This window comes from Janthinobacterium sp. BJB446 (assembly GCF_002735655.1).
In the GTDB taxonomy this organism is placed as follows: Bacteria; Pseudomonadota; Gammaproteobacteria; order Burkholderiales; family Burkholderiaceae_D; genus Janthinobacterium; species Janthinobacterium lividum.
The window spans coordinates 168,792-398,966 of sequence record NZ_PDZK01000001.1 but is presented as its reverse complement, the minus strand read 5'-3'; the positions used below and the strand labels follow the sequence as shown (position 1 = coordinate 398,966).

At 62.4% G+C, this 230,175-nt stretch carries 201 protein-coding genes, 2 tRNA genes and 1 pseudogene (2 of these 204 running past the window's edge); 82 read left to right on the top strand and 122 right to left on the bottom strand.

What is annotated here, in order from left to right; translation table 11 throughout:
• The 5 genes from motB to flhD form a co-directional block, all read right to left on the bottom strand.
• On the bottom strand, positions 1-832 hold the 5' portion of the coding sequence (gene motB, locus CSQ92_RS01815; RefSeq protein WP_034778017.1) for a flagellar motor protein MotB. 146 nt of this gene lie to the left of the window's left edge; only the first 832 of its 978 coding nucleotides appear in the window; the start codon lies at positions 830-832; its stop codon lies off the left edge, out of view.
• 58 nt (positions 833-890) lie between these two features.
• Positions 891-1,751 carry a flagellar motor stator protein MotA gene (motA, locus tag CSQ92_RS01810; RefSeq protein ID WP_034778015.1) on the bottom strand — a complete coding sequence of 287 codons (861 nt, stop codon included), beginning with the start codon at positions 1,749-1,751 and terminating at the stop codon, positions 891-893.
• A 219-nt stretch (positions 1,752-1,970) separates the two neighbouring features.
• Positions 1,971-2,777, bottom strand: coding sequence for an SAM-dependent methyltransferase (locus CSQ92_RS01805; RefSeq protein ID WP_230522730.1), 807 nt, complete (start codon positions 2,775-2,777; stop codon positions 1,971-1,973).
• A gap of 62 nt (positions 2,778-2,839) precedes the next feature.
• Positions 2,840-3,400, bottom strand: a complete 561-nt coding sequence (gene flhC / locus CSQ92_RS01800) for a flagellar transcriptional regulator FlhC (RefSeq protein ID WP_034778011.1) — start codon at positions 3,398-3,400, stop codon at positions 2,840-2,842.
• 146 nt (positions 3,401-3,546) lie between these two features.
• Positions 3,547-3,864, bottom strand: a complete 318-nt coding sequence (gene flhD / locus CSQ92_RS01795) for a flagellar transcriptional regulator FlhD (RefSeq protein ID WP_034758381.1) — start codon at positions 3,862-3,864, stop codon at positions 3,547-3,549.
• 605 nt (positions 3,865-4,469) lie between these two features.
• Here flhD and kynU point away from each other — a divergent pair.
• The 5 genes from kynU to CSQ92_RS01770 all read left to right on the top strand — a co-directional run bounded on the left by kynU (position 4,470) and on the right by CSQ92_RS01770 (position 10,353).
• Entirely contained in the window at positions 4,470-5,720 is a 1,251-nt protein-coding gene (gene kynU, locus CSQ92_RS01790; protein ID WP_099393077.1) for a kynureninase, read from the top strand.
• 8 nt (positions 5,721-5,728) lie between these two features.
• Entirely contained in the window at positions 5,729-6,616 is an 888-nt protein-coding gene (gene kynA / locus CSQ92_RS01785) for a tryptophan 2,3-dioxygenase (RefSeq protein WP_099393076.1), read from the top strand.
• A 9-nt stretch (positions 6,617-6,625) separates the two neighbouring features.
• Entirely contained in the window at positions 6,626-7,171 is a 546-nt protein-coding gene (locus CSQ92_RS01780) for an RBBP9/YdeN family alpha/beta hydrolase (RefSeq protein ID WP_099393075.1), read from the top strand.
• A 96-nt stretch (positions 7,172-7,267) separates the two neighbouring features.
• On the top strand, positions 7,268-9,322 hold the full coding sequence (locus tag CSQ92_RS01775; protein WP_143450258.1) for a toxin-antitoxin system YwqK family antitoxin: 2,055 nt from the start codon (positions 7,268-7,270) through the stop codon (positions 9,320-9,322).
• A gap of 2 nt (positions 9,323-9,324) precedes the next feature.
• Positions 9,325-10,353: a hypothetical protein gene (locus CSQ92_RS01770; protein WP_099393073.1), complete on the top strand. Its 1,029-nt coding sequence runs from the start codon at positions 9,325-9,327 to the stop codon at positions 10,351-10,353.
• Here CSQ92_RS01770 and CSQ92_RS01765 read toward each other — a convergent pair.
• On the bottom strand, positions 10,350-11,396 hold the full coding sequence (locus CSQ92_RS01765) for a hypothetical protein (protein ID WP_092610111.1): 1,047 nt from the start codon (positions 11,394-11,396) through the stop codon (positions 10,350-10,352). The two genes, CSQ92_RS01770 and CSQ92_RS01765, sit on opposite strands and share 4 nt — an antisense overlap.
• Before the next feature lie 134 nt (positions 11,397-11,530).
• Between CSQ92_RS01765 and CSQ92_RS01760 the strand changes: the two genes are divergently transcribed.
• Positions 11,531-12,262 carry an alpha/beta fold hydrolase gene (locus CSQ92_RS01760; RefSeq protein WP_092610107.1) on the top strand — a complete coding sequence of 244 codons (732 nt, stop codon included), beginning with the start codon at positions 11,531-11,533 and terminating at the stop codon, positions 12,260-12,262.
• Here the strand turns inward: CSQ92_RS01760 and CSQ92_RS01755 are convergent.
• The 3 genes from CSQ92_RS01755 to htpG form a co-directional block, all read right to left on the bottom strand.
• Positions 12,239-12,604 (bottom strand): hypothetical protein, encoded by a 366-nt coding sequence (locus tag CSQ92_RS01755; RefSeq protein ID WP_139179308.1) that lies wholly within the window; start codon positions 12,602-12,604, stop codon positions 12,239-12,241. The genes CSQ92_RS01760 and CSQ92_RS01755 overlap by 24 nt on opposite strands.
• Entirely contained in the window at positions 12,601-12,990 is a 390-nt protein-coding gene (locus CSQ92_RS01750; RefSeq protein WP_099393072.1) for a hypothetical protein, read from the bottom strand. The genes CSQ92_RS01755 and CSQ92_RS01750 overlap by 4 nt, the downstream gene beginning before the upstream one ends.
• Positions 12,991-13,139: 149 nt before the next feature.
• The gene (htpG, locus tag CSQ92_RS01745; RefSeq protein WP_070257762.1) at positions 13,140-15,059 is read right to left on the bottom strand and encodes a molecular chaperone HtpG; all 1,920 of its coding nucleotides are present in this window, start codon (positions 15,057-15,059) and stop codon (positions 13,140-13,142) included.
• Between the two features lie 326 nt (positions 15,060-15,385).
• On the opposite strand from htpG, the gene CSQ92_RS01740 reads away from it, so the two are divergent.
• On the top strand, positions 15,386-16,162 hold the full coding sequence (locus CSQ92_RS01740) for a PEP-CTERM sorting domain-containing protein (RefSeq protein WP_180276910.1): 777 nt from the start codon (positions 15,386-15,388) through the stop codon (positions 16,160-16,162).
• Between the two features lie 37 nt (positions 16,163-16,199).
• Here CSQ92_RS01740 and CSQ92_RS01735 read toward each other — a convergent pair whose 3' ends face one another.
• Complete coding sequence (locus CSQ92_RS01735) at positions 16,200-17,624, bottom strand: aminotransferase-like domain-containing protein (RefSeq protein WP_257219101.1); 1,425 nt, start codon at positions 17,622-17,624, stop codon at positions 16,200-16,202.
• Positions 17,625-17,761: 137 nt separating this feature from the next.
• Here CSQ92_RS01735 and CSQ92_RS01730 point away from each other — a divergent pair, with 137 nt between their 5' ends.
• Positions 17,762-18,673 (top strand): DMT family transporter, encoded by a 912-nt coding sequence (locus tag CSQ92_RS01730; protein WP_099393069.1) that lies wholly within the window; start codon positions 17,762-17,764, stop codon positions 18,671-18,673.
• Positions 18,674-18,849: 176 nt separating this feature from the next.
• Positions 18,850-20,043 carry an aminotransferase-like domain-containing protein gene (locus CSQ92_RS01725; protein ID WP_099393068.1) on the top strand — a complete coding sequence of 398 codons (1,194 nt, stop codon included), beginning with the start codon at positions 18,850-18,852 and terminating at the stop codon, positions 20,041-20,043.
• 143 nt (positions 20,044-20,186) lie between these two features.
• Here the strand turns inward: CSQ92_RS01725 and CSQ92_RS01720 are convergent, their stop codons facing one another.
• The gene (locus tag CSQ92_RS01720) at positions 20,187-21,578 is read right to left on the bottom strand and encodes a KAP family P-loop NTPase fold protein (protein ID WP_099393067.1); all 1,392 of its coding nucleotides are present in this window, start codon (positions 21,576-21,578) and stop codon (positions 20,187-20,189) included.
• A gap of 391 nt (positions 21,579-21,969) precedes the next feature.
• Here CSQ92_RS01720 and CSQ92_RS01715 point away from each other — a divergent pair, with 391 nt between their 5' ends.
• Positions 21,970-23,328 carry a diguanylate cyclase domain-containing protein gene (locus tag CSQ92_RS01715; RefSeq protein ID WP_034777986.1) on the top strand — a complete coding sequence of 453 codons (1,359 nt, stop codon included), beginning with the start codon at positions 21,970-21,972 and terminating at the stop codon, positions 23,326-23,328.
• Here CSQ92_RS01715 and CSQ92_RS01710 read toward each other — a convergent pair.
• The 5 genes from CSQ92_RS01710 to CSQ92_RS01690 form a co-directional block, all read right to left on the bottom strand.
• A complete protein-coding gene (locus CSQ92_RS01710; RefSeq protein WP_070278797.1) occupies positions 23,325-25,586 on the bottom strand; it encodes a TonB-dependent hemoglobin/transferrin/lactoferrin family receptor in 2,262 nt (753 codons plus the stop codon). The two genes, CSQ92_RS01715 and CSQ92_RS01710, sit on opposite strands and share 4 nt — an antisense overlap.
• Before the next feature lie 249 nt (positions 25,587-25,835).
• Positions 25,836-27,413, bottom strand: a complete 1,578-nt coding sequence (locus CSQ92_RS01705) for an FGGY-family carbohydrate kinase (protein WP_180276909.1) — start codon at positions 27,411-27,413, stop codon at positions 25,836-25,838.
• 3 nt (positions 27,414-27,416) lie between these two features.
• Positions 27,417-27,812, bottom strand: coding sequence for a hypothetical protein (locus CSQ92_RS01700; protein ID WP_099393065.1), 396 nt, complete (start codon positions 27,810-27,812; stop codon positions 27,417-27,419).
• Positions 27,769-29,337, bottom strand: coding sequence for a glycerol-3-phosphate dehydrogenase/oxidase (locus tag CSQ92_RS01695; RefSeq protein ID WP_099393064.1), 1,569 nt, complete (start codon positions 29,335-29,337; stop codon positions 27,769-27,771). Before CSQ92_RS01695 ends, CSQ92_RS01700 begins: the two co-directional genes overlap by 44 nt.
• Positions 29,334-30,944: an FAD-binding oxidoreductase gene (locus CSQ92_RS01690; RefSeq protein ID WP_099394549.1), complete on the bottom strand. Its 1,611-nt coding sequence runs from the start codon at positions 30,942-30,944 to the stop codon at positions 29,334-29,336. The genes CSQ92_RS01695 and CSQ92_RS01690 overlap by 4 nt, the downstream gene beginning before the upstream one ends.
• 139 nt (positions 30,945-31,083) lie before the next feature.
• On the opposite strand from CSQ92_RS01690, the gene CSQ92_RS01685 reads away from it, so the two are divergent.
• From CSQ92_RS01685 to CSQ92_RS01675, 3 genes are all read left to right on the top strand, one after another.
• Positions 31,084-32,157, top strand: coding sequence for an AraC family transcriptional regulator (locus tag CSQ92_RS01685; RefSeq protein WP_099393063.1), 1,074 nt, complete (start codon positions 31,084-31,086; stop codon positions 32,155-32,157).
• 92 nt (positions 32,158-32,249) lie between these two features.
• Entirely contained in the window at positions 32,250-33,032 is a 783-nt protein-coding gene (locus CSQ92_RS01680; protein WP_099393062.1) for a 3-hydroxybutyrate dehydrogenase, read from the top strand.
• Between the two features lie 172 nt (positions 33,033-33,204).
• Positions 33,205-34,053 (top strand): DUF2071 domain-containing protein, encoded by an 849-nt coding sequence (locus tag CSQ92_RS01675; RefSeq protein ID WP_099393061.1) that lies wholly within the window; start codon positions 33,205-33,207, stop codon positions 34,051-34,053.
• Here CSQ92_RS01675 and CSQ92_RS01670 read toward each other — a convergent pair.
• From CSQ92_RS01670 to CSQ92_RS01660, 3 genes are all read right to left on the bottom strand, one after another.
• Positions 34,036-35,676: a methyl-accepting chemotaxis protein gene (locus CSQ92_RS01670; RefSeq protein WP_099393060.1), complete on the bottom strand. Its 1,641-nt coding sequence runs from the start codon at positions 35,674-35,676 to the stop codon at positions 34,036-34,038. The two genes, CSQ92_RS01675 and CSQ92_RS01670, sit on opposite strands and share 18 nt — an antisense overlap.
• A gap of 240 nt (positions 35,677-35,916) precedes the next feature.
• Entirely contained in the window at positions 35,917-36,513 is a 597-nt protein-coding gene (locus CSQ92_RS01665; protein WP_099393059.1) for a hypothetical protein, read from the bottom strand.
• Positions 36,514-36,574: 61 nt separating this feature from the next.
• A complete protein-coding gene (locus CSQ92_RS01660; RefSeq protein WP_034777962.1) occupies positions 36,575-36,940 on the bottom strand; it encodes a winged helix-turn-helix transcriptional regulator in 366 nt (121 codons plus the stop codon).
• Positions 36,941-37,054: 114 nt separating this feature from the next.
• On the opposite strand from CSQ92_RS01660, the gene CSQ92_RS01655 reads away from it, so the two are divergent.
• Positions 37,055-37,762, top strand: a complete 708-nt coding sequence (locus CSQ92_RS01655; RefSeq protein ID WP_099393058.1) for a glutathione S-transferase family protein — start codon at positions 37,055-37,057, stop codon at positions 37,760-37,762.
• Between the two features lie 118 nt (positions 37,763-37,880).
• On the top strand, positions 37,881-39,962 hold the full coding sequence (locus CSQ92_RS01650) for a S9 family peptidase (protein WP_099393057.1): 2,082 nt from the start codon (positions 37,881-37,883) through the stop codon (positions 39,960-39,962).
• 193 nt (positions 39,963-40,155) lie between these two features.
• Here CSQ92_RS01650 and CSQ92_RS01645 read toward each other — a convergent pair whose 3' ends face one another.
• From CSQ92_RS01645 to CSQ92_RS01610, 8 genes are all read right to left on the bottom strand, one after another.
• Positions 40,156-42,210: an esterase-like activity of phytase family protein gene (locus CSQ92_RS01645; protein WP_099393056.1), complete on the bottom strand. Its 2,055-nt coding sequence runs from the start codon at positions 42,208-42,210 to the stop codon at positions 40,156-40,158.
• 72 nt (positions 42,211-42,282) lie between these two features.
• A complete protein-coding gene (locus CSQ92_RS01640; RefSeq protein WP_099393055.1) occupies positions 42,283-43,209 on the bottom strand; it encodes a helix-turn-helix domain-containing protein in 927 nt (308 codons plus the stop codon).
• 55 nt (positions 43,210-43,264) lie between these two features.
• Positions 43,265-44,182: a helix-turn-helix domain-containing protein gene (locus tag CSQ92_RS01635; protein ID WP_070253872.1), complete on the bottom strand. Its 918-nt coding sequence runs from the start codon at positions 44,180-44,182 to the stop codon at positions 43,265-43,267.
• Between the two features lie 16 nt (positions 44,183-44,198).
• Complete coding sequence (locus CSQ92_RS01630) at positions 44,199-45,686, bottom strand: mannitol dehydrogenase family protein (RefSeq protein ID WP_099393054.1); 1,488 nt, start codon at positions 45,684-45,686, stop codon at positions 44,199-44,201.
• On the bottom strand, positions 45,686-46,735 hold the full coding sequence (locus tag CSQ92_RS01625; RefSeq protein WP_034777947.1) for an ABC transporter ATP-binding protein: 1,050 nt from the start codon (positions 46,733-46,735) through the stop codon (positions 45,686-45,688). Before CSQ92_RS01625 ends, CSQ92_RS01630 begins: the two co-directional genes overlap by 1 nt.
• A gap of 150 nt (positions 46,736-46,885) precedes the next feature.
• Entirely contained in the window at positions 46,886-47,704 is an 819-nt protein-coding gene (locus CSQ92_RS01620) for a carbohydrate ABC transporter permease (RefSeq protein ID WP_034777945.1), read from the bottom strand.
• A 10-nt stretch (positions 47,705-47,714) separates the two neighbouring features.
• Positions 47,715-48,575 carry a carbohydrate ABC transporter permease gene (locus CSQ92_RS01615; protein WP_034777943.1) on the bottom strand — a complete coding sequence of 287 codons (861 nt, stop codon included), beginning with the start codon at positions 48,573-48,575 and terminating at the stop codon, positions 47,715-47,717.
• 214 nt (positions 48,576-48,789) lie between these two features.
• Positions 48,790-50,094 (bottom strand): ABC transporter substrate-binding protein, encoded by a 1,305-nt coding sequence (locus CSQ92_RS01610; RefSeq protein ID WP_034777941.1) that lies wholly within the window; start codon positions 50,092-50,094, stop codon positions 48,790-48,792.
• A 309-nt stretch (positions 50,095-50,403) separates the two neighbouring features.
• Here CSQ92_RS01610 and CSQ92_RS01605 point away from each other — a divergent pair, with 309 nt between their 5' ends.
• Positions 50,404-51,672, top strand: a complete 1,269-nt coding sequence (locus CSQ92_RS01605; protein WP_099393053.1) for a maltoporin — start codon at positions 50,404-50,406, stop codon at positions 51,670-51,672.
• A 79-nt stretch (positions 51,673-51,751) separates the two neighbouring features.
• Here the strand turns inward: CSQ92_RS01605 and CSQ92_RS01600 are convergent, their stop codons facing one another.
• The 11 genes from CSQ92_RS01600 to xsc (CSQ92_RS01550) form a co-directional block, all read right to left on the bottom strand.
• Positions 51,752-54,109 carry a chitinase C-terminal domain-containing protein gene (locus tag CSQ92_RS01600; protein ID WP_099393052.1) on the bottom strand — a complete coding sequence of 786 codons (2,358 nt, stop codon included), beginning with the start codon at positions 54,107-54,109 and terminating at the stop codon, positions 51,752-51,754.
• Positions 54,110-54,221: 112 nt separating this feature from the next.
• On the bottom strand, positions 54,222-55,667 hold the full coding sequence (locus tag CSQ92_RS01595) for a glycoside hydrolase family 19 protein (RefSeq protein WP_257219100.1): 1,446 nt from the start codon (positions 55,665-55,667) through the stop codon (positions 54,222-54,224).
• A gap of 299 nt (positions 55,668-55,966) precedes the next feature.
• The gene (gene sorB / locus CSQ92_RS01590; RefSeq protein WP_099393050.1) at positions 55,967-56,587 is read right to left on the bottom strand and encodes a SorB family sulfite dehydrogenase c-type cytochrome subunit; all 621 of its coding nucleotides are present in this window, start codon (positions 56,585-56,587) and stop codon (positions 55,967-55,969) included.
• Positions 56,588-56,597: 10 nt separating this feature from the next.
• Positions 56,598-57,824 carry a SorA family sulfite dehydrogenase catalytic subunit gene (gene sorA, locus CSQ92_RS01585; RefSeq protein WP_099393049.1) on the bottom strand — a complete coding sequence of 409 codons (1,227 nt, stop codon included), beginning with the start codon at positions 57,822-57,824 and terminating at the stop codon, positions 56,598-56,600.
• The gene (locus CSQ92_RS01580) at positions 57,817-59,244 is read right to left on the bottom strand and encodes an amino acid permease (RefSeq protein ID WP_070254562.1); all 1,428 of its coding nucleotides are present in this window, start codon (positions 59,242-59,244) and stop codon (positions 57,817-57,819) included. The genes sorA and CSQ92_RS01580 overlap by 8 nt, the downstream gene beginning before the upstream one ends.
• A gap of 280 nt (positions 59,245-59,524) precedes the next feature.
• Positions 59,525-60,319: an ABC transporter permease subunit gene (locus CSQ92_RS01575; RefSeq protein WP_051959683.1), complete on the bottom strand. Its 795-nt coding sequence runs from the start codon at positions 60,317-60,319 to the stop codon at positions 59,525-59,527.
• Positions 60,320-60,398: 79 nt separating this feature from the next.
• On the bottom strand, positions 60,399-61,214 hold the full coding sequence (locus CSQ92_RS01570; RefSeq protein ID WP_034788398.1) for a taurine ABC transporter ATP-binding protein: 816 nt from the start codon (positions 61,212-61,214) through the stop codon (positions 60,399-60,401).
• Positions 61,215-61,298: 84 nt separating this feature from the next.
• Positions 61,299-62,351 (bottom strand): taurine ABC transporter substrate-binding protein, encoded by a 1,053-nt coding sequence (gene tauA, locus CSQ92_RS01565; protein ID WP_373606011.1) that lies wholly within the window; start codon positions 62,349-62,351, stop codon positions 61,299-61,301.
• Between the two features lie 115 nt (positions 62,352-62,466).
• Positions 62,467-63,876 (bottom strand): NAD(P)/FAD-dependent oxidoreductase, encoded by a 1,410-nt coding sequence (locus CSQ92_RS01560; RefSeq protein WP_218964051.1) that lies wholly within the window; start codon positions 63,874-63,876, stop codon positions 62,467-62,469.
• 58 nt (positions 63,877-63,934) lie between these two features.
• The gene (locus CSQ92_RS01555) at positions 63,935-64,342 is read right to left on the bottom strand and encodes a nuclear transport factor 2 family protein (protein WP_034788413.1); all 408 of its coding nucleotides are present in this window, start codon (positions 64,340-64,342) and stop codon (positions 63,935-63,937) included.
• Between the two features lie 281 nt (positions 64,343-64,623).
• Complete coding sequence (gene xsc, locus CSQ92_RS01550) at positions 64,624-66,432, bottom strand: sulfoacetaldehyde acetyltransferase (protein WP_099394548.1); 1,809 nt, start codon at positions 66,430-66,432, stop codon at positions 64,624-64,626.
• Positions 66,433-66,657: 225 nt separating this feature from the next.
• On the opposite strand from xsc (CSQ92_RS01550), the gene CSQ92_RS01545 reads away from it, so the two are divergent.
• The 3 genes from CSQ92_RS01545 to CSQ92_RS01535 are packed head-to-tail and all read left to right on the top strand — an operon-like array spanning position 66,658 to position 70,239.
• Positions 66,658-67,494 (top strand): IclR family transcriptional regulator, encoded by an 837-nt coding sequence (locus CSQ92_RS01545; RefSeq protein WP_370452797.1) that lies wholly within the window; start codon positions 66,658-66,660, stop codon positions 67,492-67,494.
• Between the two features lie 40 nt (positions 67,495-67,534).
• The gene (locus CSQ92_RS01540) at positions 67,535-68,509 is read left to right on the top strand and encodes an AAA family ATPase (RefSeq protein WP_257219099.1); all 975 of its coding nucleotides are present in this window, start codon (positions 67,535-67,537) and stop codon (positions 68,507-68,509) included.
• Positions 68,506-70,239: a cobaltochelatase CobT-related protein gene (locus CSQ92_RS01535; RefSeq protein ID WP_099393046.1), complete on the top strand. Its 1,734-nt coding sequence runs from the start codon at positions 68,506-68,508 to the stop codon at positions 70,237-70,239. The genes CSQ92_RS01540 and CSQ92_RS01535 overlap by 4 nt, the downstream gene beginning before the upstream one ends.
• On the opposite strand, the gene CSQ92_RS29275 is transcribed toward CSQ92_RS01535, so the two are convergent.
• The 3 genes from CSQ92_RS29275 to CSQ92_RS01520 all read right to left on the bottom strand — a co-directional run bounded on the left by CSQ92_RS29275 (position 70,240) and on the right by CSQ92_RS01520 (position 73,190).
• Positions 70,240-70,932, bottom strand: coding sequence for a choice-of-anchor E domain-containing protein (locus tag CSQ92_RS29275; protein WP_099393045.1), 693 nt, complete (start codon positions 70,930-70,932; stop codon positions 70,240-70,242).
• Positions 70,933-71,166: 234 nt separating this feature from the next.
• Positions 71,167-72,306 carry an AAA family ATPase gene (locus CSQ92_RS01525; protein WP_099393044.1) on the bottom strand — a complete coding sequence of 380 codons (1,140 nt, stop codon included), beginning with the start codon at positions 72,304-72,306 and terminating at the stop codon, positions 71,167-71,169.
• Entirely contained in the window at positions 72,303-73,190 is an 888-nt protein-coding gene (locus CSQ92_RS01520) for an RNA ligase family protein (RefSeq protein WP_099393043.1), read from the bottom strand. The genes CSQ92_RS01525 and CSQ92_RS01520 overlap by 4 nt, the downstream gene beginning before the upstream one ends.
• 431 nt (positions 73,191-73,621) lie before the next feature.
• Between CSQ92_RS01520 and CSQ92_RS01515 the strand changes: the two genes are divergently transcribed.
• Positions 73,622-75,019: an RtcB family protein gene (locus CSQ92_RS01515; RefSeq protein ID WP_180276908.1), complete on the top strand. Its 1,398-nt coding sequence runs from the start codon at positions 73,622-73,624 to the stop codon at positions 75,017-75,019.
• On the opposite strand, the gene CSQ92_RS01510 is transcribed toward CSQ92_RS01515, so the two are convergent.
• From CSQ92_RS01510 to CSQ92_RS01475, 8 genes are all read right to left on the bottom strand, one after another.
• A complete protein-coding gene (locus CSQ92_RS01510; protein ID WP_099393041.1) occupies positions 75,009-75,788 on the bottom strand; it encodes a sulfite exporter TauE/SafE family protein in 780 nt (259 codons plus the stop codon). The genes CSQ92_RS01515 and CSQ92_RS01510 overlap by 11 nt on opposite strands.
• Positions 75,778-76,779 (bottom strand): phosphate acetyltransferase, encoded by a 1,002-nt coding sequence (pta, locus tag CSQ92_RS01505; protein ID WP_099393040.1) that lies wholly within the window; start codon positions 76,777-76,779, stop codon positions 75,778-75,780. The genes CSQ92_RS01510 and pta overlap by 11 nt, the downstream gene beginning before the upstream one ends.
• Positions 76,780-76,991: 212 nt before the next feature.
• Positions 76,992-78,806: a sulfoacetaldehyde acetyltransferase gene (xsc, locus tag CSQ92_RS01500; protein ID WP_099393039.1), complete on the bottom strand. Its 1,815-nt coding sequence runs from the start codon at positions 78,804-78,806 to the stop codon at positions 76,992-76,994.
• Between the two features lie 226 nt (positions 78,807-79,032).
• The gene (locus CSQ92_RS01495; RefSeq protein ID WP_070278740.1) at positions 79,033-80,043 is read right to left on the bottom strand and encodes a porin; all 1,011 of its coding nucleotides are present in this window, start codon (positions 80,041-80,043) and stop codon (positions 79,033-79,035) included.
• Between the two features lie 84 nt (positions 80,044-80,127).
• Positions 80,128-80,952, bottom strand: coding sequence for a thiazole synthase (locus CSQ92_RS01490; RefSeq protein ID WP_034786137.1), 825 nt, complete (start codon positions 80,950-80,952; stop codon positions 80,128-80,130).
• The gene (locus CSQ92_RS01485) at positions 80,949-82,292 is read right to left on the bottom strand and encodes a D-amino acid dehydrogenase (protein ID WP_099393038.1); all 1,344 of its coding nucleotides are present in this window, start codon (positions 82,290-82,292) and stop codon (positions 80,949-80,951) included. The genes CSQ92_RS01490 and CSQ92_RS01485 overlap by 4 nt, the downstream gene beginning before the upstream one ends.
• Before the next feature lie 16 nt (positions 82,293-82,308).
• Positions 82,309-83,373 (bottom strand): YeiH family protein, encoded by a 1,065-nt coding sequence (locus CSQ92_RS01480; RefSeq protein ID WP_099393037.1) that lies wholly within the window; start codon positions 83,371-83,373, stop codon positions 82,309-82,311.
• 204 nt (positions 83,374-83,577) lie between these two features.
• A complete protein-coding gene (locus tag CSQ92_RS01475) occupies positions 83,578-84,447 on the bottom strand; it encodes an NAD(P)-dependent oxidoreductase (RefSeq protein WP_070278732.1) in 870 nt (289 codons plus the stop codon).
• Positions 84,448-84,706: 259 nt separating this feature from the next.
• Here CSQ92_RS01475 and CSQ92_RS01470 point away from each other — a divergent pair, with 259 nt between their 5' ends.
• Positions 84,707-85,360 carry a PEP-CTERM sorting domain-containing protein gene (locus tag CSQ92_RS01470; RefSeq protein WP_257219098.1) on the top strand — a complete coding sequence of 218 codons (654 nt, stop codon included), beginning with the start codon at positions 84,707-84,709 and terminating at the stop codon, positions 85,358-85,360.
• Between the two features lie 48 nt (positions 85,361-85,408).
• On the opposite strand, the gene hisC is transcribed toward CSQ92_RS01470, so the two are convergent.
• The gene (gene hisC, locus CSQ92_RS01465; RefSeq protein ID WP_099393035.1) at positions 85,409-86,467 is read right to left on the bottom strand and encodes a histidinol-phosphate transaminase; all 1,059 of its coding nucleotides are present in this window, start codon (positions 86,465-86,467) and stop codon (positions 85,409-85,411) included.
• A gap of 123 nt (positions 86,468-86,590) precedes the next feature.
• Here hisC and CSQ92_RS01460 point away from each other — a divergent pair, with 123 nt between their 5' ends.
• Positions 86,591-87,253 carry a hypothetical protein gene (locus CSQ92_RS01460; RefSeq protein ID WP_143450256.1) on the top strand — a complete coding sequence of 221 codons (663 nt, stop codon included), beginning with the start codon at positions 86,591-86,593 and terminating at the stop codon, positions 87,251-87,253.
• Positions 87,254-87,416: 163 nt separating this feature from the next.
• Here CSQ92_RS01460 and CSQ92_RS01455 read toward each other — a convergent pair.
• The 5 genes from CSQ92_RS01455 to CSQ92_RS01435 form a co-directional block, all read right to left on the bottom strand.
• A tRNA-Ser gene (locus CSQ92_RS01455) sits at positions 87,417-87,506 on the bottom strand.
• 346 nt (positions 87,507-87,852) lie between these two features.
• A tRNA-Ser gene (locus tag CSQ92_RS01450) sits at positions 87,853-87,942 on the bottom strand.
• A 76-nt stretch (positions 87,943-88,018) separates the two neighbouring features.
• Positions 88,019-89,308 (bottom strand): serine--tRNA ligase, encoded by a 1,290-nt coding sequence (serS, locus tag CSQ92_RS01445; protein WP_099393033.1) that lies wholly within the window; start codon positions 89,306-89,308, stop codon positions 88,019-88,021.
• A gap of 147 nt (positions 89,309-89,455) precedes the next feature.
• Positions 89,456-89,659, bottom strand: coding sequence for a hypothetical protein (locus tag CSQ92_RS01440; protein ID WP_034786145.1), 204 nt, complete (start codon positions 89,657-89,659; stop codon positions 89,456-89,458).
• A gap of 149 nt (positions 89,660-89,808) precedes the next feature.
• Complete coding sequence (locus tag CSQ92_RS01435; RefSeq protein ID WP_034786377.1) at positions 89,809-91,230, bottom strand: aminotransferase-like domain-containing protein; 1,422 nt, start codon at positions 91,228-91,230, stop codon at positions 89,809-89,811.
• 180 nt (positions 91,231-91,410) lie between these two features.
• On the opposite strand from CSQ92_RS01435, the gene CSQ92_RS01430 reads away from it, so the two are divergent.
• Both CSQ92_RS01430 and CSQ92_RS01425 read left to right on the top strand, forming a co-directional pair.
• On the top strand, positions 91,411-91,701 hold the full coding sequence (locus CSQ92_RS01430) for a DUF2917 domain-containing protein (protein WP_180276907.1): 291 nt from the start codon (positions 91,411-91,413) through the stop codon (positions 91,699-91,701).
• Positions 91,698-92,450, top strand: a complete 753-nt coding sequence (locus CSQ92_RS01425; protein ID WP_099393031.1) for an NAD-dependent epimerase/dehydratase family protein — start codon at positions 91,698-91,700, stop codon at positions 92,448-92,450. The genes CSQ92_RS01430 and CSQ92_RS01425 overlap by 4 nt, the downstream gene beginning before the upstream one ends.
• Positions 92,451-92,452: 2 nt before the next feature.
• Here CSQ92_RS01425 and CSQ92_RS01420 read toward each other — a convergent pair whose 3' ends face one another.
• The 3 genes from CSQ92_RS01420 to CSQ92_RS01410 form a co-directional block, all read right to left on the bottom strand.
• Positions 92,453-93,772 carry a replication-associated recombination protein A gene (locus tag CSQ92_RS01420; RefSeq protein ID WP_034758659.1) on the bottom strand — a complete coding sequence of 440 codons (1,320 nt, stop codon included), beginning with the start codon at positions 93,770-93,772 and terminating at the stop codon, positions 92,453-92,455.
• A gap of 73 nt (positions 93,773-93,845) precedes the next feature.
• Positions 93,846-94,502, bottom strand: a complete 657-nt coding sequence (lolA, locus tag CSQ92_RS01415) for an outer membrane lipoprotein chaperone LolA (RefSeq protein WP_034786149.1) — start codon at positions 94,500-94,502, stop codon at positions 93,846-93,848.
• Between the two features lie 5 nt (positions 94,503-94,507).
• Entirely contained in the window at positions 94,508-96,868 is a 2,361-nt protein-coding gene (locus tag CSQ92_RS01410; protein WP_034786152.1) for a DNA translocase FtsK, read from the bottom strand.
• Positions 96,869-97,084: 216 nt separating this feature from the next.
• Between CSQ92_RS01410 and trxB the strand changes: the two genes are divergently transcribed.
• From trxB to CSQ92_RS01395, 3 genes are all read left to right on the top strand, one after another.
• Positions 97,085-98,038 (top strand): thioredoxin-disulfide reductase, encoded by a 954-nt coding sequence (gene trxB, locus CSQ92_RS01405; protein ID WP_034786153.1) that lies wholly within the window; start codon positions 97,085-97,087, stop codon positions 98,036-98,038.
• A gap of 7 nt (positions 98,039-98,045) precedes the next feature.
• Complete coding sequence (locus tag CSQ92_RS01400) at positions 98,046-98,720, top strand: Smr/MutS family protein (protein ID WP_099393030.1); 675 nt, start codon at positions 98,046-98,048, stop codon at positions 98,718-98,720.
• A 120-nt stretch (positions 98,721-98,840) separates the two neighbouring features.
• Entirely contained in the window at positions 98,841-99,470 is a 630-nt protein-coding gene (locus tag CSQ92_RS01395; protein WP_099393029.1) for a trimeric intracellular cation channel family protein, read from the top strand.
• A gap of 216 nt (positions 99,471-99,686) precedes the next feature.
• Here the strand turns inward: CSQ92_RS01395 and CSQ92_RS01390 are convergent, their stop codons facing one another.
• On the bottom strand, positions 99,687-100,025 hold the full coding sequence (locus tag CSQ92_RS01390) for a P-II family nitrogen regulator (RefSeq protein WP_034758685.1): 339 nt from the start codon (positions 100,023-100,025) through the stop codon (positions 99,687-99,689).
• A gap of 41 nt (positions 100,026-100,066) precedes the next feature.
• A complete protein-coding gene (locus tag CSQ92_RS01385; RefSeq protein WP_099393028.1) occupies positions 100,067-101,683 on the bottom strand; it encodes an NAD+ synthase in 1,617 nt (538 codons plus the stop codon).
• A 91-nt stretch (positions 101,684-101,774) separates the two neighbouring features.
• Here CSQ92_RS01385 and CSQ92_RS01380 point away from each other — a divergent pair, with 91 nt between their 5' ends.
• Positions 101,775-102,908, top strand: coding sequence for a GNAT family N-acetyltransferase (locus tag CSQ92_RS01380; protein ID WP_099393027.1), 1,134 nt, complete (start codon positions 101,775-101,777; stop codon positions 102,906-102,908).
• Between the two features lie 50 nt (positions 102,909-102,958).
• On the opposite strand, the gene ppa is transcribed toward CSQ92_RS01380, so the two are convergent.
• Positions 102,959-103,501, bottom strand: a complete 543-nt coding sequence (gene ppa / locus CSQ92_RS01375) for an inorganic diphosphatase (RefSeq protein ID WP_034786159.1) — start codon at positions 103,499-103,501, stop codon at positions 102,959-102,961.
• Positions 103,502-104,127: 626 nt separating this feature from the next.
• Here ppa and CSQ92_RS01370 point away from each other — a divergent pair.
• Entirely contained in the window at positions 104,128-106,554 is a 2,427-nt protein-coding gene (locus tag CSQ92_RS01370; RefSeq protein ID WP_257219097.1) for a membrane-bound PQQ-dependent dehydrogenase, glucose/quinate/shikimate family, read from the top strand.
• A gap of 105 nt (positions 106,555-106,659) precedes the next feature.
• Here the strand turns inward: CSQ92_RS01370 and CSQ92_RS01365 are convergent, their stop codons facing one another.
• The 4 genes from CSQ92_RS01365 to hemC are packed head-to-tail and all read right to left on the bottom strand — an operon-like array spanning position 106,660 to position 110,806.
• Positions 106,660-107,856: a heme biosynthesis protein HemY gene (locus CSQ92_RS01365; RefSeq protein ID WP_071653290.1), complete on the bottom strand. Its 1,197-nt coding sequence runs from the start codon at positions 107,854-107,856 to the stop codon at positions 106,660-106,662.
• A 4-nt stretch (positions 107,857-107,860) separates the two neighbouring features.
• On the bottom strand, positions 107,861-109,009 hold the full coding sequence (locus tag CSQ92_RS01360) for a uroporphyrinogen-III C-methyltransferase (RefSeq protein WP_034786161.1): 1,149 nt from the start codon (positions 109,007-109,009) through the stop codon (positions 107,861-107,863).
• Positions 109,006-109,788 (bottom strand): uroporphyrinogen-III synthase, encoded by a 783-nt coding sequence (locus CSQ92_RS01355; RefSeq protein WP_099394545.1) that lies wholly within the window; start codon positions 109,786-109,788, stop codon positions 109,006-109,008. The genes CSQ92_RS01360 and CSQ92_RS01355 overlap by 4 nt, the downstream gene beginning before the upstream one ends.
• Positions 109,781-110,806: a hydroxymethylbilane synthase gene (hemC, locus tag CSQ92_RS01350; protein ID WP_257219096.1), complete on the bottom strand. Its 1,026-nt coding sequence runs from the start codon at positions 110,804-110,806 to the stop codon at positions 109,781-109,783. Before hemC ends, CSQ92_RS01355 begins: the two co-directional genes overlap by 8 nt.
• Before the next feature lie 243 nt (positions 110,807-111,049).
• Between hemC and ppc the strand changes: the two genes are divergently transcribed.
• From ppc to CSQ92_RS01335, 3 genes are all read left to right on the top strand, one after another.
• On the top strand, positions 111,050-113,890 hold the full coding sequence (gene ppc, locus CSQ92_RS01345; RefSeq protein ID WP_099393026.1) for a phosphoenolpyruvate carboxylase: 2,841 nt from the start codon (positions 111,050-111,052) through the stop codon (positions 113,888-113,890).
• A gap of 177 nt (positions 113,891-114,067) precedes the next feature.
• Entirely contained in the window at positions 114,068-115,864 is a 1,797-nt protein-coding gene (locus tag CSQ92_RS01340) for a PAS domain-containing sensor histidine kinase (protein ID WP_180276906.1), read from the top strand.
• Between the two features lie 55 nt (positions 115,865-115,919).
• A complete protein-coding gene (locus CSQ92_RS01335; protein WP_099393024.1) occupies positions 115,920-117,062 on the top strand; it encodes an HAF repeat-containing protein in 1,143 nt (380 codons plus the stop codon).
• Between the two features lie 66 nt (positions 117,063-117,128).
• Here CSQ92_RS01335 and rpoD read toward each other — a convergent pair whose 3' ends face one another.
• Positions 117,129-119,687, bottom strand: coding sequence for an RNA polymerase sigma factor RpoD (rpoD, locus tag CSQ92_RS01330; RefSeq protein WP_070254958.1), 2,559 nt, complete (start codon positions 119,685-119,687; stop codon positions 117,129-117,131).
• Positions 119,688-120,256: 569 nt separating this feature from the next.
• On the opposite strand from rpoD, the gene CSQ92_RS01325 reads away from it, so the two are divergent.
• Genes CSQ92_RS01325 through CSQ92_RS01315 form a run of 3 tightly spaced genes read left to right on the top strand, consistent with a single transcriptional unit; the run spans position 120,257 to position 121,872 of the window.
• Entirely contained in the window at positions 120,257-120,766 is a 510-nt protein-coding gene (locus CSQ92_RS01325) for a ProQ/FINO family protein (RefSeq protein WP_034786166.1), read from the top strand.
• 9 nt (positions 120,767-120,775) lie between these two features.
• On the top strand, positions 120,776-121,423 hold the full coding sequence (locus CSQ92_RS01320) for a 3'-5' exonuclease (RefSeq protein WP_070254960.1): 648 nt from the start codon (positions 120,776-120,778) through the stop codon (positions 121,421-121,423).
• Between the two features lie 20 nt (positions 121,424-121,443).
• Positions 121,444-121,872, top strand: coding sequence for an SMI1/KNR4 family protein (locus CSQ92_RS01315; RefSeq protein WP_099393023.1), 429 nt, complete (start codon positions 121,444-121,446; stop codon positions 121,870-121,872).
• 21 nt (positions 121,873-121,893) lie between these two features.
• On the opposite strand, the gene CSQ92_RS01310 is transcribed toward CSQ92_RS01315, so the two are convergent.
• Together CSQ92_RS01310 and CSQ92_RS01305 are read right to left on the bottom strand one after the other, a co-directional pair.
• A complete protein-coding gene (locus CSQ92_RS01310) occupies positions 121,894-122,241 on the bottom strand; it encodes a DUF4870 domain-containing protein (protein WP_034786172.1) in 348 nt (115 codons plus the stop codon).
• Positions 122,242-122,341: 100 nt separating this feature from the next.
• Positions 122,342-123,754 carry an aminotransferase-like domain-containing protein gene (locus tag CSQ92_RS01305; protein ID WP_099393022.1) on the bottom strand — a complete coding sequence of 471 codons (1,413 nt, stop codon included), beginning with the start codon at positions 123,752-123,754 and terminating at the stop codon, positions 122,342-122,344.
• Between the two features lie 163 nt (positions 123,755-123,917).
• Here CSQ92_RS01305 and CSQ92_RS01300 point away from each other — a divergent pair, with 163 nt between their 5' ends.
• Positions 123,918-124,652, top strand: a complete 735-nt coding sequence (locus tag CSQ92_RS01300) for a c-type cytochrome (RefSeq protein WP_257219095.1) — start codon at positions 123,918-123,920, stop codon at positions 124,650-124,652.
• Entirely contained in the window at positions 124,649-125,923 is a 1,275-nt protein-coding gene (locus CSQ92_RS01295; RefSeq protein WP_099393020.1) for a cytochrome c, read from the top strand. Before CSQ92_RS01300 ends, CSQ92_RS01295 begins: the two co-directional genes overlap by 4 nt.
• Before the next feature lie 53 nt (positions 125,924-125,976).
• On the opposite strand, the gene CSQ92_RS01290 is transcribed toward CSQ92_RS01295, so the two are convergent.
• Positions 125,977-126,612 carry an SAM-dependent methyltransferase gene (locus tag CSQ92_RS01290; RefSeq protein WP_070224987.1) on the bottom strand — a complete coding sequence of 212 codons (636 nt, stop codon included), beginning with the start codon at positions 126,610-126,612 and terminating at the stop codon, positions 125,977-125,979.
• A 188-nt stretch (positions 126,613-126,800) separates the two neighbouring features.
• On the opposite strand from CSQ92_RS01290, the gene CSQ92_RS01285 reads away from it, so the two are divergent.
• On the top strand, positions 126,801-127,586 hold the full coding sequence (locus CSQ92_RS01285) for a head GIN domain-containing protein (protein ID WP_099393019.1): 786 nt from the start codon (positions 126,801-126,803) through the stop codon (positions 127,584-127,586).
• Between the two features lie 60 nt (positions 127,587-127,646).
• On the opposite strand, the gene CSQ92_RS01280 is transcribed toward CSQ92_RS01285, so the two are convergent.
• Both CSQ92_RS01280 and purU read right to left on the bottom strand, forming a co-directional pair.
• Positions 127,647-128,189, bottom strand: a complete 543-nt coding sequence (locus CSQ92_RS01280; RefSeq protein ID WP_034786185.1) for a YaeQ family protein — start codon at positions 128,187-128,189, stop codon at positions 127,647-127,649.
• Positions 128,190-128,239: 50 nt separating this feature from the next.
• Entirely contained in the window at positions 128,240-129,121 is an 882-nt protein-coding gene (gene purU / locus CSQ92_RS01275; protein ID WP_034786194.1) for a formyltetrahydrofolate deformylase, read from the bottom strand.
• Between the two features lie 345 nt (positions 129,122-129,466).
• Between purU and CSQ92_RS01270 the strand changes: the two genes are divergently transcribed.
• The 3 genes from CSQ92_RS01270 (at position 129,467) to CSQ92_RS01260 (ending at position 131,084) form a co-directional block, all read left to right on the top strand.
• Complete coding sequence (locus CSQ92_RS01270; RefSeq protein WP_034786197.1) at positions 129,467-129,964, top strand: phasin family protein; 498 nt, start codon at positions 129,467-129,469, stop codon at positions 129,962-129,964.
• Between the two features lie 60 nt (positions 129,965-130,024).
• Positions 130,025-130,408, top strand: a complete 384-nt coding sequence (locus tag CSQ92_RS01265) for a KGG domain-containing protein (protein ID WP_099393018.1) — start codon at positions 130,025-130,027, stop codon at positions 130,406-130,408.
• Between the two features lie 163 nt (positions 130,409-130,571).
• On the top strand, positions 130,572-131,084 hold the full coding sequence (locus CSQ92_RS01260; RefSeq protein ID WP_034758768.1) for a YgjP-like metallopeptidase domain-containing protein: 513 nt from the start codon (positions 130,572-130,574) through the stop codon (positions 131,082-131,084).
• A gap of 96 nt (positions 131,085-131,180) precedes the next feature.
• Here CSQ92_RS01260 and CSQ92_RS29270 read toward each other — a convergent pair whose 3' ends face one another.
• The 13 genes from CSQ92_RS29270 to CSQ92_RS01195 all read right to left on the bottom strand — a co-directional run bounded on the left by CSQ92_RS29270 (position 131,181) and on the right by CSQ92_RS01195 (position 150,355).
• The gene (locus tag CSQ92_RS29270; RefSeq protein ID WP_412101867.1) at positions 131,181-131,786 is read right to left on the bottom strand and encodes a PEP-CTERM sorting domain-containing protein; all 606 of its coding nucleotides are present in this window, start codon (positions 131,784-131,786) and stop codon (positions 131,181-131,183) included.
• A gap of 304 nt (positions 131,787-132,090) precedes the next feature.
• Positions 132,091-132,636 carry a TIGR00730 family Rossman fold protein gene (locus tag CSQ92_RS01250; protein WP_034786386.1) on the bottom strand — a complete coding sequence of 182 codons (546 nt, stop codon included), beginning with the start codon at positions 132,634-132,636 and terminating at the stop codon, positions 132,091-132,093.
• An 11-nt stretch (positions 132,637-132,647) separates the two neighbouring features.
• Complete coding sequence (locus CSQ92_RS01245) at positions 132,648-133,421, bottom strand: hypothetical protein (protein ID WP_034786202.1); 774 nt, start codon at positions 133,419-133,421, stop codon at positions 132,648-132,650.
• A gap of 41 nt (positions 133,422-133,462) precedes the next feature.
• A complete protein-coding gene (locus CSQ92_RS01240; protein ID WP_034786204.1) occupies positions 133,463-134,134 on the bottom strand; it encodes a TetR/AcrR family transcriptional regulator in 672 nt (223 codons plus the stop codon).
• Between the two features lie 138 nt (positions 134,135-134,272).
• Positions 134,273-134,878, bottom strand: coding sequence for a phasin family protein (locus tag CSQ92_RS01235; protein WP_099393017.1), 606 nt, complete (start codon positions 134,876-134,878; stop codon positions 134,273-134,275).
• Between the two features lie 135 nt (positions 134,879-135,013).
• Positions 135,014-138,652 carry an EAL domain-containing protein gene (locus CSQ92_RS01230; RefSeq protein WP_099393016.1) on the bottom strand — a complete coding sequence of 1,213 codons (3,639 nt, stop codon included), beginning with the start codon at positions 138,650-138,652 and terminating at the stop codon, positions 135,014-135,016.
• A 301-nt stretch (positions 138,653-138,953) separates the two neighbouring features.
• Positions 138,954-139,913 carry an esterase/lipase family protein gene (locus CSQ92_RS01225; RefSeq protein WP_099393015.1) on the bottom strand — a complete coding sequence of 320 codons (960 nt, stop codon included), beginning with the start codon at positions 139,911-139,913 and terminating at the stop codon, positions 138,954-138,956.
• The gene (locus CSQ92_RS01220) at positions 139,910-141,544 is read right to left on the bottom strand and encodes a GMC family oxidoreductase (protein WP_099393014.1); all 1,635 of its coding nucleotides are present in this window, start codon (positions 141,542-141,544) and stop codon (positions 139,910-139,912) included. The genes CSQ92_RS01225 and CSQ92_RS01220 overlap by 4 nt, the downstream gene beginning before the upstream one ends.
• A gap of 7 nt (positions 141,545-141,551) precedes the next feature.
• Positions 141,552-142,076, bottom strand: coding sequence for a hypothetical protein (locus CSQ92_RS01215; RefSeq protein WP_099393013.1), 525 nt, complete (start codon positions 142,074-142,076; stop codon positions 141,552-141,554).
• A gap of 76 nt (positions 142,077-142,152) precedes the next feature.
• Positions 142,153-143,358 (bottom strand): MFS transporter, encoded by a 1,206-nt coding sequence (locus tag CSQ92_RS01210; RefSeq protein WP_257219094.1) that lies wholly within the window; start codon positions 143,356-143,358, stop codon positions 142,153-142,155.
• Positions 143,359-143,448: 90 nt separating this feature from the next.
• Positions 143,449-144,351 carry a LysR substrate-binding domain-containing protein gene (locus CSQ92_RS01205; RefSeq protein WP_099393012.1) on the bottom strand — a complete coding sequence of 301 codons (903 nt, stop codon included), beginning with the start codon at positions 144,349-144,351 and terminating at the stop codon, positions 143,449-143,451.
• Positions 144,348-145,112 (bottom strand): RNA methyltransferase, encoded by a 765-nt coding sequence (locus tag CSQ92_RS01200; protein WP_099393011.1) that lies wholly within the window; start codon positions 145,110-145,112, stop codon positions 144,348-144,350. Before CSQ92_RS01200 ends, CSQ92_RS01205 begins: the two co-directional genes overlap by 4 nt.
• A gap of 299 nt (positions 145,113-145,411) precedes the next feature.
• Positions 145,412-150,355 carry a DEAD/DEAH box helicase gene (locus CSQ92_RS01195; protein WP_099393010.1) on the bottom strand — a complete coding sequence of 1,648 codons (4,944 nt, stop codon included), beginning with the start codon at positions 150,353-150,355 and terminating at the stop codon, positions 145,412-145,414.
• A 282-nt stretch (positions 150,356-150,637) separates the two neighbouring features.
• Between CSQ92_RS01195 and CSQ92_RS01190 the strand changes: the two genes are divergently transcribed.
• The gene (locus CSQ92_RS01190) at positions 150,638-151,081 is read left to right on the top strand and encodes a DUF6641 family protein (RefSeq protein ID WP_099393009.1); all 444 of its coding nucleotides are present in this window, start codon (positions 150,638-150,640) and stop codon (positions 151,079-151,081) included.
• A gap of 509 nt (positions 151,082-151,590) precedes the next feature.
• Here the strand turns inward: CSQ92_RS01190 and CSQ92_RS29265 are convergent.
• Positions 151,591-151,704, bottom strand: a pseudogene (locus tag CSQ92_RS29265) (tRNA (cytosine(32)/uridine(32)-2'-O)-methyltransferase TrmJ); the annotation flags it as partial.
• Between the two features lie 195 nt (positions 151,705-151,899).
• Between CSQ92_RS29265 and CSQ92_RS01180 the strand changes: the two are divergent.
• Positions 151,900-152,682 (top strand): inositol monophosphatase family protein, encoded by a 783-nt coding sequence (locus tag CSQ92_RS01180; RefSeq protein ID WP_099393008.1) that lies wholly within the window; start codon positions 151,900-151,902, stop codon positions 152,680-152,682.
• A gap of 76 nt (positions 152,683-152,758) precedes the next feature.
• Here CSQ92_RS01180 and CSQ92_RS01175 read toward each other — a convergent pair whose 3' ends face one another.
• The 10 genes from CSQ92_RS01175 to CSQ92_RS01130 form a co-directional block, all read right to left on the bottom strand.
• Positions 152,759-153,691 (bottom strand): type II secretion system F family protein, encoded by a 933-nt coding sequence (locus CSQ92_RS01175; RefSeq protein ID WP_099394542.1) that lies wholly within the window; start codon positions 153,689-153,691, stop codon positions 152,759-152,761.
• A 27-nt stretch (positions 153,692-153,718) separates the two neighbouring features.
• Positions 153,719-154,687: a type II secretion system F family protein gene (locus CSQ92_RS01170; RefSeq protein WP_099393007.1), complete on the bottom strand. Its 969-nt coding sequence runs from the start codon at positions 154,685-154,687 to the stop codon at positions 153,719-153,721.
• Between the two features lie 6 nt (positions 154,688-154,693).
• Entirely contained in the window at positions 154,694-156,040 is a 1,347-nt protein-coding gene (locus CSQ92_RS01165; protein ID WP_373606038.1) for a CpaF family protein, read from the bottom strand.
• A 50-nt stretch (positions 156,041-156,090) separates the two neighbouring features.
• Positions 156,091-157,251 carry an AAA family ATPase gene (locus CSQ92_RS01160; protein ID WP_092612555.1) on the bottom strand — a complete coding sequence of 387 codons (1,161 nt, stop codon included), beginning with the start codon at positions 157,249-157,251 and terminating at the stop codon, positions 156,091-156,093.
• A 37-nt stretch (positions 157,252-157,288) separates the two neighbouring features.
• Entirely contained in the window at positions 157,289-157,561 is a 273-nt protein-coding gene (locus CSQ92_RS01155) for a pilus assembly protein (RefSeq protein WP_099393005.1), read from the bottom strand.
• 9 nt (positions 157,562-157,570) lie between these two features.
• The gene (locus CSQ92_RS01150) at positions 157,571-159,082 is read right to left on the bottom strand and encodes a type II and III secretion system protein family protein (protein WP_099393004.1); all 1,512 of its coding nucleotides are present in this window, start codon (positions 159,080-159,082) and stop codon (positions 157,571-157,573) included.
• A 29-nt stretch (positions 159,083-159,111) separates the two neighbouring features.
• Entirely contained in the window at positions 159,112-159,939 is an 828-nt protein-coding gene (gene cpaB, locus CSQ92_RS01145; RefSeq protein WP_099393003.1) for a Flp pilus assembly protein CpaB, read from the bottom strand.
• Positions 159,940-159,981: 42 nt separating this feature from the next.
• Positions 159,982-160,542, bottom strand: a complete 561-nt coding sequence (locus CSQ92_RS01140; protein ID WP_083299534.1) for an A24 family peptidase — start codon at positions 160,540-160,542, stop codon at positions 159,982-159,984.
• A 116-nt stretch (positions 160,543-160,658) separates the two neighbouring features.
• Positions 160,659-160,832 (bottom strand): Flp family type IVb pilin, encoded by a 174-nt coding sequence (locus tag CSQ92_RS01135; protein WP_071650303.1) that lies wholly within the window; start codon positions 160,830-160,832, stop codon positions 160,659-160,661.
• A gap of 204 nt (positions 160,833-161,036) precedes the next feature.
• Positions 161,037-161,726 carry a LuxR C-terminal-related transcriptional regulator gene (locus tag CSQ92_RS01130; RefSeq protein ID WP_257219093.1) on the bottom strand — a complete coding sequence of 230 codons (690 nt, stop codon included), beginning with the start codon at positions 161,724-161,726 and terminating at the stop codon, positions 161,037-161,039.
• A 561-nt stretch (positions 161,727-162,287) separates the two neighbouring features.
• Here CSQ92_RS01130 and CSQ92_RS01125 point away from each other — a divergent pair.
• The 3 genes from CSQ92_RS01125 to CSQ92_RS01115 are packed head-to-tail and all read left to right on the top strand — an operon-like array spanning position 162,288 to position 164,745.
• Positions 162,288-162,776 (top strand): TadE/TadG family type IV pilus assembly protein, encoded by a 489-nt coding sequence (locus CSQ92_RS01125; RefSeq protein WP_099394541.1) that lies wholly within the window; start codon positions 162,288-162,290, stop codon positions 162,774-162,776.
• On the top strand, positions 162,776-163,387 hold the full coding sequence (locus CSQ92_RS01120; RefSeq protein WP_099393002.1) for a TadE/TadG family type IV pilus assembly protein: 612 nt from the start codon (positions 162,776-162,778) through the stop codon (positions 163,385-163,387). Before CSQ92_RS01125 ends, CSQ92_RS01120 begins: the two co-directional genes overlap by 1 nt.
• A complete protein-coding gene (locus CSQ92_RS01115) occupies positions 163,387-164,745 on the top strand; it encodes a vWA domain-containing protein (RefSeq protein WP_099393001.1) in 1,359 nt (452 codons plus the stop codon). Before CSQ92_RS01120 ends, CSQ92_RS01115 begins: the two co-directional genes overlap by 1 nt.
• A 14-nt stretch (positions 164,746-164,759) precedes the next feature.
• Here the strand turns inward: CSQ92_RS01115 and CSQ92_RS01110 are convergent, their stop codons facing one another.
• A complete protein-coding gene (locus CSQ92_RS01110; protein WP_099393000.1) occupies positions 164,760-166,616 on the bottom strand; it encodes an amidohydrolase in 1,857 nt (618 codons plus the stop codon).
• Between the two features lie 67 nt (positions 166,617-166,683).
• Positions 166,684-167,337, bottom strand: a complete 654-nt coding sequence (locus tag CSQ92_RS01105) for a hydrolase (protein WP_092718713.1) — start codon at positions 167,335-167,337, stop codon at positions 166,684-166,686.
• Positions 167,338-167,554: 217 nt separating this feature from the next.
• Here CSQ92_RS01105 and CSQ92_RS01100 point away from each other — a divergent pair, with 217 nt between their 5' ends.
• The 7 genes from CSQ92_RS01100 to CSQ92_RS01070 all read left to right on the top strand — a co-directional run bounded on the left by CSQ92_RS01100 (position 167,555) and on the right by CSQ92_RS01070 (position 172,744).
• Positions 167,555-167,797: a hypothetical protein gene (locus CSQ92_RS01100; RefSeq protein ID WP_070278636.1), complete on the top strand. Its 243-nt coding sequence runs from the start codon at positions 167,555-167,557 to the stop codon at positions 167,795-167,797.
• Between the two features lie 187 nt (positions 167,798-167,984).
• Positions 167,985-169,355 carry a DEAD/DEAH box helicase gene (locus CSQ92_RS01095; RefSeq protein ID WP_034786262.1) on the top strand — a complete coding sequence of 457 codons (1,371 nt, stop codon included), beginning with the start codon at positions 167,985-167,987 and terminating at the stop codon, positions 169,353-169,355.
• A gap of 244 nt (positions 169,356-169,599) precedes the next feature.
• Positions 169,600-170,400 carry a 2-oxo-tetronate isomerase gene (gene otnI / locus CSQ92_RS01090; RefSeq protein WP_099392999.1) on the top strand — a complete coding sequence of 267 codons (801 nt, stop codon included), beginning with the start codon at positions 169,600-169,602 and terminating at the stop codon, positions 170,398-170,400.
• An 88-nt stretch (positions 170,401-170,488) separates the two neighbouring features.
• Positions 170,489-171,307 (top strand): hypothetical protein, encoded by an 819-nt coding sequence (locus CSQ92_RS01085; RefSeq protein ID WP_143450255.1) that lies wholly within the window; start codon positions 170,489-170,491, stop codon positions 171,305-171,307.
• On the top strand, positions 171,292-171,759 hold the full coding sequence (locus CSQ92_RS01080; RefSeq protein WP_099392997.1) for a hypothetical protein: 468 nt from the start codon (positions 171,292-171,294) through the stop codon (positions 171,757-171,759). Before CSQ92_RS01085 ends, CSQ92_RS01080 begins: the two co-directional genes overlap by 16 nt.
• An 83-nt stretch (positions 171,760-171,842) precedes the next feature.
• Positions 171,843-172,262 (top strand): VOC family protein, encoded by a 420-nt coding sequence (locus CSQ92_RS01075; RefSeq protein ID WP_099392996.1) that lies wholly within the window; start codon positions 171,843-171,845, stop codon positions 172,260-172,262.
• A 110-nt stretch (positions 172,263-172,372) separates the two neighbouring features.
• A complete protein-coding gene (locus CSQ92_RS01070; protein WP_034786267.1) occupies positions 172,373-172,744 on the top strand; it encodes a TraR/DksA family transcriptional regulator in 372 nt (123 codons plus the stop codon).
• A gap of 183 nt (positions 172,745-172,927) precedes the next feature.
• Here the strand turns inward: CSQ92_RS01070 and phbB are convergent, their stop codons facing one another.
• Positions 172,928-173,674, bottom strand: a complete 747-nt coding sequence (gene phbB / locus CSQ92_RS01065) for an acetoacetyl-CoA reductase (protein ID WP_099392995.1) — start codon at positions 173,672-173,674, stop codon at positions 172,928-172,930.
• Between the two features lie 231 nt (positions 173,675-173,905).
• Between phbB and CSQ92_RS01060 the strand changes: the two genes are divergently transcribed.
• Together CSQ92_RS01060 and CSQ92_RS01055 are read left to right on the top strand one after the other, a co-directional pair.
• Positions 173,906-174,226, top strand: coding sequence for a hypothetical protein (locus tag CSQ92_RS01060; protein WP_099392994.1), 321 nt, complete (start codon positions 173,906-173,908; stop codon positions 174,224-174,226).
• 86 nt (positions 174,227-174,312) lie between these two features.
• Positions 174,313-175,179, top strand: coding sequence for a universal stress protein (locus tag CSQ92_RS01055; protein ID WP_034786273.1), 867 nt, complete (start codon positions 174,313-174,315; stop codon positions 175,177-175,179).
• Positions 175,180-175,199: 20 nt separating this feature from the next.
• Here the strand turns inward: CSQ92_RS01055 and CSQ92_RS01050 are convergent, their stop codons facing one another.
• The 7 genes from CSQ92_RS01050 to CSQ92_RS01020 all read right to left on the bottom strand — a co-directional run bounded on the left by CSQ92_RS01050 (position 175,200) and on the right by CSQ92_RS01020 (position 181,775).
• Positions 175,200-175,559, bottom strand: a complete 360-nt coding sequence (locus tag CSQ92_RS01050; RefSeq protein ID WP_034786275.1) for a hypothetical protein — start codon at positions 175,557-175,559, stop codon at positions 175,200-175,202.
• A 196-nt stretch (positions 175,560-175,755) separates the two neighbouring features.
• Positions 175,756-176,322 (bottom strand): glycine zipper domain-containing protein, encoded by a 567-nt coding sequence (locus CSQ92_RS01045; protein WP_070278622.1) that lies wholly within the window; start codon positions 176,320-176,322, stop codon positions 175,756-175,758.
• Positions 176,323-176,448: 126 nt separating this feature from the next.
• Entirely contained in the window at positions 176,449-177,192 is a 744-nt protein-coding gene (locus CSQ92_RS01040) for an amino acid ABC transporter ATP-binding protein (protein WP_099392993.1), read from the bottom strand.
• Positions 177,189-177,881 (bottom strand): amino acid ABC transporter permease, encoded by a 693-nt coding sequence (locus tag CSQ92_RS01035; protein WP_034786282.1) that lies wholly within the window; start codon positions 177,879-177,881, stop codon positions 177,189-177,191. Before CSQ92_RS01035 ends, CSQ92_RS01040 begins: the two co-directional genes overlap by 4 nt.
• Complete coding sequence (locus tag CSQ92_RS01030) at positions 177,881-178,564, bottom strand: amino acid ABC transporter permease (protein WP_099392992.1); 684 nt, start codon at positions 178,562-178,564, stop codon at positions 177,881-177,883. The genes CSQ92_RS01035 and CSQ92_RS01030 overlap by 1 nt, the downstream gene beginning before the upstream one ends.
• Positions 178,565-178,692: 128 nt before the next feature.
• Positions 178,693-179,523: a transporter substrate-binding domain-containing protein gene (locus CSQ92_RS01025; RefSeq protein WP_034786287.1), complete on the bottom strand. Its 831-nt coding sequence runs from the start codon at positions 179,521-179,523 to the stop codon at positions 178,693-178,695.
• A 119-nt stretch (positions 179,524-179,642) separates the two neighbouring features.
• Positions 179,643-181,775 carry a serine hydrolase gene (locus CSQ92_RS01020; protein WP_180276905.1) on the bottom strand — a complete coding sequence of 711 codons (2,133 nt, stop codon included), beginning with the start codon at positions 181,773-181,775 and terminating at the stop codon, positions 179,643-179,645.
• Positions 181,776-181,950: 175 nt separating this feature from the next.
• Here CSQ92_RS01020 and CSQ92_RS01015 point away from each other — a divergent pair, with 175 nt between their 5' ends.
• Together CSQ92_RS01015 and CSQ92_RS01010 are read left to right on the top strand one after the other, a co-directional pair.
• Complete coding sequence (locus CSQ92_RS01015) at positions 181,951-183,609, top strand: histidine kinase (protein ID WP_099394540.1); 1,659 nt, start codon at positions 181,951-181,953, stop codon at positions 183,607-183,609.
• The gene (locus CSQ92_RS01010; RefSeq protein ID WP_099392990.1) at positions 183,606-184,307 is read left to right on the top strand and encodes a LytR/AlgR family response regulator transcription factor; all 702 of its coding nucleotides are present in this window, start codon (positions 183,606-183,608) and stop codon (positions 184,305-184,307) included. The genes CSQ92_RS01015 and CSQ92_RS01010 overlap by 4 nt, the downstream gene beginning before the upstream one ends.
• 22 nt (positions 184,308-184,329) lie before the next feature.
• Here the strand turns inward: CSQ92_RS01010 and CSQ92_RS01005 are convergent, their stop codons facing one another.
• Positions 184,330-185,202 (bottom strand): zinc-dependent peptidase, encoded by an 873-nt coding sequence (locus CSQ92_RS01005; RefSeq protein ID WP_099392989.1) that lies wholly within the window; start codon positions 185,200-185,202, stop codon positions 184,330-184,332.
• Positions 185,203-185,534: 332 nt separating this feature from the next.
• Complete coding sequence (locus CSQ92_RS01000; RefSeq protein WP_010396453.1) at positions 185,535-186,035, bottom strand: winged helix-turn-helix domain-containing protein; 501 nt, start codon at positions 186,033-186,035, stop codon at positions 185,535-185,537.
• Positions 186,036-186,514: 479 nt separating this feature from the next.
• Here CSQ92_RS01000 and CSQ92_RS00995 point away from each other — a divergent pair, with 479 nt between their 5' ends.
• The 10 genes from CSQ92_RS00995 (at position 186,515) to CSQ92_RS00950 (ending at position 198,564) form a co-directional block, all read left to right on the top strand.
• Positions 186,515-186,751 carry a hypothetical protein gene (locus tag CSQ92_RS00995; RefSeq protein ID WP_070255060.1) on the top strand — a complete coding sequence of 79 codons (237 nt, stop codon included), beginning with the start codon at positions 186,515-186,517 and terminating at the stop codon, positions 186,749-186,751.
• A gap of 408 nt (positions 186,752-187,159) precedes the next feature.
• Entirely contained in the window at positions 187,160-188,161 is a 1,002-nt protein-coding gene (locus CSQ92_RS00990; RefSeq protein ID WP_034786304.1) for an ABC transporter substrate-binding protein, read from the top strand.
• Positions 188,162-188,188: 27 nt separating this feature from the next.
• Positions 188,189-188,998, top strand: a complete 810-nt coding sequence (locus CSQ92_RS00985; RefSeq protein WP_370385376.1) for an ABC transporter permease — start codon at positions 188,189-188,191, stop codon at positions 188,996-188,998.
• An 11-nt stretch (positions 188,999-189,009) separates the two neighbouring features.
• Positions 189,010-189,801 carry an ABC transporter ATP-binding protein gene (locus CSQ92_RS00980; protein WP_034786306.1) on the top strand — a complete coding sequence of 264 codons (792 nt, stop codon included), beginning with the start codon at positions 189,010-189,012 and terminating at the stop codon, positions 189,799-189,801.
• Between the two features lie 215 nt (positions 189,802-190,016).
• Positions 190,017-191,906 carry a sensor histidine kinase gene (locus tag CSQ92_RS00975; protein ID WP_099392988.1) on the top strand — a complete coding sequence of 630 codons (1,890 nt, stop codon included), beginning with the start codon at positions 190,017-190,019 and terminating at the stop codon, positions 191,904-191,906.
• Positions 191,907-191,909: 3 nt separating this feature from the next.
• A complete protein-coding gene (locus CSQ92_RS00970; protein ID WP_070278602.1) occupies positions 191,910-193,256 on the top strand; it encodes a sigma-54-dependent transcriptional regulator in 1,347 nt (448 codons plus the stop codon).
• Between the two features lie 105 nt (positions 193,257-193,361).
• A complete protein-coding gene (locus tag CSQ92_RS00965; RefSeq protein ID WP_099392987.1) occupies positions 193,362-193,670 on the top strand; it encodes a hypothetical protein in 309 nt (102 codons plus the stop codon).
• A 75-nt stretch (positions 193,671-193,745) separates the two neighbouring features.
• A complete protein-coding gene (locus tag CSQ92_RS00960; RefSeq protein WP_143450254.1) occupies positions 193,746-194,426 on the top strand; it encodes a hypothetical protein in 681 nt (226 codons plus the stop codon).
• A gap of 92 nt (positions 194,427-194,518) precedes the next feature.
• A complete protein-coding gene (locus CSQ92_RS00955; RefSeq protein WP_099392985.1) occupies positions 194,519-196,834 on the top strand; it encodes a T6SS effector phospholipase Tle3 domain-containing protein in 2,316 nt (771 codons plus the stop codon).
• A 107-nt stretch (positions 196,835-196,941) separates the two neighbouring features.
• On the top strand, positions 196,942-198,564 hold the full coding sequence (locus tag CSQ92_RS00950; RefSeq protein WP_180276904.1) for a type VI lipase adapter Tla3 domain-containing protein: 1,623 nt from the start codon (positions 196,942-196,944) through the stop codon (positions 198,562-198,564).
• On the opposite strand, the gene pbpC is transcribed toward CSQ92_RS00950, so the two are convergent.
• Together pbpC and CSQ92_RS00940 are read right to left on the bottom strand one after the other, a co-directional pair.
• Complete coding sequence (gene pbpC / locus CSQ92_RS00945) at positions 198,565-200,661, bottom strand: penicillin-binding protein 1C (protein ID WP_099392983.1); 2,097 nt, start codon at positions 200,659-200,661, stop codon at positions 198,565-198,567. It abuts the gene before it with no gap.
• A gap of 17 nt (positions 200,662-200,678) precedes the next feature.
• Entirely contained in the window at positions 200,679-206,432 is a 5,754-nt protein-coding gene (locus tag CSQ92_RS00940; RefSeq protein WP_257219092.1) for an alpha-2-macroglobulin family protein, read from the bottom strand.
• A gap of 470 nt (positions 206,433-206,902) precedes the next feature.
• Here CSQ92_RS00940 and CSQ92_RS00930 point away from each other — a divergent pair, with 470 nt between their 5' ends.
• Together CSQ92_RS00930 and CSQ92_RS00925 are read left to right on the top strand one after the other, a co-directional pair.
• The gene (locus tag CSQ92_RS00930) at positions 206,903-207,928 is read left to right on the top strand and encodes an OmpA family protein (protein WP_034786319.1); all 1,026 of its coding nucleotides are present in this window, start codon (positions 206,903-206,905) and stop codon (positions 207,926-207,928) included.
• A 70-nt stretch (positions 207,929-207,998) separates the two neighbouring features.
• Positions 207,999-208,946, top strand: a complete 948-nt coding sequence (locus CSQ92_RS00925) for a YihY/virulence factor BrkB family protein (protein WP_092612482.1) — start codon at positions 207,999-208,001, stop codon at positions 208,944-208,946.
• Between the two features lie 61 nt (positions 208,947-209,007).
• Here the strand turns inward: CSQ92_RS00925 and CSQ92_RS00920 are convergent, their stop codons facing one another.
• The 3 genes from CSQ92_RS00920 to CSQ92_RS00910 all read right to left on the bottom strand — a co-directional run bounded on the left by CSQ92_RS00920 (position 209,008) and on the right by CSQ92_RS00910 (position 211,226).
• The gene (locus tag CSQ92_RS00920) at positions 209,008-210,204 is read right to left on the bottom strand and encodes an AI-2E family transporter (protein WP_373606010.1); all 1,197 of its coding nucleotides are present in this window, start codon (positions 210,202-210,204) and stop codon (positions 209,008-209,010) included.
• 73 nt (positions 210,205-210,277) lie between these two features.
• Entirely contained in the window at positions 210,278-210,589 is a 312-nt protein-coding gene (locus tag CSQ92_RS00915; protein WP_034786324.1) for a BON domain-containing protein, read from the bottom strand.
• Positions 210,590-210,671: 82 nt separating this feature from the next.
• Positions 210,672-211,226, bottom strand: coding sequence for a hypothetical protein (locus tag CSQ92_RS00910; RefSeq protein ID WP_046682431.1), 555 nt, complete (start codon positions 211,224-211,226; stop codon positions 210,672-210,674).
• A gap of 266 nt (positions 211,227-211,492) precedes the next feature.
• Between CSQ92_RS00910 and CSQ92_RS00905 the strand changes: the two genes are divergently transcribed.
• The 3 genes from CSQ92_RS00905 to CSQ92_RS00895 all read left to right on the top strand — a co-directional run bounded on the left by CSQ92_RS00905 (position 211,493) and on the right by CSQ92_RS00895 (position 212,506).
• A complete protein-coding gene (locus CSQ92_RS00905) occupies positions 211,493-211,939 on the top strand; it encodes a glycine zipper 2TM domain-containing protein (protein WP_034786328.1) in 447 nt (148 codons plus the stop codon).
• Positions 211,940-212,006: 67 nt separating this feature from the next.
• Complete coding sequence (locus CSQ92_RS00900) at positions 212,007-212,159, top strand: DUF3309 family protein (RefSeq protein WP_010396415.1); 153 nt, start codon at positions 212,007-212,009, stop codon at positions 212,157-212,159.
• 44 nt (positions 212,160-212,203) lie between these two features.
• Positions 212,204-212,506 (top strand): hypothetical protein, encoded by a 303-nt coding sequence (locus CSQ92_RS00895; RefSeq protein WP_143450253.1) that lies wholly within the window; start codon positions 212,204-212,206, stop codon positions 212,504-212,506.
• 28 nt (positions 212,507-212,534) lie between these two features.
• Here the strand turns inward: CSQ92_RS00895 and CSQ92_RS00890 are convergent, their stop codons facing one another.
• The 7 genes from CSQ92_RS00890 to CSQ92_RS00860 form a co-directional block, all read right to left on the bottom strand.
• Positions 212,535-213,689, bottom strand: a complete 1,155-nt coding sequence (locus tag CSQ92_RS00890; protein WP_099394538.1) for a patatin-like phospholipase family protein — start codon at positions 213,687-213,689, stop codon at positions 212,535-212,537.
• Positions 213,690-213,824: 135 nt separating this feature from the next.
• Entirely contained in the window at positions 213,825-214,163 is a 339-nt protein-coding gene (locus tag CSQ92_RS00885; protein ID WP_099392979.1) for a hypothetical protein, read from the bottom strand.
• A gap of 21 nt (positions 214,164-214,184) precedes the next feature.
• A complete protein-coding gene (locus CSQ92_RS00880; RefSeq protein ID WP_034758936.1) occupies positions 214,185-214,571 on the bottom strand; it encodes a phage holin family protein in 387 nt (128 codons plus the stop codon).
• A gap of 18 nt (positions 214,572-214,589) precedes the next feature.
• Entirely contained in the window at positions 214,590-214,892 is a 303-nt protein-coding gene (locus tag CSQ92_RS00875) for a DUF883 family protein (RefSeq protein ID WP_034786336.1), read from the bottom strand.
• Positions 214,893-214,950: 58 nt separating this feature from the next.
• Complete coding sequence (locus CSQ92_RS00870) at positions 214,951-215,511, bottom strand: ferritin-like domain-containing protein (protein WP_370385375.1); 561 nt, start codon at positions 215,509-215,511, stop codon at positions 214,951-214,953.
• Positions 215,512-215,574: 63 nt separating this feature from the next.
• Entirely contained in the window at positions 215,575-216,474 is a 900-nt protein-coding gene (locus CSQ92_RS00865) for an OmpA family protein (protein ID WP_099392978.1), read from the bottom strand.
• Positions 216,475-216,506: 32 nt separating this feature from the next.
• A complete protein-coding gene (locus CSQ92_RS00860; protein WP_051992010.1) occupies positions 216,507-216,911 on the bottom strand; it encodes a DUF4398 domain-containing protein in 405 nt (134 codons plus the stop codon).
• A gap of 258 nt (positions 216,912-217,169) precedes the next feature.
• Between CSQ92_RS00860 and CSQ92_RS00855 the strand changes: the two genes are divergently transcribed.
• Both CSQ92_RS00855 and CSQ92_RS00850 read left to right on the top strand, forming a co-directional pair.
• A complete protein-coding gene (locus tag CSQ92_RS00855; protein ID WP_099392977.1) occupies positions 217,170-219,206 on the top strand; it encodes an AsmA family protein in 2,037 nt (678 codons plus the stop codon).
• 181 nt (positions 219,207-219,387) lie between these two features.
• Positions 219,388-219,606, top strand: coding sequence for a glycine zipper 2TM domain-containing protein (locus CSQ92_RS00850; protein ID WP_034758955.1), 219 nt, complete (start codon positions 219,388-219,390; stop codon positions 219,604-219,606).
• Between the two features lie 88 nt (positions 219,607-219,694).
• Here the strand turns inward: CSQ92_RS00850 and CSQ92_RS00845 are convergent, their stop codons facing one another.
• A complete protein-coding gene (locus CSQ92_RS00845) occupies positions 219,695-220,471 on the bottom strand; it encodes a Crp/Fnr family transcriptional regulator (RefSeq protein ID WP_092612473.1) in 777 nt (258 codons plus the stop codon).
• 190 nt (positions 220,472-220,661) lie between these two features.
• Between CSQ92_RS00845 and CSQ92_RS00840 the strand changes: the two genes are divergently transcribed.
• The 4 genes from CSQ92_RS00840 to CSQ92_RS00830 all read left to right on the top strand — a co-directional run bounded on the left by CSQ92_RS00840 (position 220,662) and on the right by CSQ92_RS00830 (position 222,903).
• Positions 220,662-221,324 (top strand): glycine zipper 2TM domain-containing protein, encoded by a 663-nt coding sequence (locus tag CSQ92_RS00840; RefSeq protein WP_099392976.1) that lies wholly within the window; start codon positions 220,662-220,664, stop codon positions 221,322-221,324.
• Positions 221,325-221,492: 168 nt separating this feature from the next.
• On the top strand, positions 221,493-221,735 hold the full coding sequence (locus CSQ92_RS00835) for a hypothetical protein (protein ID WP_034786348.1): 243 nt from the start codon (positions 221,493-221,495) through the stop codon (positions 221,733-221,735).
• A gap of 183 nt (positions 221,736-221,918) precedes the next feature.
• Positions 221,919-222,065 carry a lmo0937 family membrane protein gene (locus tag CSQ92_RS28550; protein WP_010396376.1) on the top strand — a complete coding sequence of 49 codons (147 nt, stop codon included), beginning with the start codon at positions 221,919-221,921 and terminating at the stop codon, positions 222,063-222,065.
• A gap of 202 nt (positions 222,066-222,267) precedes the next feature.
• On the top strand, positions 222,268-222,903 hold the full coding sequence (locus CSQ92_RS00830) for an OmpA family protein (RefSeq protein WP_034786394.1): 636 nt from the start codon (positions 222,268-222,270) through the stop codon (positions 222,901-222,903).
• 71 nt (positions 222,904-222,974) lie between these two features.
• Here the strand turns inward: CSQ92_RS00830 and CSQ92_RS00825 are convergent, their stop codons facing one another.
• Complete coding sequence (locus CSQ92_RS00825; RefSeq protein ID WP_099392975.1) at positions 222,975-225,821, bottom strand: M16 family metallopeptidase; 2,847 nt, start codon at positions 225,819-225,821, stop codon at positions 222,975-222,977.
• Positions 225,822-226,115: 294 nt separating this feature from the next.
• On the opposite strand from CSQ92_RS00825, the gene CSQ92_RS00820 reads away from it, so the two are divergent.
• The 3 genes from CSQ92_RS00820 (at position 226,116) to CSQ92_RS00810 (ending at position 228,676) form a co-directional block, all read left to right on the top strand.
• Entirely contained in the window at positions 226,116-226,400 is a 285-nt protein-coding gene (locus CSQ92_RS00820) for a hypothetical protein (RefSeq protein WP_099392974.1), read from the top strand.
• A gap of 82 nt (positions 226,401-226,482) precedes the next feature.
• Entirely contained in the window at positions 226,483-228,030 is a 1,548-nt protein-coding gene (locus CSQ92_RS00815) for a TerC family protein (RefSeq protein ID WP_034786355.1), read from the top strand.
• A gap of 67 nt (positions 228,031-228,097) precedes the next feature.
• Positions 228,098-228,676, top strand: a complete 579-nt coding sequence (locus tag CSQ92_RS00810) for a DUF3617 domain-containing protein (RefSeq protein ID WP_034786358.1) — start codon at positions 228,098-228,100, stop codon at positions 228,674-228,676.
• On the opposite strand, the gene CSQ92_RS00805 is transcribed toward CSQ92_RS00810, so the two are convergent.
• A complete protein-coding gene (locus tag CSQ92_RS00805; protein WP_257219091.1) occupies positions 228,664-229,737 on the bottom strand; it encodes a porin in 1,074 nt (357 codons plus the stop codon). The genes CSQ92_RS00810 and CSQ92_RS00805 overlap by 13 nt on opposite strands.
• 353 nt (positions 229,738-230,090) lie before the next feature.
• Between CSQ92_RS00805 and CSQ92_RS00800 the strand changes: the two genes are divergently transcribed.
• Positions 230,091-230,175: the beginning of a site-specific recombinase gene (locus CSQ92_RS00800; RefSeq protein WP_099394537.1), read on the top strand. The gene runs 2,027 nt beyond the window's last position; the window shows 85 of its 2,112 coding nt (coding positions 1-85); the start codon lies at positions 230,091-230,093; its stop codon lies off the right edge, out of view.

Sequence of the window (230,175 nt, the reverse complement as noted above, 5' to 3'; positions counted from 1 at the left end):
GTTTGTTCATGACGATGATGCTGATGCGCCGGTTGATCGGATTGAAGGGGTCGAGCTTGTCCAGGTGGGCGGCCGAGCCCAGTCCCACCACGCGCAATACTTTCTCTTCCTTCATGCCGCCAATCACCAGTTCGCGCCGCGACGCATTCGCGCGGTCGGCCGACAATTCCCAGTTGCTGTAGCCGGCATCGCTCATGTAGGGCGTCGAATCCGTATGGCCGGACAGGCCGATGCGGTTCGGCACTTCATTGAGCACGAAGCCGATGGCGTGCAGGATTTCCTTGGTGTACGGTTGCAGATTCGCATTGGCGAGCGCAAACATCGGACGGTTCTGCTCGTCGACGATCTGGATGCGCAAGCCTTCGCTGGTGATATCGAGCAGCAGCTGGTTCTTGTATTTTTTCAGCAGGGGATTGGCGTCGATGGTCGCTTCGATGCGCGCCTTGAGCGCCTGCAGGCGCTTGCCCTCCTCGCGTTCGAGCGCGGCCTTGGCGGAATTGAGGTCGAACGATTTGCGCTGCTGCTCTTCCTGCGCCTTGCGCACTTGTCCATCCTGGCGCGACAGGTCCTGGCCGCCGCCCTGGATGACGGAATTGCTTTCGCCGCTGCCGGAACCGCCCGCCATCGCCACTTTCAAGGGCGTCTTGAAGAATTCGGAAATGCCGTTCAAGTCGCCCTTCGAGGTGGAGCCCAGCAGCCACATCAGCAGGAAGAAGGCCATCATGGCCGTGACAAAGTCGGCGTAGGCGATTTTCCACGCCCCGCCATGGTGTCCGCCAGCCGTCTTCTTGATACGCTTGACGATAATCGGGCGCATGCCTTCATCGGCCATGGCGTCCCCCTTCCGTGTGCTGCAAATGACTCATGGTGTCCAGGCGTATATTCACTGCTTACTTCGTTTTCGATTTCTTGATGTGGTCTTCCAGCTCATTGAACGTCGGGCGCTCGGTCGAGAACAGCACCTTGCGGCCGAACTCCACGGCCAGCGCCGGCGCATAGCCGTTCAGGCTGGCCAGCAGGGTCACTTTCACGCACTGGAACATCTTGCTCGACTCTTCCAGCTTCTGCTCCAGCAGGCTGGCCAGCGGGCCGACGAAGCCATAGGCCAGCAAGATGCCGAGGAAGGTGCCGACCAGCGCGTGCGCGATCAGCATGCCCAGCTCGGCCGGCGGGATGCCCACCGATTCCATCGTGTGCACCACGCCCATCACGGCGGCGACGATACCGAAAGCGGGCAAGCCGTCGCCCACCTTGGCGATCACGTGGGCCGGCACGGCGCCTTCGTGATGATGCGTCTCGATTTCGTTGTCCATCAGATTTTCGATCTGGAACGCATCCATATTGCCCGATACCATCAGGCGCAGGTAATCGGTCATGAATTCGATGATATGGTGGTCGGCCAGCACGGCCGGATACTTGGAAAACAGCGGGCTTTCTTCGGGCTTGTCGATATCGCCTTCGATCGACATCAAGCCTTCCTTGCGCACCTTGCTGAGCACTTCGAACAGCAGCGACATCAGTTCCATGTACAGCTCTTTGGTATAGCGCGAACCCTTGAACAGGCTGGGCAAGGCGGCGATCGTTGCCTTGATGGCCTTGTTATTGTTACCAACAAGGAAGGCGCCCAGGGCGGCGCCGCCGATCATCAGCAACTCCAGCGGCTGGAACAGCGCCGCCAGATGGCCGCCGGCCATTGCGAAGCCGCCAAAGACCGAGGCGCAGACGATGATGTATCCGATTATGACTAACAAGTGCCCTGACTCCCAATAATGGCCGGGGCTGTGTGCCCGGCATGTTCAAACCTGTTCCTGTCTTCTGGCGGCTGCGCCGCCGGCGGAGACAGCGGCAAAAAAAGCAACCGGAAGTTAATTGAAATGCGCTGCTTTTCAATGCAATTCCGAGAAAATGCCGTGTGGAACTACAATAACGTGAGATTGCCCCACGGGCAAGCAAATAACGCAGACAATTGCTTAAAAGCACCATATGTAAAGTAAAGGGCCACCCTCTGTGGCGGCGATGGTCTTATCGGGCTCGCGTGCCGCAATCTGGAATTCGTAACTAAGAAGCATGCTACCGGGCAACATTTCCCTTTCCGCCTTGCTCCACAGGGCCGCCATCGCCGCCGGCGACAGGTAGGCAAACACGGCGTCGTAGCGGCCGAAATCGAGCGCCTCGTAGTCGCCGCGCAGGAAGCGCGCGCGGCTGCCCGCCAGCCATGCGCGCAAGCGGCTTGCCAGCCACGGCAGCGGCGCCAGCTCGATGCCGGAAAACTGTCCGTCGGGGCGGCGCCGCGCCAGGTCGAGCACCAGGCCACCCAGGCCGCTGCCGATATCGATCAGCCGCACGCCGGGACGGTCCGCGATCAGCTCCGCCACCGCCTGCCATACCTTCGGCCCCGACGGGTAAAACGGCACTTGCGTGCGGAACGTGGACCAGTACAAACTCAGCAGGAAAACAAAGGCGACCAGAAACACGGCCGGGGGCAAATCGAGCCAGCTGGCCGCCAGCAAGGCGGGCGCAAACAGCAGGCCGATGGCGCACCACCAGCGCGCCAGTCCCGCGCGCCACGTGATGACAGCCGCCAGCACGCCCTGCACCAGCGCCACGGCCGGCAGCGACATGGCCACGCCCGCGCGCGCCAAACCATATACCAATAGCAACATCAAGGGAAAGGCCAGCACCTGGATCAGGATGGCCTTGAGCGCGGGCGCGCGCAGGATCTGTTGCAGCATGGAATAGCCAAAGGAGGAAAACGCCAGTGTAAGCGAAAGCAGCATGAAAAAGCCGGAGTGCGGTCAGGCGACCGGCTCCGGCTTGCTCTCTGTTATATATGTACGGCTCAGGCAACCACGCCCGGCACGGCAGCGGCCGCTTCATCGCGCGCTTTCTTGGTCTTGCCGGCACGCGAAGGCATGTGGCACAGGCCGCACACATAATCGGCGTTCAGGTCGAGGCAGTTGACGACAAACTTGCCGCCGCACTTGCCGCAGGGCGCCATGTCCAGCATCTTGCTGCTGAAAAAGCGCACCAGGGTCCAGGCCCGCGTCAGCGACAGCAGCGGCTCTTCACCCGCTTCGGGCGGCATTTGTTCCAGATACAGTTTATAGGCCTTCATCACGGCTTCGATGCCCGTGGCGCCGGCGTGGTCGACGAGGAATTTATGGATATTGATGAACAGCGAGGAATGGATATTCGGTTGCCAGGTAATGAACCAGTCTGTGGAAAATGGCAGCATGCCCTTGGGCGGCGAGACGCCCTTCAATTCCTTGTACAGATTCAGCAGGCGTTCGCGCGACAGCGAGACTTCCGTCTCCAGCAGTTGCAAACGGGCGCCCAGCTGTATCAATTCGATGGCCAGCTGGATTTCCTGCGCTTCCGATACGACACTTTTTTTGGCCATGCTGTGCACTCCACTACTGACTGATACTGACTGATACTGCCTAACAAGCTTGCCAGAAAAATATTCAGGGCAAGGCGCGTTGCCGACGACAGTACGAATGTACGGCGAGGCAATGCAACACCGCCATGGACGTTTTGATGGGAACCTTAGGCGATTTCTTCGACGCCCTGGCCGGCCATCAGGATGGCAGCATGCGACTGGGCCAGCGAGCGGTCTTTATTGTAGTTCGTCAACATGCCCAGGATGGCGCTGTCGTCGAAGCGGAAGCGGGCCAGCATCATGTTGCCGCCAGCCAGTTTCAGGATCTGCGCATTGCTCATGCCTTCGATCAGTTCGGCGATTTCGGCGGCAATGCCCAAACGGAAGATGGCCGTTACTTTGTCCGCACGAATCATTTGCTGGGCCAGCATCAGGTAGCTCAGGTTAGCGTCGCGAATCTCAGCCATCATGTCGTTAGCAGTCATTTCCATCTCCTCAATCCGTTGAATTCAGCTGGCGTTGTGTGTTGCCAGTGAGATACATTCTGCAGGAGCAACATTAAACGCAACAGAGGCGTAGCGCTGTATTTTTGGTCGGGGAATAGCGGATGGGATCGTAGGTGTTTGTCTGACAAACACTGCTCGATCATGGTCGCACGCCAGTAACGGCGCGGATGTGGGAGGTTGGCCCTGTGCCGGATTTGCCCGGCTTTTGGCCTGTAAAAAATATCACTTTTTTACAACAACTTGATAAGAATCAAGCCTCTCTACTGAGATAACGGCCGCCTTGGCAGGAACTTTAGGGCTTTTTTTAAAAATATTTAAAATATTTCCAGCGCTGCCCTGACCGATTACCGGCGTTCATGTATGTGTTGTCGGCGGCGAATCGCAGAACTTTAGGGTTTTTTGAAAATATTTTTAAAAATCGTGATTTCTTTCGTTGACGCCCCACAAGCGGGCATTTTTCGCCGTCTTTCCATGCCCGGAACCGCGCTTCGCGGCGAGGATTTGCTACACTGCCACTTCCGCGTGATACTTTAAGCCTCAAGCAATATCATGCCATCCAGACAAGTATCAATATGAAAGCCACCATGATTTCTCGACAAGACTGCAGCGCGCGCGATCTCGATGATCCCCTCGCGCCCCTGCGCCAGCAATTCGATTTGCCGCAGGGCGTGATTTACCTCGACGGCAATTCCCTGGGTGCGCGGCCGAAAGCGGCGCTGGCCCGCGCCCAGCACGTCATCGCGGCCGAATGGGGCACGGACCTGATCCGCAGCTGGAATACGGCCGGCTGGTTCGACCTGCCCAAGCGCCTGGGCGATCGCCTGGCTCCGCTGCTGGGCGCCGGCACGGGCGAAGTGGTGATCACCGACACCACCTCCGTCAACCTGTTCAAGGCCCTGGCCGCCGCCCTGCAGATGCAAGCCGGCGATCCTGCGCAGGCCGCGCGCAGAATCATCGTCAGCGAACGCAGCAATTTCCCCACCGACCTGTACATGGCGCAAGGCCTGGCCGCCTGGCTCGACCGCGGCTACCAGCTGCGCCTGGTCGACAGCCCCGACGAACTGGCGCAAGCCATCGATGCCGATTGCGCCGTCGCCATGCTCACGCACGTCAATTACCGTACGGGCTACCAGCACGACATGGCCGCCATCAGCAGCCATTGCCACGCGCAGGGCGCGCTGGCGCTGTGGGACCTGGCCCATTCGGCCGGCGCCGTGCCGCTGGACCTGAACGGCGCCGGCGCCGACCTGGCCGTCGGCTGCACCTATAAATACCTGAATGGCGGTCCCGGCTCGCCCGCCTTCATCTGGGTGCCGGAAAAACACCAGGCGCGCTTCCGCCAGCCTTTGTCCGGCTGGTGGGGCCACGCCACGCCGTTCGCCATGGAGCCGGGCTTCGCGCCCGCCGACGGCATCGCCCGCGCCCTGTGCGGCACGCAGCCGATACTCTCGCTGGCCCTCGTCGAATGCGGCCTCGATATCTTTGCGCAAACGAGCATGGAAGCCATCCGCCGCAAGTCGCTGGCCCTGACGGACCTGTTCATCGCGCTGGTGGAACAGCGCTGCGCCAGCCATCCGCTGGGCCTCGTCACCCCGCGCGAGCATGCGCGGCGCGGCAGCCAGGTCAGCTTCACGCACCCGCACGGCTATGCCGTGATGCAGGCGCTGATCGCGCGCGGCGTGATCGGCGACTACCGCGAACCGGCCATCATGCGCTTTGGCTTCACGCCCCTGTACACGAGCTTTGCCGACGTGTGGGATGCCGTGGAAATCCTGCGCGACATCCTCGACACACTAGCCTACGACATCGCCGCCAAGCGCGATGCGGTCACCTGAGCCATCCCATGAGCGACGACAAGAATATGAACAAGGAAAACACCAGCGGCTGCCCCATGCATGCCGGCGGCCAGGATGCGCAGTGGCATGGCGCACAGATGGATTTCAGCGAATCTATGAGCTACGGTAACTACCTGGCGCTGGACCGCATCCTCACGGCCCAGCATCCGCTGTCGCCGAACCACAACGAGATGCTGTTCATCGTGCAGCACCAGACGAGCGAATTGTGGATGAAGCTGATGCTGCACGAGATGCACGCCGTGCGCGCCAACCTGCAAAGCGGCGACCTGGCGCCCGCCTTCAAAATGCTGGCCCGCGTGGCGCGCATCATGGACCAACTGGTGCATGCCTGGGACGTACTGGCCACCATGACGCCGCCCGAATACACGGCCATCCGCCCCTACCTGGGCGCCTCGTCCGGCTTCCAGTCCTTCCAGTACCGCGAAATCGAATTCATCCTGGGGAACAAGAACGCCGCCCTGCTCAACGTGCATACGACGGCGCCGGAAAACCACAAAGTGCTCGACGCCGCCCTGCGCGCGCCATCCGTCTACGATGAGTCGATCAAGCTGCTGGCGCGCAGCGGCTTGCCCATCTCCGCCGAGCGGCTGAACGCCGACTGGACCCTGCCGACAACCTCCGACGCGTCGGTAAAGGCGGCGTGGCTGGAAGTCTACCGCGACCCGTCGAAACACTGGGCCCTGTATGAACTGGCCGAAAAGCTGGTCGACCTGGAAACGGCCTTCCGCTTCTGGCGCTTCCGCCATGTGACGACGGTCGAGCGCATCATCGGCTTCAAGACGGGCACGGGCGGCACGGCGGGCGTGAGCTATTTGCGCAAGATGCTCGACGTGGTATTGTTCCCGGAGTTGTTCGCCTTGCGTACCGAACTTTAAGGAGCATCGATGTCGCCTCTCGTCCTGACCCTGGCCGGCCTGTGGAATTCCGGGCCGCTGCACTGGCAAACCCATTGGGAAGCGCGCCACCCGCAATGGTCGCGCGTGCCGCATCGGGAATGGCAGACGCCGGACAAGGACGAATGGGTGGCGGAACTCGATCGCGCCATCGCCGCCTGCGAGCGCCCGCCCGTGCTGGCCGCGCACAGCCTGGCTTGCACGCTGGTGGCCCACTGGGCGGCCAGCGGCTCGCCGCACAGGATCGCCGGCGCCTTCCTCGTCGCTCCCAGCGATGTGGAAGCGCCCTCCTACCCGTCCGGCACGACGGGCTTTGCGCCGATGCCGCTGCAAGCCTTGCCGTTTCCCAGCCTGGTGGTGGCCAGCGGCGATGATCCCTACGTCAGCTTCGCGCGGGCACGCGCGTTTGCCTCCGCCTGGGGCAGCGATTTCACCATGATCGGCGACGCCGGCCATATCAACGGCGACGCCGGCTACGGCCCCTGGCCGGACGGCGAACAGCTGCTGCTGGATTTTTGCGCCGCGCACCAGCCTTGAACCGGGGCGCGCACGATAGGGGCGTATTTGCCCACAAGTAAGAACGCAGGCAGAATCGTGGCCTTTCCATTGCGGCGCCCCGGCGCCAGCCCCACGATGAAACGTCTGCTTCTGCCCTTGCTCCTCTGCTCCGCCCTCGCCCACGGCGCGCCCTTTTATGAAGGCAAGAACCTCGCCCATCCCGCCATCAGCGCATCCCAGGACAGCGGCTTCGATATCGCATTCCTCAAGGAAAAGGATGGTGTCAACGGCTATTACTGCGAGTGCAAGAGCGGCAGCGCGAAACCCATTTTGCTCGACCAGTTCGGCAACGCCGTCATCCGCTCCGTCTTCTACGCTTCGCTGGACCAGGAGACGGACGACAGCGTGCAAACCATGCTGGTGCTGCTGCGCCAGGGCGACAAGAACGGCTTGCGCGCCTACCGCTACCATCGCAGCTCCGGCAAATACCGGCGCCTCGATGGCTTGCAGCCAGCCTTGAACCGCATCGTGGCGCAAAGCAGTGCTCCCAACGCGGGCCAGGTCAAAGCCGCGCTGGCCAAGCTGGCGCCGATGGACTACAGCGTCCCGCGCGGCAAGAGCGGCAATGCGGACTTCGACGCCATCGACCATACGCAAGGCACCATCGTCGGCTACTACAGCGATGACGGCAAGCCGGTGGCCGGTGCCGGCAAGGACGCCATCACCTACAAGAAAACCTTCCAGAAGAAAGGCGAGCGTTTTCTCACCGCCAGCTACACCCTGTACAGCGATGCGGGCGCGGGCATCCTGCCCAACTACCGCCTGTGGCAAGTGACGTGGGAAACGGCGCCGAAGCAATTCACGGGCAGCGCAGATGGCCCGTCCGTCATCTACAGCCTGGCCTGGGACGACGGCTCGGTGGTCGAGCGGGGCGAATACGTGAAAGGCAAGCGCCAGGGACTGTGGGTACGCGAAGGCATGCACGAAGGCAGCGAAAAGGGCCATTACGTCAACGGCCTGCAGGAAGGCATGTGGTACTTCAATTATCCCAGGCAGAGCGAGAGTGGCATGTACCGGGCCGGCAAGCGCGAAGGCCGCTGGACCGTCGTCAACTATGCCGATGCAGAGGAAGTGACGGGCTTCGACACCTACGCGGGCGGCCAGCTGAACGGCCCGCACGAACGCAGCATGGGCGGCAAGCTGCAAACGCGCGGCAACTACGTGAACGGCACGCGCCATGGCGCGTGGATCACGGAAGACGGCGACGGCAGCTTTATCGACGGCTTGCGCGACGGGCCGTGGAAGCTCAAGCTCAAGGACAAGGTCACGCAAAGCGTCACTTTCGTGCAAGGCAAAAAACAGGGCGAGGCCCTCGACAAGGATGCGCAAGGCGCGCTGCGCGTGCGCGACCATTACCAGGCGGGCGTGCTCGATGGCAGCCGCACGCGCTATCTGGGCCCGGCCGGCAAGGAATACGTGGTCTACACGGCTACCTACCGCAACGGCCAGCTCGATGGGCGCGAACAGGCGTTCGACGACAGCGGCAAGATCCTGCGCCTCGATACCCTATGGGACAACGGCAAGAAGCAGGGTCTGGATGCGCGCTACTACCCGAACGGCAAGCCGGAACGCCTGGCTGTCATCGACCAGGGCCGCCTGCTCACGCACCTGCGCGAGTACTATGAGGACGGCCAGCTGCTCAACGACATCCACCGCTGCACCTTCAAGGAGTACGGCAGCACGCGCGACGACGTATGCGAGTACCACCACATGTACTACCCGGACGGCAAGCCGCAGTATTACTATGCATTCCAGTACGGCCAGCGCCAGGAAGGCTATTCGAACTACCCGAACGGCAAGCGCAAGGACGAACTGCTGGTCGACCGCGCCGCCGACACCTCCGTCGTCAACGCCTATTACGAAAGCGGCCAGCTCAAATGCACGGAGCCGCGCAGCGGCCACAGCACGCGCACGGTGAATGGCCAGACCATGATCAGCTACGCTTCGGCCGACCGCGACGGCGACAATATCTGCTACCACCCGAACGGCAAGGTGGCCAGCATCTACACCTTCCGCAAGCGCGTGCTCGTGGAGTGCGGCAAGCGCTACGACGACACGGGCAAGCAGACGTTCCCCGGGCCGGAAGGCTGCCCGCCCCCCAGGAAGGTGGACTACCCGATAGGACTATGACAATGACGCAAACAAGACAGCCGCAGCGCATCCAGAACCCCGAGCGCATCGACGCCGCGGCGATCCGCGCCGCCATCGCCAGCGGCCAGCAGGTGCTGGTGCAGTTCGATACCCTGGCCGAGCCGGGGCCGCTGCTGGCCGACCTCGACGCCCTGGCCGCCACCTGCGGCACGGCGCTGACCATCCGCATCTACGGCTATGACCCGAGGGTGTTCGATGCCCGCATCCTGCGCGCGCTGCCGCATGTGGCCAGCCTGTCCATCGATTGCCACTGGCAAGCCATCCATCTGGAAGTGCTGGGCGAGCTGCGGCATCTGAAGCGCCTGAGCCTGGGCGTCTACCAGCTGGCGGAGGGCGACATCCTGCAGCTGGACAATTTGCGCGGCCTCGAATACCTGAACCTGGGCGAATCGGCCAGGAACAATATCGACCTGGCACCCCTGCGCCACTACGCGCAGCTGGCCAGCCTGGTCATCGAGGGCCACCATCAGCACATCGACACCCTGGCCAGCCTGCCGGCGCTGCATGAACTGTCGCTGTACCGCATCAAGAACAAGGTGCCGCTGGATTTCATCTCGGCGATGGGCCGCCTGGACAGGCTGCTGCTGCAATTGGGCGGTCGCGAATCGCTCGCCCACATCGAGGCGCCGCTGTTGAAGAAACTGGAAGTGATACGCGTGCGCGGCCTGGAAACGCTGGGCGACATCGGCCGCTTCCCGCTGCTGCAGGCGCTATGGGTGGAGGACCAGATCAAGCTGCGGCAGATCGCGCTGGGGGCCAATCCCGTGCTCGAACGCCTGGACCTGCACACCTGCAAGACGCTCGACAGCCTGCCCGGCCTCGCCGCCCTGCCCGCACTGCGCCAGCTGTCGGCATCCGAGACCATGCTCGACGTCGACGCACTGCTGCAGGATATGCCCGCGTCGCTGACGCACGTGCGCCTGCGCACGGGCAAAAAAACACGCGACGACGACATCGCCGCGCAGCTGGCGCAACTGGGCTACGACAGCGCGCGCGCAGTATTGACCTAGCGGACCTGGCGGCTGGCTACCAGCTTGCGCTGCCACAGCGCCACGTCGATCATCACGCCATCGGCGCCCGTGTTGCGGATGTAGACGCGGTAGCTGCCCTGCCCCATGTCGCCATCGAGGTAGGCCGTGCGCTCATTGCGCTGCAGCCTGGCGCCCTTGGCCAGCTGGCGGTAGCGCTCGACCACCGTGTCGAAGCTGGCATAGCTGCGCAGCGCCACTTCCAGGTCGCGCGGCGGGCGGCCTTCGGCATGGTCCAGCACATTGTTCTGTTTTTTGCCCTTCAGCGTGAGCGGATAGGCAAACACGCCGGCGCCGGCCGACGTCAGCACCGTGGATTTATCGAGCAGCAGCGGCAGCAGCGCCGGCGGATACGCGGGCGGCAGCTGGGCGCGGTTCCAGCCCGGCAGGGCCGGCTGCGCCAGCACATATTCGACGCTGGCGATCTTCTGCCCGTCGGCGCCCGCTTCCTTGTCGCCCGCGATCAGCGCCAGCATGGGCGGCAATTGCCGGGCCCATGCCAGCAAGGGCGCCGCATCCCCGACCAGCATGCCCTTGCGGTGGAACACCGTCAGCACCGCATTCGGATCGGGATTGCAGACTTTCGCCAGCGGCTGCCCCTCCAGGCGGCAATGCCCGTTGACGAGGCCAAAGGCGATGATGGCGCCGCGCTTGTCGAGCAGCATGGCGCCGCGTTCGCGGCCCTGCTTGCGGTCATTCATCGAGGCCAGCAACTGGCGGCCATCGGCCAGCACGCTGCGCGTGGCGTCGCGCTTTTCGCTGATCGCTTCAAGCGCCTGCGCCAGCAGCAGTTCATCGTCTTCCGTGTAGCTGCCGCGCGCGTAACCGAAGAAATCGAACAGGGCCGCGCGCACTTGCGGGTCTTCACTCAGGCGCGGCAAGGGGCCGCCTGTCAACAGGGAAGACAGGCTTTTCCCGGCCGGCGCCGAGGGTGCCGCCGTGGCGCGGGCCGGCTGGGAAAGGACGCATGCCGCTGCCAGCAAGGCGCCGCCCAGGGTGCGGTAATTCGATAAAATGATATACATGATTCTGTCTGTCGGTGATTTGACCGCGATTCCGGCCACGCATGGCGCGCCGGCGATTCTAGCATGGCGCCAGTCCCCATGCGGTGCGGCTGGCGGACGGCGCGTGTGCCGGCGTGGCTGTTATGATGGCCGCAATGACGATACCAACCCACGCCTCGCCCCTGCTTGTCCTTCTGCCCGGCATGGATGGCACGGCACGGCTATTCCACCGTTTTGACGCCGCCTTGCGCGCGCAGGCCGCCATCGACACCCAAGCCATCGCCTATCCGGCCGCGCCACTCGATTACGCGGCGCTGGAAGCATTCGTGCGCGAGCGCTTGCCGCGGGACCGCCCCTTCGTCGTGCTGGCCGAATCGTTTTCGGGCCCGCTGGGCGCCGCCCTGCGCGCCGAGCCGCCGCCGGGCATGCGCGCCCTGGTCCTGTGCTGTTCGTTTGTGCGCAATCCGCGCCCGATGCTGGCGCCGCTGCGCCACCTGCTCGGCCTTGTGCCCTTTGGCGCCATGCCCGGCTTCGCTCTGCGCCAGGCGCTGCTGGCGCCCTGCTCCACGCCGCAGTTGCAGGATGAACTGGCAGCGGCGCTGGCCCAAGTGCCGCCCAGCGTGCTGCGCCAGCGCCTGCGCGCCGTGCTGGAAACCGATGCCTCGCGCAGCTTCGCGCGCGGCAGCCTGCCCGTGCTGTATCTGCGCGCCCGCCACGACCGCCTGGTGCCGCCCGCGAACGCCGTGCAGATACTGCGGCAGGCAGCAGGCGCGCAACTGGCCGACATCGCCGCGCCGCACATGCTGCTGCAGGCGGCGCCGGAAGCGGCGGCCGTCGCCGTCACCGCCTTTCTCGCGGGCCTGTCAGCCGCGCAGGTATCCGCTTAAACGCGCACTGGCCAGCACGGCCAGCCAGCTCACGCCGCCCGACAACACGCTGAAATAGATGGCCCGCAGCGGATGGTGGGGCAGCAGGTACGCGAGCACGGCCGCACCCAGCAGACCGCACAGCGCAGGCTTCCACCAGCCGGGCGGCAGCAGCGCCAGCAACAGATTCGTGCCCGCATACACGTAAAACACCAGCAGCAGGGACAGGCCGCCGGCCACGCCGCGCGAGCCCAGGCTGCCAAACAGCTGCGTGTACAGGTAAAAACCCAGCCAGCTCAATGCGATAAACAGCAGGCAGCCCAGCGTATGCGCGCCCAGGCCGGTCATCAGGCGAATTTTCACGGTTGCTTGAGTACAGGAATGAAGCGGTGGCCGCAGGCATGGCACATGAAGGTACGCGCATACTTGTCCTGCAAGGCGGCGGCCTCCTTGTCCCAATTGGCGACGAAGGTCGTTTGCGACAAGGCGACGGAGGCGACGCCCCCTGCCACGAAGATCCAGAACAGGCCATTCGCGCCGGCCTGGTAAAAGACGACGGCGGCAATGATAAAAATGATCACACCCAATACGATCAGCCCTGCCTTCTGGTGGGTCTGCATCGTCGGCCCTGCGGCCTGGCGTGACAGCAAGGTCTGGCTGCGCGTACGCGCATGGCCGTGGATGAAATCACCATCGATCCTGCCCGACATATGGGTAGAGGTGCCGGAGATGCCGGAGGCATGCACCATGGAGAGGCGTTGAACGTTGGAACTGTCACATGCCGGGCAATGCGCCATTGCTTTTTCCATAAAATAAAATAATCGCGCACTGTAGCATAAAAAAAAGCCGGCCCTTTCACGCAGAAAGGGCCGGCTTGCTTACGTCGACAGCCAGGCGTTTACTTCGCCGAATTGAGCAGCAATTCGTTGAGGCGTTTCACGAAGCTGGCCGGGTCGGCCAGCGAACCACCTTCGGCCAGCATGGCCTGGTCGAACAGGATGTTGGCCCAGTCGCCGAACTTGCCGCCTTCGGCATCTTCGTATTTCAGGCGCGTCACCAGCGGGTGGTTCGGGTTGATTTCCAAAATCGGCTTCGACTCCGGCGCGCTCTGGCCCGCAGCTTTGAGCATGCGCAGCAGGTTGCCCGACAATTCGTTTTCATCGGCCACCAGGCAGGCTGGCGAATCGGTCAGGCGGAACGTCACGCGCACGTCCTTGGCCTTGTCGGCCAGCACGGTCTTCATCTTGCCCACCAGGTCGGCGTACGAGGTTTCCGTTTCTTCGTGCTCTTTCTTTTCCGCTTCGTCTTCCAGCGCGCCCAGGTCCAGGCCGCCTTTTGCGACGGAGACCAGTTCCTTGCCTTCGAAGTCCTGGATAAACGACAGCATCCATTCATCGACGCGGTCCGTCAGCAGCAGCACTTCGACGCCCTTCTTGCGGAAGATTTCCAGGTGCGGGCTGTTCTTGGCGGCAGCGTAGTTGTCGGCCGTGACGTAGTAAATCTTGTCCTGGCCTTCCTTCATGCGCGCCACGTAGTCGGCGAACGAGGTGATTTGCTCGTCGCTGTCGTTGGCCGTCGACGCAAAGCGCAGCAGCTTGGCCAGGCGTTCCTTGTTGGCCGCGTCTTCGCCGATGCCTTCTTTCAGCACCTGGCCGAATTCCTTCCAGAAGACGGCGTACTTGTCCTTCTTGTCCTGCTCGTCGGCGTTCGCCAGTTCTTCCAGCATGCCCAGCACGCGCTTGGTCGAGCCTTCGCGGATCACCTTGACGTCGCGCGACTCCTGCAGGATTTCACGCGACACGTTCAGGGGCAGGTCGGCCGAGTCGATCACCCCGCGCACGAAGCGCAGGTAGGTCGGCATCAGCTGCTCGGCATCGTCCATGATGAAGACGCGCTTGACGTACAGCTTGATGCCGCCGCGCTTGTTGCGGTCCCACATGTCGAACGGCGCCTTGGCCGGAATGTACAGCAGCTGCGTGTATTCGCTGCGGCCTTCCACGCGGTTGTGCGTGTGCGTCAGCGGCGACTGGAAGTCGTGCGACACGTGCTTGTAGAATTCGTCGTACTGTTCCGGCGTGATGTCGGCCTTGTTGCGGGCCCACAGGGCGCTGGCCTGGTTGACGGTTTCGAATTCGTCCTTCAGGACGGTTTCTTTTTTCTCGTCGTCCCACTCTTCCTTCTGCATCACGATCGGCAGCGAGATATGGTCCGAGTATTTGCGGATGATGGACTTGATCTTCCAGCTCGACAGCAATTCGTCCTCGCCTTCGCGCAGGTGCAGGATGATGTCCGTGCCGCGCGACGGCTTGTCGATCGATTCGATGCTGTAATCGCCTTCGCCGGCCGATTCCCAGCGCACGCCTTCGGAAGCGTCCACGCCGGCGCGGCGCGTTTCGACGGTGATCTTGTCGGCGACGATGAAGCCCGAATAGAAGCCTACGCCGAACTGGCCGATCAGGGCCGCGTCCTGCTGCTGGTCGCCCGACAGCTTGCCGAAGAATTCCTTGGTGCCCGACTTGGCGATGGTGCCCAGGTGCGAGATCGCCTCGTCACGGGTCATGCCGATGCCGTTGTCGGAAATGGTGATGGTGCGCGCATCCTTGTCGAAGCTGACCTTGATCTTCAATTCGTGATCGTTGCCGTACAGGGCGTCGTTATCGATCGCTTCAAAGCGCAATTTGTCGGCCGCGTCGGACGCGTTCGAGATCAATTCGCGCAGGAAGATTTCCTTGTTCGAGTACAGGGAATGGATCATCAGGTGCAGCATTTGCTTCACTTCGGTCTGAAAACCCAGGGTTTGCTTTTCGGAGACAGCCATTTTTACCTCATAGTCTTGTGGATGGGACGGATTCTACGGAGTTGGGGATGGTACAAGCGATTTCAAGGCGTCCTTGCGTAAATGTGGGAGTGTGAAAGTCGAGCTGAGGTGTGTAGCGCCCAGATGGCGCGATGTGCAGGCGCGCCCATGCCCCTAACCCATAGCAAAAACGACAACAAAACAGGCAGATCAATTGAGCGTCATAAGGATGAGACCGGCATTAATATTAATTTTCTACTAATTAAAAAGGAGATACGGTCGTGAAACGCATATCAAAGATATCTGCTTGTATTCGCATGCCGCTGTACAAGGCGCGCTCCCGCTGCATGTCTGCTACGGCTGCTGCCGCTGGCGCAACATCCATCACCGCGCGTCAGCCCAGGGGCATGATGCTGGCCGTGCGCACCGGCATCCTGGCTGGCGTGCTGGCGCTGCCCGCCATGGCCCAGGCGACCGTGATCGAGTTCAGCGTGAGCGGCATCGTCGCCCAGGGCATGGACGACTTACACCTGTTTACCGCTTACGGCGAATCATCACTGGTGGGCAAGGCGTATACGATGAAGTTCCTGCTCGATACCTCGACGCTGACAGAGAGCCAGTCCGGCAACATCCATGGCGCCAGTAATTCAAGCACTGGCGCCCCCGTCTACTTTTCCGGCGAGATCACGATGGGCAACCGCCGCCACAACTGGACCCTGAATACCAACGGCTACGCCAGCATGTATCTGCTGCCCCCAAGCAATATCCTGATGACTGGCTCCGGTGGCTACGACTCCGGGCAGTACAAGGTGATGTCCATGATTGACCTCTATGCCGGCGGCGGATCGACACCGTACTTTGACAGCGCGGAGTTTGAGCAGCGTATCGAATTCAAGGATTTCCACGATCCCTGGGGCTACAGCTCCCAATTCGAGCTGACCTATACGGCCCCGCGCTATCCGGACGACAATGGCGCCTACGTCGCCACCACCAAATTCGTCGGTACCGGCACCTATGCCCTGTGGCGGGTACGCGAAGTGCCGGAACCCGCGCAAGCGGGCATGCTGCTGGCCGGCGTGGCGCTGCTGGCGGTCATGGGCCACCGGAAGCGCCGCCGCGCCTGAGCCGCTCGCGCGCGCAGGATGAGGCAGCGTGGCCCGCCTACCCCAGCGCGCGCTCGAAAAACGTCCAGACCCGCTGGTCCTGCACCGTGGCCAGGTTCAGGCGCATGCGGGTCGACGGCAGCTGGCGTGGTGAAAACAGGCTGCCCGGCGCCAGCACCAGACCCTCGGCCAGCGCCTTCTCGGCCAGGACATTCGTGTCGCAGCCCGCATCGGCCCACACGAACATGCCGGCCGGTGCGGGATCGAAGCGCAGGCCGGCCCGCTCGGCGCGGCGATACGTGCCCTCGCGCACCTTGTCGAGCCGCGCGCGCAGGCGCTCCGCATGCTTGCGGTACAGCCCCTGCGAGAGGATCTTATACACGACGCGTTCGCCGATGTCGCTGGTGGTCAAGGTAGCCAGCATCTTGCGGTCGGCCAGGCGCTGCGCCCGCTCCGGCGACGTGGCGATAAAGCCCACGCGCAGGTTCGCCGCCAGGCTCTTGGAAAAGCCGCCCAGGTAAATCACGCGGCGCAGCTGGTCCAGCGCGGCCAGGCGCGTGGCCGGCTGCACCAGACCGGCTGCGCCCGGGTGCATGTCGCAATAGATGTCATCCTCGACGATGAAGAAATCGTGCTGTTCGGCCAGGCGCAGCACCTGGAACGCCTTGGCCGCCGACAGCGAGGTCGAACTGGGGTTGTGCAGCACCGAGTTGATCACGTACAGCTTGGGGCGGTGCAGCGCCGCCAGCTCGGCCAGCACGGCGATATCGGGGCCGTCACCCAGGCGCGGGATGCCGATGACGTTCATGCCCATGGCGGCAAAGGCGCCGAACATCAGCCAGTACGCGGGATCGTCGACGAAAATGGTGTCGCCGGGGCGGGCGAACTCGCGCGCCACCAGGTCCAGCGCCTGCATCACGCCCACCGTGGTGACGATCTGCTCGGGCGGACAGGCGATTTCCAGTCCCGCCAGCTTCAGTTGCAACTGCTGGCGCAGGGGCAGGAAACCCTGCGGCGTGCCGTAGCCCAGCAGCAAACTGCCAGGCTGGCGGCTGACGTCGCGCAAGGCGCGCGCCACCAGGTCGCCATCGAGCCACTCGGCAGGCAGCATGCCGGTGCCGGGCGCGGGGATGGCCGGCGTCTGGCGGAACATGTTACGGATCAGCCACACCACGTCCATCGGCTGCGCCACCGCGTCCTGCGCGCCAGCGGGCGGCGCCGGCGTATTCAGTGGCGAGCGCTCGCGCACGAAAAAGCCGGCGCCGCGCCGCGATTCCAGGTAGCCGCGCGCCACCAGCTTGTCGTAGCTGGCCACCACCGTGGCGCACGACACGTCCAGGCTGGCGGCGCACTGGCGGATCGAGGGCATGCGCGCGCCGCCGCGCAGCAGCTTGTCGTCGATGCGCGCCGCCAGCGAGCGTGTGATCTGGTCGATCAGGGTTTCGCCCGAGGCGCGCGACAACAAGGGAAGTGTATTGCTCATATGACCATGACAGTATGTGGAATTATGCGTGAAAGTGTATTTGTACTGTATTGCTATTGAGCCCTAGGATAGCAGTACCGGGCGCATTCATCCACATCTGCCCGTCTTTATTCCACGCCACCCGCACCAGGACAGCCATGCCATCGCACGCCACCACCTCCCCCAGCTCCCTCCCGCGCCTCGGCGCCGACCGCACAGGCCTGTTGCTGGGCTTGATCGCAGTCGCCCTCTTCAGCCTGACCCTGCCCTTTACGCGGCTGGCCGTGGCCGAACTCGACCCCACTTTTGTCGCCCTGGGCCGCGCCCTGGTGGCCGCCGTCCTGGCCGGCCTGTGGCTATGGCAGCAGCGCGCGCCTATGCCGCGCCGCGAACAGTGGCTGCCGCTGGCGTTCGTGTCGCTGGGCTGCGTGCTGGGTTTTCCCTGGCTGACCTCAATCGCCATGCGCAGCCTGCCCGCCTCGCACGGCGCCGTGTTGGTGGGCATCCTGCCGCTGGCCACCGCCGTGTTTGCCGTGCTGCGCGGCAAGGAGCGCCCATCGCCGGGTTTCTGGCTGATGGCCCTGCTCGGCACGGCGCTGGTGGTGGCCTTCGCGCTGCGCCAGGGCGGCGGCAGCTTCCACCTGGCGGACTGGCTGATCTTTGCCGCCGTCCTGCTGGCTGCACTCGGCTATGCCGAAGGGGGGCGCCTGGCGCAAGCGATGCCGGGCCAGCATGTGATTTCCTGGGCCCTGCTGCTGGCCGTGCCTTTTGTCTTGCCCGTGGTACTGTGGAACGCCTGGCCGCAGCGCGCGCTGATGGCGCAGGCCAGCGGCGCGGCCTGGCTGGGCTTTGCCTACATTTCCGTGTTTTCCATGTTTATCGGCTTCTTTTTCTGGTACCGGGGCATGGCGCTGGGCGGCGTGGCGCGCGTGGGACAAACGCAGCTGCTGCAGCCTTTCCTCACCCTGGTGGGTGCGGCCGTGCTGCTGAACGAGCCATTGACGGGTGAAAGCCTGCTGTTTGCCGGCGCCGTGATCGCCGTGGTAGGCATAGGACGCAAGCTGAAGTAAAGTGCCTTGACGCCCATTTGCAACGCCGTTGCGCGTGCGGATGGGCAGAGCAGCGTGCAAGCCGTACAATACCGCAGCACCATGGCGACGCCTATCCGGCGCCGCTTGCGCACGCACCGCCACAAGCGGGCCAACAAATCCAGCCGGCGCAGCTCGGCATCTTCTGTGAGACTCGTATGAAAATTGAAAATCCGAATCCGATCCAATGGCGCTTTGCCGAACGCGCGGAACAGCTGCAAAGCTCGTTCATCCGCGAAATCCTGAAGATCACGCAGCGTCCCGAGATCATCTCGTTTGCCGGCGGCCTGCCCTCGCCCGCCACCTTCCCAGTGGAAGAAATGAAGACCGCCTTCGACAAGGTCCTGTCGAACAATGGCAAAGTGGCCCTGCAATACGGCCCGACCGACGGCTACCTGCCGCTGCGCCAGTGGATCGCCGACTCGCTCTCCAGCAACGGCAGCACCATCATGCCGGAACAGGTGCTGATGACGTCCGGCTCGCAGCAGGCGCTGGACTTGCTGGGCAAGGTCCTGATCGACGAAGGCAGCAAGGTTCTGGTGGAAACCCCCAGCTACCTGGGCGCCCTGCAGGCGTTTTCCGTCTACCGTCCCGAATTCGTTTCCGTCGACACCGATGACGAAGGCCTGGTGCCGTCGTCGGTCAACCCCGTCGCCGATGGCGCGCGCCTGCTGTACGCACTGCCGAACTTCCAGAACCCGACGGGACGCAGCCTGTCCGTGGCGCGCCGCGTGGAGCTGGTGGAAACCTGCGCCCGCCACGGCCTGCCGCTGATCGAGGATGATCCGTACGGCGCCCTGAGCTACAGCGGCGAGCCGTATCCGAAGATGATCAACATGAATCCGGACGGCGTGATCTACATGGGTTCGTTCTCGAAAGTGCTCACGCCGGGCATCCGCCTCGGCTACGTGGTGGCGCCGATGCCGCTGGTGCGCCGCCTGGAACTGGCCAAGCAGGCGGCCGACCTGCACACGTCGCAGCTGACGCAGATGGTCGTGCATGAAGTGATCAAGGATGGCTTCCTGGACCGCCATATCCCCAGCATCCGCAGCCTGTACGGCAACCAGTGCCAGGCCATGCTGTCGGCGCTGGAAGAGCATTTCCCGGCCGGCGTTACGTGGACCAGACCGGAAGGCGGCATGTTCATCTGGGTCACCCTGCCGAAGCACATCGACGCGATGACACTGCTCGATGAAGCCATCGCCAACAAGGTCGCCTTCGTGCCGGGCGCGCCGTTCTACGCGAACACGCCGGAAACGCACACCTTGCGCCTGTCATTCGTGACGGTGCCGCCGGAACGCATCCGCGAAGGCATCACCATCCTGGGCAAACTGATCGCCGCAAAAATGTAACGATTAAAAATAAGGAGGCAAAAGAATACGCCTCCTTATTCTCAAAAAACACAATAAACATTAAGAAATATATTAAAATTTCATATAAGCAATAGCGCTATTGCTTTTTATGATTAATAAATATTAAAATCGTCATAAAATTCCTAATCTCTAATTTGCGCAGCAATATCAATTTTACGTGCAATAATTGGGAAAATTTCCCCATCCATCCCAAATGAATCAAGAAGATTTAGCATCTCACTTGCCTTACTGGCATCATCCCGAGTAGAAGAATTTTCATTCATTATATCAATCAATTTCTTTTTAAATTCTTTCTTACGCTCATCATTTCTATCTTCTGTTACGAGAAGTGCATGAAGAATTCTACCTTCTGTAGAATTGAGTGCATTTTCGCCCTCCGGCTTAGCGCGGAAGAAATTCAAAACTTCATCTGGAGACAAAATTCCTTTCACTGTCTGATAGAAAAATTCTTGATCAACAGCTCTTAGCACGACAAGTAATGCTACATGTATCGGATTCGATGAATGGCCCATTGGCGTTTGATCAAGAACGAGTTTCATTCTAGTTATACAACGCTCCTGAGTCCTTAGAGTCAACCGTAAAATTCGGGATAGCAATGTTAAAAAACGAGTGAATTGACCGCACTGATATGCCCCCCCGTCCTGCGAATGCAGGGAAAACAACGCACTTAGGCCAGATCTAGCCACTGCCATTTCTACAAATTTCTTGTTATGAGGAAGCGGTAGTCCGAATTCCAAATCAATGAATTTACGCAAGTATTCTGCTGCGTTTATACGTTCACCATACACTGCAGCAGTTGCGGCCTCAAGTTGGCGCTTATCAACAGAGAGAATAAATGCAATGTTTGGCACATCAAACATATGCTTTACACGTTCCAGAAGAGATATTGCAAAATCGGGGCGACATCTATCCAATTCATCAATAAAAAATACCAAAGTAGAATTTTTTTGTGCAAGCTCAAGTTGGCTAACAGCATGTTCCAGTTCACTTCGAAATGAAATATTAAGTTTAGTTTCATTTTGAAATATCTCCACGATATCACTGACTGCATCCCCAGCTGCATCACGGATAATCTCATCCAAACCATCTTCAATGTCGAGTACTCCTGCCGTCCCGACCTTTACCCCAGCCACAAGAACGCGTCTCGCGACTTTCCCTGTTATATTTCTAACTTTGGCCAGCCCGGCTTTCAATTTACCGGTCTTATCTTCAGCCTTAGGCAGTGCTTCATCTAGAGCAGCCACCATCGCCACAAGCGGATCACTAACATGATCAGCTTTCCATGCATTGAAATTTACCGTTTGATAATTTTTATTAATTAGAACAGCATTTAACATTCCAATAAAAGTTGATTTCCCAGAACCATATGGAGCATCCACAGCTATAACAAGTGGCTTACCACTCGCCTTTTCAATAACATTCGCCATAAACTCTACCATTACATCACGATCTAGAGCGTCATTCTTGAAAGGCTCACTGAGTGGAATGTCAATTTCAGATATGCGAAAGCTCATGATATTTAACCATTATTTAAATATAAACAATATAGATTATCACAATCCGACTAGGGAATTTCATAACTCATCTAAAATACTTCCCGCACCCAACTGCGACAACTCATCCGCTCACCCGGAGACTTTCACTGCCACCTTACGTCGGGAGGCGCTGCGGCCCAGCACGCATCTTTTCCGCTAAAAACCGCCTTCACGATGGCAACTGCGTGTATTTATTCATAAAAATATTAAAATAATAATATTTTACCGCCTCGTGCACCATCGATTTTTCCACCCAAAAAATTAGCAAAGCGGTATGATTTGACCGCTGTATCCGATTTGAACCCAGTCAGCATCACTTAAAGTGCAGCAAACGCTGGCATCGCAAAGTACATCGAGAAGGCCGGAAGCAATGAGTCCAGGCAGTGTGGAGCATTCCCAGAGGCGCAACGCCGCCATTTTGATTGTCGATGATGCGCCGGCCAACCTTGAGCTGCTGCGCAAGCTGATGAGCGAACAGGGTTATCAAACCTATGTCGCCACGTCCGGCGAACGGGCGCTGGCGATCGCCCAGCGCGCCCACCCGGACCTGATCCTGCTCGACGTGCTGATGCCGGACATGGACGGCATCGAAACGTGCCGCCGCCTCAAGCAGCATCCGCTGACGCAGCGCATTCCCGTCATCTTCATGAGCGCCAAGACGGAAACGGAAGACGTGGTGGCCGGCTTCGACTGCGGCGCCGTCGACTACATCAGCAAGCCGCTGCGCATGGCCGAAGTGTGCGCGCGCGTGCGCGCCCAGCTGCAAATCCGCAGCAACAATGAAAACCAGCAGGAACAGGCCGAGCGCCTGCGCACCATCGTCAACAACATGGCCGAGGGCTTGCTGATCATCGAAGCCGATGGCCGCATCCAGTACACCAACCCGGCTTGCGACCAGTACCTGGGCTACCGCGAAAACGAACTGGCCGGACGCTCCATCGGCGAACTGCTCAGCCCCTTGGTGACGCAGGAATACCTCGATTACTTCGCCATGTACGCGGCCAATCCCGAGAAGGCGCACAACCACGGCACGCGCGAAGTGGCGATCCGCCACCGTAACGGCGAGACACTGTGCATGGACCTGACCCTGACGCCCATGTATCTGCGCCAGCCCCTGTATATCGGCCTGCTGCACGACATCACGCACCACAAGCAGTCGGAAGACGCCTTGCAGCGCGCCGCCTACCTCGATCCGCTGACAAAAATCGCCAACCGCCGGCATTTCGACAGCTTCCTGGAAAAGGAATGGCAGCGCGCCGTGCGCGGCGGCGGCGCCCTGTCGCTGGTGGTGCTCGACGTCGACCACTTCAAGCTGTACAACGACAGCCTGGGCCACCCGGCCGGCGACAGCTGCCTGCAGCAGGTGGCGCAAGCCATCGCCTCGCACGCCGCACGCCCGGGCGACCTGGCGGCCCGCTACGGCGGCGAGGAATTCGTCCTGCTGTTCGCCGACACGGATGCCGAAAGCGCCCTGCACCTGGCCGAAGCCATCCGCGCGCACATCGAGGCACTGCAATTGCCGCACCCCCGATCTGGCACTTCGCCATGGATCACCGTCAGCATCGGCGTGGCGACCATCCACCCGCACCAGCTGGACGACCGCAAGGTGCTGTTCGTCGCGGCCGACCGCGCCCTGTACGTGGCCAAGGAAGAGGGGCGCAACCAGGTGCGCGCCACGCAGTCGGGCAGCACGGCCTGGGAAACGGTCAAGGCGCTCGTTTTACGTTAGAACTTTCTCGACACGCTCAGTTTCGCATTGCGCCCCACGCCCGTCACGGCTTCACTCAGGTACGGCATGTAGTTGCGGTTGAAGACATTATCGACCGTCAAGCGTACTTCCGTGCCGCGCCACACTCCCTGCCTGCCATGCCACGAAGCGAACAGGGTGTGCAGCGCATAGCCTTTCGATGGCGGCAGGCGGTAGACATTCCCCACCGGCAGGACGCGGTCCTGCTTCGCCACGAAGCGGCCCTGCCAGCCGATGCTGGCCCCGAGGTCGGGCATGCGCCAGCCCAGGCCCGCCATCAATTTATCCGGCGCGATGGTCGACACGGGTTCGTCCTGGCCCCACGGGTCGCGCTGGGAACCGGTGCGCGTGCCGCGCTGCTTCGACAACGAAGCGCTGGCAAACAGGCGCGGCGAGTTGTAGTAGGACTCGACTTCCACGCCCTGCGTGTGGAAACCGGCCAGATTGCGGTAGGACGACAGGGCTGGCGGCACCTTGCCCGATCCCGGCACATAGCCTTCGATCAGGATGCCCAGGCGCGGGCCGATATTGTCGCTGACCTTGTTGCGGTACGCCGTCAGGCGCAGCTGCACGTCGTCGCGCTCCATGAATACGTTCTGCCGGTGCAGCATGACGCCCGTGCGCACGGCCGTCACCCGCTCGACGGCCAGGTCGCGGCTGGTGCCCGGTGTCGATGAACCGAGCCTGGACGACACATAGTATTCGTTCGAATACATCTCGTCGATCGTCGGCGCGCGCCAGGTGCGGCTCAAGTCGCCGAACAGCGCCACGCTGCCCGACGCCTTCCAGAACAGGCCCAGGCGGGGAGACCAGTCCTCGTGCGTCTTTTCGCTGAAGTCGTGGCCAGCCGCCGCCAGCGGGCTGTTGTAGCGCGACGCCTTGTTCGGCACGCCCTCGGAAACGACCCGGTCGTGGCGCAGCGCCGCCGTCACCGTCAGGTCGCCATACGTCATCGCATCCTGCAGATACAGGCCCGTGGTTTCCTGGCGCCCGGCCGGCATGTAGTAGGGCTGGAAGTAGCCGTAGTTGTAGCTGGGATCCTTCAGCGCCGTCGACGACGGGTAGTACATCAGGGTGTCGCGCACGTTCTTGTGCCATTGCAGGCCCGTTAGCAGCACGTGCGAAATAGCGCCCGTCGTAAACACGCTTTCGTTGCGCACCTCCGCAATGCGGTCCACGTACGAGGCCCAGCTCTCGTTGCCCAGGGATCCCAGGTAGGAGCCCAGCGAAGCGGACGGCAGGCGCTTGTCATGCTGGTCCGTGTGCGAATAGCCGGCGCTGGCCGTCAGCTTGATCCATGGATTGTCCTGCGGCGCGTACTGCCACTTCACGGAATACGTATCGTCGTCCTGGTCGCGGTATACGGCCTTGCGCTGCCACGCCTCTTCCAGTCCGTACTTGCGGATCTCCGCCTCGGTCGGCGTGGGCACGTCCTCGCCCATGGCGGCGAACGGGCCCCAGCCCGTGCTGCCGCTCTTCATCGCCGTCAGGGTCAAGAGCTGTTCCGGCGTCAAACGGATATTCAGCTTGGCCAGGCTCGATGGCGCGTCGATGGCGGAAAAGCGGAATGGCTTGCCATCTGGTTTGCGCAAATCATCGGACTTGCGCTGCGTGGTGAAGGCCATCGCATCGAAGCGGCCATCTTCCGTGCGGCCGTAGACGGCCACGGTGGCGTCGTTTTCCGCATTGTTCGAATGGCGCGAGTACTTGAGCATGGCGCCCACTTTCTCGCCGCCTTCCAGCAAGTCTTGCGCATCCTTGGTCTCGACCGTGATGACGCCGCCGAAGCCGCCATTGCCGTACAAGCTCGTATGCGCGCCCTTGTTCACCTCGATCTGCTTGATCAATTCCGGCTCGATGAAGATGGAACCCTGGCGGTATTTTTCAAAGCCCTTGGGCACGCCGTCGAGGATGACTTTCACGTCCTGGACTTTATTGAAGCCCCAGATATTGAGACTCTGGCCGCTGGGACGTGCCGTGCCGGCCAGGTCCACGCCAGGCAAGGTGTCGAGCAAGGACGCGACATTGTCGGCCTGCTGGCGTTCGATATCGGCGCTGTTGATGTACGAACGGCCGGCCGTGCCGGCGCTGATGGCGTCGCCAAACACGCTGATGGCGGGCATCTGCACGGCGTCGGCCTTGTCGGCCATTGCCGCCGCCCACGCGTGGCCGTGTGCGCCGCCCAATGCCAGCGCCAGCGCGGCGGCCAGCGGGGTCAATCCATTTTTGCTGCTCTTCATCGCTATCCTTGCCTGGGTTTGCTTACTGCTTGATGCTTCTGGAATGAAAAAATGCTGGGGCAGAGGAAGGCGGTGCACGATCAAGCGGCGGCGTTGAAGGAAGCGTTGCGGCGAAACTCTGCCCGCGCGGACACGCCGCCGGCGCATGGCCGGCGGCGCATTGCAGTCACCGGGATAAGTTGCCTTAGTGAAATGCGGAACACATCATATATTAAATGCGAATGATTCGCAATACGATTTAATGCGTAGTTATTCCGGATAGCCTGTGATGTCGGCGATCTCGCGGTACAGGGGCTGCAGCCGCGCATACATCTTGCGGTACACGCGCCGGTACAGCTGTTCGTAGATCTTGCGGTGCTCGGGATGCGGCTGGAATACCTTGCCCTTGCGCGTCATCGCCTGCACGGCGGCGGGAAAGTCCGCATGCCAGCCCAGGCCCACGGCGGCGGCGATGGCCGCGCCCAGGCCCGAACTTTCATACACGTGGGCGCGCGCGGCCGGCAAGCCGAAGATGTCGGCCGTCAGCTGCATGGCAGAGTCGCTTTGCGAACCGCCGCCCGCGATGCGCAGCTCCGTGATGGCGATGCCGCTGCGCTGCTCTATGCGCTCCTTGCCTTCGCGCAGCGCATACGCGAGGCCTTCGAGGATGGCGCGGTAGATGTGCGCGCGCGTGTGCACGTCGCCAAAACCGATCATGGCGCCCTTCGCTTCCGGCCCAGGCACCTTGATGCCGGGACTCCAGTACGGCTGCAGCATCAGGCCCATCGATCCGGGCGGCACGGCGTCAACCAGGCGGTCGAACAGCGCCTCGGCGGACAGGCCCGTGCCGTCTTCGGCGGCGGCCGCCCGCTCGCGGTCGCCGAACTGCTCCTTGAACCAGTTGACCATCCAGTAGCCGCGGAAGATCTGCACTTCCGTGCTGTAGGCGCCCGGCATGGCGGCCGGATACGGTGGAATGAAGCGCGTCACTTCCACGTACTTGCGGTTGGTGGTGTTGATCGTGGCCGTGGTGCCGTAGCTCAGGCACGCCACGTGGGGTTCGACGCAGCCGGCGCCCAGCACTTCGCACGCCTTGTCGGCGGCCGCCGCCAGCAGGGGCGTGCCTTCCGGGATGCCCGTCGCCGCGGCGGCGGATGCCGTGATGGCGCCCATGCGCGTGCCCGGCGTCACCAGCTCGGGCAGCATGGAGCGCTTGATCGCCAGCGCCTGCCACTTCCAGTCGAAGCGCCCGGTCCACGCATGGCGCTTGTAGTCGAACGGGATGTACGCCACTTGCGAGCCGGTCGAATCGATGTAGCGCCCGCAGAGGCGATGGTTCAAGAAGCCCGACAACAGCAGGAATTTGTGCGTGCGGCGCCAGATGTCGGGCTGGTGCGCGCTGATCCAGTTGATCTCGGCCTCGCGGCGGAAGTACGCGATCGTGCCATCGAGGCGCGTGGCGCGGAAGGCGGCGCGCCACCATGGCGCCAGTTGCGGGATGTCGCGCGTGCTGCGCTGGTCCAGCCAGGTGATGGCGGGCCGCAAGGGCTGCCCCTCCTCATCCACATTGACGACCGTGCCGCGCTGCGTGGTCACGGCCACGCCGGCCACCGAGGATCGATTGATGTCCGTGCCGCGCCACAGCTGCTGGCATGCTTCGCACACGGCTTGCCAGTAGCCGTCGGCGTCATGCTCGGCCCAGCCGGGGTGGTCGGAATAGTACGCTTCCAGGAACACTTGCGCCTTGGCCGCCAGCTTGCCGTCCCGGTCGAACAGCAGCGCGCGCACGCTTTGCGTGCCATTGTCGATGGAGAGGATATACGGACCATCGTCCGCCAGGAAAGCCATGGCTTATGCCACGCTGGCCAGCGCGGCGCGCAACGCTTGCAGCAGCGCCTGCGGATCCTTGTCAGGCTGCGCGCTGAACACGGGCGCTTCCCAGTCCTGTCCCCGCACGGCCACCACGCGCAAGCGTCCCTGTTCGCTCCATGCCGGATACCAGCCCACGTCGACGATGTCGCCATTCGCGCACGTGATTTGCAGCAGGTCTTCGCCCAGGTCGTCGAGCAGGACGTCCACGGGCTGGCGCAAGTCCAGCGGCGACAGGCTGTCGTAGGTGATGCGGGCGTCGCCCAGCGCCAGGGGCTGGCCAAACAGGGGGGTCTCGATGATGTTCTCCTCTTTTATAGTTTTTATCGTTGCTTCATGCGCCTTGCGGCACGCTGTAATGGCGGCGCCACAGGGCAAGGTAACGCTGCCGCTCTTCCTCCCAGCGCGCGTCATCCCAGCCCAGTTCATGCTGGCAGATGGCGCGCAGGCGGGGCATGATAGCAAGCGCACCGCCTGCCAGCTGCAAACCGAGGCGCGTGCGCCGCAGCAGCAAGTCGTCCAGGTGCTGCACGTCTTCCATGCGCGCGCCCCAGCGCAGCTGCGCCCACAGGGTCTGCGTGCCGGGAATCGGCGCCAGTTCGCCGTCCTGCGCCGCATCGCACAGCGCCTGCGCGGCCGCGCCATGACGGCCCAGCAGGCGCTCGCGCTGCTCGCCATCGAGCGCCAGGGCCTTGCCCGACAAGGGCGGCATGGCGTCAAAAATCGGCAAGGGGCGCAAATCCGCCTGCCAGCCCGGCAGAAGCGGGGCCGCGCGGCGCAAGGCGTCGAGGGCGATCACGCGGAACGTCGTCAATTTGCCGCCCGCTACCGTCAGCAAGCCGTTTTCCAGCCATAGCGCATGTTCGCGCGCTTCCTTCGACGGGTCAAGCTGGCCGCTGCCGATCACGGGGCGCACGCCGGCAAACGTGGCCAGCACGTCGTCTTCGCCCAGCGCCAGTTGCGGGAACTGCCACTGCAATGCGGCCAGCAGATATGCGAGTTCGCCGCGCGTGATGGCCGGCTCCAGGTCCAGGCCGGCGCCATGGTCGACATCGGTGGTGCCCACCAGGGTCACGCCCTCCCACGGATACGCAAAGACAGGGCGGCCATCGTGCGGATGCATCAGGCTGACGGCTTGCGCCAGTGGCAAACGCCACGCGGGCAGCAGCAGATGGCTGCCGCGCAGGGGCCGCAGTTTCGGCTTTTCTCCCACCTGGCCGCGCAAGGCGTCGGCCCAGGCGCCCGTGGCGCTGATCACCAGGCGCGCGCGCACGGTGGATACCGTGCCATCGAGCGCATCGCTCAACGTGGCGCCGGCGACCTTGCCGTCGTCATGCAGCAGCGATGCCACGCCCAGGTAATTGACGGCCACGCCGCCATGGCGGCGCGCTTCCTGCAGCACGCGCAGCACCAGGCGCGCATCGTCCGTCTTGGCGTCCTGGTACAGCATGCCGCCCTGCAGGCCGTCGCGCCGGATGTGCGGCGCCAGCATGGCAAAGTCGGACGCATCGACATAGCGGCGCGCGCGCCGCCCCGCCATCACGTCATAGATGGCCAGACCCAGCATGAACTGGCGCCGCCCAGGCTTCCTGCCCGTGTAGTCGCCAAAGGCAAAACCCTGCGGTTCGACCAGCCCCGCCGCATCCGTCAGCAAGGCTTGCCGCTCATGCACCGACTCGCGCGTCATCGCGAACTGGCCCTGCTTCAGGTAGCGCAAGCCGCCGTGCACCAGCTTCGAGGAGCGGCTCGACGTGCCCCAGGCGAAATCGCGCTGCTCCACCAGCAGCGCCGTCAAGCCGCGCCGCGCCGCTTCCAGCAGGATGCCGGCGCCCGTGATGCCGCCGCCGACGATCAAGATATCCCACTCGCGCGCCAGTATCCCAGGCAAATCCCCCCTGTTCACGATGGGCCTCCGGCGTCAGGCAGCAGTTTGCCGGGGTTCATCATGCCCTGCGGGTCGAACTGGCGCAGCAGCGCGCGCATGGCGGCGATGCCCAGTTCTCCCTTTTCCGCCGCCAGCCAGGGCGCGTGGTCCGTGCCCACGCCATGCTGGTGGCTGATGGTGCCGCCGTTGGCGACGATGGCCGCGCTGGCCGCGTCTTTCAAGGTGCGCCAGCGCGCCATGTTGTCTTCAAAGGTCGGCGCCAGCCGGTACACATACGTGGTGTAGACGCTGGCCCCCTGCGCATACACGTGCGACAAATGCGTGTAGGCGTGCACCTGCTCGCCATGCTGCGCCAGCGCATTGGCGCCCGCTTGCTCCAGCGCCGCCATCATCGCCGTGACGCGCGGCCAGTCGACGGCCGTTTCCACCGTATCGATGACATAGCCGTGTTCCCAGGCGCCGTTGCGCAGGTAGACGTTGCGAAAGCGCCCCTGCTTCCACTTGTCGCCCATGTGGCGTCCCACGTGCACGCCCTTGTGCCGCCGCGCCAGCGCCAGGGCGCCGCGCAGGGCCGCGCGCGCCGGTTTTTCTTCTCCGCTGACGCCCACCATCAGCATGCATTTTCCCTCGCCGCAGCCGCGCAGGGACAAATAGCGCTCCAATAGTCCCACCAGTTTTTTATGCCCGGCCAGGGTCAGCATGGTTTGCGTTTCCAGCGCATTCGACAGGCGCAGCATGCACAGCGGAAGACGCGACTGGGCCAGCGCCCGCACGGCCTCCTGCGCCTGGCCCCAGTCGGTGAAAAACACGGCGTGGAATGCTTCATAAGGGGGCAGCGGCGAGACGCGCACCGTCGCCTGCGTCACGATGCCCAGCCGGCCCTCGGAGCCGAGCACCATTTCGCGCAGGTCGATGCCGGCCGCCGAAGCGGGAAACGTGGGGATGCTCAGGGTGCCGGCCGGCGTTTCCACTTCGCCGCCCGCGAACAGCTGCTCGATGCGGCCATAGCGCAAGGATTGCTGGCCCGACGAGCGCGTGGCGATCCAGCCGCCCAGGGTCGAATATTCGAACGATTGAGGGTAGTGGCCCAGGGTGTAGCCGTGCGCGCGCAGCTGCGCTTCCAGGTCGGGGCCGTACACGCCCGCTCCGAACGTGGCCAGCTGCGCCTCGCGGTCCAGGTGGCCCAGCGCGCACAGGCGCGCGAGGCTGAGCGCCAGCACGGGGCGCGGCCCCGCCGCCACCGTCAAATGCCCGGCCACGCTGGTGCCGCCGCCGTGGGGAATCACGGCCACGCACGCCTGGCGCGCATACGCGAGCAGCTGGCGCACCTGCAGTGCGCTGTCGGGAAAGGCCACGCCATCGGGCACGGCGCCGATGCGGCCATGGCGTAATTTAAACCAGTCGGGCAGGCTTTGACCGAGCGCATGGCACACCCGCGTGGCAGGCTGGGTGTCGATCAGCGGATGCGGCGCCAGGCGCGAAGCGGGCACTTGCGCACAGGCATCGTCGAAGGTGGCGTCGACAACGGCGCTGCCCGGTCCCAGGCGCGCGCGCAAGAAAGCCAGCGCATCCTCGCTCAGCGCATACGTGATGCTCTCGTCTCCCCAGCCATTCCAGCGTTGCATCGACATCCCCTGTGTTCGGCCAGTTGCGCGCCACGGCGGCTTGCTATACTGTTCTTGCCTGATTTTCTTGCTAGATCAATAGCATATGCCGCCACAGACGAAGGGTATTGGTTTTTCATGACAATCGCATTGTTCCATCATGACAAGTACTGACGGCCGGGTCGCCGGCGCCTATCTGCAGCCGCTGCTCGAAGCGGCCGGCGCGCACGGCATCGCGCCTGCCAGCCTGGCGCAGGCGGCCGGCGTGGCGCCGCACAGCCTGGAAGCATCCGCGCCCAGCCTCGCCGCGCGCGACTACGTGCGCCTGCTCGATGCGGGCGCGCAACTGGCGGGCGATGCGCATTTCGGCCTGCACGTGGGGCAGCGCGTGCGCATGGGTACCTACAGCGCGTATGGCTTGATTTTGCTCAGTTGCAGCAACGTGGGCCAGGCGCTGGAACAGACGGCCCGCTATGAACGGCTGGCGCACGACCTGGGCCGCTCGACCCTGCAGCGCGATGGCGCCGTCGCCCATTACCGCTGGACCAGCAACTATCCAGGCGCCAGCCGGCACCTGGTCGACAGCGTCTTTGCCGGCATCCGCGTCTGCGGCGACTGGCTGGCGGGCATGCCGCTGCCGCCGGCCCAACTGGCGTTCAGCCACGATGGCGGCGGCGACCTGCTGCGCCACGCGGCGCACCGCGACGAATACCTACGCGTGCTGGGCAGCCTGCCCGCCTTCAACGCCCCCGCCAACACGGCCACCTTCGATGCGCAATTGCTGGACTGGCCCGTGCCGAACGCCGACGTCAGCCTGTACCCCGTGCTGTGCCAGCATGCGGAACAATTGCTGGCGCTGCGCGAAGCTGAAACAGACACTGGCGGCGCCATCGACGCGCAAGTGCACGCGGCCATCGTGGCGGGTTTGCGCCAGGGTTCGGCGCGGCTGGCCACCGTTGCCGCCGCCCTGGCTGTCACGCCGCGCACCTTGCAGCGCAAGCTGGCCGATGCGGGCACCAGCTTCCAGGCCCTGCTGGACCAGGCCAGGTACGGCCTGGCACGCGACTATCTGCGCGAGCCGGATTTGTCGCTGGTCGACATCGCCTTCCTGCTCGGCTACCAGGAACAAAGCGCGTTCAATCACGCGTTTCGCACCTGGGCGGGTACCAATCCCGGCGCCTGGCGGCTACAGGAAATGCTTGACAAGCGGCTTGACAAGCAGCAAGTCGCTTAGGCGTGCGCGGGGCATGCGCGGCCCATTTTCTCGCTATACTGGCGCAGTCAGGTTTTCCACGATCACTCCAACCCGCAATGCAAAGGATTAATATGCAACTCAAAGACAAAGTCGCACTGATTACCGGCGCCGCCAGTGGTATCGGCAAGGAAATGGCCATCGAATACGCGAAACAAGGCGCCAAGGTCGTCATCGCCGACCTGGCCCTGGAAGCGGCCAGCAAGACGGCCGAGGAAATCAAGCAGTCGGGCGGCCAGGCGTTTGCCGTCGCCATGGATGTCTCCAGCGAAGAACAAGTCGACAAGGGTGTGGCGAATGCGGCGGCCTACTTCGGCGGCATCGATATCCTGATCAGCAATGCGGGCATCCAGATCATCAGCCCCGTCGTCGACTACCCGTTCGATCAATGGAAAAAGATGCTGGCCATTCACATGGACGGCGCCTTCCTCACCACGCGCGCCTGCATGCGCGAAATGATCAAGGCCGGCCGCGGCGGCGCCATCATCTACATGGGTTCCGTGCACTCGCACGAAGGCTCGCCATTCAAGAGCGCCTACGTGGCCGCCAAGCACGGCTTGCTGGGTCTGGCCAAGGTGGTGGCCAAGGAAGGTGCGAAAGACGGCATCCGCGCCAACGTCATCTGCCCCGGCTTCGTGCGCACGCCGCTGGTCGACAAGCAAATCCCCGAACAGGCGGCCCAGCTGAACATCAGCGAAGAAGACGTGATCAAGAAAGTCATGCTGAAAGACACCATTGACGGCGAATTCACCACGACGCAAGACGTGGCGCAAACGGCCGTGTTCCTGGCAGCGTTCCCGTCGAACGCCCTGAGCGGCCAATCCATCGTCGTCAGCCACGGCTGGCACATGCAATAGTGGTGACACCCGCCCACATCGGCTGCGCGGCGTGCTATGCGGCCTGTGATGCTCGCTGTGCTCCAGCACAGCTGCGCGTCTCGGCCACATATCGCTGCCGCTCGCGATAATGTGGGCGGGCGTTGCCGCGTAAACGTATTAACATTTCCGTATTCCACCCGAAAGCTTTTCCTTGCAAGACAACACTTACCGACACCCGCGCGCGGGCTGGCCGGGGCGCCTGTTTGCCGCGCTCGCCAATTCCACTCGTTTCGCCAACCTGCGCCAGGCCGTCATGTCGCGCCTGCCCTTCCTTACCCTGTACAGCGACGTGCGCGACGTCGTCTACGTGAGCTGGCTGGTCGACGCAGCTGCCGCGCAGCAACTGCTGCCCGCCGGCGCGACCTTGTGGCAGCGCGACGGCAAGACGCCATTTACCGTGCTGACCTACCGTCATGGGCATTTCGGTCCGGCTCTGCCGGGTCCGCTGCGCAAGCTGCTGCCATCGCCCCTGCAAAGCAACTGGCGCCTGTACCTGGACCACACGCCTCCGGGCGCGCCGGCCGTACCCTGCGTGTACTTTTTGAAAAACATCATGGACAGCTTGCCGCATGCGCTGGGCACGCGGCTGTTCAGCGACATCCTGCCGACCCACCTGGCCGACGGCATGACGCTGGAAGTCACGCCCACGCAAGCCCGCTGCAGCATTGCAGGCGGCGCCGGCAGCGCGCCATCGCTGGACGTTCAGGCGGACATCGTGACCGACCATACCCTCGATGCCGACTGGCAAGCGCTGTTCGGCAACTGGCGCGACGCCGTCGCCTTCCTCGCTTGCCAGGATGCGGCCATTGCCCACGTGCCGCGCAACGGCAAGCTGGTCTTCGGCGAAATCGACTTGCCCGTTGATGTGGATCAAGTGCAAGCGCTGACGGCCTTGCGCGCCGACTGCGGCTTGCTGGGGCAGTTGCCACCCGTCTCGAAGCCGTTCGCCTTTCTCGTCCCCAAGGTTCCCTTCAAGGCGCTGTCAGAGCGGCTGCTGTAGCGCGGTGGCGACGCGGCGCTCCGGCGCCCGCACGGGCGTAGCCGGGCCGCCGCGCCGCCGTTCCAGCTTGAACAAGGCCATCGCCTGCTCCAGCTGCAAGGTCTGGTCTTGCAGCGAGGCGGAAGCGGCCGCCGATTCCTCCACCAGCGCCGCGTTCTGCTGCGTCACTTCATCCATCTGCGTGACGGCCATGTTGACCTGACCGATGCCGTGGCTTTGCTCGCGCGAAGCCGAGGCGATCTCTTCCATGATGCCATGCACGCCCTGCACCGCGCCCAGCATTTCGGCGCTGCTGGCGCCAGCCTGCTGGGCCAGCTTCGCGCCCGCCTGCACCTGCGCCAGCGACGCCGTGATCAATTGCTTGATTTCCGTGGCGGCCGCCGCGCTGCGATGGGCCAGGCTGCGCACTTCGCCCGCCACGACGGCAAAGCCGCGCCCCTGGTCGCCCGCGCGCGCCGCTTCCACGGCCGCGTTCAGAGCCAGGATATTCGTCTGGAAGGCGATGCCTTCGATGATGCCCGTGATGTCGCCGATCTTCTTCGATGAAGCGTCGATGTCCGCCATCATGTCGACCATCTGGCCGACGATCTCGCCGCCGCGCCCTGCCAGGCCGTGGACCTTGCCCGCCATGTCGCTGGCCTGCACGGCGTTGCCGCTGTTTTGCTGCACCGTGGCCGCCAGCTGCTCCATGCTCGACGCCGTCTGCTGCAGGGCCGACGCCTGCGCTTCCGTGCGGCCCGACAAGTCCATATTGCCGGCCGCGATTTCCTGGCTGGCCATACTGATGCGCAAGAAATTGCCGCGCACGTCGCCAACGATGGAATGCAGGTTCACGCGCAACTGGCGCAGCGAGCGCAGCAACTGCCCCATTTCGTCGCGCCGTGTGGTGTCGAGCTCGCCCGTCAGGTCGCCGCCCGCCATCACGTCGCAGGCCTGGCGCGCCCGCTGCAAGGGTTGCAGCACGGCACGGTGCAAGCTGTGCCAGAAATACAAGGTCGCGCACAGGGCCACCACGGACAGGCCCGTCAGCCAGCCGGCCGCGCCGGCCGGCAGCACGCCCGCATTCCACGCCAGTTGCAGCAGCAATACCAGGCTCAGCAAGCCCAGATTCCAGCCGATGCGCTTGCCCAGCGGCAGGTCGCGCAGGCTCGCCAGCCTGGCCAGCCAGCCAGTCCGCACGGCAGCGCCCTGGCTGATGACGATGCCGTCGGCCTGCCCCGCCTTGATGCGCGCGTACAGGGCGGATGCCTGCGCCACCTGCTGGCGCGTGGGCTTGGTGCGCACGGACATGTAGCCGACGGCCACGCCGTCTTCCACCACCGGCGTCACGTTCGCCAGCACCCAGTAGTAATCGCCATTCTTGCAACGGTTTTTCACCATGCCGCTCCACGAACGGCCCGAGCGGATGGTGGCCCAGAAATCGGCGAACGCTTCGACCGGCATGTCCGGATGGCGCAGGATGTTTTGCGGCGCGCCGATCAATTCTTCCGCGCTGTAGCCGCTGACGGCGATGAAATACGGGTTCGCATACGTGATATTGCCTTGCAAGTCGGTAGTCGAGACGATGGTCTCGGTATCGCTCAGGTTGATCTCGGTATCACTGACGGGAAGATTGAGTCGCATGGTCGGATCCTTGGCTGTAGCCCGTGCAGGCACGGGGGAAAGGGCAAATGCGGGACGGCAGAAAGCCGGCGGCAGTCTGCACCGATACATTAATTTTAATATTTAATTATTAATTTAAATGGGCAATTTTTACTGGCGAAATTGCCTTGCGAATCTGCAAAGATTGCAGGTGGCGGCGTGGCCGCTGGGGAATGGCGGGAGCGATGCCGGAACAGCGTGACTGTCCCGGCGGCGTAGCGTTTAGCGTGGCACGTAACGCCAGTTGGCGTTTTCCAGCATGAACGTCAGTTCCGTCTTGATGCCTTCCGGACGGCTCGGCACGCTCAATTCCGTATCGCATACGAGATAGCCCGTCTTGCGCTTGACGTCGCACTCATTGACGGCCTTGACCTGCATGGTCGTCTGCGCTTCCTGCATCTGCACATCCTTGGCCGCTTCCGGATTGCGCGCCACTTCGTCCTTGGCCCAGCTTCGGATCATGGCTTGCGCCTCGGCCGGCGACGGTCCCGCGAACTTGGCGTCCTTGCGCTCGACGCCCACCCAGCTACCGTTCTCGTTACGCAGCGGCAGCACCATGAAAGCATCGCGCATGCCGGCGCTCATGGCGACCAGGCACACCACTTCGCCTGGCACTTCCTGCGAATCCTGGCAGCCGGTCAAGCTGGTGACCTTGACGGCGATCGGTACCGGCACAGTCGTTTGCATCCTGGCTTGGGTCTTGGCCACGCCCGCCTGCACGGCGGCGTGGATTTGTTCGAGCGTCGGCATGGTGGCCGCCTGGGCCGGCAAGGCGGCAAACAGGGCGGCGGCGGTCAGGGCGAGGGAAGTCAGGCGCATGGGTGTCGAGAGTAGTGATCAAAGGCCGGCAGTCTAGCACTTTGCATCAAATCAGCTGTTTCTATAGGGAATTATCCACGGCATCGGGTGCGAGAAAGGCCCCGCCCGCGTCCGCCTGTCCGCGCAGCCGCAAGCCAATGGTTCGCAGCATCTCGACCAGCTCGCGCAAGCGCAGACCCTCGTCCGTCAGTTGGTACTCGACCTTCACGGGCACTTCCGCGTAGATCGTGCGCGTCAGCAAGCCCGCCTCTTCCAGCGCGCGCAAGTCCAGGGTCAGCATGCGCTGCGAGATATTCGGCACGGCGCGGCGGATTTCGCTGAAGCGCTTCGGCCCCGCCATCAGATAGCTGAGCAGTACCACTCGCCAGCGCCCGCCCAGCAATCGCATGGCTTCTTCCACGGCGCAGCCGGAGACATTGTCTTTCATGGTTCGCTTCCCATCTGGTATAAAAAATGTATCTATACCACATTATTCTGCCTTCTTCCAAATAGTAACCATCACGATTAGACTCCCCTTCTTTCCTCTCACCGGAGCTCCAGCATGGAAACCACCCTGATCTACAGCGTGCCGTTCGGCTGCTCGTTTGCCGCCATCGCCGCCCTCGAATGGAGCGGCCTGCCGTACCAACTTGCCCGCGTGGAAGCGCGCGACCCGGCCAGCAAGCAGCATCCGGCTTTTCTCGCCATCAATCCGCTGGGCCAGACGCCGGCCCTGCTCACGCACGCGGGCGCGCCGCTGCTGGAAAGCATGGCGATTCTGCTGCACATCGCCGCCCGCGCACCCGCCAGCGGTCTGGGCTTTGCGCAAGGCACGCCGCAATACGATCGCCTGAACAGCGTGCTGTCCTTTTTGCACACGACCTTCCACGCCGCCTTCATGCCGGCCTTCCAGGCATCGCGCGCGGCACCGGAAGATGCGCGCGCAGCCGTGTGGCGCGAGATGGCCGTCGAGAAGGTGAGCAAAAGCCTGGCGCACCTGGAGCGCCTGCTCGCTGGCCGCAGCTGGCTGGCCTCTGACACGACACCGACCATCGCCGACGCCTACCTGGCCGCCACGGCGCGCTGGGCCGAACCGCTGCAGCTGGCCAGCCTGGCCCATTATCCGCACGTGGCGCGCCTGCTGGCCACGCTGGAACAGGACCCCGGCATCCGCTTTGCCCACGCCATCGAGGCGGGCTTGCCGGCCACCAGCCAGGGCGGCTTCCTGGGCCACGTGGCACTCGACCAACTGGCACTGCCGGCCGGCTAACCGGCGGTCAACTCCCGCAGCAAGCGCGTCTTTATTGCTATGATGTCGGGCTGCCGGCGGTACAGCCGGCCACGTCAATACCATATCGATAACGTCGTCATAAGAATCGGGAGTTTGAATGAGTTTACGTCTGCTGCTCTTGGGAGCATTCAGTGCCGCCATGGCCACCACCGCAGCCATCCCTGCGCTGGCCGCGCCGCGCGGTTTCACCGTGGAAGACATGGTGGCCATGGAACGTGTGGGCAGCCCCGTGCTGTCGCCGGACGCCACGCGCGTCGTCTACACGGTGCGCACCACCAACCTGGACAAGAACCGCGGCAACACGCAGCTGTGGATGATCGACCTGCGCGCGCCGAACGCGGCGCCGCGCCAGCTCACGCGCGGCGATGCCAGCGCCAGCGACCCGCAATGGTCGCCGAACGGCGACGCCATCTACTTCCTGTCCGGCCGCTCCGGCTCCTCGCAAGTGTGGCAACTGCCCCTGACCGGCGGCGAAGCGGCCAAGGTCACCGACCTGGCGCTGGATGTCGACACCTATCGCTTGTCGCCGCAGGGCGACCGCCTGGCCTTCAGCATGGGCGTCTTCCTCGATTGCGCGGACATCGCCTGCACGAAGAAGCGCCTCGATGAACAAGCAAAAAACAAGGCGACCGGCATGGTCTACGACCAGATGTTCGTGCGCCACTGGGATACCTGGGCCGATGGCCGCCGCAATGCGCTGTACTCGGCGCCGATCGACGCCACCGGCAAGGTCAGCGCCACGCCCGTGAGCTTGAGCGGCACCCTGGACGGCGACGCCCCATCGAAACCGTTCGGCGACAATGGCGAATACCATTTCAGCCCGGACGGCAAGACGGTGGCCTTCTCCGTGCGCGTGGCCGGCCGCACGGAATCGTGGTCGACCAACTTCGACGTCTACACGATTCCTGCCGCTGGCGGCCAGGCGCCACGCAATCTCACCGCCGACAATCCGGCCTGGGATGCCAAAGCCACCTGGTCGCCCGATGGCCGCACCCTGGCCTATGTCGCCATGACCAAGCCTGGCTTCGAAGCAGACCGTTTCCACCTGGTGCTGATGGATGTCGCCACCGGCAAGAAGCGCACCGTGGCCGACGACTGGGACCGTTCCGTGGCCGATTTCCGCTGGACGCCTGACAGCAAGGCTTTCCTCGTCGCCGCCGATGACGTGGGCCAGCACCGCCTGTTCCACATCGACGCGGCCAGCGGCAAGGTCGCTGCGCTGACGGGCAAGGGCGCCGTGGGCGACTTCGACGTGCGCGGCAATACCATCGTGCTGGCGCAAGCCAACCTGGCCTCGGGCGCGCAGCTGTACACACGCAAGCTCGACGCCAAGTCGGAAAACGCGCCGATGGTCCAGCTGACGAAGCAGAATGCGGCAGCCCTGGCCGACGTGCGCTTCGGCGAATATGAGCAGTTCTCGTTCGCGGGCGCGAATGGCGAAACCGTCTACGGCCACGTGATGAAGCCATGGAATGCCAAGGCCGGCGAAAAGTATCCGGTCGCTTTCCTCGTCCACGGCGGCCCGCAAGGCAGCTTTGGCAACAGCTGGAGCTACCGCTGGAATCCGCAAGTGTATGCGGGCGCCGGCTACGCCACCGTCTTCATCGACTTCCACGGTTCGACCGGCTATGGCCAGAAGTTCACGGACTCCATCAGCGGCGACTGGGGCGGCAAGCCGCTGGTCGACCTGCAGAAGGGCCTGGAAGCGGCCACCAAGAAATTCCCATGGCTGGACCGCGAACGCAGCTGCGCGCTGGGCGCGTCGTACGGCGGCTACATGATGAACTGGATCGCCGGTAACTGGCCGGACGGCTTCAAATGCCTGGTCAACCACGACGGCGTCTTCGACAACCGCGGCATGGCTTACGCAACGGAAGAACTGTGGTTCACGGAATGGGAAAACGGCGGCCCCTACTACGATGCGCCAGCCAAGCACGAGCAGTTCAATCCCGTCAACTTCGTGAAGAACTGGAAGACGCCGATGCTGGTGGTCCAGGGCGACCTGGATTTCCGCATCCCCACCGCGCAAGGCCTGGGCACCTTCACGGCACTGCAGCGCCAGGGCATCCCGAGCAAGCTGCTGGTCTTCCCGGACGAGAACCACTGGGTGCTGAAACCGGCGAACTCGCTGCTGTGGCATCACACGGTGCTCGATTGGCTCAATACCTATACTAAATAACACCTGACCAAACCTACTGCGCGTCGCGCTTTGCGGTCGGCGATGCTCGCCGTACTAAAGTACGGCTGCGCTTCTCGACCACAAATCACTGCCGCTCGCTACGGTTTTGTCAGGTGTTGAGGCGATGTGATTTTCATAAATTAAAAAAGCCGTGCTGAATTCAGCACGGCTTTTTTTCATCCGTCAAACGGCATCAGTACGTATTGAGCGCCTTGGCGAACTTCACGATCCACAAGCGGCTTGGGCGTTCGCGGTCGTCCCCGCGCGCCACGCGGATGGTGTTGGCGGCGTTGCAGCCGGCGGCGCTGCTGGTGACGATAGTACCGCTGGCATCGACCGTGCACTTGGTCACGTCGGCATCCGCCACTTCCACGCCGTTCGCGTCAAAGATCTTCGTCTTCAGGCCGAAGTCATTGTCGTTGGCCAGCGCGATGGTGGAGTCGTCGATCAGGGTCAGGCCTTCCGCCTTTTCCGCCGCCCAGCCGATGGCATTCAAGTCCAGCAGCAGGGTTTTCTTCAGTGGCGTGACGGCGGCCCAGTCGGCGCCATTCACGGCCGCGCCGCCCATGCTGCTTTTTTCCAGGTCCGAGGTCGTCGCGTTGAAGGCGGCGGCCGAGATATCCGTGGCGCCCTTCAATTCGACCAGCATCAGTTTATTGAACACCTTGCCCGACGGCGCGGCGCCCTGCTCGATGACGAGGAACTTGCCGCCGCCCAGCGCCACCATGTCGCCCAGCTTGGCGTTGCCCGTGCGGCCGTCCTGGTAGTCGGCCGCATTCAGCGGATAGGCGAACATCTTGCCGCTGGTGCCCGTCACCGGGTCAAATTCGATCCAGCGCGTGAAGCGGGCGAAGCGCTCGACCTGCTCATTCTTCTTCGTCACCGTGTATGGCGCCGTGCCGTCGGACAGGGGGCTTTGCAGGAAGGCGTACAGCTTGTCGTTGCTCGTATCTAAGGTCATGCCCTCCATGCCGCGGTTAGCGCGGCGCTTGGCGAACAGGGTTGGCAAGCCCTTGCCCGGTTCGTACTTGGCCTGGATGATGCCGGTGGCCGCATCGATCTTGATGATGAAGGGGCCGTATTCGTCCGAGACCCATAGCGCATTGCGCTTCGCATCGACGACGATGGCTTCCGAATCGAGGCCGCCCGCGTTGAAGACAGCCTTGCCGGCTGCATCGAACTTCATCGCATCCATGACGGGAATCTCGGCCGAATTGCCGACCGCGCCCACGGGCACGGGCAAGCCCGAACTGTTGACGGTGGCGGACACCTTGATCGGCGTGCTCGACGCCAGCACGGCGCCGTTCTTGCCCACCGTGAGTACCCCGAACGAAGGCGTGAAGCTGGGCGACGGGAAGATTTTGCTGCCGATGGTGCCCTTGCCAGATGGATCGGGCACCAGCGGGCCGTCGCCGTTCGGGCCGCGGTCCGTCAAGCCATAGAATTCCAGGTCGCCGGCCGCATTCTTGCCCTTGTAGGCCAGGCCCGAGCCGTACGACGGCAGGAAGCCGTTCGGGAATTCGCCCTTGATCTTGGCGTTGGCGCCTTCGTACGGCACGTAGAATTTATCGGCCGCCTGTATCTGGTAGCGCGTCACGGTGACTTTCACTTCGCCGACCGGATTGGCTTGCGTCAGCGTCTCGTTGACGGGCGCGCCCGCTTTCGAGGCCAGGGTGTCTTCGAAATGCTCGCGCACGAGGGCGCGGCGCTCCGCATCGACCGTGCGGCCGGCGAATTTCCCGCCCACCGTTGCCAGGTGCGCGGCCAGCGCCGCGTTGAAGACGGCCGGGGCGGCGGCAAAGTCCAGCGTCTTGCCGGCCAGCGCCGCCTTCACTTCGGCCGTCAGCTTGATGCCGTTCGACGGATCGCTGTCGTCATCGAGCAATTGCAGCGCCAGCAGGCGGTTGACGACCTTGTCGTCCGCCACGTTGGTGCTGGCGGCCAGCGCCAGCGGCGTGACGACGGCGCCGCATGGCGCCGAGCCCAGGGCCAGGCCGCCCACGCTGAAGGCCACCGTATCGCCCGGGTTGCACATGAATTCGCCCTTGGCATTGGTGCTGGCCTTGGCCGCGCTGCCCGCCACGTAATCGAGTCCTTCCACCGCGCCATCGAGGAACACGCCCGTCTGCGCCACGGGCTTGGAAGGCTCCGCCGGCGGATTGTCGCTGCCGCCGCACGCGGCCAGGGTCAGGCCGGCGGCGATGGCCAACAGGGTCAGTTTCGGGATCGACGTTACAGCAGTGTTCATGCATTCCTCGGCTAAGGTGGGTGGGATAGCCGTGGAGCATAACCAGTCAAAGTGACAAGCCCGTGACAGTCGTCAGGCCTGTGGCATATCCGCCACGGGCCCGCCGATGCCGCCAAAGCGGCCATCTGCCTGGCGCCGGAATTCCTTGGGCGTGACGCCCTTCACCTGCAAGAAGCGGCGGTTGAAATTGGCCACGTTCTGGAAACCGACGTCGTAACAGACGTTCGACACATAGTGATCCGTATCCATCAGCAACTGGCACGCCTTGTTGATGCGCAGGCGGCTGATGAAATCCGTGAAGCTGTTACCCGTCGCCTTGCGGAAGAAGCGCGAGAACTTACTCAGCGACATGCCCACCTGATCGGCCAGCATTTCCGCCGAAATCGGCTCGCGGTAATTGTCCGTGATGTAGTTGAGGACGGAGTTGACCTTGGCCAGGGTGGCGTCATCGTCGTACGAGCGCAAGGAGGCGGTCGACAGCAAACGGTAGTTGGCCGTGCGCGCCAGCTTGCTCATCAGCTGGACGAATTCGGCGAAGCGTTCGGCGCCATGCGTGGCGCGGATGCGCGCCAGGTGCTGCTCGGCCTCGTGGCCCATGTCGAAAAACTCCACGCCATAGCTGGAGCGCTCGAGCAGCGGCAGCAGTTCGCGCAGTTCGGGGATGACGCGCGCGGCACCGGCCAGCGGCGCATGAGCAAATTGCACGATCATGTCGCGCAAGGCCACGCCGCCATCGGGCATCACGTTGGAAATCCAGTTGTGCGGCAATCGCGGGCCCGTCAACACCAGGTGGCCAGGCGAGAATTCGCCGATATAGTCGCCCACGAACAATCGTCCGCTGGTGGCGACGATCAGGTGCAGCTCATATTCCTCGTGACAGTGCCAGCGCACGCGCGAGCTGGGATAGCCGTGTTCCAGGTAATTGATGATGCCATCGTAGCTTTCCCGTTCCAGCTCGGGCGCCTTGCGCTCGCTGTCCTTCTGCCATAGGTGTTCCATGCTTGTCTCTCCCAGGCTGTCCCCGCCTGTGCCATCCAATGTACCTCAAAAAGCCTCAGGCGCCAAAACGGCCCAGCGCCTGCTGGCGAAACTCCTTCGGCGTCATGCCCTTCAATTCCAGGAAGCGCCGGTTGAAATTGGCCACGTTATTGAATCCCGCCTCGTAGCAGATGTTGCTGACATAGCGCTCGGTCTCCATCAGCAGCTGGCACGCCTTGTTGATGCGCAGGCGGTTGACGAAGTCCGTGAAACTGTTGCCCGTGGCGCTGCGAAAAAAACGTGAAAACGTCCGCTCGGGCATGTCCACCTGCTCGGCCAGCTGTTTCAGCGAAAACTGGCTGCTGTAATTGTGCACGATGAAGTTGATGGCCGAACTGATGCGCGCCAGGGCCACGTCGTCGTCGCTCGACTGCATCGGCACCGTCGACAGCAGCTGGTAATCGCTGGTCTGCGCCAGTTCGCCCAGCAATGTCAAAAATTCGATGAAGCGCGGCAGGCCATTGCTGTCGCGGATGCGCTGGAAACGCCGCAGCGACTGTTCGCTGACGCCAAAAAATTCCACGCCGTGCAAGGCGCGCTGCAGCAGCGGAAAAATATCCTTCAATTCGGGAATGGCGGTGGCCATCGACGCCAGCGGCGCATGCGAAAACTGGACCACCATGTCGCGCAAGGCCACGCCTTCCGGCGGCGTGTCGAGCGAGACCCAGTTGTGCGGCACGCGCGGTCCCGTCAGCACCAGGTGGCCGGGCGTGAACTGGCCGATGTAGTCGCCGACAAAGACCTTGCCGCTGCTTTCGACGATCAGGTGCAGTTCATACTCGTCGTGGTAATGCCAGCGCACCAGCGAATTCGGAAAGCCGTGCTCCAGGTAGCGGATGAAGCCAAAACTGCCTTTCGGCTCGAAGCCTGGCGTGGCGTCGCGCTGCTGTTCCAGCTCCATCTGCGGCAGCGAGGCATCGGCTTTGCGTGGCATGGCGCGCCCTCCCTCGTCAGGCGACGATCTGTTCCAGCGCCGCGCGCGCACCCATCCCATACAGGCTGGCCAGCGACTGCCCCACCGCCTGCGTAAAGGCTGGCGTGTCGCTCAACTCGCCGAACAGCTCGCGCAGCGACAGCAAGGCCGTCGCGTCCGCCCCGCCCTGCAGCGCCAGTGCGCGCAGGCGCGCCGCATACGGGTCGTTCAAGGGCATCTCGCGCCCCTGCTCGTCGTGGCCTTCCAGGTAGCGGAACCAGCACGCCACGGTAAACGCCAGCAGCTTGATGGCGCCGTCACGGGCCAGCGCTTCGCGCACGGATGGCAGCACGAATTTCGGGATGCGCGCCGAACCTTCCGTGCCGATGCGCGCCAGCTGGTCGCGCACGGCAGGATTCGAAAAGCGCTCGATCAGGGTGGCCTTGTACCGCTCCAGGTCGATGCCTTCCACTACATCCAGCAAGGGCGTCACTTCCTCATCCATCATCTGGCGCACGAGCAGGCGGACGCCAGGATCGTTCATCGCTTCGTGCGCAAACGTGTAACCGAGCTGCATGCCGATGTAGCACAGGGCCTGGTGGCTGGCATTCAAGAGGCGCAGCTTCATCTTTTCATATGGCAGCACGTCGTGCGTCATCTGCGCGCCCACCAGCTCCCAGGCTGGCCGCCCCTGCGGGAAGTCGTCTTCGATGACCCACTGGCGGAACGGCTCGCACACGACCGGCCAGGCGTCGATGATGCCAAAGCTGTCGCGCACCAGCGCCCGGTGTTCATCGGTGGTGGCCGGGGTGATGCGGTCGACCATGCTGTTGGGGAAGCTGCCATGCGTGGCCAGCCAGCGCGCCAGCTCCCCGTCGCGCAGGGCGACAAAGGCCAGCAACATCTTGCGCGTCACGTCGCCATTGTTTTGCAGGTTATCGCAGGACATGATGGTAAACGGCGCCAGGCCCCGCTGGTGGCGCACGGCCAGCGCCGCCGCCAGGTAGCCGAACGAGCAGCGCGGCGCCTGCGGGTGCGCCAGTTCATACACGATATCGGCATGACCGGCGTCGAATTCGCCCGTGCCCTGGTTCACATAGTAACCACCCTCGGTGATGGTCAGCGCGACGATGCGCGTGCCAGGGTCGGCCAGCTTTTCCAGTACGGCTTGCGGCTCGTCGGGCGCATACAGGTATTCGCCGATGCAGCCGATGATGCGCGCGCTGTCGCCGGCCGCGCTGCGCTCGACCACCGTGTACAAGCCATCCTGCGCCCGCATGGCGTCGCGCATGGCCGCGTCATGCGCCAGCAAGCCCACGCCGCAATAGCCCCACTGCGCGTGCTGCTGGCCTTGGCCCTGCAGTCCGAGTAAATCATCGAGGTACACGGCCTGGTGGGCGCGGAAAAAGCCGCCCACGCCGATATGCACGATGCTGGGCACGAGCGCGCCGCGCGCATACGCGGGCACGGCTGCGTCCACCGGCAGCTTGGCCAGGTTCGCCTGGTTCAATGCGATCGAGTCCATTACAGCGCTCCTTTCGCCGCCGCGTAGGTCTTGCCGGCGCGGTCAAAATAATGGACGAAGCCCGGTTCGAACGTCAAATGCGTCTGCTGGCCCGGCTGCAGGCTGCTGCGCTCCGCCCCGCGCGACACCACCTGCACATTGTTCGGCAAGCGCACATAGGTCAGGGTTTCCACGCCCAAGGACTCCACCAGGTCGACCGTGACGGGCACGCTGCCCGGCTGCGCCGCGCCCAGGTGCACGTGTTCGGGGCGGATGCCGACGAAGCCGTCCGCCTGCGCCGCGCTGCCCGCCTGCGCCAGCAGCTGCGGCGCCGCGTCAGCGGGCACCACGTTCATGCTGGGCGTGCCGATGAATTGCGCGACAAAGCGGTTGGCGGGACGGTCATACAGTTCCAATGGCGAGCCATGCTGCTCGATCTGGCCGTCGCGCAGCACCACCACGCGGTCCGCCAGGGTCATCGCTTCGACCTGGTCATGGGTCACGTAAATCGTGGTGGCGCCCAGTTCGCGGTGCAGCTTGGCGATCTCGATGCGCGTCTGCACGCGCAGGGCCGCATCGAGGTTCGACAGCGGTTCGTCGAACAGGAACACTTTCGGGTCGCGCACGATGGCGCGGCCGATGGCCACCCTCTGGCGCTGCCCGCCAGACAATTCTTTGGGCGTGCGTTCCAGGTAACGCCCAAGGTCGAGGATGGCGGCCGCCTTGTCGACTTTTTCGCGGATGATGGCCGGATCGACGCCGGCCAGTTTCAGCGCGAACGACATGTTCTGGAACACCGTCATGTGCGGATACAGCGCATACGACTGGAACACCATCGCCAGGTCGCGCTTGGACGATGGCAGCGCCGTGATGTCGCGCCCGTCGAGCGACAGCTTGCCGCCGTCGATCGGTTCCAGGCCCGCGATCAGGCGCAGCAAGGTGGATTTTCCGCAACCCGACGGACCCACGAAGACGACGAATTCGCCCTGCCGGATCTCCAGGTCTATGCCTTTGATGGCGCGGTGCTCGCCAAAAAATTTTTCGATATTGCTCAGTTGAAGGTAAGCCATGATGTGTGTCTCTATTCTGATTTATTTTCGATGCTTTCAGAAACCGTAGCGAGCGGTTCAAGTTCGGTTTGAGTAGCGGAGCTGTGCGGATGCACAGTGAGCAACGGAGAGCCGAAATTGGGCCGCGCAGTAGGTTTATGGAGGCATCATTTATTTGACTGCGCCAAAGGTCATTCCCTGGACCAACTGCTTCTGGCAGAACCAGCCCAGCGCCATGATGGGCGCGATGGCCATCAGCGAAGCGGCCGACAATTTCGCCCAGAACAAGCCTTCCGGGCTGGAATACGAGGCGATGAGCCAGGCCAGCGTGCCCGCGTTGGAGGCGCCCAGGTTCAGCGACCAGAACGATTCATTCCACGACCACACCATGCACACGAGGGCAGTGGAAGCGATGCCGCCCACGGACAGGGGCAGCACGACGTGGCGGAATTCGTCCCACACGGTGGCGCCATCCATGCGCGACGCCTCCAGAATTTCGCGCGGCAGCTCCTTCATGCTCGTGTACAGCAGCCAGATCATGATGGGCAGGTTCATCAGCATGAACATGATGGTCAGGCCGATGCGCGTGTCGAGCAGGCCGAAGTACTGATAGCAGATATAGATCGGCATCAGGGCGCCCACGCCGGGCATGTAGCGCGAGCTGAGCATGAATTTCAGCAAGCCGATGGTGCCGCCCGTGGGAAAGAAGGCCATCGAATAGGCGGCCGGGATGGCGATCAACAGGCCGATGGCCGTCGAGAGCACGCTGGTAAACAGCGAGTTCCACGCGTAGCCGAAGTAATTGTCGCGTGCCAGCACTTCGCGGAAGCTGTCGAGCGTGGGCGTGAAAAACAGCAGCGGCGGCGTGGAAATGGCTTGTCCTTCCGTCTTGAAGGCCATCAGGCCCAGCCAGAAGATGGGAAAGAACAGCAGCAGCGCGAACAGCCAGGCGGCGGCCGTGCGGCCATACAGATTGAGTTTGCTATGCATCAAGGTCTCCTTATTTCGACAGATTCTTGCCGATGACGCGCATCAGGAAGAAGGCGGCGATGTTGGCGATGAGCACGGCGAACAGGGCACCGGCCGAGGCCGCTCCCACGTCATAGGACAGCAGTGCCTGCTGGTAAATCATGAAGGTGATGGTGGTCGTGTCGAAGCCGGGACCGCCGCCCGTGGTGGTAAAGATTTCCGCAAAGATCGACAGCAAAAAGATCATCTCGATCATCAGCACCACCGAGACGGCGCGGCCCAGGTGGGGAATGTAGAGGTAGCGCAGTTGCTGCAGATAGGTGGCGCCATCCATGCGCGCCGCTTCCAGCTGTTCCCGGTCCATCGACTGCAGGGCCGTCATGAAGATCAGGCAGGCGAACGGCAGCCATTGCCACGAGACCATCATGATGATGGAAAACAGGGGATGGGCCGACAGCCAGTCGACGGGCGTGGCGCCAAAGAAAATGCTGATTTGCGCGAACAGGCCGTAGATCGGATTGAGCAGCATGTTCTTCCACATCAGAGCATTCACGGCCGGCATGATGAGAAACGGCGAAATCAGGAGCACGCGCACGATGGCGCGTCCCGGGAACGCTTCATTGATCAGCAAGCCCAGCGCCGTGCCCAGCACCACCGTGACCAGCATGACGGAAAACAGCAGGGTAAACGTGTTCTGCAGGGCTGGCAGGAACGAGGCATCCGTAAAGAAAAAGTGGAAATTGGCCAGGCCATGGAAAGGATGGCCGCTCGGATCGAGCATGGAATAGCGCACGAACGAGTAATACAGGGTGATCAATAACGGGATCACGGAAATGACGGAGACGGCGACCACGGCCGGCGTCAGCAAAGTCCGGGGGATAATGCGTTTCATAGGATTTCTCTTGGGACGTGAGGTGAGTGATCTAGCGCAATAGCAAGGCCAGTCACATCACCTGTGTTACAAACCAAACAGCACAGCAAAGATGCCTGACAAAACCGTAGCGAGCGGCAGTGATTTGTGGCCGAGAAGCGCAGCCGTACTTTAGTACGGTGAGCATCGCCGGCCGCAAAGCGCGACGCGCAGTAGGTTTGGTCAGGCCATCCTCTTACTTGTAATAGCCGCCTTTACGCATTTCTCTTTCCGCCGTCTGCTGCGACAATTCCAGCGCCTGGTCCACCGTCACCTTGCCCAGCAGCGCTGCCGCCATCTGCTGGCCGGCTGCCACGCCGATCACCTGGAATTCGGGAATCGAGGCAAATTGCACGCCCACGTAAGGCGACGGCGGCAAGGTGCTTTGCACGGCGCGCGTGGTGGCCAGGGCCTTGCCTTCGGCGGCGGCAAATTTCGCCACTTTCTGGAACTCGGGGCTGGCATAGGTCGACTTGCGCGTGCCGGTCGGCACGTTGGCCCAGCTCGTTTCCTTGGCTACCAGTTTCACGTAGTCGGGCGACGTGGCCCAGTTGATGAAGCGCTGTGCTTCATTCGGGTGCTTGGAACTCGCGGGGATGGCGAGCGACCAGATCCACAGCCAGTTCGCGCCCCGCTCCGTCACGCCGATAGGCGACTGGGCAAACGCCACCTTGTCGGCCACCTTGCTTTGCTTGGGGTCCGTGATGAAGGAGGCGGCAATCGTCGCATCGATCCAGATGCCGCACTTGCCCTGGTTAAACAGCGCCAGGTTTTCATTGAAGCTGTTGGCGGCCGCGCCCGGCGGGCCGTATTTCTTCATCAGGTCGACATACATGGTGACCGCGTCCTTCCATGGCTTGCTGGTAAATTGCGGCTTCCATTTCATGTCGAACAGCTGGCCGCCATAGGAATTGGCCATGGTGGTGATGAGTGCCATGTTGTCGCCCCAGCCCGGCTTGCCGCGCAGGCAGATGCCGTACACGCCGTTGGCCGGATCGTGCAGCTTGGCCGCCACGTCGCGCAACTGGTTCCAGGACGGACGGTCCTCGATCGTCACGCCCGCCTTTTTGACCAGGTCGCTGCGGTACATGATCATCGAGCTTTCGCCATAGAACGGCGACGCATACAGCTTGCCGTCGCCGGAGAGCCCTTCGCGGATGGCCGGCAGCAAGTCGTCGATATCGTATTTGGCGTCCGGCTTGATGGGGATCAGCCAGTTTTTCTTGCCCCAGATGGGCGTTTCATACAGGCCGATGGTCATCACGTCGAACTGGCCGCCCTTGGTGGCGATATCGGTGGTCATGCGCTGGCGCAAGACGCCCTCTTCCAGGGTCACCCATTTGAGCTTGATGTCAGGATTGGCTTGCTCGAAGAACTTGCTGAGCTTTTGCATTTCGATCATGTGGCCGTTGTTGACAGTCGCGATGACCAGATCGGTGGCGGCAAAAGCGGACGAGCTGAGGCAGCCGGCGAACAGCGCGGCGATGGCGTAACGTTTCATTGTATGTCTCCAGTGTTTTTGTCGTTGGCAATGCTCAGGTACTTGGCACCACGACCACAATGTAGCACCGGACTTTGATACTTTCTGATACTCCAAAACCGCAATTCGATACTCTTTTGCAAGCCCGCTATGCGCAAGAGTATCGATATGTAGCAAAAACAACACTCTGAAAGAAAGTATCAGCACTTGCACGTTTTGTATCAGGGTGGTTAAAAAAGCGCTGCTAGACTTGGTTTTCGGCATTAGACCGCGTGCGGTGGTCGCCTTCAGGGGCGCCACCGCTACCACTTACATTCTTCTGGAGACCGCATGAACCGTACTGCATTGAAAACTTTACCTGCCCTGATCCTGGCCATCGCCAGCGCTTCCGCCATGGCCGACCCCATGTACCCAAGCGACGCCGAAGGCTTCCATGGCTACCTGCGCGCTGGCGCCGGCAGCAATACTTCGGGCGACGGCGGTTCGCAAGGCTGCTTCGGCCTGGGTGGCAATACCATGAAATATCGTCTGGGCAATGAGTGCGACGCCTACACGGAATTCGGCTACACCAAGTCTGTTGCCAAGTCCGGCGGCGTGAACTACCTGGCCACCATCTGGGTCAACGCCTACGCACCAAACTCGGATTTCGGCGACAACAAGCTGGGCATCGTCAAGGCCTATGTCGAAGCGCAGGGGCTCGATTTCCTGAACGGCGGCACGGCCTGGATCGGTAAACGCTTCTACTACCGTCCTGACATCCACATGCTGGATCTGCAATACATCAACATGAACGGCACGGGTGCCGGCCTGGACCGCATTCCTGCGGGCCCGGGCAAGTTCTCGTATGCCTTCTTCAAGGACAACGACATCAACACCGTGTCGCCGACCGGCGTCGTCAGCACCAAGTCTGCCGTGCGCCAGAACTTCATCTACGGCGAAATTCCCGTCAATGAAAACGGCACCCTGGACTTGGCCGCGACCTACATCATCGGTGAAGGCAAGGACAACGATGCGAATGGCCAGAAGCACAATGGCTGGCAGCTGTCGGCATTCCACCGTCAAGGCAAAGTCTTTGGCGGCGGCAATACCTTCGGCGTGCAGTACGGCGTCGGTCCCGGCACAGGCAAGGGCGCGCAGTTCGGCGCTTCGGGCGACACCGGTTTCGGTTCGGACGTGAAACGCACGCGCGTGTTCAATGACATGGCGATCCAGCCGTTGCCGAACTTTGGCATGGAATTCGTCGCCCTGTGGCAAAAAGACGAGTCGAAAGCCACCGGTTCCTCGACCTGGACTTCGGTCGGCGTGCGCCCTGTGTACGCGTTCACCGACAACTTCAAGCTGGTGGGCGAACTGGGCACGGACCGCGTGACGCAAGCGGGCGGCCTGCCGGCCAAGCGCCTGACCAAGCTGACCATCGCACCGACGATCTCGGCCGGTCCTGGCCTGTGGTCGCGTCCTGAACTGCGCGCTTTCGTGACGTACGGCAAATGGAACGATGCGGCCACCGCCTCGGTCAACGCGTCGAACAACGGCGGCCCGATCTACAACAACAATACCAGCGGCACGTCGTATGGTTTCCAAGTGGAAACCTGGTTTTAAGCCAGCTTAGCTAACGCCAGAAACTAAAAAGGGCGGAACCGCGGTTCCGCCCTTCGCTGTTTACACTACCGGATTCAACTTATGGCAAGGCTACCGGCAATTCCGGATACTCCTGCGTCAGCGCATACTTGGTGCCGCCCACGGTGACCGTGTAATTGGCCGGTCCCGAGATCGGCAAACGGTAATTCAAGGTCAGCGCCACGGAGCCGCCCGGCGCCAGCGATTGCCAGGCGGGAATCGCGAAGCGGGCCCGGTTGTAGTTCTTCGTGAAACCGCCGATATTGTTCGGCCCCGTGTAGCCGGCATTGATCACCGTCAAACCAAAGCCTGACTGGTCGCTCATGTCCGATGGTGCCGAGACGGGATAGTCGAACTCCACCACGGTGCCGCCCGGCAGGGTCGACGCCGTATTGTTCTTCACCGTCATCACCGGATTGATGGGGAAGTTGTTGTCGCCCAGCTTCCAGCCGCCCAAAGTGATGCTGACGTTGGCCGCCGTGCCCGGCATGGCGATTTCGGCGCGCTTGTTGCCATACACGCCAGCCGTGCGGAAAGCCTGGTACAGCACGTCCGTCAGGGTGGTGCCCATGAAATACTCGCCCTTGCCGCCGTTGCGCGTGGCATCCCAGGCATAGTCGCCCGCCATTTCCCAGATCATCACGCCGCCGATATTGTTGTTGACGATGTACTGGGCCTTGGCCGCGATCGACTGCGTGGTTTCCGTGGAAATGAACACTTTCTTGGTCGCATTCCACAGCCACGGCGCCACCATGGTGCTGCTGTAATGCGGCACATAGGTGCCCACCAGGGCCTTGTCCGTGACTTTATAGGCGTCCAGGTAGCTCGGCACGATACCGTTCTGCAAGTTCAGCGCATGCCAGATCGGGTTGCCGCCGCCTGGCGTGGGTTTGCCCTGCGAGTCCAGGTCGTACCAGACGTTGTCGATGCCGGTGGCGCCCGTGCCGCACGTCTTGGTGCCGGCGCAGGTGACCGTGGAACTGATCAGTGGCGTCGTGCCCCACAAGCCATTCGTGCCACCCGTCACATCCTTCCAGCCCCGCGTGTAGAACGGCACGCCGATATTGATGCGCCCCGCCTGCATGGCACCGCGGTAGTAGCGGTAGGCCCAGTCCGTGTTCAGGTAGCCGATGTTCTGGAACTGGTAGGCGTTACCGGCACGCAATTCACCATCGTTGCCATCGTCAAACAGCGCCGCGTTCGGCCCCACATACTGGTTCCACGCGCCGTGCAAGTCGTAGCTCATCAGGCTGGCGTAATCGAGATATTTCAATCCCGACATGTTTTCCTCCCCACGCAAGACCCAGCCCGAGGCGGAGCCGGCGATGGTGAGCAGATAGTATTTATTGTCCTGCACGGCCGCCTCGTCGAGCTTCTGGCGCAGCACTTTCAGCAGCAGGTTGTAGCTCGTCATCAGGCCGGCCAGGCGCGGCTTCGAGACGGCGAAGTCGTTCGGATTGCCCGCTTCATTATTGGTGGTCGGATGTTCGTAATCGACATCGACGCCATCGAAGAAGTTGTACTGGCGCACGAAGGCCACCATGGAATCGGCCAGGGTGTTGATGCCGGCCGTGTTGATGCTGCCGTCCGCATTCGTCGTGGCCGTGTAGAAGCCGCCGCTACCGGCCCAGCCACCCACGGAAATCATCAGTTTAACGCCCGGATACTTCTTCTTGTATTGCGACAGCAAGTTGAAGTGCCCCTTGTACGGCAAGGATGGGTCCATGGCGGCGGCTGGCACGTTCGGCCACGTGAGGCCCGTGTCCGGATTGGCCGCGCCGCTGCCGATGGCGATTTTCGAGGTTGCCGGATCGACGGAAGCGAACGCATAGTTCAGGTGGGTGATCTTGTCCCACGGCAGATTGTTTACCAGATAGGTGGGGCTGCCATCGACACCGGTGCGCCAGCTGGCGAAGTAGCCGACGATGCGCCGGTTCAAGCCATTGCTCAGCACTTCGCGGCCATTCGCGTCATACACCTTGCAATACGGCACATTCGGCACGGCCGAGATCAAGCCGTCCGGGCGGCAAGGCGTGGGCGTTGGGGTCGGGGTCGGGGTCGGGGTCGGCGTTGGCGTCGGCGTTGGCGTCGGTGTCGGCGTCGGGGTTGGCGTCGGGGTCGGCGTCGGTGTTGGCGTCGGTGTCGGGGTAGGTGTCGGCGTATCCGTCACGGCCCATGGGCCCCACTGGTCGGCGGCGCTGGGGACATTGCCCTGCGTCCACCACTTGGCCTTGTAAGTAACGCCCTGGTAGAGCACGCACTGGCCGCCCGTGTAGACGGTGGCGGCGTCCCAGACGGCGCACGCTTCGACGGCGGCGAGCAAGGTGTTCGGGGTGGCGGTCGTACCATCTTGGCCACCGCCGCCGCAAGCGACGAGTACGCCGCTGAGCAGGGCCATCAATAATGCATTCGATTTCATGTTGTATTGGTCTCCGTTATGGTTGTACAGGTTGTACGTTGTGAGCTGTTGCAGGCCCCTGAAGGGGCTCTTGTCAACTGTTATCCCTGGCCGGCTATTCCTGCATTTACTGCTACTGCAACTTCACATTCCAGTTGGCTTCCACGCATTTCACGTAGTTCCCGGCCTGCAAGGCGCTGTACGGGGTTTGATAGCTGACCAGCTGGCATTGGTTGTCGCCACCGGCGCTCCAGTTCTTTTCCCAATAGATGTTGTAGGAAGCGGAACTGGCCGGGGTGAAGCGTTGCATGTTGGCGCAAGACAATTGTTCGCCGGAATAATCCCAGCCCATGTCGGCGGCAAATTGCTTGTAGTAATCGATGCGGTTTTGCGCGGCCTGCTTTTCCGTGCCCTGCCCGCATTCGGCGTTGATGATCATGATGGTGGTGGCGAAATTATTGCCCGCGCCAGCCGTCGTATCGGCCGCGTTCGGCACCCACGTGCCGTCGAGCACATGCAGCATCGACGGCTTCGGCGGTTGCGGATAGACAAAGAAGAACGTGGCCGAGGCCAGGTTCAGCCAGGTCGAGGCCACCAGGTCCGGGTTCTTCAGCAGCACGGACTGGTCGCCGTCATGCATGGCTTGCGAGAATGGGCCGTAATTGTAGTTGTACGACAGCTGCTTGGCGCCGCGGCCGAAATACTTCTTGAAGCTGCCATCGGCGTTCTTGCCGCAGGTCCAGACCTTGTTGAAGACGGGATCGGCGCACTCGACGTTGTAGCCGCAGCCGGCGCCCGTCTCATCGCAGCCCAGCTCGCGCAAATACTTCAAGCCCTGGCGCCATTGCGGCAGCGGGCTGCTGGCGTTATGGTCGCCCGTTTCCTGTACGAAATGCGCGAACATGGTGGCCAGGCTGTGGCGGCAGATGGCGTCCGCATTGCGCCCGTCGCTGTAGTCGTCGCACACGGCGGGGAACTTGGCTACGGCTTGCAGGAAACGCTGATAGGTATAACTGGTGTCGCGCGCGGCAAAATAGTAATCCCACTTTGCCGCCGGCAGCAGGCGCTCGACCCGCTTGACGTTGAGCGGATTGCTGGCCAGGCCAGGCTGCACGGCCTCGACGGCCGTGTTGCCCAGGGTGCGGATCGACGCCTTGACCTTGCGGAAGAAATCGTTGTTCGTCAGCGCCGCCTCGTTGGCCTCGGCCTGGGCCTTGGTGGGGATGCCGGGCGTTGGCGTTGGCGTTGGCGTCGGCGTTGGCGTTGGCGTCGGTGTCGGGGTGGGCGTCGGGGTGGGAGTGCTGCTATCGAGACTCCACGGTCCCCACTGGTCGTTGTTCGGCGCCGTACCCTGCACCCACCATTTGGCGCGGTAGACCTTGCCGTCATACACGGCGCACTGGCCCGCCGTGTAGACGGCAGCGGCGCTCCAGGCCGCGCACTGATCGCTGGCGGCCGTGGCGGCCAGCAGGGTCGATGGGGGTTCGGTGGTGGAATTGCCGCCGCAAGCGAGCAGCGCGCTGCCCAGCAGGCCAGCCATCAAAGGCGAGGCCAGCCGGCTAATTTGCCGTGTCTTCACAATGTCTCCTGAACGTTATACGAAAACTATCGAAGTAGCTTTTTATGTTGTACGTAAAGAAAGCACAGCGAAGCGTCGGCTTTCTGCAGAGAGAATGCGACGCTCTAAATTGGTAGTCAAGTGGTTTTATATAACGGTGTTTTTTACAATACCAGTGCTGGCGATCGCTGCGTTGGCAAGCGATGTGGTGGCGAATGGGACAAGTAAAAAAAGGCCCGCTGCATGATGGCAGCGGGCAATACCGCGCTGGATGGGTGGCGGCAAGTGGTATTAAGGGTTGTTGCGCGTCCGGGACGAACTTATCTGTTCAGCACGTACTTCGCCAGGCTCGCCGCATCCGCTTCGCTCAGCTGGCTGAATGGCGGCATGGGCACGGGGCCCCATTTGCCCGCGCCGCCACTGCGGATGTTGGCCGCCACGGCAGCGACACCGTCCTTGCCCTTGTATCTGGCTGCCACCTCGGTAAAACCGGGGCCGACCACCTTCTGGTCGAGCGCATGGCAAGCCATGCAGCCATTCGCCGCCAGCAAGGTCTTGACATCCTTGCCGCTGGCGGCCGGGACAGCGGCTGCCACGGGTTTGGCGACGGCCGCGGCAGGTACGACAGCGCCCCGCTCCACGCCATAGGTTTTCACCAGGTAATCGACCATGGCCGGCATGTCCGCGTCGTCGAACTGCGCGCCAAACGGCTTCTTCATCTTCTTGACGGTGGCTTCCCAGTAGGCGCGCGGAGAGGCCGGAGGCTGGCTCGACGCATACTGGGCCGCGTGGCACGTCATGCAGTTGCGCTGCACCAGCTGGTAGCCGGGCAATTCGCTGGGTTTGTATGTCGCCGTTTCCGGCGGCAAGTGGATTTCCAGCGCGCACGCACCACCCGCCGCCGCCAGTGCCAGCGCGGCAATCAATATTTTCATTCGCATGTGAATCTCCTCAGACTGCCTGGATGCGCGTGGTTTCCACCACGTTGCGCATATAACCCATGGGATTCCACAGGGCTTTCATGGGCTGGCTCTGGCCTATGCGATTGACGGCGCGCACCATCAGCACGTGGCTGCCCTTGCGCGGCGCCTTCATGAGCATGGTCCATACACGGAACGAGTAGCGTCCCAGGTCCTTGCCCAGCTTCGCTTCCTGCCACGTCTGGCCGCCGTCAAGCGACACGGTCACCTCGCTGATGCCCTGGCCGCCATCAAAGGCGATGCCGCGCAAGGCCAGGTCGCGCCCCGCCTTCACTTGCGCGCCATCCTGCACGCTGGTGATGAAAGAGCGCACGTTGAGGCGGCTGATCGGCGTCGTCTTGCCCACGGGTGCGCCCGGCTCGATGAAACCGGAGCCGTTGTCGGGGATACGGTAGCCCGTGCTCATCCAGAAGCCATCGAATGGCTTGTCCAGCACGGTGATGTCGCTCAAGTGCTTGACCCAGTAAGTGCCGTAATACCCTGGCACGATCAGGCGCAGCGGATAGCCGTTGAGGAAAGGAATGTCCTCGCCATTCATGGCCCAGGCCAGCATGACGTCGCCCGCCATGATGTGCTCGACGGACAAGGCTTTTTGGAAGTCGGGACCATCGCCCACTGGCGGCGCTTCCAGGCCATTGAAGGCTACTTGCACGGCGCTGGCCGCGATACCGGCCTTTTCCAGCACGGTCTTCAGGGGGATGCCCGTCCAGCGGGCATTGCCCATGGCGCCATTGCCCAGCTGCCCGCCATTCGCGCGCGGGGCAAAGAAGCCGCGGCTGTTACCCGAGCATTGCGTCACGGCCACCACGTCGACCGGCTCGGCCAGCTGTTTCAGTTGCGCCAGCGACAGTTCCAAGGGCGTCTTCACCAGGCCGGCGATGCGCAGGCGGTAGCTGTCGCCATCGATGCTGGTAGGTAAGCCACTCCAGTGGTAGCGCACGAAAAACGCATCGTTGGGCGTGATCGCGCCTTCATTGAACACGCTGAACGGCGTTTCCAGCTGGGGCGGACGGCTGGTCAGCAGGATCAGCGGGCGCTTTTGCGGAAAGGCCACCAGTTCGCGCTCGCCATTTTCAAATGGCAGGGTAACGGAGGCAGAGGCGGCCAAGGCTGGCCCCGCCACTGCGGCGGCGCCCAGGGTGGCCGTCGTACGCAGGAAGCGGCGCCGGCCTGCGGGCAACAAGGTCGTGTCAGACATGTTTGAGCTCCACTTTGGCTTCGTTGTCCCCGTTGCGGTCGTCGTTGACGAGCTTCTTGATGTAGTACATGACGCTCATGATGACCACGCTCAACAGGCCGAACCAGAACGACACGCGCTGCTCCGTATCGGACGACACGCTCATGGCACCGAGGATCACCAGCATGGCGATGATGGTGAAATACGTCAGGTAAGGGAACAGCCACATGCGCACCTTGATGCGTTCCGGGCATTCGCGCTCCAGGCGGCGGCGCAAACGCAATTGAGATATCGCAATGAGCAGGTACACGAACAGGATCAGGATGCCGTAGGAATTGACGATGAAGGGGAACACCAGGTCGGCCGATACATACGATACGGCAATGGCGAAATAGGCGAACAGGGTGCTGAACAAAATGGCGCGGATGGGCACGCCGTTCTTGCTCAGCTTGACCAGGCCCGTGGGCGCATCGCCGCGGCGCGTCAGCGCAAAGATCATGCGCGACGAAGCGTACAGGCTGGAATTCAAGGCCGACAGCACGGCCGTCAAAATGATGGCGTTCATGATGTGGGCCGCGTACGGGATGTTCATGACGGTCAGGGCGCTGACGAATGGCGTGGCGATGGCCGGCGAATCCCAGGGCACGATGCAGACGACGACAAACATGGACCCCACATAGAACATCAGCACGCGCGTGATGACGGAATTGGTGGCGCGGGCGATGGCCTTGGCCGGGTCCGACGTTTCGGCGGCGGCGATGGTGACGATTTCGGCGCCCGAATAGAAGGCCGTGGCGGCGACGGCGCCACTGAGCACCGGCCCCCAGCCGTGCGGCATGAAGCCGCCGTTGCTGGTCAGGAAACCCAGGGTCGGGATGCTGTTGGGCAAGCTACCCGTGATGAACAGGGCGCCGACAAACAGGAAGACGATGATGGCGACCACCTTGATCGAGGCGAACCAGAATTCGAATTCTCCGAAGGCCTTGACCGAGAACAGGTTCAGGATGGTCATCGAGACGAGCAGCACCAGGCTGATAGCCCAGGACGGTACGTCCGGCAGCCAGAAGTTGACCAGTTTCGCGCCGGCGATGGCTTCCAGAGCCACGACGACGACCCAGAAATACCAGTACATCCAGCCGCTCATGAAACCGAGGAATTTCGACACTTTCGGCTTGTCGTCGAAAGCCAGGCGCGCATATTCGTAGAAGGAGCCGACCACGGGCAGGGACGAAGCCAGCTCGCCCAGCATGCGCATGATCAGGACGACGAGGCCGCCCGTTAGCAGGAAGGAAAGGATGGCGGCCGGACCGGCGGCCTTGGCAATGACGCCGCTGCCGACAAAGAGGCCGGCGCCGATCACGCCGCCGATGGCGATCATGCTCATGTGGCGTTGCTTGAGCGAGTGCTGCAAGCCGGTACTGTTATGCGATTCGCTAATCATGTTTTGTCTCCTGAAAATCTCTGAAGCTCGGTGCGCCCTGCCTGCTGCGGCTTGTTCATGCCGCGCGGCTTTGTTTTATTTAGGCAACACCGTCAAGCAGCATCGATACATCGTGTGAATCAGTCTGGTTGGCCGCATTCCATAAGTCAATCTGGAAATGCAGCGGCTCGGCGCGGCAGCCAAGGGGCAAGCGCGCTGGAGGGTAAGTACGGGTATGGCGAGTTAAAAAAATGGGAGCGGCGGCAACACTTGTGGCGTGCGCGCCACTCCCAGGAACGTCTTACACCTTGCCCTTCCATGGCACGAGGGTACGTTCGAGGTAACGCATCATCAAATCAAACAGGAAAGCGAAGAAGCCGATCACGATAATGCCCATGATCACCACATCGCTGGCCAGGAACTCGGAGGCGCTCAGCACCATGTAGCCGAGACCGCGCGTGGCCGCCACCATCTCGCCAGCCACCAGGGTGGTCCAGCCCACGCCGATGCCGATGCGCATGCCGGTGAGGATTTCCGGAATCGCGGCCCGCAGGATCACATGCACGATGACCTGGAAACGCGTGGCGCCCATCGAGTACGCCGCGTGGATTTGCTCCAGCGATACGGAGCTGACGCCGGCGCGGGCCGCGATCGCCATCGGCGCGAAGATGGCCAGGAAGATCAGGTAGACCTTCGAAAACTCGCCGATGCCGAACCAGATGATGACCAGTGGCAAGTAAGCGAGCGGCGGCAACGGACGGTAGAACTCGATCAAGGGATCGAAGATGCCGCGCGCCACGCGGTTCACGCCCATCATCACGCCGATGGGAATGGCGAACAGGCAAGCCAGGCCAAAGGCGCCAAACACGCGCACCAGACTGGCGACGGTGTGTTCCCACAGGGTGGCGCCGCCGAAACCGGTGGTGGCCGCCATGATGAATTTTTCATATACGGCTTGCGGCGACGGCAGGAACAGCGGTTTGACCATGCCGCTGGCCGTCACGCCAAACCACAGCAGCAGCACGGCGATGACGGTGACGGTGGCGATGCGGCTGGAATTGCCCTGCCCCGGCGCGCCGAACGCTTCGCCGGGCATGGCGCAGCGGGGAGCGAACAGGCGCGAGAAAAAGCCGGCGCGCTTGGCGGTGGTGGGAGGAAATCCCACGACGGATGGGCTATGCATGGGACACCTCCAGCTCTTTATTGACGGCGCGTTCGTCGCCATAAATGATGTTGAGCACCGTTTCGCGCATCTTGATGAAGTCCGGGCTCGATTTCACGGCGCGCGCATCGCGGCACTCGAGGAAGCGCTTGTTGAAATCGAGTTCATACGTGTGCGTGATGCGGCCCGGACGGGGCGACATGACGATCAGCCGGTTCGCCAGGAACAGCGCCTCGTCGACGCTGTGGGTAATGAAGAAGAACATGGTGCTGGACTTGGCCCAGATATCGAGCAGCAATTCCTGGATGGTTTCGCGCGTCAGCGCGTCGAGTGCCGCCATCGGTTCATCCATCAACAGCATGGCCGGATTGCTGGTCAGGGCGCGGGCGATGCCCACCCTTTGCTGCATGCCGCCCGACAACTGATAAATCATATTGTCGTGAAAGTCCTTCAAGCCAACGAGCGCCAGGTTCTTTGCCGCCTGTTCGCGCCGCACGGCCTTAGCCACGCCTTGCAGCTTGAGGCCGAATTCCACGTTTTCCATCACGTTCAGCCATGGCAGCAAGGCATGTTTCTGGAACACGACGCCCCGGTCTGCACCCGGCCCTTCCACTTTATTGTCGCCGAGCATGATTTCGCCCTTGGAGGGGGCGATAAAGCCCGCCATCAGGCTCAGCAAGGTGGTCTTGCCGCAGCCCGAGGCGCCCAGCGCGACGACGAAGTCGCCGCTATTGATGGTCAGATTGATATTATTTAAGGCATGCACGCGTTCACCGGCCGTCTTGCCCGGATAAATCACGCTGACATCCTTGACGTAGAGATTTTCCATCGTGTGCCCCGCAAAGGTGTAGTCACTTCAGTTCAACGCATTCTGTTCAGTCAGCGCGCCCGCAGGCGCGCCATCGCACAACGTTTACTTCAGCAGGCCGGCGGCCTGTGCATACTTGGGTGTCACATACTTGGCGTAATCGGTAGCCAGGGTGTCGATCTTGCCTTCGCCCTTCAAAAATTGCGCCGTGGCCAGCAAGGCTTGCGCCACGCCGCCCTTCGCGCCGCCGCCGAGCCAGGCCGGCGAGGCCTGTTCCTGCAGCGAGGGATAGGCATACAGGGCCACGGAAGCGGCCACGTCCTTGGCGGCCGCGCCCGAATGCTTGACGTTGGCTTTCACTTGCGGGGAATCGATGGTCCACGCCTTGGGATTGGCGCGGTAGTCGGCGTCGGCGGCGGCCATCACCTTGACGAACTTGGCCATGAAGTCCGCGTTCGCTTCGCCCCAGGCGCGCTCGACGGCCATGCCGTCAAACGTGGCCTTGCCCTTCTTGCTCAGTTCGCCGGATGTGACGAGGACCTTGCCGTTTTGCTTGAGTTTGCTCAAGGCCGGATCCCACACGAAGGCGGCGTCGATGTCGCCCCGCTCCCAGGCGGCGGCGATCTGGTTCGGCTGCATGTTCAGCAATTTCACTTCCGTCGGCTTGATGCCCCACGTTTCCAGCGCGAACATGGTGTGGAAATGCGTGGTGGACACGAAAGGCACGGCGATCTTCTTGCCGCGCAAATCCGCCGGCTTGGTGATGCCGGCGCCATTGCGGGCCACCATCGCTTCGGCTTCATTGATGTCGTCGATGATCCAGAACAGCTGCAGATCGACGCCGCGGCTGACGGCTGCCGTCAGGGGGCTGGAGCCGATGACGCCGATCTGCACGTCGCCGGAAGCCATGCCGGTGGCTACCTTGGCGCCCGAATCGAACTTGCGCCAGTTGATTTTATAGCCGGTGGTTTTTTCCACTTCGCCGCTGGCGATAGCCACCAGGAAGGGACCGTTGATTTCCTGGTAGGCAATCGTCACTTCCTTGCTTTGCGCGAAGGCGGTACCGCTGGAGGCAAGGGTAACGCCCAGTACCAGGGTGCCGAGGAAGGCGCGGCGCATCGTTGAAAAAACCGTGTTTTTGCTCGTATTTGTGTTCATGTCTCACTCCAAGTTATTGTTATGTGTGAACGTGCGGGCAATCTCATCCCTCGCGGGAGGCGCCGCTGGTCGATCTATGTCAACGCATGCGGCGGCTTAGTACGGCTACTGCTATTTAAAACACTTCATCCTTCAAGTGATACCAGCGGTACAGGAAGCGCTGGCCCAGGCGGCGGAACGGGGCGAACGCTTGCGACTCGACCAGTTCCATCATGTTGGGATACGGCAGTTTGGAATTGAAGATCGGCAAGCCCGTGTCGCTGGCCTTGCCGGCGATGCGCTCGGCCATGCGCCGGCCCGCCTGCGCCGAGTACATGACGCCGTTGCCGCCATAACCGAGCGAATAGAAGATCGATTGCTTCGGGTCCGGTTGCACGATGCGCGGCATCATGTCGTGGCTGACGTCGACCCAGCCCCACCACGAATAATCGATCCCGATGCCAGTCAGCGCGGGGAACTTGCGGTGCAGATCGTTGATCAAAAACTGTTTGTACTTGTCGTCCGGCGCGTCGGCGCCCGTGATGGCGCTGCGGCTGCCGATCTGCACGCGGTTGTCCGGCATCAGGCGGTAGTAGTGGCGCAGGATGCGCGTATCCGTGATCACCTGGTGGGTGCGGAAGTTGCACGCCTCGATTTCCGCCGCCGTCAATGGACGCGTGACAAGCGAGTTCGACAAAATCGGCAGCAAGCGGTTCTTGACTTGCGGATGCAGGTGCGGCGAGGTGTAGCCGCCCGTGGCCACGGCGACGGATCGGGCACGCACCACGCCGCCTGGCGTTTGCAGATAATGCACGCCGTTGCGCGTTTCCCAGCCCATTACCGGGCTGGACGGGTGCACCTTGGCGCCCAGCGCGCGCGCCTTGCGCAGGTAGCCGAACGCCAGCTTGCCTGCATGGATGCCGATGCCTTCCGGCTCGTGCAACGCACCGGCCGCTTCCTTGTCGTCGACGAATTCGCGCTTGACGGTGTCGGCGTCGAGGATGCGGGCGTCGTACTTGAAGATCTCGCGCATGACCTTGGCTTCTTTTTCCAGCGCGGGCATGGCTTTCGCCTTGTGGGCGATGTACAGGTGACCGCCCGGCTGCGGGTCGCAATCGATGTCGGCCGTGATCTTCTTGAACGTTTCCATCGCATCGCACACTTCCGCGTGCAGTTTCAGGGCCGTGTCCAGCCCATAGCGGTCTATCCACTGCGAGCGTTTCAGGCGGCCCGTCGTGCATTGCGCCTGGCCGCCGTTGCGCGTGCTGCAGCCCCAGCTGACCCGGTTCGCTTCCAGCACGGTGGCCTTGATGCCGTGTTCCTGGGCCAAAAAGATGGCGCAGGACAAGCCCGTGAAGCCGGAACCGATGATGGCCACGTCGACGTCGATGTCATGCGTGATGGGGCCGTCGTCGGCGGGCGGCTCGCCGGCCGTGCCGATCCAGTAGGTGGGCGCGTAGGCATTGCCGTGGCCGGGGCGCTGGGCCACCAGCGGATCGAAGGCGGGATCGTAGGGCGTGCGGGCGGCGGTACTGTTGTTGCCCATTACGCCAGGCGGGGTGTCGACAGGTTTGTTCATGGTCATTCCTGGTGAACGTGCTGGCTCAGACTGTGACGACGGGTGGGCGATCCTTGCGGAAAGCATTCTTGACGGCGATCTTGCCATCGCGGAAGGTGAAGATATCGACCATGCGCGCTTCGATGCGCGTGCCGTCCGCCTTGGTGCCGGCAAAGGTCGACTCCGTCACGCCCCGTTCGCCGCTGACGAAATGCACGGGGTTGAGCCAGGCGGCGTCGGGGAAGGTTTGCCAGGCCAGCTCGAAGCCGGCGCGCACGGCGTCGCGGCCGATGAAGCTCTTGCCCAGAAGCTCGGGACCGGCGACGGCGTGGAATTCGCAGTCGTCGGCCATGGCGGCCATCAGGGCCTCGATATCGTGGCGGTTCCAGGCATCGCCGAATGCTTGCAGGAAGTCCGTGGTGACAGCGTCAGTGTGCGGTACAGGGTGGTTCATGGTTGTCTCCGTAAATCGTTTTTGATACGCTACGTTCCGTTTTTTGTCTTTTATTGAATTTAAGCCTTAAGCATGGCCTTGTCAAATCAAATAATTCAAAAAACGGGACGCCTTGTATTCTTTAATGAAATTATGATGCTTTCGTGACAATCTGTGAGAATTTGGTCACAGCGCTGTGTCGGATTACGCCGGGCTTGCGCCCGGCTAATCCGACCTACACAGTCGCGTAGGTTGGGTAGGTTGGATTAGCCCAGAGGGCGTAATCCAACAACACCAGCAAATCAGACGTAGTCTTTATATTTATCCAGGTGACGCACAGGTTTGCTCAGCGCATCGCGGCGGAACGGGTCGCCCAGCTCGCGCGTGCACATGATTTCGATGATGGTCGTCTTGCCTTCATTCATCTGCATGTCGATCGCTTTCTTCAAGGCCGGACCCACGTCTTCCAGCTTGTCGACCGTGATGCCTTCGGCGCCCATGGCGCGCGCGATTTCCGCGAAGCTCTGGTTGTCGAGCTCGCCTGCGACGAAGCGGCGGTTGTAGAAATCCACCTGGTTTTTCTTTTCCGCGCCCCACTGGCGGTTGTGGAACACCACGGCCGTCACGGGAATGTTGTGGCGCACGCAGGTCATCGTTTCCATCAGGCTCATGCCCCAGGCGCCGTCGCCCGCATACGACACGGCCGGACGGTGCGGTGCGGCCACTTTCGCGCCGATGATGGTCGGGAAGGCATAGCCGCAGTTGCCAAAGCTCATCGCCGCAAAGAAGCTGCGCGGCTTTTCGAAGCGCAGATAGCTGTTCGCCACCGAGTTGATGTTGCCGATGTCGGTCGACACCATCACGTCTTCCGGCATCGCCTTTTCCAGCTCGCGCAAGACCTGGCGCGGGTGCAGATAGTTGCCCGGCTCCTTCTTCTGCTCTTCGATCATGTCCAGGCTGTACGCATCCTTCTCGTGCGTCCAGTTCGTCAGCTCCTCTTCCCACGCGGCCTTTTCCGCTTGCACGGTGGCGTAGCGTTCTTCGCGCGTCGCGTCGCAATCGAGCATCTTGCCATCCAGGCGGGCAATAATCGCTTTGGCGGCCGCCTTGGCGTCGCCGCAGATGCCCACCGAAATTTTCTTGACCAAACCGAGCATCTTGTTGTCCGCGTCGATCTGGATGATTTTCGCGTTTTTCGGCCAGTAATCCATGCCGTGTTGCGGCAAGGTGCCGAACGGTCCCAGGCGCGAACCGAGGGCGACGACGACGTCGGCCTTGGCGATCAGTTTCATGGCTGCCTTGGAACCCTGGTAGCCGAGCGGGCCGCACCACAGCGGATGGCTGGCAGGGAAGGAGTCGTTATGCAGGTAGCTGTTGACGACGGGTGCGCCCAGGCGTTCGGCCAGGGCCTTGCACTCTTCGATGGCTTCGCCCATGACGACGCCGCCGCCCGAGATGATCACAGGGAACTTGGCTTTCGCCAGCAATTCCGCCGCATCGTTCAGGCTTTGTTCGCCGCCGGCGCCGCGATCCAGGCGGTTCGGTTTCGGGATTTCCGCCTTGATTTCGCCATAAAAATAGTCGCGCGGAATGTTCAGTTGCGTCGGGCCCATTTCCGACATGGCGCGGTCAAAGCAGCGGCCCGTGAATTCCGCCATGCGGGCCGGATTGGTGACGTGGCCCTGGTATTTGGTGAATTCCTCGAACATCGGCAGCTGGTTCGCTTCCTGGAAGCCGCCCAGGCCCATGCTCATCGTGCCCGTTTCCGGCGTGATGATGACGACGGGGGTGTGCGCCCAGTAGGCGGCGGCGATGGCGGTCACGCAATTGCTGATGCCGGGGCCGTTCTGGCCGATGACAACGCCATGGCGGCCCGAGACGCGGGCGTAACCGTCGGCCATGTGGCCGGCGCCCTGCTCGTGCACGACGGGAATCAAACGGATGCCGGCCGGGGCAAAGATATCCATCGGGTCCATGAAGGCCGAGCCCATGATGCCGAACATATCGGTCACGCCATTGGCGGCCAGGGTTTCCACGAACGCTTCGGAAGGCGTCATCTTTTGCGGTCCGGTGGGGATGGCCGCTGCGGCGGCGGCTTTTTGCTCGGTCATGTCATTCATGGGTGTCTCCTGGTCTGTGGTGATTGAAGCTGTTGAAATTATCAACTCATTTATTAAAAATCGGTATATTTTGTTCCGAAATTTGATATACAATTCAATTTAAGCGTTCAGCAATCAAAAGTCAAACAGATTTTCAAGGAAACGGTACAATTTGAGTTCGAAAATGAAATAAGCTGAAGTAACACTCATAGCTACCCAACCGAGGCCACCATGGACATGATTTCATCCCCAAAACTTGAGCCGGAAAAACTGGAAGGCGACACGCCCACGATGCGTTTGTTTGCCTTGCTGGAAGTGATTGCCGAAAAAGACCAGTTGCTGTCGCTGCAAGCGCTGGTGGAAGAAACGGGGCTGCCCAAGCCGACCCTGCACCGCATGCTGCAACAGCTGGAAAGCGTGGGCGTGCTGCAGCGCGAAAGCGATGGCCGCCACTACAGCACGGGCGTGCGCCTGCGCCGCCTCGCATCGAACCTGCTGATTAACAACACTTTCCATGGCGCCCGCCGCATGGTCTTGCGCCAGCTGGTCGAGGAAGTGGGCGAAAGCTGCAACCTGACGGCCTTCAGCGGCAGCGAAGTGGTGTACCTGGACCGCGTGGAAACGGCGGCCCCGCTGCGCTTCTACCTGCATCCCGGTTCGCGGGTGCCGGCCCACTGCTCGTCCAGCGGCAAGCTGTTCCTGGCACAAATGACGCCCGTGCAGCGGCGCCGCCTGCTGGGCCACATGGAATTGACGCGCTTTACGGACAAGACAGAAACGGACCCCGTCAAGCTGGAACGCGAACTGGAATTGGTGCGCCGCAACGGCTATGCGCTGGACGACGAGGAATTCCTGCCCGGCCTGCTGTGCGTGGCCGTGCTGGTGCCGAACCCGAACGGCCGCTCGAACCTGGCTGTGGCCATCCAGGCGCCCATCATCCGTTTGACGCACGACAAGGCTTTACATTTCTTGCCAGCATTGCAACGCGCCGCGCAAGCCCTGGCCGCCATCGAATCGGAAACCATGCCGACGACGGGCGGGGACGACGACGCATTGCAAGCCGGTCACTCATAACCGCCGTAGCGCCCATGCTGCGGTTTCACAGGAGAACAAGGTGCCAGATTCACGCCAACATCCCCCCGCCGCAGCGGCGCAAACCTTGCAGTCCGTGCGCAGCCTGTTCAATATCGACAGCGACCTGCGCGTGCCCGTCTTCACGGAACGCGATCCGCACGTGCCCGACATCGACCCCGCCTACCGCTTCAACCAGGACGTGACCCTGGCGATTCTGGCCGGCTTCAGCCACAACCGCCGCGTGATGGTGCAGGGCTTGCACGGCACGGGCAAGTCCACGCATATCGAGCAAGTGGCGGCGCGCCTGAACTGGCCTTGCGTGCGGGTCAACCTGGACGGCCACATCAGCCGCCTGGACCTGGTCGGCAAGGACGCCATCGTGCTGCGCGAGCAGCAGCAGGTGACCGAATTCCAGGAAGGCATCGTGCCCTGGTCATTGCAACGCCCCGTGGCCCTGATCTTTGACGAGTACGACGCGGGCCGCCCCGACGTGATGTTCGTCATCCAGCGCATCCTCGAGCGCGACGGCAAGTTCACCCTGCTCGACCAGAACCGGGTCATCACGCCGCATCCCCACTTCCGCCTGTTCGCCACGTCGAACACGGTAGGACTCGGCAACCTGAACGGCATGTACCACGGCACGCAGGTGCTCAATCACGCGCAGATCGACCGTTGGAACATTGTTGCTACCCTGAACTATCTGCCGCAGGCGGAAGAAACGGAGATCGTACTGGCCCGTGTTCCCGCCATGAACGACGAGGCGGGCCGCCAGCTGGCCAGCAGCATGGTGGCCGTGGCCAGCCTCACGCGCCACGGTTATGCGGCGGGCGACCTGGCCTGCCTGATGTCGCCGCGCACGGTGATTACCTGGGCCGAGAATTGCCAGATCTTCCGCGACCCGGCCCTGGCTTTCCGCCTGTCCTTCCTCAACAAATGCGACGAGGCCGAGCGGCCCATGGTGGCCGAGTATTACCAGCGCTGTTTCAATGAGGAATTGCTGGCGAGCCAGGCATGAGTACGGAAGCGACCGCGCCTGCCGCCTACACACGCGAGCAGCAGGAAACGGACGAGTTGTGCGCGGGCGCCATCCGCGCGCTGAGCGGCGTTGCCTCCATCCGCTACCGTGGCCGGCGCCTGCACGACGGCCACCGCCCCCTGCCCATCCACTCCGCCCATCTGCAGCCCGATGCGGCGCTGCAGGATTTGCCCTCGCTGCGCGGTGCGGCAGACAGCGTCGCCCTGCGCTTGCTGCACACGGACGCCGCCTTGCACAAGTCCCTCTGCCCGGCCGAGCCCGTGGCTCGCCTCGTGTTCGAATTGCTGGAACAGTTAAGGGTGGAAACGCTTGCGCCAGAGCACCACGCTGGCGTCATCGGCAACCTGCGCCACCGTTTTACGGCATGGTCGCACGCGTTCTACGATTCCGGCCTGGCCGAGGGCGCATCGGGCTTGCTGTTGTACACGGTATTCCAGATGTGCTGGTCGCGCCTGACGGCGCGGCCCGTGCTGGAAAAGACGGAAGATTTCATCGAAGCGACGCGCTGGTCCATCTCTTCGCAATTGAGCGGCGACTTGGCTGGATTGCGCCGCCACCGCATTGACCAGGCGGCCTTTGCGCGCCACGCGCTGGCCATCGCCCACGCCGTCGACGCCATGCTGCAAGATGCGCAAACGGCGCGCGACGGCAGCCAGGACGAGGCCGGCGATGCCAAGGCGCAGACAGCCTTCAAGCTGCTGCTCGATTTCGACAGCGACAATGACAACGTTCCCGATAGCGCCCCGCTGGGCGAGAGCCGCGCCTTCAGCGACGGCGATGGCGCCTACCGGATTTACAGCACGGCATACGACCGCGAAGAAAAAGCGGGCGAGCTGGTGCGCCGCGCCCTGCTGCTCGAATACCGCGAACGCATGGATGCGCGCATCGCCAGCCTGGGCATCAACACGGCCCGCCTGGCGCGGCGTTTCACGCAACTGCTGGCCATACCCGAGCGCGACGGCTGGTCGTTCGGCGAGGAAGAGGGCACTATCGATGGCCGGCGCCTGGCGCAGCTGATCAGCTCGCCGTCCGAACGCAGGCTGTTCCGCAAGGAACAATTCCTGCCCCAGGCCGATTGCCTCGTCACCTTTCTCGTCGACTGTTCCGGCTCCATGAAGACGCATGCGGAATCCGTGGCCGTGCTGCTCGACATTCTGCTGCGCGCGCTGGACCAGGCCGGGATCAGCACGGAGTTGCTGGGCTTTACGACGGGCGCGTGGAACGGGGGACGAGTCAGGCGCGACTGGATGCGCGCCCGCTCGCCCGCCAACCCGGGCCGTCTGAATGAACTCGTGCACATGGTCTTCAAGGATGGCGATACGAGCTGGCGCCGCGCGCGGCCCGACATCGCGGCCCTGCTGAAAGCGGACCTGTACCGTGAAGGCGTCGATGGCGAAGCCGTGGACTGGGCGTGCAGCCGCATGCTGGCGCGCCCGGAACGGCGGCGCATCCTGCTCGTCGTGTCCGACGGCTGCCCGATGGATACGGCCACGAATCTGGCCAACGACGAGTTTTATCTGGCGCAACATCTGAAACAAGTGGTGGCGCGCCGCGAAGCGCAGGGCGCCATTGATATTTGCGGGCTGGGCCTGGGCCTGGACCTGGGCGCCTACTACAGCCGCAGCCTGGCCACCACCCTGCCCGCCTCGCTGAACAATGAACTGTTCAGCGAAATCGCCCAGCTGCTCGCCGGACGCGGAAAACGCTGATCACACCATAGACTTGCGGCGGCGCGTCATCACGCCGGCCAGCGCCAGGCCTGTCAGCAGCATCACATACGTTTCCGGTTCCGGCACGGCGCTGATGTATTCATACGTCACTGCCACGCGGCCGGAAGCGGCCGTCTGGAATTGGGTCAGCAAATTACCGGAACCGCTGCCCGTCGAGGAACCGATGGCGTTCAGTCCCAGCTGGATCAAGCCACCGCCGGCCGAGGAAAACAGGGCGAAGTCGCTGGCACTGCCGCTCGTGTAGGAGTTGGCGCCCGTGCTGGACCGGGGTCCTGTATTGGCACCCGAGGTGCCGGCGAAATCGATGCTGCCATCGAAGGCGCTCAGGGCGAACGTCTGCGTGAACAGTGGGTTAGCCACCAGCAAGGTGGAATTGTCGGGACGGTACAAGGTCAGCAGCGAGGCCAGGCTCAGGGTCACGTCGGAGGCGCTGGCATCGAGGCTTTCCGCCTTGCCACTGCCCTGTACGGCGCCTTCCAGGTGGAACTTGATCGAGGTCAAGGTACCCAGGTTGCTGTCAAACTTGCCCAATCCCAGGGTGTCGGCCCAGTTGGTGGCGCCCAGCGCGCGGTCGGCGCTGAAGGTGATGGTCTGGGTGGCCGCCTGGGCGGAAGACATGGCGCCAAAGCCAAGCATGGCGGCAGCGGCCAGTGCGATCAGGGATTTTTGCATTGAGGACTCCAATTCATTCAAAGAGGAAGAGTGGATCAGCCAGTGATTCACTCAGGAAACGCGAGGGAACTTCCTCGCGCCACAGCCCGGCCATTCAGCGCTCCAGGCAATCCATTGTAATAAATGAAAGAATCGCAATATACTCAGTTTGTTGCAATTTTAAAAATAAATATTATTATTTTGATTGCTTATATCCTTATGAAGAACCGGGGAACACACCGTTTCCGCCGCGCCTCAAGCGACGCAGTAACGCACGGCATGCGCTTCCATCGGCAAGGGGATTTCCCAGTTCCACAGCATCGACTGCAGTTTCTTGTTACTGAGCGATGTGTCGCGCTGGCCATTGCGCCGCAATAACTCCTTGCGTGGCTGCTCCAGGTACACGAGTTCCACCTGCGCGTGGTATTTATACAGCAGGTTGAGCGTCTTTTCGCGCATCAGCTTGGACAGATGCGTGGCATTCCACACGAACGGTTCGCCCTTGCGCAACAGTTCGCGCGCCCGCTCTTCCGCATAGTCGCCCACCTGCCCTTCTTTCTTGCCGTGCTTCAAGCCCAAGGCCGTCCGCGCATCGTCGAAGGACACGACAGGCAGGCGCGGATGGTGCTTCTCCACCCACGTATTCTTGCCCGAAGCAGGCAGGCCCGACATCACGATCACGTGCGAACCCGGCTCCTGAAACAGGGAATAATCGGGATGCGCCTCGGCGCCGCGAAAATATTTGACGCGCGTGTGATCGTCGACAAAGGCCTTGCGCTGACCGTAGCAACCCTCCTCGCGCGCCAGTTCGCGGAACAGCTCGATGGCGTCGAGTATGCGCTGCGGATCGGGACAGATCCGTCCACGGATATCGGCTTCGGCCAGCATGGCCAGCAAGCGGATATCGACCTGCCACGACAGTTCGCGCACGGTAAATTCCGGCGTGACGCCGCGCCGCGACGTTTCCAGTGCAAAGAAGGGCACTTGATGTACGTTAATCAGGCGGCAGATTTCCTCGCGCGCGGCAAACGGCACGTCGCAATCCCACAGGGCGATGCGCGCATCGAGGGCGCCCTTGCGCGAGTGGCCGGGCTGGCCGATGGCGCCCGTCACCGGGTCGATCACCGTGGTGCTGCACTTGGCCACGTCGTGCAGCAAGGCGGCGAGGAACACGATTTCCTGTTCTGCCCGCGTGGCTTGCTGGTAATCGGGCATGGCCAGCAGGAATTCCACCACCATCATCGTATGCGTCCACACATCGCCTTCCGCGTGATACACGGGGTTTTGCGGCGTCGTTTTCGCCAGTTCCAGCTGCGGGAAGGCGGCCAGGCAGGCATTGAAATCGGGCGACTGGCCCGCTTGCGGCACCAGTTGTTGTAACTGTTTCCAGTTCATCTTGTACTCCTTGAAAAGGTTGCCAGTTCGTCCAGCGACTGGCAGGTGTGCAAGCCCAGGCTTTCCCACGTCACCAGCGGCTGCGGCGCGTACAGGTCCACGCCTTCGGCCAGCTGGTTCGGGATCAAGGGCCGCGTGCTGTGGTGCGAACCGCTGTCGAGGATGGTTTGCGTAAAGTCATGGCGTACCAGCTTGTAGCGGGCCAGCACTTGCTCGTCGTCTTCCACTTTCAGGTACAGGCCTTCCGCGTGGTCGGACTTGTCCGTCTGCTTCCAGCACAGGTCCAGCGGCAGGCGTTCGCGCGCCACCGCGGTTTCAAAAGCGTCGCGCCACAGGCGGGACTTGGCCAGCGAATGGCGCAGCAACTGCCACAACTGTTTGGGCGACGAGGGCATCTTGCCCGCATACAGCACGGGGACGGAGAGTACGGGCGAGCCGGCCAGCATGGCGTGGCGGCGCGCCGTCGACAAAAACATTTGGCTGCGGCGGCAATACACGTCGAACTCGTTGAAATAATGGGGCAAGCGGTCGTAAAACACGGAATGCTTGCTGTACGACCATTCTCCAAACAGCACAAATTGGTCTTCCAGCAGATGCAGCAAGGCGTGTTCGTGCGCATGCGCCCACGGTTTCAACAGGTTGAACTGGCGTTCGCTGCCGCCGCCCGCCAGGTAATGGCCGCGCGACTGCAGCAGCACCTCGCCCGCATCGCTGAACGACACGGCAGAGTTGGCGCCATCGATTTTTTCCTCGATGACGACGTACTGGCCGGCCAGCTTTTTCAGGGGCATCTGGTCGGAACCGTCATCGCCGTCCTGCAGGCGCGAGCCTTCCAGGTGCGGCGTGCGCGGGTATTTGAATAAGGGTAATGATTGTAAAAACATAGCGTCCCACGCCGCGTTCACCGGGGCGTGTCCATACAGGGTCAGGGGTGCTGACGACGTGTTCGGGCGTGGACGATCGAGACCAGCGTCTCGGATACGTGTGCGGAGGGAGCAGTGCCGCAGCAATCGGGGGCGTCAACGCGCCGAACGATGCTGCAGAGAGCATTTCGTCAGCGTTAGCAGGTGATGGCGAAGAAGCGAGGCACTTTTGGCTCCAATAAGGAAGAGGTTCGAGAAAGAACCGCGAATATAAAGGCTGTTTGATTATTTTGCAAGTGGCGCTGCGTATCGTGCGCGCTCTTGCGCGCACCCCTCTCTTTGCAAGCGGCACAAAGTTTGCTAAGCTGGCGGCACTTCCTGTCGCTGCTGCGTGGAAAACAAACATGGCCCTTGCAAAAGGGCCGTGCATTCGTTATTTCCGGAGCAGAATCGTGTTTCCCCTATCAAGATTACAAAAAGCCCTGCGCCGCCAGGGCATCGCTGTCGCCTATGCCGACGGCATTTATACACTCAGCAATCCGCACGCGCAGGCGTCCGTGCTGCTGCCCCACAACTTTCCGCTCGAGGAAAAAGCCGTGCGCCAGCTGATGGAGTTTGCCGCCGTCAGCGTGCCCGGCCAGGATGGCCATGTGTGCAAGGCATGCGCCACGCCCGACTTCCACCCGGGCAGCATCGCGCCCGTGGGCAGCATCGTCGCCACCAGTGCCGACATGGTGATCCCCGCCATTCCCGGCACGGACATCGCCTGCGGCATGCGCCTGATCACGACGGGCCTGAGCCTGGCGCAGTTCGAGGCGCGCAAGCCGCAGCTGCTGGGCAAGCTCAAGCATGTGCTGCTGGAAGACGGCCGCAACGTGCCGCTGCGCTCGAAAGCGTTTGCCGCCCTGTTCGACGTGGGGCCGGAAGCGTTCATCGACAGCCTGCACAATGAGGGCTTGTGGCCCCGCGTCGACAAGCAACGCCTGCTGCGCGAGCTCGACGATTGCATCGCCTTGCGCGAACTGGGCGGCGGCTTGCGCCATGCGCCCGAAGCATTGGTTGGCACGCGCGAAGTGATACGCGACCCCAGCCTTGGCACCACGGGATCGGGCAACCATTTCGTGGAAATCCAGCTGGTCGATGCCGTCATGGACCGCCACGCCGCATACCGGCACGGACTGGTGCCTGGCGAAGTGGTCGTCATGATCCACAGCGGCAGCCGCGACGTGGGCTTTTTTGTCGGCAGCCGCTGGATGGACCGCGCCAAAGAGGCCTGGCCGAAAGGCGTGCGCCACCCGCAGTCCGGCCTGTACGGCTTGACGGGCGAACTGGCCGGCGACTACATGGACGCCATGGGCGTGGCATCGCGCTATGCCTGGGTCAACCGCATGGTCCTGGCCGAGCTGGTGCGCGACAGCCTGTCGCAGGTGTATGCGCACGATACCTCTCGCCTGGTGGTGGACGTGCCGCACAACGTCATCCTGCGCGAGCACGGCATGAACATCCACCGCAAAGGTGCCACGCCGGCGCGCGAGGGCGACCTGGCGCTGATTCCCGGCTCCATGGGCGATTATTCCTATGTGGCAACGGGCATGGGCAATCCGGACTGGCTGTGGTCGTGCTCGCATGGCGCGGGGCGCAGCATCCGCCGCCAGGCCATGCGCGCCATGCGGCCCACGGTGGGCGGCGACGAGATGGCGTTCCAGTGCGTGACTTTGCGCGAAGAACGCCGCGTCGAGGAAGCGCCGATGGCGTACAAGAAGATCGGCCCCGTCATCGCCGCGCAGGAGGAAGCGGGCTTGCTGCAATCGGTGGCGCGCTTGAAGCCCCTGCTGACGTTCAAGGCCTGAGCAATTGCGGCACGGCGGCCGCCATCAATGAGATACCGATGGCGGTCAGCACGCCAAACGCGATGCGGCGCATGCCGCGCTGAGCGATCGGTGGCGGATAGCGCTTGCCGGCCATCGTGGCCAGCACGCCCACGGGCAAGGCCAGCGCGCACAACAGCAAGACTTTCGCGTCGAGCTGGCCCTGGCTGCCCGCCATCAGCGAACGCCCGCCCGCGCTGATGGCGAACAAAAAGATCAGGCTGTAGCGGATGGTTTTCAAACTCATTTCCTGGCGGTAAAACTGGTACACGAGCGGCGGTCCCGCCAGCGAAAACAGGCCCGAGAACAGGCCGCCGCACACGCCGCTGATGAAGAAGCTGCGCTTGTCCGCCGCGCCCGGTCCCGGCGGCGCCTGCAGCAGGATGCTGACGCCGCCATACACGATGGCCGCGCCCAATAACAGTTTCAGGACGGGCGCATACGCCTGGTCCAGGTATCCCAGTAACAGCACGCCGGCCGCCATGGCCGGCAGCAAGCCGATGCTGGCCGCGCGGATGGCGCGCCAGTCCAGGTGGTGCAAGGCGCCCGGCAAGGCCACCAGGCAATTCGCCAAGGACAACAAACTGACGAGGGCCGCCAGCGCGGGCACGGGCGCCAGGCCCAGGCCGCTGGCTACGCCCATGACGATCATGCCCAGGCCAAAACCCGTGACGGTCTGAAAATACGTGCCCGCCGCCACCACGCCCAGCAGCGCCAGCACCGGCAAGCTGAACAGGAAGTCAGCGTCCACCCTGGGCCTGCACGGACGTGACGGCAATCACGTTGTACACGTCAATCGCGCTGCAACCGCGCGACAGGTCGTTGGCGGGTTTCTTCAAGCCTTGCAGCAGGGGGCCGATGGCGACGGCGCCGCCCATGCGCTCAGCCAATTTATAGCCGATATTACCCGCGTCGAGGTTCGGGAACACCAGCACGTTCGCGCGGCCATTGACGACGGAATCCTTGACTTTTCTCTGCGAAATCTCGGCCACGATGGCCGCGTCGAGCTGCACGTCGCCATCGATGGCCAGCAGCGGACGCTGGGCCTTGACCCGGTCTGTTGCCGCATGCACCTTGTCGACGGCCGCGTGGTGGGCGCTGCCGCTGGTGGAAAACGACAGCATGGCCACGCGCGGTTCTTCCATCAGCAACGCTTGCGCGCTGTCGGCGGCGGCCATGGCGATGTCGGCCAGTTCCTCGGCCTTCGGGTCGACAACGAGGGCGCAGTCGGAAAAGATGAAACCGCCCTTGAGGCTGTGGAAAGGTTCGCACAGCATCATCAGGAAAAAGCTCGACACCAGCTTGAAGGCCGGATCGACGCCGATGATCTGGATGGCGCTGCGCACTACGTCTGCCGTCGTGTGCACGGCTCCCGCCACGCAGCCATCCGCGTCGCCCAGGCGCACCATCAGGTTGGCATAGCACAGCGGATCCTGCACGGCGATCCTCGCCCGCTCCACCGTCATGCCCTTGGCCTGGCGCAGCACAAACAATTGCTGGGCATAGTGTTCCGACTCGCTGGACTCTGCCGGGTCGATCAGGCGCACGCTATCCAGGTCCAGCGCATGTTCGCGCGCCAGGGCCAGGATGGCGGCCGGCTTGCCGACGATGGTGATGTGCGCCAGGCCTTCGCTTGCCGCCCGCGCAGCTGCCTGCAGCACGCGCACGTCGTCGCCCTCGCACAACACGATGTTCTTCGGCACGGTGCGGGCTTGCTCGATGATGCGGTGCAGGGCTTTCATGGGTACTCCAATTCGGTAAAAAAAGTGCCGGAACCACGCAAGCATGAAGATGGTTCCGGCACATAAAACCCGGCAAGCCGGGGTCATACAAGGATCGGTCAGGGTGGTGTCGGATTACGCCGGGCCTAGGCCCGGCTAATCCGACCTACACAGTCGCGTAGGTTGGGTAGGTTGGATTTGCCCAGAGGGCGTAATCCAACAACACCAGCAAATCAGACGTAGTCTTTATATTTATCCAGGTGACGCACGGGTTTGCTCAGCGCATCGCGGCGGAACGGGTCGCCCAGCTCGCGCGTGCACATGATTTCGATGATGGTGGTCTTGCCCTCATTCATCTGCATGTCGATCGCCTTTTTCAAGGCCGGGCCCACGTCTTCCAGCTTGTCGACCGTGATGCCTTCGGCGCCCATGGCGCGCGCGATTTCCGCGAAGCTCTGGTTGTCGAGTTCACCTGCCACGAAGCGGCGGTTGTAGAAATCGACTTGGTTTTTCTTTTCCGCACCCCACTGGCGGTTGTGGAACACCACGGCCGTCACGGGAATGTTGTGGCGCACGCAGGTCATCGTTTCCATCAGGCTCATGCCCCAGGCGCCGTCGCCCGCATACGACACGGCTGGACGGTGCGGTGCGGCAACCTTGGCGCCGATGATGGTCGGGAAGGCATAGCCGCAGTTGCCAAAGCTCATCGCCGCAAAGAAGCTGCGCGGCTTTTCGAAGCGCAAGTAACTATTGGCTACCGAGTTGATGTTGCCGATGTCGGTCGACACCATCACGTCTTCCGGCATCGCCTTTTCCAGCTCGCGCAAGACCTGGCGCGGGTGCAGATAGTTGCCCGGCTCCTTCTTCTGCTCTTCGATCATGTCCAGGCTGTACGCATCCTTCTCGTGCGTCCAGTTCGTCAATTCCTCTTCCCACGCGGCCTTTTCCGCTTGCACGGTGGCATAGCGCTCGTCGCGCGTGGCATCGCAATCGAGCGTCTTGCCGTCCAGGCGCGCAATAATCGCCTTGGCGGCGGCCTTGGCGTCGCCGCAGATGCCGACTGAAATCTTTTTCACCAGCCCCAGCATCTTGTTGTCGGCGTCGATCTGGATGATTTTCGCGTTTTTCGGCCAGTAATCCATGCCGTGCTGCGGCAAGGTGCCGAACGGTCCCAGGCGCGAACCGAGGGCCACGACGACGTCGGCCTTGGCGATCAGTTTCATGGCTGCCTTGGAACCCTGGTAGCCGAGCGGGCCGCACCACAGCGGATGGCTGGCAGGGAAGGAGTCGTTATGCAGGTAGCTGTTGACGACGGGTGCGCCCAGGCGTTCGGCCAGGGCCTTGCACTCTTCGATGGCTTCGCCCATGACGACGCCGCCGCCCGAGATGATCACAGGGAACTTGGCTTTCGCCAGCAATTCCGCCGCATCGTTCAGGCTTTGTTCGCCGCCGGCGCCGCGGTCCAGGCGGTTCGGTTTCGGGATTTCCGCCTTGATTTCGCCATAAAAATAGTCGCGCGGGATGTTCAATTGCGTCGGCCCCATTTCCGACATGGCGCGGTCAAAACAACGGCCCGTGAATTCCGCCATGCGGGCCGGATTCGTCACATGACCTTGATATTTCGTGAATTCCTCGAACATCGGCAGCTGGTTCGCTTCCTGGAAACCGCCCAGGCCCATGCTCATCGTGCCCGTCTCAGGGGTAATGATCACGACGGGCGTGTGCGCCCAGTAGGCGGCGGCAATGGCGGTCACGCAATTGCTGATGCCGGGGCCGTTCTGGCCGATGACGACGCCATGGCGGCCCGAGACGCGGGCATAGCCGTCGGCCATGTGGCCGGCGCCCTGCTCGTGCACGACGGGAATCAAACGGATGCCGGCCGGGGCAAAGATATCCATCGGGTCCATGAAGGCCGAGCCCATGATGCCGAACATGTCGGTCACGCCATTGGCGGCCAGAGTTTCCACGAACGCTTCGGAAGGCGTCATCTTTTGCGGGCCCACAGGTATCGCTGCGGCGGCGGCTTTTTGGTCGGACAAATCGGTCATGGCTCAGTCTCCTTACGGTTTTATGAAAAATCGGTATATTTTGTTCCGATATTTGAAATACGTGTTCAATTTAACGGTTGCGAAATGCGCTGTCAATGAAAATTCATGAAAAATCGGACTGTTTCATTCCTGAATCCGGAATCCGTGACTTAGGTCCACTCCTGAAACAACAATGGCGGCTTATCCGCAACAGACAAGCCGCCATCGCTCTCCTTCTGCGCCGCGCTTAGAACTTCAGGCGCATGCCGGCCGTGAAGGCGCTCGAGTTATGCCCAGGCAAGGGCACGCTGCCGCCGCTGGAGGCATCGCCAACAAAATTGGTGCCCGCGCCATCGTTGTTGATGCGGCCGTACGAGGTGTACAGATTCGTGCGTTTGGACAAGGCATAGGTATAGCCGATGGCCAGCTGGCGCCCGCCGCGGCGCGCATTCGTGCGGTCATCCTTCTTGATGTAGGACGCCATCACGCTGCCCGCCGCGCCTACAGGGGCCGACGCACCCAGCATGTAGTTGCGGAAATCCGTGCCCGCATCATCCTTGTCCGTCTCATACGCGGCGTGCAGCTTGGCGGGACCGAAGTCATAGGTGCCGCCCAGCAAGGTCACTTTCGCCGTGTTCAACGGCGTATCCTTGCGGTTGTCATGCGCCAGCGTCAGTACCAGCGGGCCATTGGCATAGTCGATGGAAAAGTCGATGGTGCGGCCCAGGGTGTTGCTGTCCGGCTTTTCGCCCAAGCCATACATGATGGCGGCCGACAAGCCGTTCACCTTCGGCGTTTCATACATGATGGAGTTTTTCGTGCGCAGGCTGGCCACGCTCATCAGGTTGATCGAAGCGCCCGTCATGCCCGTCTCGAAGGGGTCGATATTGTCCAGCGCGGTAAACAGCGGATTGTGCTGCAAGCCCAGGTTTACGGCGCCGAATCCGCCCGACAGGCCCACGTAAGCCTTGCGGCCAAACAAGGCGCCCTGGCGGTTGGCGCCCGTATCCACGTCGAGGCCGTTTTCCAGCAAGAAATTGGCTTTCAGATTGTTGCCCAGGTCTTCCGTGCCCTTGAAGCCGATGCGGCTGCCCGACTGCACGCCGGTGGCCAGCTTGGTGACGGAACCGTCCGCGCCGCCATGTTCGGAGGTCAGGCCCGCGTCGAGCAAGCCGTACACGGTGACGGACGATTGGGCGCTGGCGTTGCCGGCGAAGAAGGAGGCCAGGATGGCTGCCGCTACGAGTGTGTGTTTCATGTCATCTCCAGGTATTGTGGTTTTTATAAACGCTTGAAACGATAATCAACTACGGTGCTGCAAACTGCGGGTAAATGCGGCGGCTCAGGCGATCAGCCCGGCCATTGGCGACGACGGCGAGGCGCGCATGGCGCCAGGCTGTGTCATACTTTTCGGCATGCGTCCGGCCAGGTAAGCCTCGCGTCCGCCCTGCACTGCCAGTTTCATGGCGCGCGCCATGCGTATCGGTTCGCGCGCCGCCGCGATGGCGGTATTCATCAAAATGCCGTCGCAACCGAGTTCCATGGCGATGGCCGCGTCCGACGCCGTGCCCACGCCCGCGTCGACCAGCACGGGCACGCGGGCTTGCTCGATGATCAGCGACAGATTCCACGGATTCAGAATGCCCATGCCCGAGCCGATCAGGGACGCCAGCGGCATGACGGCGATGCAGCCGAGGTCTTCCAGCATGCGCGCCTGGATGGGGTCGTCGCTGCAATACACCATCACCTGGAAGCCGTCGCGCACCAGCTCCCCGGCCGCCTTCAAGGTTTCAGGCATGTTCGGGAACAAGGTCTTTTCATCACCGAGCACTTCCAGCTTGCACAGCGGGTGGCCGCCCAGCAGCTCGCGCGCCAGCTGCAAGGTATAGACGGCGTCGCGCGCGTTGTAGCAGCCGCCCGTGTTGGGCAGGATCGTGTATTTCGATGGCGGAATGAAGTCGAGCAGGTTCGGCTCGCCCTTCTCCTGGCCGATGTTGACCCTGCGTATCGTCACGGTGACGATCTCGGCGCCGCTCTCTTCGATGGCCAGGCGCGTTTCCTCGAAATCCTTGTATTTGCCCGTGCCCACCAGCAGGCGCGACTGGTAGGTGGTGCCGGCCAGGGTCAGGCCGCCCGGTGCTTGGCTGGGGGTGGCGTCGTCTCTCATCTTGATCTCCTGTGCAATTCATTTAAACCAGAAGCAAAATCCGGGGTCGGACCCTGAGGGTCCGACCCCAGCCTTTTTCCTTGGGTTTCCCCGCAAAACGCAAAATCGACTTCCGGCCGGCGTCCCGACACAAGGTCCGCGATCGCCCTGCCCGCGCCGCAGCCCATGGTCCAGCCCAGGGTGCCGTGACCCGTGTTGAGGAACAGCTGACGGTAGCGCGTGGCGCCGATATACGGCACGTTCGAAGGCGTCAGGGGGCGCAGGCCGGCCCAGTAGACGGGGTCGCCGTAATCGCAGGCGCGGGGAAACAGCGCCTGCACGCGGCGCGTGATGGCGGCGCAGCGCACGGGGTTCAGTTCGCGCGTGTACCCGTTCAGCTCGCACGTGCCCGCCACGCGCAGGCGTTCGCCCAGGCGCGAAAACACGAGCTTGTGGCCATCGTCCGTCAGCGAGACGGTCGGTGCGGCGGATGGCTCAAGAATCGGATAGGTGGCGGAATAACCTTTGCCCGGATACAGCATCAAGCGCATGCCCAGCGGCTGCAGCAAGGGCGCGGAAAAGCTGCCCATGGCCACCACCACGGCGTCCGCGTGTTCCAGGCGATGGCGCCCTTGCGCATCGATGCATTCCACGCCCGTGATGCGTTCGCCGTCCGCCAGCAAGCGCGTCACGGTGCTGCCGTACTGGAAATCCACGCCGGCCGCGGCGGCGCGCGCGGCCAGCGCCGTGGTAAACAAATGCACGTCGCCCGACTCGTCGCTGGCCGTGAAGTCGCCGCCGACGATGTGCTGGCGGGCATGGGCCAGGGCCGGTTCCAGCCGTATCACTTCATCGGCGCTGACGGTATTGCGCGGGCAGCCCAGCTCGCGCAAGAGGGCGGCGCCCGACTGCGATTTATCGAACTCCTGCTGGTCCGTATAGAAATGCAGAATGCCGCGCTCCAGGTGGTCATATTCGATACCCGTTTCGCGGCGCAGGGATTGCAAACTCTGCCGGCTGTACTCGGCCAGGGCGACGATCTGCCGCATATTGCGCGACACGCGCGACGGCAGGCACTCGCGCAGGTAATGCAGCGCCCACTGCCATTGCAGCGTATCGAGGCGGGGCCGGAACAGCAGCGGCGCGTCGTCCTTGCCCAGCCAGCGCACGACCTTGCGCAGGGTGGCAGGGTTGGCCCACGGTTCCGCATGCGAGACGGAAATCTGCCCGCCATTGCCGAAGCTGGTTTCCTGCGCGGCGCCCGGCTGGCGCTCGAACACGCGCACATCGTGGCCAGCCTGGCGCAAGTACCAGGCCGATGCCGTGCCGACCACGCCGGCGCCGAGGACTAGGATCTTCATGGCAGGCCCGGCTCGCTTAGCGCGTCAGCAGCACGGCGATGGCGACGAAGGCGGCGATCCATACGGTTTCCATCACCAGCATGATCACGGGACGCCAGCCCAGCGAGGCCAGCGACTGGAACGACGTTTTCACGCCCAGCGCGGCAATGGCGATGACGAGGCAGGCGCGCGAGGCATTGTTGATCCAGCCATTCACTTCCTGCGGAATCAGGCCCAGGCTATTCGTGATGACGAGCCACACAAAGCCGATCAGGAAGAATGGCACGAGCGGCGGCGCATCGACTTCGCTCTTGCCGTCCTTGCGCTTGAACATGATCGACAGGCCCAGCACGACAGGCACGAGGCAAGCGACGCGCGTCAGCTTGACGAAGGTGGCCACGTCGCCCGTGTGGTTGCTGACCAGGTAGCCAGCGCCCACCACTTGCGCCACGTCATGAATCGTGCCGCCGATGAACACGCCCGCCTCCGTCGGGTCAAAGCCCAGCAGCTTGACCAGCAGCGGGTAGACGATCATGGCCAGGGTCGACAAGGTCGTCACGCCCACCACCGTCAGCAGCGTGAATTTTTCGTTTTCCTTGGTTTGCGGCAGCACGGCCGAGATGGCCAGCGCGGCCGAGGCACCACAGATGGCCACGGAACCGCCCGACAAAATGCCTTCCGTGATGGGGCGTTTCAGCCACCTGGCCAGCAGGTAGCCGAAGCCCAAAGTTGCCACCAAGCCGCCGACGACAATCAATAACGGCGTCACGCCCACGGAAGCGATCTGGTTGAAGGTGATGCGCGCGCCCAGCAGGGCCACGCCCGTGCGCAGCAGCACCTTGCTGCAAAACTCGATGCCAGGCTTGCAGGTGGGGTCGGTGGCGAGGAAGTGGAAAGCCAGGCCGAAGAACAGCGCATACAGCAACTGAGGACCACCGTAATTGCTGGAAATAAAGGTGGCCGACAGGGCGATCACCAGCGCGATGGCCACGCCGGGCCAGCTGCGCAGCACGGCGCGGGGACGCCAGATGGCAACGGCGGAAGACAGATAGGGAATGTTCTTGTCGACAACGCGTGTTATCGCTGAGGAGTTGGTTTTCATGCGGGTCCGCTCATAATGTTTTAAAAATTGGGACATTTCATCTCGTTTTTTAATAATACACGATGAGCTAGCGAAGTCCATGCTTTTCCATGAAAATCGAAACCGGATGTTCCGGAAACTGACGTTTTAAGGTTAATGCTGGCGTAAACGACAAGCGGCGCGGCCCTGTGCAGGGACGCGCCGCCGTGGCTGGCCGTTGAACGATTACTTTTTGTTCAGGCGGGTAATCAGGCTGGATGTATCAAAGCGGTTGCCGCCCGCCTGTTGCACTTCGCCATAGAACTGGTCCGTCAAGGTCGTCACGGGCAAGTCGCTGCCGTTGCGCTTGGCTTCGGCGAGGCAGATGCCGAGGTCCTTGCGCATCAGGTCGACGGCGAAACCGAAGTCGAACTTGCGCTCTATCATGGTCTTGCCCCGGTTTTCCAGCTGCCACGACTGCGCCGCGCCCTTGGAAATCACGTCGACGACCAGGGCCGCATCGAGGCCCGCGTTTTCCGCAAAGGCGATGCCTTCGCTCAAGGCTTGCACCAGGCCCGCGATGCAGATCTGGTTGACCATCTTCGTCAGCTGGCCGGAACCGGAAGCGCCCATGTAGGTGACGGCGCGCGAGAACAGGGCGATGACAGGCTCAGCCCGTGCATACGCTTCAGCATCGCCGCCCGCCATCACCGTCAGCTTGCCGTTTTCCGCGCCCGCCTGGCCGCCGGACACAGGCGCGTCGAGGAAGAACACGCCCTGCTCTTTCGCCGCCGCGTGGATGGTGCGCGCCGCTTCGGCCGAAGCCGTCGTGTGGTCGATCAGGATGCTGCCCGGCGCCATGGCGGACAGCAAGCCGCCCTCTTCCAGGATGACCTGGTACAGGTCGTTATCGTTGCCGATGCAGGTAAAGACGAACTCGGCACCGGCCGCCGCGGCAGCCGGCGTGGCGGCGCTGCTGCCCTTGTGCTGTTCCAGCCAGGCGGCCGCGCGGGCCGGGTTGCGGTTGTACACGGTGACGTCGTGCCCGCCCGCCGCCAGGTGACCTGCCATGGGGAAACCCATGACGCCCAAACCGATGAATGCCACTTTTGCCATATTGTCCGTCCTGTCGATGAATGAATCCGATTATTGTTGCACAAATGGCCCTTGGCGGCAGCATGGTGCGGCCCTACGCGACGTTTGGCGTACACGGAGTGGTGATTGGGAAACATCCGCTTTTCAGCTATACAAGACGAAAATTATCATAAAGAACTTTATATTGCATTTTTTTCTAGTTAATATTATATTGAATTGGCATTATAAATAAGTAAACTTTTGCCGCATCCTTTTCCCAACCCTTGTGAAGGAGTCGATCTTGCAAACTGCATTCTCCCGCCTGAAAATCATGAGCGCCGCCGCCCTGCTGCTCGCCGCCAGCGCCGCACACGCAGACATCACGGTGTTTACCAGCCAGTCCGCCTATCTGGCAGCGGTCGGCAATACCGGCGTCGACACCTTTGATGATTTGCCCATCGATGCGCTCGACGGCCCGCTGAACCGCAACGCGGGCAGCTATGCCTACACGGTCAGCAGCGTTGGCGCCTCGCCCATCCTGTATGGCGCAGGCACGGGCAGCGACAACTGGCTGAGCACGAACGACCGCAACGACAGCGTGGTGTTCTCCAACTTTTCCAGTGCCGTACGCGGTGTGGGGGGATTCTTCTTCGGATCGAACTTTGCCGGCGAATATGCCAATGGCCAGAGCATCACGCTGACGGCGCGCAATGCGCTGGGCGAGCTGCTCAGCTATGATCTGGCCCTGCCGACGCAAGCTTCGTTTATCGGCTTCGTGTCGTCGGGCGCATTCTCCGACCTGTCCGTCAGCACAGCCGGACAGATCGGCATCTGGCCAACCATCAATAACCTGTCCGTGTCGGCCGTACCGGAGCCAGCCACTTACGGCATGCTGCTGGGCGGCCTGGGCTTGCTCTGCTTCATGGCGCGCCGCCGCCGAGTCAGCCAGCAGTAAGCAAACTGGCGCCTGGTACGGCTGCCGGCAGCCGTACCAGGCCTGCCATCACGACAATATCTCGCGCAACGCCGCCATCAAGGCTGCGCACTCGCCCACATTACCAATGCTGATGCGCAAATACTGGCTGATGCGCGGCGCATTGAAGTGGCGCACGATCACGGAGCGGGCACGCAAGCCGGCGGCCAGTTGCGCCGCGTCATGCTGCGGGTGACGGGCAAAGACAAAGTTGGCCACCGAGGGCAGTACCTCGAAGCCCAGCGCCGCCAAGTCCGCCGTCAGCTGTTCGCGGGTGGCAATAACGGCCTGGCGCGTCTGCTGGAAATACGCTTCGTCGTGCAGCGATGCGACGGCCCCGGCCAACGCCAGCCGGTCCAGCGGATACGAGTTGAAACTGTTCTTCACTCTTTCCAGCGCCTCGATCAAGTCCGGATGCCCGAATGCACAGCCCACGCGCAAGCCGGCCAGCGAGCGCGATTTCGAGAACGTCTGCACCACCAGCAAGTTCGGATACCGCGCCACCAGGGCCACGGCGCTCTCGCCGCCGAAATCCACATACGCTTCATCGACCACCACCACGGCATCGGGATGGGCACGCAGCAAAGTTTCCACGCCGGCCAGCGGCAAGTCCACGCCCGTGGGGGCGTTAGGATTGGGGAAGATGATGGCGCCGCACGGCCCCTGGTAGTCTTCCGGACGGATGCGCATGGCATCGTCGAGCGCCACCGTGCGGTAATCGATGCCGTACAGCTTGCAATACACGGGGTAGAAGCTGTAGCTGATGTCCGGGAACAGCAGCGGCGCATCGTGCTTGAGCAAGGCCATGAAGGCCAGCGCCAGCACTTCGTCGGAGCCATTGCCGACGAACACTTGATTGCTGTTTAAGCCGTGGTAGTCGGCCAGGGTTTGCTTCAGTTCGCTGGCGGACGGATCAGGGTAGAGGCGCAGGCTGTCGTTGGCTGCTTCGCGCAGTGCGGCGAGCACCTGCGGCGACGGGCCATAGGGATTTTCGTTGGTGTTGAGTTTGACCAGGTTGGGCAGTTTGGGTTGCTCGCCCGGGATGTAGGGGGTCAGCTCGCTGACGATGTTGCTCCAGAATCGGCTCATTGCTTGGGTATGGGGACAGGATGGGGATACGGTAGATTACCATAGGGTGAGCGGGGTCAAGGCGGACACTATCGGCGAGGAGTAGCGTGGGCGGCATCGGCCCCAACGTGAAGAGGACGCAGCATGAACAGCATGCACAAGCTGAGCGATACGCAAATGCGGCATGGCGCGCTGGCGCAACAGTCACGCCAGCGCAAGATCGATGCGTGGCTACAGGTCGCAGCCAGTCTCAGCGAGCAGATCACCGTCGAATTGCAGACTGCCACGGAGCAGCTACAGGGCGAAGGAATGGCCGACTTGCAGCGCGTGACGGCGCTGGCGCAACGCCTGGCAAGCAATAGCAAAGCCATGCGCGATACCCTCGGGACACTGTTTGACAGCGGTGAAAAAAGCGAGGAGCATGCAGTGACAAGCACGGAGGATTGCGCCATGGACGAGCAAGTCAACACGCCGGGAAAGGACATGGCCAGTGTGAAACTGGACGTAAAGGATGTAAAGGCCGATGTGACTGACATCAAAGTCGATGTTGCGGACTTGAAAACCGATGTTGCGGACATCAAGGTGGATGTTGCCGGCCTGAAAACGGATGTTACTGCTCTCAAGACCGATGTCGGCGTTCTCAAGACGGATGTCAGTGGCTTGAAACTGGACCTCGCTGTGGTGCGCTCCAATTATGCGACCAAGTCCGATGTGGCTGAGGCGAAGTCGGCTGTCATCCTGTCGTGTGGGGGGACGATCGTTGCCATGTCGGGCGTCGCGTTTGCGGTGGCGAGGCTAGTGCATTAGATTGCGTTTGTGGGAGCGCTGGCTTTCAAAGCCTGAATGGAGGAAAAAACGCCTTGCGCTGCGCGCTTTGGGCGATTTTTTTTACCTGCCTTATTGCGCTGGCGGCTTGCACATGTGGCGGGTATAAAAAAAGCTCCCTTGCGGGAGCTTCTCTTATGTATTCTGGCGGAGAGGGTGGGATTCGAACCCACGGTACGATTTAACGTACGCTTGATTTCGAGTCAAGTACATTCGACCACTCTGCCACCTCTCCGTTTACTGCGGTCTATTCGTTCAAACTGACGTGCCTGTTTGAACGAGGCGCTATTTTAGCATGGGGATTGTTGGGTTGGGTAGGGGTTTTATTGGCGATTTGCAACTGAGGGCTGGTAGCCAAACCAAAAAACCAATCGGTCGATTCGGGGAGCCTCGTACAAGGCGCGGCTCGCCTTTGTAGACGCCACCTTGGCGCACGCTTAAAACCAAATTGACGATTCGGGGAGTCTCGCGCGAGTACGCGCTCGTCTTCGAATCCCACGCGCAAGGCGCGCAGGCGCCTTGCTCCTCTTCGCCGCCACAAATAAAAAAAGCTCCCTTGCGGGAGCTTTCTCTATTTGTTCTGGCGGAGAGGGTGGGATTCGAACCCACGGTACGATTTAACGTACGCTTGATTTCGAGTCAAGTACATTCGACCACTCTGCCACCTCTCCATTTGCTGCGGTCTTTCCCGCATTGCTGCGAGAAGGCAAGATTATAGCAGCCCGCGGCGAAAAGAAAAGGACTATTTTAGGCCTTCAGATGCGTCAGGCCACCCATGTACGGGCGCAGCACGGCCGGGATCTCGACGCTGCCGTCTGCCTGCTGGTAGTTTTCCAGCACGGCCACCAGGGTGCGTCCCACTGCCAGGCCGGAGCCGTTCAGGGTGTGGGCCAGCTCCGGCTTGCCGGCGGCATTGCGGAAACGCGCCTGCATGCGGCGGGCCTGGAAGGCTTCGCAGTTCGACAGGGACGAGATTTCGCGGTAGGTGTTTTGCGCCGGCAGCCACACTTCCAGGTCGAAGGTCTTGGTGGCGCCGAAACCCATGTCGCCCGTGCACAGCGACATCACGCGGTATGGCAGGCCCAGGCGTTGCAAAATCGTTTCCGCATGGCCGACCATTTCATCGAGCACCTGGTACGACGTGTCCGGATGCACCACTTGCACCATTTCCACCTTGTCGAACTGGTGCTGGCGGATCATGCCGCGCGTGTCGCGACCGTAGCTGCCCGCTTCCGAACGGAAGCATGGCGTATGGGCCGTCATTTTCAGGGGCAGTTGATCCAGCGCCAGGATTTCATCGCGTGCGATATTGGTCAGCGACACTTCCGACGTCGGGATCAGGTAGAAGGTCTCGCCCTCGCCTTCCGCGCCGCCTTTTTTCACCGAGAACAGGTCGGCTTCGAATTTCGGCAGTTGGCCCGTGCCGCGCAGCGAGTCGGCATTGACCATGTACGGGGTATAGCATTCCGTGTAGCCATGTTCGTCCACGTGCGTGTTGAGCATGAATTGCGCCAACGCGCGGTGCAGGCGGGCGATGCCGCCCTTCATGACGGAGAAGCGCGAACCGGTCAGCTTGGTGGCCACTTCGAAATCGAGGCCCAGCGGGCCGCCCACATCGACGTGATCCTTGACTTCAAAGTCAAAAGTGCGTGGCGTGCCGACCTTGCGCACTTCCACGTTGCCCGACTCGTCCGTACCCAGAGGCGACGATTCGTGCGGCAAATTCGGCACGGCCATGATGAAATCGCTCAGCTTGGCTTGCACCAGGGTCAGGGCCGCTTCATCGGCTTTCAGTTCATCGCCCAGGCCGGCCACTTGCGCCATCACGGCCGAGGTGTCTTCCCCCTTGCCTTTCAACATGCCGATTTGCTTGGACAGCGCATTGCGCTTGCCTTGCAGCTCTTCGGTGCGCGTCTGGATCGCCTTACGTTCGGCTTCGAGGGCATTGAAACCTGCCACGTCGAGCTGGAATTTGCGCGTCGCCAGGCGTTCTGCGACGGTGGCGATGTCTTTACGGAGAAGTTGGATATCTATCATGGGTGGATGGCGGTGCCGATGTATCGAAAGCACTCATTGTACCAAGACCCGTTCAGTTCTTTATGAGTTTTGCACATGGCCAACCATCGTCATGGCGGCATGGCCGGGCACTCGCACCCGCTTTACATTGTCTGCTTGGCTTATTGCTTAAATGAACGCGGCTTTTTCGGCAGCGGTCAGGCGGCGGGCGCTGACGGTAACGACGGGCATCGTGCTGTCGGCAGCCTGGGCGATCACGGTGCTGCTGGCGCTCACTTCCACCGTATTCGCGCCGGCGGTGGCGAAGCTGGCGCCGATGGCGATGATGGCGGCGGCGACAAAGGTGATTTCCATGTTTTTCAGTGCGTTCATGATGTTACTCCTGGTTAGTTTGTTTCGTTGACTGCTGCTGGTATGGTGGTACTTTAGCCAACGGCCGCGAACAACGCCACCGGCTTGCGACCAGCGGCGAAAAACAGGGAGCGAACGGTGAAAAACGGGGACTGAAGCGCAGAGAATAGTTACAAGGCATCCTTGACCAGACGCCCCAGGCGGCCAATGGCCTGCTCGATGCGCGGCGTCCACGCATTGCCGCAATTAAGGCGCAGATAATTGCCGAACTTGCCCGAGGCCGAGAACAGCTGGCCCGGCATATACGCCACGCCTTCCGCGATGGCCTGGCCGTGCAGTGCCAGCGCATCGATATGCGGCGGCATCTGCACCCACAGCACGAAACCGCCCTGCGGCTCGGACAGCATGCAGTCCGCCGGGAAGCTGGCCACCACGGCGTCGGACATGCGGGCGATGCGCTGCACCAGGGTGCGCCGCATCTTGCGCAGCTGCTGGTCGTAACTGCTGCCTTCCAAAAAGTCGGCCAGCACGGCCTGGAAGAAATGGCTGGTGGCACCGCTCGACACGGTTTTGAGCAGAGCCACTTCCTGCGCGAAACGCCCGGCCAGCACGTAGCCGACGCGCGACGCGGGCGTGATGGCCTTGGAAAACGAGGAGCACAGCAGCACATTGCCGCTCGTATCGTAGGCTTTCACGGGCCACGGCCGCTGCGGTGCAAAGCACAGGTCGCCATACACATCGTCCTCCACCAACGGAATATTGAATTCCGACAGCAGCCCCGCCAGCCGTTTCTTGTTTGCTTCCGGCATGACGCAGCCCAGGGGATTATTTGCGTTCGGCACGAACAGACACGCTTGCACGAGGCCGGCACGCAGGGCCAGCTCGAGCGCGTCGAGCGACGGCCCCGTCTTCGGGTCGGTGGGAATTTCCAGCGCCTTCATGCCCAGGCTTTCGATCATCTGCAGCAGCACGAAATACGTGGCCGACTCGATGGCGATGGTGTCGCCCGGCTTGGCGACGGCGCGCAGGCACAGGCTGATCGCTTCCGTGCAGGAATTCGTCACGACGATCTCTTGCGGGTCCAGCTTGCCCCAGTCCAGCGCCCGGCGCGCAACCTGGCGCAGGAAATTGCCTTCGCTGACGTCGTAGCAGCTGACTTTGCTCAATAAAGCGGGTTCGCGCCGCGCCACGGCGCTGATGGTGCGCTGCATGCGCTTGATGGGCAGTATCTCGTCGGGCGGCCAGGCCGTGCCCAGCTGCACGATATTCGCCGTCTCGTTGTCCTTCAGCACGCGCATCAACAGATTGTTGATGCCGACGAAGGCTGGCTCCTTCAAATGCTGGGCGTCGGCACTGCACGGGCGGCGTGGCGCGCGGTGGCGCACGAAATAGCCGGACTGGGGCCGAGCATCGACCTGCCCCCGGTCTTCCATCAAGCGCAAGGCTTGCATCACGGTACTGATGGAGATGCGCTTTTGCTGCGCCAGGTGGCGGATCGACGGCAGGCGGTCGCCGGGCGCAAACACGCGCGAGTCGATCAAGGCGCCCAGCTCGTTGGCCAGGTGCTCGTACAGATTCAAATGCGCGCTCATGTTCATCCTTTCAGTATGCGGCTGCCGCGCGTCGCCAGCACAGATACAGTTGCCGAGTTTTTTGATAAGCACAGTCTACGACAAGGGACACTGTATTCATGACAATTTCGTTTTCCTGCATCTGTCATGGTTCACCGCAAGGGCCTAAGCTGTTCCTGTCAGCACAACAGGAGCGATGCCATGCATACCGACCACGAATTACGCAGCGAACGGCCTTTACGCCTGGAAAAAGCGCATGCCAAGGTCATCGAATGCCTGTCCGGCACGGCGTGGATCACGGCCTACGCCCAGTTCGAGGATTGCGTGCTGCGCAGCGGCGAACGCTATACGATACCGAATGACGGCCTGGTGCTGGTCGAAGCCGTGGGCAGCGGACACATCCGCGTGCATGGGACTGCCGCACCCCGCCCTACCCTGCTGCGCTGGCTGAGCCTGGCACTGCCTCACACACTGAATACAAGGAATACATGACTAAAGAATCACTGCGTCAAGCACCTTTGCGCGTCCTCGTCACGGGCGCCGCCGGCGTTATCGGCACCGTTTTCTGGAAGAGCCGGCACGGGGAATTCTCCCTGCGCCTGGCCGACCTGCACACAGGCAAGCTGGCCGAAGCGCCCTGCCCATCCATTCAACTCGACGTGGCCGACTATGCCGCCTGCCTGGCCGCCTGCACCGATATCGACGTGGTGCTGCACCTGGCCGGCGTGCCGCACGCCAGCGCCGATTTCGATGCGCAATTGCTGCAGCCGAATATCCTCGGCACGCACAACATCTTCCGCGCGGCACAGGCGCAGGGCGTGAAAAGAGTCGTGTTTGCCAGCAGCGCGCAAGCCATTGAAGGCTATCCGCTGGATATGCAAGTGCAGGAAAACATGCCGGCGCGGCCCGCAAACATGTATGGCGCCAGCAAGGCCTTCGGCGAAGGCGTGGCCTCCGCGTTCGCGCACCAGCATGGCATGACGGCAATCGCGGTGCGCATCGCCAATGTGGCCAACTTTGCGCCAGGCCAGCAGCACAGCGCGCGCGACGTGGCCGCCTTCATCAGCGAACGGGACGTGGTGCAATTGCTGGCCCGCTGCGTGGCGGCCGACGTGCCGCCCGGCTACCACGTCGTGCATGGCGTGTCGGACAACCGCTACAAGCGTCTGTCCATCGCGGCGACGCGCCAGCTGGTGGGCTACGCGCCGCAGGATGACGGTTTTACCTTGCTGGGCTTGTAGCCTCAGCCCTTGCCGGCTGGTTTTCCCGCTTTGCGGTCCAGCTCGCGCAGCCAGGCCAATTTATCGGCGATCTTGCTTTCCAGGCCGCGCGGCACGGGCTGGTACCAGCCCGGTTCCGCCATACCATCCGGGAAATACGTTTCGCCGGCCGCATATGCATCGGGCTCGTCGTGCGCATAGCGGTAGGCGTGGCCGTAGCCCAGTTCCTTCATCAGCTTCGTCGGCGCATTGCGCAAGTGCACGGGCACTTCCTTGGATTTATCTTTCTTGACGAAAGCCATGGCCGTATTGAACGCGTTATAGCCGGCATTGCTTTTCGCGGCAATCGCCAGGTAAATCACGGCTTGGCCCAGCGCCAGCTCGCCTTCCGGCGAACCGAGGCGTTCATACGTTTCCGCCGCATCATTGACCATGGTCAAGGCACGGGGATCGGCCAGGCCGATGTCTTCCCAGGCCATGCGCACGATGCGCCGCGACAGGTAGCGCGGGTCCGCGCCCCCGTCGATCATGCGGCAAAACCAGTACAGGGCCGCGTCCGGGTTCGAGCCGCGCACGGATTTATGCAGTGCGGAAATCTGATCATAGAAATTGTCGCCACCCTTGTCGAAGCGGCGCGAATTGAGGGTCAATGCATTGTCGACGAAGGCCGCGTCGATCTTCGTCGTGCCCGTCGAACTGGCGGCCGTCTCGGCCTGCTCCAGCAAATTCAGGAAGCGCCGCGCATCGCCATCCGCGTAGCCGATCAGGGTGTCGGCGGCCGCCTCGTCGAAGGTCAGGTGCGTCAGGGCCGTGGATTGCGCCTTGGCCAGCAACTGCTTCATCTCGTCTTCGTTGAGCGATTTCAACACATATACTTGCGCGCGCGACAGCAGCGCCGAGTTCACTTCAAAGCTGGGGTTTTCCGTCGTGGCGCCGATGAACGTCACCAGGCCCGATTCCACGAAAGGCAGCAAGGCGTCCTGCTGCGACTTGTTGAATCTGTGGATTTCGTCGACGAACAGCAGGGTGTGCTTGCCGAACTGGTCCAGGCTGTGGCGGGCCTGGTCCATGGCTGCACGGATATCTTTTACGCCAGCAAACACGGCCGACAGGGCGATGAATTCGCTGTCGAAGGCGTTCGCCATCAGGCGCGCCAGGGTCGTCTTGCCCACGCCGGGCGGTCCCCACAAGATCATCGAGTGGGCCTTGCCCGCCTCGAACGCCAGGCGCAGCGGCTTGCCCACGCCCAACAGGTGCGTCTGGCCGATGACTTCGTTCAGGGTGGCCGGCCGCAAGGCTTCAGCCAGCGGCTGGCGCGGTGCGGTGGAAAAGAGATCCGCCATAATGAGTTACCTAATAAGAATGCAAAAGCCCCGCATTGCTGCGAGGCCGGCTCATACGCAAGGCGCGACAGTCTTAATTATTAATGACGTCGGCGCCCTTGGGCATGACAAATTTAAAGTGATTGGCCGAAAGCGCCGGATTTTTCTGGAAGTTCTTGAACGCCAGCACCGACGTCTGGCCGAACGAATCGCGCAATTCCATCGCTTCCGGCACGCCGTTGCGCAGGCCGATGGTAATTTCGTCAAACGTCGTGTCCTTGGCTTTCGGCGTCGCTTTCAGCCATTCCAGGCCATCGCGCGTGCCCGCTTCGGCCAGGGTGAAATTCTTTTCCAGGTCATTGCTGCCAAACAAAATCGCGGCCGGCGAGGAGCCGAGCGCGTCGCCCAGTTTCTTGACCGTCACCTGGCTCAAGTCCTTGTCGTAGATATATAGCTTGTCGCCGTCCGCTTGCAGCAACTGCTCGTATGGTTTCAGATACGTCCAGATGAACTTGCCCGGACGGGCAAACTCGAACGTGCCGCTGGCCGGCGTCGACACTTTCGCCTTGCCGCTGGCATCCGCCTTCTTGACTTGCCGCTGCACGAACTCGCCCTTGGCCGACTTGGTGCCGGCCGCAAAGCTCTTGAATTGCTCGAGGGCGCTGGCCGAGGCGCTGGCCGCGAACAGCAGGCTGCAGGCAACGCTGGCTGCGCCGATCATCATTTTTGCTGCGAAAGTCGTGTTCTTCATTCTGTTTACCCTTGTTCACTACTGGCCGCCGGCACCAGGATTTCCCGGTTGCCATTGGATTGCATGGTTGAGACCACCCCGCTCTGCTCCATCTGCTCAAGCAGACGGGCGGCGCGGTTGTAGCCGATGCGCAAGTGACGCTGCACCAGCGAAATCGAAGCGCGGCGGTTTTTCAGCACCACCGCCACCGCCTGGTCGTACAGGGCATCGGCCTCGCCGCCGCCCTCGCCCGGCGCGCCGCCTTCGGCGCCATCGCCTTCCAGGGTGCCGCCTTCGAGGATGCCCTCGATGTAATTCGGTTCGCCCTGCAGCTTGAGATGGCTGACAACGCGGTGGACTTCTTCATCGGAAACAAACGCGCCGTGCACGCGCATCGGCAAGCCGGTGCCGGGCGGCATGTACAACATGTCACCCATGCCCAGCAGGGTTTCCGCGCCCATCTGGTCGAGAATGGTGCGCGAGTCGATCTTCGACGAGACCTGGAAGGCGATACGCGTCGGGATATTTGCCTTGATCAGGCCCGTGATCACGTCTACAGATGGGCGCTGCGTGGCCAGAATCAAGTGCAAGCCGGCGGCGCGCGCCTTTTGCGCGATACGCGCGATCAATTCCTCGACTTTTTTACCCACCACCATCATCAGATCAGCCAGCTCGTCGATGATGATGACGATGGTCGGCAGTTTTTCCAGCGGCTCCGGCGAATCCGGCGTCAGGCTGAACGGATTCGGGATATGTTCTTCGCGCTTTTTCGCGTCGGCAATTTTCGCGTTATAGCCAGCCAGGTTACGCACGCCCATCTTGCTCATCAGCTTGTAGCGGCGTTCCATCTCGTTCACGGCCCAGTTCAGCGCATGGCCAGCCTGGCGCATGTCCGTCACGACGGGCGCCAGCAAGTGCGGAATGCCTTCATACACTGACATTTCCAGCATCTTCGGATCGATCAGGATCAGGCGCACGTCGAGCGGATCGGACTTGTACAGCAGCGACAAAATCGTCGCATTGATACCGACCGACTTACCGGAACCGGTGGTGCCGGCCACCAGCAAGTGGGGCATCTTGGCCAGATCCGCCACGACGGGCTTGCCAGCGATATCCTTGCCCAGCGCAATCGTCAGGCTGGACACGCCATCGTTGTAGACCTTGGAGCCGAGGATTTCCGTCAGGCGCACGATCTGGCGTTTACTATTCGGCAGTTCCAGCGCCATGTAGTTCTTGCCGGGAATGGTTTCCACCACCCTGATTGACGTCAAGGACAGCGAACGGGCCAGGTCGCGCGCCAGGCCGACGATCTGACTGCCCTTGACGCCCGTGGCCGGCTCGATTTCATAGCGCGTCACCACAGGGCCGGGGTAAGCGGCCACTACCTTGGCATCCACGCCAAAGTCGGACAATTTCTTTTCGATCAGGCGGCTAGTAAACTCCAGGGTTTCCACGGAGACTGTTTCCACCACGGGCGGCGCTTCATCGAGCAAGGACAGCGGCGGCAGCTTGCCGTCGCCAGGGGTTTCAAACAGATGCGCCTGGCGTTCCTTTTCCACGCGCTCCGATTTCACCACCGTCACAACCTGCGGCTCGATCTTCACGGGTGGCGCGGCCACATGTTTCTCCACGTGCTTGGCCCGCTCGATCACCACCACTTCGTCGCGGCGCACGGCGGCCACTTCGCCCTGGCGGCGGTCTTCGCGGTCCTGGTAGCGCAGCACGAACCAGTTGAAGGCGTCTTCGATGGCGCCGCCGATGCGCTCGGCCACTTGCAGCCAGGACACGTGGAAGAACAGACTGAAACCCAGGCCGAACAGCAGCAACAGCAGCAAGGTCGCGCCCGTGAAACCGAAGGCCACGTGGGCCGAGTGCCCCACCAGCTGGCCCAGCACGCCGCCCGGATCGCGTGGCAGCTGCACGTGCAGACTTTTCGCCATGCGCAGGTATTCGAGGCCCATGCTGCCGATCAGCATGATGGAGAAGCCGACGATGCGGATCAGCATCTCGACATGATGTTCGCGCTCCACCTCTTCCTCTTCCAGCAGGAAGCGCTTACTCAACCGGCGATAGCCATGCCACACCGTGCGCAGCAGCCACACGCACCACCACCAGGCGGAAAAACCGAAGATATACAGCAACAGATCGGAGAAGGTCGCACCGAGCTTGCCGCCCAGGTTGGCCACCTTATCGACGTTGGTGGCGTGCGACCAGCCGGGGTCGAGCTTGTTGAAGCTGGCCAATATCAGCACGAAATACAGGGCAAACGCGGCCAGCGCGAACCAGCGCGCCTCGGACAGCAGCCGCACCAGCCGGTTGGGCAAGGGCCGGCGTTCGACCGGTTTTCGGGTGTAGCTATTTTGATTGGCCTGGGCTGGTTTAGTCATTCTGGGAAGCGCTGCAAGGTGATAAATGTTTCTGAAAGGGAATTTCCCATAATAAGGAAGTATTCTAAGCCATATATGCCCCGGACGGCCCCACGATTCGTCGCTACAGGCGGCTTGGTCTATAATCGTGGATTGCTTGCACAAGCGCAATACGCCCTTGTTCTTCGCGCGTATGCCCCCAATTCGGATAGACCCCACTCATAGAGAAGCCTCATTATGACCACTACCAAACACGCCCGCGTTTTGATCCTCGGCTCCGGCCCAGCCGGCTACAGCGCCGCCGTCTACGCCGCCCGCGCCAACCTGAACCCGATGCTGGTCACCGGCGTGGAACAAGGCGGTCAATTGATGACCACCACCGACGTGGAAAACTGGCCTGGCGATCCGATGGGCGTGCAAGGTCCGGACCTGATGCAGCGCCTGTTGCAGCACGCCGAGCGTTTCAATACGGAAATCGTGTTTGACCACATCCACACCACCTTCCTGAATGAAAAACCGATCCGCCTGAAGGGCGACAGCCACGAATATACGTGCGACACGCTGATCATCGCCACAGGCGCGTCCGCGCAATACCTGGGCCTGCCATCGGAAGCGGAATTCATGGGCAAGGGCGTGTCCGCCTGCGCCACCTGCGATGGTTTCTTCTACCGCAACCAGGAAGTGGCTGTCGTCGGCGGCGGCAACACGGCCGTCGAGGAAGCGCTGTACCTGTCGAACATCGCCAATAAAGTTACGCTGATCCACCGCCGCGACAAGTTCCGCGCCGAAGCGATTTTGATCGACCGCCTGAACGCCAAGGTTGCCGAAGGCAAGATTGTGTTGAAATATAACCACACCCTGGACGAAGTGACGGGCAACGAAGGCGGCGTGACGGGCCTGAACATCAAGTCGACCATCGACGGCAAGGTTGAAGCGTTGAGCGTGCACGGCGTGTTCATCGCCATCGGCCACAAGCCGAACACGGGCATCTTCGAAGGCCAGCTGGAAATGCACAACGGCTACATCAAGACCAAGACGGGCCTGGAAGGCATGGCCACCGCCACCAGCGCGCCGGGCGTGTTTGCGGCTGGCGACGTGCAAGACCACATCTACCGCCAGGCCATCACCAGCGCCGGCACGGGTTGCATGGCAGCACTGGACGCCCAGCGCTACCTGGAAGGCCAGGAGTAAGCGGCGCATGGCGTCGATGAAAGACTTTGCCGACCTGAAAGCGGTCAGCAAGCAGCTCAAGGAGCAGGCGGATGCGCGCGCGCAGGCTGCGGCTGAGCGCGCGCAGCAGGTGAAGGTGCAGGCCGTGGAGAGCAATCTGTTCAAGGCCAGCATCGGCGGCGTCAAGCGCCTGCCCGAGTCGGACCGCTACGTGCCCAGCCTGCCCAAGGCGGGCGCCATGGCGGCCCAGCAGCCGGCGCGCAAGCTGTCGCCGGAAGAAGACGATGCGGCCGTGCTGCGCGAGTCGCTGTCGGATTTGTTCGAAGTCGACCACTACCTGGAAAACGATCCGGCCCTGAACTACGCCCGCCCCGGCGTGGGCCCGGACGTGGTCAAGAAGATGCGCAAGGGCCACTGGCCCGTGCAGGATGAGCTGGACTTGCACGGTTTGCGCCGCGACGAGGCGCGCGACGGCATCGGCGCCTTCCTGAACCAGGCGACAAGGCGCAAGCTGCGCTGCGTGCGCGTGATCCACGGCAAGGGGTTTGGCTCGAAAGGCCAGGAACCGGTCTTGAAATCGATGGTGCACAGCTGGCTCGTGCAAAAGGATGAAGTCATCGCCTTTTGCCAGGCGCGCCGCTCCGAAGGAGGCGATGGCGCACTGGTCGTATTGCTTTCTTCCGCACTGCAGCCTATCCGCTAGCCTTACAGCAAGATCACAATTCAATAACAAGTTCCGCACTGCACACGGCCCCGTTTGTCACCCTTCGGGGCCGTGTCATGTTAACCTGTGACAATTATTTCCTGCTCAAGCGCTCCACCCATGATGCCACCCCAATTGCCGCCTGGCTCGCTGATCAAGATCATTGAGGTCATCGCCATCCTGGTGGGCGCGTTTTCCGGCTTCATCGAAGCGCGCCGCAAGCGCATGGACCTGGTCGGCGTATTCGTCGTGGCCTTCATCACGGCGTTTGGCGGGGGGACTTTGCGCGACATCCTGCTCGACAAGCGGCCCCTGTTCTGGGTGTCGCACCAGGAATACGCGATTCTCATCTTCGTGCTGGCTCTGACGGCCGCGCCCCTGATCCAGCACTTGCGCCAGATCGTCTCGGAACGCCTGATCATCGTGGCCGACGCCATCGGCCTGGGCATGTTCGCCATCGCGGGCGTGGCCGAAGCAACGCGGGCCGGCATGCCGCTCTTCATCGCATCGATGATGGGGGTGATTACGGGGATTTTTGGCGGCGTGATGCGCGACATCGTCTGCAACGAAGTGCCGATGGTGTTTCGCGACGGCAAACCGTATGCCATCTGCGCGTTTTTCGGCTGCTGGGCCTACCTGCTGCAAATGCACTTCGGCGCCGAGCACGACTTCGCGCTGTGGACCAGCGCCAGCGGCATCACGATTCTGCGCCTGATATGCTGGAAATTCGACATGCGGCTGGGGCGCTGAACCCCGCCGGAGCGTAATCCAGCAATATTATTCGCAACTCATGTCGGATTACGCGCACGCGCTAATCCGACCTACGGTCTGCTGAAGAACATCTACATAGCGCCTGCCAGAAGCGTAGCGAGCGGCAGCGATTTGTGGCTAAGAAGCGCAACCGTGCTGAAGCACGGTGAGCATCGCAGGCCGCAAAGCACGACGCGCAGTAGCTTATGGCTGGTGCTAGACGGCGTCTGGGCCGGTTTCGCCGGTACGGATGCGGATCACCTGCTCCACATCGCGCACGAAGATCTTGCCATCGCCAATCTTGCCCGTGCGGGCCGCTTTGATGATGGCGTCGACCACCAGTTCCGACACGCTGTCGTCCACCACCACTTCGACTTTGACTTTCGGCAAGAAGTCGACCACGTACTCGGCGCCACGGTACAGCTCGGTATGCCCCTTCTGGCGGCCAAAGCCCTTCACTTCCGTCACGGTCAAGCCCGTCACGTTCACATCGGCCAGGGCCTCGCGTACTTCGTCGAGCTTGAATGGTTTGATGATGGCGGTAATCTGTTTCATGGCTACTCCTTAAAATTGTTGGATTGTGGACAGATGGCTGCTTATTCGTAAAACTTCGACGTGATGGGGTAACGCCAGTCGCGGCCGAAGCCACGGTGCGTGACGCGGATGCCCACCGGCGACTGGCGCCGCTTGTATTCATTGATCTTGATCAGGCGCGTGACCCGGGCCACATCGGCCGGCGGGTAGCCAGCCTCGATAATCTCGGCGATCGGCCGGTTTTCTTCCATGTACAGCTGCATGATGCCGTCGAGCACGTCATATGGCGGCAAGGAATCCTGGTCCAGCTGGTCGGCGCGCAGCTCGGCCGACGGTCCGCGCGTCAGGATGCGCTCGGGAATCACGTCCGACACGCTGTTGCGCCAGGCACACAGGCGGTACACCAGGGTCTTGGCGATATCCTTGATGACGGCAAAGCCGCCCGCCATGTCGCCATACAGGGTGCAATAACCGACGGCCATCTCGCTCTTGTTGCCGGTCGTTAGCACGATGCTGCCATGCTTGTTCGACAGGGCCATCAGCAAGGTGCCGCGGATGCGCGCCTGGATGTTTTCTTCCGTCGCGTCTTCCGCCAGTCCGGCGAACTCGTCAGCCAGGGTGGCGCGGAAAGCGTCGAAAGTTTGCTTGATCGGAATTTCATCGTAGCGCACATTGAGGCGTTTTACCATGTCGCGCGAATCGATCCACGAGATATCGGCCGTAAATTGCGACGGCATCATGACGGCGCGCACCTTGTCGGCGCCCAGCGCATCGACGGCGATGGCCAGGGTCAGGGCGGAATCGACGCCGCCCGACATGCCGATCAGCACGCCCGGGAAGCCGTTCTTGCCGATATAGTCGCGCACGCCCAGCACCAGCGCCTGGTACACCTGCGCCTCGGTGGTCAATGGCGCGGCCAGCGCCTGCGGCACGGGCGTGGCGCCGTCGAAGTCGACGACCTGCAAGTCTTCCTCGAAATGGCGCAGCTGGGCGCGGATCGTGCCGGCCGCATCCATGACAAACGAGTCGCCGTCGAAAATCAGCTCATCCTGGCCACCGACCAGGTTGGCGTACACGAGGGCCATGCCTTGCGCGCTGACGTTCCTGCGCATGGTTTCATAGCGCAGATGCTGCTTGTTCATGTGGTAGGGCGAACCGTTCGGCACCAGCAGCACTTGCGCGCCGGCAGCGCGGGCGCGCATCGGTGCATGCTCGAACCACGTGTCTTCGCAGATATTAATGCCGAAACGAACGCCCTTCACGCCAAACACGAAAGCCTGGTCGGACGACGTAAAGTAACGTTTTTCATCGAACACGGTCGTATTCGGCAAATCGTGCTTGCGGTAGGTGCCCAGCACTTCGCCATTCAGCAACACGGAGGCGGCATTGTGGCGCACGCCCTTCTCGTCTTGCAGGGGCAAGCCCACCACCACGTGCAAATCCTTGAACTGGGCCAGGTCGGCAGCCAGTCCCGCAAACGCTTCCTGCGTTTTTGCGTAGAATGCATTGCGCAGCAACAGGTCCTCGGGTGGATAGCCGACCAGCGACAGTTCCGGCGTGAGCACGATATCGGCGCCCGCCTCAAAGGCGCGGCGGGAAAGATCGAAGATCTTGGCACGGTTGCCGGCCAGATCGCCGACCGTACTATTCATTTGAGCAATTGCGACTTTGACTGTCATGATGATGATGGATATTTTCGTTCTATTAAACAAGACAGGGGCGCGCGGGCCGATGGCGGCGCCCCGAGAGTGATGAATGCACACTACAACAATGAATTATCGCACGGCTATCGTCACTACCCTGGCTGAAATTGGCGAAGCAGCCTGGTCTGAACTGCTGGCAAGCCAGGCGGACGCCACTCCCTTCCTTTCCTACGCCTTTTTGCACGCGCTGCACGAGTCCGGCTGCGCCAGCGCGAACACGGGCTGGCAGCCGAATTACCTGGTGCTGTGGCAAGGCGATGTGCTGGCCGCCGCCCTGCCCCTGTACCTGAAAATGCACTCGTATGGCGAGTACGTGTTCGACTGGGCCTGGGCCGAGGCCTATCAGCAACATGGTCTCGAATATTACCCGAAACTGTTGTCCGCCATTCCGTTTACGCCCGTGAGCGGCACGCGCTTGCTGGCCCGCGATGGCGAGGCGCGCGCGGCCCTGCTGGCCTTCCTGCAAGCGCAGCAGCAAGCCAGCGAGGTGTCGTCCTGCCATATCCTGTTCCCGCCAGAAAGCGAAGCGCGCCAGCTGGCGCAAGCTGGCTATCTGATGCGTAGTGGCGTGCAGTTTCACTGGCTCAATCCCGGCTACACGGATTTCGAGCAATTCCTCGCCACGCTGGAACACAAGAAGCGCAAGAATATCCGCGCCGAGCGGCGCAAGGTGCGGGAAGCGGGCGTCACCATGCGCCAGGTGCGGGGTGTGGATGCTGTTGAGGCCGACTGGAAGCTGTTCCACCGCTGCTACAGTAATACCTATGCGGAACACCGCTCGTCGCCTTATCTGAGCCTGGACTTCTTCCGGCGCATAGGCGCCAGCATGCCGCAGAACATTCTATTGGTCATCGCCGAGCGCGAAGGCCGGGCCATTGCCGCCTCGCTGGTGATCCACACGGCCGACACCCTGTACGGCCGCTACTGGGGCGCGCTCGAGCACGTGCCCTGCCTGCATTTCGAGACGGCGTATTACCAGCCGCTGGAGTTTTGCATCGCCAACGGCATCGCCACCTTCGAAGGGGGCGCCCAGGGCGAGCACAAGATGGCGCGCGGCTTCCTGCCGCAAAAGACCTGGTCCGCCCACTGGCTGGCGCACCCGGCCTTTGCGGACGCCGTACAGCGCTTCCTCGAGCGCGAACGGGGCGGCATCGACGCCTACCTCGATGAATTGAACGAGCACAGTCCGTTTCGCGCATAAAAAAACGCTCCCGGCCATGACTGGCGGGGAGCGTTTTTTACTGGGTATTCTTAGGCTTTGGCGGCGTCAGTCTTGAAAGCGGCAACGCCGTTCAGGATTTCTTCCTTGGCCACTTCAGGACCATACCAGCCGTCGATCTTGACCCATTTGCCTTTTTCCAGATCTTTGTAGTGCTCAAAGAAATGCTGGATCTGGCGCAAGCGCAGTTCGTTCAAGTCTTCCGGCTTTTGCCAGTGGCTGTAGATCGACAGGACCTTGTCGACTGGCACGGCCAGCACTTTAGCGTCTTCGCCCGACTCGTCGGTCATTTTCAGCACGCCGATAGGACGGCAGCGCACGACCACGCCCGGAATCAGCGGGAACGGGGTGATGACCAGCACGTCAACCGGGTCGCCGTCCGGCGACAGCGTGTTCGGCACATAGCCGTAGTTGCACGGGTAATGCATGGCGGTACCCATGAAGCGATCGACGAAAATCGCGCCGCTTTCCTTGTCGACTTCGTACTTGATCGGATCGGCGTTCATCGGGATTTCGATGACGACGTTGAAATCGTTCGGCAGGTCGCGGCCGGAAGAGACGTTATTCAAACTCATGGGGTTCCTCATTAGCGGATGGTGTTTTAACCGCGTAATTATAGCGAAGTACAGGCACCTTGTGCGATGCAGCAGCAGCCCGCCGGCGTTTTGCGCGTCCCGCCAGCAACAGTGGCGTGCATGGCCCGCCGGCGCGCGCAGCCGGCCATCGAGAGAATGAAAAAACCATCGGCAATAATAAGTACAAACACCTAAGCAATACTACCGACGCCTTGAATTAATGCCGATGGAATATCCGCGCATTTTCATTTGAATATCGCCACACACCAGGCATGGTTATTATAATCCGCATTGCATTTTTTGCAGCCACTTATAACAACAGTTTTATTTTCATTCATTCCGCGGCACCCCTGCATTATTGCGCGACCACCCCGCCCTCTCCCCTCCAGTCGGCCTTCCAGCCCCGCAAAACCGTTATCCAGCATAATATTTGTTCTTATTTGAAGTGTTTATTTGATTCAAACAAGAGCCCCGCCAAAAAATGGCACGACCGGAAGACAATCATCAATTCTGATAAACTGTCACATTCTGGTGATTCCAAACTTTGTATATTCTGCAATCGACGCCTTCCCTGAAATCAATATGGCGCAGCAACGCGCCACCGATAAATCCTTGCAAAAAGGAATATGATGATTCCCTCTTTCCGGCCCGGTCCTTTATTAAAGGTCACCGGCGTTATTTTCATTCTGTTTGGCCTCGCCCTGCTGGGCGGCGGCATCTGGCTGGCCACGCTTGGCGGCTCCTGGTACTACTTGCTGGCCGGTATAGGCATGCTGGTCGCGGGCGTGCTCGTCTTCAAAGGCAAGCGCAGCGCGCAACCGTTCATGGCGCTGCTGCTGACCGCCACCCTCATCTGGTCCGTCATTGAAGTGAAATTCGACTGGTGGCAATTGCTGCCGCGCCTCGATATCTGGTTTGCCGCCGCCGCCTGGCTGCTGCTGCCCTTCGTCAGCCGCCGCCTGGCGCCACCCGCCGCAGCAAAACAGCCACAGGCGGGCAGGACGGCCCTCTCCGCCGCCGTGGCCCTGACCGTCATCGCCGGCGTCATCGCCCTGTTCCAGGATTACCATGACCTGCATGGCGACGTGCCGGCCGAAAACATGGCCGCCACCGCCAGCGGCGATCTGTCGCCCGGCGTCGAGTACAACGACTGGTCCGCGTATGGCCGCTCCGGCTATGGCGACCGCTACGCACCCGCCGCGCAGATCACGCCGGCGAATATTTCCGGCTTGAAAGAGGCCTGGACCTACCACACGGGCGACTTCAAGGGACCGAACGACCCGGGCGAGATCGCCAACGAAGTCACGCCCCTGAAGGTCAATGACATGCTGTACCTGTGCACGCCGCACAATATCGTCATCGCCCTGAACCCGGACACGGGCAAGGAAATCTGGCGCCACGATCCGAAGATCAACCGCGACGCGGCCAGCTACCAGCACATGATCTGCCGTGGCGTGGCGTACTGGGACGTCAACGCGGGCCGCGCGAAGAACAATCCCGCCCCTGAAGCTGCCGGCATGGAATGCCCGCGCCGCGTCCTGGCGCCGACCATGGACGGCACCATGATCGCCGTCAATGCCGATACGGGCGAGTCGTGCAAGAGCTTTGGCAACAACGGCGTCGTTAACCTGTATAAAAACATGGCCATGATCAAGCGCGGTTTCCTGATGCCAACGTCGCCACCGGCCGTCTCGCAGAAAATGGCCGTGATCGCTGCCAGCGTGACGGACAACCATTCGACGGAAGAGCCATCGGGCGTGATCCGCGGCTACGATCCCGTTACCGGCAAGCTGATGTGGAACTGGGACCCGGCCACGCCGGAAGATACGGCGCCCTTCCCTGAAGGCAAGAACTACACCAACAACTCGCCCAATTCGTGGGGCGTGGCCAGCATCGATGAAAAGCTGGGCATGGTCTATATTCCAATGGGCAATGAAACCCCCGACACCTGGGGCGGCAACCGCAACAAGAATGGCGAGAAATTCAACAGCGCCATCGTCGCGCTGGACCTGGCGACGGGTAAGGTACGCTGGGTGTACCAGACCGTCCACCACGATATCTGGGACATGGATATCGGCGGCCAACCGTCGCTGGTCGACATCGACACGCCCAAAGGCAAAGTGCCATCCGTCGTGGCCACGACAAAACGGGGCGACATCTATGTGATCGACCGCCGCGACGGCAGCCTGGTCGTGCCGGCGCCGGAAAAACCCGTGCCAACGAGCAATCCAGCCGCTGGCGACACCCTGTCGCCCACGCAGCCGTTCTCGGCCCTGACCTTCTTGCCTGAGCGCAATATCAGCGAAGCGGACATGTGGGGCACGACGCCGTTCGACCAGCTCGCTTGCCGCATCATCTTCAAGGAACGCCGCTATGAAGGCCCGTTCACGCCGCAAACGGCCGGCAAGGGCGCCGTCATCTCGCCGGGCCCGCTCGGTATCTTCGAATGGGGTGGCGCGGCCATCGACCCCGTGCGCCAGTTGTTGATCGTCAACCCTGACTACATGGGCTTCCTGGAAAAACTCGTGCCGCGCGCGGAAACGACCGCCAAGGGCGGCACGGGCGGCGAAATGGGCTTGCAGCCGCAGACGGGCGTCCCGTTCGCCGTGGAAATCAAGGCATTCCTGTCGCCGCTGGGCTTCCCATGCCAGGCACCGCCATGGGGCTATGTGGCCGCCGTCGACCTGCGCACCATGAAAAAAGTGTGGATGCACAAGAACGGCACCACGCGCGACAGCGGCCCCGTGCCGATTCCACTGCCACTGGGCGTGCCCAGCCTGGGCGGCATGGTCACCACCGGTGGCGGCGTGACCTTCCTCAGCAGCACGCTCGACTACTACATCCGCGGCTACGACGTCAGCAACGGTAAAGTAATCTGGAAAGCCCGCCTGCCGGCCGGCGGCCAGGCTACGCCGATGAGCTACGTGTCGAACAAGTCGGGACGCCAGTTCGTCGTCGTCATGGCCGGCGGCCACGGTTCGCTGGGCACGAAGATGAGCGACACCCTGGTCGCATATGCCTTGCCGGAAGGCACTGCGGTACCGAAGAAGTAAGTTAGTCAGGTAGCAGCGCACTCCGCCATGGGGTGCGCACAAAGAAAAAGCCGTTCAGTCTGCACTGAACGGCTTTTTTACGTCCGAGGAAATGATCTACTAGGCTTACAGGATGGTCGCCAGTGCGCACTGCCGGTAATGCGCTGCAGCCTGCTCCGTCTGCTGCAAGGCGTCGTGCATCTGCGCCAGCTTCAGGTGGGCGTCGCGCACCATCTGCGGCTCATTCGCGTCGGACAAGGCCTGCTCCAGGTGGCGCTGGGCCTTGCCCCACAGTTTTTGCTTGAGGCACAGGGTGCCCAGGGTCAGCGCCAGTTCCGCATCCAGCGGACGCTGTTTCATCCATTGCTCGCAATGCTCGATCTGCAGCAGCAGGGCCGGCGTGCCGCTCGGCGCCGCCGCTTCGCGGTAGGCGCGCACGACGCGCTCGTCCCAGTCGGCGGCCAGCGACTCTTCGCACACGAGGCGCGCTTCGTCATGCAGGCCGCGCGCATTCAGGGCCGTGGCGGCGCGGCAGGCGATATACGGCTTGACCCGGTCCGCGCTCGGCACGGTGGACCACACGCGCATCAGCGATTCGGCGTCATGCGACGGATCGGACAGCAAATGGTCGTAAGCCAGTTCGCGCAGGCGCGACGACAGGGCCGGATGCAGGGCGCGGTGCTTGTCGAGCGAGCGCACGAGGCGCAGCACTTCCGGCCAGTTCTTCGCCTGCTGCTCGGCTTTCAGCGACCATTGCAGCGCGTGGATATGGCGCGTGCCGCTGGCATTGAGTTCGCGCACGGCGGCCAGGGCCGCTTCCGGCTGGTGGTCGTCGACCAGCAATTCCGTCACCGTCATCAGCCGCGCCGTCTTCAGGCTGGCATCGCCTTCGACGCGCGACAGCCAGCTGTCGCGGCGTTCGGACTGGCGCATGCGGTGCGCGGCGCGCGCGCCGATCAGCGCGGCCAGGCCGGCGTTTTCTTCCAGCTCGGCGGCGCGCAAGGCAGCCTTCTCGGCATGGCCGAAACGGCCTTCGAACAGGGCTTTCAAGGCTTCGCGCAAGCCCTTGTTGCCGTCGCGCTCACGCTTGCGCTGGCGGTAGGCCGCCACTTGCGCCGGCATGCGCACGGTGGCGCGCACGGCGCGCACCAGCAGGTACAGCAGCACGAACAGCACGACCTGCAGCAGCAGGAAGAAGTTCAGCGACAAGTCGATGCGGTACGGCGGATAGAACAGCACCACGTTGCCGGGATTGAAACGGGCCGTCACGGCGATACCGATCGCCGCGGCCATCAGGGCGAGTAACCAGAGAAATAGACGCATGGGCTCAGGACTTCGCTTTGTAGTTGCGCACAGCCGTCAAGCTGTCGGACAAGGTTGGCATCTCGATGGCCAGGTTGCTGCCCTGCACCTGGCGCAGCAGGGCTTGCGCCGTCTGCGTGCTCTTGGCGCGGGTGTCGAAATACTTGGCCAGCGCATCCTGCGCCGCGATCAAGTCGTTGCGGAAGGCCGTTTCATTGCGCGACAACAAAGCCATGCGGGCATTGAGCAGGCGCAGCTTGACGTTTTCACGCAAGAAATACGATTGCGTCGGCGACAGCATCAGCGCTTCCGGTGTATCGACGCGGCGGATGCGGATCAATTGACGCACGTCGGCCCACATGTCGCCGCTCCAGGTATTCCAGCCGTCGCGCACTTTTTGCAGCAGCGGTTCCGGCGCAGGCGGTCCCATCAGCTTGCCGCTCGCATCGCGCACAGGCTTGGCCTTGCCCGGTTTTTCCGGCGCGGCCGGCAAGGCCGGCGTTTCGTCGGACAGCATCGGCAGGGAGTCGACCTGGGCGATCACGGCATCGAGGCGCAGGGCCACGCCCGTCGAATCGACGCTGGGCAAGGCCTTGAGTTTTTCCATGTCGCGCCCGATGGCGCGGCGGATGGTGATGAATTGCGGCTTGTCGGAACGCGACAGGCTGCGGTCCGCGTTTTGCAGGGCGATCAGCGCGCCGGGCACGTTGCCGGCCAGCTGCAGCTGCTGGCTGGCCGTCGACAGCACTTGCTCGATTTCCGTCAGCGCCCACTCATCGCGGTTCTTCGACAAGTCGTTGTACAGTTGTTCCAGGGCCAGCTGCTGGCTTTGCGTTTCGCTTTGGCGGTTTTCCAGCGCGCCCACCTTGATTTCCAGCTCTTTCGTGCCTTCTTGCACGTTGCGCGCCAGCACGCCCGTTTCGGCGTTGCTGACATCGCCCTTTTGCAGGCGCTTGGCCACTTCTTCGCGCAGGTTGCGGATCTGCTTGCTGGTCGACCAGCTTTGCGCAGCCAGCAGCACGGCCAGTACGATGACGGCGATGCTCATGGGCTTTTGCAGCTGTTCGAGCAGGGTCGGCGCGCGGCCGGCAGGTTGGTCGGCCGCCTGCGGCGCCGTCTTCACGGCGCTGCCAGGCGTTGCATTCGGTTCGGAGAGTGTAGGCATTTCGTTCATGGTCGTGATTGTAACGCGGCGAGCACTCCTGCGTCGCCTGATCCTGTCAAGGTGACACGGGCAAAACCCAGGGCCGCCGCCGTTTGTGCAATGCGGGCGTGCGGCACGATCAGATGCTGCTGTTGCATTTTCACAACAACTGTCTTTTCAGCATCCATTTCGCCCAGCAGCGCCAGCAGACCGCGCAGCGCTTCCGAGCTGGTGATGATCCAGTCATTATTATGCTGCAACAGATTTTCCAGGGTCGCCCGCAAGGCCGGCGTCAGCCTTGGCACTTTGCGGCGGTAGGCCGTGACGAACTCGACTGCGGCGCCCGCGGCGCGCAAGCCGTCGGCCAGATAATCGCGTCCGCCATCGCCGCGCACGATCAGCACGCGCTTGCCGCGCAGGGCCGGCAAGTCCAGCGCCAGCAACAGATGTTCGGAATCGCTGCGCGCCGTATCGAGCGGACTCGTGATGGTCGCGTTGGCGTCCGTCACCCCATGCGCGCCCAATGCCATCCTGCTGCCCTCGCCCACCACGGCCAGCGGCAGGCCGGGCGGCCAGGCGGGCAAGTGCGCAAAAACGCAGTCGATGGCGTTGGGCGAGACGAACGCCACCAGGTCATATTCGGCCAGGCGCGCCAGCACGGCTTGCAGCTGCGCGCATTCCTCTGCGCCGTCAAGCGCATGGATTTCCAACAGCGGCAGCAGTTGCACGGGCAAGCCTAGCGCCGCGATTTTGGCGGCCAGCGGCCCCGCTTGCGCCGCGGGCCGCGTGATCACCACGGTGTCAGGCATGCGGCGCCAGGCCTTCATGGTTGTCGGGTGTGACGGCGCACGAGGCGAGGATGCCGGCGGCATCTTGCCCGCGCAGCAGTTCGGCCACCTGCTCGCCCAGCTGTTCCGGCGCACCGGCCGGGCCACTGACGTCGGCGCTGGCCATGCGCGCGCCGTCCGGCGTGGCGACCATGGCGCGCAAGCGCATGTTGCCACCGTCGACTGTCGCGAACGCGGCCAGCGGAATCTGGCAGCTGCCGCCGAAGATCTTCGACACCTTGCGCTCGGCCGTGACGGCTTGCGCCGTATCGGTGTGGTTCAGCGGCGCCAGCAGGCGCACCAGGTCGGCGCCGTCGGCGCGCCCGCTGCGGATTTCGATCGCCATGGCACCCTGGCCGGCGGCCGGCAGGCTGTCTTCCGGCGCCAGCACGGCGCGGATGCGCGACGCCAGGCCCAGGCGTTTCAAGCCGGCGGCGGCCAGGATGATGGCCGCGTAGTCGCCACGGTCCAGCTTGCCCAAACGCGTATCGAGGTTGCCGCGCAGCGGTAAAATCGTCAGGTGCGGATAGCGCGCGGCGATCAGCGACTGGCGGCGCAGGCTGCTGGTGCCGACGACGGCGCCATGCGGCAGCTCGGCCAGGCTGGCGTAGTCGTTCGAGACGAACGCATCGCGCGGGTCTTCGCGCTCGAGGATGGCAGCCAGGGCAAAGCCTTCCGGCAACTCCATCGGCACGTCTTTCAGCGAATGCACGGCCAGGTCGGCGCGGCCTTCTTCCATCGCCACTTCCAGCTCCTTGACGAACAGGCCCTTGCCGCCTACCTTGGACAGGGCGCGGTCCAGAATCTGGTCGCCGCGTGTGGTCATGCCGAGAATTTCAACGCTACACTGCGGATACAGGGCGGCGAGGCGGGCGCGCACGTGTTCAGCTTGCCACATGGCAAGACGGCTCTCACGCGTGGCGATCACCAGGCGGGCGGGAATCTTCGACGTCAATTCGTTCACGGGCAATTCATTCGGGGTCAATTCGGATGCTTTCAAAACAAGTTCTTTCGCTGTGGCTGTCGTTGTCATTATCGTTGCCATTTGGCCCGTCCGATATCAATTTGTATCGAAAAGGCGCCTGGCGTCGCTATAATCGTTATCCCTTGGCCTAGAAGGCCAAGTCAGGCTAGCGTCCATGTTGAAGACCACAAATTTTATCATGCGCCCCCTCCCCTCTGCGGCCAAACGCCCGGTGCGATCCACATTCCCTTGCTTTTACACTTACTTTGGTTCTTTATTATGCTCAATGACGCAGTAGCACCAGAAATAGTTCCAGCGGCCGGCTCCGACAAGGACGCGCCACTGAAAGAAGACATCCGCCTGCTGGGCCGCCTGCTGGGCGACGTGCTGCGCGAACAGGAAGGCGACGCCGTCTTCAATGTGGTGGAAACCATACGCCAGACGTCCGTGCGCTTTCGCCGCGAAGCGGACGCGGGCGCCGCGCTGGAGCTCGACGCCATGCTCAAGGAACTGAGCCGCGAACAGACGATTTCCGTCGTGCGTGCCTTTTCCTACTTTTCGCACCTGGCCAACATTGCGGAAGACCAGCACCACATCCGCCGCCGCCGCGCCCATTTGCTGGCCGGCTCGCCGGCGCAAAAGGGCAGCGTCAGCTTCGCGCTGAAAAAACTGCGCGCCGCCGGCGTGCCGCGCAAGACCGTCGACACCTTCTTCCAGGACGCCCTGATCGCCCCCGTGCTGACGGCCCACCCGACGGAAGTGCAGCGCAAGAGCATCCTCGACGCCGAGCACGACATCGCCCGCCTGCTGGCCGAGCGCGACCTGCCGCAGACGCCGAAAGAGCGGCACGCCAACATGCAGCTGCTGCGCTCGCGCGTGGCCACCCTGTGGCAGACGCGCATGCTGCGCTATTCGAAGCTGACGGTGGCCGACGAAATCGAAAACGCCCTGTCCTACTACCGCATCACCTTCCTGCGCGAACTGCCGGGCCTGTATGACGATATCGAGGACGACATCGCCGCCGAGTACCCGAACGGCAATGGCACCATAGAACCGATCAATGCCGCCTACGTGCAGATGGGCAGCTGGATCGGCGGCGACCGCGACGGCAATCCGAACGTCAACGCGGGCACCATGCAGCACGCGCTGGCGCGCCACGCCACCACCATCCTCGACTTTTACCTCGACGAAGTGCACGCGCTGGGCGCGGAATTGTCCGTCTCGACCCTGATGGTGGGCGTGAGCGGCGAACTGCAGGCGCTGGCCGACCAGTCTCCGGACGCCTCGCCGCACCGCAGCGACGAACCGTACCGCCGCGCCCTGATCGGCATCTATGCGCGCCTGGCCGCCACGGCCCGCGCCCTGGGCGCCACCAACATCCTGCGCAAGGAAGTGGGCGCCGCAGCCGCATACCCTGACGCGGCCGCCTTTGTGGCCGACTTGCGCACCATCGTCGCCTCGCTCGAATCGCACCACGGCGCCGCGCTCGTGCGCCCGCGCCTGGCCACCCTGGCGCGCGCGGCCGACATCTTCGGTTTCCACCTGGCCTCGCTCGACATGCGCCAGACCTCGGACGTGCACGAACGCGTACTGGCCGACCTGTTCGCGAAAAGCGGCGTGGCCGCCGACTACACGGCCCTGTCCGAAGAAGATAAGCAAGCGCTGCTGCTGAACGAACTGGCCCAGCCGCGTTTGCTGTACTCGCCCTACATCAGCTACGCCACGGAAACGGATTCCGAGCTGGCGATTCTGCGCGCGGCGCGCGACATCCGCCAGCGCTACGGCGCGCGAGCCATCCGCAACTACATCATCTCGCACACGGAAACCGTGTCCGACTTGCTGGAAGTATTGCTGCTGCAAAAGGAAACCGGCTTGCTGCGTACCGACTGGCAAACTGGCGACAGCAGCTGCGAGCTGATGGTCATCCCCCTGTTCGAAACGATACCCGACCTGCAGCGCGCGGCCGGCATCATGAGCCAGGTCATGGCCTTGCCCTTGGTCAAGCAATTGATCGCCAAGCAGGGCCAGTTGCAGGAAGTCATGCTCGGCTATTCCGATTCGAACAAGGATGGCGGTTTCCTTACCTCCAACTGGGAACTGTACAAGGCGGAACTGGCGCTGGTGTCCGATTTTCAAAAGGCTGGCGTCAAGCTGCGCCTGTTCCATGGCCGCGGCGGCACGGTGGGCCGTGGCGGCGGCCCCAGCTACGAAGCCATCCTGGCCCAGCCGCCGGGCACCGTCAACGGCCAGATCCGCCTGACGGAGCAAGGCGAGATCATCGCCTCGAAATTCTCCAATGCGGAAATCGGCCGGCGCAACCTGGAATTGCTGGTCGCCGCAACCCTGGAAGCGAGCCTGGCGCCGCAGGAAGCCAATCCGGCCCGCAACAGCCAGCTGGCGCAGTTCGAAGCCGTGATGGCGGAACTGTCGGACCTCGCCTACCACGCCTACCGCCACCTCGTGTATGAAACGCCGGGTTTTACGGAGTATTTCTTCTCGGCTACGCCGATTGCGGAAATTGCCGAACTGAACCTCGGTTCGCGCCCCGCCTCGCGCAAGGCCAACCAGCGTATCGAAGACTTGCGCGCCATTCCCTGGGGCTTTTCCTGGGGCCAGTGCCGCTTGCTGCTGCCGGGCTGGTTCGGCTTTGGCAGCGCCATCGAAGCCTGGATCAGGCAGGCCGACGGCGCCGCGCAGGATGAAAGAATCGCCACCCTGCGCGCCATGCATGCCGAATGGCCATTTTTTGCCACCCTGCTGTCGAACATGGACATGGTGCTGGCCAAGACGGACCTGGCGATTGCCTCGCGCTATGCGGAACTGGTGGCGGACCTGGACTTGCGCGAACGCATCTACAAGCGCATCACGGACGAGCATGGCAACACCTTGCGCTGCCTGGAGCTGATCACCGGCAATACCGAGCGCCTGGCGGGCAATCCGCTGCTAGCCCGCTCGATCCAGAACCGCTTCGCCTATCTCGATCCGCTGAACCACTTGCAGGTGGAATTGATCAAGCGCAACCGCGTCCTGTCGGCGGAAAGCCGGATCGATGAAAGGGTGCACCGCGGCATCCAGCTGTCGATCAATGGCGTGGCGGCCGGCCTGCGCAATACGGGCTGATAGCGTCACATTGCCATCGGCAGGCAGGGGCCGGCACCGCAAGGGCCGGCCCTTTTGCTTGCTCAATGGAAAAATATTCTCAATAAAACAACATTTGGTATTACACTAGCGTCAGATACTTTCCCCTCTTCGGCGCCAGGCGCACCGCAGCGGCCAACCATGACGCCAGGGACGCGGATGAGCAAATGGTCGATTGAAACGCTGAGTACGGCATGCGCCGCCCTCATCCTGATCATGCTGGGCTGGCTGGCAGGCGCAGCCTGGCAGGCACTCGACTTCTGGGAACATGTCTGGCTGGCCCTGCTGCTGACGGCCGCCGCCGGCATCGCCATGTGGCTGATGCGCACGCTACGCGCCCACCTGGCCAGCACGCGCCAGCAGCTCGATGCCAGCGCCATGCGCTACCGCGACCTGAGCGAAGCGGCGCAGGACGGCATGTGGCAAACGGACGCGCACGGCCGCATCCTGCACGTCAATCAGCGCCTGTGCGACATGCTGGGCCTCCCCGCCGAACTGCTGCTGGACCATACCATGGAGGAATTCCACGACGAGGCTACCTTGCTGCGCCTGTGTCCGCTGCGCCAGACAGCCACGGATAGCTGCATGGGAGAACTGCATTACCTGCACAGCGATGGCTCGGAACGCTGGGCCATGATCAGCGGCCGCTGCCTGTACGACCCGCAAGGCAGCCTGACGGGCGCCCTCGTGCTGGCCAGCGACATCACGGAACACAAGCGGGCCGAACACGCGTTGAGCGTCGCCCATGCGGAACTGGAAAACCGCGTGGCCCTGCGCACGGCGCAGCTGCTCGATGTCAATCTCCAGCTCTCCGCGGAAATCGCCATGCGCGCGCAAACGGAAGCGGCACTGGCGCGCAGCGAAGAGCGGCTGCAGGACATCATTTCCATGATGCCCCTGTCGCTGTTCCTGAAAGACGCCGATTCGCGCATGCTGCTGATGAACCAGGCCTGCGAGCAGCAATGGGGCGTGCTATTCCAGGATATCGCCGAGGGACGCGACGTGCAGCACTTTCCCTCGGACCAGACCCAGGGATTCCATGCGGCGGACCAGGAAGCGTTTGCCAGCCGCCAGGTGGTGATCCGCGAAGAATTGGTATGGAATGCGCGGCTGCAGGAAAACCGCCTGCTGCAGACGCATAAAAAACCCATCTTCGACGCGCAAGGCCGGCCGCAGATGATCATCGCCATGGGCATCGACATCACGGAAAGCAAGCGCAACGAGGAGAACCTGCAGCGCACCCTGGCCCAGCTGCGCGAACTGACCGACCACCAGCAGACCATCAAGGAAGAGGAAAGGCGCCGCATCGCGCTCGACATTCATGACGACCTGGGCCAGAACCTGATGGTGCTGCGCATCGACGTGTCGCTGCTGCATGCGCGCACGGCCAAGTCCCACCCGCGCCTGCACCGCCACGCCCAGCGCGTGCTCGACACCATCGATGCCACCATCCGCTCGGTGCGCACCATCATCAATGACTTGCATCCCAGCACCCTGGAGCTGGGGCTGGGCCCGGCGGCCGAATGGCTGATACGCCAGATGGAAAGCCGCGGCGCCATCCGTTACCAGCTATCGCTCGACAGCGAGGTGCCCGACCTGGGCCTGGACCAGCGCCAGACGTCGGCCATCTTCCGCGTGCTGCAGGAATCGCTGTCGAACATCGTGCGCCACGCCCAGGCCAGCGAGGTGAAGGTGGCGTTGGCGCAGGATACGGATGCCATCGTGCTGCGCATCAGCGACAACGGCATCGGCATGCAGCCGGACGATCACGGCAAGAAGGCCGCCTTCGGCCTGAAAAGCATACGCGAACGCGTCCACGCGCTGGGCGGCGAACTGCGCATCGACAGCCAGGCGGGCCGGGGCACGGTGCTGGCCATCCACCTGCCGCAGGCGAGGAAAGGCGCGCCAGCCGGGCATGATGAAATACAGGAATTATCAAAAACAGTAGCAAATTAAGTATGCATCCTCGACATTAAAAAGTATAGTAAGTTTTTTCTTTGAGGAAACTATCATGCCGCCACGGTTCTCCCGCTTCCACGCCCCACTGCTCGGCCTGTGCCTGCTGGCCGCCGTCCCCACCGCCAGCGCCACTCTCTATGCCGAACGCGGCTTTGGTGAAAGGGATGGCAACGGCAGCATTGCGTCCGACCTGAATCCGGCGGGCCTCGTGGCCGGCATCATCATGGAGCAAGAAGGACGGCGCCGCGCCGTGACGTATCAGCATGGCCGCATCCGCGAGCTGGGCACCCTGGGCGGTGATGAAGGTTTCACCAAGGCCATCAATATCCATGGCGTGGTGGTCGGTTCGGCGCAGACGGCCAGCGGCGCCTGGCACGCCTTTCACTACGACGCAGCGGGCGGCATGCGCGACCTGGGCACCCTGGGCGGCACCAGCAGCTATGCCACGGCCATCGCGCGCGGCGGCCAGGTGGCCGGCTATGCCGATACCAGCGGCGGCGATTTCCACGCCTTTGTCACGAAAGCCGACCACAGCCTGCAAGACCTGGGCACCCTGGGCGGCGCCAGCAGCTATGCCAGCGGCCTGAACAGCCATGGCGTGGTGGTGGGCACGGCCCAGCGCGGCGACGGCTTCCGCCGCGCCTTCGTCTACCGCCCCGGCGCGGGCATGCAGGAAATCGGCACCCTGCCCGGCGGACGCATCAGCTCGGCCACCGCCATCAATGACGCGGGCCTGGTCGTGGGCGCTTCGGAAACGGAGAAGCGCCGCTGGCATGCCTTTGCCTGGGACGGCAAGCGCATGCTCGACCTGGGCGCCCTGATCGGCCAGGGCGACAGCTACGCCACGGCCGTCAACGCGGCCGGACACGTGGTCGGCAGCGTCAGCATCAACGGCTTCGAACCGATGACCTTTGTCTACAAGGAAGGCGTGATGACGGTGCGCCGGCGCGACGATGGCCTGTACCTGACCAACAAGATCACGGATGCGGGCCTGGTGGTCGGCGCCATCTACACGGGGCATAAATTCCAGGCCTTCGCCGTGCCGTCGCAAGCGTCGCCACCGCCGCCACCGCGCCGCACCCCGCTGGACTGGCTGTTCATCACCTTCATCCTCGGCGCCAGCGGCGTGGCGCTGTACCAGCTGCGGCGCCATCGCCGCGCCGGCGTGTCGGGCCAGCGCATGCATTTCCTGTAAGGCCGCGCGCGGCACGGGCGTAAAAAAAGGAGGCTCACGCCTCCTTTTTTATTGCCTGCTGACTACTTAATTTTGAGTCAAGAAGGTTTTCAGCTTGTCCGAACGCGAAGGCTGGCGCAGCTTGCTCATGGCTTTCGCTTCGATCTGGCGGATACGCTCGCGCGTCACGTCGAACTGCTTGCCCACTTCTTCCAGCGTGTGGTCGTTCGACATTTCCACGCCGTAACGCATACGCAGCACTTTCGCTTCGCGCGGCGTCAGGGAATCCAGCACTTCCTTGATCACGTTGCGCATCGACGCGTGCAGCGCGGCGTCCAGCGGCGCCAGGGTCGTGTTGTCTTCGATGAAGTCGCCCAGTTGCGAATCGCCATCTTCGCCCATCGGCGTTTCCATGGAAATCGGCTCTTTCGCGATCTTCATGATCTCGCGCACCTTGTTTTCCGGCATTTCCATCTTGACGGCCAGGGTCGCCAGGTCCGGCTCGCTGCCCGTTTCCTGCATGATCTGGCGCGAGATGCGGTTCATCTTGTTGATCGTTTCGATCATGTGCACCGGCACGCGGATGGTGCGGGCCATGTCGGCGATCGAACGCGTGATGGCCTGGCGGATCCACCAGGTGGCGTAGGTCGAGAACTTGTAGCCGCGGCGGTATTCGAACTTGTCGACGGCCTTCAGCAAGCCGATGTTGCCTTCCTGGATCAGGTCGAGGAATTGCAAGCCGCGGTTGATGTATTTCTTGGCGATCGAGATCACGAGGCGCAAGTTGGCCACCGTCATTTCGCGTTTCGCATGACGCGCGCGCTTTTCGCCGGCAGCCATCTGCTTGTTGATCTTGCGCAAGTCAGCCAGCGGCAAGGCCACGCGGGCTTGCAGGTCGATCATCTTCTTTTGCAGTTCCTTGACGGCAGGCACGTTGCGGCTGAGGATGGCGCTGTACGGATACTTGCAATCGACTTCGCGGTCGACCCATTCCAGATCGCATTCATTGCCCGGGAACACCTTGATGAAGTGGGCGCGCGGCATGCCGCATTTGTTCACGCACAGTTCCAGCACGGCGCGCTCGATATGGCGCACTTCTTCCATCTGACCGCGCAGGGTGTCGCACAGCTTTTCGACGACCTTGGCCGTGAAGCGGATGCCCAGCAATTCCTGCGAAATGGCTTCCTGCGCCTTGATGTAGGCTTTCGAATTGTAGCCCTCGGGCGCCTTGCGCATCTTGTCGTACTGCGTCGAAATGACGTTGAATTTCTCCAACGCATTCTTTTTCAGCTGGGCCAGCTGTTCGCTGGAGAAACCGGCCGCGCCGCCATTGGCGTCGCCGTCTTCTTCCTCGGCTTCTTCTTCCTCTTCCTCGTCGTCACCGCTGGCGGCGGCAGGCGCGGGGGCAGCGGCGGGCGCCGGGGCATTGCTTTCGTTCAAATCGACAAAGCCGTCGACCACTTCATCGACCTTGATTTCGTCGCGCGCGATTTTTTGCGACAGCGCAACGATTTCGCCGATGGTGGTGGGGCAGGCGGAAATCGCCTGGATCATGTCCTTCAGGCCGCCTTCGATGCGCTTGGCGATCTCGATCTCGCCTTCGCGCGTCAGCAGCGCCACGGCGCCCATTTCACGCATGTACATGCGCACGGGGTCGGTGGTGCGGCCGAAGTCGGAGTCGACGGTCGACAGGGCGGTCGCGGCAGCCGCTTCCACTTCATCGTCGCTGGTGACGGTGGCGACGTTGTCAGTCAACAACAGGCTTTCCGCGTCAGGGGCGCGCTCGTAGACGGCGATGCCCATGTCGTTGAAGGTGGCGATGATGCCTTCGATCGCTTCCGGATCGATGATATTTTCCGGCAATTGGTCATTGATCTCGGCATAGGTCAGGAAACCGCGTTCCTTGCCCATGTTGATCAAGCCCGTGATCTGCTTGCGGCGGCGTTCCAGGTCCGCTGCCGATGCTTCCGGATCGCCCAATGCGTCCGCCAGGCCGCCCTTGGCCTTGCGGTCGCGCGCTTTCGACACGGCCTTCAGTTCGGCGCGTTCGACGGCGTTCAGCGCTGCCACTTCATCGTTTTCCGGCGTGAATTCGCTCGGCTTGCGGCCACGGCGGCCCGGCACCTTGACGGTGGGCAGGAAGTAATTCGAGGTATCGATGGCGGCCAGGGCATCGGCGTCCGTGGTCTTGCTGACCACTTGCGCGCCGGTGATGATGGTCACGGGCGCCGCTTCAGGCTTGGCGCGCACGACTTTCGAACGGGCTGCCGTCACCACCTTGTTCGTGGCGGCGCTTTCGCTGACCTTGCGCGGCGCGGCCGGGGCCTTGGCGCCGGGAGCGATCTTCACGCTTGGGGTTTTCGCCGGTGCGGCTTCGGCGGCCTCGGCCACGTCGGCAACAGCTTCGGCGGCCGGTGCGCTGACGGCCGCTTCCGCAGCCGACTCGGCCGGTGGCACGGCAGCCAGGCGCGAGCGGCTTTTCTTCACCACGGTGACGACGGTCGGCGCCGTCGTGACGGTGGCTTCCGGATTCGCTTGCGCATTATCGATGAAGTAAGATAAAGTCGTTTTGGGTACGGCAAGTGGCGCCGCAGCTGGGCGTGGCGCCTTGGCGGACAACGTTAAAGTTTTTGGCGTATTCTTCATGAGATATCTCTTAATGCGAGACCAGATGGTGTCGGCGCGAAGTGAATGATTCCACCTAAGCCTGCGAAACCGGACTCGATGGAGCGTATTGTTGCGGCTGCCGTGTTAACGGCAGCGGCGCCTGTCTATCGGGACGTTCAAAGCCCGCGCATCCGTCATGGGGAGCGGCGGGGCCGAAGCCGGGTCAGATAAATAAGCGATGTACATTGCGGAATGAAAAAAAGCCCGTACCAGAACGGGCTTGAATCTATTGTTGTTCAGTGAAGACACAGCGGAGAGCAAGATTATGCACGAAGGCCAGTTATCTGGATAATTGATAAACAAAATATCTGATATCAAAAATATCAATAATCGTGGCCCTGCACCGCACTGCTCCTATCCCCTGCACACCTGAGCCAGACCGCCAAATACGGGGTCCAGTCATCAGCGCAAGCCGACATTATACACATTTCCCGCATTTCGCGCTTGGCACGGCCAGCCACGCGCAGGCAGATCGCAGCGCAAGTTGCCAAAAAAGACAATGCACTTGCCTGTGGCGCGTGCTATGCTCCCCTTTTATAGCCCAACCAATGATGTCGATGACCAGCTCCACGCCAGACCAGCAAGCCACCACTCCTGACACGCCAGTCGATGCAGCCCCAGCGGCGGCACCGGCCGCAGCGACCACGCCGGCACCTGCCGGCCTGACCGCGCGCGCGCTGCTGAAGCAGTTTCAGGAGCAATTCCCGCCATTCCGCGATTGCCTGCCCTTGTCGATCGGTATCGACAAGCAGATCCTGGCGCGCCTGCCGGACCTGGACCGCAAGCTGATGCGCACGGCGCTGGGCATCCACACGGGTTCGCTGCGCTACCTGCGCGTGATGGAAAAAGCCAAGGTACGCTACGACCTCGACGGCACCGCCGGCGCGGAAGTGACGCAAACCCACCGCGACCACGCCACGCAAGTATTGCAGCAACGCTTCAAGAAGGAAGCCGAGCGCAAGAAAGCCGAGCGCGACGCGGCCGCCGCGGAAGAAGCGAGCCGTTTGCGCCTGGAAAAACTGAATCAGCTGACCGCGAAATTCTCGCGTAAAGGCTGATCCGGTTTCATGGACACAGCTGCCGCACCGCCACTGCCCCCCTATCAAGGCATTGCCCTCGACCACGTCAAGCTGGTACGCACCAGCGATGATGCAAAAGCGGCCATGGCCGCCCTGCTGGCAGCGGACGCCATCGGCTTCGATACGGAGTCGAAGCCGACTTTTGTGAAGGGCGAGTCCTCCACGGGCCCCCATCTGATCCAGCTGGCCACCGACGACATCGCCTACCTGTTCCAGGTGGGCAGCACGCCGGCGCCGGCCCTGGCCGAACTGAAAGCCATCCTCGAATCGACCACCACCCTGAAAGTGGGTTTTGGCCTGTCCGACGACGTCAAGCGCCTGCGCAACAAGCTGGGCATCGCCCCGGCCCAGGTGCTCGACCTGTCCGTCGCCCTGCGCGGCGGCCAGCGCAACGACCTGGGCGCGAAGACGGCCGTGGCCAAGTTCTTCGGCCTGCACCTGCAGAAATCGAAAAAGATCTCCACCACCAACTGGGCCACGTCGCGCCTGACGGAAAAGCAGATCCTGTACGCGGCCGACGATGCGCAAGTGGCCCTGCGCGTGTATCGCCGCTGGATCGCCGACGGCGGCAAAGTCGCGCCGCAAAAAGCCCCGCGCGCCAGCACGCCACCGGCCCCGCCACCCATCGCCGCCTGAGCAGGCGCGCCTTCCGCAGCATGAACAAGAGCAAGTCCATCGGCACCACGCTTGACGCGATCGCCGCCGCCGAACAAGCGCTGGGGCGCAAGCTGCCCGCGTCCCATATGCAATGGTTATTGGAGAACAATGGCCGCGCGCTGGGCGCCTTGACTGTATTTCCCGTCTACGACGCGGACCATGCGCGCAAGACGTGGGAATCGATCACGCGCCACTACCGCGAAAGCTGGCAGGAATGGCTGGAGAGTATGGGCGACAGCGGCAACGACGCCAGTAGCCTGCTGCCCTTCGCCCAGTTCGGCACGGGCGATTACTATTGTTTTGACTATGCACAAACGGGGCCGACCGGTGAACCGGTGGTCGTGCTGTGGTCGCACGAAACAGGCGCCGCCACCGCGGTGGCGCCCGGCTTTGCCGCATTCCTGATACTGCCCGGCCGCCCGGGCTGAAACCCGGCGGCCGACGCAGTTTTATTTGACGAGCCGCAAGGTCAGGGGATAACGGTAAGTGACTCCGTTGCTGGCCTTCACGGCCGCGACGATCGAGCACACCAGGTTGGCCAGCGCCACGATCCAGAACAGGAACAGGCCGATCAGCACGAACGACAGGATGAAGCAGGCGAAATACCAGATGATCAGGGTGATCTGGAAATTCAGTGCTTCGCGGGCGTTCTCGGCCGAGAATTTATCCGCATCGTCCTTCTTGATCAAATAAATGATCAGCGGCGCCACCCAGCTGGTGAACAGGCCGCCAACATGGGACAGAATGGCGATCGTCGTATCTTGCGTACGACCCACTTCCGGCTGCGTGTTATCCATTATCATTCCCATCATTAGTTATAGATACACCAATATAACAGCAATATTTCTTTTTGGAATGAAACACTTGCTGTCGCCAGGGACTTTTTTTTGTTCTACGCTACGCCGCCGCCAGCGCCAGCCTCCCCAGGGTGGCGATGGCCTCTTCCAGTTGCGGGCTCCAGGGGTGGCCGTAATTGAGGCGGATACAGTGGCGAAACGCGCGCGTGGCGGAAAAAATGGGGCCGGGCGCGATGCTGATGCCGGCCGCCAGCGCGCTGCGGTGCAGGGCCAGCGCATCGATACCGGCAGGCATTTCCACCCAGACGAAATAGCCGCCCTGCGGCCGCGTGACCCGCGTGCCGGGCGGAAAATGCACGGCAATGGCTTGCAACATGGTACTTTGCTGCGCCGCAAGGGTCAGCCGCAGCTGGCGCAAATGGCGGTCGTAGCCGCCCTGCGCCAGGTAGTCGGCCAGCGCCATCTGCAGCGGTATCGGCGCCGACAGGCTGGTGGTCAGTTTCAAGCGCTCGACTTGGCGCGCGTAGCGGCCCGCCACGGCCCAGCCCAGCCGGAAACCGGGCGCCAGGGTCTTGGAAAACGAGCTGCAATGCATCACCAGACCCGCGCCGTCATGGCTTTTCGTCAGGCCTGGACGCTGCTTGCCAAAGTACAGCTCGCCATACACGTCATCCTCGATCAGCGGCACGCCATGGCGCGCCAGCAGTTCGACCAGCGCGCGCTTCTTTTCCGGCGGCATCAGGCTGCCCAGGGGATTCTGGAAATTCGTCATCAGCCAGCATGCCTTGGGCCGGTGGCGCTGCAGCAACTCTTCCAGCGCCGCCAGGTCGACGCCGTCGCGCGGGCTGGTGGCAATTTCCACCGCCTTCAGTTCCAGCCGTTCCAGCGCCTGCAGGCACGCATAGAAGCTGGGCGACTCGATCAGCACCGTGTCGCCGGGCCGCGTGACGGCTTGCAGGCACAGATTCAGCGCTTCCAGCGCGCCATTCGTGATGACGATGTCGTCGCTGGACACGAGCACGCCGTCGAGCTGGTAGCGCAGGGCGATCTGGCGGCGCAGCTCCGCATTGCCCTGCGACAAATCCGTGACGGTGCTCCACGGGTCGAGGCGGCGCATGCTGGCCGACACGGCCCGTGCCAGCCGCTCCATCGGAAACAGATGCGGGCTGGGAAAAGCCGAACCGAAGGGCACGATATCGCGCGCGCCCACGGCGCCCAGCACCTCGAACACGAGGTCGCTGACATCGACGGTGGTGCTGGCGTCGAGCGGATGGGAACTGTCCGGCTCGGGCGCCAGCGCAGCGCGCTGCGGCGCCACGTAGTAGCCGGAGCGGGGCCGCGAGACGATCATGCCGCGCGCTTCGAGCAAATAGTAGGCCTGGAACACCGTCGACGGGCTCACGCCCCTGCGCGCATGCTGCTGGCGCACGGAGGGCAACTTATCGCCAGGCAGCAACAACTGCGCACTGATCATGGCGGCGACTTCTTCCGCCAATTCCTCATATCGTTTCAACCCTGCTCCTCAAACTGATCCGTAGTTTTATTGCACAACTGATCCTGTCACAGTGACAGCACCCGGTATATGCTAGGGTAACAACATCCGGGCAGCAACACCGGCACGCCATCCCGACCGACGAGACAGCTCATTTCCCATGCCATTTCCCATGCGACTTTCCATGCTACTGCATTTCCCCCTCGTGCCGGTGCTGACCCTGGCCCTGGCCGTCGCACTGCCCGGCATGACGCTGGCCGCGCCCGCCGCCATCTCCGCCAGCCACGACAGCCTGGAACAGCGCATCAAGGCGTGCACGGCCTGTCATGCGCAACAGGAGCGCCACGACGCCTTCTTTCCCCGCATCGCCGGCAAGCCGGCCGGCTACCTGTACAACCAGTTGCTGAACTTTCGCGAGGGACGGCGCCAGTATCCGCTGATGAACTATATGGTCGAACACTTGCCGGACGATTACCTGCGCGAAATTGCCGAGTATTTTGCGGCACAGCACCCGGCCCCGCCGCCGGCCCAGCCCAGCAGCGCCGGCACGACGGCCTTGGCGCGGGGCAAACAATTGGTGCTGCACGGCGATGCCGGCAAAAAGATTCCCGCCTGTATCGCCTGCCATGGCCAGCAGCTGGCTGGCGTGGCGCCCGCCATCCCCGGCTTGCTGGGCTTGCCGCGCGACTATATCAACGCCCAGCTGGGCGCCTGGAAGAACGGCATCCGCCGCGCCCATGTGCCCGACTGCATGGCGCAGGTAGCGCAGCGCCTGTCGGACGCGGACGTGGGCGCCGTCTCGGCCTGGCTGGGCACGCAAGTGGCATCGGCCGACGCGCGCCCCGCCAGCAGCATCGCCCTGCCCTTGCCGCTGCATTGCGGCGGCGTGCCGGGCTCCGCCGCGCAGGTGGCGCCATGAAAAAATGGATGATCGCAGCCGCCATCGTCGCCATCGTCGCGGCCGGCGCCAAATTCGTGCTATACCCTGGCGACGACCCGGGCCCGCCCGCCGCCGCCAGCACCCTGAACCAGGAACAGCTGGTCGCGCGCGGCGCCTACCTGGCCAAGGCGGGCGACTGCATGGCTTGCCACACGACGCGCGGCGGCGTGCCGTATGCGGGTGGACGCGCCTTGCAAACGCCGTTCGGCAAGGTGCTCTCGCCCAACATCACGGCCGACAAGGAAACGGGCATCGGCAGCTGGACGGCCGACGATTTCTGGCGCGCCATCCACAACGGCAAGTCGAAGGATGGCCGGCTGCTGTATCCGGCCTTTCCGTACACCAGCTACACCAAGGTAAAGCGCGAGGACAGCGATGCCTTGTATGCGTATTTCCAGAGCGTGCCGCCGCACAAGCAGGCGAACGCGCCGCACGCGCTACGCTTCCCCTACAACCAGCAGATCGCGCTGGCCGCCTGGCGCGCCCTGTACTTCAAGCCGGGCGTGTACCAGCCGCTCACGACGCAAAGCATGGAATGGAACCGCGGCGCCTACCTGGTACAGGGTCTGGGCCACTGCAGCGCCTGCCATAGCAGCCGCACGACGCTGGGCGGCAGCGACGACGGCCTGTCGGGCGGCCTGATCCCCGTGCTGGGCTGGTACGCGCCGTCGCTGACGTCGGACGCGGAAGCGGGCCTGGGCGACTGGGACACGGCGCATATCGTGGAATTGCTGCAAACGGGCGTCTCGCCGCGCGCCACCGTCTTCGGTCCCATGGCCGAAGTCGTGCGGCAAAGCTTGCAGCACATGAGCACGGCCGACGTGCAGGCCATGGCCGTCTACCTGAAAAGCCTGCCCGGCCCCGCGCAGCCCGCACGGCGGGCGCCGCGCGACACGTCGGAGCAAGCCAGGCAGCAACTGGCCCTGGGCGCGAAACTGTATGAGGCGCAATGCGCGAGCTGCCACCAGGCCGACGGCAAGGGCGTGCCGCCCGGCTACCCGCCGCTGGCCGGCAACCGCGCGCTGACGACGGAGTCGGCCGTCAACGCCATCCGGCTCGTGCTCAACGGCGGCTTCGCGCCCGGAACCCGCGGCAACCCGCGCCCTTACGGCATGCCGCCGTTCGGCCCCGTCATGGATGACGCGGAAGTGGCCGCCGTGGTGACCTATCTGCGCGCGTCGTGGGGCAATGATGCGCCGGCCGTGTCGGCCCTGGAAGTCAACAAATACCGCAGCGTGCCCTTGGAGTAACAGGCATGAAAAAACCGGCCAGCGCCGGTTTTTTTTATGTCAGGCAGCAATTCTCAGCGGAACTTGCTCTTGTGCCCTGTCTTCAAATCCAGCGCATAGCGCACGCCGTTGTCCGTCAACATGACTTCATCGGGCGGCTCTTCCCCGGCCAGGGCGCCGTCGATCAGGGGCAAGCCTTCGCCCTTGCGCATCAGGTCGTCGCAGCGCTCGTACACGTTCACGCAACCGGTGGACGCCATCAGCGATTGCACGATGGCCACTTTCCATGCATCGACGCCGCCGGCGTTGAATTCGCAGATCAGGTAGCCTTGCACGCCGCCGAACAGCTGCACCACCAGGCCGGGCAAGCCCTCGTCTTCGCCCTTGATCAGGGTCAGCAGCTGGTTTTCGCCCGCCTTCTTGATGGCTGGCAGTTTTTTCTCGATGGCGGCCTTGACGCGGCGCTTGATCAGCGCGTGGTCGACCGGTTCGTCTTCCTTGAAGCTCCAGATGCGCGCGCGGATCTGCGACTTCGAATTGTAGGCGGCGCGGGCGATGAACTGCTTCGACGAGCTTTGCACGATGGCCGTCGAGCCCGGCTTCATTTTTTCCTGCGGCTTGCCCTCGACTTTTTCAATCGCGGACGCATAGATCCACGATTGGCCCAGCAAGCTCTTTTCCTTGCCCTGTTTGATGGTGATGATCAGCATGTAATTCCAGTAGTGTGAGCGGCGCGAGCCGGTCGTCGTATGTCCAATACCGGCATGATACCTCATGCCATCCTGTCGCATCCTCCTGCATTCCATGCCGCTGCTGGTGCAGTCTGTCGCAGCGCGGTACGCAAGCCTGGCCGGCTGGCATACCATGCACACAGTCCAATTCCAAACAGGGAGCAAGAATGACACACGCAATTTTCCAAGCCCGCCATGCCCGCGCCGTGACCACCCTGCTGCTGGCCGCCTGCGCGCTGGCCATCCCGGCCGCGCCGGCGCTGGCGTCGCCGCTCGACTGGATTTCCGGCAACAGCATCCAGGGCAGCGGCAAGCTGCAAAAGCAGACGCGCGAAGTGGGCAGTTTCCATGCCGTGGCGCTGAACGTACCGGGCACGGTCGAATTGCGTATCGGCAACACGGACAGCGTCACCGTCGAGGCCGACGACAATATCCTGCCGCTGATCGAAACGGCGGTGGAGAATGGCACCTTGCGCATCCGGCCCGCCAAACGCAACGCCAACTTCCGCCAGAGCAGCCTGACCATCGTCATCCAGGCGCGCCAGGTGGAACGCATCAGCGTGGGCGGCTCGGGCAACATCACGGCCACGGGCTTGCGCGCCGAGAATCTGCGCTTCGACGTGGGCGGCTCCGGCTCCATCCACGCGCGCGACCTCGACAGCCGCCAGGTCTCCATCGCCATCGGCGGCAGCGGCAACTTCAAGGCCAGCGGCAAGACGGAGCAGCTGACGGCCTCCATCGGTGGCTCGGGCAATATCCAGGCGGACAAGCTCGCCGCACGCGAGGTGCAGGTGAGCATCGGCGGCTCGGGCGAGGCGCAGGTGTGGGCCAAGGATGACTTGACCATCAGCATCGGCGGCTCGGGCGAAGTGAGCTACTACGGCGATCCGCGCATCAGCCGCAGCATGCAGCGTTCGAGCAGCATCAAGCGGCTGGGCAGTGCGCCGAACTAAGCGCCCGCAATGACAAAAGCCCGGAGCGATCCGGGCTTTTTGCGTTGCAAACGGTAAAAATCAGCGGGCCGGCTTCACCGGTTCGCGGTCGATCAGGACCGTGTTGACGCTGTCCGTCAGCCAGATCTGGCCATCCTGGATCGTGCATTGCAGCTGCATGCTGCGCTGCGCCAGCTTGCTCATGTCTTGCGCCGCCTCGGATGGCAAGTTGATCACGGTCAAGTTCTTCGCCCGTTCCAGTTTATTCGCGATCTGCTTCCACCAGATGTGGCTGGTTGCGCCATAGCTGTAGACGATCACCTGTTCCGAACGGCCGCAGGCTTTCAGGATGCGCTTTTCGTCTGGCTGGCCCACTTCGATCCACAGCTGGATGGCGCCCGTCAAGTCTTTCTGCCACAGGTCGGGCTCTTCCGTATCGAACAGGCCCTTGGTGAAGGTCAGCGCCTCGTCGGCGTGGATGGCGAACGCCAGCAGGCGCACCATCATGCGCTCGTCCGTCTCGGACGGGTGGCGCGCCAGGGTCAGCGCGTGATCCTGGTAGTAATTGCGGTCCATGTCGGCGATCTGCAGATCGGCTTTGAAAATTGTTGCTTTGAGGGCCATCGTGTTTCTGTCTCGGTAAAGTGGATGTCAATATTGTACGGGCGAAGGTATCAGCGGAAAACCACGGTCTTGTCGCCATTTTTCAGGATGCGGTGCTCGACGAACCATTTCACGGCGCGCGCCAGCACCACGCACTCGACGTCGCGGCCGATGGCCGTCAGGGTCTCGGCATCCATCGCATGGTCGACGCGCTCGACGTCCTGCTCGATGATCGGGCCTTCATCCAGGTCGCCCGTGACGAAGTGGGCCGTCGCGCCGATCAGCTTGACGCCGCGGTGATGCGCCTGCGCATACGGCTTGGCGCCCTTGAAGCTGGGCAGGAAGGAATGGTGGATATTGATGGCGCGGCCATCGAGCGCCTGGCACAGGCCCGGCGACAGGATCTGCATGTAGCGGGCCAGCACCACCAGGTCGATCTTGTGCGTGTCCATCAAGTCGATGATCTTCGCTTCCTGCGCCAGCTTGGCCGCTTCCGGCGCGCCGGCCGCCAGCGGCAGGTGATGGAAGGGAATATTGTAGCTGGCCGCCAGCTGGTAGAACTCCATGTGGTTCGACACGATGGCGGGAATTTCCACGTTCAGCAAACCGCTCTTGTAGCGGAACAGCAAATCGTTCAGGCAATGGCCGATCTTCGACACCATCAGCATCACGCGCGGCTTGACGCGCGCATCGTGCAGCTGGCCATGGAAGGGGCCGTTCAATTGCATGGCTTGCGACAGGTCGGCGAAGTCGCTGCGCAACTGGGCGTCGCTGACGGCGCCGTCTTCCAGCGCGAAATGCACGCGCATGAAGAACAGCTGGGATTCCTGGTCGCCGAACTGGGCGGAATCGAGGATGTTGCAGCCGCGTTCGGCCAGGAAGCCGGACACGCGGTGCACGATGCCGCGCTGGTCCAGGCAGGACAGGGTCAGGATGTATTCGGGATGCGTCATGGTCGCGGAATAAGGCAAAAAAGGTGGGCTATGCTCGGCTCAGCCACGCGCGCCGGCCATCGGCTGCGCTGCCGCGAGCCGGCTATTGTCGCACGGCCGGGCCTGTAAACCTGCATTTTCCACACAAGCAGCATGGCTGCCGGCGGCGGCAAGCTGATTCACGTTCATTTGATCTGGCGCAAAACCATCGCGTTTTTCCCTCTGCGAGGCCCCATTCTCGCGCCAAACCGGCATCTGGCGTGGAACCTGGCACACCATCCGGCGTCTATCCCTTTGCTTGTTGCACCATACGCCGCATCCGGTACACCGGGTGTTTCCTGGATCCGCTTTTCATTGAGGTAGAACATGTTCACAACCAGTATGTCCCCCAGTTTCAGCCCCGCCCTGAAGTCCCATCTGGAGGCCCAGTGCAATTTCGCCACGGAACTATCGCGCAAGATGTTCGATACGGCGCAGCAACTGAGCGAGCTGCATCTGCGGCTGGCGCAAGACTTGCTGCAGGAATGGAGCAACGCCAGCCAGCAACTGCTGTGTGCGCGCGACACGGGCGAGTTCATGTCGCTGGCTGCTGCCCAGCTGCAGCCGGGCAGCAACAAGCTGCGCCAGTACCAGCAGCAACTCGGCAACCTCGTCGCCAACGCCAATGTCGAGATGAACCGCACGGCAGAGAACCACCTGCCCGAAGCGAGCCGCACGGCCGTGGCCTTCGCTGACGAAGTGGTGCGCAAGACGGCCGAGGAAACGGAAAAAGCCACGCAGCGCCAGCGTGAAATGATCGAAAAAATGCACGCCACGGGCCACCGCGATGGCGCCGGCCACAGGCAATCCGATCAGGCGCATTGAAGACTTGAGTTAAACACGTGAGTTGAACACTGGACCCCACTCGATAGCAAGGAGAGCGACATGGCTAACAATCAAGGTAATGAACAGGGCAAAGGCGCTGGCAGCAGCCAGAAAGCCAGCGAATCGGGCAGCGCCAAAGGCACGAGCAAGCGCGGCTTTGCCGCCATGAATGAGGAGCAGCAACGCGAAATTGCCAGCAAGGGCGGCCAGGCAGCCCATCAAAAGGGCACGGCGCATGAATTCGACTCGGAAGAAGCACGCCGGGCCGGGCAGAAAGGCGGCGAAGCCGTCAGCCGCAACCGTGTACACATGGCGGAAATAGGCCGCAAGGGCGGCGAAAGCCGGCAATCGGCCCAGCGCGCCAATGAAAACCGCGGCGGCACGGCGGCGCGCAGCGGCAACACTGGCCGGCAGGGTGGCAAGGAGGAAGACGACAAGGGCTGATCCGGGCTGACGGGCTGACCGGGATTACCCGGACAGCGCGGCTTGACGACGGCACGGGACGGCCCCGGCGGCCCCGCGCAAGGGCTGGCGCAGCGCGGGGCGCGGCGGTATGGTACATTCTCGCCTTACCGACACCTCCGCGCCCCGCCCCGCCCTTCCCCGCATGCAGCCATCCCTGAAATACCTGAGCGCCTATTCCGAACAAACGCAAGCGCAAGTGCAACAACTGATCGCGCAAGACAAGCTGGGCGACGTCCTGTTGAAACGCTATCCGAACGCGCACGATGTGCGCAACGACAAGGCGTTATACCAGTATGTGCAGGACTTGAAGAATGAATTCCTGCGCAATGCCGAACCCATCAACAAGGTGGCGTTCGACAGCAAGATCCATGTGATCCAGCATGCGCTGGGTTTGCATACCTCGATCTCGCGCGTGCAGGGCGGCAAGCTCAAAGCCAAGCATGAAATCCGCGTGGCCACCATGTTCAAGGAAGTGCCGCTGGAATTCCTGCGCATGATCGCCGTGCACGAACTGGCGCATGTAAAAGAAAAGCAGCATGACAAGGCGTTCTACAAGCTGTGCACGTATATGGAACCGCAATACCACCAGTATGAATTCGACGTGCGCCTGTACCTGACCCAGCTTGACCTGTCAGGCCAGCGCCTGTGGTCATGAAGTCAGGGTCATGAAGTCCACGTAACAATGCCGCCCGGCATCCACTGGGCGGCATTGTTTACGTATGCACCGGCATGGCCGGCACCATGTTCAGGCTCAGGCGGCGTTCTTGCGGCGAAGCATGAAGCCCAGCAGGCCCAGTCCGCCCAGCAGCATGCCGTAGGTGGCCGGTTCCGGCACGGCGCTGACAGTGGCGGAGATATTGTCAACCTGGAAGGTGTGCAAGGCGCCTTCCTTCCACGATGCCGACAGCAGATTGCTGAAACCCGTAAACGTGTAATCGGCAAAGGTGTGGCCGCCGCCAAGGCTGAAGGTCTGGGTCACCGTGCCGCCGCCCACCTGGTGGCCGACAAAGGTCACATCGAAGGAACCAGGCAAGCTCACGAAATCGGCCAGGCTGATCGAGCTCAGCGAGAAAGCGGCGCCATCGGCGCGCGACAAGGTCGTTGTCGACAGGGCTGTCGCACCCAGGCCGGCCGAGCCGGCATAGGCGAAGCTATCCTGATGTGCCGAGCTCAACAGGCCCAGGAAGCTGCTGTCAAAGTTATAGCCGCCTTCGGAGTAGGAATTGAATACGGAACCAAAGTAGCCGGGATGTTCGAGCGAATCGAAGCCGATCGTCGTCGTCTGCGCCTGAGCACCGCCAGCGGCTGCAAGAATGGCGGCGACAGCGGTCGCGCGCAAGAGGGTCATAGGTTTCAAAATAGCATCCTTTCGAGATGATGAAGTAGCGTGGCTGTGGCAACTTGAAATGGCTCGGCACCGTTTTTTAGGAGTCTTGTCGCGCTCACGGGTGTCCGATAGTCCTAACTTTTGAACAGGACAAGTAGACCACAACCATAATTAAAAAGCATCTTCATTTTCAAAATAACATGCATAGAGAGAAATATTATGGACATATATTTATCAATTGAATCATTGAGCGCGATCAATTTTCCCGTGTGGAAATAAAAAAAGCCATGCACTGCGCAGCGCATGGCTCCCTGTCAATTTCTATGAGGAAAGATTACGGCGCGCACTCCTTCAGGCGCTGCACCAGCGCGGCAGGATCGGCGTCGGCATTCAGGAACGCCGCGTGCTGCGGGCGGATAAAGCCCTGTTCCTTGCCGTTTTGCACGAAAGCGATCAAGCCATCATAGAAACGGTCGACATTGAGCAAGCCGATGGGCTTGGCGTGCAAGCCCAGCTGGGCCCACGTGAGCATCTCGAACAGCTCTTCCAGGGTGCCATAGCCGCCGGGCATGGCGATGAAGGCGTCAGACAGGCTGGCCATCATCGCCTTGCGCTCATGCATGTCCTTAACGATGAACTGGCGCGTCAAGCCCGTGTGGCCCACTTCGCGCTCGACCAGCTGGGTGGGAATCACGCCCGTCACTTCACCGCCCAGGCGGAGCACTTCATCGGCGATCACGCCCATCAGGCCCACCTTGCCGCCGCCATATACGAGCGAGATATTTTCCGCCACCAGCACGCGCGCCAGTTCGCGCGCCGCCACGGCATAGTCCGGCGAGACGCCCGCATTGGCGCCACAGTACACACATAAAGCCTTGATCACAGTAATCCCTACCCTTTCAATTCATCGATCGCCGCCTCGACCTCGAGGCGCTCCTTGGCGTCCAGTGCCTCGCACTCGGCCGCCTTTTCATACAATGCCAGCGCTTCCGCCAACTTTTTCTTTCCGTCGAGCATATTCAAGGCGCGCGCATATTCGCTGTGCGCCAGCGCCGAATACGGCGTCAGGGCCAGTGCCGTCTTGAAGTGCTGATAACCGTCTTCCTTGTTGGCGCCGTAGGTCAGGCTGCCTATCATGGCGCCGACTTTGTCGATAATTTCCGTATGATAAATCCCAAACGCGATATGCGCTTCCGCATGCATGGGCGCCACCGTCATCGTGCGGTCCAGGCTGTTGCGCACGCGCGCGCCCATGCCTTGCGCCAGGGCCTTGACGACGGACGTGCCCAGCGCATAACGGCCCAGGCTGTAGGCATGCCAGTAGTAGCCGGCCGGATTGTCCGGCTGCTCACTCTGCTGGCGCTCGCAGCGCTCCGCGACTTCTTCGTACATGTCGAGTTTCCGGCTGTCGTCCACTTCCAGGTGCGTGGCGTAGATGCAGGTCGCCTTGTGCGCCACCGCATAGCCGGGCACGCCGACGGCCAGGCCCAGCTTCACGGCGCGCTCGAAGTCGCCCGCATGGAAGGCCAGCCAGGCTTGCACCAGCGCAGAGTGCGTGGGAAAGGGTTCCACGTCGCCCGCATGCAGACGCGCCCAGGCCGCTTCCAGGGTTTGCGGCGTGTAGACATATGCCTCGTCCGGATAGGGGAATTGTTTCCAAGCCATATATCTCTCCTGTAAATAGCGACGTGGCGCCAGCAGCCGCGTCAGTCGTTCTTGAGTTTCGTCACATACTCTTCCGACAGTTTGCGAAACAGCAAATGCGTTTCATTGCGCAGATACGGGCCGATCAGGGACAGTACCTGGTAACAGCCGCGCGCCAGCGCATCGGACATCGATTGCTGCTCGCTGTACTTGCGCGGGTTGCGCACATACTCGTACGACAGCCAGTAGGTGGCGACAACCACCATATTCGTCGCCATCGCAGCAATTTCCATGTCCGACGCTTCCAGCGACTGTTCGCTGCGCAAGTCTTCGCACAGCTGCGTGGCCACCTTGATCTTGTGCGCCAGGATCAGCTTGAAGTGCAATTCCAGTTTGCGGTTGCGCGACAGCAAATCATTGAGGTCGCGATAGAAAAAGCGGTAGCGCCAGATCAGTTCGAACATCAGGTGCAAATACAGCCAGACATCCTCGATATTCGAGCGGCGACCGTCGGGCACGGTCAGGATGCGTTCGATTTCCGCCTCGAACTGGACGAAGATCGAATTGACGATATCGTCCTTGTTACGGAAGTGGTAATACAGGTTGCCGGGCGAAATGTTCATCTCTTCCGCAATCACGGTCGTCGTGATATTCGGCTCACCAAACTCATTGAACAGGCGCAGCGACAACTCCAGGATGCGTTCGCGGGTACGGCGTGGTGCTTTTTGTAGCATGGCGGGCAATCTCTCTGTGTTCTGCCTCAAGCATACCACCTAAAATAGCCATAATGAAACACTCCGCCCCTGGCCGCCGGCGAAAAACGCAGGCAAAAAAAAGCCTGCGCGAGCAGGCTGGAGGAATGCGGCGCCAGCTCAGGCGGCCGGCGCTTTTTTCTTCGCCGCCGGTTTGCTCAGCGGCTTGCTCACCGGTTTGGCTGCGGCGCGCGGCGCGGCCCTGGCTGCCGGCTTGGCCGTGGCCTTGGCGACGGCCGTTTTCGGTGCGGTTTTTGGCGCGGTTTTCGGTGCGGCTTTCGGCGCCGCCTTCACGGCGGGCTTGGCCGCAGCCTTCGGCTTGGAGGCCGGCGCGGCCTTGGCCGACAGCGCCGCCACTTGCCGGCTCAAGGCATCGATCTGCGCGTGCAGCGCGGCGAGGTCCTGTTGCGTGGGCACGCCGATGGTGGCCAGGGCGCGCGCGACGCGCTCTTCAAACACCTGTTCCAGCTTGTCCCAGGAGCCGCTGGCCTGCTTGCCCACGCCATCGGCCAGCTTGCTGACACTGTCGCTGACACCGGCCACCTTGTCTTCGGCGCGCTTCTGGAATTCCGTGCCTTCCTTTACCAGCTTGGAAAACACGCGCCCGCCCTCTTCCTGCGCCTTGGCAAAGGCACCGAGGCCCGCTTGCCAGATCTGCTGCGCGGACGAGCGCACCGCGCTTGCCAATTCCTTGTCTTCCGTCGGTTCCTTCAATTTCTTCACCATCGCCAGCTCCCGTCATGTGAAAGGCCATGCCACTTCATGGATGCATTTTATTCTAGTGAGCAAAACTAGAGACGGGGGTCTAATTCGATAGAAAACGGCTGCTCAAGGTGCGCCAGCGCACGCGGCGGCCAGAACCTAGGCCGCCGCCTTCACCTGGCCATGCAGCAGCTTGTGCAGGCGGAAGCCTTCGCGGATATTCTCGCGCAGCACGGCGCCTTTCCACGGCTTGGTATAGAAGCGGTCGACGGCGCCGCGGTTGATGGCCGCCATGATGGGCGTCAGGTCGGCAAAGGCCGACAGCATGATGCGGAAGGTGTCGGGACACAGGTGCTTGACCCGCTCCATGAATTCGGTGCCGCTCATGAGCGGCATGCACTGGTCGCACAGGATCACCTGCACCTTGTGGCGGGCCAGGATGTCGAAGCCTTCGGCGGCCGTCTGCGCCGTGAGGATGCGGTAGCCGTCCTGCGCCAGGAAGTCGCTGAGCACGTCGAGCATGAAGACATCGTCGTCGACGATCAGCAAGGTTTGCTGCTCTTCGCCACCGGCATCCTGCGGCGCCTGCAACAGCTTGCCGCCCATCAGCATCTGTTCGAATTCCTCGTGCGGCACGGGACGGCTGAAGTAATAACCCTGCATCTCGTCGCAGCCGTGGCGCCGCAAATAGGCCAGCTGCGCATCGTTTTCCACGCCTTCGGCGATCACTTCCAGCTTCATGCTGTGCGCCATGCTGATAATGGCCAGCACGATGGCGGCGTCGTCCGGATTGCTGGTCACTTCGCGCACGAAGGCGATATCGATCTTCAGCTTGTCGATAGGGAAGCGCTTCAGGTAGGCCAGGCTCGAATAGCCGGTGCCGAAATCGTCGATGGAAATCTGGATGCCCAGCGCCTTCAGGTTGCGCAGCACGGCGATGGTTTCCTCGGCGTTCGACATGAGCGAGCTTTCCGTCAGCTCCAGCTCCAGCAGCTCGGGCGCGATATCGTATTTGCGGATCGCCTTGAGCACCTCCTCTTCCAGGCCGCCGACGAAAAACTGGATGCCCGACACGTTGACCGACAGGTGCACGGGCCCGATGCTGCTGGCGCCCCACTCGCTGATCTTCCTGCACGCTTCGTCGAGCACCCAGTTACCGACGCGCACGATCAGCCCCGTTTCTTCCAGCAGGGGGATGAACAGGGCCGGCGAGACCATGCCGTGGCCGGGGCGGCGCCAGCGTATCAGCGCCTCGGCGCCGCTGATGCGTCCCGAGATGATATTCACCTTGGGCTGGAAGAACAGCACGAATTCCTCGTTGTCGATGGCGCGCCGCAGGGCGTTTTCCATGTCCAGCCGCGCCATCGACTGCGCATTCATTTCCGCCGTGAAGAAGCGGAAGGCGTCGCGGCCCGCTTCCTTGGCGCGGTACATGGCCGTGTCGGCATATTGAATCAGCGTGTCCGCATCGATGCCATCGTCGGGGTACACGGATATGCCGATGCTGACCGTCACCGTCACCTCGTGACCCTGCAAGTCGAAGGGCTTGCGCATCGCCTCGCGGATCTTGTCGACCACGCCCACGGCATGCTGGGCGCCATCGGGCAGTACCAGGATGGTGGCAAATTCATCGCCGCCAAAGCGGCCGATGGTATCGCGCACGCGCAGGCAATCGACGAGGCGGCTGGAAAACTGGCGCAGCAGATCGTCGCCGATGGTGTGGCCCAGGGTATCGTTGATATTCTTGAAGCGGTCGATATCCATGAACAGCACGGCCACGGCCCACTGGTGCTCGGACGCCTGGGTCAGCGAATGGGTCAGCGAGGCGTAGAACTGGCTGCGGTTCGGCAAGCCCGTCAAGGTATCGAAATGCGCCAGCTTCATCAGGCGGTGCTCGGCATCCTTGCGCTCGGTGATGTCGCGCGCCACGGCCACCAGGATCCAGCTCTGCCCCGAGCGCAGGGTACGCCGCTGCACTTCCACCGACAGCGGCGAACCGTCCTTGCGCTGCAGCTGCAATTCCGTCATCGGGCCGCCCTGGTCGCCGGCCAGCAGCTTGTTGTACAGCTCTTCCAGCTGGGATTCGCCCTCGTGCGCGCGGCCCGGCCCCACGCGCAGGAAATCCTCGCGCTCGAAACCGAGCATGCGGCAAGCCGTCTGGTTGACGTCGACGAAGCACATGCCGGCACGGTCGACGAGGAAAATCGCGTCGGCCGTGGCATCCATCGCCAGGCGGAAGCGGCGCAAGTCTTCATCGAGGCGGATGCGCGCCGCCATGTCCAGGGTCAGCTGCTCATGGTGGCGCTTGATCTCGTCGTACAGCAGCAGGTTGTCGTAGGCGACGGCGATCTGCGCCGCCACCGTGGCGGCGACGCGCTCGTCGACTTCGGAAAATTCATTCGCGCCCAGCTTGTCGACCAGGTACAGCCAGCCGTGGCTGCGCTCGCGCGAGGCGATGGCCACGCCCAGAAAGGAATGCACGGGCGGGTGCGTGTCGGGCAGGCCCAGCGCGCCGGGGTCGCCCTTCAAGCCGTTGACCCGGTAGGGCTGGCGCTGTTCCAGCAAGCGGTTCAGGATGCCCGTGCGCGGTGTACTGGCGATGCGCTCGAGGTTTTTCTCGGCGCCGCACGAGGAAAAATAGCTGAGCTTTTCGGCGCCCTCTTCCAGCATGCCGATGCAGGCGTACTTGGAGACGCAGATATTCTGCGCCACCTTGCAGCCCGCCTCGATCAGGGCGCGCGGATCGCGTTCGGCGCCCAGCTCGATGCCCAGCTCGATCAGGGCCGTGAGGCGCAGGCTCACCGCCTGCAGGCTCGACAGCGAGCGCGACAGGCGCTCCGTCATGACGCCCAGGTCTTCGGGGATGACGGCCTGGCCCTCGCGCTGGCTGGCCAGCTGCGAAATCTGCTGGCTGCTCGATTCGAGTTCGTCGAGGTAGCCGCTGACCTGGTGCTCGATGCCGGCCAGCTTGCCCGTGACGGGAGGCGCCGCGGCGCCGCTGACCTCCGGCGCAGCCGGCACCTGGGCCGCCGCCGGCATCAGCCCCAGCGCCTCGTTCACCGTGCGCACGATGACTTCGGGGTCGGACGGCTTGGGCAGCACCCAGCGCACGCCGCACGCCTGCGCCAGCAAGATCGCTTCCTGTTCGCGGTAGGTGGCCGTATAAAAGATGATGGGCACGTCGGTCAGCACGGGATCGGCATGCACGCGCGTGACGAATTCGTAGCCGTCCATGTTCGGCATGAGGATGTCGGAAATGATCAGGTCCGGCCGCTCGGTGCGCAGGACTTCCAGCGCGTCGGCGCCATTCGCCGCTTCCAGCAGGCGGTGGCCGCCGTAACCGAGCAAAGCGGTCAGGAATTCGCGGTTCAGCACATGATCATCGACGATCAGGATGGTGGCTATGTCGTTTTTAACTGGCGTCGACGGCGCCCCGGGTAAAAAAGATTCCAGCTCCGCGACGAACAGGTCGGGCTCGATCGGCTTGCCGATGTAGCCATTGAAACCCGCTTCAAGCAGACGTTCGCGGTCGCCCACCATGGCCAGTGCCGTCACGGCCAGGGCCGGGATATTGCGCAGCTGCGGATCTTTCTTCAGCTCGGCCACCACGCCATAGCCATCGAGCTTGGGCAAATGCACGTCGCAAATGATCAAGTCCGGCAATTCGCTGCGCGCCATGCGCACGCCCTCTTCGCCGTCATAGGCGGCCAGCGGCGTGTACCCGAAGGCACGCAGCAAATACACCATCAATTCCATATTGGTGGCGTTATCTTCAATAATCAGGATACGTGCGGACAATTAGCGCCCCCAATAAAAACTGCATGGACTCATTTTCTGCCTGCGTTCAACTTTTCGCATGCGCGGGCTACATAACAATCCTACAATATCTTGCCATAGATCCTGAGAAAAATCTGGCCGCCGGACGTCTGCAGAACGACGCAAGCGGCCTCAGGAACAATTTTTCCCGCTGCCCTTCTGACCTTAGCTTAATACAGTACGCCAGCGGAAAACAGCATTATCTGCCCATGGCGTTGTTAAACAGGGGCAACAGCAGAGTCAAAACAGACAGTCTTGCCATGCAGACAAAACACAACAGGAGTCAGGAAAAATGCGGGCAAGACGGAGGCTGGGCGACTTCGTTCTTGATAGTGATTTCTTCCAGCAGCTGACGCAGCACGCGCGCATCGCTGGCCAGCGCCACGTGGCCGATGCCGCCGAAGGCCAGATTGCGCGCGCCGGGCAGCTGCGCGGACGACTGCGGCGCGACGATATTGTCGTGATGCGAGTACATCGAAGTGATCAGGGCGCGCGTTGCCGGCGTCTCGCTGGCGGCCAGCTGCGCCAGCCAGGCGTCCGGGGCGCCATGGATACGGCTCATCTGCCGGGCATTCGCGCCTGCCGCCACATTGGCCAGCGCCGTGCCGTGGTGCGGCGTGCCGATGGTGATGATGCGGGCGACACGCCGCGCGCCATGCCGGCGCAGCCAGGCGCGCGCCACCAGGCCGCCCATGCTGTGGGCGACGAGAATCACGCGGCCGCTGCCCGTGCGGGCGCACAGCTCGGTGATGGCCTGCTCCACCTGCGGCACGCAATCCTCGATGTCGGCGACGATGGGTTCCAGGTCGACAGCGTCATGCGCGACGCCGGCCCGCGCCAGCTGGCGGCTCAGTTGCGCCCAGTAGCCGCGGTTGCACACATAGCCGTGGATCAGCAGCACCGGCAAGCCCCGGGAAGCCGTGGCGGCGTCCAGCGCATGCAGGCGCGGACGCAGCATGCCCCAGGACGAGGCCCACAGGGTGGCGCGCAGTTCGCCCAGGAACAGGCGCGCGGCGCCCCGCACACCCAATTGATATTCCTGTGGCACGGAGCTACCCAGCCGCCGGCTCTGCCAAAAATTGCGCGCCACGACCAGCGCGCGCACGGCCAGCAGCATGGCCAGCGCCAGCAACACGGCCTGCACCGGCGAAGCCACGCCCCACGCCTGCATGGCCAGGTACGCCAACCCCAGCACGGCCAGCAGCTGCAGCAGCATCAGCCACTTGAGTATGCGTGCGATCATGCTGGCGCTGGAACGGGCACGGGCGCCGGTTTGCCCGTCAGCTCCCGCGCCAGGCCGCTGGCCAGGCGTGCGGCCAGCGCATACAGCGTCAATTGCGGATTGGCGCCTATCGACGTGGGCAACAGCGAGCCGTCGTGCACGGACAAATTGCGCACGCCGTGGTAGCGGCCATCGGCACCCGTCACGCCCAGGCGCGCATCGTCCGACATGGCGCAGCCGCCCATCACGTGGGCCGACACCACCCGCGCCAGCAGCACCCTCATCGGCAAATCGCCGATGGCCTGCTTCGCCTGCGCCCAGCTGGTGTAATGGCTGGCCATTTCATGCACGGGATAGACACTTTTCGCGCCGGCGGCGAACTGGATTTCCGCCATCGACAGCAGCGCGCGCCGCACGCCATCCCACATAAAAGGCGTGAGCGGATAGTCGAGCACGGGCGCACCGAAGCTGTCGATCGATACCGTGCCGCCCGCCGAATCATGGTGAAAGCCGTCGCGCAGCAGGGCCAGCAAGCCATGCGCATGGGGGAATTCGCGCATGGTGCGCGCGTGTTCATCGCCGAAACCGCCCATGGTGGTGGCCATCAGCAGCGGATGCAGCGGCGGCGCTTCGAGCTTGTAGCCGATGGGACCATCGATGGGCGCCGCGTGCAGGAAATGGTCGGAATAAATCGTCTGCGGCGCGCCCGCATAGGCGTCGACGCGCTGCGGGAACAGGCCCGCCGAGATCACCGTCGGATGCAGGAAGGTGCGCCGCCCCAGCAAGCCATGCGGATCCGGCGCCTGCGAGCGCAACAGCAGCGCCGGCGAGTTGATGGCGCCGCCGGCCAGCACGAAGTGTCTGGCGCGCAGCGTGAGGCGCACGCCCGTCGGCACCTGCCCGGCGGCGTCGAGCGCCGTCACCTGCAGGCTGTCGATGCGCTCGCCCTTGAAGCTGAAACGCTCGGCGCGCGCATGCACGAGCAGGCCCGCGCCCAGCGCCAGCGCCGACGGGATCGTCGTCACCAGCATCGACTGCTTGGCGTTGGTCGGGCAGCCCATGCCGCAATAGCCGAGGTTCCAGCAGCCGTTCACGTTGCGCCGGATGGCGGCCGTGGGAATGCCCAGCGCCGTGGCGCCACGGCGCAACAAGTCGTTGTTTTCATTGGGCGGCACGGCCCAGTCGCTCACGTGCAGGCGCTTTTCCATCATGGCGAACCACGGCGCCATGGCATCGACGGAATAGCCGGACAAGCCAAAATGCTTGCGCCAGTACTCGAGGGTGCCGGGCGGCGTGCGGAAGCTCGAGGTCCAGTTGACGGTGGTCGAACCGCCCACGGTGCGCCCCTGCAGGATATTGATCGCCTTGTCGCGCGTCTTGCGCGCGGCCGATTCCTGGTACAGCGCGGGATAGGCGTCCGCTTCGCGCATCTTGAAGTCTTGCGAGGACTTCAAGCCGCCCTCTTCGACGATCAAGACCTTCAGGCCGGCCAGCGCGAGGATTTCCGCCGTCACGCCGCCGCCGGCGCCGCTGCCGATGATGATCACGTCGGCTTCCAGCGTACGGTCGGCGGCCACGGTGCTGGCGTCGGTGACGTTCCAGCCGCTGGCCACGCCGATGGCGATGGGGTCAAGAATGGGAGATGTGCTCATGGATACCTTATGCGCTCAATTCGGGCAGCGGCCCCGGATAGCCGATGGCGGCCCAGTGGGCGGCATCGGCATACCAGGCGCCGAGGATCAGATCGTGCAGGGCCAGGTAGGCCGTCTGCAAGGTGGCCAGGCGGTGCGTGCGCCACGACTGCAGAAAGGCGGCCACCTGGGCGGGATCGGCTTCGCGCCAGCCGCCATGCACGCCGGCGACGAAGCGCCGCGCGGGTGCCAGCGCCAGCAGGCCAAACAAATCCTGCACCTCCTGCTGCGCCGCCAGGGGCAAGCCGCGGATGGCCGTGTCCACGCCGGCGATGGCGCCATCGAGCGCCGCAGCCCGCGCAGCCGCTTGCGGCGGCGGCAATGCCTCGCCCAGCATGGCCGGCACGATGGCCGCCAGCGCCGCGCGTGCCGCGCCATCGAGCACGAAGCGGCCTGGTGGCGCCGGCCCGCGCACCAGGCGATAGGCCGCCCCTCCGGCGGCCAGCGCGCAGGCGCCGAGCACGCCCAGTTTCAGAAACGATCTGCGTTGCATACCCCTATCCCCTTGTTTTATACCGCCTTTTGCAGGCCAGTGTACGCCAAAGGCAGTGGGCGCTTGAACGCAAAAACTAGAGCGGAGAGTCTAGTTTTTGCGCCTGAAACCATAGCAACAGCATGGCCAGCAGCGCCGCCAGCGCGCCGCCGATGGCAATGCTGGACAAGCCGAAGGCGACGATCAGCGCACCTCCCAGCGCGCCGCCAAAGGCCGTGCCCGCATTGAAGGCGGCGATATTCAGGCCCGCCGCCACGGCGTCGCTGCCCGGGCAATGCCGTTGCGCCAGGCGTAGCAGCCGCATGGTAGACAGGGTGACGAGGGCAAAGAACAGCAAGCCCAAAGTGCCGCACAGGGCCAGCATGGCCAGGGGCTGGGCGCGCAGCAGATAAAAGGCCAGCAGATTGAGCGCCAGCGCGGCCAGGGCCAGCACGGTGGAGCGCAGCGCGTGGGGGCGGTCGGCGCACCAGCCGCCCAGCAGGTTGCCGCCGATGGCGCACGCGCCAAAACACAGCATGGCGGCGCCCAGCCAGGCCGCATCGAGCCCGCCCAGCTGCAGCAGGAAGGGCGAGACATACGTGAAAAAGCTGAAGGTAGCCACGCTGACCAGCGCCGCCACGCCGGCCGCCAGCAGCAGGGGTAGCTGCAGGATGGCGCGCAGGCTGGCCAGGGCCGATACGGCGGCGGCCTGCTGGCGCGCGGCCGGCATGGCCAAGCGCAGGCCCGCGCCACCGCACAGGGCCAGCACGCCGATGGCCGCAAATACCCAGCGCCACGACGAGACGGCGCCCAGCCACGTCCCCAGCGGCACGCCGCCGGCCAGCGCCAGGGTCAGGCCCAGCCAGACGATGGACAGCGCCCGTCCCGCGCGGGACGGGTCGACCAGGCTGGTGGCCGCATGCGACGCCACCGCCATGAAGACGCCATGCGCGAGGCCGACGGCAAAGCGCCCCCCCAGCAGCGCGCCCAGCGCTGGCGCGGCCGCCATGGCCACGCTGCCGGCCGCCAGCACGAGCATGGTGGCCACCAGCACCTGGCGCACGGGCCGGCGCGCCAGCATGGCCGTCAGGATGGGCGCGCCGATGGCCGCCCCCAGCGCGTACGCGGCGATGGCGCCGCCGGCCGCCGCCACGCTGGCGTGCAAGTCGCGCGCCATGGGGGTCAACAGGCCGGCGGCGATGAATTCGCACAAGCCGAAGGCAAAGCTGCACAGGGAGAGCAGGTAAATGGAAAGTGGCAGCGTGGCGGACGGCAGCACAGTGCGCGAGGACATGGTGGACATGGCAGTTCCTGACAATCAAAACGCCATGCTGGCCCCTCATTCACCATCTGTAAAATATCTTATTTATCTTGAAATGAGACTTTGAAAGTCTCAATAGGCGGAAGAGTGCCGCAGCTGCGCCAGCAGGCGCTCGCGCACGGGAGACGTGCGCTGCGGGTCCCACGCCATGTACAGGTCGAGCTGGCGCAGCGGCGCGGGCGCATCGCTGTGCAGCGGCAGCATGACGACGCCGGCAGGCCGGGACGCCGCCAGGCTGGCCGGCAGCAGGGCCACGCCGAAGCCGGCAGCCACCAGTCCCAGCACCGTTTGCAAACGGCGCGCCTGCTGCGCCACGCGCGGCACGAAGCCCGCGTGCAGGCACAGGCTGGCCAGCTGGTCGTGGAAACCCTGGCCCAGGTCGCGCGGCGAAGCGACGAAATCGTCGCCGGCCAGGTCCGCCAGATCCACGCGCGCCTGGCCCGCGCAGCGGTGGTTCGACGGCAGCGCGATCACGATGTCTTCGCCGGACAGGCGCTCGAAGCGCAAGCCCGGCGTGCTGCGGCCCGGCACGCGCAGCAGGGCGATATCGACCTCGCCCCGCTCCAGCCACTCGACCTGCTGCTGCGTCGACGCTTCGCGCAAGGTGAACTGCACGGCGGGCGAAGCGGCGCGAAACGCGCGCAAGGCATTCAATACGTGGGCATACGGCGTGATGTGGATAAAGCTCAGGCGCAAGTGGCCCTCGATGCCCTGCGCCACGCGGCGCGTGGCCGCCACGCCCTCTTCCAGGCTGGCCAGCACCTGGCGCGCCGTGGCCAGGAAAGCCATGCCGGCCGGCGTCAAGGCGACCTTGCGGTTCGTGCGCTCGAATACGGGATAGCCGAGCGCTTCTTCCAGCCGCAATATCGCCTGCGACAACGGCGGCTGCGCCATGTGCAGCCGCTCGGCCGCGCGGCGGAAATTGAGTTCCTCGGCGACGGCGATGAACTGGCGCAGCAGCCGGGTCTCTATCATGGGCCTTTTTTCGCTACCGCCAGGATATGCCGGGCGATGCCGCGCAGGATATTGACTTCTTCCGTTTCCAGCCCCGTGCGCGAAAACAGGCGTTTCAGCCTTGGCATGAGTTTTTTCGGGTTGTCCGCGTCGAGGAAGTCGATGGCCACCAGCGCCTGTTCCAGATGCGCGTACATGCCGTCGACCTGCGCCAGGCTGGCCGCGTCGCCATGGAAACCGACGGGACTGGCGATCTGCCCGTCGCCGAGGGCCGCCACGCGGCATTCATAGGCGACGACCTGCGCCGCCTGCGACAGGTTCAGCGAGGAATACTCGGGGTTGGCGGGGATGTTGATCAGCACATTGCACTGCTCGACGATCTCGTTGGGCAAGCCGAAGCGCTCGTTGCCGAAGATGACGGCTGCGTGCAAGTCGTCGCTGGCCGCCAGTTGGGCCGCGATGGCGCGCGGGGCCGTGACGGGCGGAGAAAATTCGCGCAGGCGGGCTGAGACGGCCGCAGCGTAATTGCAGCCTTCGAGCGCCTCGGCGATCGAGCCGACGATGCGCGCGCCGGACAGGATATCATGCGCGCCGCTGGCGAAGGCCACCGCTTCCGCGTCCGTCAAGGCATCGGGAAAGCGGGGATTGACCAGCACCAGATCGGAAAAACCCATCGTTTTCATGGCCCGCGCGACGGCGCCAATGTTGCCAGAGCGACTAGTTTCGACAAGAATAAATCGCAGGCGTTTGAAAAGAGACGTGTTGATTTCGGGCAGATTCATTTAAATGGCACATTGTGCAGTATCGATAAACAAGGGGATGACAGCGAATTTACCGCTACTTTGCCCCACAGGACTGGATTTTACCCCGTACTCGCCTCTGCAGCAATTCTCCCTAATTTTTAAATATTATCTTTTATTCAACTTTTTCTCGATCTTTCTTACGCCTGAACGCATCCTGCCTGACCTCTGCAATACTGTTTTTGCTCACGCTCCAGGACACATACTTCACATACAACAATAAGAAAGACTCCAAAGCGGGCACTAGCACCGTCGCGTAAGGTGACGGTGCTAGTCATGCGCTAGTTAGATGATGTGCTAGCCATTATTTCCAACGGAGGCAACGCACGGACAATCTTCATTGTTTCAAGGCTTACCGTAATAACCCTTTGGAATAATTCAAGCGGGTAGCGAGCATTGCCCATCGTTTCAGTCGCCCACAAATTGGCATCATTCACGATGCCGCTGTCCTTATGTGTGGTGACTGCTTGCCGTTCCATTACCCACTCTAGCGCTGGCTTACCATTCACCACATATTCATATGCTTCCAACGGAATTCCGGTCATGGTGATTTTTTGGTTATAGACCACACGCGACTTGTCCGTCTTGCTTGAGAACTTCATTTGCGTTACACGGAAATCAACTTCATCTAATCCTGCCATAAGTAAAGCGCCGCCTTCATACTCTACAGGGTGGCACGGTACGGACTCGTAATTAATATGAAGCTCAGCAAGCTTGCGACCTGCTTTCGAGAATTTCCAAAAATCATCAGCCTGCTTTACACATGGAATACGTGGCAATTCCTTTGTTAAGTTATCGGAATAACGCTCTCGGTATTCCGGTGAATGAAGTAGTCCATAAACATAGTAAAACAGGTCTTCTTTAGTTATTTTTTCGTGAGAATAAGCCAATTGAAAATGTGAAAGCCCTGCATCGGTAATTCCATCTTTACGCTTGAATTCACCTGATTCAAAAGGTCTAGCATTTATTTCGCCTTTCTCTTCGAATATATCACCTTGAACGAAATTATCAAGTGGCACTTCATCTTCAACATCATACAAATACATAGGGAAACACTGCCCCTTAGATACCATTTCTAAGTCAGGTATCTTGTTTGTAATGAAGGAGCAAAACTCTTTTGTTGAGCCAAGGCCTGTTACACAAATAACCAAATTCCCCTGCTCCTGAGTGGGGAAAATTTTAGGTATTTGGTAACGCCGTTGGTTGAAATTTTTGTCAAAATACAGCCACTGCCTGAAGAACGGTCGGTAAATACTTTGGGCAAATGAATTCCTGTTAAGTGAGTGCTTAATATTCTTTACCACATCGGATTTGATGTTATCAGTCCAACTGATGTTTTCGGGATTTGGATTAACAAAATCGTTAATCAGCTCTTTCTGACCACCATTCTTCATGTGAATTAAAAATCTATCTACTTCATTATTGTAGAATCCAATCATTCTTTCAATTCTCCTTTCCAGGACAACCCTCGAACTGGAGTAGACCCACGCATCCCTATTGGATTTTATTCCGCCTGAGTAATTTTCGAAAACTGTTGTCTCCGTTTTTACTTTCTTATCCCCAATTGAAATAAACTCTCCAAAGCTTTTATCGCGCTGACTTATCCAATCTCCGTGATCGTCCGGAGTAATCGAAGTCCATCCATTTATAGACTGAATGCCATTAACGCTGCCGTAACCACCTATTTTCTCTAATTTTTCTTGTTGGCTTAAATAATCTCCAATATCATGCCAGTAGATTTGTCCGTGCTGTAAAGCGTTGGGATTCTTGACGAATAGTGTAATAGCAATTGGGGCGCGGCTACCGCTGCCAAAAATCTTTCCACCTTCTTTTCGTGATAGCTCACCGGATGTTCGCTGGTTTCCTCGCAAATGGAATACATAAATGCTACTGAATTCCTCCGCTAGGCATTTACGCAATCCGTCAGCGGAATTACTTTCAAGGAAGCCAGCATTCGTTACAAACCCAATTACGCCACTATTTCCAATTCGATCTGAAGCCCATCGAATCGCTTTGATATAAGAGTCATACAGACTAGTCTTTAGTGTCGCACTTGATCGCGTAACATATGTTTCCCGAATTCTTGAGTCTAGACCGGCATAGCTAATATTTTGATTATTGTCGTTTTCACTCTTTTGCCCAGCTGAATATGGCGGATTGCCGATAATTACACGAATATCCAACTTCTTTTGGCGCGTGCGTCGCGCGCTATTTTCCACCAAGATTTGGTCAACCAAATCTTCCTTTTCGTAAAGTTGAAAAGTGTCAGTTAGGCAGATACCCTCAAACGGCTGATATTCTCCACCCACAATGTCGTGATAGACCGACTCGATATTGATGGCGGCGATGTAATAGGCCAGCAACACGATTTCATTAGCATGTATCTGGGTGGTGTATTTTTTAGGCAGGTCGCTTTTGCTTATCAAACCACTTTGCAGTAGTCTTGTAATGAAGGTGCCTGTTCCTGTAAATGGGTCGATAATATGGACGCTATCACTAGCAAGTGTCTGGTCGAACTCGCTCTTCAAAATATCATTGACGCTGTGGATAATAAAATCAACCACTTCAACAGGAGTGTAAACAATGCCTAATCGTTCTGTCATTCGTGGGAAAGCGTTACGGAAAAATTTGTCGTATAGTTCTACAACGATCTTTTGTTTTCCAGTTGCGCTATCAATTCCTTCAGCACGTAATTTCACACTATTGTAGAAGCTTTGAAGTGTATCGGCTTCTTTATTCAGGTGATGTTCTTGCAACACATCCAGCACACTAGACATTGCGAGCGACATAGGGTTATGTTTGGCAAAACTATAATCGCTAAACAATGCATCAAAGACAGGTTTGGTAATCAGGTGTTGCGCCAACATTTCGATTACCTCGGCGTCGCTGATGCTGTCATTCAGATCATCACGTAATTCATTTGCGAAACCGTCAAACGCAGAACGTTCCTTGGCATTGGACGAGTCTTCAATGATGGTAGTAATTCGGGTGATATGCGTTTGGGCAATCTTTGCAATGTCGTTAGCCCAGTCTTCCCAATGATGCCGATTGCCACATTTTTGAACTACTTTGGCATAGATAGCGCGTTCAATTTCGCCAATCTCAAATTGGAGCGGCACTTGTTCATGGGCTTTATATTCAGCATGATCTTGCCCAATGCCGAATTTACCCTTACCAGTTTCCTTTTTGGATTTTCCGTTGTTTTTATCGGATTTCTTATTAATCTTGTCCGTAATTGCGACCACTTCCATTTTGGCAGTGTCTTTCCCAATCAAATCTAACTTGTTCACCATCGCATCAAATCGATCATCATGCGAGCGCAATGCCTGCAATACTTGCCAAACGACTTTGTAGGTTTTATTGTCATTGAGAGCTTCGTGCGCTTCCATGCCCGCAGGAATAACAACGGGCAAGATGACATAACCACGCTTCTTACCGGGTGCATTACGCATAACGCGCCCAACCGACTGCACGACATCGACCTGGGAGTTGCGTGGTGTCAAAAATAGCACGGCATCCAATGCGGGAACATCGACGCCTTCAGACAAACAACGAACATTGCTAAGAATGCGACAGGTGTTGTCGGGCGAATCAGCCTTTAGCCAATTCAGTTTTTCTTCTTTTTGGCTGGCGTTCATGCTGCCATCGACGTGTGCGGCTTCGCAGATTAGGCGTGCTTGCGTCTCAAACTCGTCTTCCTCTTGATACGACTCAACAACAGCTTGGAACATACCAGCGATGTTCTTCGAGCTAGTCTTGTGGGTCTTTGCGTTTTTCTTTACTTCAATGACCTGACAAAATGCCACAGCACGACGCATCGGGTCTGGATCGCCGATCAAGTCGTTTTGTGTATCCTGTTTTGAAAGAGCTTTCCAGCAGCCGATAATTTTTGCTGCGTCGTCTACCTTCAGCTGATTGTTTTCGTCTGCAAGCAAACCCTGTAAGCGACGGCTAACGTGTGCTTCGTCAACGGCAAGCACAATTACCTTGTAATCAACAAGTAGCCCACGTTTGACCGCTTCGGAAAACGTGATTACGTACAGTTCCTTGCCGTACAGGGTCTCATCGTCCATCGAGCAAATCGCTACATTGTCCTTCTCCGCACTTGCTTTAGCGGTGTCGGCATAAATGCGCGGCGTTGCGGTCATGTAGATACGTTTGGCGGAACGGATAAAGTCGGCGTCGTGAACTTTAACGAAGTTGCTTTCATCATCATCGCCAAATGTTGCGCCTGTAGTGCGATGCGCTTCGTCACAGATAATCAGGTCGAAATCAGCAAGCTCGAATAGCTTCTGCGCCTTGCTGATAACTTCAATCGAATGATAGGTAGAGAAAACGACGCTCATGTGCTCGTCGTCGTGGCGCTTCGCCATTTCTAGTGCCAGCCGTGCTGGCTCTGTCGTGGCCGGGTAGCGCAGCTCATGTGCGAAGGTTTGAACCACATCCTCGTCTTTCGCTCGCTTCTTCCCGACATCGCTATCAGAACAGACAGCAAAGCTGTGTAGCGGCGTGGCGCTTTCCTGCGTCCATTCAGTCAGTGTTTGTGACAGCAAAGATAGGCTCGGAACCAAAAACAGCACGCGCTTGCCAGCACCAGCCAATTTTTCAGCAATCTTCAAGCTGGTAAAAGTTTTGCCAGTACCGCAAGCCATGATGAGCTTGCCGCGGTCAGCAGTCTTAAACCCGTGCTCAGCGGCGTTCAAGGCAGTCTGCTGGTGTTCACGCAGAGTCTTTTTTGCTTTGATGACTGGCGCTTGGTGCGGACGGTATTTTGCCCAATCAATCTGACTGTTTTCGAGATCGTTCAAGTCGATTTTGTTGACAGGCGGCTGCTGATTTTGTAACGCGTCGTTGGCGTGCTCGCTCCAATTGTTGGTCGTGGTGACGATTAGGCGGCGAGTGAATGGTTTCTTGCCTGAGGCAGTGAAGAAGCTGTCAATGTCGGCCTTTTGAACCTTGTAGTCGTCTGCGTAAAATTTACATTGAATTGCGTGGATTTCTGCCGTTCCTTGAGTTCGCGCGACAAGATCAATGCCGGTATCGCGACCATCCAAACCGTGCTCTTTTGCCCACTCCGCATATGACCAGACCTTGTCGTACAGGTCGCGGTAAGTAGCTTCGTTGCGGAAATAGGTAACGATCAGATCTTCAAAGTAAGTACCCTTTTCGCGTTCGCTAAGGGATGCTTGTCGGTAGGTGTCCAGTAATTCGTGCAATGCGGCCATGTTCGAGGGCTTTCTGTTGGAAAACAATGACCATTATTATGGCCCACAACGAACACTATCGGGACTTAAAAGCTACGATTCTTGAACGCTCTAAGAATTACGTTCAAATACCGTCTAGAGCCTTGCGCTTCATTGTCGGGTTAACCGACAACCGGTCCACGGTCTACCTACAGTTACAAAGAGAGAGTTTTCACACCCCATATCCGGAGTCACTTAATTGTTAATTTTTTAACAACTAAAGTGCACCATCCTTTCCGTGAACAACTACTAAGGATGGCAAATATGTCGCTGCTGAATAGCTTAAAAATCGTTACCGCAAAACGCCCTGCCCCTGTGTCGCCAATCGCACGTCGCCGTGACACGCTGATCGCAAAGCTGAACGAACAGGTCGCTTATGCCCAAGCCCAACAAGACGGCAGCGTGTCCGCTCCAACGCGCATTCGCACCGTGAAGGATCGGGAATCCGGCGAGAACAAGCGCGTTGAAATGCCGAAGCGCGTTAAGCCTTGGTGGTTCACCGATGACAGCGGCAAGCTGTGCCTGGTCGTCAAATACGGCACCAAGCCACTGGAACTGGCGAAGGGTAAAGTGGCTATCGAGCTAGCCGCGCAAGCTGACCTGATCCCGACGCTGCAAACGTTGAAAGCTGCCGTATCGGCCGGTGAACTAGATGCCCAGATCGAAGTGATGAGCGGCACGCTGCGCAAAGGCTTTACCAAGAAATGACTTGATAGTTGGCAGCACTGCTGCCAACGCCTCTTGTCGAGAGTCGTTCTAAACGACGTTGTTGGTTAAACCAAGAAACCCATAATCTCGCGGCAGTTACGGTCGTGGATTAATGGCAAAAGCCTAAGCATCGCAACGAATTAGCAGGACAAATGAAGAAAGCACCAATCGTCGTAAAACTAGCGGTACCGAAGAAATGCGGAGGTCGTGAGATGTGCGGCATCAAAAAAATGTACGCGAGAATTCGGCGAAAACTAGCTACAGAACGCTTCCTAAACGCTAGGTCCCGACAGGAAAAAGGACAAGCGGCACGCTGGGTGGTCGCTTGGAACGCCCTTCTCATGCAACCGCTAGGCAACTCTCGCCGTCGTGAACAAAAATCTGCATAACAACCCAAATTATGAAATATTAATTTCAATATTTCACAGTTTTTTGCGTATTTTTTGCGCTTGATTTTAAACCCGACGGGAGAGCCGCATAGGCACAGGCTTTCCTTTGTGCAACGCTTAACCCATCGTTTTCATGGCGCGCGCAACGCCGCCAATGTTGCCAGGACGACTAGTTTCGACAAGAATAAATCGCAGGCGTTTGAAAAGAGACGTGTTGATTTCGGGCAGATTCATTTAAAATAGCGCTATTGCGCGGTATCGATACAGGAAATTTCGGGAAACGGAGTCACAAAACGCTGACTCCAGGCCGGGATTTTAACCACTTCGGCACCGCTCCGCTCTTTAATTCATTCTTGCACTCTATCGTACCGGCGCCGAAAGGCGACGCTGGGCGGTCGCGTGCTTTTAACGGAAGCTCACATGCACCCAATGCTCAACACGGCGATCAAAGCCGCCCGCCGCGGCGCCGCCGTCATCAATCGCGCCTCTTTTGACCTCGACCGCGTCGTCGTCACGGAAAAACAACATAACGATTTCGTCACTGACGTCGATCAGGCGGCCGAACAAGCCATCATCGAGGTGGTGTCCAAAGCCTACCCGGACCACGCGTTCCTGGCTGAGGAATCGGGAGCTTCCGCCAACTCGCACGACGAGAATGAATATCAGTGGATCATCGATCCGCTGGACGGCACCACCAACTTCATCCACGGCTTCCCCCAATACTGCATCTCGATCGCCCTCGCGCATCGCGGCGTCGTCACGCAAGCCGTCATCTACGACCCGGTGCGCAACGACCTGTTCACGGCCACCAAGGGCGCCGGCGCCTACCTGAACGAAAAACGCATCCGCGTCACCAAGCTGGACCGCATCTCGAACGCCCTGCTGGGCACCGGCTACGTGGCCGGCAGCGCCCGCGCGCTGGACGAATACCTGAAGATGTACGCGATCATGGGCGAACGCAGCCAGGGCGTGCGCCGCGCCGGCTCGGCCGCGCTGGACCTGGCCTACGTCGCCTGCGGCCGCCTGGACGGCTTCTACGAAAAAGGCTTGAAGCCTTGGGATATCGCCGCCGGCGCCCTGATGATCACGGAATCGGGCGGCATCGTCGGTGAATTTTCCGGCGAATCGGACTACCTGTACAAGGGCGACGTCATCGCCGCCAGCCCGAAGATCTTTGGCCAGATGATCACCCTCTTGACGCCATTCGCCTGATTGCCAGGCGCGGTCTGACGTAACAAAAGCTGCCGGAGGCGACTCCGGCAGCTTTTTTTTTCGGCCCGGCCAGCCCTCAGCTGCCCCGCATGGCCGGCAGCAGCACGCGGTAAATCTGCAGGAACGCCGGCCCCATCAGCACGACCATCAGCGATGGGAAGATAAAAAAGATCAGCGGAAACAGCAGCTTGAGGGCGATCCTGGCCGCCGTTTCCTCGGCCCGCTGGCGCCGCTTGGTGCGCAGCTGGTCGGACTGCACGCGCAGCGACGCGGCGATGCTCGTGCCGAAGCGCTCGGCCTGGATCAGCAGGGTCACCAGCGCGTCCACATCGTCCACTCCCGTGCGCAGGGCCAGATTGCGCAAGGCCTTGTCCTTGGCGCTGCCAGCGCGCAATTCCAGCGTCACCAGTTGCAGCTCTTCGGCCAGGACGGCGCTTTTCAGGCCGATTTCCTGCGCCACGCGCGCCAGCGCCGCATCCATCGCCAGCCCCGCTTCGACGCACACCGTCATCAGGTCCAGTGCATCGGGAAAGGTTTCGAACACTTCGCGCTGACGCTGTTTCAGGCAGTGCGACAGCCAGGCATTGGGCAGGTAATAACCGAGGGCGGCCGCCGCGACCAGCCACAACAGCATATTGTGTCCGCCCTGGCGCAGCAGAAAATACGCCAGCAGCGGCAAGCCCACGAACAAGCCTGTCTTGGCCGCATAAAACAGCGCGGGCGCGGCCTGGCTGCGCCAGCCGGCATGGACGAAACGGCTGCGGATGGGCGAACTTTCCCAGCCCTCTTCCGGCAGCGACAGCCTGGCCAGCGGGCGCGTCAGGCTGACGGCGTGCGCCAGCCAGCGCCGCCTGGCATGGCGCCCGCTGTCGCCGCCGGCGCCGGCATCGCCCAGCGCCTGCAGCCGCTCCTGCACGGCACTGCCAGTGAGCAGGCGCAACACCAGCAAGGCCAGCGCGAAGACAATCAGGAACAGCAGGCCCAGCAAAGCCAGTTGCGCCGCACTCATCGTGCTCATCGTGTCTTTTCTTTCATCTTATACCCGGATATTGATAATTTTTCTGATGCAGATCACGCCCAGCATCAGCAAGCCCAGCGATACGCCGACCATCTTGCGCCCGCCCCCATCCGTGTACAGCACGGCAATAAACTGCGGATTCATCAAATGCATCATCAGCGCCGCGCCGAACGGCAGCAAGCCCAGGACCCAGGCCGACATGCGCCCTTCGGCCGACAGCACGCGCACCTGGCCCAGCAATTTCAGGCGGTCGCGGATGATGGCGCTGATGCTGCTCAGCAATTCAGTCAGGTTGCCGCCCGTTTCGCGCTGGATCAGCACGGCGATGACGAAATAGCGCAAGTCCGTGCTGGGCACGCGCGCGGCCAGGTTGCCCAGCGCATCGGCCATGGCGACGCCGAAACTGACTTCGTCGAACACGGCGCGGAACTCGTCGGCCAGCGGTCCCGTCATTTCCTCGCCCACCATTTTCAGCGCGGTGGGAAAGGCGTGGCCGGCGCGCATGGCGCGGCTCATCAGGTCGAGCGCGTCCGGCAGTTGCTGCTCGATGCGCACCAGCCGCTTGCTCCTGGCGCGGCGCACCAGCAGATACGGCAGCGCGGCGCCGCCCACGCCCAGGCCCAGGCGCACATACCATGGCAGCGGCAGCGCGCCGGCCAGCAGCAGACCGGCCGCCCCGCCAAGCAGGCAATAGCCCAGAAAAGTGGCCACGAACCAGCGCATGCCCGCCTGCAGCAGCAGCCGATCGAGGCGCCGCGCGCCGGGCAAGCCTTCCAGCACGCCTTGCAGCAAGGGATGGGCGCTCAGCGGGCGCTGCTTGGTGATCGACAGCGCCTGTTCGCCATCGCTGGCCGTGTACATGCCCTGCAGGCGCCGCGCCACCCGCGCCGCGCCCGCCCCCCGCGCCGCTTGCCACGCCAGCCAGGCGCCAGCCACCAGCAGCAGCACGGCCAGGAAGAGGAACAGATAGACCAGATAGGAAAGCATGATGAATCAGCGCCCCGCCGCAGTGGGTTCGAACAGGGCGGCCGACACGCCGATGCCAAAGCTGTTCAGGCGATCGAGGAAGCGCGGGCGGATGCCGCTGGCCGAGAAATGCCCGACCACCGCGCCGCCCTCGGCCACGCCCGTCTGCCGGAAACTGAAGATTTCCTGCATCGTGATGACCTCTCCTTCCATGCCCGTGATTTCCTGGATCGACGTGACCTTGCGCTTGCCGTCGATCAGGCGCGACACTTGCACCACCACCGACACGGCCGAGCTGATCTGCTGCCGGATGGCCTTGCTGGGCAGGTTGGCGGCCGCCATGCTGATCATGTTTTCCAGCCGCGTGATGGCGTCGCGCGGCGTATTGGCGTGGATGGTGGCCATCGAGCCTTCATGGCCCGTGTTCATCGCGCCCAGCATGTCGAGCGCCTCGGCGCCGCGCACCTCGCCCAGGATGATGCGGTCGGGGCGCATGCGCAGCGCATTGCGCACCAGCGCCCGCTGCGTCACTTCGCCCTTGCCTTCGATATTCGCGGGCCGCGTTTCCAGCCGTACCACGTGCGGCTGCTGCAATTGCAGCTCGGCCGCGTCTTCCACCGTGACGATGCGTTCCGTCTGGCCGATAAAGCCGGAAATCACGTTGAGCATGGTGGTCTTGCCGCTGCCCGTGCCGCCGGAAATGAGGATATTCATCTTCGCCTTGCCCAGGCCCTGCAGCACTTCGGCCATCTCGGCCGTCATGCTGTGGTAGGCGACCAGGTCGGCCAGGCGCAGCGGATCGACGGAGAAGCGCCGGATCGACATCACGGGGCCGTCGATGGCCAGCGGCGGGATGATGGCGTTGACGCGCGACCCGTCGGGCAGGCGCGCATCGACCATGGGGCTCGATTCGTCGATGCGCCGGCCCACGCGCGAGACGATCTTGTCGATGATCTTCATCAGGTGGGCGTCATCGTCGAAGCTGACGTCGGTCAGCTCCAGGCGGCCGCCGCGCTCCACATACACCTGCTTGTGGCCATTGACCAGGATGTCCGACACGCTGGCATCCGAGAGCAGCGTTTCGAGCGGCCCGAAGCCCAGCATCTCGTGCTGGATGTCGCGCGTCAGGCTCTTGCGCTCGGCGTCGTTGATGACCACCGCCTCTTCGTCCAGCAAGCGCTCGACCAGGCCGCGCAATTCTTCGCGGATGCGCTCCTGCGACAGGCGCTGCATGCTTTCCAGGTCGACCCGTTCGAGCAACAGCCCATGGATGCGCAGCTTGAGGTCGCGGTAGCCGTGGTTGTCGATGGCGGCCATGCGTTGCGGCGCGAGCGCGGCGATCTTGGCGCTGCCGAGCCGTTCGCGGATGGACAAGGCGGCGATGGGGGAACTAGCCATGAAATGCTCCTGTTCTGGGATGGGGATCAAGCGCGCCGCAGGACGCGGCCGAACCAGCCCTGGCGCGCCGTGCTGGCCGCGCCGCCGGCCAGGCTGGCGGCGAACTCCTGCAGCGAGCGGGTGATCGGGCTGGCTTTGTCGAGCTGCAGGATAGGCACGCCCTGGTTGACCGAGGCGGCCGCCGAGGCGTAGTGATTCGGCACCGTGCGGTAGACCGCCGTGCCGTAAGCCGCTTCCAGGTCGCGCAGGCGGATTTCGCCGCCCTTGTCGTGGCGGTTGACGATGATATGCACCTTCTCCTTCGCGTATTCGAGCGAGCGGAACATGCCCAGCAGGCGCTTGCCATCGCGGATGTACGGCAAGGTCGCCTGCAGGACGGGAAAGATCATGTCGGCGTGGTCCAGCGCGCGCACGCTGACGGCGTCGAGGTTGCGGCCCACGTCGAGCACGATGAAATCGTACTGGCGCCTGGCTTGCCGGATGATGGCGTCGATGTGCTCGGGCGCCACTTCGCTTGCGTGGGCCGGATCCTCGGGCGCGGCCAGCACGCTGTAGTTGGGCGTGATGTGCAGCATGCTCGATGCCAGGAACGAGGCGTCGAGCCGGTGGATGTCGCGCGTGACGTCGGACAGCGTGGCCAGCGGCTTGTTCTCGGAGACGAAGAGCGAGGCGTCGCCAAAATGCAGGTTCATGTCGATCAGGGCAACGCGCTGCTGGCCGCCGGCGGCCAGCGCATAACCGAGGTTGCTGGCGATGAAGGTGGCGCCGCTGCCCCCCTTGCAGGAGATGAAGGCCAGCACCTTGCCGTTGCCATGTTCGCGCCGCTCCAGCTTTTCCTCGATGCGTTCGAGCGCCGCATACAGGCTGGCCGGCGCGGCGGGAAACGGCAGCACGTCGCGCACGCCTGCACGCATGGCCTGCAGCAGGAATTCAGGCGCCTGCTGGTGGCACAGCACGATGAAGGCCATGCGCGGATGCTGGTTGCTGAGGCGCTCGATGGCGGCCAGGTCGGCGCCGTCGTTCGACGGGCGGTCGAAGATCAGCACGTCGGGCAGCGATTGCGCCGCCTGCAGCGGTTCCAGCGTTTCGCCGCCCGCGTTGATCTCGTCGAGCCGGTTGCGGCTGCGCAGCAGCAGGCCCAGTTCGGACAGCGTTTTTTGATCAGTGGAATGGATGGCGATTTTCACGATATGCCTTGCTGGTTCTGTGGTGACGATGCCAGGCTCACTGGCGCGCCCCGACGCCGATGGTCAAGGCGGCCCCTTGCGGTGCGGGCGCGGCAAAGCTTTTCTGGTACGCCGTGTAGGCGGCCTGGGCGGCCTTGCCATCCAGGCCGGCCACGGGGTCGCGGTTCGCGCCCGCCTGCGGCGACAGCACTTGCCGCAGGCGCAGTTGCTGAACGCTGGCGCCGAACTGGCGGTCCAGGTTCGGGGTGGCGGCGCAGCCGCTGGCGGCCAGGGCGGCCAGCAGCACGGGGAAGAAAAGGGGATGCTGCATGCTGTGCTCCTATTGAATGTCCGGACTGGCTGGCGGTGTCTGCCTGGCCGCTTCCTGCCGTGGCCGTGGCGCGCTAGCGCCTTCCATTTTTCCTTGCAAGAAGAACTCGCCGCGGCTGGGCGCCACGTAGGCATCGGTGGGCAACACGATATCGCCGTCAAGCGTGCCGTCGAGCGGCTTGACCAGGTGCGGCGTGATGATGAACACCAGCTCGGTACGGTCGGTCTGGAAATCGCTGCTGCGGAACAGCGCGCCCAGCACGGGAATCTCGCCCAGGAAGGGCAAGGCCTTGATATTGGTCGTCACATTGTTCTTGATCAAGCCGCCAACGGCAAAGCTCTGGCCGTCAAACAGCTGCACCGTGGTGGTGGTGCGCCGCGTGGTAAAGGCCGGCAGCACGGCATTGGCGGTAGCGCCCCCGCCGGTGGTGATGCCGATGCCTTCGCGGTTCAGCTCCGACACTTCCGGCGCCACCTTCAAGTTGATGCGTCCGCCCTCCAGCACGGTGGGCGTGAACTTGACGGCAATGCCGAATTCCTTTTCTTCCAGCGTGATCTTGTTGGTGGTGCTGTCTTGCGCGACCGGAATGAAAATCTTGCCGCCCGCAAGGAAACTGGCTTCCTGGCCACTGATGGCCATGATGTTCGGTTCGGCCAGCACCTTGACCAGGCCGTCGCGCTTTTGCGCATCGAGCGTCAGCCCGTTGCCATTCTTGCCGTGCACGGCGCCCAGCTGGCTGGGGTTGCCGCTGAGCAGGTTCGACAGCAGACCATACGTCCAGTTGCCGCGCGTGCCACTGATGCCCACGCTGGCGCCCAGCTGATCGACCAGGGTCTTCGATACTTCGGCGATTTTCACTTCCAGCATGACCTGTTGCGGCGCCGCGATCGACAGCATATTGATGACCTTGACGCCGCCGGCCGCGCTGGCCGCGCCTTCGGCCGGCGCGGCCGCTTCGGCGGCGCCGCGCTGCGCATAGGCCTGCGCCATCTCCAGGATCTGGCTGGCCTTGACGCTGTCGCTCACCTGCCCCGACAGCACGATGCTGCCGCCGGCCGCGCCGGCCTTGACGGCGCTCTCGCCGGGAAAGACATAGGCCAGCTGCGCCTGCAAGCCTTCGACATCGACCTCGACTTCAATATCGACGATCACGGGGCGCTGCTGCCGGTCCCACAGGATCAGGTTGGTGCTGCCCGGCGCCAAGCCCCAGACGAACAGCTGGCTGGACGTGCCCAGCATCCTGGCGCCGGCCACCCGGGGATCGTTGACGGCGATCTGCGACACAGGCAGGCTCAGGTTGCGCAAGGTGGATTTGCCCACGGCGATGCGCACGGGCGCGCCCAGGCGGGCGATATCGGCGCCCAGCGACATGGCCGGCGCCGCGACGGGCGACATGACGGCCTGCCTGGCCGGCGCCGCCGCGCTGGCGCTGACCGACCAGGCCGTGCCTGCCGCCGCGCTGCCCAGCATCAGGGCCAGGCGCATGCCCGCACCCGCAGCGTGCTTACGAAATTTGTTCATCGATCATCCTTGCTTGCTTGCCTGCTGATTTAAAATTGCTGGACGCTCGTATCCATGCCCTTGATGACGGTGACGCTGTCGCGCGCGGGAGCGCGTGCCGGGGCCGCCTGGCGCCGCGCCGCGCGCACCGGCGCGGCCGCCGGCGCCTTCAGTTCCAGCAGCGACTCTTTGGTGGCGCCGCCCGTGGTGACGGGCGCCGGATCGACCTGGTTGCGCAGCACCAGCGACAAGCTGCCCACGCTGCGCGCCAGGTCCAGCTTTTCCACCTGCTCCGGCGTCAGCTCCAGGGTCACGGCATTGACCACCTTGGGCTTGTTGTCGTCGCGGCCGGACTCTTGCGCCACGGCCAGCACCAGGATGCGTTCCAGCACGATCTTGGAAATGGCCAGCGGCTCGCCGCCCGCCGGCCTGGCCCGGTCATCCTGCGTATGCACGAGAATGTCGACGAAATTGCCCGGCAGGGCGAAGCCGGCCACGCCCACCACGTCATTGACGCGCACGGTCATGGCGCGCTTGCCGGCAGCCACGATCGCCGACAGGCCGCCGGTGGCGCCGGGCGGCGCAAGCTTGCTTTCCAGCACAGGCTCGCCCCTGCTGACGGCGGTGCGCGTGATGCGCCCGTCCACCGCGCCGGCATCGCCAAACGCCCCCGGCGGCATGGCGCCCGCCGGCCAGTCCATGCCGCGCAGCATGGCTGGCGTCACCTTCGCGCCCACGCCGATATCGACCAGCGCGACCATCACCGTCTGGCTGGCCGGCGCGCCTTGTCCTGACATCCAGCGCGCCGCCGCCAGCACGGCGCCCCCCGCCATCAGCAGCGCCAGCAGCAGCACGATCGCAACGCGGCTATTTCTCATGATTTTTCCTCTTGGTAAAACTTGGGTTTCCGGACGCGCATGTCATGCATGGCCGCCCGCCGCCAGGGCCAGCCAGATGGCGGTGCCGGCGGCAATGGCGATCGCGTACGGCAGTTTGCCTCCCGGCACGGCGGGCGCATCGACCCGCGGCACTTCCCCTGCCGCGGCGCGCAGCCAGCCTTGCAGCAGCAATTGCCGGGCATTCGCCAACGCCTGGCGCAGCGTGCCCTGGCACAGGGCGATGGCCAGCGCCAGCACGCCGCCAGCGAGCAGGCTGCACAGCACGGCAAACACGGCGGGACCGGGACCAAGAAAAGCTCCCACCATCGCCATCAGCTTGACGTCGCCCGCGCCCAGCGCCTTCATCGCGTACATGGGCAGCAGCAGGCCCAGGCCGACGGCCAGGCCGCCCAGCGCCAGCCACGGCCCGGCCGGCGTCACTCCGGGCAGCGCCACGCTGTTGAGCAGCACGCCAAGCAAGGCGCCGGAAAACACCAGCCGGTTGGGAATGCGCCGGCGGCGCACGTCATGCCAGACCGCCGCGGCAAGCAGCCCCCACAAGACCATGGCGGGGCTGAACGTCCAGAAAGAATGAGGGTCCATCGTGTACCTGATGCAAGCCGATGGCATGACGGCATGCGCATCGTTGGGCGGGAGGTCGACAGGCCGGTGCGCAAGGGCAGCCGGCCTGCCGGGGTGCAGCGCGGTGGGCAGGCGCCTTAGATCGCCGCGCCCGTCAGCTTGGTGCCGATCGCCTTGAAGGCGCCATCGAGGCCGGTGGTGAAATAGCCGACGGCCGTGACCAGCGCCGCAGCCACCAGCGCAGCGATCAGCGCATATTCGATGGCAGTCACGCCATCTTCTTCGGCGATAAAGTTTTTAATGAAATTCATATTATTCCCTTTCAGGTCAAGTTTTAAACATGATAAAAACTGAAAATACAGTCTGAAAATAAAAACATTATCCTTGTTTTTATTTGCCATTTTCTGATGCGTGTATTTTATATAAACAAACATTAAATCGAATCAGAGAAAAGTCATTTTATGCCCAGTACAAACCATCTTAATTTTTTGTCTATAATCAGGACATATGTACTGTCATTCCGCATGGACGGGTTCGGCCAGGCGGTTGCGGGTGGCGTACACATATAATTCCAGGCGGTTGGTGACATCGAGCTTGCTGTAGATCGATGTCAGATGATTACGCAAGGTTTGCTCCGAGATAAAAGCGCGCTGGGCTATCGCACGGTTCAGCGCGCCATTTCCTTCCACCATCATGGCCACGATCTTGCGCTCCTTCAGCGTCAGCCTGGCAATCCGCTGCTCTTCCGGGTCGGGCGCCGCTTCCGGCTTGTTCAGCACGCCCAGCATGCTGTCGAGCAGCGCCGGATCCAGGCACAATTCGCCTCGATGCAGGCGGGCGATGGCGTCGATCAGTTGCTTGACGGACGTTTCCTTGCCCAGCACCGCGCGCGCGCCGCTGCGCACGGCCCGCCCGCACTCTGCCTGGTCCTGCGTGCCGCTGAACAGCAGCACCCGCGAGACGCCATTGCCCAGCAGTTGCGGCAGATAATCGATGGCGCAGGCGCCGCCACAGCCAAGATCGGCGTCGAGCACGATGACGTCGGGACACAGGGTGCGCGCCAGCAGCAGCGCGCTGTCGATCTCGGTGGAGCTGGCCACCACCTGCATCGCGGGCTGGGCGCCGGCGAGCAGCTGCTCCAGGCCCCACAGCCAGGTCTTGTGGTCCGACACCAGCATGATGCGTATGACATTGTTTGTTGACATGCTTTACCTCTTTACTTGTAGCCCACTCCCTTCGGGGGAAGGTGGTTGATCCGAATCGGGTTGCCGGCCTCGTCCGCGCGCGCCTTCTGCTGCCGCGCACAGGGGAAAGAAGTCATGGGGGCACGAAGGAAGAGGCGTTGGGTCGGCACGCGCAAACGCGGTGCGTGCCCCACGGCAGCGGTCGCCGCATGCCGGGCGTGTGCCGATGGATGGGCAGCGTGGCCAGGGCGGACGCGCCGCTGGCGCGCCATCGCTGCTGCCACCGCTGCTGTTGCTTACATTGCAGCATTTTTGTTGCATCACCTTGCAAAACAAGTCCTTGCCTGCACGCAGGACAATCCTGACACCAGGCCTGTTTTCATACCCGCGCATATTACTCCCGGCCCTGTAGCGACGGGGCCGGCACGTTTGAAATAACGCAGTTAATTGCGATTATCTTGACCTGTAATAATTTAAATGGCGGACACGCCCTTGAAAATCGATATAGAATAATTGCCAGTCAAATGGCGCAATGCCATCCGCCCGACATTCGTCATCGCGGAACTTAACCGGATTATTCCCATGCGCTTAAAACAGGCCGATTCCCGCATATTCCGCAAGCACAGCGGACAGGCTGGCGCCACCCTGGTCGAATTGGCCCTGATAACACCGGTCTTTCTCATGCTGATAATCGGCATCATTGAATTGAGCATGGCTTATTTTGCCAATATGACCATGCAGCACGCGGTGCGCGAAGGGGCGCGCTATGCCGTCACGGGGGCCAGGGACCTCGACCCCGACAGCGCCAACCAGCAGCGCTACCACGCCGTCATGCAAAAGATACGCGACAGCTCCATGGGCATGTATGACAAGGTCAGCCCCGTGATCTCCGTCAACGGCAGCGATGCGGTGGGCGCCGCCATGTTCGGCCAGGCCGGCGATATCGTCGTCATTTCCGTCGATTGCCGCTGGGCGTTTGCCACGCCTTTGATCCGTGCCCTATTCCGCGACGGCCAGGCGCATTTCGTGGTGGCGGCCACCATGCGCAATGAAAGCTTTGGCGGCCTGTGATGCGCGCGCCCACTCCCCGTTTTCCGCGCCGCGCCGCGCGTGGCATCGCCGCCATCGAATTTGCCATCGTGCTGCCGCTGCTGGCGCTGCTGCTGTTCATGCTGGTTGACCTGTCGCGCGCCATCCAGGCCAAGACCATCCTGCTCAATATCAGCCGCGAAGGCGCCAACCTGTCCGCGCGCGCCACGTCCGACCTGAGCGGCTCGAGCCAGGGCATCATGAATGCGCTGGCCGCCAGCACGCCGCCGCTGGACATGCACGGGCGCGGCATGATCTACATCACCAAGATCATGGGCTACACGGCGCAGAGCGGCTTGCGCAATATCGTGCTGGAACAGTACCGCTGGGACGCCGGCGCAAAGGCCAGCGGCTACCTGCCCGCCAGCCAGGTGTGGCAATGCGGCAGCTGGAGCAATGGCACGTGCACCGGCATCGCCAAGGACGAATACGCCCCCACGGTGTCATTGATGCAGAGCCAACTGGCCGATGGCGAACTGATCTACGCCGTGGAAACTTTCTACAATTTCGACATGCTGTTCGGCACATTGAAATTTGGCAACAGCACGACGCCCGTGCTGGCGCCCAACCTGACTTCGATGACGGTATTCTGATGCGCATTCCACACCAGCGGCAAGGCGGGCAAGTACTGGTCATGGTGGCGCTGTCGGCCGTCGTCCTGATCGCCTCCGTGGGCCTGGCCATCGATTCGGCCCTCGGCTACTTCGTCAAGGCCAAGCTCAACGCGGCCGTCGACGCGGCCAGCCTGGCGGCGGCGCGCGGCGTCACTGCGGGCAACTCGGAAGAAGAACAGCGGACCAGGGCGCGCCAGTCGGCAAAGGATTTTTTTGACGTCAATTATCCGGACCACTTCCTGCTGTCGACGCCGACCCTCCATCCCGTCGATGTCACGTTCGACAAGGGCACCGTCACCATCGACGTCTCCGCCAGCGCCTCGCTGCCCGTCTCGCTGATGGGCGTACTCGGCTTCAAGACCCTGGAGGTGGCCGCCAGCGCGCAAACCATCCGCAAGGACCTGGACATGGTGCTGGTGATGGATACGTCGGGGTCGCTGAAAAACAATGCGGACGCCGTGCGGGCAGCGGGCAAGTCCTTCCTGAACAAGTTCAACGCCACGGTCGACCGGGTCGGCTTGCTGCACTTCGCCTCGGAAGCGCAAATCGACGTCCCGATCAGGCAGATCGAGCGCGGTTTCGACCGCGGCGGCATGACCATGAAAGGTGGAAAGATCGATCAATTCGCCTTTGTCGGCGGCACCAACTCTTCCGCCGGCATGTTCCAGGCCCGCAAACAGCTGAACGACATCGAGCAGGTCAACCGCTCCAGCCTGCGCGTCATCGTGTTTTTCTCCGATGGCTCGCCGGCGGCGTTTTCCTCGTACTTTCCCAACAAGGACAACAAATGCAAGGACGCAGGCGGCCTCGCCACCTTTCCGAAACTGCAAAACCCGGCGCTGGCGGGCCTGTACCGGATGAAAGTGAGCGACACGCTCCAGTACGGCGATTGCGCCGCCAATCAGATCACCGCGCTTCCCGCATGGTATAACGCGACGAATGACGCCGCCCACGCCAACGACGCGGCGCTGCGCGAGTTTCCCATCGTCACCAACTCGCCACGCGTCGTGACCGCTTCCACCGCGACGGCGCAGGCACAATGGACGAATGTGCACCGCGCCTCGCGCAACCTGGTCGAAGCGATGGCGGCCAAGGCGCGCCAGGAAGGCATTTTCGTCTTTACCCTGGGCATGGGCGCCTCGCTGAAAACCAAGGAAGGTCCGGACAAGGAGCTGGGCGAAGACTTGCTGCGCTGCCTGGCCAATACCACCGATGCGAAGGCGGCTTGCCGCAAGCCGGCCGAACCCGTGGGCCTGTATTGCTATGCAGCCAGCGACAGCGACCTGAGTCCCTGCTTCACCCGGCTCGCCTCGGCCATCCTGCGCATTTCCAAATAACGCCTGGTCAGCCGCTAAAAGGCGAAACAGCTGCAGCCCAAGCTGCCCCAGAAACCGGAAAAATCGCTGACCGGCACGGCCGATGCGCGCGCCCGGTCGTGGGCATGCGCATGCACGCCGCAGGCGCCCGCGCACTGGTGCGGCAGCATGGCTTGCGCTTGCGCCGGCCTGGCCACGGGACGGTAGTGTCCCGGCACCGTGCGCACGGGCGACCATTCGGGCAGCACGGGAATCAAGGGCGGCGCAAGATGGGTAAATTCCGCCTGGCCGTAGACGATCTTGCCGCCCACCATGGTCAGCACGGATTCGATGGACTTGATCGCTTCTTCCGGCACGGCGAAGTAATCGGCCGACAGCACGCTCAAATCGGCCAGCATGCCCTCGCGGATGCGCCCCTTCTTGCCTTGCTCGCTCGAGAACCAGGCGCTGCCCGCCGTCCACAGTTCCAGCGCCGTGTCGCGCGACAATCTGCCCGCCGCATCCGTCAGGGCCAGGCCGCCCACGGTGCGCCCCGATACCAGCCAGTACAGCGCCGTCCACGGGTTGTAGCTGGCCACCCGCGTGGCATCCGTGCCGCCGCCCACTGGCACGCCCGCGTCCAGCATGCGCTGCACGGGCGGCGTGGCCTTGGCGGCATCGGCGCCATAGCGCTCGACAAAATACTCGCCCTGGAACGCCATGCGGTGCTGGATGGCCAGGCCGCCGCCCAGCGCCCTGACCCGGTCGATATTACGGGGGCTGATGGTTTCCGCGTGGTCGAACAGCCAGTGGAGGCCGCCGAACGGCGTGTCGCGGTTGACCTTTTCAAACACGTCGAGCATGCGGCTGATCGATTCGTCATAGGTGGCGTGCAGGCGGAACGGCCAGCGCTGCTCGACCAGGTGGCGCACGACCTTTTCCAGCTCGTCTTCCATGCCGGCCGCCAGCTCGGGACGCGGTTCGAGGAAATCCTCGAAATCGGCGGCGGAAAACACCAGCATTTCGCCGGCGCCGTTATGCCGGTAAAAGTCCGTGCCGTCGCCCGGCTTGATCATGCCCGTCCACTTCTGGAAGTCCTGCAATTCCGCGCCCTTGTTTTGCGTAAACAGGTTGTAGGCGATGCGGATGGTCAGTTGCTCTTTTTGCGCCAGCTCGTCGACGACGGCGTAATCCTCGGGATAATTCTGGAAGCCGCCGCCCGCGTCGATGGCGCTGGTGATGCCGAGCCGGTTCAATTCGCGCATGAACTGGCGCGTGGAATTCACCTGCAATTCCAGCGGCAGCTTGGGGCCTTGCGCCAGGGTCGCATACAGGATCATGGCGTTTGGGCGGGCGATCAGCAAGCCGGTAGGGTTGCCGGCCCCGTCGCGCACGATTTCGCCACCGGGCGGGTTCGGCGTGTTCCTGTCGTAGCCGACGGCGCGCAGGGCCGCGCGGTTCAGCAGGGCGCGGTCATACAGGTGCAGGATGAAGACCGGCGTGTCCGGCGCGGCCGCGTTGATTTCATCAAGCGTGGGCATGCGCTTTTCCGCGAACTGGAATTCCGTCCAGCCGCCCACCACGCGCACCCATTGCGGGTTCGGCGTGCGCAGCGCCTGTTCTTTCAACATGCGCAAGGCGTCGGCCAGCGAAGGCACGCCTTCCCAGCGCAACTCCAGGTTGTAGTTCAAGCCGCCGCGGATCAGGTGCAGGTGCGAGTCGTTCAGGCCGGGAATCACCGTGCGGCCATCCAGGTCGATCACCTGCGTGGCGGGGCCGCGATGGCGCATCACGTCTTCAACGTCGCCCACGGCGAGAAATTTGCCATCGGCGATGGCGACGGCGGACGCCAGCGGCTGCGTCCTGTCGACCGTATGGAAACGGCCATTGAGCAAGATCGTGTTTGCGTGCATGGGAACTCCCGAATCAGGTGAAAACACGGTCCCGCCGGCAGGCAGCGGAACCGGGCTCAGTGAACAATCAATGGCCTTCGCTGGCGTTGAACATGGATTTGGCGTAGATCAGGCCCAGGCCATAGCCGCCGCCGTGCGCCACGGCCGTCGCCACCGTCTCGTTGTAGGTCTCGCCACGGGCCCAGTCGCGCTGCAGTTCCAGCAAGTATTGCACCGACGTCATCGGCTGCGCACCCGCCTGTATCATGCGCTGCATGGCCATCGCATGCGCTTCGTCGGAGACGTCGCCGCTGGCGTCGGCGATCACGTAGACCTCGAAGCCCTGCTCCAGCGCCGACAGGGCTGGTCCCACGATGCAGACGGAGGTCCACAGGCCGGCCAGCACGATCTTGCCCTTGCCATAGCCATTCACCTTGTCGGCGATGCGCGCATCTTCCCAGGTATTCATGCTGGTGCGGTCGATCGGCGCCTGTTCGGGGAAGACGGACTGGATTTCGTCAAAAATAGGGCCGGAGAACGATTTGGCTGCCACCGTCGTCAGGATCGTCGGCACCTTGAATTCCGCCGCCGCCTTGGCCACCAGGGCCGCATTGTTGCGCAGCAGGGCCAGGTCAATGGAACGGGTGGCGAACGCCATCTGTGACTGGTGGTCGATCATGATCAGGGTATGATCGTTAGGGGTCAGCAGTTTTTGTGCGGCTTGGGCGGTGGCGATAGGCATGATGTTTTCCTTAGTGAAAATAACTGAACATGAAAAAAGATGTCGTTGCATGGTGTTTCTGCTCCTGCCCTTGCGTCACGCTGTGTGTGCCGGGCCAGTGCTATGCAGTATGGACGAGATACTTTGAAAACAAAAACGGAAAGAATGCGAAGCTATATTCGATTTTTTCGATGATGAAAAATAACCGCGGCAGCTGCCCGCGCATCCAGGAGAAAACATGGGATTTGAATTCAGGGTCACGGCCAGCCTGACGCCGGAACAGCGCCAGCACATCGCACCGCTGCTGGCGGCGCTGCCGCCGGCATCAGGCGCCATGCCGGACACGGACGCCAGGCTGACGGACGCCGGCCTGTATATATGCCAGCACCTGCGACCGGACCCGTGGCACGGCCTTGAAGCCCTGCGCGCCTGGCTCGATGCGCAGGGCGTGCGCTACACCGTCGACGAGATCGACGACTAGGCACCCTTTTCTTTACTTGCGGCATTGCAATGCTGAAACAAAACAGGCGCGTTTTTGCCAGGCTGTTATACTTCGCGTGTGCGGCACATATGACCAGTCCCCTTGCCGCTGTCTTTCGACCCCTAATCTGATTGCCTGCGACTGGCGCCCCACGATGGCGACAGGCCGATCTCACAATAAAGTTACCATGTCCTTTTCCTCCCTCGGATTGTCCGACGCTATCGTACGTGCCGTTACCGAACACGGCTACACCGTGCCGACCCCGATCCAGTCGCAGGCGATTCCCGCCGTGCTGGCTGGCGGCGACTTGCTGGCCGGTGCACAAACCGGTACCGGCAAGACGGCCGGCTTTACCCTGCCCGTGCTGCACCGCCTGTCGACGGACGCCAATGGCGCGTCCATCACCAGCAACACCTCGACGCGCCCGATCCGCGCCCTGATCCTGGCCCCGACGCGCGAACTCGCCGCGCAGGTCGAGGAAAGCGTGCGCGCCTACAGCAAGTACACCAAATTGAACTCGACCGTGATCTTCGGCGGCGTCGGCATCAACCCGCAAATCAAGCAGCTCAAGCATGGCGTCGACATCCTCGTCGCCACGCCGGGCCGTTTGCTGGACCATATGGGCCAGGGCACCGTCGACCTGTCGAAAGTGGAAATCCTGATCCTGGACGAAGCCGACCGCATGCTGGACATGGGCTTCATCCGTGACATCAAGAAAGTGCTGGCCGTACTGCCGCCAAAACGCCAGAACCTGCTGTTCTCGGCCACGTTCTCGGAAGAGATCAAGGCCCTGGCCGACGGCTTGCTGAACAAGCCAGCCATGATCGAAGTGGCGCGCCGCAATTCGACCGTGGAAGTGATCAAGCAAAAGATCCATCCGGTCGACCGCGACAAGAAGCACCCGATGCTGTCCTACCTGATCAAGTCGAACAACTGGACGCAAGTGCTGGTATTTACGCGCACCAAGCATGGCGCCAATAAACTGGTCGAGCAACTGGGCGCGGACGGCATCGGCGCCCTGGCCATCCACGGCAACAAGAGCCAGTCGGCACGCACGCGCGCGCTGTCCGAGTTCAAGGATGGCACCTTGCAAGTGCTGGTCGCCACCGACATCGCCGCGCGCGGCATCGATATCGACCAGTTGCCGCACGTCGTCAACTACGACTTGCCGAACATTCCGGAAGACTATGTGCACCGTATCGGCCGCACGGGCCGTGCCGGCGCCAAGGGCGAAGCCGTGTCGCTGGTCTGCGTGGATGAGCACGAAATGTTGAAAGACATCGAAAAGCTGATCAAGCAAACCCTGCCGCGCGAAGTCATCCCGGGCTTCGAGCCCGACCTGAACGCCCGCGCCCAGCCTGTGCAATTGCGCAGCGGCACCGGCGGCCACCGCAACAACAGCCGCGCGCCAGCCGGCGCCGTCGTGCGCGTGAAAACCGGCGGCAGCGGCGCCAAGCCACGCAGCGCCGGCCCATCGGGCGGCGGTGGCGGCGGCAACCGTTCGGGCAATGCGCCGCGTTCCGCGGCGAACCACAGATCCGGCGGCCGCGGCCGCTAAAACGCGGCCTGAAAGCTACTGCGCGGGGCGCTATTGCGTTTGCGTTGCTCGCCGTACTCTTGTACGGCTGCGCGACTCGACGCAATATCACTCCCGCTCGCTACGCTTTCAGGCAGCGTTTGTCTTTATCAAAAAGACGATAAAAACCGTTCCAGGACTTGCTTCTGGAACGGTTTTTTCATGCACGCCACCATTTGCCGATTTGGGCTAGGATAGTATCCATCGTCCTCACCTGCGTGCTGCCATGCCGAACTTCGCTGCCAACCTCAGCATGATGTTTACCGAACTGCCCTTCCTCGACCGCTTTGCCGCCGCCAGGGAAGCGGGCTTCGATGCCGTCGAATTCCTGTTCCCCTATGCCGTCGAGGCGCGGCAGATCGCCATGCGGCTGGAACGCCACCAGCTGCAGCTGGCCGTCTTCAACTTCCCGCCAGGCGACTGGGAGCACGGCGAGCGGGGCATTGCCTGCGATCCGCGCCGGGGCGAGGAATTTCGCGGCAACGTGCAACTGGCGCTCAACTATTCGCTGGCGCTCGGGGCGAAGCAGTTGCACTGCATGGCCGGCATCGTGCCGCCCGGCATGAGCCTGGAGCGGGCGCGGCAAAGCCTGATCGGCAACCTGCAATTTGCGGCCGACGCCTGCCGTCCGCATGGCATCAACGTGTTGATCGAGCCCATCAACCGCTACGACATGCCCGGTTACTTTCTGAACCATAGCCAGCAGGCGGCCGACATCATCGCCGACTGCCAGCGCAGCAATATCTTCCTGCAATACGACGTTTATCACATGCAGCGCATGGAGGGCGAGCTGAGCAACACCATCCGCGCCATGCTGCCCCTGATCCGCCATATCCAGATCGCCGATACGCCGGGCCGCCACGAACCGGGCACGGGCGAGATCAACTACCGCCATGTGTTCAAGCTGCTCGACCAGGTCGGCTACGCAGGCTGGGTCGGCTGCGAATACCGCCCCGCCAGCGATACCGTCGCGGGACTGGGCTGGCGCGAGCAATTGACGGGCACAGCGGGCCCGCTGGGCGCCTGATCGCAGCGCGCTTGCGCCCGCACAAGGCGGGCGGCGCAGGCCGGCACGACAATACCTTTCCATACAGTATTTCCTGTCGAGAGGTGCCGTGTCAAACTTGCCCGCCCGCCATCGCCGCGCCCTTTGCCTGAAGCTGTACCTGAACCTCTTCCTGGCTGCCGTGCTGTGCGGCTGCACCACTTCGCGCCCCGAGCTGGCGCAAGTGCGCGCGCTGGCCGCCGGCACCGATGCCTTGACCGCCTTCAACGAACTGTCGCAGCGCCACGTGGACACTTATCAGCGCGCCCGCCCCTATCTGTCGCCGGCCGAAGATGCGCGCGAACGCCTGCTCGATGCGCAGCGCCGCGCCGCGCAGGCGGACGTGGCGCGCATGGCGCAGGCCGTGCGCCTGTACCTGCAGGCGCTGGGCCGGCTGGCCGATGCCGATGCGTATGACGCGCAGTCCGAACTGGCCGGCGCCGGTGCCGCCATCCGCGCCTGGCCCGGCAGCGGCATCGACGACCGCCATGTCAGCGCCTACACCTTGCTGCTGCAGCAACTGTCGCGCCTGGGCGGCGCGGCCAGCCAGCAGGCGCACCTGGCGCAAGTGCTGCACGAGGGCGACGCGCCGCTGCAAGCCCTGCTGGCCGCGCTCGACAGCTTGCTGGCGCTGTACGACAAAAGCGGCGATAACGAGCGCGACATGGTGCTCGGCTTGCTCGACGTGGAAATCGCCTATGCGGACACGCCGCAGCAGCGCCTGCTGGCCGTGCTGGCGAAAAACATGCAGCAAAGCAAAATCGAAGAATACCGCCTGGTTGGCCTGCGCCATACCCTGGCGCGCCGGCAACTGGCGGCACTGGGTCGCGAACACGCGCAGCTCGCTGCCACCCTCACCACCACGGAGGCAAGATGGACGGATCGGTAGGCAGCAGCAGCGAACGCCGCGAAGCGGCTCTCAGCAGCGCCATGCGCGTCGAGCAACTGGCCGACAGCCTGTCGCAGGCGGCCGTCACCTTGCACGGCGCCGTCATGCGCGCCATCCGCAAGCGCGCCAGCCAGGGCGCCAATGGCATCAGCCACAGCCAGGCGCAAGCCGTCTTCGCCCTGGAAGTGGCCTTGCGCCAGCAAGCCAACCAGCTGTATGCCGATGCCGCAGGACACACCGTGGCGGGCCTGGAAACGGCGCAGCGCCAGCTCAGCGGCCTGCTCGACACGGTGCGCCTGCGCATCGCCCGCAACGACGACGTGCGGCACTGGATCAGCCTGGCGACGAGCTTGTTGCACCTGGGCAGCGCCGTCCTCGCCGGCAATCCCGAGCGCATCCTCGCCACCCTGGGCAGGGTGCGTGAGCGGCTGCAAGAGATGGCGTCGGACTGATTGAAATCGGCCGGCGAGCGCCTATACTGGGACGGCCCCGCCTGGCAATCGTGCCTGCGGGGCGATGACCAGAGGAGACCAACATGCGTATCGAACCGTATTTGCAATTCGATGGAAACTGCGCGCAAGCGCTGGAATACTACCGCCAACACCTGCATGGCACGGACCTGTGCCTGATGCCGTATCGGGGCAGCCCGGGCCAGGACCAGGTCAAGGAAGACTGGTATGACAAGATCATGCACGGCTCCGTGCAGCTGGGACCGACCATGCTGATGGGCTCGGACGGCGGCTGCAGCGACGATGGCGCCAAGGGCATGAGCGGCAGCGCGATCTGCCTGACCGTCGATACGCCGGAAGAGGCGGAACGGGTCTTCGACGCGCTGGCGCGTGACGGCAACATCCAGATGCCTCTGGAAGAAACGTTCTGGGCCAAACGCTTCGGCATGCTGAAAGACCAGTTCGGCGTGGCCTGGATGGTCAACTGCCTCAAGGAACCAGCATAGAACGGCCGCTGCCAGCCTGCGCCGCGTCAAACGCGGCGCGGGTGGTAGCGCAAGCAGAGTCGCCAATCTTGGACTACCATAATGGAAGTAACCTCTACCGGGTGACAACCATGAATGGATTGCCGCAAGACCAGCTGCAGCGTCTGCAGGGCGTGCTGGAGCAACGCAAGCTGGCGTTGCTGGAACAGATCGAGAATGAAACGGCGGAAGCGGACGCGCGCGCCTCGCTGCTCAATGAAATCGAAGCCTCGCCGGCCGACAACGCCAGCGTGCGCACCTTGAACGCCCTCGTCAGCGAAGCGGCCGAACACAACCTGGCGCAGCTGGCCATCATCAAGCACGCGCTGGCCAAGTTTGCCGATGGCAGCTACGGTCTGTGCGACAACTGCGGCGAAGCCATCGGCCTGTCGCGCCTGAACGCGCGCCCCGAAGCGCGCCTGTGCATCGATTGCCAGACGCGGCTGGAAAAAGCCCAGCGCTGAGTAGCGTGACAGTGCCATGACGGCTGCGCCACGACAAAGGGCAAGGCATCGCTGCCCTGCCCCCTGTTTTCCAGCGTGACGACCATGCTGCCAGCCGCCCCCGCCAGCGTCTGTGCGCCGGCTGGATGGACGGGTCTCCTCTACTGCCATTGCCCTGCTTCACGTATCCAGCTGCACGCGGGATCAACTCATGTGCTGTCCGCCATTGATGGCGATATTCGCGCCCGTGACAAATGCCGCCTCGTCGGACGCCAGATAAGCGACCAGGGCCGCCACCTCGTCCGGTTCGCCCAATCGGCCCAGGGGAATCTCCGGCAATATCTTCGTTTCCAGGATCTCGGCCGGCACGGCCGTCACCATCTGCGTGCGCAGATAGCCGGGCGACACCGTGTTGACGGTGATGCCGTGGCGCGCCACTTCCAGCGCCAGCGCCTTGCTGAAGCCATGCACGCCCGCCTTGGCCGCCGCGTAGTTGCACTGGCCAAACGCGCCCTTCTGGCCATTGACGGACGAGATATTGATGATGCGGCCCCAGCGGTTAGCCAGCATCGGCTCGAGCACCTGCTTGCTCATGTTGAACAGGCTGTCGAGATTGGTGCGCATGACCTCGGCCCAGTGCGGCAATTCCATCTTGCGCATGCTCTGGTCGCGCGTGATGCCGGCGTTATTGACCAGCACGTCAATGCGGCCGAACTGCGCCAGCACGCTTGCCACGGCGTCGCTGCAGGCATCGAAATCGCCCACGTCGATGGCCAGCGGATGAAAATAATACTGCTGTGACCGCTGCTTGTCGAGCCAGCTTTCCACGCGGGCATTGCCCGGCGTATGCGCCGCCACGACGGCAAAGCCCGCCGCATGCAGGCGCCGGCACAAGGCCGTGCCCAGGCCGCCCATGCCACCCGTGACCAGCGCTACTTTTTGCTCATTCATTGCTGTCTCTCCCGCTTGTTATGGTTGTTCTGCGTGGGATCAAGTGTAAGTGGCACTTTTGAAAGCGGCATTGCGCCATATCAAAGGCTGAGCCCGCATATTGCAGCGTCTGCCTGCGCTGCATCCATGCATGAAAAATTGTCAAAATTATACTCAGCCGTGAGGTGATGGCACCTCGACAGGCAAGCCGTGCAGACTTTGCTTGAAGGTAAGACTCACAGGGAGAACGCGATGGAAATCCAGGACGACACAGAAGCATTGAGGGACTTGTTCAACGACATCAATCCCGGCACGAGCGACGTGGAATCGGTGCATCAGGCGGAGCTCGATCCACAGCATGCGCTGGCCCTGATGGCCAATCCGAAAGCGGCACTGAAAGCCATGGGCATCCCCGTCAGCGATGCCTCGCAAGTGCAGGTGACGATGAAGAACCGCGCCAGCCGCGCCATGCCGGAGGTGGCGCAAAAGGCGGCGCAATTGCGGCGCATCATCGTCATCGTGATTCACTACCGTAACTGCGACGCCGACATCATCATCATCGCCATGAGCTGAGGCGGCAAGCACCGGCCGCAGTCGTGCGCGGCCGGCACCCCGGACTGTGCCAGAATGGCCATTACTGCACAGCGAGAGGACAGGCCATGACATACAAGACCGTATTGCTCCACATCGACGACAGCGCCGGGCGCGCCGCCCGCATCGAAGCGGCCGCCAGCATCGCCCAGGCGTGCGGCGGCCACCTGACGGGCGTGGCGCTGACGGGCGTGTCGCGCCTGCTGTACCAGAACCAGCCCGACCTCGATGCGGATCCGAACCTGAGCTTGCATTTGAATTTCCTGCGGGAACGGGCGACGCGCGCCCTCGACGGTTTCGAGGCGCAGGTGCGCGCGGCCGGCGTCGCCTCGTTCGAACAGCGCGTGCTCGACGACGAGGCGGCGGGCGGCATCAGCCTGCTGGCCCGCTATGCGGACCTGGTCGTCATCAGCCAATACAATGCCAAGGATAAATCGCCGTCCGTGATGCGCGACTTTCCCGCCTATGTGCTGCTGCATTCGGGCCGTCCCGTGCTGATCGTGCCGTATGCGCCGCCGCTACCCCTGCTGGCGCCGCCGGCAGCGGCGCGCAATGTGCTCATTTCCTGGAATGCCAGCAAGGAAGCGAGCCGCGCCGTGAGCGCCGCCCTGCCCCTGCTGCAACGCGCCGGACAAGTCCACGTGGCCATCTTCGATGCCCAGGTGCACGCGGCCGAACATGGCGAACAGCCGGGCGCGGAACTGACGCACTACCTGGCGCGACACGGCGTGGAAGCACGGCTGCATTTGCTCGATGGCGGGGGCGTGCGGCGCGGCGATATCGGCGAAGCGCTGCTGTCGCAGGCAGCCGACCTGTCGGCCGACTTGCTGGTGATGGGAGCCTATGGCCATTCGCGCCTGCGCGAAACGATTCTCGGCGGCGTCACGCGCACGATCCTGCAAAGCATGACCATCCCCGTGCTGATGGCGCACTAGGGACGAGTGAAAGCGGCGGGCTAGCCGCCCTGCCATGGCAGGCTGCGGATCTTCGCCACCTGGCGCTGCGCCAGCCACTGCCACAGTTGCAGGGCGTCGCCCTGCGGCAGGGCCGACATGTGGCGCGGACTGGCGAGGGCGATTTCGCAATCGCGGTCCGACCATTCCTCGAAAGTGACTTCGCCTCCGCTAGCGACTTCGACCTGATACATCAAGCCATCGTCGTAGCCAAAGCGCAACAGGACGGCGGCCGGGCTGCCGTCCGGCGCGACGCCGCCACCGCGGTAGACCTCGGCCAGCGCATCGGCCAACTGTGCCGGCGAGGGCGCACAGATGTCGCGCCCATCGGCCCGTGTCAGAATGAACCATGCCTGTGTCATGACGCGACCTCCTATCCATACTCGTTAGCATGCGAGGCAAGTACTACAGGCAGTCACCTTGGTCCAGTGTCACTTCGGGCGCGCGGAAACTATCCCTGTCGGCATTGTTTACCAATAATTACGAATACTAACAAGGATCATACCTAAATTTCATGCAGCGCGGCATTTATGCATATTGCACGGCTGGCGCGCCGATTCACGCCACCAGCACGGGAATGCTGAGCGGATCGAAATCATGCCAGTCGCCATTGGCGATCGTGCCTTCCGCTTCCTCGATATGCTCGGCGCCGAGCCGGTGCAGCGCCTCGAGAGCCCGTTCGCGCTCGTCGAGACCGCCCAGCGCCACGGCGATCAGCATGCCCGGATGGCGTGGCTGGCGGCGGTTTTCGCCATTGCTTTCGCCATTCTTTTCGGCTTCGCCCGCGTCCTTCATCTTATTGAAACTGTAGAGCGAACCCACGTGGGCGCCCACCAGCGCCCCCACCACCGGGCCCAGCGGCCCCGTCGCCAGGGTGGTGACCGCGCCGATGCCCGCGCCCACGGCGGCCCCGACGGCCACGCCTTCCACCACGCCCTCCGGCGTTTCCTTCGCGCCCGGCGACATGTCGCGGTCGCCGCCAAGCGCATGCAGATCATGCTGCCCCGGCTGGTTGACAAAAAAGGCGCTGATGCGGCTGTCGGAAAAGCCCGCCTGGTTCAGGGCGGCGCGCGCGACGTCGATCTGCTCCTGCAACTGAAAATGACCTGCGATGATGCGTGACATGATACGGCCCTCCTCGTCGGCTGCTGGCGCACCATGCGCCGCCTCGATAGCGTGCGCCAGACAACGCCAGGATACCGTTCGCTTACGCACACAGCCGCTTACTCCCATGCCCAATCATATGCTCACTCAAGCAGACGCGCTGAAGGGGCTGCGGATATCCGACAGGAATTGCTGTGCGCGCGCATGTTGCGGCCGCGCAAAGAATTCGCCGGGCGTGGCCCGTTCCAGCACTTGCCCATGGTCCATGAACCAGACCCGGTCCGCCACTTCGCGCGCAAAACCCATCTCGTGCGTCACGCACACCATCGTCATGCCGCCCTGCGCCAGGTCGCGCATCACTTGCAGCACCTCGCCCACCATTTCCGGGTCCAGCGCGCTGGTCGGTTCGTCGAACAGCATCAGCGGCGGCTGCATGGCCAGCGCGCGGGCGATGGCCACCCGCTGCTGCTGCCCGCCCGACAGGGCAGACGGCATGGCGCGCGCCTTGTGCGCCAGGCCCACCCGTTCCAGCAGGGCCAGCGCCCGCTCTTCCGCTTCGCGCCGGGTCAGGCCGCGCAAGCGCTGCGGCGCCAGCGCGCAATTGTCCAGCACGGAAAGATGGGGAAACAGGTTGAATTGCTGGAAAACAAATCCGATATGCGAACGGAAGGCATTCACGTCCAGCCCCGGCGCATAAATGTCCTGGCCCGCCACCGTGATGCGGCCCGATGCGATCGGTTCCAGGCGGTTGATGGTGCGGATCAAGGTCGACTTGCCGGAGCCGGACGGCCCGCACACGACCAGCACCTCGCCCTTGGCGACGTGCTCATTGATGCCGCTCAAGGCGTGATAGTCGCCATAGTATTTGTTGACGTTGTCAAAGTTGATCATGCAGCCGCTTTCAAGAGACGCGCCTGGCGCCGTTCGAGCCAGAAGGCAGCGCGCGACAGGCTGAAACACAAGACAAAATAGGTCATGCCCAGCAGGAAATATACTTGCACGGGTTTCGTCAGCACCAGGCCGTTCACTTGCGAAGCGATGAACGACACTTCGGCCAGGCCGATGATGTATCCCAGCGAGGTTTCCTTGATGGTCGAGACGAACTGGTTGACCAATGACGGCAGCATGTGGCGCAGCGCCTGCGGCAGGACGACCTGGCGCATGCTGTCCAGGTATGTCAAGCCCAGGGAACGGGCCGCCTCCACTTGCCCCTTGGGCACGGCTTGCACACCGGCGCGCACGATTTCCGCCAGATAAATTCCGTCAAAGATGACGAGGGCCGCCAGCATGGTGCCGAACTGCCCGCTTTCGTGACCCGTGATGCTGGGCAGGAAGAAATACGCCCAGAAGATCACCAGCAGCAAGGGAATGCCCCGCACCACGTGGATCAGCGCGGCGACGGGCCAGCGCAGCAGCCGCCAGGGACTCAGGCGCGCCAGCCCCAGCAGCAAGCCGAACGGCAAGCTGAGCACCAGCGCCAGGCTGGCCAGCAGCACCGTCAGCGCGAGGCCGCCCAGCGGTCCCTCGGGATAGCGGCCGACGAGGAAATACAGCCAGTAATCGTGGATCAGTTCCAGCATCAGGACACCTTCTTTTGCAGCAAGGCCGCCAGGCCCGCGATCACCAGCGAAACGGCAAGATACGCCGCGCTGGCGAAGACAAATGCTTCCACGCTGCGGAACGAGGCCGCTTCCACGCGCTGCGTCTGGTACATCAGCTCGGCCACGCCGATGACGGTGGCGATGCTGGTGTTTTGCCACAGGTTCAGGGTTTGCGACAACAGCGGCGGCGCGGCCAGCCGCAGCGCCTGCGGCACGATGCACAGGCGCATGGTGGCGAGAAAGCTGAAACCCAGCGCCCTGCCCGCCTCGAATTGCTGGGCGGGTATGGCGCGGATGCCGCTGCGGATGTCTTCCGCCATGTAGGCGGCCGTATATAAAGTCAGGGCCGTGACGGCGCTGACGGCTTCGATATTGCCGGCATACAAGCGCTCCTTCCAGGCGTCCGGCAACAATTCGGGCGCGCCGAAATACCAGAACAGGAAGTGGGCCAGCAAGGGCACATTGCGGATCAGCTCGACATACGCGGCGCCCAGCCCCTTGAGCAGGCGCGACGGCGCCAGGCGCAGCATTGCCACGCCGCACGCCAGCGGCAGGGAAAAGAGCAAGGTAATGCCCATCAGTTGCAATGACAGCAGCAGGCCGGACAGCAACCAGTCGCGGTAGTCGCCGGCCAGCAAAAAGTTCAGATCAAATTGGAGCATGATGGTGAAATATCATTGATGCCTAAGAAAACCGTAGCGAGCGGCAGTGATTTGCGGCTAAGAAGCGCAACCGTGCTGGAGCACGGTGAGCATCGCAGGCCGCAAAGCGAGCCGCGCAGTAGGTTTGCTTAGGCGTCGATCTTGTCCGACTCGATCTTGAACGTGCGCTTCTGGAATTTCACATTGCTCGTCGGGCCATACCATTTGAAAAACAGCTTTTCTGCCTCGCCCGACTTTTCCAGGCCGCGCAGCACCTGGTCGACGGCTGTTTTCACGCCCGTCTCGCCCTTGCGGATGCCGAAGGCAAACACTTCCTGGCTGATGTTTTGCGGCAGCACAATGTAATCCTTTTGCGCGGCGCCCAGCTTGGCGTAGTTATTCAGCAAGGAGACTTCATCGTCGACATAGCCGACGCCCTTGCCCTGCTGCAAGCCCAAGTAAGCCTGGCCCGCCGTCTCGAACGTCACCACATCCACACCGGGCACGGCCTTGCGGATATTCGGTTCCTGCGTGCCGCCCTTGACGGTCAGCACTTTCTTGCCGGCCAGGCCAGCAACCGTCGTGATATTGCTGCTTTTTTTGACCAGCACGCGCTGGCCCGTGTAAAACGTGGACAGGGAAAAATCGATCAGCGCTTCGCGTTCCTTGTTGTGCGTCAGGGATGCCGTCAGGATATCGATGCGGCCCTGCTGCAATTCAGGAATGCGGGCGGCCACGGCCAGCTGCTTGATCACCGGTTTGACGCCCAGGCCCTGGGCGATGGCGCGGCACAGGTCCACTTCATAGCCGACCAGCTGGCGCGATTTGGCGTCGATAAAACTGTTCGGTTCATCCGTGCCCAGAGTGCCGCAGACCAGCTCGCCCTTCGCCTTGATACTGGCCAACTGGTCCGCTTGCGCCACCTGGGTGAAGGCGATGGAGGTGAAAAGAAGCGCGGCGAAATGAAGACGGGTCTGCATGGAATTCCTCTGGTGGACAATGAATGCCGCCATTAGACCGCGGCACGCTTATTTCCAAAAAGGAATCTTTTCACCCATGTTTATGCAGAATTCATCTAAGGCATCAGCGAAGACATCAACTAAGGCGCCAGCGCCTTCGTCTCGCCGCCCAAGCGAATGATCGCCGCTTTTGCCCCCACGGCGCCCGGATAGCGGGGGTCGAGCTGCAGCGCCTGGCGATAGGCGGCCACCGCCTGTGGGCGCAAGCCTTGCTCCACATAAAACTCGGCCAGGCTGTCCTGCAGATTCGCGTCGCGCGGATGCAGGCTGACGGCCGCCTGCAGCACGGCCATGCCTTGCGCCACGGCGCCGCCACCTTTCAAACGGTAGGCTTCCAGGTTCAGCGCCGCAGGACTGGCCGCGCCCAGCGGGTCGCGCTCCAGCGCCAGGCGCAGGGCGGCGAGGGCAGGCTCCGTCTTGCCGGCGCGCAGCAGGGTCAAGCCTTGCAGCGCATGCGCGCGGTCGCTGAGCGGATACAGCTCCACAGCCAGGCGGCTGGCCGCCAGCGACGTATCCGCCTCGCCGCGCGCGGACGACGCTTGCGCCAGTTCCTGCAGTTCGGGCACGAAATCGGGATAGGCGCGCTGGCCGCGGAAAGCCGTGCGCAGCTGGCTATCGAGTGCGGCGATGGAGGCGGAGGCGGAGGCGGAGGCGGAGGCGGAGGCGGGTGCGGCCGGCCAGGCGATGGCGGCCGTGCGGTCCCAGCTGCTCGCCAGGGCCACGATGGCTTGCTCGAAGGCGGGGTCGAAGCGCGGCAAGGCACCGGCCTTTGTACCTTGCGACAACAGGATATAGTCGCGCGCAAATGCCAGCGCGCCGCCGCGCGAGTATTTGCTCAGGTCGACGCCCGACTGAAGCAATGCCCCGGCCATGCTGGCGCCAGCCGTGAGAAACACGCGGCCGCCTGCGGGATGGCGGGCCGCATCGATATAAGCGCGCGCCGCCTTGGCATCGGGCGCCAGCGCTTGCAGATTGATTTGCGTAAATGCCTCGCGCGTGGTGGCGGCATCGGCATATGCTTGATCCGTGCGCTCGGCATACGCCCTGCCCTCCTCGAACAGGCCCTGCGCCACCTGGTAAGCGCGCTGCGCGCTCGCATCGGCAATATACGTGTTCAGCTGCCACGGTTCGCCCGTGACCACTTCGAACAGGCGCTGCACGAAGGCCTCGGGATTGACTCGCTCGAGATTGGCGGCGACGGCGATGGTGAGCTTGCGCGAAGGAAAGCTGTACAGGTAGGTGACGGTTTCCGGCTGCTGGCCGCTGTGGGCAATGGCGTAGCGCCCGCCCGTCGGCAGGATTTCCCAGCCCATGCCGTAATTCGTCAAGCGGCCCGCGCGCGTGGCCATCGGCTGCACCATGGCGGCCACGCTGGCCGCCGACAGGATCTTGCCGTCGTGGACGCCCCGGCCGAAGGCCAGCATGTCGGGCACGCTGGCGCGCGTGCCGCCGGCGGAAAAGCGGCTGCTGATGTCGACGAATTCGGAATTCTTCAACTCCTTGCCGGCCAGCCGGTAGCCGCGCACGCGGTGCGCGATCACGGCGTCCGGGTCATCCAGCACGGTGGCGTCCATGCCCAGCGGCCCCCACACGTGGCGCCGCATGTAGCCGCCATAGCTTTCGCCCGAAGCGCCCTCGATGACGGCGCCCAGCAAGTTGTAGCCATAGCTGGTGTAGCGGAAGCGCGTGCCCGGTTCGGCGATCAGGTCGAACTGTTCGAAGACGGCGATGGACTGGCGCGTGTCCTTATGTTCCTTGAAATGCTGCTCGACGCGGCTATCGCGATAGGCGTCGATGCCGCCCAGGTGGCCCAGCAGCTGGCGCACCGTCACGGGAAACGGCTTGACGGGGAAGTACGGCACATAGGTTTGCACGGGCGCATCCAGGTCGATCTTGCCCTGTTCCACCAGTTGCAAGATGGCCACCGCCGTCATGGGCTTGGTGACGGACGCCAGCCGGTAGCTGGAGCGGGCCGTGGCCGGCACGCGGTTTTCCAGATCGGCATAACCGTAACCCTTCACCCATTCCACGTCGCCCTGGCTAAAACCGACGGTCACGCCCGGAATGCGGTCCGCGCCCATGCGCCTGGCCGCCCAGCCATCGAAATCCGCCAGGCGCGCGGCCAGCCCAGCGGAGGGAGCGGAGGCGGCTTGCGCCATGCCGCAGAACAGCGCCAGCGCGCCGGCGAAACCGTAGTATTTGCTGCTTTGCATAGTCATGATTCCATGGTGAGGGCCGTGTGCACAGCACGGCGCTGATGCATGGTAAATGTCTTTCACACACCGTTGGCGGGCCGTGCACGAAATGCACGCAGCCCGCACGAACGGCACCGACGCTGATGAAAATGTTGCAAAGGGGTAGCAACGGAGTAGCACATGAGCAGCTACAATGCCCGCCATGCCCTCCTTCTTCCGCTCCCTGCTGCGGTACTGCCTTGCTTGCTGCCTGGCCGTGCCCTCTTTCGCCTGCGCCATGCATCCGCTCTGGCTGGACGAAGGCTGGCGCACCTGCGGCAACACCCCGTCTGCACCCGCCTCGCTGCAGCAGCTGGTCCAGCCGGGCCTGTTGCTGTGCGTGGAGCGCGAGGTCACCCTGGCCGCCACGCCGTCGTCGACGCAGTTGCTGGTGCTGTCGGCGCTGGCTTCCAACGAACTGTGGCTCGATGGTGTCTTGATCGGCAGCAATGGCCAGCCGGCCCGCCAGGCCAGCGGGGAACGCGCGGGCGACATCGATTTCGCCATCCACCTGACGCCACAACAATTGGCCATGGGCAAGCACCACCTGCGCCTGCTGCTGTCGACGCAACACGTGCCGGCCCACCTGGCGTCGCCATTTTATGCGCTGTACCTGGTCGACCGGCAAGATTACCGCGCGGGCCTGGCCTGGTACCGGCTGCCGCCACTGCTCCTGGCCGGGGCGCTGGGCGCCGTCGCAGCGCTCTTCCTGGCCCTCACGGCGCTGTATCAGCGGCAGCGTCACTGGGCCATGTTTGCCGCGCTGTGCCTGGTGGCGGCGCTGCTGCTGGTGGTGGAACTCTGGCGCAGCTTGACCGGCTATGCCTATCCCTGGCACATGCCGCGCCTGTATGCCGTCAGCGCCCTGACGTGGCTGTTTTCCGCCTTGCTGCCCCTGTATTTTTATACGGCTTACCGCCTGCCGCGCTGGCCGCTGGCGGCGGCAGTGTTGCTGGCGGGCATCGCGCTGGCCGGCGCGCTGCACGTGCATTTCGACGCGCGCTGCTGGCTGATGTTTCTGACAGGCCTGGCAGCGAGCCTGGCGCTCAACCTGGGCGCCCTGTGGCGCCGCCTGCCGGGCAGCCGCGGCGGCACCTTGATCGCGCTGGCCTCGTGCGCGCTGTTCCTGCTGACGGGCAGCCAGTTTGCCGAAGGCGGCTTCGCCCTCGTCGTGTGCTTCTTGCTGCTGCCCCTGTGCGCGCAATTGCTGGCGCAGCTGCTGCGCGAGCGCAGCAAGGCGGCACGTGCCCAGCAGCTGGAAAACCAGCTCCTGCGTAAAAGCATGCAACCGCATTTCCTGATGAATTCCCTCAGCCTGATCAGCGAACTCAACGCACAATCGCCGCAGTCAGCCGAAACCTTCATCGAGGCGCTGGGCGCCGAGCTGCGCATGCTCAACGAATTCGCGCAGCAACCCAGCATTGCCCTGACGCAGGAACTGGCCCTGTGCGAGAATTACCTGAGCATCATGGGCACGCGGCTGCAACAGCCGTGCAGCCTGCAACTCGATGGCGAGGCGGCGGGCATCACCGTGCCGCCCGCCCTCGTGCTGACGGCACTGGAAAATGCGTTCAGCCACAACCGCTACCGCCACGGCGCCCTGTTTGTCCTGCGCATCGCACAACATGCGCAAACGCAGGTGCTTACCCTGATCCTGCCCGCAGGCGAGGCGCGCCCGCACGCGGGCGGCGGCGTGGGCGAACAATACATCCGCGCCAGCCTGCACGCCGTGTTCGGCGATATGGCCCGCTATGCGAGCGAACAGCAGCCAACGGGCTGGCGCCTCACCTTTACCTTGCCGGCGGCGCCATGAATGTCTTGATACTGGAAGATGAACCGCTGATCGCGCAAGGCCTCGAACGCGAGGTGCGCGCGCATTTCGGCGCGCGCCTGACGGCGCTGGCGCTGCATGACAATGTGCCGCAAGCCCTGGCCGCCCTGGCGCAGGAGCAGGGGCAGGACCGGATCGACTTGCTGCTGCTGGACTTGAACCTGCATGGCGCGGACGGCTACGACCTGCTGCGCCTGGCCCAAAATGCTTCGTTCCAGACCATCATCGTCTCGGCCCACGCGGAACGCTCGATCACGGCGTTCGAATTTGGCGTGCTCGACTTCGTCGCCAAGCCTTTCAGCCGCGAACGCCTGCACAAGGCGCTGCAACGCTATACGGGAAGGTACACGGAGGCGGCCTCGCTGGCCGTCAAGAAGCGCGGTTCCCTGGAATGGATCGCCATGGCCGACATCGACCACGTGCAAGCCGACGGCCACTACAGCAATATCGTTCTGCGCAACGGCGAACAGTGTTTTCATGACTTGCCTATCGACAAGCTCATGGCCCTGCTGCCGCCCCACTTCCTGCGCGTGCACCGCTCCTACATCGTCAACAGCCTGGGTTTCAAGCGGCTGCAGATCGCGGCAGGCGGCAAATATGCGCTCGACACGCAGACCAGCACGGGCATCCCCGTGTCGCGCAGCAGCTATCCCGCGCTGAAACAGCGGCTGCTGGGCTGATGTTGTTGAGTTAAAGCCAAACTTACCAGTGCGGCGCGTAGTTGGGGAACGGCGGGGCCATGTGCTCGGCTTCCACGGGCGGCGCCATCCAGTCGCGCGGGTCGACCTTGTAGTACTGCAAGAATTGCGCGTACAGCTCCTCGTGGTGCTCGGCCATCTGGTATGGCTTTTCAAAGAAGGTTTCCGTCGCCACGGCAAAGAATTCGGCGGGATTCGTGGCGCCGTAATGGTCCATCACGCTTTGCTGCTGGACCATGGCGTCATGGCGCAAGTTGTCGAAGTCGCGCGACAGCACGGTGGCCCAGCTGCGATAGCTCGACACGCTGGGCAGGTAGGGCGCGCCATTCGCGGCGCCCGATTCGCTGTCGAGCTGATGCGCAAACTCATGCAGCACGACATTGTGGCCATCGCTCCAGTCGGCCGCGCCCCGCTGCACGTGGTCCCAGGCCAGCACCACGCGGCCATCGCCCCAGGATTCGCCCAGCAAGCCATTCGCCGATGGCGTCACCACGCCGCCCGGCCCCACTTCATCGCGCGTGACGATAAATTCCGTGGGATACACGAGGATGGTGTCGAGTTCGGGATACACCTGCGTCTGGCGGTTCAGCAGCAGCAAGCAAGCCTGGCCGGCGATCGTATAGCGCATCTCGTCCGTGATCTCCAGGCCGCCGCAACCGACGAATTTCTTTTGATACAGGAATTGCACGACGAGACGGCGCAATTGCTCCTGCAGCGGCGCCGGCATATGCCGGTAGACGGGAATATTATTTTCCAGCACAGCCAAGCCTTCTGCCGGCAAGGGTTTCGCCAAGGCCCGCTTCAAGCGCCAGCGGGGAAACCACAGTGAAAAGACGATGACGGCCGTGACGAGGGCGATCCACAGCAGCGGATTCATGCGGCGGCCCGTTTCAGGCAAGGCAGGGGCGGACACGATAACAAGGCGGCGTAGGCAGACAAGGACAAGCTCCTTCGAATGAACCCCGCATCGGGACGGGCGGGCAGTCCAGCCCACATGGGGTTGATTAACATCTTTTCAATCCGCCAAGATCAAAGGGCCGGCTCCAACGCCAAAAGCCGGGTTGTAACCCGGCTTTCATTCTTTCATTACAACGTTCCAACGCCTGACAAAACCGTAGCGAGCGGCGATGATTTGTGGCTAAGAAGCGCAACCGTACTCTAGTACGGTGAGCATCGCAGGCCGCACGCCGCGCGAGGTTTGGTCAAGCGTTATTCTGCGGCCTTTTGCTGCGGCGCACCAAACAGGGCGGCAACCAGGGGATCGCGCGTCACGGGACCGCGGTTGACGCGGATGGCGTAATGCGTGTCATCGGCCAGGATGTGGAAGTGACGGCCGCTGCCTGCCATGCTTTGCTCGCGCAGGCCTGGACGGTCCTTGCGCGGTGGCGCGCCTTCGCGTTTTGGCTGAACGATGGCGGCCAGGAAGGCGCGCACGCGCTCAGGATCCGGCGTCAGCTGGTACACTGCCTTGCCCAGGTAGGTGGCGGTGCCTTCGATATAGCGGGCCAGTTCGATCACGCCCGCTTCGCGCAGGTCGCGGATGTATTTGCGGGCGCCCGATGGCGAAAACTTGAGGAACCACGCGATTTCGTCGGCCAGCATCTCGTGCAGCGACAATTCGCCGATCAGCTTTTGCATGTTTTCAATGCGGCGCAGGGTGGCCGACGTCGAACGCACGCGCTCGATCGGTGCCATGGAAATGGGATTCATGCGTTCCGGGGGGATGGGTGCTGCGCGTTCTACCATTTGCGAGCCTTTTTCGGGGCTACGAAGTTCCTGGTGCGCTGCCTTTAATTCGCTCTTCACGTGAGACTGAGTCATTGCATGCATTTGAATACTCCTTTTAAACGATTGCCGGTAGCCCGGATTGTTAAGTTCTTGGCAATTTTTATACCAGAACACCACGAATCCTGAGCGTCTGGACACAGAATGCCTGTGCCGGCGGCTACGGTCTGTGCGTTAACGAACATTAGAAGCAAGAAAGTGAAAAATATTGCCCTACTGAATTCTTTCTCTCATGGCATTTCAAAAAAACATCTAAAAACTCTGCACTCCCGCTCTGTGCTCCCATTCATGGCACAAAGTGAAATAGCGAACAGAAGCGGAACCACCATTGCAATAAATTCAAGCTTCGCACGCGGCGCCCGCCGCCCGCATCGCGCACCTTCGACTCTTGCAAAGGAAATATCATGAAAATACCTGCCCTGTTGGCCGCCGCCTTGCTTGTCAGCCTGTCCGCCTGTAAAAAACCGGCCGAGCCGCCCCTGCCCGAAACGGCACCCAATCCCGCTTCCACCCCGCAAGTGATGCCGGCACCTGTCATGCCAGCCACGCCGGAGACGGGTCCAGGCAGCACGACGCCGCCTGCGCCGCTGACCGACCCGGCCACCGCGCCCGCGCTGCCGCCCGCCACGGCGCCGAAGTAAAGCCTGAAGACGAGGCCGCCGGACGGCGATCGATCAGGCGCCCGCGCGGCGCCGCCCCTACTCCACGGGGGAGTTACGCGTTGCCAGCCTGTCTGCAACGCGTTTTTTTACGATTGGAGTCGGCCACGCCATGAAGGTTCACCTGCAATGAACCCGCAAGCGGACATCGGGCCCGTCCGCCAAAAATGCGGCAATCCGCACAGCCTTTCCCCTCCCCGTGCGGAAACGCGGAATATCGCCATTTCCTATTTTCAATAGATCCAAATTAAACCTTTATAAACAATCACTTGCAATAAACGCCAAAATGCGCTCCACTGGCACGGAAGATGCTTTTATATTTTCATAACCGCCATCAGAGCGGCAGCCTGACCCACTATATAAAACCATCTACCTTTTGGAGACAACAGCATGGCACGCACCTTCCGCATCGCATCCTTCCTGAACACCAAGGCACTGGCCGTGGCCGTCGCACTGGCCGCGCAATTCCCGCTGGCCGTCCACGCAGCCGATACCGTACGCCTGGGCAACCTGAAATTCGCCCATTACGGCGCCGTCGCCTACATGAAGGAAATCGCGCCGAAATACGACCTGAAAATTGAAGAGCGCATCTTCGCCAAGGGCCTCGACATCGTGCCGGCCATGATCGCCGGCGAAATCGACGTGTCCGCCAGCGCGCTGGAAGCGGCCATCACGGGTCGCGCCACGGGCTTGCCCGTGTACCTGGTGGGCGGCTTTGCCAAGGGCGGCGTGCAGATCGTCGGCCGTCCCGACCTGAACATCAAGGGCATCGCCGACCTGAAAGGCAAGAAAGTCGGCGTCACGCGCGGCGGCCCGCAGGAAATCCTGCTGTTTGCCGAACTGACCAAGGCCAAGCTGACCTGGTCCGACAAGCCGGGCAAGGACGTGCAGATCCTGTACATGGGCTACCCGGACTTGAACCAGGCGCTCCTGACCAAGGATATCGACGTCATGAGCCAGTCCGAGCCGTACTCGACCCAGGCAATCCACAAGAAATACGGCGCGGCCATCCTCAAGCCTTACGACACGCCGCTGGGCGAGCCCGTGCGCGCGCTGGTGATGACGGAAAAAATGTACAAGGAAAAGCCGGCCGTGGCCCAGCGCTTCATGGATTGCTTCGTCGCTGCCACGCGCGCCTTCCTGGCCGACCCGAAACTGGCGGAAAAATACGTGCGCGAATCGATGTTCAAGAACCAGATCACGACCGAGGATTACCGCGATGCCATCGACAATGCCATCTTCACGGAAGACATCACGCAGAGCCACGTGCAGCTGACCACCGACTACATGGTGAAATTCGGCGTGGGCCGCATGGCCAAAGCGCCTGTCGCCAAGGATTGGGTCAAGCTGGACCTGCTGGAAAAAGCCAAGAAATCCTACGCACCTCGCTAATCTGAAAGTGTCACGATGAATATTCAAATGATGAAACGCTTCGCGCACGGCGCCGCCGTGCCCGTCGCCGTGCTGCTGTTGTGGCAAGCCATGTCGACGTTTGGCTGGATCAACCCGCAGATCCTGCCGTCGCCCGTCGCCGTGGTGGTGAAATGGTATGAATACCTGATCCCCATGGAAGCCTACACGCCCGAAGCGGGCAATTACCTGGTGTGGATGTTCTCCGGCGAACTGCCGCACGATGCCTGGGCCAGCCTGTCGCGCGTGCTGGGCGGCTTTGCCATCGGCGCCGGCCTGGCCTTGCCGCTGGGCCTGCTGATGGGTACCAACAAGACCATCTATAAACTGTTCGACCCGCTGGTGCAGGTGCTGCGCCCGATTCCACCGATCGCCTACATTCCGCTGGCGATCCTGTGGTTCGGCTTGGGCAACCCGCCCGCCTTCTTCCTGATCAGCATCGGTTCCTTCTTCCCCGTGCTGATGAATACCATCGCCGGCGTGCGCCAGGTCGACGGCATCTACATCCGTGCCGCGCGCAACCTGGGCGCCAGCCAGATGACCATGTTCCGCCGCGTCATCCTGCCGGCGGCCACGCCGTATATCCTGGCCGGCGCGCGCATCGGCATGGGCACGGCCTTCATCGTCGTGATCGTGGCCGAGATGATCGCCGTGAATAGCGGCCTCGGCTTCCGCATCCTGGAAGCGCGCGAATACTTCTGGTCCGACAAGATTATCGCCGGCATGTTCACCATCGGCCTGTTCGGCCTGGCCATCGATATCGCCATGAATGCCCTGAATAATCATTTGCTGCAGTGGCACCGCGGCCTGGAACACTGAGAGGAACGGCCATGACCACGATCAATATCAATGCAGTCAATAAAATCTTCACCACGGGCGGCGCGGACGTCATCGCCCTGAAGGATATCAACCTGGAAATCGCCAGCGGCGAGTTCATCTGCCTGCTGGGCCCCTCCGGCTGCGGCAAGTCGACCCTGCTCAACGCCATCGCCGGCTTTTCGCAGCCGACCTCGGGCCAGATCCTGGCCGGCGGCAAGCTGATCACCGAACCCGGTCCCGACCGCGGCATGGTGTTCCAGGAATACGCGCTGTTCCCCTGGATGACCATCGAAAGCAATATCGCTTTCGGCCTGGAAATCGCCGGCAAGACGCCGGCCGAGATCAAGGAACGGGTCGACATGCTGCTGAGCATGCTGGGCTTGACGGAATTCCGTGCCCGCTACCCGAAAGACTTGTCGGGCGGCATGCGCCAGCGCGTGGCGATTGCCCGCGTGCTGGCACTCGATTCGCCGATCATGCTGATGGATGAACCGTTCGGCGCGCTGGATGCCTTGACGCGACGCAACCTGCAAGATGAATTGCTGAAAATCTGGAAAGTCTTCGGCACTACCATCGTCTTCGTCACGCACTCGATCGAGGAATCGATCTACCTGGCCGACCGCACCATCGTCATGACCTACCGTCCCGGCACCATCAAGCGCGACGTGGCCATCGACCTGCCCCGCCCGCGCGACCCGAGCGACCCCGAGTTCAACCGTCTGAAACGCATGCTGGGCGAGATGGTGATGGAAGAGCAACAGCGCCATCACAACGCGGAAACGATGGCAAGTACGGCAGATTAGTCGTCGTGCGGCCAAACCCGAAAGCAAGTGCCGGGGTCGGACCTTAAGGTCCGACCCCAGTCCTCGACTTGCGGGTTTCAGCTTCGGTTTTGTCAGACGCCGAATATTTGCATGTCATATATAGATCAGGATTCGCCGATTCAAGGCGAATCCCACCGTACACTACAATACCGCCTTGGCGGCCCTCGCGCGCTTAACCCGATACACGGAGCACCATGGCATTCGGCAAATGGCCCCTGAGACCCGCGCTCGCCCCCCTGCTGGCCGTGGGCTCGCTGGTCGTGCTGACGTGGGCGTCGTATGCCTGGGTCAAGCAGCGCCAGCTCGATGAATTGCACCGCACCCTCGATTCGCGCGCGGAACTGTATGCGGCGTCCATCGGCGGCGCCCTCAACAAGTACGAATTCCTGCCCCTGGCCGTGGCCCAGAGCGATGCTGTCGCGCAATTGCTGGAACAGCCCAGCGCCGACAAGGTCACGCAGATCAACGCCTACCTGGTCGACATGAACCGCCGCGCGGGCGCCTTTGCCGTCTACGTGCTCGACGACAAGGGCACGACCCTGGCGTCGAGCAACTGGCAAGACCGCAGCTCCTACGTGGGCGTCAACTACGGTTTCCGGCCCTACTTCAAGGATGCGATCGCGGGCGGCATCGGCCGCTTCTACGGCATCGGCGCCTCGACCTTCGAAGCGGGTTATTTCATTTCGCAGCCCGTGCAGCGCAACGGGCGCATCATCGGCATCGTCGCCGCCAAGGTCAACCTGGACTGGATCGAGCAATCGTGGCGCACGCCCGGCGCGGGCGAACAGATCTGGGTCAAGGATGCAAATGGCGTGCTGATCCTGGCGACCACACCCGCGTTCAAGTTCAAGACCCTGGCCCCGCTGTCGGCGGACGCCAAGAAAGACATCAGCGAACAGCGCCAGTTCCTGCAAGAAAATCTGCCCATCCTGCCGCACCGCGTGCGGCGCCAGTTTGCCGATGGCGCCAGCGTGATGACATTGGAACGTCCGCAGACGGGCGACACGCCTGCCCTGTCCGGCAGCGCAGACTACCTGGCCGTGAACCGCGCCCTGGGTCCGCTGCAATGGCAGATCACCGTGCTGGCCGAGCTCGACCAGGTCAACGAGGCGGCGCGCAATGCAGCCATCGCCGCCGCGCTGGGCTGGGCCCTGCTGCTGCTGGCCCTGATGTATGCGCGCCAGCGCCGGCGCCGCATCGCCGACAAGCTCAATGCGCAACAGACCCTGGCGCGCGCTTATGAACAGCTGGAAATCAAGGTCGAACAGCGCACGGCCGATCTCGTGCATGCGAATGGCCGCCTGCAGGCGGAAGTAGCCGAGCGCGAGCGGGCCGAGCAGACCCTGCGCTATGCCCAGGCGGAACTGGTGCAAAGCGGCAAGCTGGCGGCCATCGGCCAGATGGCGGCCGGCGTCACGCACGAGCTGAACCAGCCGCTGGCCGCCCTGCAAACGTTTTCCGACAATGCCAAGGTGTTTCTGGCGCGCGGGCGCATCGAGGATGCGCTCGATAACCTGTCGACCATTTCCGACCTCGTCAAGCGTCTCGGCTATGTGACGTCGCAACTGAAAGGCTTTGCGCGGCGCAGCGACGATGCGCGCAAACCCGTCAGCGTACGCCAGGCGTTTGCGCAAACCATGCTGCAAATCCGCACGCGCAAGCATTCGCAGCGCCTGACCCTGCATGAAAGCTGGCTGGAGGACGACATCATCGTCCTCTGCAACGCCATCGGCCTGGAACAGGTGTTTACCAACCTGATCACGAACGCCATGGATGCCGTGCCGGAAAGCGAGCCCGTGCACATCTGGTTCCAGGTGCGCCGCGAAGGCGACCTCGCCGTGCTGCATATCACCGATAATGGTCCCGGCATCCCGCTCGCTTCGCTCGACAAGATCTTCGACCCCTTCTATACCACCAAGGAACACGGGCTGGGCTTGGGATTATCGATCAGCGCAGGCATACTGCGCGCGGCCGGCAGCGCCCTGGCCGTGCGCAACCGCAGCGCGCAGGAAGGGGGCGGCGCACAATTTACCATCACCCTGAGCTGCGCCTCGGGGGAGAATAAGATAGAGACGAAGGAATAGGGAATGCACGAGAATAATTTTGAAGGCATGCAAGTGCTGCTGGTGGAAGACGATGCCGTCGTGCGCAAGGGCGCCCGGCAATCGCTGGAGCTGGCGGGCTTGCAAGTGACGGCCGTCGCCACGGCCGAGGAAGCGCTGCCCTACCTGGTGCCCGAATTTGCCGGCATTTTATTGAGCGATATCAAGCTGCCCGGCATGGATGGTTTGAAACTGCTCGATATCGCCGTGGCGCAGGATGCCAGCCTGCCCGTCATCCTCGTCACGGGCCACGGCGACGTGTCGATGGCAGTGGGCGCCATGCGCCGTGGCGCCTACGATTTCATCGAAAAACCGTTTTCCGCCGACTTGCTGGTGGAAGTGTGCCGCCGTGCGCTCGACAAGCGCCACCTGGTGCTGGAAAACATGAACTTGCGCCGCCAGCTCGAGCAGCGCGTCGGCATCGAGGCGCGCATCGTGGGCCGCAGCGCGGCCATGGCCAAGGTGCGCCAGCTGGTACTGAACCTGGCGCCGAAATCGGCCGACATCATCATCCTCGGCGAAACGGGCACCGGCAAGGAACTGATCGCCCGCTGCCTGCACGACTTCAGCGAACGGCGCGACCATCCGTTCGTCGCCATCAACTGCGGCGCCCTGCCCGAATCGATCTTCGAATCGGAACTGTTCGGCCACGAGGAAGGCGCGTTTACGGGTGCGCAGCGCCAGCGCATCGGCAAGATCGAATATGCGAACGGCGGCACCCTGTTTCTCGATGAAATCGAAAGCATGCCGCTGGCCCTGCAAGTGAAACTGCTGCGCGTGCTGCAGGAGCGGCAAGTCGAGCGGCTCGGTTCCAATAAACTCATTTCCGTCAATTTCCGCGTCATCGCCGCCGCCAAGGAGGATTTGAATGTGCTGGCGGAACAAGGGAAATTCCGTCCCGACCTGTATTACCGCCTGAACGTGGCCAGCCTGACCCTGCCCGCCCTGCGCAACCGGCGCGAGGATATCCCGCTGCTGTTCGAGTTTTTCGTGCTGCAGGCAGCCCTGCGCTACGGCCAGCCGGCTGCCCTCGTCAGCGGCGAACTGATCTCCTCGCTGATGGCGCAGCGCTGGGCCGGCAATGTGCGCGAGCTGCACAATGTGGCCGACCGCTTCGTGCTGGGCTTGCTGGACGACACCCTGAGCCCGGCCGGCTGCCGCGAAGCCTCGCTGGCCGAGCAAGTCGACACGTTCGAGATTTCCATCATCGAAGAAGCCTTGCGCCGCCACAACGGCAACGTCATCGACGCGGCTGCCAGCCTGAATATTCCAAAGAAAACCCTGTACGACAAGCTCAAGCGCTTCGATATCTCGACGGAACAATTCCGATAATCAGTAGCAAGTAGCCGACACGGCCATGAGGCGGCGTCCTACCCGTGCCGCCGGTATCCTGTGTGAGAATGCAAGCTCTTCCTCATTTCTGCACAGGACACTGCCATGAAAACCGCCGCTCTCTTGCTGGCCGCCACCCTGATGACCGTCGGCGGCGCCTGGGTGCAAGCCCAGTCGACGACGAATCTGAATCAGACGGGCAACCACACCAACAATCCCAACGATCCAGGCCAGAAATCGGACCAGTCCGACAAGCTTGATAACAAAGGCAAGCTGGTTCACGACGGCAAGCCAGCCAAGACGCGCACGGACAAACGCACGCGGCGCGGCAAGCCCGTGGCCGCGCCGGACACTCCGGCCGCCAGCGGACCGGCCACCGCACCGCCAGCGACGCCAGTCGCGCCGGCCCGCTAAGTCTGCCTCCAGCGCTGCGCCACATTGCTCCAAGGCACGTTATCATCGCGCCTTTGCAATATATTCAGGATGACAATGAAAGCAGCATGGTGTGGAATAGTGGCGGCCAGCGTATTCGCGGCCGCAAGCGTGCAGGCGGCGCCCACGGTGGGCGAATGCATGGAGCTGACGACAGGCATCAAGTTCAGCAAGAACAATGGCGATGCGCAAGTCAACGTCGAAGAGATGTTCGAAGGCAAGAAACAGAAAGGCACGCAGTTGATCCTCGACGGCGGCGTGCTGCTGGCCACGTCTTACCAGGATATCCGCGACGGCCAGGTCTTCCTGACGGGCGCCATCCACTACAACGAAGACGGCACCGTGCGCAGCAAGAACGTCTACACGCCGCAGTCCGCCATCCCCTCCACCATGCGCCCCGGCCAGGAAGTGCGCGTGCAGTTCACGGACACGCAAACGAGCACCCACTACCCGCTGGCGGGCCTGTCCGACAAGATCACCACCTCCACGCGCACGGACAAACGCGATTTCTCCATCACCTTCCTGGGCTGGGAACGCCTGGAACTGGGCGGCCGCCGCTTCCCCGATGCCTGCAAGTTCGAACTGCGCGACGTCGGCGGCAAGAGCAAAGGCAAGAGCGGCGAATACGTGTGGTACGCGCAAGGCTACGGCGTGATCATGACGGACAAGCTGGACAAGGATGGCGACGTGCAGCCCGCGTACCGCATCGCGCTGACGAAGATCATCAGTGCACCGTAAGGCCGCCTTCTTTTCCGCAATGCTTGCGTAAACGCAATTAATCCGCCATCCCGCCCCTCTACACTGGCCTGTCTGGTCAGCATGGAGCGGCGATGGCCTATCCCAAACTTCCCTACACCAGCGGCAAGAACACCGCCCTGCTCCATTGCGGCCGCCTCAACGACGCCATCGTGCGCATCCGCCCTGAGCTGCCGGGCAACGTCATCGTCATCCATGGCGTCAACGATGTGGGTACGAGTTTCAGTGCCGTGGAAAAAGGACTCTGCCAGGGACTCGATGCGCGCATGTATGGCGGTGGCCACGTGTTCACCCCAGCCACCTACCGCCTGCCGCAGGAGTCCGACAAGCGTGAAACCATAGCCGACCCGGACGACGTGTATTTCAAGCGCAAGCCGGATGACGCGACGTACAGCCCCGTCATCCCGTTTTACTGGGGCTTTCGCGAACGCAGCAACGCCAGCAAAATGGTCAACGGCCAGAATACGGACCGCTATGGCAACCGCATGGACAAGGACATGTCGAAGAACGGCGGCCCGTTCGGCAATGCCACCAATACCCTGCCCGACATGTGGAACAAGGGATTATTCTCTCCATACGACGTGGGCGGCGACCCCGTGCGGCCGCTGATGACGGCGCCGGGCCGCATGTACATGGTGCTGGCCGCCAAGCGCCTGGCCGCGCTCATCGCCATGATCCGCGACTACGACAGCAATGACGTGGTGTCCATCGTCGCGCACAGCCAGGGCTGTCTGATCTCGCTGCTGGCACAGGCCTTTCTGCTCGACGAAGGCAAGCGGCCGGCCGACACGCTGATCCTTACTCATCCGCCCTACAGCCTGGTGGAAGACACGACCATGTTTTTTGGCGCGGCGGAAACCAGCCGCATCTTTGGCGGTGGCCGGGATGCGGCGATGGAAGACCAGTACGACGCCATCAGCAATCGCCAGACCCTGCATGCGCGCCTGCAAACGCTGGTGCAGATCGTGCAGGGCGTGGTGGCAAAAAAGCACGCCACGCCCGCCTTCGCGCAAATCAAGGATCACACCGTCTGCCATGGGATGGCGGGCGCGGCATGGCGCGCGGAAGCGGACCGCGACAACCGGGGCAAGGTCTACCTGTACTTTTGTCCCGAAGACATGACGGTGGCGCTGGATAATATGCAAGGCATCGGCTGGCAGGGGATACCCGACCACATCGACGGGCATGGCCTGTCAAAGACCAGGGGCAAGACGGACAAAAGCATCTGGGGCGATGGCCCCACCTATTGGGAAAAGGAATTCCAGCGCCGCCAGCCGCTGGTGGAACTGGGTAAAGGATTTTACCAGCGCGTCTTTACCAATAAGCAACGCCTGGATGCCACTGGCAAGAACAGCGGACCGGTGCTGGTGGGCCTGCCGCCGCACGACTTCGCCCTGCGCCTGGAAGGCGAGGATGACCATGCCCATGTGGCGGGCGCCAACCGGGGTCATCGGGGCAACCATGCCGAGACACAATGGCCGCCCGTCAAACCCGCAAAATGGAATATCTTTTCAACGGAAGCTGGACGGCGCGAAGGCTTGCGCACGATCAATGGCGAAGCACTGCGCGTTCCCAGGGCACCCGTGCTGGACGGTGGCGAGATCCGCCCTGGTAAGTTCCCGAGGGATTCCGACCAGGCCAAGCTGCCGCGCGACCAGCAAGGACCGTGCGAGGAGGTCGACCCGATCGATGCGGCCATCGCGGTAACCAGCAAGCAAGGTTTGCGCATGCGCAGGCAGGAAATCATCGCCGATCCCCGGCCACTCAAGCATCGTATTCCCGAATACGGCGCCGGCATGTTCGGCGCGGGCGAGCGCGAGCAAGTGGAAAAGGCCCTGAACCTGGGCAAGGAAGCGGGCGACCAATGCAAGCTCGACCGCGTCTTGCGCCACCCGGGCGGTGGCGACATGCTACTTGTGAATCGCGAAGAAACCCCGAACGAGGCGCGCCAGCGCTGGCAGAACGAGGTCAGCCCCAAATCCTTCCACGGCGCCATCATCGGCAATGCGGAAAACCACCGCAACGTGACGGCGTATGACGTGGCTATTGGCGGGGGCAAGGCGAGCAGCGATCCACGGTTTTACCAGTATTTGTGTGCGGTGGCGGATTGGCGGCTAAAAACGAATGACAACATACCGCGTCCATCGATATTGAAGTGGGATACTTTTGCGAAAAAATTTGCAATCTATTTAGCTGCTGAGCCGGCGTCGCGTAAGGCTATCATCAAGGGCAATGCGGACTATTACAGCTCGGGAGAACTCCCCGCGTGTGTCCCCGCATTGCATGCTGGCCTGCCGTCCACCGTCGTGTGCGAAATAGTCAACGGCAGGCGCACTGAATCGGTCATCTCTCCTGTCATTTATAAAGCCAGCGACGACATCCCAAAATGAAAAACCCATTTCCACGCTTGCGACATCCGCTCGGTGCAGCCTTCATCGCGCTGGCACTGCTTGGATCCTTGTTGATCAGCCCATCACCCTTCTTACTGGAGCCTACGATGAGCAGCAATATATGGAAGCACCTGCAATGGCTGTTGCTGATCCCGCCCATCGTCGCGGCCACATTACTCGGTTCGCGCTGGCTGCACTCGTCGAAGCCCGTGGCAGCCGCAAAGCCGCAAGTGCGGCAGGCTGCGCCCAGCGAACAGGAAAAGCGCGAATATATCCTGGAAGTCATCGGTCTCGGCGTCACCCTGGACAAGTATCGCCAGGGCAAGCTGTGGGAAGCGCTGCAGCAGGGTAACGCCTATGCCAGCATCCGTGAACAAGATAGGAAGAAATATCCATGGAGTAGCCTGGACAAAGCTGGCACCAGTGGGGGACGTGCAGGTGACTCCCTGGAAAATGGCGCACTGAACACGCCGATGTATTTTGCCGTGCCCATATTTAACGCCGAAGGTCCCATTGCCGATCCGGCGCTGCAAGATACTCCACATTCCCCCATCATGGGCCTGGCGGGCAGCGCCTCCTCCTCCGGCATGCACTGGCATTTGTTTGTGGCAGGGGCGCGACGCTTCGACGAGCACCCCGAGCATATTCTGGAAGATGTTTTCGCATTTTTCGATGCGAATCCCGACGTGCCATACATCATCCTGAATTCGCATGATGGCATAGAGTCACGCGATATTAATCGCCTTCCCACAACACCTGAACTGCTCAAGGACGGCTATTACATCCCCGAAATGCCCGACGCCTCCGCCCTCTTCGTATTGGCACGGCGCGAGCGCATCGATGCCGTGCGAAAGTTCGCCTACGACGATGCACCGCCCGAGGATAGCGTCGATGACTTGAATACCTACGGCGTGGCGCGGCGCCTGTATCTGGCGTATGACGAATTGATGCGGGCCGTGCCGCACCCGCGCAAGAAGGTAGACCCCACTGCCTTCACCCAGCGCCAGCCCTCAATCACCGAATGGCTCCCCATCGCCGCGCAATTTGCGCAGCGCTCCGATATCCGCGGCACGGGCAGCTTCAGCATGCTCGACAAGCTCCAGCACAAGACCTATCACCCACCGAAAGACTGGCAACCCACTCCGTGGTTTCCCTTGCCCTTCAACAAGGAGCAACTGGCGCAGCTGGATCGCCTGCCCACCTTCGGCTTCATCCACAGGCCCACGTTCGTCAGGATGCTCGACAAGGATGGCAAACCGTTGACGCGCAAGGACCAGCGCGAACAGGCATTGCAGGCGGGCTGGCAGGAAGCCTTGCGCAGCTTGCCGGAAGCCGAGCGTCCCGCCGCACCGGCACGCCTGGTCGCCGCCACGGGCGGCAATCAGGCGCATCTGGTGGCGCTGCACAAGACCTTGCTGAAACATGCGGAAGATGGCGGCACGGAACTCGACAGCGGCAACACGGCGCAGTGGATCGACACGGATCAGCGACTGGGCAACACGGGCGCGGCCACCCTGTTCGTGCAGATGGCCATCGGCGTGATGGGCAGCTACCGCGATGGGGGGATCAGCGCCGTGGTAAACCTGCGCAATCCGGACGAAGCGACCATCGTGCTGGTCAGCCCGCCATCGGAAGAAAAACGCCGCACGCAAAAACATCCGCACGGCGGCGATGTATTGCGGCACTACGTCACGCCAGCCATCGATCCGGCAAATTATCCATCGAACTGATTATTTGCCCTGTGCGGCAAGCTGCGCCAAGGCATTCCCCCGCACCTGGAACGCCACCTGCGCCACCGTCTTGCCGGCGCCGTCGACGAGCGCCAGCGCATGCTTGCCTGGCACGGGACGCCAGCTGATGCTCTCCGCTGCGCCGCCCATGTCCTTGCCATCGAGCACCCAGCGCAAGGCGTGGCTGCCCTGGGCCTGGAAAAACACGCGCTGCAAGGCGGGCGGGATGTCGGGATCGATGGCGAGGATGCTGTCCTCAGCCGGATACACGATGGCGGGTGGCTTCACGGTGTCGCCCAATACGGCGATGACGGGGCTTTCCGTGCCAGCGATAAACCATTCGCGGCGCGGCGCTTCCAGCGCGGGCTGGTACGCCACCATCTGCTGCAATACGCCGGGCGGCGCTTTCGGGGCATGGCTGGGCACGTTCTTGTGCAAGTAATCCATCACGTCGCGCCACACGGGCGCGGCGCCCGTCACGCCCGATACGTCCCACATGGGCTTGCCGTCGAAGTTGCCCACCCAGACGCCCACCGTGTAGCGCGCCGAGTAGCCCATGCACCAGTTGTCGCGCATGTCCTTGCTCGTGCCTGTCTTGACGGCGCTCCAGAAATTCGTCCCCAGCTCGTTGCGCAAGCCAAAGGTCATGCTGCGCGCGGCGCGGTCGGCCAGGATATCGCCGACGATGAAGGCAGCGCCCGGCTCCATCACGCGGCGCCGATCCTTGCCCGCCTGGCCCGGCTGCAGGCTGGCCGTGCTGTACAGCCCGCCATTGGCCAGCGCGCGATAGGCGTTGGCCAGTTCCAGCAGGCTTACTTCGGACGAACCCAGCGCCAGCGAAGGACCGTAGTATTCGGCCGGTTCCGTCAGGCTGGACAGGCCCACGTCCTTGAGGCGGTTATAGAAGCCGTCCTGCCCCGTCAGCAACACCGTGCGCACGGCGGGAATGTTGAGGGAACTGGCCAGGCTGGTGCGGGCGCTGACATACCCTTTGAAATTGCGGTCGTAGTTTTGCGGCGCATACATGCCGGACGCCGTGGCGACGTCGAGCGGCGAGTCGTCCATGACGGACGCGGCCGTCATCAGCCGGCGCTCGATGGCCAGTTCATACAAGAACGGTTTCAAGGTGGAACCGGCCTGGCGCAGGGCCGCCACGCCATCGACATGGCTGCCGCCCGCATTGCCGACATAGGCGAGAATGTCTCCGCTGCGGTTGTCGAGCACGATGATGGCGCCATCGTTGACGTTGCGCTCGCGCAAGGATGCCAGTTGCTGGCGCAGGTTTTCCTGCGCGAAACGCTGCAAGGGGCCGTCCAGGGTGCTGGCGACTTGCGCGCCCGGCTGTTTCAACAGTTGCTGCGCCACTTGCGGCGCCGGCGCCAGCTCCGCATACAGGGCGTTGCGCTGCAAGGCCGTCTGCACGCGCTGGCCGATCAGCTGGCAACTGCTGTCCATGCGCCATTCCTTCGCCAGCGCGCAGGCGCGGCGCGTGACGGCGGCCGGCGGCGCGTTCGGCGCCCGCACGAGGCTGGCCAAAATGATGCCGTCCGTCTGGTTCAGGCCCGACGGCGCCTTGCCGAACAGGCTGTACGAGGCGGACGCGATGCCCTGCAATTCGCCACGGAACGATACGAGGTTCAAATACGCTTCGAAAATCTGCGCCTTGCTCCAGCTATCCTCGATAGCCTGGGCCGCACGCATCTGGTCCCATTTCTGGCGCAGGCTGCGTCCGCCCGAAGACGCCTGCAAGTCCGTGTCCAGCTGGCCTGCCAGCTGCATGGTGATGGTCGAAGCGCCCCGAGGCTTTTTCGAAAACAGATTGTCCCAGGCGGCCGTGGCCAGCGCGGACACATCCACGCCGCCATGCCGCATGAAGCGCTGGTCTTCCGCCAGCAGCACGGCCTGCTGTACGGCGGGAGAGATGTCGGCCAGCGGCACCCACGGCAAGCGGCGCACCTTCATGTCCACGCGCAAGGATTGCAGCGGCGCGCCGCTGCGGTCCAGCAGCTGCGCTTCCGAACTGCGGTACGCGGCCTGCACCTGGGCCGGCGTCAATATCGCTTCAGCGAAGACCGGGCCGGCCAGCAAGCCGCCCATCAATAAAACAAACCCTTTCACTGCCCCACCTTCACATTCGCGTTCGGCGACTCGCCAAACATCTCGGGCGAATACATGGCCTCGATGCGCGTGGCCGGCAAGCTGAAATCCCCCGCATTGTTCAGGCGCACCGTGTATTCCACGCTCCAGTTACCCTTTGGCACGAAGGCGTAATACGCGCGGAAAGCGTCGAACGCCCGCTCTTCGAACGTGGGCCAGACCCAGCCCGTGGACCTCTCGCCCGCCGTGAGCAGCTGCGAATCGCGCCCCAGGCCATTGCCCAGCACCGTGGCGCTGGCGGGAATCGGGTCATCGACCACTACCCAGCTCATGTCCGCCTGCGCCGACAAGTCCAGGCGCACGCGGTAGACGTCGCCGCGCGACCAGGCGCCCGCCGTCTTCTGTTCCACCGGCATAATGGTTTTCTTGATCGTGTAACCGCTGGAGACGGGCGCCTTGAGCGGGATGGCCGCCAGGCTTTGCACGGTGGCCCAGGGCTTGCCCGTGCCGCTGTGCGCCAGACCCAGGGTGTCCGTGCCCTTCGGCCACGCTTGCAGCACGGGGCCGACCTTCGCCGCGCCATTCCACACGAGGGCTTGCGTATCGCTGCCCAGTTTGACGGCGCTGGCGCCCGTCACGGGCGTGGCTTCGAACTTGGTCGAGAACTTGGCGATCGCCAGGGTGCCCCAGGCGTTGGCCACCGTCGTATCCCAGCGGCCCTTCTTCTGGCGGCCCATACTGCCGCGCACCAGGCGGCCGATGTCGTCCTTCCACGCCGGGTTGTCCATCACGGCCAGCAGCAGCCGGTTGGCATTGACGTCGCCGGAGACCATCAGCCACCACCAGTTATCCTTGCGCTCGGTGGAAAAGCCCATGGTCGTGCCCTGGAAATTCAGGCGCGCGCGCAAGATCTGCTGCGCCTCGGCCAGCAGGACATCGCGGCGCGCCAGACTTGGCGTGCGTTGCAGCAACAAGCTCCAGTCGATGACGGCGGACGTCGGCCACAGGTTCGGGCTGATGCTGATGCTTTCCAGGGCATCGGGCGGCACCTTGTTCGAACGCGACAGCGCTTCCAGCGCGGCCAGCTTGCGCACGGCCAGGTCGGTCGTATCCAGCGCGGAACGGCGCACGATGCGGCCCTGCACGAAGGCCGTCAAGGCTGCTTCCATGCGGTTTTTCGTCTGTTCGGGAATCGCATAGCCCGCCTCTTTCGTTGCCGACAATACATACGCCGTCAGGCTGTCGCTGCCCGGCTCCATGATGGGGAAGTATTTCAGCAAGCCGTCGCTGTCCAGGTAGGCGGGCAGGCTGGCGGCCAGCTTGTTCCACGCCTCCTGGTCTTGCAGGGCGATGGCCTTCGATGTGTTTTGCTCGAAGCACGTGTACGGATAGGCCGCCATGTACTCGCGCACGCCGGGCAGCTCGCTGCCCAGCCTGGCGACAAAGCTGGTCTGGATGCCGCCCCGGCCCGGCAAGGCGCCGGCTGGCATCTGCACGGACATATTGATGGGCTTGTCGATTTGCTGCAAGGTGGCTTGATACGTGCGCACGGGCGTGGCCTGGCCCACCTTTTGCGTGATTTTGAGTTTATCCGTATGGCTGCCCGCCTTGGCGACTATCTCCCACACAATGCTGGTCGCACCGAGCGGCACCTGGTAATCCCAGCCCGTTTCGCGCGCTTCGCCCGCCGCCAGGGTCAAGCTCTGGCGCGGCAAGGCTTTGCCGGCCGCGCTGGCATTGAGGTCCACACTCAAGGATGCGGCCGAGGTGTTGCGCACGGTAAATCCCGCGCGCAACTGGTCGCCTTCGCGCACGAGGGTCGGCAAGCCCGACATCAAGATCAAGTCTTGCGAGCTGCGGATATCCGTACTGCCCGTGCCAAACAATTCCTTGCCGGCGCTGGCGATGGCGACGATGCGGAAGCCCGTCAGCGAGTCGTTCAGCGGCACTTGCACCGTCGCTTCGCCCTTGGCGTCGAGCTTGACGGAACCCTTCCAGAACAGCAGGGTGTCGAACAGCTCGCGGCTCGCCCCCTTGCCGCCGCCACCGCCGGCCGGGAAGGCCTTGCGGCCGAAGTGGCGCTTGCCGATCACCTGCATCTGCGCCGTCGCCGTTTCCACCTGCAGGCTGCGCTGCGCCATCATGGTGTCAAGCAGCTTCCAGCTATCGTTGGGCATCAGTTCCAGCAAGCCCGTGTCGACGGCTGCCAGCGCCACTTCGGCGCCGGCCGGCAGCGGTTTGCCATCGGCGCGACGCACGCGCACGGACACTTCCGCCTTGTCGCGTGTTTTATATACTTCCTTGTCGGACACCACCATGACGTTCAGTTCATGCGCCTGCCAACCCACGTTCAAGGGCGCGATGCCCATCTTGTAAGCGGGCTTGCCCAAGTCCACCAGGGCCGTCGGCTGCACGCCATCGACACGGCCCCGCACGACAAACACGGAGACATACACATTCGGTGCATAGTTCGGTTTGACCGGGATAGTCACCACCGGTTCCCGCCCATTGAGCTGGCGCACATAGGTGTCGAGGATGCCTTCGCGCTCGACCGTGATCAGCGCCGTGCCCGAGCGGAACGGCATGCGCACCTGCAAGCTCGCTTCCTGGCCTGGTTCATAGCGTTTCTTTTCCGGCAGCACGTCGATGCGGTCATTGTCGCTGGCGTTGAACCACCAGTCGCCGCTGCCGGCCACCCAGGTTTCGCGGTTGGCCACCGCCGCGTTGCCGGACGTATCCTGCGTGCGCGCGCGCAAAATCAGATTGCCGCTGGCGGGCGCCTTCACGTCGCACATCAACAGGCCCTTGCCGTCCGTCTTGCCCGAGCATGCAGGGCCCAGCTTGACCACTTCGCTGCTGTTTTCATATGCATAGAAGCCGCCGATCAGGCGCCGGCGGTGCGAATAGCTATTGCGCTGGAAGAAGTCGACGGCGACCGGGGCGTTCGCCACCGGTTTGCCATTGGTACCGAGCACGGCCACCGTGAATTTGAAGGCATCCTTGCTCAAGGCCCAGGCGTCAGGCTTGATGCCGATTACGACGTTCGATGGCCACAGCGGCACTCTTGTCGCCACGGAAGCCGTCTCGCCATTCGCATCCTGGAAAGCCATTTCCGCCACCAGGTCGCGCGGCGTGGACAGCTGCGGCAGCTGGTCGATGACGATGCGCGCGCCGCCCGCCTTGTCCAGGGCCAAGCTTTGCGTGCGCGCGGCCGTGGCGCCGGGGCCGGCACGCCCGCCATTGCCCTCGTCCTGCCACTCGCCCTCATCGTCGTCGTAACCTGTGCCCTGCTTGACGAGGCCTTCCTTCACGTCGCCATTGCTGAAGCTGTATTCGGGATAGTCGGCAAAGGAAACACTCTTGTCTTGCAGCACCGTGCGCAGCTTGACGGGCGCATTCGTGGCGGCGCCGCCAGCCAGATACGTGATTTGCGCATCGAGGGCCAGCTGCTTCGCCTGCACGGCGGGCGCCTTCGGTCCCTGCAGCACGGCTTTCATGGTCGGCACGCGGAACGCTTCCACACGGAAACTGCCGGACGGGCGGCCCGCCATCGTCACGCTGTATTCGCCCTGCTTGGCATCGGCGGGAATGAGCCAGTCGCTTTCCGCCGTGCCGCTGGCGGACCAGCGCAGGGGCAGCTGGTAGTTCTGGTCGCTGCCCTGGTGCGTGATGACGATGGAGGTGGCACTGCCGGGGCCGTTGTTCTTGTCAACCAGGCTCATGCCTTCGCCCGTGTGCTTGCGGATGAAATGCTTCATGTGCACGGTTTCGCCGGCGCGCAGCAAGGTGCGGTCGAATACCGTGGCCAGCAAGGTGTTGTCGGCGCGCGTGTCGTCCGTGGGCAAATTGAAACGCCAGGCTTCGATGCCGCCCACCCAGTCCGACAGGGTGAACGTCATGTCGCCGCCGCTGCGCGCACTGATAAAGTAGCGGCCATTGTTCTTGCACGAGGAATTGGCCAGCTCGCCGGGGATGTGCGCCACGCCGTCCGCGCCCGTGGCGCCTTGCCACAGCAGCTTGCCGGCGCAGTCGCGCACGGCCACTTGCGCCTTCGCGACAGGCGCGCCCTTGTCCAGCGACGTCACCCACACGAGCGACGATTGCGCGCCATGCTTGAAGTGGGCCGCCAGATTCGTCACCAGCGCGGCCGTGCGGATATAGGCCGTCGTCGGTTTGCCCAGCAAGGCCTTGCCGAGGATGGGGCTGGCCAGTTCGACCACATAAAAGCCCGGTTTCAGCAAAGGAATGCCGATCACTTCAAAGGTTTTCTTGCCGTCCGGACGAGGCAAGCTGATGGGGCGCGTGCCGGCAGCGTCGGCCAGCACGGATTTGCTCATGTTGCCCGCATATTGCGCATATGGCTGCCAGTATTCGCCCCCATCGCCATTGCCGGCCAGGCGCCGCATCCACTCGATGATGAACTTGTCGTCATTGTCGGGCACGCGCAAGGTGGCGCCCGTGGCGGCAGCGGATGGCTGCGCGACTTCCTTGCCCGACAGCACAGGCTCGATGTTGCGCACGGTGACCGGCAGCAAGCCATCGCCCTTGGCTTCGATGATGCCGAACGGGGCCGGGAACTTCAGCAGCGGCGGCTGTTCGCCCGTGCGCACCGTCATGGGGAAGCGCGCGCGGTTGAGCAAGGCGCGGCCCGCGTCATCCGTCAGCTTCGGCGGCAGGGCCAGCACGAAACTGGCCTGCACGGGAAACGGGCCATTGAAGGTGGCGCCATACAGGAATTCCGCCTTTTCCTCTTCTTTTGCAATCGTCGGCGCATACGTCTTGCCGCCGCCTTTCAGGGTCATGGCGCGCACCTGCGCCGCGCTCACGGGCGCGGAAAACTGCACGCGCATGGGCAGGAAGGGAATGCACTGTTCCTTCGGATTGCTGCGCTCGCAGCTGAACTTGGCCGTGAAATCGGGACGCGTCTTGAACTGCAGTGTTTGCGCCTTGTCCGTGGCGATGCCGCTGGCACTGGCGATGCCCTCGCCCCACACGAGCGACACCTTGGCGTTGGCGGGAAAACTGCGCTTGCATTGCAACACGGTCACAGGCAGCGGCGGCGCACCCTTGCTGGCGACGGGCATGCCCACTTTCCACAGCGTGCCCCGCTTCTTGAAATACACGGTCAGGTAACGGTCGAGAAAACTCTTGCGCAGGGCCAGTACCTGCTCGAGTTCCTTGCCCACAAGCTGCCGCACGGGAATCTTTTCATTGATGCCATCGGCGCGGCAATACGCGTTGGCGGCCACGCTGGCGTCGTTCGGCACCGCGTCGAGGCCCAGCACGAAGATCTGGTTTTCATCGATATACGGCTGGCCGTCATACGGCACGGCCTCGACGATGGCCGGGCCGCCCGTGGAAAAGCGGTAGGACGCCGTCCCCTGCAAGGGCTTGCCTGCCTGGTCCTTCAGCCCCGCTTTCAAGGTAAAGCTGCACGCCACGCCGGCCGGCAAGTCGCGCTCGAAATCGTAGTTCCAGTTGCGCTCGTCGGCCCAGCGCCCCGCGCCCGCCACGACGGCAGGTTCGGCCTTGCCGCAATCGATGGCGAACGGCGCGGGCAAGCCCATGTCGCCGAACGGCACCATCGGCGTGGAGAATTGGGCCCGTACCTGGCGCACGGCCTTGACCGTGCCGCTCGGTGAAAACAGGGACACGCCGCTATCGGCCCAGGCCGGCATAGCCATGCCCAGCGACAGCAGCACCGCCAGCAGACCCAGCGGGGCCAATTTGCCGGACAGCGGGGAAGAAACAGCACGGGGGTGGTCAGGCACGGGTAACTCCTTGATGAAAAGTGGCGGAGCTGACTGCGGCGCACGATAGTTGCCCGAGAGAAGCCCGGAAAAACAACAGAACGCGGCAGGAATACAACATCAATGTAATATTAGTTATCAAGCTCATCATTGTTGCTAATATACAGTGGCATGCTGGTAACAAGTCGTACGATTGCCTCCAGTTACGGCGCCAGGATATGGCCGTGATTGCAAAATTTTCCGGAGGCAAATTAGTTTTTTTCAACACCGAAGTAGTTGTCGTGAATCTGCAACACCATTGATATACAACAATGCTTTGTGCGCTAACGCACCGACCACGTGAACCTGCAACCGTATTCTCTACTCCAACAGCAGTGCATTTATCGCAAGAAAGCGCACCTGGAATTGTTGTCTATCTCTAGCAGAGCATGTCTGGCAGTTGTCGCATTGATGCATTAGAGAAAATCTCTTATCAACGTTGGGAGTTACTTGTGAATAATCTAAAAAAAATCGCCGTTGCCGCCGCAGTACTGTGCTCCGCCCTCGGCGCACAGGCCCAGGAAATCAATCCTTCCTGGTACATTCAACCTAGCCTCAACGCACTCAAGCCAGATTCCGACTTCGCTACGGATAAAACCGGGTATGGCGCAGGCTTGCGTTTCGGTAAACCTGTTTCCCAGGACTGGGATATCCAGCTGGGCACCACGTATGCCCGCTCCAAGGATGGCCAACAGCGCTACCAGCAAAATACGCTGGGCGTAGACGGTCTGTACATGTTCTCGCGTAAAGCCTTCCGCCCCTTCCTGCTGGTCGGTGCCGGCATGCAGCGCGACAAGGACACCAGCTTCGCTTTTGGCGAACGCAAAAAGAGCTCGCCGTACGCCAGCGTCGGTCTGGGCTTCCAGTCCACGATCAACGATCAACTGTCGTTCCAGGCTGACGTGCGCAACGTGCACGGCTTCCTGCGCGGCAATACGTTCGACCCGAGCAGCAAGGCCAACAACTACTACGTCACCGTGGGCCTGAACTTCGCGTTCGACAAACCACCTGCACCGCCGCCACCACCGCCACCGCCGCCAGTGCGTGAAGAAGTCGTCGTGGTCGTGCCGCCACCACCGCCGCCACCGCCAGCACGCTTTGAGAAAGTGACGATGGCAGCAACGGAACTGTTCGCGTTCGACAGCGCCAAGCTGGGCCCGACACAGACCAAGCTTGACGAAATCGCCCGCGTGCTGAACGCAGCGCCGGACGTCAATAACGTCGTCATCAGTGGTTATGCCGACCGCATCGGTTCGGCCAAGTACAACCTGAAACTGTCGCAGCAGCGCGCTGATGCAGTCAAGGAATACCTGGTCGCCCACGGTGTCGCCGCCAACCGCCTGACGGCCGAAGGCAAGGGCTCCACCAATCCTGTCGTCACCTGCGATAACAAGAAGCGTGCCGACTTGATCAAGTGCCTGGAACCAAACCGCCGCGTTGAAGTGGAACAAATCACCATCGAACGCCGCGTGCAGTAAGCTAAACAGTGGTACGCCACTTGTGAATAAAAAAAGGGGCTCGCGCCCCTTTTTTGCATTGAAAGCCACCATGAATATTTCTACCCGCTATCCCAGACTGGCCGGCCTGGCGCCGTTCAGCAAGCAGATGCGCAGTGTCATCGTCTGTTCCGTCACCGAATGGCTGGAACACCGCGCCTCGAGCAAGGGCGCGGCCCTCGCCTATTACACCCTGTTTTCCATCGCCCCCATCCTCGTGCTGGTGATTGCCATCGCCGGCTTTTTCTATGGCCCGGCCGCCGCGCGCGGCGAACTGATGGGACAACTGCAGGGATTGCTGGGCACGCAGGGCGCCGAAGCCATCCAGCTGGTGCTGGCCGGCGCGAAGAACCATGAACAGGGACGCATCGCCACCCTCATCGCCAGCGCGCTGCTGCTGTTCGGCGCCACCAGCGTATTTGCCGAACTGAAAGCCAGCCTCGATGAAATCTGGCAAGTGCCGCCGCTGAAGGAAGCTGGCGCCTGGGACATGCTGCGCACGCGCTTGCTGTCCTTCGGCCTGGTGCTGGTGCTGGCCTTCCTGCTGATGGTGTCGCTGGTGGTCAACGCGGCCATGGCCATCCTCGCCAACTTCTGGGAAGGCGTGTGGAAGGACACGGCCGTGCTGTTTACCATCCTGTCGAACCTGATCGGCTTTGCCGTGATCGCCAGCCTGTTTGCCGTCATCTATAAAATGCTGCCGCGCGTGCGCCTGTCCTGGCGCGACGTGCTGATCGGCGCCATCGGCACGGCCTTCATGTTTTCACTGGGGAAATACGCCATTGGCGTATATATCGGCAACAGCGGCGTGGCCAGCAGCTATGGCGCGGCCGGTTCGCTCGTGGCCCTGCTGCTGTGGGTATATTATTCAGCGCAAATCTTCTTCCTGGGCGCCGAATTCACGCGCCAGTTCGCCCTGCAGCTGGGCAGCATGAAGGATATGCCGAAGACGGACGATGGCGATGTGCAAATCAAGATACTGAAACGCCACCAGTCGTAAGCGATAAGTCTGCATGCAACAACGGCGCCCGCGGGCGCCGTTTTCTCTACGTTGCCGCAAGCTATTCGCCCAGCAGCTCGGCCACCACTTCCATGCCCTGCACGCGCTCGGCCACAACCTTCACGATGACGATGATGGGCACGCCCAGCAACAAGCCCCAGACGCCCCACAGCCAGCCCCAGAACAGCAGGCTGATGAACACGGCCGTGGGATTCATGCGGGCGATGCGTCCCGTCATCCAGGTGGTGACAAAGGTGCCCACCAGGGTGGCGATGGCCATCGACGTGCCCGTCACCAGCAAGACCATTTCCAGCGATTCGAACTGCAGGAAGGCAACGAGGCCCGTGGCGATGGTGATGAGCAAGGGGCCGAAATACGGCATGATGTGCAGCAAGCCGGCCACGATGGCCCAGGCGCCCGCGTTTTCCAGGCCGATCACACGCAGGGCGATCCACATCAGGACCGCCAGCAAGCCATTCGTGACGAACAGCATGAACATATAGTTCTGGATCGACGTATTGATGTCTTCCAGGATGTGCACGGTGACCTTCTTGCGGCTCAGCGACGGCCCCGTCAGCTTGACGAGCTTGCGCTTGAAGGTGTCGCCCGATAGCAGCAGGAAAAACACGAGGAAGATGACCATGGTGGCCTGGCTGAGGAAGCCCACCAGGCCCAGCGAGCCGGCCCAGACCCAGTCCATGATCTTGAAGTTGGGCGCCTCGGCGGCGGCCGCGCGGCGGTTGTTGCGGCGCGCTTCGGCGCCGGCAGCCACTTGCTCGATTTCATTGGCCACGGCCTGCATCTTCTGGAAGGTGCTGTTCTTGCCGCCCGTACTGGCGGCGATCAGGCGCGACAATTTATGCGTGGCGGCCGGCAATTCTTCAACGATGGATTCGAATTCGCCCTGCACGCGCTCGACCACGACGATGGAGCCGAACAGGATCAGGGCCGTCACGGCCGTGGCGCCGATGGCGCGCGGCAGGCGCAGCTTTTCCAGCCAGGCGACGACGGGATTGAGGGTGTAGGCGATGAAAATGCCGAAGATGACGGGAATGAGGAATTTCTGTGCCCACTGCAGCGCATAAATGAAGCTGACGGTGGCGATGATGCCCAGCGCCATGCCACGCGCATTGACATGCAGCGGCAAACGCAAGGATGAGTCTGGCTGCTCCGCGGGCGCGCCGGGAGGTGGCCCGGCAGGCTCGGTGGAGGCAGCCGCCACCGGCTCGGGCGGGGTATCTGTAGGCTGGATATGCATGCGATTCCCGCGACGGTCGGTGGAGGGCCGCAGCGGCCAGCCCTGGGGCTGGCCGCTGCGGCAGGTCAGGCCATTACTTGACGCGGATGTCGTTTTTCACGGACTTCACGCCCTTGACGCCACGGGTGATTTCACCCGCTTTGGCGGCATCGGCTGGCTGGGCCACGAAGCCGCTCAGCTGAACCACGCCCTTGAAGGTTTCAACGTTGATTTCCGTCGATTTCAGGGTAGGCTCGTTGAAGATGCTGGCTTTCACTTTGGTGGTGATGGCCGCGTCGTCGATGTACTCGCCCGTGCCTTCCTTGGTTGGGGTCGAAGCGCAACCTGCAACAGCGAACAGGGAAGCGACGAAAAGGCCAGTAGCGATAGATTTGGTGAATTTCATGGTTTTTTCCTTAGGAGTGGTCAATCAATGTGCTCACAATGAGCTTCTTATACCAGTTTGGTGACTGCGCGCCGGAGGGAGCTCAGTAACCGAACTGGGTTTTTGCAGCCTTGATACAGTCATCCTTGGCTGCGCCGGCTAATGCATCGCATTTTTCTGTCGCGACCTTGTACTCGGCTTTTCTTTTTGCTTCACGCGCATCGCTGCGCGCTTCGATGACTTTCTTGTCTGCCTTGGCATCGGCCAGGGCCGCCACCTTGGTGGACTTGGCCAGCTTGACGCAGACATCCTTGTCGTTGCCCGTCAGCGCATTGCAGCGCGCCAGGTCGACGTCGTAATTGGCATCGGCAATCTTGATGCGCGCCTTGGTGTAGGCGCGCAGGGTATTCGTGTATTGCGCCTGGGCCACAGCTTCATCGTAGGTGCGCACGGCCTTTGCTTCGGCGATGCAGACATCCTTCGGGTTGCCCGTGATTTTTTCGCATTCGGCATGGGCCAGCTTGTAATTCAGGCCCGCCTGTTCATTGGCCGCCTTGTAGGCTGCTTTTGCTTCCGGCGTGGCAGCCACGGCCTGGCCGCCCCAGGCGGCGCACGCCAGGCTGACAACGATGGCGGTGAAAAGCTTATTCTTGTTCATGTATTTCTCCCTGGTAGTGACAAGCATGTCTGCTTGGCATGACTACCGTTTTACGTGGATCGCCGCCTCTCTTCTGTACGCTGCCGTACACAAGTAATTTATTTTGAAAGCGGAAGGCAGACAGGGATAAATAACAACGTTTTGCTGGATCGTCCCGGTAAAAAATACCATTTTCGGCACCAAATAAGTACGTGCGGCAGCGTACAGACCGGAAACAGGGGCATGACTAAGATGGCACTACACCCTCACCTCGTCAGGAGAATAAAATGAAAACCAACGCCACCTTGGCTGCACTGATGCTCGCCGCCACCGCCGCACTGAGCGGTTGCGCCACCGGTCCTTCCCAGTCACAACAATATTACCCGGCCAACCAGCCTGAATCCGCCATGTACGGCACCGTCGACTCCATCCAGATCGTGCAGGGCGGTGGACAAACCAGCGGCGCGGGCGCCGTGGTCGGCGGCATCGCCGGCGCACTGCTGGGCAATACCATCGGCTCGGGCGGCGGACGCACGGCCGCCACCGTGGCGGGCGCCGTCGCCGGCGGCGTCGTGGGCAACCAGGTGGAAGGCCGCAGGCAGCAAGCGCAGGCCTACCAGATCAGCGTACGTCTAGACAACGGCGAATACCGCACCGTGGTGCAGGACAACGCGAATGATCTGCGCCCGGGCAACCGCGTGCGCGTCGTTGACGGCCGCGTCTACCGCTATTAATTTTCGGCGGAGCTTGCCAACAGGCAGCCGCCATCCCGCATGAGTCGTACGATAACAAGGAGTTGCCATGGGCACCATCATTCTGATCATCTTGATCCTGGCCCTGGTCGGCGTCCTGCCTACCTGGCCGCATAGCCGCAACTGGGGTTACGGCCCCAGCGGCATCGCCGGCCTGGTCGTAGTGATACTGATTCTGCTATTACTGACGGGCAGGTTGTAAAAAAAGGCGCTGCGGCGCCTTTTTTATTTCAAGGAGGAACTATCATGACTATCCACAACACACTCTTGGCCACCCTGTTCGCCTGCAGCCTGGCGCCACTGGTACTGGCCCAGACGGCCACGCCGCAACCGGGCGACCCGCAACGCTGGTACCAGGAAGACAGCACGGCGCAAGCCCAGCTGCGCACCCTGCGCAAGGAAATCGCCGCCGCCCTGGCCGAGGCCAAAAAAGCCTGCCGTTCGGAACCATCCGCCGCGCGCGCCACCTGCCTGAAGGATGCGCAGGACACGTATCGGCAAGACATGGCGAACGCGGAAAAACTGCGCGAAGCGGCCCATCCGCAGTAGTGAAGCGTACTCTTGCGACTCGGCCTGATCAGGCGGCGTCGCGCTCGTAGGGCGGCAGTTCGTGCACCACGAGTGGCGTATCTTCCGTGACAAAGGCCAGCCAGCCGGCCGCCTTGATCGCGCGCAAGCCATCCTGGTAACCCTGCTCCCAGCGCCACTCGATGGAGCCCCGGGAAAAATTGATATCCTTGGCCGCCATGTGCCAGTCGCGCCCCGCATACGGCAGACGCACGATGTGCATGGTGCTGTCGCAACCGAGCGCCACCAGCTCTTCCGTCTGCTGGCGGTTGTGCTTGGTATCGGGCAGGCCGGCGTACAGTTCGCGCAATTTGCGCTGCAAGGTATGCGTATTGACGTAATCGGCGATATGCCGCTTCGAGCGCGACGCGAAGGTCACGTCCTTTTGCCGCGTCTGCACTTCGTCGAGGGTGGTCGGTTCCGGTCCTTCCGAACTCCACAGGTCGACCATGAAGACCAGGGTGTCGACGTGGGGCGTGTCGTCAAGCACGGTTTCCAGCGGCGTGTTCGAGTACAGGCCACCGTCCCAATATAAATCGCCATCGACGCGCACGCCGGCAAAACCGGGCGGCAAGGCGCCGCTGGCGCGGATATGGTCCGCCGTCAGGGGCTGCTGCTGGCGGTCGAAACTGGTGAGACTGCCGCATTTGACGCGCAGGGCGTTGACGGTCAGGCGCATGCCGCCGGGCTGGTTCAGGTAATCGAAATCGACCAGATCCTCGAGGGTGCCGGCCAGTTCGCTGGTGTCATAGAAGCTGGCCTCTTCCGGCTTGACGGCGATTCCGACGGGAAACAGGCTGAAGGCGCGCGGCTTGAAGAAGCCAGGCACGCCGCGCAGCACCGTATCGAGCGTGGCCAGCCAGATGTTCGAGCGGCGCTGCTGGTCCGATACCAGGTTCATGTCGATGCTGTCGCGGTGCGCCACGCGCTGCCAGAATTCCTTCAGACGCACGAGCCGGTCTTCGTGCTTGTTACCCGCCAGAATGGCGGCATTGATGGCGCCGATCGAGGTGCCCACCACCCAGTCGGGCGCCAGGCCATGTTCGTGCAGCGCGTGGTAGACGCCGGCCTGGTAGGCGCCCAGTGCGCCGCCGCCTTGCAGCACCAGCACGATGCGCAGGCGCGAAGGATTTAACTGATTGATCGGTGTCTTTGAATTCGTCATCAAGATAGCCCTCTGTCCGCCGCGCGGGTGCGGCGTGAATCATTGTAAGGGATTGCGCCTGCACGTGCCGGACGTTGGGTACGGGCAAAAAAAAACGCCGTCAATGACGGCGTTCCTGTACAACACGGCTGGCGTTCAGCGCTTGCGGCGCAGCCAGCTGGCGGCGACGGCGGCCACGGCCACGAGGACCAGGGCCGGCTTGACCAGCTTCTTGCGTCCGACAAACGATAGCGCCGTCAGCACATAGGGCATGGCGCCTTGCAAACGCATGCCGCCCGGCGCCAGCAGGGATTCGACGCGGTGGCCGGCAAAGCCGACCGCCGTTTCGACCACGCCCTGCAGCATCGATTCCGGGCGCAGCGCATAGCCCACGTTGGCGCGCGCATGCACGATGCCCACGCGGTACATTTCGCCCTGGGCGATCAGCAGGCGCTTGCGGGCGGCTTGCGCCGCCAGTTTGTCGTTGTCCGACATGAATTCTCCTCGTAATGCAGCTTACATCAGCATGTCGCGGTCAGCCTTCAATTCCGCCATGGTGGCCGGCATGGACAGCTTTCCTTGACGCAGCATGGCGCGCGCATACATGACCAGGGCGATGGCCAGCAGTACGAACACGACCGTCATGATCGCCAGGATCTTCCAGCCCAGGCTATCCCAGGCCAGAAAGACGATCAGCACGCTGCCGTAAGCGATGGCAAACAAGCCCGCCACGGTCGCCAGCGCGAAAATGACAATCAGCTGCAGCATGTGATTGCGCACTTCCGACAGTTCGATGGTGGCCAGTTCCAGCCGCGACAACATCAGTCCGACGGCGTTTTTGGCCAGGCCGGCGACCGAGCCGATCAATCCCGGCCCCTGGTGAGACGAAGCAGACTTGTCCATATCGCTCCTGACAGTGGATTACTTGCGGCCCAGGATGAAGCCGACCAGTACGCCGACGCCAGCGGCGACGGCCACCGTGCGCCATGGGTTTTCCTTGACATAGCCGTCAGCCTGGGAGGCGAGCTGCTTGGTGGCAACGATGGCCGACGCTTGCGCTTCATGCGCCTTGGCCAGGGCGGCATCCAGGGTTTTCATGCCCTTGACGCGCACTTCATCGGCTTTTTCGCCGGTCAGGGCGGCAGCGGCGCTGAACAGGGCTTGCGCATCCTTGACCAAGGTTTTGACATCGTTATTGACGGTGGTGATATTGTTTTCCAACATGGTTTAGCTCCTTAGCTGTGGATGAATGTAGTTACTATACCTACTTTACTCAAAAACACTATTCCATTAGATCGCGCATATCATCGGCGTGCTCTTCCTCAACAGCCATGATCTTGATCAACAAATGGCGTGTGGTCGGGTCTTTGTCGCCGATTTTCACGATCATCTGGCGATACGACTCGATCGCTACCCGTTCCGCGATCAGATTGGCACGCACCATGCTCTGCACGTCTTCGGAGTCATCATACTCGGCATGGCTACGCGCAAGCAATGTTGCAGGATTAAAATCTGGCTTGCCATTCAATTGCACGATGCGTTCAGCCAGCCAGTCGGCGTGCTCCTGTTCCTGCTGCGCATGCTCAAGGAACTCGGCCTTGATGGTGCCGTTGTCGCGTCCGCTCACCGTGTAGTAATGGCGCTTGTAGCGCGCAATACACACCAGTTCGGTGGCCAGCGCCCCATTCAACAGGGTAATCAACTCCTGGCGGTCGGCCTGGTAGCCGGCCGTCACGGCGCCATCGTCCAGGTTTTTGGCGGCAGCGCGGATGGCTGCCGTATCGATACCAGCTGGAATCTCAACAGATGTTTGGGTCATGATGTTTCCTTTCAAGTCTTGCATGGGTATCCACCGGCCAAGCTTCGGCCGGTGCTGCCTTTCTACTTCCGCGTCAGGCGGCGCGGCTTAACGGCGGGCGGGAATGGCCGTGTTATCTTCCGACAAGACAATTTCCACCCGGCGATTCAGCTGGCGGTTCGACGCCGTGTCGTTGCCGGCGGCCGGATAGGCGGCGCCATAGCCTTTCGTGGCGATGCGGTCACGGCTGATGCCTTGCTCCAGCAGCGCATTGCGCACGGATTCCGCGCGGCGTTGCGACAATTCCAGGTTGTGCGCGGAGCCGCCCGTGCTATCCGTAAACCCTTCGATCAGCACGGTGCGCTGCGGGTTGTTTTTCAGTACATCGGCCAGCTTGCGCGCCGTATTTGCGCCATCGGCCGTCAGGTTCGCCTTGTCCGTGCCAAACAGCACGTCACCCAGGGTGATCACTATGCCACGTTCCGTTTTCTTGGCGGCCAGGTCGGCCAGCTGCGCTTCGAGTCCGGCGGCGCGCGCTTGCGCATCGCGGGCCGACGCTTCGGCCGCTTGCGCCTGGGCCTTGGCCGCTTCCGCATCCGCCTGCGCCGACTGGGCGCGAGCCGTGGCCTGGTCCGCCTGCTGCGTGCGCGCATCGAGGCGCAACTGGTCGCGCTGCTTGCCGGCGTTGGCGATATCGGCTTCCGCGGCCTTCTGCTTGGCGACTTCTTGCGCCGTGGCTATCTTTTGCTTGGCCAGGTAGGCCAGCTTGTCGACTTTTTCGCTATCTTCCTGGCGCGTGGCGGCCGCGTTTGCCGCTTCCAGCGCAGCGCTCGCTTCGCGGAATTCGCGTGGCGCATAGGTCGACACGATCGGGTTCGATTGCGCCGCCATGTAGTCGCCGCGGGTCTGGTCGAGCAGGCTGGTGGTGGTCGGTGCGGAGCTGCAGGCGGCAACCAGAGCGGCCATGGCCAGCAGGCCGGGAATGGTAGTGTAGGTAGCTTTTTTCATGATGGGGTCCTGTTGTCAGTTATTGTTGTTAGTTATTGTTTTGGCGCTTGCTGATTGGCACGGTCGAGCTCTTCGCGCATGACGCGGATGTTCTCGTTGATTTCATCAGCGGCGCTGGTGGCCTTGGCCGAATTGGCCTTGCTTTGCGCCAGCTTGGCATCGGCTTGCGCCTGGTCCGCCAGGTCGCGCGCCGTCTTGTAGTCGCGGTCTTTCAAGGCCTGGTTAGCCATGCGCATTTTTTCGCGGGCCGAACGCATTTCATCGGGCGCCAGGTCGGCGGCGCCAGCGCTGGCAGCGTTATCGACAGCGGCGCGCGACACGGCGACATCGGCCGTAGCCGGCGTTTTCAGGCTGGAGCAGCCCGTCATCAGGACGACAGCGGTGGCGCAGGCGGCCAAGGCGGCCAATGGGGACATCTTGAAATCTCGGTTTGTCATTTTTCTTCTCCTGGAGAATGTTAAGCAATAGGGTTCATACGTCGGTGCATCTGGAATCAGGAACTGCGTTTGATGTATGACGTTATAGGCTCCGGCTCCCCGCATATCCGTTCGGTGCCGCACATAGGGTAAGAAATCGACAATACTTGCATGGGCAACGTGCGCCAGCGCACGTGCCCGCCAGCAAAACCTGAAACAGGCCCGGCTTTGAAGCGATTCCTGTAGCATCGCAACTACTTGTCCAGAAAGAATCAGCTTATGCCGCTCTCCCGCCGTCAGAAAATCGCCCTCGCCAGCACCGCCGTGCTCATCGCCCTGCCCGTCACGGCTTCCATCATCGTGCTGAACATGGACTGGAACCGCGCCAAGCCCTGGCTCAATGCGCGCGTCAGCGATGCGTTGGGAAGGCCGTTTGCCATCGAGGGCGACCTGGCGCTGACGTGGCAGCAGCCAACGGCTGGCGGGCAACAAAGCTGGCGCGACTATCTGCCGTGGCCGCACCTGCAGGCAAAGGACGTGCGCCTGGGCAACCCGAGCGCCATGACGGACACGGATGGCCAGGCACAGCTGGCCAGCGTCAGCCAGCTGGCGTTCTCGCTCAATCCGCTGGCCCTGCTCGACAAGAAAATCATCATTCCGCAATTGCGCTTCGACACGCCGCAGGTGCGCTTGCTGCGCAACAAGGATGGCAAGAACAACTGGACCTTCGACAAGCAGGACCAGCCATCGCCTTGGCAGCTGGAATTGCAAAGCGTGGTCTTCAGCAAGGGCACCGTGTACCTGGACGATGGCGTCAGCAAAACGGCGATGCGCGCCGACGTCGACACCATCGCGGACGATGCGCGCTACGGCATCGCCTGGACCTTGTCCGGCAAATACCATGGCGAAAGCATCAAGGGTGGCGGCAAGGCCGGCGGCGTACTATCGCTGCAGCAGCAGGGCACGCCCTTCCCCATCCAGGCCGACATGCGCGCGGGCGGCAGCAGCGTGGCCATCGAAGGCACCCTGACGCGCCCGGCCAACCTGGCCGCGCTGGACGTGCGCCTGAAGCTATCCGGACCCAGCATGGCCCGGCTGTATCCATTGACGGGCGTGCTGTTGCCGGAAACGCCGCACTTCAGCACGGAAGGCCATTTGACGGCGACCCTGGCGCCGCGCGGCGGCGAGTGGGTGTACGACAAGTTCAGCGGCAAGGTGGGCTCCAGCGACGTCCAAGGCAAGCTGGCCTTTTCCGCCAGCACGCCGCGCAAGCGCCTGACGGGGGAAGTCCACTCGCGCCTGCTGCAATTTTCCGATTTGGGTCCGCTGGTAGGCGCCGATTCCAGCGCCAGCAAGAAGGAACGGGGCGTGCCGTCGACGCAGCCGGCCGGCCGGGTCTTGCCGGTGGAAACCTTCAAGACGGAACGCTGGACCAGCCTGGACGCCGACGTGCGCTACACGGCCGACAAGATCACGCGCGATGCCGAACTGCCGATCAGCAAGCTCGACACGCATGTGGTGCTGACGGACGGCGTGCTGTCCTTGACGCCGCTCAACTTCAATGTGGCGGGCGGCACCCTGACGTCGCAAATCAAGCTCGACGGCAGCGGCAAGGTCATCGCCAACGGCATCGCGGCCGAGCTCAAGGCCAGCGCCCGACATCTGCACATCCAGCAGCTGTTTCCCCGCCTGCCGGCCCTGCAGGCGAGCGTGGGCGAAATCAATGGCGACGCCTCGCTGTCGGCGACGGGCAATTCCGTCGCAACCCTGCTGGGCAGCTCGAACGGCGAAGTGCGCGCGCTGATCAACCGTGGCAGCATCAGCAAGCTGCTGCTGGAAGAAATGGGCTTGAATATCGGCAGTGTCGTGCTGGCCAAACTGGCGGGCGACAAACAGGTCAAGCTGAACTGCATGGCCGCCGATTTCGCCGTCACCAAGGGATTGATGCGCACGCGCCAGTTCATCGTGGACACGGATGACGCCGTCCTGAATATCAACGGCACGGTAAACCTGGCCGATGAACGGCTGGACCTGACCCTGCGTCCGGACAGCAAGGGCTTGCGCATCTTTTCGCTGCGCTCGCCCCTGTATGTGCACGGCACCTTCAGCAAGCCCGACGTGAGCGTCGACAAGGGAGTGCTGGCCCTGCGCGCCGGTGGCGCCCTGGCGCTGGCCGTGGTGGCGCCCGTGGCGGCGCTGCTGCCGCTGGTCAATACCGGCCCCGTCGAGGATAGCGAATGCGCGGCACTGCTGGCCCAGGCACGCGTGAAGCCGGTGGCGCCGAAACCGGGCAAGGCGCCGCGCAAAAACCGGTAAGTCACACGTAGCCGTGCACGATTACAATTGTTACACCCCTATGTGCGTTGCCGAACAGACCCTGCCTTGCCACAATCCTATTCTGTAATCGTGCCTGAAACACCCAAGACGTGGCGATACGAAGTCTCACCGGCCCATACCATGCCGGCGCCACGAGGTCCGAATTCATAGGAGAACTATCATGCAAATCATTAAAAAAATCGCCGCTACCACTTCCGTTGCCGCCCTGCTGCTGAGCTTGACCGCTTGCGCCAACATGTCCGGCCAGGATAAAAACACGGCCATCGGCGCTGGTGTCGGCGCCGTTGCCGGCTCCGTGCTGACGGGCGGCAGCGCCGTCGGCGCAGTCGGCGGCGCCGCAGTCGGCGGCGTGATCGGCAACCAGGTCAAGCCGAAGTAATTATTGATCGAGAAAGCGGGGTGGGTGCCCAGGCGCCCACCCCGCTTTTTTGCGTCTGCGGCAGAAGGATGAACGCCAGCAGGAAGAATCAGACGAAGACGTTGGCCATGCCGATGGCGCCGCTATCCTTGACCAGCTCGTAGCAGCGGCAGGACACGGCTTCCAGCCCCGCCGAATCGAGGATCTCGATATTGCCGCGGCTGTAGGTGATGAGTTTTTGCTGTTGCAGCGCGCTGGCCGCCTTGGTCACGCCGACCCGCCGCACGCCCAGGGTGTGGGCAAGAAATTCATGCGTGAGGTGAAATTTTTCCGACTGCAGGCGGTCGCGCGTGATCAGCAGCGAACGGGCCAGGCGCGCCTCGAGCACGTGGAAGCGGCTGCACACGGCAATCTGGATGGCTTGCGCCAGCAGGGTGTCCGTATAGCGGTACAGCAAACGCTGCAGGGACTCGAGCTGGGCGAACTCGGCGCAGAACTCGGCCCGCCCGATGCGGCTGGCCGTACCGGAACGCTGCACCACGGCACGCACTTGCGCCAGGTCATGACCGAGCGCGACGGACGCGCCCAGGACGCCTTCGCGGCCGACGGAGCCCACTTCCAAGGTCATCCGGCCTTCCGCCACGGCCAGCAGCGAGATCAGGCAATCGCCAGGGAAATAGATGTGGCCGATAGGCTGGCCCGGTTCGTACAGCACCTCGCCCACCTCGACCGTGACGGTATCGAACAGCGCCGTCAGGTGCCGCAAGTCGTGCTCGGGCAGGCTGGCCAGCAGGCGGTTGCCGGCGTCAAGCGCGCCCACGGGCGAACCCAGGCCGGATCGGCCTGCATCGCGGGACAGGGTCATGCTGGCAGTCGTTGGTGGCATTGCTTTTCCTTGGTGTCGTTACAACTCGACATAATTTTTACTTAGCCTACGGTGCAGTACCGGCCCTGTATGTACGGTGACGCACGGAAGCGGAGCAAGCGGCACAGCACACTGGCAATACACGCACAGAACAAGCATCAACAAACAGAACACGCAGCACCCTTTATTTAAAATAACCAAGGAGCCTTCCATGACTACCACCACCAAATCCCTCCATCCGCTGGTGCTTGCCGCCGCCGTCGCCGTCCTGCTGTTTTGCGGCGTCGGCACGGCTGCCCTGATGGGCTGGCTGCCTTCGTCCCAGGGCGATAGCCAGCCACTGGCGGCCAGCACCTCGGCCGAACAAATGGCCAACCTGCAGGCAAACCAGCCGCCAGCAAACTTGCAACCGGCCAGCGCGCAGCCGCTGGCCGCCCTGCCACAGCAGCAGCAGCAGCAGCAGCAGCAGCAGCAGCAGCAGCCAGTGCGCCAGCCGCAACCGCAGCAACAATACGCGGCAGCCCCGGCGCCGCAGGTATGCGCCAATTGCGGCGTGATCGAAGCCATCCATGAAGTCAATACGCGCGCCGAAGGCAGCGGCGTGGGCGCGGCTGGCGGCGCCGTCGTCGGCGGCTTGCTGGGCAACCAGGTGGGCGGCGGCCACGGCAAGCAACTGGCCACCGTGCTGGGCGCGGTCGGCGGCGCCGTGGCCGGCAACCAGATCGAAGGCAGCGTGCGCGCCACGCGCAGCTACAACATCGTCGTGCGCCTCGATAACGGCAAGACGCGCACCGTGCACCAGAGCGCCGCGCCAAACTGGCGCCAGGGCGACCGCGTGCGCGTCGTCAACGGCGGCTTGCGCGCCATCGGCTAAGGCATGGGCCGCAGCGCTGCCGCCGCTGCAATAAGTTGCAAATTCAACACACGCCCGGCTTGTCCGGGCGTTTTCTTTTTAACAATGTTCGTTGGCGTACAGATGAGCTTGCCGTCCCGCGAGATGATGCATTCAGGAAAGTTCAACGAAACTCATCAAGGAGTAGCCATGCAAGACGACAAGGCAGGCAGCAACAGGATCTGGCTGGGCTTTATAGGCGGCGGCTTGCTGGCCACCGCGCTGGGCTTCTGCGCGCTGGACTTGGCGCCTGAAGCGGGCGGCCCCGTGTTCGGCGTCATGCTGCTGCTGACGGGCGGCATGGTCAGCTGCCTGGCCGGCGCCGTCGGCATGGCCGGCATGCTGGCATGGGTGCCGGGCATGGCCGATGAACACGCCGACCGCTCACGATAGTTGAGTCTTGTGTACGACAGCGTACAGAACGCAAGGGAAACAAAGTAGACACTTAGTCATGGCATCAGCGTTCAGCGACCCAGTCGCCGCGCAATGACAAGAACCGATGACGGCGCCACGCGCCAGCGCCTGCAAGGCCAAGGCCGTCGCCGTCATCCACACATTACTCTCGGAGGACACATCATGCTGTATACAATCGCCGTCGTACTCATCATTCTTTGGCTGCTGGGCCTGGTAACTTCCTATACCATTGGCGGCTTCATCCACATACTGCTGGTGGTCGCCGTGATCATGGTGCTGCTGCGCCTGATCAGCGGACGCGGTTTATAGAGGCCAATTTACTGGCCAGACGGGGCGGCGCGCGTGCGAACGGGCGCCGCCCTTTTGCCTGTAGTGCGCGCACACTGGCACGCCGCGCCATTTTGCAGTAACGTGTGCAGGTAATTCCTGGGTATGTCCCAATAACAAAACAAGGAGAAAATCCATGAAAGAAGTATTCAAAAAAGGCCCTGGCGCCAAATCCCTGATCGGCATGCTGGTGATCGCATTGGCCGCCAGCGGCTGCGCGGACATGTCCGCCACGCAACGTGGCACGGCCACGGGCGCCGGCGTCGGCGCGGGCCTGGGCGCCTTGATCGGCGGCACCACCGGTGGCGGCAGCAGCGGCCGCACGGCCGGCGGCGCCCTGATCGGCGCGGCGGCGGGCGCAGTGATCGGCAATATCTGGTCGAACCGCATGGAAAACCAGAAGCGCGCGATGGAACAAGCGACACAGGGTACTGGTGTGCAAGTGACGCAGACGGCCGATAACCGCCTGAAAATGGAAATCCCCAGCGATATTTCCTTCGACACCAACCGCGCCGACATCAAGGGCAATTTCCGCCCCATCCTCGACCGCTTTGCCGCCACCCTGAACGAAAACCCGAACACCACGGTCAGCATCATCGGCCATACGGACAGCACGGGCAGCGCTTCCATCAACGAACCGCTGTCGGTGGAACGCGCGGCCCACACGCGCGACTACCTGTCCATGCGCGGCGTCTCGCCGACCCGCGTCGTCACGGAAGGCCGCGGCGCCCGCGAGCCGATCGCCTCGAATGCGGATGCATCGGGACGCGCACGCAACCGCCGCGTGGAAATCTACGTAGCAGAGCTCGCTCCCCGCTAAGGCCGGGAAATCGCCATAAAAAAAGCCCGCTGGCAAATAACTTGCCAGCGGGCTTTTTTATTTAAAACAGCTTACTTCGACGTCGTTGCCTTGGCGCCGCTTTCACCCTCTTTCGCCACCTTGGCAAAGTCGCCCGCCGTCACGATCGACACGGCCGATGGCTTCAGGTACTCGCGCAGGCCCTGGTTCACTTGCGCCAGGGTCAAGGCGGCCACTTTCGCTTCCAGGTCCTTGTCGTAAGCCATGGTACGCTCTTCGGCAAGGTAGCCGGCCAGTTCGCGCGCCAGGCCGCTGTCCTGCGTGCGGCCCACTTCCTGCGATTGCAGCCAGCCTTTCTTCGCTTCGGCCAATTCCTCTTGCGTGAAGCCGTCGGCCAGCGCCTTGGCGATTTCCTCGCGCAGGGCCGCTTCCACCTTGACCGTGTTTTGCGGCGCGCTGATGGCATACGCCATCCAGTAGCCGGCCGGTTCGCGCGACGGGATGCTCACTTGCGAACCGACGCCGTACGACAGGCCTTCCTTCTGGCGGATGCGGTCGGCCAGACGGCTGCGCAAGGCGCCGCCACCGAGCATGTGATTGGCGATCAGCAAGGCGGGATAGTTAGCGGCGTCATCCTTCAGGGGAATCGGCTGGATGGCGAACAGCACGCTGTTCGCCTTGTCCGGCGTTTCCAGGGTGACTTTTTCGCCGCTGACAGGCTTGACGGCATCAAGTATGCGCGCATACGGCTGCTGCGCCTTCCAGCTGCCGTACAGGCTGGCCACTTGCGCCTTCAGCACGGCCGGGTCGAAGTCGCCCACGGCAGCGAAAGTCGCGTTCGCCGCGCCATAATAGGCGCCATGGAAGGCTTTCACATCGGCCACCTTGATGGCTTTCCATTGCACCAGTTCGGCCGGCAAGGTGGCCACGTGGCGCACATGGCTTTCCGGCGTGGCGTCGAGCAGGCGGCGGAAGGCGTTCACGGCCAGCGGCTGCGGCTCAGGCAACTCCTGCTCCGCGCGGCCGACGCGCTCGCGCTGCAATTCCAGGAATTCCGTCTCGTTCAAGGCCGGCTTTTGCAGCACTTGCGCCAGCAGGTCCATGGCGGCCGGCAAGTTCTCGCGCTTGCCCGTCAGCATGGCGGTGACGCCCTCGGCGCCGCCCGTGATGGCGACCTGCATGCCCAGCTGGTCGAACTTGTCCTTCACTTCCTGGCGCGACAGTTTATCCGTGCCGCGCGACAGCAGATTGGCCGTGTAGACGCCCACTTTCGCCTTGCCGCGCAAGCTCTCTTCGCTGCCGATCTGCAATTTCAACACGGCGCTGACCGTGCTGCCCTTGGTTTTCTTCGGCAGCAAGGCGCCCTTCAAGCCATTCGGCAAGGTGAAACGCTGGGTGCGCGCTTCGATATTGTCGGGGCTCGGATCGAACGCTTCGCCCTGCGCCACCACGGCGCGGCCCGTGTAGCCGGCCAGTTGCGGCGCCACGTCTGCATAGGCCGGCACGACGGTGCGGTCCGGCGCATCGGTAGGAATGAAGCGGCCCAGGGTGCGGTTCGAGCTCTTCAGGTATTTCTCGGCCGCCGCCTGCACCTGCGCCGTCGTCAGCTTGTCGAGCTGGTCGCGCTGCAGGAAAAACAGACGCCAGTCGCCGGCCGCCAGGGACTCCGTCAGGGCGATCGTCATGCGCGCCGTGTTTGAGGTGATCAGTTCCACCTGCTTGTTCAGCTGCTGTTTCACGCGCGCCACTTCCGCATCCGTGACCGGCTGCGACTTCAAGTCTTCCAGCACTTTCAGCATGGCCGTCTGCGCCGCATCGAGGTTGCCATCGAGCGGCACCAGCGCGCCGAACAGGTTGTAGCCCGGCTCCAGGTTGCTCACGGAGTTGTATTCGATCTTGCTGGCCAGCTTGGTTTCCACCAGCGCCTTGTGCAGGCGGCCGGCCGGCGCGTCCGTCAGCACGTGACCGAGCACCTCGATGGCGACGGCGTCCGGGTTGCCGGACGGCGCCACGTGGTAGCCGGCGCCGACGAACTGCGTGCCGCCGCTGCGGCGCACCGTCACGGCGCGCTCGCCATCCTGCACGGGTTCGGCCGTGTAGGTCGGTTCGATCACGCGCGTGGGTTTCGGGATCTTGCCGAACAGATCATTGATCTGTTTCAAGACCTTGGCTTCATCGAAGCGGCCCGCCACCATCAGCACGGCATTATCGGGCTGATAATATTTATGGTAAAACGCGCGCAGGCGGGGAATGTTCACCTGCTCGATGTCGGAACGGGCGCCGATGGTCGACTTGCCATAGTTGTGCCAGTCGTAGGCGATGGCCTGGATGCGCTCGCTCGTCACGCCGATCGGGTCGCTCTCGCCCATCTCGAACTCGTTGCGCACGACGGTCATTTCGCCCTTCTGCGTCTTCGGGTTCCACAGGTCATTCTGGTCGATGGCCGCGTTGACCATGCGGTCCGCTTCCATGGCCAGCATCTGGCGCAGGTTGTCGTCGTTGGCGGGGAAGGTGGCGTAGTAATTGGTGCGGTCGTACCACGTGGTGCCGTTGAAATCAGCGCCCGTCGAGTTCAGTATCTCGACAGGGGTCTTGGTGCCCTTCTTGATGCCGAAGTTGGCGCTGGGCTTGAACAGCAAGTGCTCGAGCAAGTGGGCCATGCCCGTTTCGCCATAGTTTTCATGGCGCGAACCGACCAGGTAGACGATGTTGGTGGTCAGGGTCGGCTTGCTGGCGTCCGGGAACAGCAGCACGCGCAAGCCATTGGCCAGGCGGTATTCGGTGATGCCTTCGACGGACGTGACTTTGACGGCGGCGGCACGGTTGGGCGCAGCCTTGCCGGCTTTCTGGGTCGGCGCCGCTTCCACGGGGGTGGCGGCAAGGATGAACGATGGCGAGAGGATGCCGGCGGCAAGCAGGAGGGCGGTAATGGGTTTCAAGGCAGAGTCCTGGTAACACTACGTTATAGACGTGCGCAAGCAAACGGCGCAGGCGCAATGTGATACGAACGCAAGAATAGTCACGGGGCCCGCGCTGCGTCTTCGCCGCCACGTGAAATTATTGCTATTTCATAATTTACGGCATACGTATCACTATTGCAAGCCTCTGTCATCAAGCTGCCATACAGGCGTGTTATACTCGACCGTTCCAGAACTATCTGCCTGTATATGAGACGAGCTCTCGTCCTGCTCTGCCTTTTTGTTTTCATCGCGTTACCCCAGGCGTTTGCCAGCATGGCTTACGCCAGCCCTTCCCCATTCCAGCATGCAATCGCGGCCGGCGCTGGCGCCACGCCCGCCTTCAGCATCGATTATGCCGATGCCAGCCTCCATGCTGGCCTGCCTGGCGACAGCTGCGATAGCTGCAGTAGCGAAGAATGCGACAACGACCCCATCACGCTGTATCCGAGCTCGCGCCAGGCCGTGCCGTTTTACGCCATCATTTGGCAAGCGGGACCGGGCGCACTTGCCGAAGCGGACGTGCGGCTGGCCACCAGGCCGCCGCGCGTCCGCCCCTGAAGACATGCATGCAGCACCCACGCGCCCGGGGCTTTAGCCGCCAGGCACGCTTTACACTGATCGACTTTACAAGGTTACACACATGGAATGGTTATTTGACCCGACAATCTGGGTCGGCCTGCTGACGCTGGTCGTACTGGAAATCGTACTGGGTATCGACAACCTGATTTTCATCGCCATCCTGGCCGAGAAACTGCCGCCGCACCAGCGCGACAAGGCTAGAGTGCTGGGCCTGACCCTGGCCCTCGTCATGCGCCTGGGCCTGCTTTCCCTGATTTCCTGGCTGGTCACCCTGACCACGCCATTGTTTTCCATATGGACATTCTCGTTTTCAGGGCGTGACCTGATCCTGCTCCTCGGCGGCCTGTTCCTGCTGTTCAAGGCAACCAGCGAGCTGCACGAGCGCCTCGAAGGCATCACGCACGCCCAGACGGGCCCGAAGGTCTATGCCGGCTTCGGCCTGGTGGTGGCGCAGATCGTCGTGCTCGACGCCGTCTTTTCGCTCGATGCCGTCATCACGGCCGTCGGCATGGTGGAAAACCTGTACGTGATGATGGCCGCCGTCGTCATTTCCATCGTCGTCATGATGCTGGCATCGAAGGTGCTGACGCGCTTCGTCAACGCCCACCCCACCGTCGTCGTACTGTGCCTGAGCTTCCTGCTGATGATCGGCCTCTCCCTGGTGGCCGAGGGCTTGGGCTTCCACATTCCGAAAGGATATCTGTACGCCGCTATCGGTTTCTCGATCGTCATCGAATTCTTCAATCAATTGGCGCGCCGCAACTTCCTCAAGCTGCAGTCGAACGCCCCCCTGCGCGACCGCACGGCGCAAGCCGTGCTGAGCCTGCTGGGCGGACGCAAGGGCCGCGAAGCCGTGGAAGAGCACGAAGTCAAGGAAATGCCCGATGTCTCCGCCTTCGGCGTGGAAGAGCGCAACATGGTCAGCGGCGTGCTGACCCTGGCCGAACGCTCGATCCGCTCCGTCATGACGCCGCGCGGCGACGTGTCGTGGGTCAACCTGAACGACAGCAGCGAAAAGATGCTGCAACTGCTGCGCGACACGCCGCACAGCATGATTCCTGTCTGCAATGATGACCTCGACAATGTGGTCGGCATCGCGCGCAGCAAGGACCTCATCGAGGATCTGGTCTCGCGCGGCAAGATCGACCCGGACAGCATGCGCGAAGCCGTCGTCGTGCCGGAAGCGGCCGGCGTGCTGAAAGCCATGGAAACGTTAAAGCGCTCGCGCGGCCAGCTGGTGCTGGTGGTCGACGAGTTCGGCACCGTGCAAGGCGTGCTGACGCCGATCGACATCCTGGAAGCCATCGCCGGCGAATTCCCCGACGAGGACGAGCAGCCCGACGTGGAAGTGCTGGGCCCCGGCCACTGGCGCATCGACGGCGCGACGGACCTGCATTATCTGGAGCAAGTGTTCGAAACGGAAACCCTGGTCAGCGAAGACGGCGAATACAACTCGCTCGCCGGCTTCCTGCTGGCGCATTTCGAAAACATGCCGGCCGTGGGCGAAGTACTGGAGCTCGATGACTTGCGCTATGAAATCATCGAAGCCGACGAGCGCCGCATCGCCTGCGTGGACGTGCGCCGCATCGAGCCCGATCACAGTTTGTAACACAATGGCAAGCGTGCCCCGCTTGCCATGCCGTATGCTGGGGTCTGCCCATACCGGAGACCCCACGATGAAAAAATCCCTGCTACGCCTGACCCTGCTGGCTTGCGCCGCCCTCGGCGCCCACGCCAATGCCATGGCCGCCTCGCAGTCCGCCACCATCAAGCCGGGCCTGTGGCAAGTCGACAGCAAGATGGCGTCGCCGGACGCCGCCACCGACAACGCCATGTCCATGGTGCTGCAGCAACTGGGCAACCTTCCTCCCGATCAACGCAAACAGCTGGAAAGCATGGCGGCCAGCCGCGGCATGGCCATGCCCACCGTGGGCGCCGATGGCGCCGTGCGCGTGACGGCATGCGTGACGCCGGACATGGCGGCGCGCAAGCAGATTCCCACAGGCCAGCCCGGTGACTGCAAATCGAAAAACACGGATATCGCGGGCGGCATGAATGTCTCGTTCACTTGCGCCAATCCGAAATCGAGCGGCGAAGGCAAGGTACTGTTTACGGGCGACCAGGCGTTCAGCATGCAACTGGCGGTGACCACCAGCGCGCGCGGCACGCCGGAACAGGTGAATGTGACGAGCAACGGCAAATGGCTGGGCGCAAGCTGCCCTGCCCCATCGGCGACCGCGGCTCAGAAACCGTGACGGAAGCCGAGATTAAACGCCGCATCGCCATGCCCCGAATCGCTGGCATTGCCCACCGTGTAGCGGGCGCCGTTCTTGTTGTGGATCTTCGCGTAGGACGCATAGAAATCGCTGCGCTTTGACAGCGAGTACGTGAGGCCGACGGCCATCTGGCTGGCGTCGCGGTTGGCCAGGTCGCGGTCATCCTTGCGCACCCAGGACGCCAGCAGTTTGAAACCGCCCACGGGCACGGACACGCCCAGCAAGGTGTCGCGGCTGTCCGAGGACGACATCGACAGGGCCAGCGCGCTGTAGGCATTGTTCGGGTCCCATGGCGAGCTGCCATAGCCCTTGTTGATGCCCACGGCGGCAAAGGCGGTGGCCACTTTCAGGTCGATATTCGCCGCGATCAGGGTGTTGCGGGCAGACATGTCGATGGCGGGCAAGGTGCCGGAAGCGAGGATGAGGTTATTCTTGCGCTGGTGCGACACGCTGACATTCACGGCGCCGGCCGAATAGCCGAGGGTGGCGCCATACGCGCGGTTGTTGGCGTTGCTGTACGGCGACTCGCCAAAGCTGTAGATGGCGCTGGCAGTCACGCCGCGCAAGGCGGGCGTCACGTATTTGACGGTATTGTCGTAGCGTTTCACGCTGTAGCCGGCCAGGTTGCTGGCGCTGCCGGCCATGCCGCCCTTGAACGGGTCGGCCACATCGGTCAGGGTCAGGTATTGCAGGTTGTACTGGCGCCCCAGGGTCAGCGCGCCCAGGCGGCTGTCGATGCCCACGTAGGCCTGGCGGCCGAACAGGCGGCCCTCTTCCGACTGGCCCGTGTCGTTCTGGATGCCCGCTTCCAGGGTAAACACGGCCGTGACATCATTACCCAGCGCCTCGCGGCCCTGCACGCCCAGACGCGAACCGGACGCGACGCCGCCGGACACCTTGGCGCCGGCGCAATTGGCGGCACAGCCCCGCTCGGCCACCATACCCGCGTCGAGCACGCCGTACACGGCAACGTTACTGGATGCGGCACTGCCTGCGCCATCGGCAGCCTGGGCCGTCGCGCCCAGCGCGAAAGGCCCCATCCCTATCACAGCAAGCGCAAAATACGAGGTCTTCATGATAAATATCTCGGTAACGTGAATTGAAACTTCCCGGTATTGATCAGGACATGCGCTGTGTGTCTGATCTCAGTGTTACCTTATCCCCGCTTTTTGTCCAGCGTCCGTGCGTTGTACAACAGAAACTTCAGCTTAGCCCAGGAAAAGAGTCGCACACTGACAACACGCAAGATTGACCATGATTCAGCTAATTTGCGGCAAAATGGCGTTAAATGCAGGCCCTGCCGTAAAGCAATGTTCGGTGGCGAACGTTGCGCGATTTGACGCAGGCGGTACACTACTGGTTTTACCGACAGCGGCTCGCCCGTTTTTTCTGCATGCTAGCTATCCTCGAACGCATTGACCCCAACTCCAGCAATATCGACTTGCTGGTGGAATTATTCAACTCACTGCGTCCCAAGC

Excerpts from the sequence above, each read along its gene's own strand:
- CSQ92_RS01805 (WP_230522730.1), bottom strand. The coding sequence starts at position 2,777 with ATGCTGCTTTCGCTTACACTGGCGTTTTCCTCCTTTGGCTATTCCATG.
- flhC (WP_034778011.1), bottom strand. The coding sequence starts at position 3,400 with ATGGCCAAAAAAAGTGTCGTATCGGAAGCGCAGGAAATCCAGCTGGCC.
- flhD (WP_034758381.1), bottom strand. The coding sequence starts at position 3,864 with ATGACTGCTAACGACATGATGGCTGAGATTCGCGACGCTAACCTGAGC.
- kynU (WP_099393077.1), top strand. The coding sequence starts at position 4,470 with ATGATTTCTCGACAAGACTGCAGCGCGCGCGATCTCGATGATCCCCTC.
- kynA (WP_099393076.1), top strand. The coding sequence starts at position 5,729 with ATGAGCGACGACAAGAATATGAACAAGGAAAACACCAGCGGCTGCCCC.
- CSQ92_RS01780 (WP_099393075.1), top strand. The coding sequence starts at position 6,626 with ATGTCGCCTCTCGTCCTGACCCTGGCCGGCCTGTGGAATTCCGGGCCG.
- CSQ92_RS01775 (WP_143450258.1), top strand. The coding sequence starts at position 7,268 with ATGAAACGTCTGCTTCTGCCCTTGCTCCTCTGCTCCGCCCTCGCCCAC.
- CSQ92_RS01770 (WP_099393073.1), top strand. The coding sequence starts at position 9,325 with ATGACGCAAACAAGACAGCCGCAGCGCATCCAGAACCCCGAGCGCATC.
- CSQ92_RS01765 (WP_092610111.1), bottom strand. The coding sequence starts at position 11,396 with ATGTATATCATTTTATCGAATTACCGCACCCTGGGCGGCGCCTTGCTG.
- CSQ92_RS01760 (WP_092610107.1), top strand. The coding sequence starts at position 11,531 with ATGACGATACCAACCCACGCCTCGCCCCTGCTTGTCCTTCTGCCCGGC.
- CSQ92_RS01750 (WP_099393072.1), bottom strand. The coding sequence starts at position 12,990 with ATGGTGCATGCCTCCGGCATCTCCGGCACCTCTACCCATATGTCGGGC.
- htpG (WP_070257762.1), bottom strand. The coding sequence starts at position 15,059 with ATGGCTGTCTCCGAAAAGCAAACCCTGGGTTTTCAGACCGAAGTGAAG.
- CSQ92_RS01740 (WP_180276910.1), top strand. The coding sequence starts at position 15,386 with ATGTCTGCTACGGCTGCTGCCGCTGGCGCAACATCCATCACCGCGCGT.
- CSQ92_RS01735 (WP_257219101.1), bottom strand. The coding sequence starts at position 17,624 with ATGAGCAATACACTTCCCTTGTTGTCGCGCGCCTCGGGCGAAACCCTG.
- CSQ92_RS01730 (WP_099393069.1), top strand. The coding sequence starts at position 17,762 with ATGCCATCGCACGCCACCACCTCCCCCAGCTCCCTCCCGCGCCTCGGC.
- CSQ92_RS01725 (WP_099393068.1), top strand. The coding sequence starts at position 18,850 with ATGAAAATTGAAAATCCGAATCCGATCCAATGGCGCTTTGCCGAACGC.
- CSQ92_RS01720 (WP_099393067.1), bottom strand. The coding sequence starts at position 21,578 with ATGAGCTTTCGCATATCTGAAATTGACATTCCACTCAGTGAGCCTTTC.
- CSQ92_RS01715 (WP_034777986.1), top strand. The coding sequence starts at position 21,970 with ATGAGTCCAGGCAGTGTGGAGCATTCCCAGAGGCGCAACGCCGCCATT.
- CSQ92_RS01710 (WP_070278797.1), bottom strand. The coding sequence starts at position 25,586 with ATGAAGAGCAGCAAAAATGGATTGACCCCGCTGGCCGCCGCGCTGGCG.
- CSQ92_RS01705 (WP_180276909.1), bottom strand. The coding sequence starts at position 27,413 with ATGGCTTTCCTGGCGGACGATGGTCCGTATATCCTCTCCATCGACAAT.
- CSQ92_RS01690 (WP_099394549.1), bottom strand. The coding sequence starts at position 30,944 with ATGCAACGCTGGAATGGCTGGGGAGACGAGAGCATCACGTATGCGCTG.
- CSQ92_RS01685 (WP_099393063.1), top strand. The coding sequence starts at position 31,084 with ATGACAAGTACTGACGGCCGGGTCGCCGGCGCCTATCTGCAGCCGCTG.
- CSQ92_RS01680 (WP_099393062.1), top strand. The coding sequence starts at position 32,250 with ATGCAACTCAAAGACAAAGTCGCACTGATTACCGGCGCCGCCAGTGGT.
- CSQ92_RS01670 (WP_099393060.1), bottom strand. The coding sequence starts at position 35,676 with ATGCGACTCAATCTTCCCGTCAGTGATACCGAGATCAACCTGAGCGAT.
- CSQ92_RS01665 (WP_099393059.1), bottom strand. The coding sequence starts at position 36,513 with ATGCGCCTGACTTCCCTCGCCCTGACCGCCGCCGCCCTGTTTGCCGCC.
- CSQ92_RS01660 (WP_034777962.1), bottom strand. The coding sequence starts at position 36,940 with ATGAAAGACAATGTCTCCGGCTGCGCCGTGGAAGAAGCCATGCGATTG.
- CSQ92_RS01655 (WP_099393058.1), top strand. The coding sequence starts at position 37,055 with ATGGAAACCACCCTGATCTACAGCGTGCCGTTCGGCTGCTCGTTTGCC.
- CSQ92_RS01650 (WP_099393057.1), top strand. The coding sequence starts at position 37,881 with ATGAGTTTACGTCTGCTGCTCTTGGGAGCATTCAGTGCCGCCATGGCC.
- CSQ92_RS01645 (WP_099393056.1), bottom strand. The coding sequence starts at position 42,210 with ATGAACACTGCTGTAACGTCGATCCCGAAACTGACCCTGTTGGCCATC.
- CSQ92_RS01640 (WP_099393055.1), bottom strand. The coding sequence starts at position 43,209 with ATGGAACACCTATGGCAGAAGGACAGCGAGCGCAAGGCGCCCGAGCTG.
- CSQ92_RS01635 (WP_070253872.1), bottom strand. The coding sequence starts at position 44,182 with ATGCCACGCAAAGCCGATGCCTCGCTGCCGCAGATGGAGCTGGAACAG.
- CSQ92_RS01630 (WP_099393054.1), bottom strand. The coding sequence starts at position 45,686 with ATGGACTCGATCGCATTGAACCAGGCGAACCTGGCCAAGCTGCCGGTG.
- CSQ92_RS01625 (WP_034777947.1), bottom strand. The coding sequence starts at position 46,735 with ATGGCTTACCTTCAACTGAGCAATATCGAAAAATTTTTTGGCGAGCAC.
- CSQ92_RS01620 (WP_034777945.1), bottom strand. The coding sequence starts at position 47,704 with ATGCATAGCAAACTCAATCTGTATGGCCGCACGGCCGCCGCCTGGCTG.
- CSQ92_RS01615 (WP_034777943.1), bottom strand. The coding sequence starts at position 48,575 with ATGAAACGCATTATCCCCCGGACTTTGCTGACGCCGGCCGTGGTCGCC.
- CSQ92_RS01610 (WP_034777941.1), bottom strand. The coding sequence starts at position 50,094 with ATGAAACGTTACGCCATCGCCGCGCTGTTCGCCGGCTGCCTCAGCTCG.
- CSQ92_RS01605 (WP_099393053.1), top strand. The coding sequence starts at position 50,404 with ATGAACCGTACTGCATTGAAAACTTTACCTGCCCTGATCCTGGCCATC.
- CSQ92_RS01600 (WP_099393052.1), bottom strand. The coding sequence starts at position 54,109 with ATGAAATCGAATGCATTATTGATGGCCCTGCTCAGCGGCGTACTCGTC.
- sorB (WP_099393050.1), bottom strand. The coding sequence starts at position 56,587 with ATGCGAATGAAAATATTGATTGCCGCGCTGGCACTGGCGGCGGCGGGT.
- sorA (WP_099393049.1), bottom strand. The coding sequence starts at position 57,824 with ATGTCTGACACGACCTTGTTGCCCGCAGGCCGGCGCCGCTTCCTGCGT.
- CSQ92_RS01580 (WP_070254562.1), bottom strand. The coding sequence starts at position 59,244 with ATGATTAGCGAATCGCATAACAGTACCGGCTTGCAGCACTCGCTCAAG.
- CSQ92_RS01575 (WP_051959683.1), bottom strand. The coding sequence starts at position 60,319 with ATGCCCGGCGAAGCGTTCGGCGCGCCGGGGCAGGGCAATTCCAGCCGC.
- CSQ92_RS01570 (WP_034788398.1), bottom strand. The coding sequence starts at position 61,214 with ATGGAAAATCTCTACGTCAAGGATGTCAGCGTGATTTATCCGGGCAAG.
- tauA (WP_373606011.1), bottom strand. The coding sequence starts at position 62,351 with ATGAACACAAATACGAGCAAAAACACGGTTTTTTCAACGATGCGCCGC.
- CSQ92_RS01560 (WP_218964051.1), bottom strand. The coding sequence starts at position 63,876 with ATGGGCAACAACAGTACCGCCGCCCGCACGCCCTACGATCCCGCCTTC.
- CSQ92_RS01555 (WP_034788413.1), bottom strand. The coding sequence starts at position 64,342 with ATGAACCACCCTGTACCGCACACTGACGCTGTCACCACGGACTTCCTG.
- xsc (WP_099394548.1), bottom strand. The coding sequence starts at position 66,432 with ATGACCGAGCAAAAAGCCGCCGCCGCAGCGGCCATCCCCACCGGACCG.
- CSQ92_RS01545 (WP_370452797.1), top strand. The coding sequence starts at position 66,658 with ATGATTTCATCCCCAAAACTTGAGCCGGAAAAACTGGAAGGCGACACG.
- CSQ92_RS01535 (WP_099393046.1), top strand. The coding sequence starts at position 68,506 with ATGAGTACGGAAGCGACCGCGCCTGCCGCCTACACACGCGAGCAGCAG.
- CSQ92_RS29275 (WP_099393045.1), bottom strand. The coding sequence starts at position 70,932 with ATGCAAAAATCCCTGATCGCACTGGCCGCTGCCGCCATGCTTGGCTTT.
- CSQ92_RS01525 (WP_099393044.1), bottom strand. The coding sequence starts at position 72,306 with ATGAACTGGAAACAGTTACAACAACTGGTGCCGCAAGCGGGCCAGTCG.
- CSQ92_RS01520 (WP_099393043.1), bottom strand. The coding sequence starts at position 73,190 with ATGTTTTTACAATCATTACCCTTATTCAAATACCCGCGCACGCCGCAC.
- pta (WP_099393040.1), bottom strand. The coding sequence starts at position 76,779 with ATGAAAGCCCTGCACCGCATCATCGAGCAAGCCCGCACCGTGCCGAAG.
- xsc (WP_099393039.1), bottom strand. The coding sequence starts at position 78,806 with ATGACCGATTTGTCCGACCAAAAAGCCGCCGCCGCAGCGATACCTGTG.
- CSQ92_RS01495 (WP_070278740.1), bottom strand. The coding sequence starts at position 80,043 with ATGAAACACACACTCGTAGCGGCAGCCATCCTGGCCTCCTTCTTCGCC.
- CSQ92_RS01490 (WP_034786137.1), bottom strand. The coding sequence starts at position 80,952 with ATGAGAGACGACGCCACCCCCAGCCAAGCACCGGGCGGCCTGACCCTG.
- CSQ92_RS01485 (WP_099393038.1), bottom strand. The coding sequence starts at position 82,292 with ATGAAGATCCTAGTCCTCGGCGCCGGCGTGGTCGGCACGGCATCGGCC.
- CSQ92_RS01480 (WP_099393037.1), bottom strand. The coding sequence starts at position 83,373 with ATGAAAACCAACTCCTCAGCGATAACACGCGTTGTCGACAAGAACATT.
- CSQ92_RS01475 (WP_070278732.1), bottom strand. The coding sequence starts at position 84,447 with ATGGCAAAAGTGGCATTCATCGGTTTGGGCGTCATGGGTTTCCCCATG.
- hisC (WP_099393035.1), bottom strand. The coding sequence starts at position 86,467 with ATGAGCCGATTCTGGAGCAACATCGTCAGCGAGCTGACCCCCTACATC.
- CSQ92_RS01460 (WP_143450256.1), top strand. The coding sequence starts at position 86,591 with ATGAACAGCATGCACAAGCTGAGCGATACGCAAATGCGGCATGGCGCG.
- serS (WP_099393033.1), bottom strand. The coding sequence starts at position 89,308 with ATGATAGATATCCAACTTCTCCGTAAAGACATCGCCACCGTCGCAGAA.
- CSQ92_RS01440 (WP_034786145.1), bottom strand. The coding sequence starts at position 89,659 with ATGAACGCACTGAAAAACATGGAAATCACCTTTGTCGCCGCCGCCATC.
- CSQ92_RS01435 (WP_034786377.1), bottom strand. The coding sequence starts at position 91,230 with ATGAGCGCGCATTTGAATCTGTACGAGCACCTGGCCAACGAGCTGGGC.
- CSQ92_RS01430 (WP_180276907.1), top strand. The coding sequence starts at position 91,411 with ATGCATACCGACCACGAATTACGCAGCGAACGGCCTTTACGCCTGGAA.
- CSQ92_RS01425 (WP_099393031.1), top strand. The coding sequence starts at position 91,698 with ATGACTAAAGAATCACTGCGTCAAGCACCTTTGCGCGTCCTCGTCACG.
- CSQ92_RS01420 (WP_034758659.1), bottom strand. The coding sequence starts at position 93,772 with ATGGCGGATCTCTTTTCCACCGCACCGCGCCAGCCGCTGGCTGAAGCC.
- lolA (WP_034786149.1), bottom strand. The coding sequence starts at position 94,502 with ATGAAGAACACGACTTTCGCAGCAAAAATGATGATCGGCGCAGCCAGC.
- CSQ92_RS01410 (WP_034786152.1), bottom strand. The coding sequence starts at position 96,868 with ATGACTAAACCAGCCCAGGCCAATCAAAATAGCTACACCCGAAAACCG.
- trxB (WP_034786153.1), top strand. The coding sequence starts at position 97,085 with ATGACCACTACCAAACACGCCCGCGTTTTGATCCTCGGCTCCGGCCCA.
- CSQ92_RS01400 (WP_099393030.1), top strand. The coding sequence starts at position 98,046 with ATGGCGTCGATGAAAGACTTTGCCGACCTGAAAGCGGTCAGCAAGCAG.
- CSQ92_RS01395 (WP_099393029.1), top strand. The coding sequence starts at position 98,841 with ATGATGCCACCCCAATTGCCGCCTGGCTCGCTGATCAAGATCATTGAG.
- CSQ92_RS01390 (WP_034758685.1), bottom strand. The coding sequence starts at position 100,025 with ATGAAACAGATTACCGCCATCATCAAACCATTCAAGCTCGACGAAGTA.
- CSQ92_RS01385 (WP_099393028.1), bottom strand. The coding sequence starts at position 101,683 with ATGACAGTCAAAGTCGCAATTGCTCAAATGAATAGTACGGTCGGCGAT.
- CSQ92_RS01380 (WP_099393027.1), top strand. The coding sequence starts at position 101,775 with ATGAATTATCGCACGGCTATCGTCACTACCCTGGCTGAAATTGGCGAA.
- ppa (WP_034786159.1), bottom strand. The coding sequence starts at position 103,501 with ATGAGTTTGAATAACGTCTCTTCCGGCCGCGACCTGCCGAACGATTTC.
- CSQ92_RS01370 (WP_257219097.1), top strand. The coding sequence starts at position 104,128 with ATGATGATTCCCTCTTTCCGGCCCGGTCCTTTATTAAAGGTCACCGGC.
- CSQ92_RS01365 (WP_071653290.1), bottom strand. The coding sequence starts at position 107,856 with ATGCGTCTATTTCTCTGGTTACTCGCCCTGATGGCCGCGGCGATCGGT.
- CSQ92_RS01360 (WP_034786161.1), bottom strand. The coding sequence starts at position 109,009 with ATGAACGAAATGCCTACACTCTCCGAACCGAATGCAACGCCTGGCAGC.
- CSQ92_RS01355 (WP_099394545.1), bottom strand. The coding sequence starts at position 109,788 with ATGCCTGACACCGTGGTGATCACGCGGCCCGCGGCGCAAGCGGGGCCG.
- ppc (WP_099393026.1), top strand. The coding sequence starts at position 111,050 with ATGCTCAATGACGCAGTAGCACCAGAAATAGTTCCAGCGGCCGGCTCC.
- CSQ92_RS01340 (WP_180276906.1), top strand. The coding sequence starts at position 114,068 with ATGAGCAAATGGTCGATTGAAACGCTGAGTACGGCATGCGCCGCCCTC.
- CSQ92_RS01335 (WP_099393024.1), top strand. The coding sequence starts at position 115,920 with ATGCCGCCACGGTTCTCCCGCTTCCACGCCCCACTGCTCGGCCTGTGC.
- rpoD (WP_070254958.1), bottom strand. The coding sequence starts at position 119,687 with ATGAAGAATACGCCAAAAACTTTAACGTTGTCCGCCAAGGCGCCACGC.
- CSQ92_RS01325 (WP_034786166.1), top strand. The coding sequence starts at position 120,257 with ATGATGTCGATGACCAGCTCCACGCCAGACCAGCAAGCCACCACTCCT.
- CSQ92_RS01320 (WP_070254960.1), top strand. The coding sequence starts at position 120,776 with ATGGACACAGCTGCCGCACCGCCACTGCCCCCCTATCAAGGCATTGCC.
- CSQ92_RS01315 (WP_099393023.1), top strand. The coding sequence starts at position 121,444 with ATGAACAAGAGCAAGTCCATCGGCACCACGCTTGACGCGATCGCCGCC.
- CSQ92_RS01310 (WP_034786172.1), bottom strand. The coding sequence starts at position 122,241 with ATGGATAACACGCAGCCGGAAGTGGGTCGTACGCAAGATACGACGATC.
- CSQ92_RS01300 (WP_257219095.1), top strand. The coding sequence starts at position 123,918 with ATGCTACTGCATTTCCCCCTCGTGCCGGTGCTGACCCTGGCCCTGGCC.
- CSQ92_RS01295 (WP_099393020.1), top strand. The coding sequence starts at position 124,649 with ATGAAAAAATGGATGATCGCAGCCGCCATCGTCGCCATCGTCGCGGCC.
- CSQ92_RS01290 (WP_070224987.1), bottom strand. The coding sequence starts at position 126,612 with ATGCTGATCATCACCATCAAACAGGGCAAGGAAAAGAGCTTGCTGGGC.
- CSQ92_RS01285 (WP_099393019.1), top strand. The coding sequence starts at position 126,801 with ATGACACACGCAATTTTCCAAGCCCGCCATGCCCGCGCCGTGACCACC.
- CSQ92_RS01280 (WP_034786185.1), bottom strand. The coding sequence starts at position 128,189 with ATGGCCCTCAAAGCAACAATTTTCAAAGCCGATCTGCAGATCGCCGAC.
- purU (WP_034786194.1), bottom strand. The coding sequence starts at position 129,121 with ATGACGCATCCCGAATACATCCTGACCCTGTCCTGCCTGGACCAGCGC.
- CSQ92_RS01270 (WP_034786197.1), top strand. The coding sequence starts at position 129,467 with ATGTTCACAACCAGTATGTCCCCCAGTTTCAGCCCCGCCCTGAAGTCC.
- CSQ92_RS01265 (WP_099393018.1), top strand. The coding sequence starts at position 130,025 with ATGGCTAACAATCAAGGTAATGAACAGGGCAAAGGCGCTGGCAGCAGC.
- CSQ92_RS01260 (WP_034758768.1), top strand. The coding sequence starts at position 130,572 with ATGCAGCCATCCCTGAAATACCTGAGCGCCTATTCCGAACAAACGCAA.
- CSQ92_RS01245 (WP_034786202.1), bottom strand. The coding sequence starts at position 133,421 with ATGGCTTGGAAACAATTCCCCTATCCGGACGAGGCATATGTCTACACG.
- CSQ92_RS01240 (WP_034786204.1), bottom strand. The coding sequence starts at position 134,134 with ATGCTACAAAAAGCACCACGCCGTACCCGCGAACGCATCCTGGAGTTG.
- CSQ92_RS01235 (WP_099393017.1), bottom strand. The coding sequence starts at position 134,878 with ATGGTGAAGAAATTGAAGGAACCGACGGAAGACAAGGAATTGGCAAGC.
- CSQ92_RS01225 (WP_099393015.1), bottom strand. The coding sequence starts at position 139,913 with ATGATCGCACGCATACTCAAGTGGCTGATGCTGCTGCAGCTGCTGGCC.
- CSQ92_RS01220 (WP_099393014.1), bottom strand. The coding sequence starts at position 141,544 with ATGAGCACATCTCCCATTCTTGACCCCATCGCCATCGGCGTGGCCAGC.
- CSQ92_RS01215 (WP_099393013.1), bottom strand. The coding sequence starts at position 142,076 with ATGCAACGCAGATCGTTTCTGAAACTGGGCGTGCTCGGCGCCTGCGCG.
- CSQ92_RS01210 (WP_257219094.1), bottom strand. The coding sequence starts at position 143,358 with ATGTCCACCATGTCCTCGCGCACTGTGCTGCCGTCCGCCACGCTGCCA.
- CSQ92_RS01205 (WP_099393012.1), bottom strand. The coding sequence starts at position 144,351 with ATGATAGAGACCCGGCTGCTGCGCCAGTTCATCGCCGTCGCCGAGGAA.
- CSQ92_RS01200 (WP_099393011.1), bottom strand. The coding sequence starts at position 145,112 with ATGAATCTGCCCGAAATCAACACGTCTCTTTTCAAACGCCTGCGATTT.
- CSQ92_RS01195 (WP_099393010.1), bottom strand. The coding sequence starts at position 150,355 with ATGGCCGCATTGCACGAATTACTGGACACCTACCGACAAGCATCCCTT.
- CSQ92_RS01190 (WP_099393009.1), top strand. The coding sequence starts at position 150,638 with ATGTCGCTGCTGAATAGCTTAAAAATCGTTACCGCAAAACGCCCTGCC.
- CSQ92_RS01180 (WP_099393008.1), top strand. The coding sequence starts at position 151,900 with ATGCTCAACACGGCGATCAAAGCCGCCCGCCGCGGCGCCGCCGTCATC.
- CSQ92_RS01175 (WP_099394542.1), bottom strand. The coding sequence starts at position 153,691 with ATGAGTGCGGCGCAACTGGCTTTGCTGGGCCTGCTGTTCCTGATTGTC.
- CSQ92_RS01170 (WP_099393007.1), bottom strand. The coding sequence starts at position 154,687 with ATGCTTTCCTATCTGGTCTATCTGTTCCTCTTCCTGGCCGTGCTGCTG.
- CSQ92_RS01155 (WP_099393005.1), bottom strand. The coding sequence starts at position 157,561 with ATGCAGCATCCCCTTTTCTTCCCCGTGCTGCTGGCCGCCCTGGCCGCC.
- CSQ92_RS01150 (WP_099393004.1), bottom strand. The coding sequence starts at position 159,082 with ATGAACAAATTTCGTAAGCACGCTGCGGGTGCGGGCATGCGCCTGGCC.
- cpaB (WP_099393003.1), bottom strand. The coding sequence starts at position 159,939 with ATGAGAAATAGCCGCGTTGCGATCGTGCTGCTGCTGGCGCTGCTGATG.
- CSQ92_RS01140 (WP_083299534.1), bottom strand. The coding sequence starts at position 160,542 with ATGGACCCTCATTCTTTCTGGACGTTCAGCCCCGCCATGGTCTTGTGG.
- CSQ92_RS01135 (WP_071650303.1), bottom strand. The coding sequence starts at position 160,832 with ATGAATTTCATTAAAAACTTTATCGCCGAAGAAGATGGCGTGACTGCC.
- CSQ92_RS01130 (WP_257219093.1), bottom strand. The coding sequence starts at position 161,726 with ATGTCAACAAACAATGTCATACGCATCATGCTGGTGTCGGACCACAAG.
- CSQ92_RS01125 (WP_099394541.1), top strand. The coding sequence starts at position 162,288 with ATGCGCTTAAAACAGGCCGATTCCCGCATATTCCGCAAGCACAGCGGA.
- CSQ92_RS01120 (WP_099393002.1), top strand. The coding sequence starts at position 162,776 with ATGCGCGCGCCCACTCCCCGTTTTCCGCGCCGCGCCGCGCGTGGCATC.
- CSQ92_RS01115 (WP_099393001.1), top strand. The coding sequence starts at position 163,387 with ATGCGCATTCCACACCAGCGGCAAGGCGGGCAAGTACTGGTCATGGTG.
- CSQ92_RS01110 (WP_099393000.1), bottom strand. The coding sequence starts at position 166,616 with ATGCACGCAAACACGATCTTGCTCAATGGCCGTTTCCATACGGTCGAC.
- CSQ92_RS01105 (WP_092718713.1), bottom strand. The coding sequence starts at position 167,337 with ATGCCTATCGCCACCGCCCAAGCCGCACAAAAACTGCTGACCCCTAAC.
- CSQ92_RS01100 (WP_070278636.1), top strand. The coding sequence starts at position 167,555 with ATGGGATTTGAATTCAGGGTCACGGCCAGCCTGACGCCGGAACAGCGC.
- CSQ92_RS01095 (WP_034786262.1), top strand. The coding sequence starts at position 167,985 with ATGTCCTTTTCCTCCCTCGGATTGTCCGACGCTATCGTACGTGCCGTT.
- otnI (WP_099392999.1), top strand. The coding sequence starts at position 169,600 with ATGCCGAACTTCGCTGCCAACCTCAGCATGATGTTTACCGAACTGCCC.
- CSQ92_RS01080 (WP_099392997.1), top strand. The coding sequence starts at position 171,292 with ATGGACGGATCGGTAGGCAGCAGCAGCGAACGCCGCGAAGCGGCTCTC.
- CSQ92_RS01075 (WP_099392996.1), top strand. The coding sequence starts at position 171,843 with ATGCGTATCGAACCGTATTTGCAATTCGATGGAAACTGCGCGCAAGCG.
- CSQ92_RS01070 (WP_034786267.1), top strand. The coding sequence starts at position 172,373 with ATGAATGGATTGCCGCAAGACCAGCTGCAGCGTCTGCAGGGCGTGCTG.
- phbB (WP_099392995.1), bottom strand. The coding sequence starts at position 173,674 with ATGAATGAGCAAAAAGTAGCGCTGGTCACGGGTGGCATGGGCGGCCTG.
- CSQ92_RS01060 (WP_099392994.1), top strand. The coding sequence starts at position 173,906 with ATGGAAATCCAGGACGACACAGAAGCATTGAGGGACTTGTTCAACGAC.
- CSQ92_RS01055 (WP_034786273.1), top strand. The coding sequence starts at position 174,313 with ATGACATACAAGACCGTATTGCTCCACATCGACGACAGCGCCGGGCGC.
- CSQ92_RS01050 (WP_034786275.1), bottom strand. The coding sequence starts at position 175,559 with ATGACACAGGCATGGTTCATTCTGACACGGGCCGATGGGCGCGACATC.
- CSQ92_RS01045 (WP_070278622.1), bottom strand. The coding sequence starts at position 176,322 with ATGTCACGCATCATCGCAGGTCATTTTCAGTTGCAGGAGCAGATCGAC.
- CSQ92_RS01040 (WP_099392993.1), bottom strand. The coding sequence starts at position 177,192 with ATGATCAACTTTGACAACGTCAACAAATACTATGGCGACTATCACGCC.
- CSQ92_RS01035 (WP_034786282.1), bottom strand. The coding sequence starts at position 177,881 with ATGCTGGAACTGATCCACGATTACTGGCTGTATTTCCTCGTCGGCCGC.
- CSQ92_RS01030 (WP_099392992.1), bottom strand. The coding sequence starts at position 178,564 with ATGCTCCAATTTGATCTGAACTTTTTGCTGGCCGGCGACTACCGCGAC.
- CSQ92_RS01025 (WP_034786287.1), bottom strand. The coding sequence starts at position 179,523 with ATGCAGACCCGTCTTCATTTCGCCGCGCTTCTTTTCACCTCCATCGCC.
- CSQ92_RS01020 (WP_180276905.1), bottom strand. The coding sequence starts at position 181,775 with ATGCAAAGCAGCAAATACTACGGTTTCGCCGGCGCGCTGGCGCTGTTC.
- CSQ92_RS01015 (WP_099394540.1), top strand. The coding sequence starts at position 181,951 with ATGCCCGCCATGCCCTCCTTCTTCCGCTCCCTGCTGCGGTACTGCCTT.
- CSQ92_RS01010 (WP_099392990.1), top strand. The coding sequence starts at position 183,606 with ATGAATGTCTTGATACTGGAAGATGAACCGCTGATCGCGCAAGGCCTC.
- CSQ92_RS01005 (WP_099392989.1), bottom strand. The coding sequence starts at position 185,202 with ATGAATCCGCTGCTGTGGATCGCCCTCGTCACGGCCGTCATCGTCTTT.
- CSQ92_RS01000 (WP_010396453.1), bottom strand. The coding sequence starts at position 186,035 with ATGAATCCCATTTCCATGGCACCGATCGAGCGCGTGCGTTCGACGTCG.
- CSQ92_RS00995 (WP_070255060.1), top strand. The coding sequence starts at position 186,515 with ATGAAAATACCTGCCCTGTTGGCCGCCGCCTTGCTTGTCAGCCTGTCC.
- CSQ92_RS00990 (WP_034786304.1), top strand. The coding sequence starts at position 187,160 with ATGGCACGCACCTTCCGCATCGCATCCTTCCTGAACACCAAGGCACTG.
- CSQ92_RS00985 (WP_370385376.1), top strand. The coding sequence starts at position 188,189 with ATGATGAAACGCTTCGCGCACGGCGCCGCCGTGCCCGTCGCCGTGCTG.
- CSQ92_RS00980 (WP_034786306.1), top strand. The coding sequence starts at position 189,010 with ATGACCACGATCAATATCAATGCAGTCAATAAAATCTTCACCACGGGC.
- CSQ92_RS00975 (WP_099392988.1), top strand. The coding sequence starts at position 190,017 with ATGGCATTCGGCAAATGGCCCCTGAGACCCGCGCTCGCCCCCCTGCTG.
- CSQ92_RS00970 (WP_070278602.1), top strand. The coding sequence starts at position 191,910 with ATGCACGAGAATAATTTTGAAGGCATGCAAGTGCTGCTGGTGGAAGAC.
- CSQ92_RS00965 (WP_099392987.1), top strand. The coding sequence starts at position 193,362 with ATGAAAACCGCCGCTCTCTTGCTGGCCGCCACCCTGATGACCGTCGGC.
- CSQ92_RS00960 (WP_143450254.1), top strand. The coding sequence starts at position 193,746 with ATGAAAGCAGCATGGTGTGGAATAGTGGCGGCCAGCGTATTCGCGGCC.
- CSQ92_RS00955 (WP_099392985.1), top strand. The coding sequence starts at position 194,519 with ATGGCCTATCCCAAACTTCCCTACACCAGCGGCAAGAACACCGCCCTG.
- CSQ92_RS00950 (WP_180276904.1), top strand. The coding sequence starts at position 196,942 with ATGAGCAGCAATATATGGAAGCACCTGCAATGGCTGTTGCTGATCCCG.
- pbpC (WP_099392983.1), bottom strand. The coding sequence starts at position 200,661 with ATGGGCGGCTTGCTGGCCGGCCCGGTCTTCGCTGAAGCGATATTGACG.
- CSQ92_RS00925 (WP_092612482.1), top strand. The coding sequence starts at position 207,999 with ATGAATATTTCTACCCGCTATCCCAGACTGGCCGGCCTGGCGCCGTTC.
- CSQ92_RS00920 (WP_373606010.1), bottom strand. The coding sequence starts at position 210,204 with ATGCATATCCAGCCTACAGATACCCCGCCCGAGCCGGTGGCGGCTGCC.
- CSQ92_RS00915 (WP_034786324.1), bottom strand. The coding sequence starts at position 210,589 with ATGAAATTCACCAAATCTATCGCTACTGGCCTTTTCGTCGCTTCCCTG.
- CSQ92_RS00910 (WP_046682431.1), bottom strand. The coding sequence starts at position 211,226 with ATGAACAAGAATAAGCTTTTCACCGCCATCGTTGTCAGCCTGGCGTGC.
- CSQ92_RS00905 (WP_034786328.1), top strand. The coding sequence starts at position 211,493 with ATGAAAACCAACGCCACCTTGGCTGCACTGATGCTCGCCGCCACCGCC.
- CSQ92_RS00900 (WP_010396415.1), top strand. The coding sequence starts at position 212,007 with ATGGGCACCATCATTCTGATCATCTTGATCCTGGCCCTGGTCGGCGTC.
- CSQ92_RS00895 (WP_143450253.1), top strand. The coding sequence starts at position 212,204 with ATGACTATCCACAACACACTCTTGGCCACCCTGTTCGCCTGCAGCCTG.
- CSQ92_RS00890 (WP_099394538.1), bottom strand. The coding sequence starts at position 213,689 with ATGACGAATTCAAAGACACCGATCAATCAGTTAAATCCTTCGCGCCTG.
- CSQ92_RS00885 (WP_099392979.1), bottom strand. The coding sequence starts at position 214,163 with ATGTCGGACAACGACAAACTGGCGGCGCAAGCCGCCCGCAAGCGCCTG.
- CSQ92_RS00880 (WP_034758936.1), bottom strand. The coding sequence starts at position 214,571 with ATGGACAAGTCTGCTTCGTCTCACCAGGGGCCGGGATTGATCGGCTCG.
- CSQ92_RS00875 (WP_034786336.1), bottom strand. The coding sequence starts at position 214,892 with ATGTTGGAAAACAATATCACCACCGTCAATAACGATGTCAAAACCTTG.
- CSQ92_RS00870 (WP_370385375.1), bottom strand. The coding sequence starts at position 215,511 with ATGCAAGACTTGAAAGGAAACATCATGACCCAAACATCTGTTGAGATT.
- CSQ92_RS00865 (WP_099392978.1), bottom strand. The coding sequence starts at position 216,474 with ATGAAAAAAGCTACCTACACTACCATTCCCGGCCTGCTGGCCATGGCC.
- CSQ92_RS00860 (WP_051992010.1), bottom strand. The coding sequence starts at position 216,911 with ATGACAAACCGAGATTTCAAGATGTCCCCATTGGCCGCCTTGGCCGCC.
- CSQ92_RS00855 (WP_099392977.1), top strand. The coding sequence starts at position 217,170 with ATGCCGCTCTCCCGCCGTCAGAAAATCGCCCTCGCCAGCACCGCCGTG.
- CSQ92_RS00850 (WP_034758955.1), top strand. The coding sequence starts at position 219,388 with ATGCAAATCATTAAAAAAATCGCCGCTACCACTTCCGTTGCCGCCCTG.
- CSQ92_RS00845 (WP_092612473.1), bottom strand. The coding sequence starts at position 220,471 with ATGCCACCAACGACTGCCAGCATGACCCTGTCCCGCGATGCAGGCCGA.
- CSQ92_RS00840 (WP_099392976.1), top strand. The coding sequence starts at position 220,662 with ATGACTACCACCACCAAATCCCTCCATCCGCTGGTGCTTGCCGCCGCC.
- CSQ92_RS00835 (WP_034786348.1), top strand. The coding sequence starts at position 221,493 with ATGCAAGACGACAAGGCAGGCAGCAACAGGATCTGGCTGGGCTTTATA.
- CSQ92_RS28550 (WP_010396376.1), top strand. The coding sequence starts at position 221,919 with ATGCTGTATACAATCGCCGTCGTACTCATCATTCTTTGGCTGCTGGGC.
- CSQ92_RS00830 (WP_034786394.1), top strand. The coding sequence starts at position 222,268 with ATGCTGGTGATCGCATTGGCCGCCAGCGGCTGCGCGGACATGTCCGCC.
- CSQ92_RS00820 (WP_099392974.1), top strand. The coding sequence starts at position 226,116 with ATGGCTTACGCCAGCCCTTCCCCATTCCAGCATGCAATCGCGGCCGGC.
- CSQ92_RS00815 (WP_034786355.1), top strand. The coding sequence starts at position 226,483 with ATGGAATGGTTATTTGACCCGACAATCTGGGTCGGCCTGCTGACGCTG.
- CSQ92_RS00810 (WP_034786358.1), top strand. The coding sequence starts at position 228,098 with ATGAAAAAATCCCTGCTACGCCTGACCCTGCTGGCTTGCGCCGCCCTC.
- CSQ92_RS00805 (WP_257219091.1), bottom strand. The coding sequence starts at position 229,737 with ATGGGGCCTTTCGCGCTGGGCGCGACGGCCCAGGCTGCCGATGGCGCA.